The following is a 230,686-nucleotide window of genomic DNA, read 5'->3' on the forward strand; positions in this document are numbered from 1 at the left end:
TATAAGAACGCCGCAAAGCCCATATAATGGCCATCATGAATCTATTGTCGCGTATCTTGCCACTTTCCAACGTGGTGCTCGATCTGGCTGTCACAAGCAAAAAACGGGCATTCGAACAAGCCGGCCTGCTCTTCGAGAATCAGCACGGCATCGCCCGCACGGCCGTGTTTCATAGCCTGATTGCCCGCGAACGGCTGGGTTCCACCGCGCTGGGCCATCATGTGGCGGTACCCCATGGCCGCATCAAAGACCTGAAGGAACCTTGCGCCGCCTTTATCCGGCTGGCCGATCCGGTACGCTTCGATGCCACCGACGGCCGCATGGCCAGCCTGCTGCTCATACTCCTGGTGCCTGAAACGGCCACCCAGCTGCACCTGGACCTGCTGGCCGAAATCGCCCGGCTGATGTCCGACGCAAGCTTGCGGCAGGCGCTGGCCACCGAAAACGACCCGGCCGTCATCCATCAGCTCCTGACGAGCACGCCGGCCTGAGGCCATCGACATGCTGACCATCCAAGAACTCGTCAGTGACAATGCGGACAAGATTCCCTTTACATGGATTGCTGGCCTGGGCGCGGCCCACCGGCTGATCCCCGACCTGGGCATGTCGGGCGCCGATCTGGTCGGCCACCTGAACCTGATCCATCCATCCCGCATACAGGTCTTCGGCACCGAAGAGCTTTCCTATTACACGCGCTTCGACATCAAGCGCCGCCTGCACCATCTGGAAGATCTGGTGGCCGGCGGCGTGCCGGCCATCCTGCTGGCCGAGAACATGCCGGCGCCCGCCGATCTCAGCGACTTCTGCAACCAGCAGCAGATCCCGCTGCTGTCGACCACCATCGACGCCGCCCAGCTTATCGACCTGCTGCGCATCTATCTGGGAAAGAGGCTGGCGCCCAAGACCACGGCGCATGGCGTATTCATGGACGTATTGGGCCTGGGCGTGCTGATCACCGGCGAATCCGGCCTGGGCAAAAGCGAGCTGGCGCTGGAACTGATTTCACGCGGACACGGCCTGGTGGCCGACGACGCGGTCGAGCTTTCGCGCACGGCGCCCAACATGATCGAGGGCCAGTGCCCCTCCTTGCTGCAGAACCTGCTTGAAGTCCGTGGCCTGGGGCTGCTGGACATCCGCACCATTTTCGGCGAAACCTCGGTCCGCCGGAAAATGAAGCTCAAGCTGGTCGTGCAGCTGATCCGCTCCACACCCGATGCCTTCGAGCGCCTGCCCGTACAGGACCAGACCGAGGACATCCTTGGCATACCCATACGCCGCGTCATGCTGCAGGTCGCGGCCGGACGCAACCTGGCCGTGCTGGTCGAGGCCGCCGTGCGCAATACGATACTGACGCTGCGCGGCATAGACACCATGGGCGAGTTCATCGAACGGCAGGCCATCGCCATCATGGAGAGCAGCCGCCAGGAGTAAACGGCGGGCGGCAGGGCACGCCAGGACACGCGGCCATTCTTTAGTATCCAGCCGGACGCCATTCTGTGCCCGGCTGCCAAGCGGAACCCCTTCGTCATGCTCAAGATTGTTCTTATCACGGGAATTTCAGGATCGGGGAAATCAGTCGCCCTGCGCCTGCTCGAAGATGCGGGCTACACCTGCGTCGACAATCTTCCCGTGCGCTTCCTGCATGAATTCATCGCCAACACGCGCGAAAGCGAGCTGGAGCGTGTCGCGGTCGCCATCGATGTGCGCTCTCCCGGCGAACTGGCCGAGCTTCCCGACGTCATTACCAGCCTGCGCGCCATGGGCACGGCATTCCGGGTCATTTTCCTGGATGCCAACGACCACACCCTGCAGCAGCGCTATTCCGAATCGCGGCGGCGCCATCCCCTTACCGATCGCCTGCAAAAAGGCGGCAAGTCGCCCTCGCTGCAAGAATGCATAGACACCGAGCGCGAGATGCTGGCGCCCCTGCGCGAGCAGGAGCACGTCATCGACACGTCCGACCTGACGCCGGGCCAGCTCCGCGCCTGGGTCCGCGACCTGGTGCAGGCCGACCGCGCGCCCGTCGTCCTGACCTTTGAATCCTTCGCCTACAAGCGCGGCGTGCCCGGCGACGCCGACCTGGTCTTCGACGTGCGCTGCCTGCCCAATCCGCATTACGACCGCGCCCTGCGCCCCCTGACCGGGCGCGATGAGCCCGTCGCCAAATGGCTGGCCCAGTTCGGCAGCGTCGAAACCATGATAGAAGACATCGCCGGCTTCATCCGCCGCTGGCTGCCGCTGTACATGCAGGACACCCGCAACTACCTGACCGTGGCCATAGGGTGCACAGGAGGCAAGCACCGTTCGGTCTATGTCACCGAACAGCTGGCCCTGCGCTTTGCCGACCATTCCCCCCTGCTGATCCGGCACCGCAACCAGCCTCCCCCCGACATCCCATGACTTCGCCGCGCCATCTCCTTGCCGCCCTTCTGTGCCTGGGCCTGATCGTTCTGGCCGGCTGCTCCAGCACGGGCGGCGGCCGGGGCGGCGGCTACTACAAGGACGACGGCCCGGGGTCGGACATACCCGCCGACATCGAGGCCATCCCGGATGCCGTACCGCGCATCGAGAAGCACGCGGCGGCCAATTTCAGGCCCTATGTCGTTTTCGGCAAGCGCTATGTTCCCGTCAGCGACGAGCGGCCTTTCCGGCAGGAAGGCACCGCATCCTGGTACGGACGGAAATTTCATGGCAAAAAGACCGCCAACGGCGAAACCTACGATATGTACGCCATGTCGGCCGCCCATCCCACCTTGCCCATTCCCAGCTATGCGCGGGTGACGCGGGCCGGCACGGGTAAATCGGTCATCGTGCGCATCAATGACCGGGGCCCCTTCCATAGCTCCCGCATCATCGATCTTTCCTATGTGGCGGCCGCCAAGCTGGGACTGATAGGGCCGGGCAGCGGCCAGGTCGTGGTCGAGGCCATCACCAACCAGGACATACGCAACAATACCGTCGCCCCGCCCAAGACGATGCCCATTCCGCCCGCCGCCCCGCCGCCCCCGGTACAGGAACAACCCCTGCTGATCGCCCGCAACGGACCCGCCACGCCCGATGCGCTCGACGCCCTGCAACACGACGATGGCGGCTTGAGCGGCAATGAGCCGCTGCCGGTCGCCGACGGGCAGTCCCCGGGCGATCCGCTCGGGCAGGCGGTCGCCACCGTGGCCAGCGGCCTTTACCTGCAGTTCGGCGCATTCTCGGCCATGCATACCGCCCAGGACCTGGCGCAAAAACTCAATGACCAGATCGGCACGATGGAAAGCCGCTCCGCGCAGGTCCAGGCCGGGGACAAGCTGTACAGGGTGCAGATAGGCCCCTACTCCTCGCGCACGGAGGCCGTCAATGCGGCGCTGCGCATACAGCAGCAGACGGGGCTACAGCCCGTCCTGGCCCAAAGATGACTTCTGGCGCGCCAGCGCATGCGCATACAGCGCATCGCGCGGCTGGCCGGTTACTTTGGCCGTAATGCGCGCGGCATCCCGCAACGACACGCTTTCGAGCAAGGCATCCAGAAGAGCCAGGGCCGCCGGGTCGATGGCATCGTCCGCCTCGTCACGTTCCGATTCATGCACGATCAGCACGAATTCGCCCTGCCCATGGTGCGAGTCCGACTCCAGCCATGCCGCGGCGTCGCCCGCCGCCAGGGTATGCACCTGCTCGAAGCGCTTGGTCAGCTCGCGGGCCAGCGTCAAGCCGCGTTCAGGCCCGCAGACCAGCACAATATCCTTGATGGCGGCCGCCAGGCGATGCGGGGACTCGAACATCACGACCGGAGCCGGCACGGCGCACCAGCGCCGCAGCCACTTCTGCCGGGCCGCGGCCTTGGCCGGCATGAAGCCCGCAAAGACAAAGGCCGGATTTTCGTCGCTGGTGACGCCGCTGGCCATCAATGCGGTGATGACCGCGCTGGCTCCCGGAATGGCCACGACCCGGTGACCGGCCTCGCGCACCGCGCGCACGATGCGCGCCCCCGGGTCGCTGACCGCCGGCGCGCCGGCGTCGGACACCAGGGCCACCCGTCCGCCGCGCTCCAGCCGCTCGACGATGGATTGCGCCGCGCTGGCCTCGTTATGGCGATGCGCAGCCATGAGGGGCGTGGCAATGCCCCAGGCCTCCAGCAGGCTGCGGCTGGCCCGGGTGTCTTCGGCGGCGATCACATCGCAGCGAGCCAGGGTTTCGCAGGCCCGCAGGCTCAGGTCGCCCAGGTTGCCGATGGGTGTCGCCACCACGTACAGGGTCGAGGCGGGCCAATTCTGGGCTTCCATGCGTCCGGTGAGACGTTTCCATGCCGCCTGTGAGGCTGAAAAATCGGTCGTATCGCTCATACTGCTGGCTAAAGCCTTATAAAAAAGGGGGTAAAGCATGACGCAGGACGCACTTGCCTACGCTTTGGCCCGGCTCGCCCAGCAAAAGGCGCTTCGGGCCAGGCGCCGCAGGACGAAAGCCGCCAGGCCGTGCGCGCAGCCATGGTCCGGGCTTGCCGCGTTCTCGCCCACGCAGAAAGCGGGACGCGCCTCCGAGGACCGGGCCAGCCGCTACCTGGAAGACCGCGGCCTGACCATACTGGGGCGGAACCTGCGCAGCAAGGCCGGCGAAATCGATCTGGTGGCACTGGACAACGGCGTACTGGCGTTCATCGAGGTGCGCCATCGCAACTCGCGCCGATATGGCGGCGCCGCCGCCAGTGTAAACCGCGGCAAGCAGGCGCGCCTGATCCGGGCCGCCCAGTATTTCCTGCCGCGCCTGGCCCAGCGCCATTTCCGCGGCGCGATTCCCGCCTGTCGCTTCGATGTGGTCAGCGACGAGCCTGAAGGCCTGATCTGGATAAAGGACGCCTTCCAATCCTAGCGGCCGCACTCATCGCCAAGTTACGTCCCATGACATGATTTTCATTCGAACATGAGATAATGCCGGGTATGGACATGACATCCCACATGACATCGCATTTCAACGATGCGATCGACGCGTTCAAGGCCAGTTCACGCGAACTGGCCGAACCTTTGTCGGCCGCGGTAGACCTGCTGTTCGGCACCCTGGCCAATGACGGCAAGATACTGGCCTGCGGCAATGGCGGCTCGGCGGCGGACGCCCAGCATTTCATTGCCGAGCTCGTCGGGCGCTTCGAGCGCGATCGCCTTCCGCTGGCCGGCGTCGCCCTGAACACCGACACCTCCATACTGACCGCCGTCGGCAACGACTACGGCTTCGATTCCATCTTCGAGCGCCAGGTCAATGCGCTGGGCCGCCCCGGCGATGTCCTGGTGGCCATCTCCACCAGCGGGAACTCGCCCAACATAATCCGGTCCATAGAGGCGGCGCACGATCGCGAAATGTCCATCGTCGCACTGACCGGCAAGGGCGGCGGGAAGATCGCCGGGCTTTTGCACGAAACCGATATCCACCTATGCGTTCCGCATGACCGAACCATGCGGATCCAGGAAGTCCACATCATGCTGCTGCACGCCTTGTGCGACGGCATCGACGCACTGCTACTGGGAGACACTCTGTAATGCCAACACGCAAAAACGCCCAACGATTCCTGCTGGCCAGCATCGCTTTCTCCAGCTTGGCCGCGCTTTCCGGCTGCGGCCTTTTGGTTGTCGGCGGCACGGCGGCCACGACCGCGGTGGTCGCCACCGATCGCCGCACGGCGGGCGAACAGGTCGAAGACCAGGCCATCGAGATGAAGGTGGGGGCCGAAATGCGCAGGCTTTTCGAGGACAAGGCGCGCGTCAACACCACATCGTACGGCGGCTGGGTGCTGCTGACCGGCGACGTTCCCACCGCGCAGGACAAGCAGAAAGCCGAAGAGGCCGCCCGCCAGGTGGAAAAGGTCGTCAAGGTCATCAATGAACTGCGCGTGGGCGACATCACCCCCGTCAGCGTGCGCACCAACGACACCTGGCTCAGCTCCAAGGTCAAGACCGCGCTCATCAATACCAAGGAAGTCCCCAGCCGCACCATCGTCATTACCACCGAACGCGGCATTGTCTACCTTATGGGCCGCGTCACCGACGCAGAAGGCCAGCGCGCCGCCAAAGCGACGGCCAGCCTGAGCGGCATCAATAAGGTAGTAAAATTGTTCCAGATCGTCTCGCCGGAAAGCATCGCCCAGCCGTCCACGCCCGCTCCGGTCGAAGACGCCTCGCCCACCGACGCAACTTCATCGCCTGGCGCGCCCTCCAACGACGTCCAGGCCATGCCAGTGAAATGAAAAAAGTACTTATCGGCATCGTTGTCGTGCTGGCCCTTGCCGGGGCCGGCATCTGGCAATTCTCGGGCTCGGCCAAAACAGCGCCCGACGTCACCTTCACCTCGCTGACCGGCCAGAAGATCGCCATGCACGATCTGCGCGGCAAGGTTGTGCTGGTCAAGTTCTGGGCCACCAGCTGCGTCACCTGCATTGCGCAAATGCCGGACACCATCCAGAACTACAACGATCTTTCGCCCAAGGGCTTCGAGACCATAGCCGTGGCCATGCAGTACGATCCGGCCAACTACGTCAAGAATTACGCCGACACGCGCAAGCTGCCGTTTACGGTGGCCATCGATGCGCAGGGCGAAATCGCCAAGGCCTTCGGCGACGTGCAGCTTACGCCCACCGCCTTCCTCATCGACAAGGAGGGCCACATCGTCAAGCGCTATCTGGGCAACTACGACAAGGCCTCCTTCCTAAGCACAGTCAACAAGGCACTGGCCAGCTAAACCATGACCACTACCCAAGACGCATCCACCCATTCCGCCACCGTCAAAGCCGATGTCCTTTCCGAAGCGCTGCCTTATATACGGCGCTTCCATGGCAAGACGGTAGTCATCAAGTACGGCGGCAACGCCATGACCGAGGAAGCGCTGCAGCGCAGCTTCGCCCACGACGTGGTGCTGCTCAAGCTGGTCGGCCTGAACCCCGTGGTCGTGCACGGCGGCGGCCCGCAGATCAATGCCGCGCTCAAACGCATCGGCAAGGAAGGCGCTTTCGTCCAGGGCATGCGCGTGACCGACGCCGAGACCATGGAAGTGGTCGAATGGGTGCTGGGCGGCCAGGTCCAGCAGGACATCGTCATGATGATCAACGAGGCCGGCGGCAAGGCGGTCGGCCTGACCGGCAAGGACGGTTGCCTCATCCAGGCCAAGAAAAAAATGATGGCCGACAAGGAAAAGCCCGGGCAGTGGCTGGACATCGGCTATGTGGGCGACATTACCCGCATCGAACCGGCGGTGGTCAAGGCCCTGCAGGACGACCAGTTCATCCCCGTCATTTCGTCCATCGGCTACGGCGAGGACGGCACCGCCTACAACATCAATGCCGACGTCGTCGCCGGCAAGATGGCCGAAGTGCTGGGCGCCGAAAAACTGGTCATGATGACCAACACGCCGGGCGTGCTGGACAAGAACGGCGAGCTCCTGCGCAGCCTGTCGGCGCGGACCATCGATGAACTCTTCGAAGACGGCACGATTTCGGGCGGCATGCTGCCCAAGATATCCTCGGCGCTCGACGCCGCGCGCAACGGCGTCACGTCTGTGCATGTGGTCGACGGCCGCGTCCCCCATTGCCTGCTTCTGGAAATCCTGACCGATCGCGGCGTCGGCACCATGATCAGCTCGCACTAGGGTCATGCGACCCTTGCGTAGCGCCGTTGCCCAGCACCGCGCGCGCCATCCCTTCGGCCGGCCCCATGGTGCCGAGCAGGTATGGCTGTTCGACCTGGACAACACGCTGCATGACTGTTCCAAAGGCATCTTCCAGGCCATAGACGGCGCCATGGCCAGCGCGGTCGCCACGACGCTGGCGCTGGATGCCGCCACGGCCGACGCACTGCGCACCCAATACTGGAAGCGCTACGGCGCGACCGTGATCGGCATGGTGCGCCATCACGGCGTCGACGCCAACGCCTTCCTCAAGCTTAGCCACGACTTCCAGGTGGCGCCCCTGGTCCACTGCGAAACGGGCCTGGCGCACAAGCTGAAGCTGCTCAAGGGGCGCAAGATCCTGCTGACCAACGCGCCGCTGAACTATGCCCGCGAAGTTCTCAAGACCCTGGGCATACTGCACCATTTCGAATGCGTCTGGGCCATCGATCACATGAGGCTGCAAGGCACCTTGCGGCCCAAGCCTTCGGTTGCGCTGATGCGGCAGATCGTTGCCCGCCTGGGCGTGTCGCCCGGCCGCATCGTCCTGGTCGAAGACACGCTGCGCAATCTGAAGGGCGCGCGTCAGGCAGGCATGCGCACCGTCCATGTATTCCATCCGGACACGCCATTTTCATCCCGGCACAGCGGGCGCAGTCTGTACGTGGACGTGAAGGTCAGGTCGATAGGCCGTCTTCTTGCGGGAAGCCACGGCCTGCGCAGACCAGGCAAGCCGGGTCGCGCTTGAATCGTATGGTTTGCCATTGCATGGATAGCGCATCCAGGCAAAGCATGCGTCCCACCATGGATTCGCCCATGCCCGCCAGCAGCTTGATCGCCTCGGCGGCCTGCATGCTGCCCACCATGCCGACCAAAGGGCCCAGCACCCCCGTGGTCGCGCAGCGCAATTCCTCGACATCGTCGGCCTCGGGAAACAGGCAGTGGTAGCACGGCGCATCGCCCCGGCGCAGGTCGAAGACGCTGACCTGTCCGGCAAACCGGATCGCGGCGCCCGACACCAGGGGCTTGCCATGCAGCACGCACGCGCGGTTGACGGCATGCCGGGTCTGGAAATTGTCGCAGCAGTCCAGCACCAGATCGGCCTGGCGGACCTGCTGGTCCAGCGCCTGGCCGGTCAGCCGGGCAACCAGGGCATCGACGCGGATATCGGGATTCAATTGCAGCAGCGCCTGCTTGCCTGATTCGGCCTTCGCCTGGCCAATGCGATCGTTCGTATGGAGTATTTGACGCTGCAGATTGCTCAGCTCGACCTCGTCGTCGTCGGCCAGCACGAGATGGCCCACACCCGCCGATGCCAGGTAATAGGCGGCGGGCGAACCCAGGCCGCCGGCGCCCACGATCAGCACCCGGGCGGCCAGCAAGCGCTCCTGCCCTTCTATGCCGAATTCGTCCAGCAGAATATGCCGGGCATACCGGAGCAGCTGCTGATCATTCATTGCGAGAGCGGCACCACCCCGCTGGGCGTGATCCGATACCGCTCCGTTTTGGGCTCAGCGGGAATCACTGGAGTTTTTTTTTCCGTTGCGGGCGATTTGCCGGCTCCGGATTTGCCCTTGTCCGCCTCGGCCGGCTTGCCTGGCTTGGCTTGCGCCGCGGGCTTGTCAGCCTTGGCCACGGCCAGGCCGGGATCGTTCTTCTTGACGCTGCGCCCCTCGAGGAAATTGATGGCCTGCTGCAGCTGGTAGTCGTCGGCGCCGCCGAACTCGAACATCTTGGGCTCGGTCTTGTCGTCGTCGGCTTCGGGCTTGCTGGTTTCCTCTTCGGCCACATTGCCGTTGAGCAAATGCCTTTGCAGGTCGACTTCGCGCGGGAGGCGGAAGAGGTTGCCCTGGGCGGTATCGTCGACGGTGATGTCGGGGTCGACGCCGGTTACCTGGATGGACCGGCCCGCCGGCGTGAAGTAGCGCGCCGTCGTCAGCTTGATGCCGGTGTCTTCGCTAAGCGGCAGGACGCTTTGCACCGAGCCCTTGCCGAAGGTGCGATTGCCGATGATCTTGGCGCGCTTGTGATCCTGCAGCGCGCCGGCCACGATCTCGGATGCCGATGCCGAGCCCACATTGACCAGCACCACCATGGGCACCGACTTGGCCCAGTCGGACACGCTGGGACCGGCCGGCGTGCCGCCGCCGTCCAGGTAATTGCGCATGTACTCGACCGGCTTGGCGTAGTACTCGCGGTTGGACGAAGGAATGCGCCCCTTGGTCGATACGACCAGCACGTCGGGCTTGAGGAATGCGGACGACACGCCGATGGCGCTGTCCAGGAGGCCGCCCGGGTCGTTGCGCAGGTCGAGCACCAGCGCCTTGGGCGCCGACTTGGCGCTGAGCGCGGTCAATTGCTTGGCCAGGTCTTCGACCGTGCGTTCCTGGAACTGGGCAATGCGCACATAGGCGATGTTGTTGTCCAGCATTTTGCTGCGCACGCTGCGCACCTTGATCAGGTCGCGCACGATATGGATGACCAGGGGCTTTTCCTTGTCTTGCCGTTTTATGGTCAGCACGATGGGCGTCTTGGGCTCGCCGCGCATCAGCTTGATGGCTTCGCTTAATGTCATGCCCTTGGTGGGCTTGCCGTCGATATGCGTAATGATGTCGCCCGCCAGGATGCCGGCCCGCGCCGCCGGCGTGTCCTCGATGGGCGAGATGACCTTGGGCATGCCGTCTTCGCTGCCGATCTCGATGCCCAGGCCTCCGAAGCCGCCCTGGGTGATGGCTTCCATTTCCTTGAACGCCTCGGCGTCGAGGTAGGTGGAGTGCGGATCCAGGTCGCTGAACATGCCCTTGATGGCATCGCCGATAAGCTTGTTATCGGTAACGGGCTCTACGTAGCTGCTTTTGATGGCGGCAAATACATTGGCGAACTGCTGCAGCTCTTTAAGAGGCAGGGGATCGCCCCGCTGGGCGGCCGCCGTTATGCCCAGGCTGATCAATACACCGCCGAGCGCTCCCGCGACCACCAAACCAAAACTGCCAAACCTGCGAGTGCTCATGCACGTTCCCGAAGTAATTTCAAAAAAAGACGCGCCCACCGGCGTCAGGTAAATAGTAACGAAATTACCGCCTTAACCAAAGCAGAGGATTCACGGGGGTACCCTGATGTCTGATTTCAAAGTATAGACCCGGTTCGACCTGCCCGCCCGTTGCGCCCACCGTGGCGATCGTATCGCCGGCATCGACGATGTCGCCGACGCGCTTTTGCAGGCTCTGGTTGTAAGCATACACGCTCAGGTACTTGGCGCCATGATCTATGATCATGATATTGCCGAAGCCGCTCAGCCAATTGGCGTACACGACACGGCCGGGACCAATGGCCCGCACCGCCGCCCCTTCGGGCGAACGCAGCACAATGCCCCGCCACAGGCCGCCTTCGGGCCGCTCGGCGCCGAACTTGCCCTGCACCTGGCCCTGCACGGGCCAGGGCGCGCCCTTGGCCAGACCCTTGAAGCCGCCCGCGGGCGCAAGGCGCGGCGCGCCGGTCTTTCCTTCCACCGTGCCCCGCACCTCGGCCTCCCGGCCGGCTTCAGGCGGCGCCGGCGGACGCGCGGCGGCCTCTTCGGCCGCGCGGGCCCGCGCCCGCGCCTGCTCCACCTGGATGCGCGCTTTCTCCGCTTCCAGCTGGTCGCGCTGCCGCTGCGCCTGCTCTTGCGCCTGGCGAGCCGCCTGCTCGGCCTTGCGGGCCTGGGCGCGTTCGCGCTCCAGCGCCAAGCGGGCCTGCTCCGCCTTGCGCGCGGCCTCGGCGCGGCGCTTCTCCTCGGCGATCCTGGCCTCTTCGGCCTGCCGGGCAATGGCTTTTTCCAGCCCTGAAATCAGCCCGCCCAGGCGCTGGTCGTTGCGTGCCAGGCGCTCGGCCTGGCCGCGCTGCTCCTTAAGCTCGGCCTCGACGCGATCCAGGACTTCGCGGCGCTGCTCTTTCTGCTTTTCCAGCTCCGCCTTCTGTTCGGCCGCTTCCCGGGCCAATTGCGCCAGCTCCTTCCTGCCGGCTTCCGTTCGGGCCTGCAGGGCGGCCAGCTTATCGATGGCGCCGCGCACCGCCTTGACCGCTCCGGCCTGTTCCTGGGTGATATAGCCTAAGTAGCGCAGGTCCCGCCCGACGATCTGGGGGCTGTCGCCCGAAAGCAGGGCCGTCCAGGGCGACAGCCCGCCGGCATACTGGGCGCGCAATTGATCGCCCAGTTCGGCCTGACGCCGGGCCAGCACCTGTTTCTGCTTCGCGGTTTGCGCATCGATGCGCTCGAGCTCCTGTTCCGCCTGCTTCTGTTCCGAGGCCAGTTCGGCCAGACGGCGGCTGGCCGACGAAATGGCCGACTCGGATGCCTTCAGGTCGTGCGCGGCATCGCGCCGCGACGACTCGCGGCTGTCGATCTCTTTCTGCAGGCTTTCTATCTGTGCGCGCAGCTCGGCCCGCTCCTGCTGGGCCCGGGCCTGTTTCTGCGCCAGCGTGGGCTCGGCCCCGCAGGCCAGGCCGGCCCATAGGGCCAGCACCAGGATAACGGGCCCGCGATGCATGCCTATTTCCTTGCCTTGCCCTGATTCGCGACGGCGGCCATGGCCGCCTCGATCTCGGCCGGATCGCCAAGATAGTAATGACGCAGCGGACGCAGATCGTCGTCCAGCTCGTAGACCAGCGGCTGCCCGGTGGGAATGTTCAGGTGGACGATGTCGTCGTCCGAAATACCGTCCAGGTGCTTGATGAGGGCGCGCAGACTGTTGCCGTGGGCCGCAATCAGCACGCGCCGCCCCGCGCGCATGGCCGGCGCGATGGACTCGTTCCAGAAAGGCAGCACGCGGGCCACCGTGTCTTTCAGGCATTCGGTGGCGGGCAGCTTGTCGGCGGCGATCTTGGCATAGCGGCGGTCGAAGCGCGGATGGCGGGGATCGTCCGCGTCGAGCGGATTGGGCGCGATCGCGTAGGCGCGGCGCCAGATGAGCACCTGTTCCTCGCCGTACTTTTTGGCGGTCTCGGCCTTGTTCAGGCCTTGCAGCGCCCCGTAGTGGCGCTCGTTCAGCCGCCAGCTTAGGCCTGTCGGCGTGTACATGGCATCCATGGCGTCCAGCGCGATCCACAAGGTGCGTATGGCCCGCGTGAGCAGGGACGAATAGGCCAGGTCGAACTCGTACCCCTGTTGTTTCAACAGCTCTCCGGCCTTCCGGGCCTGTTCGCGGCCGGTGTCGGTCAGATCCACGTCGGTCCACCCGGTGAAGCGGTTCTCCAGGTTCCACTGGCTCTCGCCGTGGCGCATCAAAACAAGTTTATGCATGATAACTATCGCCTAAAAGTTGAAAATCGCGGACCATTTTATAATCCCCTGCATGTGCCCTGCTTCCCAGGGTGTTTTCGGGATACATCGTGGACTTTTTTCTTGACCAGAACAACCTTATATTCATATTCGTCGCCATTGCCTCGGGCGTCATGCTGGCGCTGCCCAACCTGCTGAAAGGCGGCGCCAAGACGGTGGGCGTACAGCAAGCGGTACAACTGGCCAATCAGAACCAGGGGATTTTCCTGGATATCCGCAGCCACGATTCGTTCAAGGCCGGCAGCATACCCCAGGCACGCAATCTGCCGGAAGCCGATCTGCAAGCCAAGCTGGGCACGCTGCCCAAAGACAAGCCCATCATCGTCGTCTGCGACCAGGGCCGCGATTCAGCCCGTATTGCCGGTTCGCTGCGCAAAAAGGGCTATGAGCAGGCGGTCAGCCTGGAAGGCGGGCTGCGCGGCTGGCTCCAGGGCGGATTGCCGCTGTCCAAAAAGAACTGACTCCCACGACCTTACCGGCAAAGGAAAACCATGGCAACCGTAACGATGTACTGCACCGCCGTCTGCCCCTATTGCGTCCGCGCCGAAATGCTGCTCAAGCAGCGCGGCGTCGCTCATATCGAGAAAATACGCATAGACCTGGACCCCGCCCAGCGCGCCGTCATGATGGAACGCACGGGCCGGCGCACCGTTCCTCAAATCTATATTGGCGACACCCATGTGGGCGGCTACGACGACCTGGCGGCGCTGGACCGCGCCGATGGCCTGATGCCGCTGCTTGGCGCGCAAGCTTGAGCCGCCCTTTACCCTTACCACCATTTATTAGGAAACCAAATGTCCGAACAGAATCAGAACAACCAGGAAAGCCAGGGCAGCCAGGATCCCAGTTTCAGCCTGCAGCGCACCTATATCAAGGACCTGTCGCTGGAAATGCCCAATGCCCCCCAGATCTTCCTTGAACAGGAAGGTCCCACCGTCGAGGTTTCCATCAACGTCGGCGGCCAGCGCCTGGCTGAAACCGTCTATGAGGCGACCGTGACCGCCACAGTCACCACCCGCATCCAGGACAAAGTGCTTTATCTGGTCGAAGCCACCCAGGCGGGCATTTTCGAGGCGGCCAACATTCCGGATGAACAGCTCGATCCGCTCATCGGCATCGTCTGCCCCACCATGCTGTATCCCTACCTGCGCGCCAACGTCGCCGACGCCATCAACCGCACGTCGCTGCCCGCGCTGCACCTGGCCGAGGTCAATTTCCAGGGCCTGTACGAGCAGCGGCTGGCCCAGATGGCCGAGGAACAGGGCAAGGAAGACTCCGGCCTGATCCTGCCTCCCGGCGCCACGCGCCAATAACCGTTCATGGCCGCCCTGCCTGCGCGCGCCCCTGTCGCGGTACTGGGCGCGGGAAGCTGGGGAACCGCGCTGGCCGCACTGGCCAGCGCGCAGTCCGACACCCTGCTTTGGGCGCGCAAGCCCGAGCTGGCGCGCGCGATCGAACGGGATCGCGTCAATACGCCCTATCTTCCTGGCATCCCGCTGCCGGCGGCCCTGCAAGTCACCGACAGCCTGCAGGACGCGCTGGAGCATGTCTGCCCGGCCCAGGGCGCAGCGGGGCTCATCATCATGGGCGTACCCGTAGCCGGCCTGGCGGCTTTGTGCGCCGCGCTTGCCGACCTGCTGGCCGGCAAGCCCTGCGACGGGTTGAGCATCGTCTGGACCTGCAAGGGTTTTCTACCCGACAGCGGGCAGCTGCCTCATGAAATAGCCCAGGCGGCATTTGCATCCCTGCCCGGCGTGGGCCTGGGTGTGCTGTCGGGGCCGTCGTTTGCCCACGAGGTCGCCCAGGGGCTGCCCGTGGCGCTTACGATCGCCACCACCCAGGCCGGCACCGCCCAGGCGACGGTATCGGCTCTGCATGGCGCCAACGCCCGCATCTACAGCAGCCGCGACGTGATCGGCGTCGAGGTGGGCGGCGCGCTCAAGAACGTCATGGCCATCGCCTGCGGCATATCAGACGGCCTGGGCCTGGGCACCAATGCACGTGCCGCCCTGATCACCCGGGGCCTGGCCGAAATGCAAAGGCTGGGACTGGCCATGGGCGGCGTGGCGGAAACCTTCTCGGGACTGACCGGGCTGGGCGACCTGGTGCTGACGGCGACCGGCGCGCTTTCGCGCAATCGCCAGGTCGGCCTGGCCATCGCGCAGGGCCAGACGCTGGGCGCGATTCTTGCGGGCGGCATGACGGCCGAGGGCGTGCGCTGCGCCCGCGCCGCCCTGGAGCTGGGCGCAAAACACCATGTCGATCTGCCCATCACGGAAGCCGTCTGCCGCGTACTGTTCGACGGCATGGCGCCGCAGGCCGCCGTGTCCGACCTGCTGACCCGCGATGCCAAGCCCGAATCGCCGTCGGCGCCGCGCTGAATTCTTCACTTCTTTCTGCAAGGAATCACCATGTCCCGATACTCCACCCTAAGCCGCCGGCTGCGCCGGCCCGTGCTCGGCCTGGCGAGCGCCTGCGCGCTGGCCCTGGCGCCGCTGGCGCAGGCCGCCTGGCCCGACCGGCCCATCCAGATGGTGGTTCCCTTTCCCGCCGGCTCCTCGCCCGACGTATTGGCCCGCGCCATTGCCGAACCGCTGGCCAAGGACCTGGGCCAGGCCGTCGTCGTGGAAAACAAGCCCGGCGCGGGCGGCAACATTGGCACACGCTACGCCAGCAAGGCCAAGCCCGATGGATACACCATACTGCTGACCATCAACGGCCCCATGGTCACGGCCCCGTCCCTGTACAAGAAGACACTGGGTTACGACCCGCTCAAGGACCTGGCCCCCATCAGCCTGGTCGGCACCAGCCCCAACGTGCTGGTGGTGCCGCAGGACTTTCCCGCCAAGAATGTGCAGGAGTTCGTCGGCCTCGCCAAGGCCAAGCCCGGCGCGCTGAACTACGGCACGGTGGGCCCGGGCAGTTCCTCGCACCTGGGCATGGCCATGCTCGAGCATCAGGCCGGCATCAGCCTGCAGCAGATTCCCTACACGGGCTTTCCCCAGATCATCACCTCCATCATCGCCGGCGACGTCCAGGCCGGCTTCATGGTTCCCGGCATTGCGATGACGCAAGTCAAGGCCGGCAAGGCCCGCGCGCTGGCCATTACCAGCCTGGAGCCCAGCGACGTGCTGCCCGGCATACCCACCATGGCATCGCAGGGCTACCCGGGCTTCGAATCGATTTCCTGGGACGCCATCTTCGTTCCCGCGGGCACGCCCGGCGATATCGTGGCCCGGCTGAACTCGGCCATAGGCAAGATACTCGCGCGCGACGATGTAAAGCAGAAGATGGCTGCGCTGTACTTCACGCCCGCGCCGTCCACGCCCGAAGCCTTGACCAGCCTGGTGGTGAACGAGAAAAAACGCTGGGAAGAGGTCATCGACCGGCTGGGCCTGTCGCTGGATTAGATCCCTACACGCTGCCCGCATAGTCCGACTGGCGCCATGCCTCGTAGACAGTGACTGCCACGGCGTTGGACAGGTTCAGGCTGCGCTGTTGCGGCAGCATGGGCAGGCGCAGGCGTTGATCCAGGGGGAACAGATCCATCTGCGCATCGGACAGCCCCGCGGTTTCCCGCCCGAAAACAAATACATCGCCGGGCAGCAGCGGCACCCCGCCGATCAGCCTGGCGCCTTTGGTCGTCAGGGCAAAGCGGCGCGACGCATCGCCGCCTATGCTGGCGAATGCAGCGGCCAGATCGTCGTGCACCTGCACACGCGCCCATTCATGGTAGTCCAGGCCGGCCCGCTTCAGCTTCTTGTCGTCCAGTTCGAATCCCAGCGGCCGCACCAGGTGCAGGCTTGCGCCGGAGTTGGCGGCCAGACGTATTACATTGCCTGTGTTGGGAGGGATCTCGGGGGATACCAGTACGATGTGAAACATGACGGCTGCAAAGAAGAACGCCCCCGCGACACGCCGGGGCCGCAATGATTTTACCGTCAATGCCGTCCGGGACGACACGGCGTGCGCGCCAGCACCAGGCCGGTGACCGATGCGGCTCCCGCGTCCTTGAACGCCAGGGCGATGCTGTTCAGCGTGCTTCCCGTGGTCAGCACATCGTCGACCACGGCGATGTGGGCGCCTTCCACATTTTGCGGGCAGAGGTATAGCAGCCGGGTGCTGGACGCCCGCTGGGCTCGGCCAAGATGAGTTTGCCGGGCGCCCTCGCGGCCGCGCAGCAGCAGCCCGGGCCGGCAGGGCAACCGCAATTGCGCCGCCAGGCAACGCGCGATCTCCGCGGCGGGGTTGAAGCCGCGACGCACGATGGCGGCGCGGCTGGCGGGGACAGGAACCAGGATGGCGTCCTTGTGCAAGGCAGGCGAAGCCGCGGCGACGGCGTCGGCCAGCATGGCCGCCAGCATGCCGGCGCTGGTGAAGCTCCGGCCCGTCTTCAATTGATGGATCAGCAGATCGCCGGGAGGCGCGTAGTCGAACGCGGCAAGCACGCGGTCGAAGGCCGGCGCCAGCCTGTTGCAGTCGGGGCAGGCCCCGTTCACATCCAGGGCCAGGCGGCATACCGCGCAGCGCGCCAGCCCGCCCGCCATGGAGCCAATGGTGGAACGATGGCAATGCGCGCAAAGCAGCCCGCCCCGTGAACGGCCCCGGCACAGGACGCAAGCCGTGGGGATATGCCGGGCGCAGGCCTTGAACAGCGCGCCCAGGCGTCGCCATGCGGCCAGGCGAGGATGCGTCGATTCGCATGAAGGATGGGGATCGGCCATAATGGTATTCTTCAAGCCCCGGGGCTCGGGCAGGGACCTACGGATGCCGGCAAGGCGTCCATCTAAGCACGAACCCTTACCTGACACCAGCCATTCGCACCCTAAATGTCACAGCCACCTTCACTGCGCATCGATTCGGCCCACGTCGCGCGGCAGTTCGCTCGCCGCAGTCCACTGGACGCCGCGCAATTCCTGTACGGCGAGGTCGCGCAGCGCATGCTGCAGCGATTGAGCTATATCCGGATAGCGCCCGTCGACGTGCTCGACGCGGGCTGCGGCGCCGGGCATGCGCTGGAGCCTTTGCGCGCCCGCTATCCGCAACTGGATTACATCGGGCTGGATTCCTGCCAGCCCCTGCTGGACGCGGCGCGCGAACGCTATGCCGCCAAGCCGGGGTTCTGGCAGAAGCTGCGCAACAAGCCCACGCGGCCCGTCCGCTTCGTGCGGGCGGACCTGGCCGACTCGGGGCTGGAGCCCGAAAGCCTGGATCTGGTGTGGTCCAACATGGCGCTGCACTGGCATCCCGAGCCGCACAATGTGCTGGGCGAATGGCGCCGCATATTGAAGCCCGGCGCGCTCGTCATGTTCTCGTGCCTGGGGCCCGGGTCGCTGGCGGAACTGCGCAGCGCGGTGCTCGATGCCGGCCTGAAGACCGCCACGCCGCAGTTCGTCGATATGCACGATTTCGGCGACCTGCTCATTCAGCGCGGCTTCGCCGATCCCGTCATGGACCAGGAAATCCTGACGCTGACCTACCGCACACCCGAAAAGCTGCTGGAAGACATGCATGTCCTGGGCGGCAATCCCAGCCAGGACCGCAAGCCGGGCTTGTCGGGCCGCCGATGGCGGCAACGGCTGCTGGATGCCCTGGAGGCCCAGCGCAATGCCGACGGCACCATACACCTGAGCCTCGAGGTGGCATATGGGCATGCATGGCGTGCGGCGGCGCATCGCGGCGCCTTCGGCGAAACCCGGATCTCGGTGGGTTCCATAGGGCGCGCGGCCAGCAACGACGGCACGCGGCCCACGGTGCGGCCGCGCAAGACCGACGAGTCCTGAGCCCCGCCTTGCTGCGCCTTCAGCGCATTCCGAAAGTCGTGTTCCCGAACACGGCGCTCTTGCCGGCGGGCAATGAACGCCAGTACTGCGGCGGCCCTTCGACCTTTCCATCCAGCTCCGCCGCCGCATGCCAGGCCCAGCGAGGGTTGTACAGCACCGCCCGCCCCAGGGCGACCAGATCGGCTTGGCCATCGGCAACGATAGCCTGCGCCTGGCGCGGCTCGGTGATCAGGCCCACCGCCACGGTGGGCACGCCGACCTCGCGCTTGACCGCCTGGGCCAGATGCACCTGATAGCCCGGCCCCACCGGTATGCGCTGCCGGTGCGACACGCCCCCGCTGGACACGTCCAGCCAATCCACTCCCTTGGCCTTCAAGCACATGCCGAATTCCACCGTCTGGTCCGGGGTCCAGCTGGGTTCGTCATCGATCCAGTCCGTCGCCGAAACGCGCACGCCTACCGGGATGGCATCCGGCACGGCGGCGCGGACGGCATCAAAGACCTCCAGCGGATAGCGCATGCGGTTCTCCAGGCTGCCGCCATAGTGGTCGTCGCGCCGATTGGCGATCGGCGACAGGAATTGATGCAGCAGATAGCCATGCGCCGCGTGCAGCTCGATGGCATCGAAGCCCAGGCGGACGGCCCGCGTGGCCGCCCGGACGAAGTCGGCCTTGATGCGATCGAGCTCGCCGGCGGCCAGGGCGTGGGGCGCGGGCTCTTGCGGTTTCTGCGGAAGGGCCGACGGCGCCAGGGGCTGCCATCCCCCGTCCTCGATGGCGATAAGCTGGCCCCCGTTCCAGGGAGCGGCGCTGGAGGCCTTGCGCCCGGCATGCCCCAGCTGGATGGCCAGCTTGATGGACGACGAAGCGCGCAGCATGCGCAGCACGCCGGCCAGCGCCGTCTCGTTCTCGTCGCTCCATAAACCCAGGCAGCCGGGTGTGATCCGCCCTTCCTGGCTGACCGCGGTGGCCTCCAGGCAAAGCATGCCCGCCCCGCCCAGGGCCAGGCTGCCCAGATGGGCTTGATGCCAGGCGGTGGCGTTTCCGTTGGACGCGGAGTACTGGCACATGGGCGACACCATGATGCGGTTGGGCAAGGAAAGGCCCCGCAAGGCGAGGGGTTCGAAAAGATGGGCCATCTATGCTCCTTCGGAATCGAGAGGACAATGCCGGGCGCGGACGCCGGCCGCCGTGATCAAGACAAGGGGCGGCCAGCGCCGCCCCAGATAAACCGCCAGCAGGGTCAATACCGGATCTTACTGATTGGCATTTTTCTTTCGGGAAGAATCGATGCCCAGCTGCTTGAGCTTGCGGTACAAGTGCGTGCGCTCAAGGCCGGTCTTTTCAGAGACGCGCGTCATGCTGTGATTCTCGCGCCCCAGATGGTATTCGAAGTAGATGCGCTCGAATTCGTCGCGCGCATCGCGCAGCGGCTGATCCAGCGAGATCCCGCCCAACAGCGAATGGTTCAATTCGCCGACGGGTTCCACGGCGGCGGGCATCGCCGCCGTCGTGGTCAGCGGCTGCGGCTGATCGGCCCGCCGCTCGGGCAGGCGCGCCGCGGCGACCAGCGCCGGCGTGACCACGGGCCGGGCAAGGCCGGCCGCAATGGTCTTGAGCAATTTCTGAAGAGTGATGGGTTTTTCCAGGAAGTCGACGGCGCCGATACGCGTGGCCTCGACCGCCGTGTCGACCGTTGCGTGGCCGCTCATCATGACGACGGGCATATCGAGCAGGCCCTGCGAGCTCCATTCCTTGAGCAGGCTTACGCCGTCGGTGTCGGGCATCCAGATATCCAGCAGGACGAGATCGGGCCGCGCCCGCAAGCGCGCAGCGCGCGCCTGGGCTGCGTTTTCCGCCAACTCGACCGTGTGCCCTTCATCGTAAAGAATTTCCGACAAAAGCTCACGGATACCAATTTCGTCGTCAACAACCAGGATTCTGGCCATATAGCGTCACCTACCTTTTTTCCGCATTATCGTTCCCTTGCCTTGCTTCGTCCAGCGCGGACTGCTTTCCTGCAAGGCGCGTCAAGAGGATGGAAATGCGAGCCCCGCCCTCGCGACGGTTTGAAATATCAATCCGGCCGCCATGTTCTTCGATGATTTTTTTAACTATAGCAAGACCCAGGCCCGTTCCGCTTGCCTTGGTCGTCACGTAGGGCTCGAACACGCGGTTCAGCACCTGCGGAGCGAAGCCGGGACCATTATCGGACACGGACAGCCTGACGGCCGGATGCTCCTGGCCGTCTTCGATGCTCGAACGGGTCAGCTTGGTCTGCACATAAATGCGGGCCTCGGCCAGCGGCTGATCCTGCGTGGCGGCGTCCCGCGCATTGGCCAGCAGATTGTGTATGACTTGCCTGAGTTGTGTCGGATCGCCTTCGATGACGGGCAGTTCCGGATCGAAGTCGACATCGATCCGCAGGCTGCGGCCGTCGTCGCGCACCGCGCCGCCGACGGGGTCCCAGCCGTACAGGGCCAGCACGTCGGCGATCAGGGCATTGATGTCGATGTGCTGCATCTGGGCCGGCGGCGTGCGGGCATACTCCCGAAAATCGTCGACCATCTTCTTCAGCGAAGCAACCTGATTGACGATGGTGTTGGTGGACCGCAGCAGCATGGCGGCATCGGCCTCGCTCAGGCGGTCGGCCAGCTTCATGGCCAGGCGCTCGGCCGAAAGCTGTATGGGCGTCAGCGGATTCTTGATCTCGTGCGCCAGCCGGCGCGCCACCTCGCCCCAGGCCACGGTGCGGTTGGCGGAAATGACTTCGCTGATATCGTCGAACACGACCAGGTAGCCATTGCCCCGCCCGTCGACGCTGAGATGAGTGCCGCGCGCCAGCAGCGTTACGACGTGTTTCTTCTTTTCGTTGTCGCTGGCCGCCTCTAGCTCCAGCTCGAACTGCTGCTGCCAGTACAGGCGCTCGGAGCCCACGGCCGTATGCGCCGCGAAGGCCTGGCGTATCAGTTGCGACAGCGGAAAAGCGCCGTCGGCGGTTTCCAGCGGACGGCCCTTGACCGAGCGCAGGTCGACGCGCAAGATGCTTTGCGCCCCCTGGTTGAACATGGTGACGCGGAACATCTCGTCGAAGACCAGCACCCCGGACGACAGGTTGCTAAGGACCGATTCCAGATAGACGTTGGAGCGCTCGAGCTGCTGCCGGTTGTTCTCGACCATGTGCCTGGCCTCGTCCAGCTGGCGGGTCATCGCGTTGAAGGATCGGGTCAACTGGCCGACCTCGTCGCGCTCGGGCGGCTCGGGCAAAGGCCGGTAATCGCCCACGCCCACCGCCTGCGTGCCCGCGGCCAGCGTCAGCAGCGGCCGGACCAGGCGCCGCGACACCGCCAGGGCCACCACCACCGCCGCGAACACCGCCAGGATCAGCGCCAGCGTCAAGGTAATGCCGTAGAGCTTGCGCAGGCCCAGCCGGGAAAGGGCCAGTTCCTGGTAGTCGCGAAAGCCCTGCTGCACCTGATTGGCATTGCGCGCGATCTGCTCCGGCACCGGTTCGATCACTTGCAGCCAGCGCGTATCGGGCGACACGCCCAGCGCCGATGAAAGACGGTCCAGCGTATTGATGGGCACCACCACACGCAAGTGCAAGCCGGTGCCGGCCGCCGCGTCCGCATCGCGGTCGCGTTGGGCTTCGTCGGCTTCGGCGGCGGAATAGCCGCGCGATACCCGCAGCTGATTGATCACACTGACGGGCGGCATGTCGGGCAGCAATTTTCCGTAGGCCGACGACGAGAACGCCACCAGCCTGGCGTTGCCGGTGAAAACCATGGCCTCGGTCACTCCACTGGTTTCGCGCAAGCGGGTGATGATCAGCGCCATGTCCGCGTCGGTGGCGTTGGCCAGCTTGCCCGCCATCTCCTTGGCGCGCGCATTCAGGTCGCCCAGTTGCGAATCCAGGGCGGCCCGCCCCAGGTTCAGCCCCGCCTCCAGCGCGCTGTCCACCCGCACGTTGAACCAGGATTCGATGGACCGCGACATGAATTGCACGGAAAGCACATAGATCAGGGCGCCGGGCAAGACGCCGATAAGGGCGAAATACAGGGCGAAGCGGGCCGTCAGGCGCGCGCCGAACTGCCGCCGGCGGATCTGGCGCATGAGGCGTGCCGCCAGCACGACCACCCATGAAATCAGGGCGACGGCAAGAATGCCGTTCAGGATCAGCAGCGTATCGTATTGCTGCGCATAGCGCGACGCATTGCCCGTCGACCACACCAGCAGGGCGAGCAGCGCCAGGGCGCTGCCGGCGGCGACAACCAGCGCCGCCCGCAGACCCCAGCGGACTAAGGCCGGGGCTCGTCGACGGAGATCGAGAAAGTGAAATTTTTCCATGGGGTAGCCAGGGACCAGGCACTGCTGTTGAAAGCGTCGACCTGGAAAGGCCGGGCCAGGAGAGAGGTATCCAGCCGCACGCGAATGCGGCCCTGGTACAGTTCATCGTGCTCAAGATCGCGGACATCGGCAACCGCCCAGCCGCGTATGTTCCGGACCAGCGACAAAGCATCGTCCAGCGAAGATTCGGGCAAAGAGAGCTCACCCGTGCCGACCCGCCATTGCCGCGTCAGCGCGTTATAGACGATGCGCCAGGTCTGCTGCTCGTTCACGACCACCTTGTCGAACCACCACCATCGCTTGGAGACGATCTCCAGATCGGCGGTGAAATAAAGGGGGACCCCCTTCTGGGCCGCATTGCGCAGGTCGCCCGTGACGGCAAGTTCGACGTCGGCATCGATGTACAGCTTTCCCTCGCGCACCAGCGGTTCCACCTTGACGATGCGCTCGCCCTCGACCGCGGCGATCTGGGCGTGCGCGGCCAGGGAGAAACACAAGAACAGGGACAGCAGGACTCGAAGCATCAACGCTCACCAATACATTAAGCAAAGCGGGGCCAAGGCGCCATTTTTGACGACTCAGGCCGTCTTGGCAAACAGCGCGTAGAAAAACCCATCGTGCGACAACAGGGGATCGTCCGCCATCGGCAGCAATTGCCCTGGCGCCGCAAGCCTTACCGCATCCTTGTGTCGCTGCGGAAACTGCGCCGCCTGCCGTTCTCCTTCCTGTGGAAAGATCGAGCAGGTAGCATAAAGCAAATGGCCTCCCGGCCTGACCGTCTGCCACAGCGCATCGACGATCTTCCGCTGCAGCGCCGCCGTCTTGCCCACGTCGGTCTCGCGGCGCAGCCAGCGAATGTCGGGGTGGCGGCGAACCACGCCCGAAGCCGTGCAGGGCACGTCCGCCAGCACGGCATCGAACGGCCGGCCGTCCCACCAGGACGCCGGATCGGCCGCATCGGCGCAGCGCAGGGACACGTGGGGGCCTGCCAGCCGCAGTCTTTCGAGATTCTGGCCGATGCGCGCGAGGCGCGAAGGATCGGAATCGAGCGCCAGCAGGTCAACCCGGGCCCGCTCAAGAATGTGCGCCGTCTTTCCGCCCGGCGCGGCGCAGGCATCCAGAACGCGCATGCCGTCCTGCAGAGGCAGCAGCGCGCCCGCCTGCTGCGCAGCCAGATCCTGCACCGACCACCAGCCCTCGTCGAACCCCGGCACGGTCTGCACGGGGCGGGCCGCGGCCAGAACCAGGGCGGCCCCCCCGGCCCGGACCGCGGGTATGCCGGCCGCGTCCAGCGCGCCCTGGACCGCATCCACGGAAACGCGGCGGGTGTTGACGCGCAACACCATGGGCCCGGGCAAGTCGGCCGCCTGGAGCAGGGCCTGCCATTGATCCGGATAGGCCCGGCGCAACTGTGCCACCCACCAGTCGGGGTGGTTGAACACGGCTTCGTTGTTTTCCCGCGCCTGCGCTAAAATAGCGCCTCTTTCACGTATGAAGCGGCGCAGGCTGCCGTTCAGCAAGGCTTTGTAAGCCCGCATTTTTTTCTGGCCATCCACAGCGGTCACGGCTTGGTCCACCACCGTATGCGCGGCATACACAGGCAAGTGGCGCAAGGCGGTGGAATCGGCCGGCGCATCGCCGGCATGTTCCAGGGCCGTATCCAGCAGGGCCAGCGACACCAGCAGCACCGCATCGAACAAGGGATTGGGCGGGGTGCGCTGCACCAGTATCCGCTTTATGCCGCGCGCCAATCCCAGTTTGCGCATGGCATGAAAGGATACGGCCTGGGCCGAAGCCCTGAGCGCGGCCGGTGTTTCGGCCAGGCTGTCCGAAAGCGAGCGCCCAGCCAGCACCGCCCGCACATTCCGTGCACTGGCCAAAATGGTATCGGACAAAGGGGCTTGCTTGATGGAAATATCGGGCACGAATGCAAAACCTGCGTGAGTTCGCTTTGATCCGGACTTTATCATCAATTCGAACCCGAAGCCTGCCGTTAAAATTATGTTTCTTTATCGAGCCATGGGCTCAACGAGGTAATTCATGAGTTCCCCAAAAGTCGGCTTCGTCAGCCTTGGCTGTCCCAAAGCGCTGGTTGACTCCGAGCGCATACTGACCCAGCTGCGCACCGAAGGCTATGCCATTACGCCGGACTACGACAATGCCGACGTGGTGGTGGTCAACACCTGTGGCTTCATCGACAGCGCCAAGGCCGAATCGCTGGACGCCATCGGCGAGGCCATCGCTGAGAACGGCAAGGTCATCGTCACCGGTTGCATGGGTGTCGAGGAATCCCTGATCCGCGACGTTCATCCCGCCGTGCTGGCGGTGACCGGTCCGCAGCAATACGAACAGGTCGTCAGGGCGGTGCACGAGGCGGCCCCGCCCAATCTGAAGCACGATCCCTATACCGACCTGGTGCCCCCGCAAGGCATCAAGCTGACGCCCCGGCACTATGCCTATCTGAAAATATCCGAAGGCTGCAACCACCGTTGCAGCTTCTGTATCATCCCGTCCATGCGCGGCGACCTGGTCAGCCGGCCCATCGGCGACGTCATGGGCGAGGCCGAGCGCCTGGTCAAGGCGGGCGTCAAGGAATTGCTGGTGATCTCGCAGGACACCAGCGCCTATGGCGTCGACGTCAAGTTCCGCAGCGGGTTCTGGAACGGCCGCCCCATCAAGACGCACATGACGCAGCTCAGCGAGGCCCTGGCCGGCTTCGGCGTCTGGACGCGCCTGCATTACGTCTACCCTTATCCGCACGTGGATGAAGTGATACCGCTGATGGCCGAAGGCAAGATACTGCCTTATCTGGACATCCCCTTCCAGCACGCCAGCCCCAGGATCCTGAAGGCCATGAAGCGACCCGCCTTCGAAGACCGCACCCTGGCCCGCATCAAGCGCTGGCGCGAAATCTGTCCCGATCTGACCTTGCGTTCGACCTTCATCGTCGGCTTCCCCGGCGAAACCGAGGAAGACTTCCAATACCTGCTGGACTGGATGACCGAGGCACAACTGGACCGCGTCGGCTGCTTCCAGTATTCGCCGGTGGAAGGCGCCCGCGCCAACGAACTGGCCGACCCGGTTCCCGACGAGATCAAGCAGGACCGGTGGGATCGCTTCATGGCGCATCAACAGGCCATCTCCAGCGCCCGACTTGCCCGGAAGATAGGCCGCGAAATCGATGTGCTGATCGATGAGATCGACGAGGACGGAGCCATCGGGCGCTCCAGCGCCGACGCGCCCGAGATCGACGGCAGCGTGTTCGTCAGCAGCGACAAGACGCTCAAGCCGGGCGACATGGTGCGCGTGCGCGTCACGGACTCGGACGAGTATGACTTGTATGCGGATGCGCTGTAAGCCGCTTGGAGCCCGGGACGATTAAAGCGCTTCCAGCAAAAGGTTGCGCGTAAACGCCTCGGCGATGTCGCTGACCCGGGTGCTGCATTTTTTTGTCAGCGTCACATTCCCCGAGGCGATCGCCCGCGACAGCTCGGCATGCGCGCTGCCCACTTCGTCCAGGTTGTTGAAACGCCTGTGATGGATGAAGTAAAAGCGCTGCGAGAACGTATGCAAGGGCCTGAGCGCGCGGGCCGCGTACGGATTGCGCGCAAACTGCGCCACGACCCGCTTGATCTCGAAGTGGAATTGCAGGTAGCCGAATACGTCGCCCTCATGCCCGGCCGCCTCGATGGACGCCGCCATATCCCGCAAATACTGCCTTTCGCCCTCGAGGGCGCTGCGGGCGGCGCGGATGGATACGATTTCCTCGAGCGCACGGCGCGTTTCAACCACGCATAGCTGGTCCTGTATGGACGTCGTGGAAATCATGACGCCCGCCCGCTTGAGCACCGTAACCAATTGATCGGACGCCATGCGCTGCAAGGCCTCGCGCACGGGCGTGCGGCCTATGCCCACGAGCTCCGCCAGATCGCTCTCCTTCCAGATCGATCCCGGGGCCAGCTCAAGAGTGACAAACCGCCTTTCGAGTTCTCGATGCGCGATGTCTACCAAAGATTCTTTTTTTGTTTCTTTATCTTTAGCCATTTGATAAAAATCGCGACTGTCCGCGCTTGACATGGTCATAAAGGAGAACATGCGGAATCTTAACATTTTAGCCGCCGGGCATCAGGTAGCGCATCGGCTTGGCCGGCCCCGGGGCGCGCAATGCCGGCTGCTTCGCTGATAATTCGCCAGTAAATTGCACACGTGTACATTTCGTGCTGTAATCCCAGCGGAATGCATTCCTTTTTTCACTCCCATCGCTTACCTGAAGGATGAGCCCGCAATGCACACAGCTATAAAAACGGTCGAAGCACGCCAGATCCTGGATTCGCGAGGCCGTCCCACGATCGAAGTGGATATCTCACTGGATGACGGCAGCCTTGGCCGGGCGGCCGTGCCGTCCGGCGCGTCCACCGGCACGCATGAAGCCCATGAGCTTCGGGACGGCGATCCGCAACGCTATTGGGGCCTAGGGGTGCTCAAGGCGGCGGCGCATGTCAACACCGATATCGCCAGGAGCATCAAGGGCTTCGATGCCATGGACCAATGCGGGCTGGACAAGCGCTTGTGCGAACTGGACGGCACGGAGCAGCTGAAGCGGCTGGGGGCCAATGGCATACTGGGCGTTTCCATCGCCGCCTGCCGCGCCGCCGCCGCGTCACGGGGGATTCCGCTGGCCGCGCACATTGCCGAGCTGGCCGGAAACCCACGCCAGCAGATGCCACTGCCCATGGTCAACATCCTGAGCGGCGGACTGCATGCCGGGCGCGGCATGGACGTGCAGGATTTCCTGGCGATTCCGGCGCGCGCGGATTCCATCGACGAAGCGATCCACACCATTTCGCTGGTGCGCAGCGCAGCGGCCAAGGTATGCCAGTCGCGCGGGCTGCCGACCTTGCTGGCGGACGAAGGAGGCTTGAGCCCGGGCTGCGCCAGCGGCATGGAGGCCTTGCAGCTGATGTGCCAGTCCATCGAGGCGGCCGGGCTCAGGCCGGGGGAAGACGTTCTGATCGCCATCGATGTCGCAGCCACCTCGCTGAAGGACGCGGACGGCAACTATCGCCTGGCGCGCGAAGGCAAAACCCTGACGTCCAGCGAGATGGTCGCCATGATGCGCGAATGGGTGGACAACTACCCCGTCGTCTCGATCGAGGACGGCCTGGACGAAGAAGACTGGACGGGTTGGGCCGAACTGACCCGGCAATTGGGCGAGCGCATCCAGCTGGTCGGTGACGATCTGTTCACCACCAATCTGAAACGGCTTCAAACAGGGATGGACGGCAAGGCGGCCAATGGCGTGCTGGTCAAGGTCAATCAGAACGGCACCTTGTCCGGAACGCTGGATGTCGTCGCGCATGCCAGGGCCCATCGCTACTCCACCATCATCTCGGCCCGTTCCGGAGAGACCGAGGACGCCTTCATCGCGGACCTGGCCGTCGGCACCGCGGCCGGCCAGATCAAGATCGGCTCCCTGCGCACCTCCAGCACGGTGGGTAAGTACAATCAATTGCTGCGCATCGAGGCGGCCGGCAACGCTCCCTATGCCGGCACACAGGCGCTGGGCATCCGGAAATGAGCACCGCAACGAAGCCGCAGCCAGACCTCCGCCTGCCAGAGTTCCTGCATACGCACGGACTCGCTTCGCAAGACGCCGAAATGCAATGGGCACCATTGACGGGAGGCGTGTCATCCGACATCTGGCGGGTCGATGTCGACGGCCGGACGCTCTGCGTCAAATGCGCCTTGCCGAAGTTGAAGGTGGCCCGCGACTGGCACGCGCCGACATCCCGCAATGCCTACGAATGGGCCTGGATCAATTTTGCCTTCGAACATGCGCCCAAGGCCGTTCCACAGCCGCTGGCGCACGACGCGGAGCTCGGGGCTTTCGCGATGGAGTTCCTGGACGGCGATACCCATCCGGTATGGAAAAGCCAGCTTCTGGCCGGCGTGGCCGATGCCGGCACGGCACGGCGGGTGGCTGAGCTTCTGGGCCTGCTGCATGCCGCCTCGACACGATCCCCTTCCCTTCCCCAACGGTTCAGGACCGACGACATTTTTTATTCGATACGCCTGGAGCCTTACCTGGTCGCCACCGCCGAGGCCCACCCTGATCTGTCTTCCGAATTGCGGCGCCTTGCCGAAAGCACGCTGCGCACGCACAAGGCGCTGGTGCACGGCGACGTGAGCCCAAAGAATATCCTTGTGGGGCCGGCCTCGCCCGTGTTCCTGGATGCCGAATGCGCCTGGTTCGGCGACCCGGCTTTCGACGTCGCCTTTTGCCTGAACCATTTCCTGCTCAAGTGCTTGCCGCAACGCGCCCATGCCGCCGGCTTCCTGCGCTGTTTCGACGCATTCGTCGACGCCTACTTCGCCCACGTGAGCTGGGAGGAACCGCGCGAGCTGGAACGCAGGGCTGCGCAACTGCTGCCCGCCCTGTTCCTGGCGCGCATAGACGGAAAATCACCTGTGGAATACGTGACGCGGGAAGAGGACAAGGAGTTGGTCCGCAAAACGGCACGGCCCTTGATTGCAAGGCAAGCGAGCCGCTTGAGCGAAATCGCCGGGGCCTGGGGTGCGATCCTGGCGCAGGCTCCCGGGCCGAGAACATGAAGCCGCCCGCACGGCCCAGGGTCGACGCATGAGAAACATCACCATCAAGGATATCGCCGTCCACCTGGGTATTTCGCATCCCACCGTATCGCGCGCCTTGCGGGACCATCCCGCCATCCGGAAGGAGACGCGCGAACTGGTGAAGAAGACGGCGCGCGAGCTGGGCTATATTCCGCACTCCGGCGCGCGCATGCTGCGCCGGACGCGCAGCGAGCTGATCGGCGTCATCTTTCCCGACGTGCAAAACGATTTCTACAGCAAGACCATGTCAACGCTCGCCGCGGCCTTCCTGCACCACGGCTACAAGCTGGTCCTTGCCAGCTCCGAAGACAGGCCCTCCGTCGAACTCGAACAAATAAGAAGCCTGCGCGAAGCGCGGGTGGCCGGCGTCATCATTGCCCCCACGGCGGGCTTGCGGAAGGAGGCCGTTTCCCTGCTCGGCTCGATTCCCACCGTGCAATTGCTGCGCCGGCACCCCGCGCTGCCGGCCCCCGTCGTCTCGCTGGACGAACGCGCCGGCATCGCCACGGCCGTCCATCATCTGGCGCGGAAATCGCACACGCGCATCGGCTTCATCGGAAGCTCCAACACCCTTAGCACAGGCAGGGATCGCGCTCAGGGCTATATGCAGGCGGTTCGCGACGCCTCGCTCGCGCTCGATAGATCGCTGCTGTTCCAGGGCCCGCCCAGGCCCGACTTCGGATACCAATCCATGTTGTCCCTGGCATCCAGCGACGAGCCGCCGACGGCGGTCATCGTGGCCAGCCCCGAACTGACCGTCGGCGGATTGCTGGCCATCCGGGAGCTGGGCATGGACGTACCGAGGCAACTTGCCTTGATCGCCTACCACGATCCGGACTGGTTCCAGCTATGGGGGCCGGGAATCAGCTGCATAAGCCTGCCCGTCCACGACATGGCGTCGGCCGCCGTGTCCCTGCTGCTCGGACGAATGCGGGAAGCGCAGGACGGCGAAGCCGCCCATGCGCCCGATGCCTGCTTCATGCCCATCCTGATCGCACGCGGCACGACCTGAGAGCGGCCCGCCCGATCGCTAGACCGTTACCGGGCATTCGTCCCGGAATATCCAGGCATCCATCGTCTTGAGCGTCGGGCTGATCTTCGGGACGAAGCCCATTTGATCAAGCACGTCGCGCTGAAGGTCGATGCCGGGCGCGATTTCGATCAGTTCCAGCCCTTCCTCGAGCACCTTGAAAACCGCTCTTTCGGTGATGACCAAGGCCTCTTGACTACGCTCCGCCACGCCGGTGCAGACCGGATAGGTGATGTGGCCCACCCGTGCAACGAACTTCTTGTTCTTGCCTTCCTGGTCGATGCGCAACACGCCGTCTTCCGATGAAATGCTCAGCCCGCCCGCGGTGAAAGTGCCGGTGAAGATGAGTTTGGACGCGTTATGCGCGATATCGATGAAGCCGCCCGCCCCGGGATTGGCGGCGCCGAACTTGCTGACGTTTACATTGCCGCCCGCATCGAACTCGGCGAAGGCCAGCGCCGTGCACTCGCAAAGGCCGCCATCGATGGCATCGAATTGGGTTACGCCGTCGACCAGCGCTTCCGGCCACATATTGGTCGAGAACTGCCAGCCCGTCATGACCACGCCGCCATAGGAGCCGTGCTCGGTGGTGAAACGGTACTCATGCATGTTCTGTTCGTTCAGGGCGCCGTCCTCGACCATGACCAGCGGCATGTCGGACGAGGCGCCGAACCCCAGGATGGTCAATGTATGCTTGGGCACTTCCATGTAGGCGCGCCGGCCTATGATCTTATCGGCGCCAAACGGAATTTTCGGCAGCGTATCCAGCTGCAGCCTGGCGGGCGAAAGATAGCGCGTATCGTGCGGCGTGTCCGTAACCATGACCTGATCCGGCACGATCACGACCTTGTCGACGAAATCCCCCGGTATGCGGACCATGCCCGCGGGGCGGGAGTACCGATCCACCTGCCGCGTAACCTGCACCACCACCGTGCCGCCGCATGCCTTGGTGGCCAGCGCCAGCGCCAGCGCGGACGACATCAGACCCTCGTCTTCAAAGGACAGATTGCCGAACTCGTCCGCCGAGCTGGCCCGGATGAAGCAATGGTGTATGGGCCAGCTGCGATAGAACAGGTAGTCCTCGCCCTGGAACGACACCTTCTCGACCAGGTCCTCGGTGGCCTTGGCGGTCAGCTTGCCGCCGTCCTGCTCGGGGTCGATGTAGCTGCCTATGCCTATCTTGGTCAGATAGCCGGGGCTCTTGCGGGCGACCTCGCGCAGCCATTGCATCGAGGCGCCTATCGGCCAGCTGTATGCCTCGATCGCATCCTGCTTGATCAGCTGCATCAGCTTGGGACGCTCGCCCGTACGCGGATGCACGGGGTTGATATACGAGCCCGAAACGATTCTTTTCATCAGGCCTTTCTTCGCCACGCGATCCATGCCGCCGATGTCCATGGCGTCGCCCGTGCCGCAGGGGAAATAGAAGGTCAGGTCCCTGGGGCCATCGCCTTGGTCGAACCGATCGCCCAGGCCCTTCAGCAGTTCATCGGGAGTGATCCAGCCGATCACGCCGACACTCGCAACGGTCTGGCCGTCCTGAATATCCGATACCGCTTCCTTCAAGGAGCATATCTTGCTCATGCTCTGACTCCGAATTTCTTCAACGTGGCAATGGCCACCGGGTATTTGCAGTTTTCTTCAAACATTCGATTGGCGATCACATCGCCGGTTTCGCCGTCCTTGCCCGCATGCGGCGCAAAGTACGCCTTGACCGACGCCACCGCCACGTCCGGCAGGCTGGCCAGCCTTTGCGCGACTTCCAGCGCTTTTTCAAGGGCCCGCCCATCTTCCGCCAGATAGTCCGCCAAGCCGATGCGATAGGCCTCGGCGCCATCGCACACTTCGCCTCCCCAGGCCAGGCGGCGGGCCGCCACCGGCCCCAGCCTGGCCACCAGGGTTTCCAGGCCCCATGGCGGAATCCATCCGATCTGCACTTCCGGCAAATGCCAGCGGCACGAAGCCGAGCTGACGATGACGTCGCAGGATGCCGCAAACACGAATCCCCCGCCCAGCGCGAATCCTTCCACGGCCGCGATGACCGGCTTGCGCAATTGGCTGATGGACCGGCAGAACAGGCCCGTATCGGCCTCGTGCGCGCACATGCCTTCCAGATCCATGTTGGCGAGTTCTTTCAGGTCGCTGCCCGCGCAGAAACCCGGCGCGCTTCCGGTGATGATCGTGACGCGGATGGCCGGATCGGATTCGATCTGGCGAAGATGGCGCTTCAGCGATAGAACGGTGTCCTCGCTTAGCGCATTGCGCCGGTTGGGGCGGTCTATGGTCAGTACAGCGACCGGCCCCTCTGAACTGCGTTGTATCATGGTGTCAAGCTCCCAATTCGGCGCCGTCGCGATTCAGGGCGAAGCGTATGTCTTCGCCCTTGACGTCCCTGACGGCAAGGTTTTCGTTAATCGCCATGGCGGCCGCGTGTCCTATCGCATGTCCGTAGCTGAAGCACTGGGCGGTCACCCGCGCCGAGGCCATCGCCTCGTGTTCCGCCGAAAGGCAGCGTCCGGCGAAGAGCAGCGATTCGCCCCTGGACGGAACGAAGCACTCGTACGGGATCTCGTAGTAATCCTCGAACAGCCAGGACAGGCGCGGCTTCTCTCCGCTGTGCAATTCGATGGGCCAGGCGGAACGGGCGATGCCGTCGCGGCGCTTCATGCCCGACACCACATCGCTGTTGGACAGCGTCTGAAGGCCTACCGCCTGGCGCGTCTGGCGCGTGCCCACCTGCACCCCGGTATCGTTCAGGTAGGCCTTTTCGCATCCCGCCAGGTGGTCCCGGAAGAAGCGCTCGTATTCGCGCACCTGCTTGCGGCCCTCGACCTCGGCTTCGCTGAAATCCCTGGCGATCAGCGGATTGAGTTCGCGTCCGTCGCCGCCGATGACGCGGGTGCAGTTGCAGATCAGTTCGCCGTCCCGGGGCGTGGGAAACAGAAAGACTTTCGCCCGCGGCAGCTTGTAGTCGCCCGCGGCATTGAGCGACAGGATCAGTTGAGTGATCCGGTCCGGCATGATCGCGTCTTCGCCGTATTCTTCCAGGAAGCGCTCCACGTCCACGCCCGAAAGGCGGAAGATCATGGTCGGATTCTGCACATGGCCGTCCAGTCCCACACGTGTCGCCAATCCGGCCATCGCCACCAGGTCGGCGTCGCCGCTGGCGTCTATCGTAAGTTTCGCGCGCACGTCCAGTTTGCCCTGCTTGGTATAGGCGATGACGCCGGCGATACGCTCGCCACCATCCAGCAGGACGTCGGTCACCATGCTGTGATACAGCACCTGCACGCCCTGGCTTGCCAGCAGGCCCTCCGCGCTTTCGCGCCAGGCATGCGGCTCATGCACGCGTGTGAAGGTTTCCCCGTACCGCACGGGGCCGGTCAATCCGTTGCGCGCCTCCATCGCGGCGATGAATTCGTCCACGAATCCATGCACCAGGCGCTCCGGCGCCTTGTCCCTGCCCTCATGCGCCAGGTACAGGCCGCAGATCGTGCCCGACATGCCCGCGACGGCGCCGCCGCCGCAGAATCCGTAGCGTTCCAGGACGAGCACTTTCAGGCCCTGGCGGGCCGCGGTGTATGCCGCCGCCACACCCGCCGCGCCGCCGCCCACGACCAGGACGTCGGTATCGATGCGCCATGCCGGACGCTGGTCATGGACGGAAACCTGTGTGGAGATTCGATGCTGTTGCATTGTGATGTCACCTCGCAATCATGGTTTGCGGAAGCCATAGGGCAATTGCGGGAAATGCAATCACCAAACCGAGCGCTATGAATTGCAGTCCCAGGAAGGGCCATACCGATCGGAAGATATCGCCGATGGAGATGCCTTCCGGGGCCGCGCCTTTCAGATAGAAGGCGGCGGGACCGAAGGGCGGCGATATGTAGCTGATCTGCATGTTCATGCAGAACAGCACGCCCAGCCAGATGGGATCGAAGCCCAGGGCGACGGCCACGGGGACGAACACCGGTGCCGTCAGGAGCAGAATGCCTATCCAGTCCACGACGCAGCCCAGCACGATCCAGATCAGGTTCATGGTGATCAGGACGCCCCATTTTCCGCCCGGCAGGCCAAGTAGCATTTCCTTCAGGTACTGGGTGCCGCCCGCCATGGTGTATACGCCCACCAGCACCGAGGCGCCGAAGAACAACCAGTACAGCATGCAGGTGACCTTGGTCGTATCGACCACGGCCGCATACAGTCCTTGCCACGTGAAGCGCCTGTTCACCAGGGCGGCGACCAATGCTCCCACGACGCCCACGCCCGCGGCTTCCGTCGGCGTGGCCCAACCCAGGTAAAGCGATCCCAGCACCGAGAAGGCCACCAGTCCGGGAAGGATCAGGTTCTTCACATAGCCCAGTTTTTCCACGAAGGAAATCTCCAGTTCCTCCGGCGGGGCGGTGGGCGCGATTTCAGGCTTCAGATAGCTGATGGTGACGATGTAGAGAATGTACAGACCGCCCAGCAGCAGGCCGGGAAATACGCCCGCCATGTACAGCTGGCCGATCGACGTGCCCGACGTCAGGGCGTACATGATGAAGACGACGCTGGGCGGAATCAGCGTCGACAATCCGCCCCCAGCGCATATGGAGCCCAGCGCCAGCGATTTCCCGTACCCCCGCTTCAGCATGGCGGGCAGGGCCACCACACCCATGGTCACGATCTCCGCGCCGATCACGCCGACCATGGCGGCCATCAGCGCGCAGGAGATGACCACCGCGATGGCCAGTCCGCCACGCAGCTTGCCCGACCATATGTAGGCAGCCTTGAAAATATCCTCGGCGATGCCGGCCTTTTCCAGGATGTTGGCCATCAGGATGAATAGCGGCACGGACAGGAGGATGTTGTTCCCCATGAGAGTGAACACGCGGCTTACGACGATGTTGAGCGTATTCAGGTCGAACAGCCATACGGCCATGACCACCGCCACGGCGCCTGTCGCGAACGCAATGGGCAGCCCGACGATCAAAGCGCTGATCAGCGCTCCGAATACAAGGAGCGTTAAGTATCCTAAGGACATGATCTGCCTTATCTATTTAATGAGTGTGGTTGCTGCGCTTACGCTTTTTCGGAACCGAAATTCTCGATCAGATTCGCCAGGCCTTGCAGGTACAGCAGCACACCGGCAATGGGAATGGCAAACTTGACGGGCCAGATAGGCGGGTTCCAGAGCGTGCCCGACGTTTCGTTCTGCAGGAAGGACGTGACCGCCATATCCCATCCGAACCAGATGAGCGTGAGGCAGTAGGCCGAAAACAGGACGAAGGCCAGCAGATCGCACAGGCGGCGGCCGCGCCAGCCGAAGCGCTCGTAGACCATGTCGACCGTTACGTGCCGTCGATACAGCAAAGCGTACCCTCCGCCCAGCACGTAGACGAAACCCGCGATGTAGGTCATGGATTCGTCCGCCCACAAGGCCGGAGAATGAAACACGCTGCGCGCGATCACCTCACGCGCAATGATGGCGACAACCAGCAGAATGAGCAGGCCGGCCACGCGGCCCACCCATTCGTTCACACGTCCAATGAGGTGTATGAATGAGTTCATCGTCATCAGGCCAGAAGTTTGATTTCGCGCAGGTAGGCTTGCTGTGAATCGACGGCCTGCTTGGCCAGCGGGCTCTTCTTCGCCCACTCGCTCCAGACTTCATGCGCCAGCTCACGGCCGCGCAGGCGGTCCGCGTCGCTCCAGGCGATGAGTTCCACGCCTTTTTTCTTGACCTCTTCGGCCACCACGAGATCGTTCTCGGCGATCTTCTTGACCTGATAGGCGGAGAATTCCTTCCAGGTCTGCTCGACGATCGCCTTGACGTCGTCCGGCAGCGCCTTCCAGGCCGTCTTGCTGACGGTGAAGTCCTGGATGGGCATGGAGTGAAAGCCCGGATAGGTCGCGAACTTGGCGATCTCGAAGAAGCCGATCTTGTTGTTGACCGACAGGGTGGACCAGTCCACCGTGTCCACCACGCCTTTTTCAAGCGCCGAATAGGCTTCCCCGCCCGGTATCACGACGATGGAGGCGCCCATTTTCGCAATGGTTTCCGCAGCCAGGCCTTGCGCGCCGCGATGCTTCAGCCCCTTGAAGTCGTCGGGACTGCGGACGGGCACCTTGGATGTCAGCGATTCCACGCCCCACCATGTGCATCCCACAGTGTAGGCGTTGAACCTGTCGTAGGCGGCGCGCATCATGTCGATGCCGCCTTTCTCATACAGCCAGGCATTCTGCTGCATGGGCTCGGTATAGCCGAAGGCAAAATCGCCTATCACCGCCAGTGCGGGCTCTTTACCCGCAAAATAGCCCGGATAGGTCGAGTGCCCCTGAATGACGTTCTGGCCGACCGCATCCAGGGTCTCGAACGTACCCACGATGGCGCCCGCCGAGAACGGGGTGATTTCCAGGCGGCCGCCCGTGTTTTTCTTCACGTTGTCGCAGAATGTCTGGAACATTGCGTAGGTATCTTCCCCCGCGCCCCATAGCGTCTGGACCTTCCACTTTATGGTTTTTTGAGCCAGCGCAAGGGATGGCGCACCCAATATCGATGTGGCTGCGGCAGCAGAGGCGGCTTTCAGTATTGAACGGCGGGTCATGCTCATCGTATGTCTCCGATTATTGGTTTTGACGTACATCTGGAGTTAATTATATCTGTGATATATTTAAAATATGCACTAGGGTTTACCCCGGTTTATCGCGCCGGATCCCGATCCGGGCGCCCGGAGAGAATAGAAGAAAGAAGGCCCCGCAAGCCAAGGCAGGGACTCGGCGCTGAAGAAGCGCAAGCCGGCCGGATACGCCTGCAGGCGCCGGCGGAAAGATAGCTGGGAAGTTAGCTGGCTTTGCGCCAGACACTGGCCAGCCAGGGCTGCTGCTCGCGCGGCAGGCCTTCGGGCCGGTAGTAGTGTTCGAGCTCGGTAAAGCCCGCCTCGGTCATCAACCGTCTCCATGAAGCCAGATCGTGATAGACGCCATAACGGCCGCCGTTCCAGCCTTCCTGGTTCGCGCCGCGCGGATTGGAACTGAACAGGACTCCCGACGATTTGAGCGCGGCATGCAACTGCCCGAGCACCCTGGGCAGGGCAACGCCCGGCACATGGAACAGCGATGCGTTGGCAAATATGCCGTCGAAATGGCCAGCCGGCAGGTCCAGGTCCAGGAAGTCCTGCTTCCATACCTCGCAGCCGGATTCCGCGCGGGCGATGGCGACGAAGGCGTCCGTCCCGTCCAGACCGACGGGACTATGGCCCAGGCGGACGAACGCCTTCAGGTCGCGGCCCGGTCCGCAACCGAAATCGAGTATCCGGTAAGGCGGCGTCCCTTGTATATGGCGCAACAGGGCCTCAATGTTCTGGCTGACATCATGGTCTTGCGTCCCGGCCCGGAAGCGCTGGGCACTGCGCTCGTAATCGTCCAGGGTCGCGGCGGAGATATCCCTGAGGTCGTCGGGTGATCGATGCATGCTTGCGCTCCGTGAGGTTGCGGCACTACTGTGGGTGCCAGCCCAGCATGAAGGATGCCGCCGACTGCCGCTTGCCGCCGGCTTTCTGCAGTTCCAGCAAGCGCAGGACGCCATCGGCGGTCAGGACGTCGATGCCGTCCGGACCCGCCCGCAGCACATCCCCCGGTTTGCGGCCGCCGGCCGTCGACGCGTCGCCGCCCGGCATGCTCGCCGCGTTCCAGATCTTGACCGGCTCGGCCAGCCCCGGCAGTGGCATGGTGGAGCCCGGAACCGGGTTGAAGGCGCGGATGCGACGGGCAAGCAGCTCCGCCGGCTGGGAGAAATCCAGCGGCGCCTCGGCTTTCTCGAGCTTGGCCGCGTAGGTCACGCCCTCTTCGGGCTGTGGATGAGCCACCAAGGTTCCTTGCCGCAGGTCGTCGATCGCCTGGACGATGGCCTGGGCACCGACCCCGGCCAACTCGTCGTGCAGGCTGGCCGCGGTATGCGCGGGCGTGATGGGCACCGTGCGGGTCAGCAGCATGGCGCCGGTGTCCAGCCCCTGATCCATCATCATGATGGTGATGCCGGTTTCGGCATCGCCCGCCTGGATGGCGCGCTGGATGGGCGCCGCGCCGCGCCAGCGCGGCAGCAGGCTGGCGTGGATATTGAAGCAGCCGTAGGCGGGCAGGGACAAGACCCACTCCGGCAGTATCAGGCCATAGGCCGCCACCACCATCAGATCGGGAGCGGCGTCCAGCAAAGCCTGCCGGGCGGCCGAGGCGTCTTCAGGGTATTTGCCATCCAGGCGCAGGCTGCGCGGCTGGCATACGGGAATGCCGGCCGCCAGTGCCGCCTGCTTGACGGGGCTGGGGGTGAGCTTCAGCCCCCTGCCCGAAGGGCGGTCGGGCTGGGTCAGTACCAAAGGCACCCGATGGCCGGCCGCGACCAGGGCGTCCAGGGCCAGACGGGCGAATTCGGGCGTGCCTGCAAAAACAATGCGCATAAATAGAAAGGCCGATTCAATAAACTGAATCGGCCATGATAACAAGCGGCGAAAAGCCTGGCGCCATTCACCGGAAGGCCCTAGGCCCGGAGCGCCTCGCGCTCTTGCTTGCGCAGACGCGTCTTGATGCGGTTTTGCTTCAGGACGGAAAGGTACTCGACAAAGACCTTGCCCAGCAGGTGGTCCAGTTCGTGCTGGACGCAAACCGCCAGCAGGCCCTCGGCGTCGAATTCATAGCTTTTTCCTTGCAGGTCAAGGGCGCGCACGCGTATGCGGGCCGAGCGCTGGACTTCGTCGTAGACCCCTGGCACCGACAGGCAGCCCTCTTCGTAGACCTGGAGCTCGTCGCTTTTCCAGATGATTTCGGGGTTGATCAGCACATGCAGATCGTTGCCGTCTTCGGATACATCGATGACCACCACACGCTCATGGACGTCGACCTGGGTGGCGGCCAGCCCAACGCCCGGCGCGGCATACATGGTTTCGGCCATGTCGCGCACCAACTGGCGGATGCGGTCATCGACCGCCTGAACCGGCTTGGCAACCTTGTGCAAGCGCGGGTCGGGATATCGAAGAATAGGTAGTAAAGCCATAAGACGGATCCGGGAATGCGTGTAAGCTTCTATGATAAATCAAACTACTGTTTTTGACCCTTTCCAGCGCGCAAAGTTCGTCCTGCCCAGGCCGAATCGTCCTCGTCCTGTGCCACACTAGCGTATGCCCCTGACCCTGCCTTCCGAAGAACTCCACGCCTGGATACGCCTGTCGCTCGAACCGGGCCTGGGTCCCGCCCAGGCCCGCAATCTGCTGGCCGCCATCGGCTTGCCGCAGCAGGTCTACGCGCTGTCGGCCGGCAGCCTGGGCAAACAGGTGCCCATGGAACTGGCACGGCAACTGGCCCGCGCACCCGACGATACGGTGGAAACCGCCATCGCCCTGACACTGGCCTGGCTGCAGCGGCCCGGCCACCACTTGCTGACGCTGGCCGACCCCGCCTACCCGCGCGCATTGCTCGACATCCACGATCCGCCCCTGCTGCTTTATGTAAATGGCAATCCCGAACTGCTGTCCCGCCCCGCCATATCCATCGTCGGCGCGCGCAATGCCAGCGCCGGCGGCATGGACAACGCCCGGGCCTTCGCCCGCCACCTGGCCCAGCAGGGCTGGTGCATAGGCAGCGGACTGGCACAGGGCATAGACACCGCCGCGCACGAAGGCGCCCTGCAGGCCGGCCCCGATGCCGGCGGCACGGTCGCGGTGCTGGGCACCGGCATCGACATCGTCTACCCCGCCGGCAACCGCGACCTGGCGCATCGGATCGCAGCGGCCGGCGCGCTGGTTTCCGAGTTTCCGCTGGGCACCCGCGCGCTTCCCTATCAGTTTCCCAAGCGCAACCGGCTGGTGGCGGGCATGTCGCGCGGCGTCCTGGTGGTCGAAGCGGCCAAGCAAAGCGGCTCGCTGATCACCGCCCGGCTGGCTTCCGAGATGGGCCGCGAAGTCTTTGCCATTCCCGGCTCCATCCATTCGCCCCTGTCCCGGGGCTGCCATGCCCTGATCCGCCAGGGCGCCAAGCTGGTGGAATCGGCGGAAGACATCCACGACGAACTGGGGCGACCCGAGGCGGCGCAGATTGCCGGGCTCGGCAGCGGCCCAGCACTGCCGGACGCCGGTTCCGGCAAGGGCGCCGCCGGGCGTGGCCTGCGCAAAGGCGGTCCCGCCGCCATGCCGGCTCCCGGCCCCGCTGGCATCGGCCACACAGATACCGCAAGTTCCCGGGACAGCGCCAAGCCCGATGCCGAGCCGGAGAACCAGCTTGTGCTGGACGCCCTGGGCCACGATCCCGTCCATCTGGACGTCCTGCAACAACGCACCGGCCTGGACCTGCCCACGCTGAACAGCCGCCTGCTGCAACTGGAGCTGTCGGACGGCGTCGTCCGCCAGGGCGACGGACGCTACCAGCGCCGTTAACGGTATATATTTACAATAATCCATGCGCCTGCCGCCTGCGCCCTTACCGCGGTCCGCCCTTATACCAGGAATGCTCCCATGTCTTTGCCCGATAAAGTCAAGATCGTCGAGGTTTCTCCGCGCGACGGCTTGCAGAACGAAAAAGAGTTCGTCGCCACCACCGGCAAGATCCAGCTTATCGACCGCCTATCGGAAGCCGGCTTCCAGAATATCGAAGCCGCCTCTTTCGTGTCGCCGAAATGGGTGCCGCAGATGGCCGATGGCGCCGAAGTCATGGCGGGCATACGGCGCCGTCCCGGCACCATCTACTCGGCCCTCACGCCCAATCTGCGCGGCTTCGAAGCCGCCCTGGCCGCCGGCGTGGATGAAGCCGTGATCTTCGGCGCGGCCAGCGAGGCATTCTCCCAGCGCAACATCAACTGCTCGATCGCCGAATCCATCGCCCGCTTCGAGCCTGTGGCCGAAGCGGCCAAGGCCGCCGGCCTGCGCCTGCGCGGCAGCATCAGCTGTGCGCTGGGCTGCCCCTACCAGGGCGAAACCCCCATCGAATCGGTCGTGGACGTCGCCCGGCGCATGCTGGCCCTGGGCTGCGATGAAATCGACGTCGCCGACACGATAGGCGTCGGCACGGCCGTGCAGGTCGGCCGCGTCATGCGCGCCGTGACCGAAATCGTCGATCCGTCGCGGGTATCGGGCCACTTCCACGACACCTATGGCCAGTCGCTGGCCAACATCATGGCGGCCATGGAAGCCGGCATTTCCATTTTCCATACCTCTGTGGCCGGCATAGGCGGCTGCCCCTACGCCAAGGGCGCGACGGGCAACGTGGCCACCGAGGACGTCCTGTACATGATGCGCGGGCTGGGCATAGAAACCGGCGTCGACCTGGACGCGGTCGTGGACATCGGCCAGTGGATTTCACACCACATCGGGCACAAGTCCTCCAGCCGTGCGGGCAACGCCCTGGCGGCGCGCAAGGCGGCCTGACAACATGTTTGCACACCAGAAGCCCAGCCAGGAAGAACACGCCCAGTTGCTGCAGGAAATAGGCCCTTTGCCCTTGAAGGGCATGGCGTGGCCCAAATGGATAAAGGTATTCGCCTGCGCGGTGCTGGTGTTCATTGGCATCCAGATCGCTCGCACGGCCGCCAGCCCGGTGGGCCAGAACATCAGCCCCCTGGTGGCCGGCAGCATCATCGTATGCTTCATCGGCCTGGTGGTGCTTGCTCGCTATATGCTGGTTTCGGAAACCAGCATCAGTGAATCCGGCATCCGGCAGTCCTGGCTCGGACGGCGGGAGATCGCCTGGGAAGACATCCAGTTCGCCAAGTTCATTCCGCTGGTGGCGTCCAAGCGATTGATCTGCTTCACGACGCGGGGCCGCCCTGTCGTGTTCCAGGCGGGGACCAAGGAATTGCAGATTGCGTTTGCGCGGATTGCGCTGGTGTATCGGCGGCGGAAGTAGCGAGCAGTCGTTACCTCTTGGATTTGGACCTATGCGATTGAACATACCAAGCCAAGACGCTTGCGCTACATAGGGTGGACAAGGCCAGAGGCAGAAGAAACGTTATATCTTCAAACAGCATGCCTGTAATAAGCTGGTTAGGCATGAATACAAGCGCCATCAGGGCCGTTGCAAAGAACATTGCAACCACTATGCAGGCAACAAGAATAATAAGTCTGAAAAGGCTTGGCTCGTGTATTGCCGCTTTGCTCATTGTCTTCCCCATTTTGTTTTGGTTTTTTGCTACTAGTTGATCATATGCTGCCAGATACTGTGCAAATAATCAAAATTTGTTGCGGCTGGACGGCTGAATCCGCAGCCGAAAGCGTCTGTCTCATCAGCAACGCTACCTGACAGCATGGGCATCGTTGATCAACTTGCGCAGAAGATGGGCCACCTCGCGGGCGGCCCGGCTGAGCGGGTGGTGCGTGGTCGTGCGAAGCACGACATAGCGCGGCAGCGTTGGTTCGACGATGCGCCGGATGTACAGTTTGTTCACGTAGTTTTCCTGGCGCGCCAGATGTTCGCTCCAGATGGCGTAGCACCGTGACCGCCGGATCAGGGCGAGCTGCGCTTCGATGGAATCCGCTTCGAAAATAATGCGCAAGCGAATCCCCTGCCGCAGGGCCTCTTCCTCCATGCGGACACGAAGCCCGTTCGGCGACGCCGGAAGCACCAGGGGGATGTCCTCCAGATCGCGAAACGGGATGTCCTGGCTCAGGGAACCAAGCGGCTTCTGGCCGATCAGCGCCAGGTCGGACTGCGCCAGCACGTCTTCATTTGCGACGCGCAGCGCCCGGTACTGCGTGGTCAGCGCAATATCGACCTGCCCGCTGCTCAGCCACTCCTCATGCTGGGCGCTGAAGCTTTCCACCATTCTGAGTATGACGCCCGGGTACTTCTGCTGCACCTCGTCGAACAGGTCTGCGGCAAAGGCGCGCATGTAGGCGGTCAGCAATGCGATGGAAACGACCCCGCTGGGGCCGCCGCTACGTTCACGGATATCCCTGACGAACCCGTCGCAGCCTTCGACGATCTTCCTGGCCTGTTCGATGGCCAGCAGGCCAATGGCCGTGGGCTGCACGCCGCGGCCCGTACGGTAGAAAAGAGGCGCATTCAAGGTCTGCTCCAAGGCCTTGAGGCTACGGCTTACCGATGGCTGCGTCAGGGACAGCGCATCCGCGGCACGTGAAATATTGCCCAGTTCCGCAACCTTCAGGAATAAACGCAAGGTCTGGATATCAATATTGTGCGTCATGCGTGCATCGTATATCTGTTAGAGGAAGGGGCGCATAGTAAACAAGAACGCCTTGCTTTAAGGTAAGCCCTGTTCAGTTACGAACCATTCAATAAAAAACCGGAGACCAACCTTTCATGAATCGCCGTCTATTTCTTCTGCTCTCCCTGGCGTCCGCCTGCATGGCGCCGCTGGCCGCCCAGGCCGCCTCATTTCCCGACAGGCCCATCCGCATTATCGTACCGTATGCGCCGGGCGGCACGACCGACATGCTGGCCCGTGTTGTCGGCAAGCACATGTCGGACAAGCTTGGCCAGAGCGTGATCGTCGAGAACAAGCCTGGCGCCAACGGCATGCTGGGGTCATCGATGGTGGCAAAGGCCGCGCCGGATGGCTATACCCTGGGCATCGCCACGCCCGGGAACCATGCCGCCAATGCCAGCCTGTACAAGGAAGTCCCCTATGACACCATCAAGGACTTCACGGCGGTGTCGCAGGCCGTGAACTCGCCGATGATACTGGTGGCGCACCCCAGCCTGGGAGTCAAAACCGTTGCGGAGCTGATCGCGAAGGCGAAGGCCGAGCCGGGCGCCATCGTATACGCTTCGGGCGGCACCGGCTCTTCCATGCACCTTGCGATGGAGCAGTTCGCAAAAATGGCCGGCATCAAGATGACCCATGTCCCGTACAAGGGCTCGGGAAATTCCTATATCGATCTTCTGGCCGGGCGTGTATCGCTGCTGATGGACATCAGCCCGCAAGCGCTGCCGCGAGTACGGAACGGCGAACTGATTGCGCTGGGCACGGCCTCGGAAAAGCGCCTGCCGGAACTGCCCGACGTGCCCACGATCGACGAGGCCGGCGTGGCCGGTTACCGCGCCGGGTCCTGGTACGGATTCGTCGGCCCCGCCGGGATTCCCAAGCAGACGCTGGACACGCTGAACTCGGCCATCACCGCCGCGCTGCATGACCCCGAAATCGAAAAAAAGCTTCAGGCCGCGGGCCTGCAGATCGTCGCCAGCAAACCGGCGGAATTCCAGTCCTTTATCGAGGCTGAGGTGAAGAAATCCGCACAGATCATCAAAGATGCCGGCATTCAGCCAGAGTAACCCATAGACACTTAGGATGTTTTTTCATGATTCCAGAATTCACCCCTATCGATTTCAATGCCCGCCGTCAAAAAATCGCCGCCTCCGTGAAGGCCGCGGGATTCGACGCCTATGTTGGAACGCGTCAAGGCGCTTTGCATTATCTGAGCGGGGCGTTCATGCCGTGGCGAGGCGCGGTCATCATCACGGCAAACGGTGATTGCAGATTCGTCTACTGGGCCTGGGACGCCAGCCGTATCCGTGAAGAAGGGATCGACGTCGACATCACGCCATTCACCTTCTCGGACTTCACGCGCATCATTTCCGGGAAGCTGAACGAACTTGGGCTGTCGAAGGGCCGCATAGGCATCGATCTCGCCCATCCGGGCGCGGCGCAGATTGCACCCGGCATGATGTGCGCAAGCGAATACCTGGAACTGAAAGAGCTGCTTCCCAATGCCGATATCCGGAATGGCGTCGACATGCTCGACGACGTCATGCTCATCAAGGATGCCGCTGAAATCGAACGCTTGCGCTTTGCCGCGCATGTGGCGGACAAAGGCTTCAATGCGGGTCGCAATGCGGTGCGCGCCGGGGTCACCGAGAATTCCGTCGCCGGCGCGATTGAAAAAGCCAACCGCGACAATGGCAGCATTTGGGCCTGGGCCCTGACCGGCGGGACGGAGGTCGGCTCCGGGAACCGGACCGGCTACCTGCATGGCGTAACGCAGCAAGCCTCGGAGAAACTGATCCAGGACAATGAGTTCGTCATCCTGGACCTGCACCCCATGATCGACCTTTACCTGGCCGATTCATCCATTCCGGTTTTCCTGGGCAAGCCGACCGCTCAGCAGCAAGGCATGATCGATTGCTGGGAAGAAGTGGTGGCGACCATGATCGAAAACATGAAGCCCGGCCACGCCATACCCGAAGTTGTGAAGAAGGGGCTTGCCGTCTTCGAACGCCATGGCCTGACGGACTACTGCCTTCCCACCTTCGGTCATGGCCTGGGCACCTGCGCCAGGACGCGGCCCTTCATCAACCTGCGCAGCCAGGACGTCGTCCAGGCCGGCATGGTGGTTGCGCTGGGCACGCATCTTTATGTACCGAATGTCGGCGGGATGCGGCTGGAGTTTCCCCTGCTCGTGACGGAAAAAGGCGGCGAAGCCTTGATGGAGACCCCGCCCAAGGTTCATATGGTTTGACGGCCGATTGCCCATCCACCCCTTCACCTGCTCGCAAAGCGCCACGTCCGGCGCTGGGCAAAGCGAAGGGTGGACATGCCGCGCTTAGCGCAACGCGGCAACATTGACGGAAACTGCTCCGCTGGCCTGGACCAGTTCGGGATCGTGGCTGGCGAACAGCACGACGCGATCCCGGGACCAGGCCTTGAATTGTTCGGCCAACACGGCGCGAGCCTGCGCATCCAATCCCTTGCTGGGGCCATCCGCAATGACGACGGCCGGATCGCCCAAGGCGGCGGCCGTCAGGAAGACCTTGCGCCGCGTCCCCGTCGACATCTGCTCGAAGCGCTTGTCCAGATGGGGTTCCAGTCCCAACCGATAGGCCAGGTCGAGCACGGCGGCATCGAGGGTTGCGTTCTTTTCCATGGCGACCTGCTCGAGCAATCCGCGCCCCGTCTGCGCGGGGAACGCCAGGCAATCGTCGGGCACATGGGCCAGGCGGGCTTTGGCCTGCCGCGGAGCTCGGGTCAACGAATGCCCAGCTATCCAGACCTCGCCCGCATCCGGGGCAATGAGGCCGGCAATGATGCCCAGCAAGCTGGACTTGCCGGTGCTGTCTTCTTCGCACAGCGCCACGCATCCCGGCGCGAACGTGTGAGTCAGCCCCTGGAATACGAGATGGTCGCCGTAGCGCTTGCTGAGATTGTCGATGCGTAGCATGCCGGCAAGTGTACGCATGATCGCCGCGCGTGGCTAGATCCCGCATCGGACAGCGCCGGTTGGGCGTCCCGCTTGGCCTTGCCGAACAACAGGGTGCCAAGTGGCTTCGGGCCTATGGCGAAAGCAGCGACCTGATCAGCGAGTGGGTCGCGGCAATCCGCGCCTCGTTCGGGTAATTGCGGTTCGCAAGCACCACGATGCCCAGATTCTCGCCCGGAAGAACGGCAACATAAGCGCCAAACCCATTCGTCGATCCCGTCTTGTTAAGGATCACATCTTTCCGCGGCGGCAGCGCGGGTTCTATCCTATCGGCTTTCTGCGGATTCAGGATAAAGTCGTAACTGTTCGCCGCTTTCATCGCTTCAATATCCGCAGGCCATGCGTACTGCTCCCAGATCATGTCCTGCGTGAACCGGGCGGTTCTGAATTGGCCTTCCTGCGTGCGGCGCACCGCCGCCTGAAGCGGCGGGGATACCTTTTTGAGGCCAAGCTCCACGTCCAGAAGCTTGAGCATGTCGCGGGCGGTCGACTTGATTCCGTACGCTTCAGCATCGAGAACACCCGGCGCTACGCGGATGGGCCTGTCGGTCTTCCGGTCATACCCGAAGGCATACCTGTCCATTTCTTCCGCGGGCACATCGATCCAGGTCTCCTTCAAACCAAGCTCAGGGAGCAGCACAGTCTGTATCGCCTGTGCATAGCTCATGCCCATCGCCCCAGCCGTGATATGGCCCAGCAGGCCGATGCTGATGTTGGAGTAGCTGCGCGTACCGGGCCGAGGCGGTTTCCACTCTTCCAGCCAGTCCACCAGCTGCTTGGTGTCGCCAATCTGATCCGGAACTTGTAAAGGAAGCCCACCCGAGTAATGAGTCGCCAAGTCCATCAACGTCATGTCGTTGCCTATCGAGCAAGCATCCGCGCACAGAAACCGCGCCGCCTTATCGTCCAGCGACAGCAGCCCGCGCTGCTCGGCCAGCGCAGCCAGCGTCACATTGAAAATCTTGCTGATCGACCCAAGCTCGAAAAGCGTCTCGGCGCTAACCGGCCGCTTGTCGGCACGCGACGCCAGGCCTGTTGCATAAAAGCTGTGTTGGCCGTTACGAGTCAGCCCCACGACAAGACCGGGAATCTTGTATTCCTTGACGACAGGCTCGAAAGCCGCACGGGCCTGCTCCCGAAACACGCTGCCGTCCGCAAAGGCCGGCCCAACGGCAAACGCCGAAGCAACCAGCACAAGGACAACCCACAATCCTCGACACCCCATCCGGAACCTTTCAACAAACAATCAAGAACACCATCATCATAACCACCATAAACAACACCGCCCCAATGACCGCCCGCCATAAAGACCACATGCCATAAAGACCACATGCCCGACAGACTACACGCTCTAAAGACGCCGTGTCCGGCGCTGGGCAAAGCGAAGTTTGAGCACGCCGCGTTTCCGGCACGCTTCGGGGATGCAAGGCCGCATCTGTTTGAGCGCCATGCTTATTGGGCAGCCGGGGGCTGCCCAATGGCGCGAGTTATGCGGCCGCCCCGAAGCGTGCCGGAAATGCGGGGAATCCCGGCTTGCCGGGATCGTGCGATCTGAGCGGCGCCCAGCGCCGGACACGGCGTCTCTCAAGAACGAAGAATCGAACAAAGAACCGCGGCGTACTCAAGAACGAAGAATCGAACGAAAGAACCGCGGCGTATTCAAGAACGAAGTATCACGACGAAACTAAAAGGCCTGAGTCCGGTTCAACACCGAACTCAGGCCTTGCCAGCCTAAGCCATGACCGTCCAACGCCCGGGAGCCCGTTCACAAAGCGAAGAAGCGCCTTTACCCAAGGACAAGCCAGTCAACACCTTCCAAAGGCTGGCATCAAACCGGCTTCAGCGAACCGGCAAGGCATACATCAGCCCGCCATCCGTCCATTGCGCATTCAGCCCGCGTTGAATCTTCAAGGGGCTGCCCTGCCCCACATTGCGCTCGAAACTTTCCCCGTAATTGCCCACCTGCTTGATGATGTTGTAGGCCCACTTCTCGTCCAGGCCCATATTCTTGCCCGCGCCCGCCGTCACTCCCAGCAGCCGCTTCACATTCGGATTCGTGCTTTTCAGCTGCTCGTCCACGTTCTTCGACGTGATCCCAAGCTCTTCAGCCCCCACCATCGCCTGCAAGGTCCACTTCACCACATTCAACCATGCATCGTCGCCCTGGCGCACGAAAGGCCCCAGCGGCTCTTTGGAAATGATCTCCGGCAAGACCTGATAGTCGTCCGGCTTCGACAGCTTGGATATCCGTATCGACGCCAGGCCCGACGCGTCCGTCGTGAACACATCGCAGCGGCCCGCCGCAAACGCATTCACCACCTCGTTGAACTGCTCGATCACCACAGGCTTGTACTTCACGTTATTGGCCCGTGCCCAATCCGCCATCGTGTTCTCGTTCGACGTGCCCGTTTGCATGCACACCGTGGCGCCGTCCAGCTCCTTGGCGCTTTTCACGCCCAGCGACTTGGACACCAGGAAGCCCTGCCCATCGTAGAAATTGACGCCCGCCGATATCGCCCCCAGGGCCGTATCGCGTTGCTGAGTCACCGTCGTGTTGCGGGCCAGCAGGTCGATCTCGCCCGATTGCAGCGCCGTAAAACGCTGCTGGGAATTCAGCGGAACGGCCTTGAACTTCGATGCATCGCCCAGAGTGGCCGCCGCCACCGCCCGGCACAGATCCACATCCAGGCCCTGCCACTGGCCCTTCGCATCCGGCGCCGAAAAACCCGCAAAGCCCGTCGTGACTCCGCACTGGACCTCGCCGCGCTTCTGGACGACTTCGAGCGTGCCGGCATGAGCCATCGACATCGCCGCCAACACCGCTGCCGCGGACACCGCGTACTTGAACCTGCGCATAACAATTCCCCTGTAAGAAACAACAAGCATTTTGCTGCATCTTACTGCAATAGGACGCAGGGAAAAACACATAAACTTATTCGTAACTGCGTATATCGTCGATCACCTTGCCGTCATTGGGCAGGCTGCCCGGCTCCACCGGCTGGATGTCCGCGCGCAGCTTGGTCAGCTCGCGCACCGAATCCGCGATGCGCGCCAGGGCATCCTGGCTGGGATGGTCCAGTTCCGCCTTCAGCACCATGACGTCGCTGCCCACATTGCCGCTGACCACCAGCCTGACCTTGCGGACCTCGGGGTGGCGCTTGAGCACGCCGGCGACCTGCCCGGGATGCACGAACATACCCCGCACCTTGGTGGTCTGGTCCGCGCGGCCCATCCAGCCCTTGATGCGCATATTCGTGCGGCCGCAGGGCGAGGCGCCCGGCAGGATGGCCGACAGGTCGCCCGTGCCGAAGCGGACCAGCGGGTAATCGGGATTGAGCGTGGTCACCACCACTTCGCCCACCTCGCCTTCTGGCAAGGGCTGATTCGTGCCGGGGCGCACGATCTCCAGGATGATGTCCTCGTTCACGACCAGGCCTTCGCGCGCCCGGGTTTCATACGCCATCATGCCCAGGTCGGCGCTGCCGTAGGCCTGGTAGCCGTCTATGCCTCTTTCGGCAAACCAGGAGCGCAGGGACGGCGGGAACGCCTCGCCCGAGAACAGCGCCCGTTTCAGCGACGGCAGCTCCACGCCCAGCTGCGCGGCTTTCTCGAGAATGATCTTCAGGAAGCTGGGCGTGCCGGTGTAACCGGACGGCGCCAGGTCGGCGATGGCCTGCACCTGCTGCTCGGTCTGCCCCACCCCGCCCGGAAACACCGTGCAGCCCAGGGCGTGCGCCGCGGTTTCCATCATGGAGCCGGCCGGCGTGAAGTGGTAGGAAAAACAGTTGTAGACCAGCTCGCCGGGGCGAAATCCCGCTGCATGCAAGGACCGCGCAAAACCCCAATAATCGGGGCGCTTGCTCTCGGGTTCGTAGATGGGGCCGGGCGAGGCGAACACGCGCATGGCCTCGCCCCAGCCTATGGCAGAGAAGCCGCCGAAAATACGCGACACCGCCGGCAGCTGGCTGCCCGCCTGCCCCTGGCGCATGGATAGCTGGGCCTGCAGAAGCTCGCTTTTCCGGATGACCGGTATCAGCTCCAGGTCGGCCCGATGCGAGATGGCGTCGGGGTCCAGGCCCTGCAACTGCTGCGCAATGGCGGGCGCCCGTTCACGGGCGCGCTTCAAGGCGGCGGGCAGGCGCGCAAGCAGGCTTTCCTCGCGCTCGCGCGTCGTGGCCGCTTCGCGCTCCTCGAAATATGTAGTCATGATCGTTCCCGCCCATCCTAGGCAAGCCAGCGCTTGCGTCGCCGATAAAATTTGGTGTCGCGAAAGCTTTTCCGCTCGCCGCTGGACACGCCAAGATAGAATTCCTTGACGTCTTCGTTCTCCGCCAGCTCGCTGGCTTGCCCGTCCATCATCACGCGCCCGTTCTCCAGGATGTAGCCGTAGTCGGCGTAGCGCAGGGCGATGTTGGTGTTCTGCTCGGCCAGCAGGAAGCTGACGCGTTCGCGCTCGTTCAGATCGCGCACGATTTCGAAAATCTCTTCCACGATCTGCGGCGCCAGGCCCATGGAGGGCTCATCCAGCAGGATCATGTTGGGGTTGGCCATCAGGGCGCGTCCGATGGCCGTCATTTGCTGTTCGCCGCCCGAGGTATAGCCGGCCTGGCTGCCCCGGCGCTGCTTGAGCCGGGGGAAATACTGGTAGACCTTTTCCAGCGAGGCATCGAGTTCGCCCCGGCCGATGGCGCGCGTATAGGCGCCGGTCAGCAGGTTTTCCTCTATGGTCAGGTGCGCAAAGCAATGGCGTCCTTCCATGACCTGCACCACGCCGCGCTTGACCAGATCGGCCGGCGTGAGCTTCTCGATGCGTTCGCCGCGATAATCGATGCTGCCCTTGGTCACGTCGCCGCGTTCGGCCTTCAGAAGGTTGGACACCGCGCGCAGGGTGGTCGTCTTGCCGGCCCCGTTCGCGCCGAGCAGGGCCACGATCCGGCCTTCGGGCACGCATAGCGAAACGCCCTTGAGCACCAGGATGACGTGGTTGTAGATGACCTCGATGCCATTGACGTTCAGAAGAATATTGGGGGCCGCAGCCTCAGCATTCGCATTCATACACTTGTTCCCTGCTATGGGGTGGGATCGGCCGCCGCGCGTGGCGGCGGCCGGAATCCAGGCCTTGGCCTAGCCCTCGCACTTGCGGACTTCGAGCTTCTTCTCGGTCGCGTACTTGGCAGCCAGGTCCTTGACCAGCGGATCGACGAATTTCTTGTCGGACTGGTACCAGTCCGACACGATCTTGAACTTCGCGCCATCCCACTGGATGATGCGGGCCCAGTCGTCGCCCATATGGTTGCTGCAGCTGGTCTTGACGGGACGCATCAGCTTGGCGAAGCCCAGCTCTTCAAGACGCTCTTTGGTGATGTTCAGGTTCTCGAAACCCCATTGCACCTGCTCGCGCGTCATGTGCTTGCCCTTGCCGAACTTTTCCTGGGCCGTGCGTATGGCCTCCACTTGCAGCATGGAAATCATCATGCCGCGCGTGTGGGCGATGGTGCCGACATACTTGCCGGTGGTGTCGGTGCCCTGGCCCTTGTCGTACACGTGCTTCTTCAGGTCTTCGTGCACCTTGCCGTGGTCGGCGCTGTTATGGATGGTGATGCCGTTATAGCCCTTGGCGACCTGACCCAGGTCCTGGACGTCGTTCTCGGAACTGGCCCACCAGATGCCGTACATCTTGTCGCGCGGATAGCCCACGGCTTGCGCCTCGCGTATGGCCGTGGGCGTCATGATGCCCGCGCTCCAGAGCAGAACGAAATCGGGACGGCTTTGGCGGATCTGCAGCCAGGTGGATTTCTGCTGCACGCCCGGCGCGGTGACGGGATACAGCTGCAGATCGAAGCCGTTGGCCTTGGAACGGGATTGCAGCAGGGCGATGGGCTCCTTGCCATAGGGCGAGTCGTGGTAGACCAGGGCGATCTTCTTGCCCTTGAGCTTGTCGATGCCGCCCAGTTTCTTGGCGATGTCCTGGATCATGACGTCGGCGGCCGTCCAGTAGGTGCCGAGCAAGGGGAAGTTCCACTTGAACACCGAGCCATCGGCCGATTGCGACAGGCCGTAGCCCACGGTTTCGATGGATACGCCGTCCACGATGGCCTTGTCCGTCAGCGCGAAGGTAATGCCGGTGGATTGGGTGTCGAAACCCGAAGCGCCGCCGTTCTTGTCCTTCAGGCGCTCATAACACTCCACGCCCCGGTCGGTCGCGTAGGCGGTTTCGCATTCCTCGTAGACGATCTTCACGCCGTTGATGCCGCCGTCGCGCTCGTTGACGAGTTTCAGGTAATCCATTTTCCCGTCGGCCCAGGGTATGCCCAGCGGCGCGAAAGAACCCGTCCGATAGGCCAGCAAAGGCACGAACTGCTCTTCGGCCGCGGCGGCCGGCATCGATGCCGCGGCCAGCGTGCCCGCGACCGCAAACATGGCCGCCGCGAATTTCAAGGATGGTTTCATCTCCAAGTCCTCCTGATGGTGTCTATCTGCACCGTTTGTGTTTCGGCGTAGCCCACGCGGACCAGCCGGCTTACTGATGTGCTGCCATTGAAAAGCTAATGAGGGAAAGGCCATATGCGGAGCTTTTCCTTGCCTATGCTCCAGAGCCGCGCCAGGCCATGCGGTTCGACGATAAGGAAGAACACGATCAAGGAACCGAACACCATGTGCTCGATGTGCGAGGCGGTATCGACCGCCAGCGACATGCCGAACATATGTGGAACATTGGTCAGGAGCACCGGCACCAGCACCATGAAGGCCGCGCCGAAGAAACTGCCCACGATGGAGCCCAGGCCGCCGATGATGACGATGAAAAGCAGCTGCAGGGAACGATTCAGGTCGAAGGCCAGCGGCTCCCAGGAGCCCAGGTGGATGTAGGCCCACAAGGCGCCGGCCACGCCGATGATGAAGGAACTGACGGCAAAGGCCGTAAGTTTGGCATAGACCGGTCGTATGCCGATGACCGAGGCGGCCACGTCCATGTCGCGGATGGCCATCCATTGCCGGCCGATGGCGCCGCGCACCAGGTTCTTGGCCAGCAGGGCGAAGACGGCCACGAAGGCCAGGACGAACAGGTAGCGCTCTGCCGGTGTCTGAACGGGCAGCCCGAAGGCGGTCAGCGCCGGGACGGAGACATTGCCCGACGATGAATAGTTGGTGAAATAGGGTATGCGCAGGAAGGCCCAGTCCACGAAGAACTGAGCGGCCAGCGTGGTGACGGCCAGGTACAGGCCGCGGATGCGCAGGCTGGGCACGCCGAACACCACGCCCACCAGAGTGGCGAAGACGCCCCCCAACAGGATCTGAACGACCAGCGGCGTGGCCGGCATGCGAACGCCGAAGTTCCAGGCGGCGTAGGCGCCCACGGCCATGAAGGCGCCCGACCCGATGGATATCTGGCCGCAGTAGCCCACCAGTATGTTCAGGCCTATGGCGGCCAGGGACAGGATCAGGAAGGGTATGAGTATGGCCTGCAGAAAATAGTTCGAGGCCAGCAGCGGAACCAGCACGAAGGCCGCGAACAGCACCCCCAGCATGAAGGTCCGGTCCTGGCGGATGGGGAAGATCTGCTGGTCGGCGCGGTAGGTGCTTTTGAATTGGCCGTTTTCACGATAGAACATAGCGTCGTTACCTAATCTCGCTTAAACACGGTCGATTATCTTTTCGCCGAACAGGCCCTGCGGCCGGAACAGCAGGAACACCAGGGCCAGCATGTAGGCGAACCAGATTTCGATTCCCCCGCCCACGTAGGGGCCCAGATAGACTTCGGACAGCTTCTCGCCCACGCCGATGATGAGTCCGCCGATGATGGCTCCCGGCACCGAGGTCAGGCCGCCCAGTATCACCACGGGCAAGGCCCGCAGCGCGGCGGTCGACAGCGTGAACTGCACGCCGAACTTGGAGCCCCAGATGACGCCGGCCACCAGGGCGACCAGGCCCGCCACCGTCCAGACGACCACCCAGATGCGGTTCAATGGAATGCCTATGGATTGCGCGGCCTGGTGGTCGTCGGCCACCGCGCGCAGGGCCCGCCCCACCGCGGTGTACTGAAAGAAAAACGCCAGCGTCGCGACCAGCAGCGCCGCCACCGCGGCGGCGGTCAGGTCTTCCAGGCTGATCAGCAGGCCTCCTTCGAATACGGTATCCAGGATGAAGGCGGGATCCTTGGGCATGCCCACATCGATGGAATACACGCTGCTGCCGAAGATGATCTGCCCCATTCCATCCAGGAAGTAGCTGATGCCGATGGTGGCCATGAGCAGGGTGGTGCCTTCCTGGTTGACCAGGTAACGCAGGACCCAGCGTTCGATGGCGATGGCGATGATCCACATGAAGACGGCACTGATGATGAAGGCCAGGACATTGGCGAGGATCAGGCTTTCTATGCCCAGCCATTGGGGTATCCATTCGGAAAACCGCGCCATGGACAGGGCCGCGATAAGGACCATGGCGCCCTGGGCGAAGTTGAAGACCCCCGAAGCCTTGAAGATGAGCACGAAGCCCAGCGCCACCAGCGAATAGAGCATGCCTGTCATCAGGCCGCCGAACAAGGTTTCCAGAAAGAATGCCATGTCTGTGTTCCCTGTTTCTAGTGGCTGGCGCCGAGGTAGGCCTGGATGACATCCGGATTCCGGCGGACGTCGTCGGGCATCCCGTCGCCGATTTTCTTGCCGTAGTCCAGCACCACCACGCGGTCCGAGATGTCCATGACGACGCCCATGTCGTGTTCGATCAGCACGATGGTGGTGCCGTACTCGTCGTTGACGTCCAGAATGAAGCGGCTCATGTCCTGTTTCTCTTCGATGTTCATGCCGGCCATGGGTTCGTCCAGCAACAGGATGCGCGGTTCCATGGCCAGCGCGCGCCCAAGGTCCACCCGCTTCTGCAGGCCGTAGGGCAGCCGCCCGACCGGTGTCTTGCGGTATGCCTGGATCTCCAGGAAATCGATGATGTTCTCGACGAACTCGCGGTGGGCGATCTCTTCGCGTTCGGCCGAGCCCAGGCGGAAGGCCTGGGCCAGTACGCCGCTTTTCATGCGCAGGTTGCGGCCGGTCATGATGTTGTCCAGCACGCTCATGCCCTTGAACAGGGCCAGGTTCTGAAAGCTGCGTGCTATGCCCATCTCGGCAGCGCGCCTGGAGTTCATTTTGGAGAAGCGGACGCCCGACAGTGTGATTTCGCCGTTCTGCGGGGTGTACACGCCATTGATCACGTTCAGCATGGAGCTTTTTCCCGCGCCGTTGGGGCCGATAATGGCGCGGATTTCATGCTCTTTGACGTCGAAGGAAATATCGGTCAGCGCCTTCACGCCGCCAAAGGCCAGTGAAATATTCTTCAGGTCGAGAATCGTGTTCCCGATTCGTTGTTCGCGAGCGCCTTGACTCATTACGCGGCCTTCTTGGTGTTGGCGGGATAAATCGTAGCGGCGAGGATTTTCAGGTCGGCGGAGATCTTGCCGGATCGGCCATCCTCGAACTTCACCTCTGTTTCGATGAACTGATTGCCCTTGCCCTGGAACAGGGCGTCGACCAGGACTGCATATTTCTGGGCAATGAAGGCGCGGCGCACCTTGCGGGTACGGGTGAGCTCGTCATCGTCGGGGTCGAGTTCTTTATGCAGAATCAGGAAACGCGATATCTGGGAACCCGCCAACTGGGGGTCGGTGGCCAGGTCGGCATTGACCTGGCTGACGCAATCGCGGATAAGCTCGTAGACCTCGGGCTTGCTGGCCAGGTCGGTGTAGCCTGCATAAGGCAGCCCGCGCCGCTCGGCCCAGTTGCCCACGGCTTCAAGGTCGATATTGATGAAGGCGCATACCTCGGGCATATTGGCGCCGAAGGCCACGGCCTCTTTGATGTGCTGGAAGAACTTCAGTTTGTTTTCAATGTACTTGGGTGCAAACAGGCTGCCGTCGGCCAGCTTGCCGACATCCTTGGCCCGGTCGATGATCTTCAGTTGGCCGTCGGTGTCCAGGTAGCCTGCATCGCCGGTGCGATACCAGCCGTCGGGCGTGTACGATTCGGCCGTGGCCTCGGGATTGCGGTAGTAGCCCTTGAACATGCCGGGGCTTTTTATCTGTATCTCGCCATTTTCAGACACCCGGATGTCCACGCCTTTGACGGGCGGGCCCACGGTATCGGAGCGGACCTGGCCGTCGGACTGGACGCAGACGAACACCGAGGTCTCGGTGGAGCCGTACAGCTGCTTCAGATTGATGCCTATGGACCGGTAGAACACGAACAGATCCGGGCCTATGGCTTCGCCGGCCGTATACGCAATGCGCACACGGCTCATGCCCAGCGCATTGCGCAAGGGCCCATAGACCATGAAGTTGCCCAATGCATACTTGAACCGGTCCCAGGCACCGACCGTGGGATCCTTGTCGAGTATGCGCACGCCCACGCGGCGGGCCAGCCGCATGAAGGCATGGAACAGCTTGCGCTTGATGGCGCTGGCGTCTTCCATGCGTATCATGACGTGGGTCAGCAGCCCTTCGAGCACGCGCGGCGGGGCGAAGTAGTAGGTGGGCCCGATGTCGTGCATGTCGATGGAGACGGTTTCGGGCGATTCCGGATGGTTCACGGTGAAACCCGTAACCAGGAACTGCGTGTATGAAAACATGTTCTGGCCGATCCAGGCCGGCGGCAGATAGGCCAGGACATCTTCCCGGTCGGTCAGGTTTTCGAGTTCCTGTATGGCCAGGGCGCGATCGATGAGCGCATGGTGCGACAGCATCACGCCCTTGGGCTTGCCCGTGGTGCCGGAGGTATAGAACATGGCGGCCGCGTCGCCCGGCTTGATCGCGGCAATGACCTGGTCGACGAAAGCAGGATGGGCCGAGGCGTGTTCGCGGCCCCGTTCCAGCAAGCCCTCGAAAGCCAGCAGCCGGTCTTCCTGGTAGTTGCGCAAGCCGCGCGGATCGTCGTACACGATAAAGGACAGGTCCTGGCAGCGGTCCGAAACCTCGAGCATCTTGTCGACCTGCTCCTGGTCTTCGACAATGGCGACGCGCACCTGGGCGTCTTGCAGGACATAGAGCATTTCCTGGGCCACGGCGTCTTGGTAGAGCGGCACGGGGATGGCTCCGATGGCCTGCGCAGCCATCATGGACAGGTATAGGCGGGGCCGATTCTCGCCTACAATGGCGACGTGCTCGCCGGGGCGCACGCCCAGGGCCGCAAGGCCGTTGGCCAGCGCGCGCACCTGCCGCTCGACGTCGGACCAGGTCAAGGTTTGCCATATGCCCAGGTCCTTCTCGCGCATGGCGGGGCGGGCGCCGCGCACTTTGGCGTGATGCAGCACCAGGGCGGGGAACGTTCCCGGCACCGCCGATGTTTGCGTAGGCAGGTCTTGCGCCACGGTGTCTCCTTCAGCCGGTTTTCTGGCCCTCTTTTCGAGGTTTATGGTTAAAGTGTATCCAGCCGCGTTAGCGTTATTGTCATTCAGTTGAATGCAAAGGTATAGGCTAGAACAACCCCCAACTGTCACGAATATGACATTCCTGCTTTTTCTAGGGTAAATCCTCATGCTCGCCAAAGACTCCCTGCACGACGCCGCGGCGTGGTTCGGCTTGCTCACCGCCGAACAGCAGGACCGCGTGCAGCGGGACGTCGCGGTGACGCAGTACGCCGCCGGGGCCATGATCGAGCGCAAAGGCGAAAAGGCCTATGCCTGGATAGGCGTGCTGAGCGGATTGGTGAAGGTCTCGGTCGGGAATTCCGACGGAAAGATGGCGTCGCTGACCGGCGTGCCCGCCGGCGGATGGATAGGCGAAGGCTCCCTGCTCAAGTGCGAATCGCGCAAGTACGACGTGGTCGCCCTGCGCGACTCGGCCATCGTCCGGCTGCCCGTGGCCACCTTCAACTGGCTGCTGGACAGCAGCATACCGTTCAACCGCTACCTGCTGCATCAATTGAACGAACGCGTGGGCCAGTTCATCGGCAAGGCGGAGTACGACCGCCTGCTGGCGCCCGACGCCCGCGTGGCCCGCTGCCTGGCGGAGCTCTTCAACCCACTGCTCTACCCTGGCAAGGGCATGCGCCTGGACATTACCCAAGAGGAAATCGGCTATCTGGCGCGCATATCGCGCCAACGCACCAACCAGGCGCTAAGAACGCTGGAAGCGGCCCAGTTGCTCAAGGTGGAATACGGCGCCGTCCAGGTGCTGAACCTGGAAGGACTGAAGCATTACGGGATGTAGGCGGCCCGGTAAAAAAGGGACCGCCATTCATTCCTTCGCAATGCCCACAACGATCTCAAATGGAAAGCCTCAGCTTCTGATCCATCGAAAAGCGGCCGCTGCCCCGCACGGCGATATAGAGGGCCAGGAACCCCATCAACACGGGGAATTCGATGCCGCGATCAATCCAGGGCCAGGTAGGGCCAAGCGCATAGCTGATGCCTACCATTTGCAGGGCAATCAAGAAAGCCACGGGGCGCGCCCATAAGCCAAGCGCCAGCATGATGGCGCCGATGGTTTCCAGCAGCATGACCAGGAATGCCAGCTGTGGCGCGAACGGCAAGCCCATGACGTTCTGGATCAGGTTTATGGAGCCGCCCATCGGGTCCGCCATGGAACCATGGGATGTCCGCAAGGCCTTGGGTACGCCATGGGTGAACATGACGGCCCCGAAGGCAAAACGCAGCATTGCATACAGGACAGGTTCCGCGCGGGCATAAAGTGCGCCCAATGCAGGGAACAGCAAGCGCGGGCGGGGCGCCCCTGTCTCGTCGGAAGATATCTCAGGTGTGGCGTGTAATGTTTCCATCTTGCAAGTCCTTGAAAGGAATGTGGGGGACAAAAGGCCCCGACCCGGCTCATGCCTGCTCCTGGTCAGTGGGCCGTGGCCCGCTGGATCCGTTTCTGCAGCGAATGGGCAAGGAATGCGGCTGTTGCACCCACCGTCGCGGCCAGGGCCAGCATCCCGAAGGCGGTGAACGACGGGGGCTGATGCGAGGCGAAGTACGCCACCAGGCCCAGGAAGAAGCCCAGCAGGTTGTTGAACACCGGCGCCCTGGCCAATGACAGCGCAATGATGGTGATGGCGAACACCACGGCACTGATGGCATAGCTGCCCAGGACGGGGGTCGATACTTCCACCGCCTGGGCCGCGGCAACCCCCAGGATGATGCCGATCAGCACGCAGGCCAGGTTGACCGCCCCCTGCTTCAAGTTAAGCCCGCGGGTGAAGAAGGAGATCCAGCCGACGAACATCGCCCATACGGGCACCTCGAATGCCATCACGCTGAGTGTCGCAGCCGACGATGCGATGACTGACTCGCCGATCACCACTTTCAGATGGGTGGAAAATGCGTTACTGGCCATGGCCGGCCTCCATTGACAGGGCATTGAGCCGCGGCGACAGAAGGTCCGACAGCCCTATACGGCGCAGGAACTCCGCCCGGATACGATCCGCTACGGCATTGACCTCTTCGCAGCCATCGCGCGATGGGTCGACATGCACTCGGAACGGGCGGCGGCCATAGGGCCGGTCCACGATGTCCACCATCGCCTGGGCCACCGCTGAAACATCGGCATCTTCCGGTTCGCATGCGGCCAGGCCCGCCAAGACCTCTTGCTCGAATCCGGCATAGGCGCCCTGGGCGTAAGTCCGCTCGCGCCCGATGTCGGCCGGGCGGCCGCTATGCGCAAAATGATTGGTGCCTTGGGTGAACGCGCCAGGGACGAGGATGGATGTCTCGATACCCCAGCGGGCCAGTTCCCCCGCGTAGCTGACCGCCAAGGCATCCATCGCCGCCTTTGCCGCGAAGTATGGGGCCAAATAGGGAGGCGTGCCGCCGCGGTGGCTGCTGCTGCCAACCCACAGTACCAGCCCCCGGCCCTGCTTGCGCAGTTGCGGTAGCGCGGCACGGTTGACGCGCTGCGTACCGATGACATTCACGTCGTAAAGTTGTGCGTACTGCTCGGGCGTAAAGGCTTCCGCCGGCCCAAACACCATATGTCCGGCGTTTTGGACCAGCACATCCAGCCGCCCTTGCGCCGCAATGACATGATCGACCGCCGCTTGCGCCGAGGCATCCGACTGCACATCCAGCTCAACCGCATGCAGTGCTACCTTGTGGCGGGCCGCATGGGCGTGCAAGGCCTCCACCTGTCGGGCATTTCGCCCCTGGGCGTCACGGATGCCGGCATAGACAATATGGCCCGCCGCGGCCAGGGCACGCGCACTCAGCGCGCCAAAGCCGCTGGAGGCACCGGTAATCAAAATCGTATAGCTCATAAGCCATCTCCTGCTGAAGTTGAAAGGAGGCTGCGCTCAGGCAAACCCGCCATTGGCACGTATGACCTGGGAATTGATCCAGCCCCCATCGGCGCCAACCAGGAAGGACACAACGCTTGCGATGTCTCCGGGCTGCCCAAGGCGTTCCAAAGGAGCGGCCTTGCTGAGCTGGACCACCTGTTCACCGGTCTTGCCTTCCAGGAACAGCTCGGTGGCGACCGGGCCCGGAGCCACCGCATTGACCGTGATGTTCCGGCCGCGCAACTCGTTGGCCAGCACATGCACCAGGCCCTCGACACCTGCCTTGGCCGCTATGTAGGGTCCGTACTGAGGAAAGGACTTGGCAATCACGCTGGTGGAAAGCGCCACGATGCGGCCGCCGGTGTTCACGTGCCGAGCCGCATGGGCCAGCACCAGAAAGGCGCCGCGCAGGTTGGTCTGGATGGTACGGTCGAATAGCTCGATGCTGTCGGGAACGATAGGGGCCAGCGGCATCGCGCCGGCGCTGTGCACGACGGCGCCGATGTTGCCGAAGGCCTCCTGTGCGGTGGCAAAGAGCCGACGCACGTCGTCGGCCTGGGATACGTCCGCTTGTACGGCAATCGCTTCCCCGCCCGCCGCCTGGATGGCTGAAACGGCTTCCTGCGCCTTGGTCGCGTTTCCCGCGTAGTTGACGGCGACCTTGAAGCCGTCCGCTGCCAGGCGCAGAGCGATCTCGCGCCCGATGCCGCGAGAGGCTCCGGTAACGATGGCGGTCTTAATGGGCAATGCTGCGATAGACGACTGACTGGTGATCATGATGGTTTCCTTGGTAAGTAGGGCCAAGCTTTGTGTTGACGCCACGGAAGCCATGATGACGATTGATTGCGGATGGATAAATGGGTTTAAATTAGCTAGTTAATTCAAAAGCAATCAACAATTGGACCGCCATGGACCGTTTCGATGCCTTGCAGCTCTTTACCCGGATCGTGGAACTCGGCAGTTTTACCGAAGCGGCAAGCGTGCTGGATATCCCGCGCGCCACGGCAACGCATGCAATCAAGGAGCTCGAGAAGCGGCTTGGCGCGCGCCTGCTGGATCGCACCACACGGCAGGTCAAGCCCACCCTGGATGGGCAGGCCTTCTACGAACGCAGCAAGCGCGTCCTGGCAGAACTGGAAGACGCGGAAACCTCGCTGAGCACCCACATCGCCAATCCCCATGGGACGTTGCGGCTGGATCTTCATGGGGCGCATGCAACGATGATCATCCTCCCGCGCATCGGCGAGTTCCGGGAACGTTACCCCCAGGTCGATGTCGTCATCAGCAGCGGCGACCGCCTGGTGGACCTGATCAGGGAAGGCATCGACTGCGTGGTGCGGGCGGGCCGGCCACGCGACTCATCGCTGGTGGTCAGAAGACTGGCGGACATGCCCGAGATCATCTGCGCCAGCCCCGAATACCTGGCTCGGCATGGCACTCCCCGGCATCCGCGCGAATTGGCGGAGCACCAGGGGATCGGCTTCTTCGCCCGCGGCAATGACAGCCGCTATCCTTTCACCATCGTCATGGATGAAGAGGTGGCGGAATTCGAGGCGAGCGGCTGGATCTCGGTCAGCGACGCCGAGTGCTACACGAGCGCGGCACTCGCTGGCTGCGGGCTGATCCAAGTCCCCCGTTTCCGCCTGGAAGCGCATTTGCGGTCCGGACGCCTGGTCCAGGTCCTGCCTGAATGGAGCTGCCCCGACCTGCCCGTCTGCGCACTCTATCCCTTCCATCGACAGCTTTCGCCCAGGGTGCGCGTATTCATCGATTGGGCCCGCGACATATACAGCGAAAAATTCGGCCCGCTTGCACCATCCAGCCAGCCACCCGCGCAGCCGAGATGAAACAAAACGGACGCCCCGAAGGGCGTCCGCTGCGGTTCCGCAAGGCGATCAATCCAGCTTGATGCCCGCCTTCTTGATGACGTCGGCCCATTCGCCGCGCTGCGCTTCGGCATAGGCCTTGAAGTCGCTGGCTGTCATGGGCAGGGGCTCCACGCCCATGGCGCGGATCTTGGTGGCGACATCGGACGATTTCAAGACCGCCTGAAGGTCGGCGCTTAGCTTGTCGACGACCTCGGCCGGCAGGCCGGCGGGGCCGACCAGGCCTTGCCAGGCATAGGCGGTAAAGTTCTGGACGCCCGCTTCAGCCATGGTGGGCACATTGGGCAGCAGGTCGATGCGCTTGGGCGTGGCGACCGCCAGCACGCGCAGCTTGCCCGCCTTGATGTTGGATTGCGCTGCGGCCGAATCGACGAAGCCAAGGCTGACCTGCCCGCCCAGGATGTCTTGCAGCGCGGGGGCGGCGCCCTTGTAGGGAACATGGGTGATATTGACACCCGCGCGCTGCTTGAACATCTCGAGGGCCAGATGGTGGGGCGAGCCCGCGCCCGCCGAGGCGGAGGTAAGCTTGCCCGGCTCCTTGCGCGCGGCCTCGAGGACATCGTCGAGCGACTTGAAGGGCGAATCGTCCTTCACGGCCAGCATGAGGGGAAAGCGCGCCAGGCCGCCGACATAGGTGAACTTGGCGGGATCGTATTGCAGCGAGGAATACAGGGACGGATTGAAGGCCAGCGTGCCGGAATCGGCCGTGCCGACCACATAGCCGTCGGGCTTGGCGGCCTGCACGAAGCTGGCGCCGATGATCGTCGCCGCGCCGGGCTTGTTCTCGACCACGACCGTCTGCCCAAGCGATTTCTCAAGGCCCGAAGCCACCAGCCGGCCTATGACGTCGGAGCCGCCGCCCGCCGGATACGGAATGACCCACTGGACGGCCCGCTCGGGCCAGGAGGCTGCCTGGGACATGCCGGCCAGCCCCAGCAAAGAGGCCGCCACCAGGCCCTTAAATAGTTTAGACATGAATGATTGCTCCGTGAAATGTATAAGCGAAGAATTTTTACGCTTGCGATTATGCAACGGATCAAGTCATTTTCAAATACGGAGATTCCCCTTCCCGCCCGCCTGCCGCGCCGGCGAGTATCGCGTCAGCGCACCATGCCCGCCGCGGCCGTCTGGTGCGTGGCCGCATCGATCAGGATGAAGGCGCCGGTCGCCGCGTTTCCCGTATAGGGATCCAGCGCCAGCGGGTCGCGCGCCACCAGCGTCGCATGGCCGATATCGTTCATGTTCAGCACGTCGCCGGCCGGCACCTGCTGCAAGGCATTCATGTCGCGCCGGGTATGGACCGCCTTGATGCGCGCCTGGGTCAGGCGGGTTCCCTGCTTCAGCCAGTACTGGCGGGCCGGATTCAAGGCCTGCTGGTCCAGCCAGCACAGCTCGGCATCGAATTCCCGGGCCAGCCTGAGCTGCGCGTCGGCGGGAACGATCAGGTCGCCGCGCGACACATCGATGTCCCGGTCCAGCACCACGGTTGCGCTGTCGCCGCCCACCAGCTCGGCGACGTCGGCATCGCCGCGCAGCAGTCGGGCCACCGTAGCCGTCAGGCCGGAAGGCAATACCTTGATGCCGTCTCCCACCTTCAGCGCGCCACCCGCCAACTGGCCGGCATAGCCCCGGAAGCCATCCACCCGGCTGCCATCATGACGTATGACCCACTGCACGAAGAAGCGCGCTGCGGCGTTTGGGGCGGCCGCCGCCACAGGCAGGGTTTCCAGCAGGGACAACAGCGGGGGGCCGTCATACCACGGCGTATTGCCCGATTCCTGGACCACGTTGTCACCCTTCAGGGCGGAGATCGGCACGATGTGGAAGTCGGGGATGCCCAGCGCCCGGGCCAGCTCGGCATAGGCGTCGGCGATGCGCTGGAAGACCTGGCCGTCCCAGCCGACCAGGTCCATCTTGTTGACGGCCACGATCACATGCTGCAAGCCCAGCAATTGCGCCAGCGCGCTGTGGCGTTTGGTTTGCGGCAGCAGGCGGCCGTCGGCGGCGCGGCTGGCGTCGACCAGGATGACGACCACCTGTGCGGTGGACGCCCCGGTGACCATGTTGCGGGTGTATTGCTCGTGTCCGGGCGCATCGGCCACGATGAACTTGCGCAGCGGCGTCGCAAAGTAGCGGTAGGCGACATCGATGGTGATGCCCTGCTCGCGCTCGGCCTCCAGACCGTCGGTCAGCAGGGCCAGGTCGATCTCGCTGGCCGGGGTGCGCTTGTACTTGGACTTGGCAATGGACGCCAGCTGGTCGGCGAATACGCCCTTGCTGTCATACAGCAGTCGGCCTATGAGGGTGGACTTTCCGTCATCCACCGACCCGGCGGTGATCAGGCGCAGCACCTCGGTGCCGCTGGCGGACACCCATGATTCGTTGATTGCATTCATCAGAAGTATCCCTGTTTCTTGCGGCGCTCCATCGAGGCCTCGGACGTCTGGTCGTCCATGCGCGTGGCTCCGCGCTCGGTAATGGTGGTGATGGCCGTTTCGGCGATGATCTGTTCAGGCGTGGCGGCCGCCGATGCCACGGGGCAGGTGCAGGAAATATCGCCCACGGTGCGAAAGCGCACCGTTCGGGTTTCGGGAATTTCCGTGGCCTTCGGCGGCGTAATGGGGCTTACGGGCACCAGCAGGCCGTTGCGCTGCACCACCAGCCGTTCGTGAGCGTAATAGATCGAGGGCAGGCTGAGTTTCTCGCGCGCGATGTACTGCCACACATCCAGTTCCGTCCAGTTCGAGATCGGGAATACGCGCATGTTTTCGCCCGCATGCACTTTGGTGTTGAACAGATTCCAGAGCTCCGGACGCTGCGCCTTGGGGTCCCATTGCCCGAACTCGTTGCGAAAGGAAAATACCCGCTCTTTGGCGCGGGCCTTTTCCTCGTCGCGCCGGGCGCCGCCTATGCAGGCATCGAAGCCGAATTCCTCGATGGCTTCCAGCAAGGTCGTGGCCTGAGCGGCATTGCGCGAATCCGTCGCCCGCCGCAGCACCACGGTCCCTCTGGCGATGGAGTCCTCGACCTGGCGGACGATCAGCGTTTCACCCAGCTCGGCGACCCGCCCGTCGCGGAACTCGATGACTTCATCGAAGTTGTGGCCTGTATCGATATGCATCAGCGGAAACGGAAACCCCGCCGGCCGGAAGGCCTTCTCGGCCAGGCGCAGGAGCACGACCGAGTCCTTGCCGCCCGAAAACAGCAGCACGGGGCGTTCGCACTCGGCCGCCACCTCGCGAAGAATATAGATGGCTTCCGATTCCAGCCAGTCCAGATGAGTTCTTGATGAGATATCGCCCATGTTCTTCCTTTTCAATCCTTCAGGTTGCCCGCATGCAGGCCGCATTCCTTGCTCAGCTTCTGTTCCCACCACCACCGCCCGGCCCGCTCGTCCTCGCCCGGGCGCACCGCCCGGGTACAGGGCTCGCAGCCTATCGAGGGATAGCCCTTGTCGTGCAGGGGGTTGTACGGAATGGCAAACCGCCTGATGGCGGCCCACACGTCATCATGCGTCCAGGCGGCCAACGGGTTGTACTTCCGCAAGCCAAAAACCGGGTCGAGCTCCGATTCGGGCAAGTCCGCCCGGGTCAGGGACTGGCCGCGGCGCTGCCCGGTCAGCCAGGCCGAATGCCCATGCAGCGCCCTGCGCAAAGGCTCCACCTTGCGCAGGGCGCAACATTCCTTGCGCAAGGCGACGCTTTCATAGAAGGCAAAAGCGCCATGGGCGTCGACATGCGCCTTGACCGCACCCGGTTCGGGCTGCACACGGCGTATCGCCACGCCATACCGGTCGTGAACGGCCTGGATCAGGGCCAGCGTTTCCGCATGCAGGCGGCCGGTGTCCAGCGTAAAAACCTGGATGGGCAGGCCGGCCGAGAAAATGGCATGGGTCAGCACCATGTCTTCGGCGCCCAATGAAGAGGCAAACACCGCATCCGGATGGCTTCGGGCAATGTTTTGCAGAACGTCCTGCAATACGGCCCACGAACTGGCCGGGGATGGGTCCGGCGCCGGGGAGAAAACCGCGCTCATGATTCGCTCGCTCTTGCACCCGCCGCGCCGCCTTCCCATCGACTCGAGACCGGCCCGCCACAGGCAAATAAAACGACAGTCTGACCGGCCGGCGGCCTGGTGGGAACGACTTAATAGTTAAGTAGTTATCACCAGCGGCCATTAATAGAAATCGACATAAGCTCATGCCGCGCCGGGTCCGGCCTTGCCTCGGGGGTCACCCGGTAGCACAATCGTCAGGGCCGAGAGCGGAAAGCCGCCGGATCCCGCTTTCAATGCGTCCCCAATTAATTGGAATTAACTATTAATCGGGGACGTAGTAAGCTCTCGCACTAAAATAACCGCGTTCGGCCGGGCGGAAGGCCCGGCGCCTTCCTGTTTGCCTTCCTCTTACGCTAAGGTCCACATCATGTCAGAACACCCGACGCATGCTCTCCCTTCCTACCTGCACTCCGACGACCTGGGTCCCTGGGGCATTTACCTGGAGCAAGTGGAGCGCGTGACTCCCTATCTGGGCAAGCTCGCGAAATGGGTTGAAACCCTGAAACGCCCGAAGCGCTCGCTGATCGTGGACGTGCCCGTCGAACTGGACAATGGCACCATCGCCCACTTCGAAGGCTATCGTGTGCAGCACAACACCACGCGCGGCCCCGGCAAGGGCGGCGTCCGATTCCACCAGGACGTCACCCTGTCCGAGGTCATGGCGCTGGCGGCCTGGATGTCCGTCAAGACCGCCGCGGTAAACCTGCCTTTCGGCGGAGCCAAGGGCGGCATACGCATCGATCCCCGCAATTACTCCCGTGGAGAGCTCGAGCGCATCACCCGCCGCTACACCAGCGAAATCGGCGTCATCATCGGGCCCCACAAAGACATACCCGCGCCCGACGTGAACACCAATGCGCAGACCATGGCCTGGATGATGGACACGTATTCCATGAACGAAGGCGCCACGACCACCGGCGTGGTCACCGGCAAGCCGGTTTCGCTGGGCGGCAGCCTGGGCCGCGTCGAAGCCACGGGCCGCGGGGTCTATGTGGTGGGCTGCGAGGCCGCGCGCGATGCCGGCATACCCATCGAGGGCGCCCGCGTGGTCATACAGGGCTTCGGCAACGTGGGCGGCACCGCCGCCCGGCTTTTCTATGAAGCCGGCGCCAAAGTCATCGCCATCCAGGACCATACGGGATGCCTGCATAACGCCAACGGCCTGAACGTGCTGGCCTTGCTCAAGCACTCGGAAGAACATGGCGGCATTGCCGGCGCGCCCGACGCCGAAAACCTGACACCCGCCGAATTCTGGGCGCTTGAAACAGAACTTCTGATTCCGGCCGCGCTGGAAGGGCAATTGAACGAGCACAACGCCAATTCCGTGCGCGCCCGTATCGTCATCGAAGGCGCCAACGGCCCGACCACGCCGGAAGCCGACGACATCCTCACCTCGAACGGCACGCTCATCGTCCCCGACGTGCTGGCCAATGCGGGCGGTGTCACGGTCAGCTACTTCGAATGGGTCCAGGACTTTTCCAGCTTCTACTGGACCGAGCCGGAAATCAACCACCGCCTGGAAGCCATGATGCGCGCCGCCTACTCCTCGGTGTCCGCCGTAGCCAAAGAGCACCAGGTCAGCCAGCGCACCGCGGCCTTCATCACGGCCTGCACGCGCATCCTGGAATCGCGCGAGGTGCGTGGGCTCTATCCCTGATCGGGCAACAGCACCGCCACGGGCAGGCCGGAAAGCACATCGGCCAGCCTCAGGGTGCCGTCGGGGCCGCTGCGCATGACGCTGCCCCGCAAGCTGTCGCGCAGCGCCGCCCCCAAGTGGCGGCGCGGCAGCACCAGCGCCGTATCTTCCCAGAAGTCCGGCGATATCGCGGGCAGAGCTCCGCCCGACGCCGTATCGATCCCGCCCGCCACCAGGCGCGGCGCCACCACAAGCACATGTTGACCCTCGCCGCAGAGCAGGAAGGCCAGCACATGCGCCTGGCGGGCGCCCTGGACCGGCAGCGCAATATACCTTCCCGATGAGAATACCCGGGGCACGCGGCGCCGGATCTCAAGCAGGCGGGCCAGCACGGCCTGCTTGATGCGGCCGGTCTTCCAGTCCGGCAGCACGGCGCGCAGATCGGGCAAGCCACCGTCCAGGGCATGCAGCGCGGCCCGCCGGGCATCGTAGTCGACCGGACGGCGGTTATCGGGGTCCACCAGGCTGAAATCCCAGAATTCCGTTCCTTGATACAGATCGGGCACGCCCGGCGACATCATGCGCAGCACCACTTGGGACAGGCTGTTGACCGCGCCCGCCGGTGCCAGCCTTTCGGCAAAAGCGGCGATATCGCGCAGCAAGGCATGCAGCGCCCGGCCCGGACGCAAGTTGTCCAAGAAGTCCATGGCGGCATTTTCATGCGCCACGTTCGGCTGGAACCAGCTTGAATCCAGCTTGGCCTCGCGCATGGCCTTGACCTGCCATTCCCCCAGGCGCTGGATATAGCCGTCCACCCCCGCCGCATCGTCCGCATCCAGATCCAGGGGCCAGGCTCCGACCATGGTCTGGAACAGCATGTAGCGCTGCGCCCGGCCAGATCCCGAGTCCGGCACATAGCCGGCTTCCGGCCAGCGCATCCATCGGCCGCTGGCGGCGGCCCACTCATCGGGAATCTCGCTGACGACCGCCAGCCGCGCCCGAACGTCCTCTCCCCGCTTGTGATCGTGCGTGGCGGTCGCCAGCAGGGCGTACCGGGCATGCTCGGCCCGCCAGGCATTGCGTTGGTGGAAGTCCTCGGGCGATATTGAAAACACATCGGGGTCCGCTCCCACCTCGTTGCGCGAAATCAGGCGGCCAAAGCGATAGAAAGCGGTGTCCTCGACGGACTTCGCCGCCAAGGGCGGCGTAAGCTGCTGGAATCGCCTGACCGCCTCGCGCTGCAGCAAGCGCGGCGATACGCCCGGGACGGCTTCGTCCGTCGACAAGGGGGCGCCGCCCAGGCAATTGTCCAGCCAGTCCAGCAGCTTGAGTTCATATTCATCCGGCGCCAGGCTGTCCCTGACCTGCTTCACCAGCGCCGCGAACAGACGGGCGTCCGACGGATTCCTGCCGCTTTCGCCGGCATAGCTGCGATAAACCGGAAAAGCGATCAGCAGTTCATCCAGCATGCGCCCCAGCGCTTCGACGCTCCAGTCCCTGGAATCCACGCCGGCCTGTGCAAGGCCGGACAGAACGCGAAGCAGGCCCTTGCGCTCGGCCACGAAGTGCCGCCGCAGCATCAGGCATCGGGCGTCTTTTACATAGTCCTGCGCCGAACGCCCGCCGCCGGAGACGTCTTCCCATACCTGCGACAAGGCTTCTTTGCCCGACGGATCATGCAGCACGGCGCCGGCCTGGTCCATGAAATCGTAGCCGCTGGTGCCATCCACCTGCCAGTCTTCACCCAGGACCTCACCGGCGGCCAGGATCTTTTCCACGATCAGCCAGGGCCGGTCGCCCGCCAGTCCGGCGGGCCGAAGCGCGCTGCGCGCATCGAGTTCGGCGCGCAGCCGGCGGCAATAGTCCAGTGGCCGGGCCAGGCCGTCGACATGGTCGATGCGCAAGCCGTCTATCAAACCCTCGGCATAAAGGCGCAGGGGCAGCTCATGGACGGCATCGAACACCTCCGGCCGTTCCACGCAAACCCCGATCAGTTCATTGATTTCGAAGAAGCGGCGCCAGTTGATGCAGTCGGCGGCGCAGCGCCACCAGGCCAGCCGATAATGCTGGCGCTCCAGCAGGGCATGCAGGCGCTGGCGCCCATCGGGCAGCCTGCCATCGTACTGCTTGCGGGCAACGCAGCTGTCCATGCCTGCAAGCCGCAAGGTATCCGGAGCGATCGGATAGCGCATGCCGCAGGCTTCGATCTCAGGGGAAATCCCCCCCCCATCCAGGACCAGCCGGATATCGCCCTTGCCCAGGCAGCTTCCATAGGGCTCCGGCAGGAACGGAGCCAGCACCTTGCCGCGCAGCGCCGGATCGGCCGGCTGCCAGTCGATGTCGAACCACTGGGCATGGGGGCTGGCGGTGCCCAGGCGCAGCACGTCCCACCACCATGCATTGTCCGGGTGCGCCGCCATGTGATTGGGCACGATATCGAGAACCAGCCCCATGCCATGGCGGCGCAGGACCTGAGCCAGCGCCGCCAGTGCCGGTTCGCCGCCCAGCTCCGGATTGACCGTCGAATGATCGACCACATCGTAGCCATGCAGCGAGCCGGAGCGTGCGCGGGTGATGGGCGAGAGATAGAAATGGCTGACTCCCAGCTGCGCGTAATACGGCACCTGCGCGCGGGCGTCGTCCAGGGTAAAGCCGCGGTGCAGCTGCAAGCGGACGGTGGCGCGCGGCATGCTCATGCGCCGCCCCTTGCCCGGGCTATCCCGGCAAGGCTGGATGCCACCCCGGGATCGCTGAATATCTGCTCTACGCTCATGGGAAGCGTTTGCATCCAGTTGGGATGCGCGTTTGCACCGGTCTCGCCGTGGCCGGGCAGATTGGGCTGATCCTCCATGCCCAGCAGGTCCTCCATGGCAATAATGACCAGGGGGCTGGGCGTGGCGGCCACGAAGCCCAGGATGGCATCGCGCGGCGCGTCGGCCTGCGGGTCGGGCGCCCCTTCAGGCAGGCTGCCCGCCGCCCGCATGGCATTGCACAACGCCTTTTTCTCGCCCTCGCGCCATTGCGCGGCAGCCAGCCATGCGCCGTGGCCCGGCGTTTCTCCCAGCCGTTCGCGCCAATACAGATCGCGCCCTTGCCACCAGCCCGCGATCGTCGGCAAATCGTGCGTCGTGGGCGTCGCCATGGTCCAGGCCGGCCACTGCCGGGGCGCCGTAAACGGCGGAGGACCTTCGTCCTCGCCCGCCTGGCCGTCCCGCTGGAACCACAGCACGCTCATGCCCATCACGTTCTTTTCCTGCAATTGCTCGTTGAAGCCCTCGGGCACCGTGCCCAGGTTTTCGCCCACCACGATGGCCTGGTGCCGCCATGCTTCCAGCACCAGCAGGCGCAGCATGTCCTCCGTCGGATAGCGCAGATACGCGCCGTCGGCGGGCGACTCGCCCTGCGCCACCAGCCACATGCGCGCCAGGCCAAGGATATGGTCGACGCGGACGCCGCCGGCGTAACGGAATGCCGCCCGCAATATCTCGATGAAGGCCGCATAGCCGGTATCGCGCAAGGCACGGGGGGACATGGCGGTCAGGCCCCAGTCCTGTCCCAATGACTGGTACAGGTCCGGCGGCGCGCCGACCGATACGCCCGCCAGGATTTCCTTCTGGCGGCTCCAGGCATGGCTGCCGCGGGCGTCGGTGCCGATGGCCAGATCGGTGATCAGCCCCAGAGGCATGCCGGCATCGAGGGCGCTGCGCTGAGCATCCAGCATGCCCCGGTGAGCGAGCCATTGCAGGAACACATGGAAGTGGATTTCCTTTTCCTGCGAGGCGGCATAGGCGCGCAGGCCCGGCCCGGAGGGATCGTGAAGGGCGTCGGGCCAGTCCTGCCAGCCGCTTTCCGGCCCCAGTTCGGGCACATGGCTGCCATGCAGCGCCTCGAATCGCGCATGGCTTGCCAAGGCCTCGCCGCCTTCACGGGAGAACGCATCCAGATCCTCATGCAGCGCCTTGCCGCCGCACCGGCGGAAGGCATCGTGCATGCGCCTGAACAGCCGCAGGCGCCGGGGCAGCATCTGCGCCCAGTCGATGTGCAAGGTGTCCGTCGCCATGCCATGGCCGTCTTGCGGCTCGTCCGGATCCAGCGCCGCCAGGAAGGCATCCTTGCCCAGCACGTGTTCCGGATCGATATAGGCGGCATTGAGAAACAGGCGGCTCGAGGGAGAATAGGGGCTGAAGCGTTGCGGAGCCGCGCTGAACATGGCATGGACGGGGCTGATCGCCAAGGCGGCGGCGCCCCGCTTGCCCGCTTGCCCGGCCAGTTGGGCAAGCAGGGAATATTGGCCGGCATGCCGGCCGCGCAGGCTATAGACCTGGGCGGCCATCCCCCATGGGCGGCCCGGCCGATGGCCCGCCAATTCCTGAACCGAGGGACAGCGGCGAGGGCTCACCGCCAAGGTCCGTTGCGAGTTCCCGATAGAAAGGTTGTGGTAGCCGGGCCGGCTTACCGGATCGATGCGCACCATGCCGTTCCCGGCCTGCGCCGCCATCCCGCTGCGCTGCCCGCCCCCCTCCAGTTCCAGGCTATACGCCAGAGGACCCGCGTGGGCGAATACCGGCGCCTCGTCCGCCTGGACGATCACCATCCCGGCCCCGCCCGGCCGCGCCTCCCGCTCCAGCCTGAGCCGGCTTTCGGCGATCTGGGACGGACTGGCGCAAGGCAGCTCCAGCGCGTCCAGCAGCCTGCGCAGGATTTCGTCGCGCACCTGGCGCCGGTTCCCGAAAGCGTCCGTCCACCCGGCCTCCAGCCCCGCTTCCCGCGCCAGTGCAAGAAGCGCCGCATCGGCTCCGGCATGCGCGTTCACGCCCGCGCTCCATTGCCTGGCCCGCCGACCTGCTCCGGCCGATGGCACGGCTCCAGCGTGGCCACGGTGCTGCAGGCCGCCATGCCTCCTTCCCGCAGGGCCGCCTCGGCATGTCCGCCCATCGAAGAAAAAATCCGCTCTTCTGCGGACATGCCCGTCTTCAATGCCACCTCATCCGACGACAGATTGCAATAGATCCGCAGCACGCTGCCGTTGCCCAATCGCCATCCGGCACGCACGGCAAGCGGCCCCGCCACCTCGGCGAAAAGGTTTTTCGCGCCCCTCAGCCAAGGGCTGATGAATTCGCGGCGCGCTGCCAGCAAGGCCCGGTACTCCTCGCGCCACTGCACGCCGCCCGCGCCTCTCAAGCCCGGCAGTGCCCGGGATTGCTCCCAGGCATGCTCATCGTTCGGATCGGGTATGCGATCGCGCGCTTGCGGATCCGAAAATGCCGGAAATGCGGCAAACTCATTGCGCCGCCCTTCACGCACCGCCGTCGCCAGTTCCGCATCGTTGAAGCTGGTGAAATACAGGAACGGCGCCGTCGACCCGTACTCCTCGCCCATGAAGACCAGAGGGATGTGCGGCGCCAGCAACTGAAGGGCGATGGCCGCCCGCAGCGCATCGGGCTTCCGGGCGCACAGCGTGGTCAGGCGTTCGCCAAAAGCGCGATTTCCGGTCTGGTCGTGGTTCTGTAAAAAGAAAACGAAAGCCGAGGGGGGCAGGCCGGCACTGGGCTCGCCGCGCGGCCGGCCATCGCGCCAGGCGCTGGGCTGTCCCTGGTACAGGAAGCCCTCTCCCAGGCAGCGGGCCAGCTCGCCTGCGCAATCCCCGCCATAAGCGGAGTAATAGCCCTGGCTCTCGCCCGTCAGGATCCGATGCAGCACATGATGGGCGTCATCGTTCCACTGCGCGTCGAACCCCTTTCCGAGCAGGCTGGCGGCATTGTCGTCGTTTTCCAGCACCAGGTGCACATGACGCCCCGGATCGAGATGGCTGCGGACAAAATCGGCCATTTCGGGCAGCCATCCCGGCTCCGAGATTGCATGCACGGCATCCAGGCGCAAACCGTCGAAACGGTATTCGCGCAGCCAGTACAGGGCGTTCTCGGCGAAGAAAGCACGCACCTGATTTCTGCGGAAGTCGATCGCCGGCCCCCATGGGGTCATCCGATCCTCCCGGAAGAATTCGGGCGCATAGCCGGACAGATAATTTCCTTCCGGGCCGAAATGGTTGTAGACCACGTCCAGGAATACCTGCATGCCCATGCCATGCGCCGTATCCACCAGCAGGCGCAGATCGTCGGGACTGCCGTAGGCGGTGTCGGGCGCATACGGCAGCACGCCGTCATAGCCCCAATTGCGCGGACCGGGGAAGTCGGCCACCGGCATGAGTTCGATGGCCGTTATCCCCAGTTCGGACAAGTCGGCCAGCCGCTCCTGGACGCCGCGAAAACCGCCGGCCAGCCCGGCATGGATCTCGTACAGCACGGTCTGCTCCCAGGGCAGCCCGCGCCACTCCTTGTTGCGCCATGAATAGGCCGTGGTGTCGGAGACGATGCTGGCATCGTGGATGTCGCCATCCTGCAATCGCGAAGCGGGATCGGGCACGCGCAAGGTTCCGTCGACATGGTACCGATAGCGCGTGCCCGGCGCGCAGGCGCAGGTCAGTTCGTGAAAGCCCTGCGCGACGGCCTCCATGGGCCGGGCAGGCTGGCCGTCCAGCTCCAGGCAGACCTGGCGGGCGCTGGGCGCCCATAGACGAAAGCGCGTCAGCCCTTTTCCCACGCATACCGCGCCGAAGCTGTAGTCGTAGCAATCGCCCTGGCCGACGTCAGACATGGCGATGCTCCGCCTGGCCGGTAAAGGCAAGCAGCACCAGGCCATGGGCGCGTACGGTCTGGCTGTCCGCCCGCACAGGGCCCGGCATGGCCTCGGGGTGGGCCGTATCCAGTTCACGAGTCCAGGAAAAGTCCTGCGCGGGCAGCTGGAATTCGATGTCCTCGTCTCCGGCGTTGACCAGCAACAATGACATATCCACGTCCTCATCCGCCACGCAGGCGCGCCGCAGGCCCAGAACACGCCCCTCGGCATAATCCCATGCCGGCGGACTCATCGCCTGGCCGTCCATGTCGAACCAGGCAACCCGCGCCAGGCCGGGCAGGACGTCTGCGTCCCCATCCAGGAAACGGGGCATGCGCAAGGACGGATGCGCGCGCCTCAGCGCGGCCAGCCTGCCCATGAAGGCCATCAAGGCGCGTCCCTCGGGCTCCGCGGCCTGGGCCCAGTCCAGCCATGATGTCTCGTTGTCCTGGCAATAGGCGTTGTTGTTGCCGTCCTGGCTGTTGCCGAATTCGTCGCCCGCCAGCAGCATCGGGGTGCCGTTCGAGAAAAAGACGGTGGCCAGCATGGAGCGCAGCACACGGTCGCGCAGAGCCGACACCTGCTCGTCTGTGGCGGGTCCTTCCTCGCCCCAGTTGTTGCTGAAGTTCTCGCCATGCCCATCGGCATTGTCGTCGCCATTCGCTTCATTGTGCTTGTCGTTGTAGCTGACCACGTCCCGGGCCGTGAAGCCATCGTGCGAAGCCAGGAAATTCACCGAGGCCCAGGGCCGGCGGTGGCGGCGGTCGAAGACGTCGGGCGTGCCCATCAGCCATCCGGCCAGGTCGCCGCGCAGGCCAGCCTCGCCCGCCCAGAAACGGCGGATGCCGTCCCTGAACTTGTCGTTCCACTCCGCAAAGCCCGGCGGGTGGTTGCCCAGCTGATAGCCGTCGGGCCCCGTGTCCCAGGGCTCGGATATCAGCTTCAGGCGCGACAGGACCGGGTCCTGGACGATGGCGTCGAAGAACCCCGAACCCGGGTCGAAGCCGGTACCCTCGCGTCCCAGGGTGACGCCAAGATCGAACCGGAAACCATCGATGCGGTAGCTTTGCGCCCAATAGCGCAGGGAGTCCATCACCATTTGCAGGACGCGCGGGTGCGACAGGTTCACCGTGTTGCCGCAACCGGTGTCGTTGATGTAGTAGCGCTCCTCGCCGGGTATCAGCCGGTAGTAGCTGGCGTTGTCCAGCCCGCGCCACGACAGCGTCGGACCCAGCTCGTTGCCTTCCGCCGTATGGTTGTAGACCACGTCCAGGATGACTTCGATACCGGCGCTTTGCAGGCGCCGGATGGCCATGCGCAAGTCGTTGGTCTTGCCGTGGGTCAGGTAGGCCGGCTCCGGCGCGAAGAAGGCCAGCGTGTTGTAGCCCCAGTAGTTGCGCAAGCCGCGTTCGACCAGGAAGTGATCCTGCAGGAAGGCGTGTATGGGCATCAGCTCTATGGCCGTTACGCCCAGCTTGTGCAGATGATCGATGAAGCGCGGGTTGGCCAGCCCCTCGCAGCTGCCGCGCAGCTCGCGCCGCAGATCGTCCCGGCGCATGGAAACGCCGCGCACATGGGCCTCGTAGATGACGGTTTCCGCCCATGGCGTATACGCGCGGCTTTGCATGCCCCAATTGAAGTTCTCGCCCGTGACCACGCACTTGGGCACGAGGGCGGCCGAATCGCGCCTGTCCAGGCTGAGGTCCGCCTTGGGATGCTGGACGCGATAGCCGAACAGAGCGTCCGACCAGCGCAGCGGGCCGTCCAGCTTGCGCGCATAAGGATCGATCAGCAGCTTTTGCGGATTGAAGCGATGCCCCCGCTTCGGGTCGTAGGGGCCGTATGCCCGATACCCATACAGCAAGCCCGGTTCGGCATCGGGCAGGTAGCCGTGCCAGATCTCGTCGGTGCATTCGGGCAGCGTGTAGCGCCGCAGTTCCTTGCGGCCCCTGGCATCGAAAATGCAAAGCTCGATCTTGCTGGCACTGGCTGAAAAAACGGCAAAATTCACACCCAGGCCGTCGCTGATCGCGCCCAGCGGATAAGGGAGCCCGGGCGCCAGGCGTTCCGGCAATGCACCAATGATCATGATCCGCCCTCCGCGATGAAAACCAGGGTCGCCAGCGGCGGAAGCGTCAGCTCCAGCGACTGTCCGTACCCGTGCGCGGGTTCCGCCGCCGTGTCGGCCGAACCCGCATTGCCCACGCCCGACCCGCCGTACGCCTGCGCGTCGGTGTTCAGGCGCTCGGCCCAGCGCCCTGCGATGGGCACGCCTATGCGGTAGCCCATGCGCGGCACCGGCGTCATATTGCTGACGATCAGCGCGGTCTGCCCCTCATGGCGGCGCAGGAATGCGAAGACGCTGTTGCTGTCGTCGTCGCCCACGATCCATGCAAATCCTTCGGGAACGGCGTCGCCCCCATAAAGCGCCGGCGTATTCCGGTACAGCATATTGAGATCGCGCACCAGCGCCAGAACGCCCGAGTGCATGTCATCGTTCAGGGCGCCCCAATCCAGTTGCGCATCGTGGTTCCATTCGCTTTCCTGTGCCAGCTCGCCGCCCATGAAAAGCAGTTTCTTGCCCGGGTGCGTCCACATGAATCCGTAGTAGGCGCGAAGGTTGGCGTAGCGCTGCCACCGGTCGCCGGGCATCTTGCCCACCAGCGAGCCCTTGCCATGCACGACCTCGTCGTGTGAAAGCGGCAGGATGAAATTCTCGGAGTACGCATAGATCATTCCGAACGTCATATCGTGATGATGGTAGCGGCGGTGCACCGGATCGTGCGCCATGTAGCGCAAGGTATCGTGCATCCAGCCCATATTCCATTTGTACTGGAAGCCCAGCCCGCCTTCGCCGGCGGGGCGGCTTACGCCCGGCCAGGCGGTGGATTCTTCCGCGATCACGATCGCGCCCGGGCAGGCCTGGGCCACGCCGGCGTTCAGTTGCCGCAGGAAGTCCACCGCCTCCAGGTTCTCGCGCCCGCCATGGCGATTGGGCGTCCATTGCCCCGGTTCGCGGCTGTAATCCAGGTACAGCATCGACGCCACGGCATCCACCCTCAGGCCATCCACGTGATAGCGCCTCAGCCACTCCAGCGCGCTGGCCAGAAGGAAGTTGCGCACTTCGTTGCGGCCCATGTTGTAGATCAGCGTATTCCAGTCCGGGTGCAAGCCCTGCCGGGGGTCGGCATGCTCGTACAGCGCCGTGCCGTCGAACCAGGCCAGGCCATGGGGATCCGATGGGAAGTGCGCCGGCACCCAGTCCAGGATCAGGGCCAGTCCGGCCCGGTGGCAGGCATCCACGAATCCCGCAAACTCGGCGGGCGTCCCGTAACGGGCCGAGGGCGCAAACATGCCCAGGGGCTGGTAGCCCCAGGACCCGCCGAAAGGGTGCTCCGTGATCGGCATCAGCTCCAGATGGGTGAAGCCCATGCGGGTCGCATGCTCGATCAGGCGCGGGCCGACCGTGGACCACAGGCTTCCTTCCTCCGCCGGGTGCATCCATGAGCCCAGGTGCGCCTCATAGATGGAGATCGGCGCATCCGCCGCCTGCCTGCCGCCGCGCTCGCGCATCCACTCCGCATCCGTCCAGTCGAAATCGGCCGGATCGCTCACGACGGAGGCCGTGGCGGGCGGCAGTTCGGTCTGGCGCGCCAGGGGGTCGGCCTTCAGCGCCAGCAGTTCGCCGCCGGCGCCCAACAGCTCGAATTTATACAGTGCGCCCGCAGCCACGCCCGGAACGAACAGTTCCCATACGCCGCATTCCGGACGCAGGCGCATGGGATGACGGCGGCCGTCCCAATCGTTGAAACTTCCCACCACGGCAACGCGTCGGGCATTGGGCGCCCACACGGCAAAGCGGGTTCCCTGGGTTCCGTCCAGCGTCATGACATGCGCCCCCAGGCAGTCGGCAAGCCGCCAGTGGCGCCCTTCCGCGATAAGGTGCATGTCAAGCTCGCCCAACAGCGGTTGCTCTCCAACGGCCGGTTTGCGCGTGTCGCCTCTGGACGGTTTCGTGTTTTCCCGCTTCATGGCTGGGCCTTGTCCTTGTCATGGTCGATTCGTCCCGCCAGCAGGCGCCGGGCGGCGCGAAGCAGGCCCTCCAGCGGAATGCCCAGCCAGTCGGGACGGTGTGCGGCTTCGTAGCAGATTTCGTAGGCGGCCTTTTCCAGCAAGGCCAACTCCAGCAAGGGCCCACGGTCGTTGGCGGGATGTGCAGGGGCTCCGTCGGGCGGATGGCCCGAGGCCTCCCGGGCCCCTTGCCGATACCCCTCCAGAAATGACGTCGTGGCGCTCGAGCAGAACTGCTCCAGCAGTATGCGTCTTTGCTGCGGCAGCGCGGCCGCCCCCATGGGAACGGGGACCAGGCCGCCGCCCTCGCCGGACGCGGCATCCGCGGCGCCCAACTCCGCGCTTGAGCCCGATGCCAGAAAAGCCGCGCAGGCATAGTCAAAGGACCGCAACAGGCCGGCCACATCGCGCCACGGACAGCTTTTTCCGCGGCGCTGCTCCAGGGAACGCGCCGGCTCGCCCTCGAAGTCGATCAGATACACATCGTTCTGGGCAATAAGCACCTGGCCCAGGTGAAAGTCGCCATGGATGCGGGTACGCATCGTACCGGCCAGCGCCAGTGCCTGGATGCCGATTTCCTCCAGCAATATCTTCTTCAGCGACTTGAGCTCTTCAAGCTGCAGGGCCGCGGCTTCCGAAAGCGCGGACTTGCCGGCGGCCGCGGCCTTCAGGGCGGCGTTCACCAGATCCCGGATATCCCTGGCCCATGCCTGCGCATCGTCCCTGCCGGCCTTTTCAGGCGTGAAGGCCGGGTCGTCGCTGGGCAGGGCCAGCATGGCATGCAACTGCGCCAGGCGCTGCCCTATGGTCGAGGCAATGGTCGTATAGCCCAATAGATCTTCCCGGTAGTCGGCCTGGCTTTCACCGGTCAGCGCGGCATTTTCAAGCGTGCGCTTCAGATAGTCCTGAGTCCAGCCCCAGGCATCGCCCTGATTCGGTATGCGCGCATGCAGCAGGGCCAGCGTATGCGGCGTTCCGTCCTCATCCACGCGCACGAGTTCGCCGAGCAGCGCGGCGGAGTTGCCGTAGCCCAGCTGAGTCAGCTGGCGGGTCATTTCAGCCTCGGGATGCACGCCCGCCGTCACATGCCGCAACAGTTTCAAAACGGCCAGGTCGCCCAACAGCATCGAACTATTGGATTGCTCTCCATGAAACCAATCGACGGTCAGGTCCGCAGGCCAGTCCACGGCCCGCAGCCCGGGCTCCGCCCGGAAATGCAGCACGAAACGTCCACGGCTGACATCGATGGATATCTGCCGCTCTTCCCGCCAGTTCTCCAGCAAGGCCTGCGTGAATTCGGGCATGGAATAGGCATCGGTGGCCAGGCCCAGCTCCGAACCCCGGCGTACACGGGCCATGGCATACTGAGCCGGCATGCCTTCGACCGTTTCGGACCAAAGCAGGGCCAGCGGCAGGAAATAGCGTTCGGAGCCGTCTCCGCCCGGCACGTCGAATTCGGCCAGGAACAGCTCGCCCTGATCGGCGGAGCTCGCCGGCAGCGGGACGATGTAGGCAATTCCGACGGAAGCGGGAGCCTGCCCGCCGGCATACCATCGCTGACGCTCAAGATAGAGCGGCAGCACCTGATTGCACAAGGCCTTCCGCGATCCTTCCACCAGCTGATAGCCCGCCTTGCGGCGCAATACCAGGGTCAGGTATTCCGGCATTTGCTGCGGGCTGCTCGCATGCCAGGCGGGCGGCGCGGCGCTGTCGCTAAGCTGGAACCAGTAAAAGCCATAAGGCGGGAGCGTAAGCAGATAAGGCAATGTGCCGATGGTGGGGAATGGAGTGCCGCCCAGCAGCTCGATGGGCACCCTGCCCGCCATGGCGGCCAGATCCAGCTCGACCGGCTGCGAAGCATCGGAGAGATTGGCCACGCATAGCAGCACGACTCCCTCGTGCTCGCGCAGGTAGGCCAGGATCTTCCGGTTGCCCGGAAACAGGAAACGCAAGCTGCCACGTCCGAAAACATGGGATTGCTGGCGCTTGGCCAGCATGCGGCGCGTCCAGTTGAGCAGGGAATGGGGATCGCGCTGCTGCGCCTCGACGTTGACCGCCTCATACCCATAGAGAGGCCCCATCAGCACCGGCAGCGACAGCCTCTCGGGGTCCGCCCGCGAAAATCCGCCGTTGCGGTCGGGGCTCCATTGCATGGGGGTTCGGACGCCGTCGCGATCGCCCAGATGGATATTGTCGCCCATGCCGATCTCATCGCCGTAATACAGCACCGGCGTGCCCGGCATGGACAGCAGCAGGCTGTTCATCAGTTCGATGCGGCGCCGGTCGCGCTCCAGCAGCGGCGCCAGGCGCCGGCGTATTCCAAGGTTGATGCGCGCGCGCCGATCGACGGCGTAGACGTCCCAAAGGTAGTCGCGTTCGCTGCTGGTCACCATCTCCAGCGTCAGCTCGTCGTGATTGCGCAGGAAAATGGCCCACTGGCAGCCTTCCGGGATCTCCGGCGTCTGCTGCATGATGTCGGTGATCGGCAAACGGTCGGCCCGGGCAATGGCCATATACATGCGCGGCATCAATGGAAAATGAAACGACATATGGCATTCGTCGCCCTGGCCGAAGTATTCCTGCGCGTCCTCGGGCCACTGGTTGGCTTCCGCCAGCAGCATGCGGCCGGGGTACTCTTTGTCCAGGGCTGCGCGTATGCGCTTGAGAATCTCATGGGTTTCCGGCAGGTTCTCGTTGTTGGTTCCCTCGCGCTCGACCAGATAGGGCACGGCGTCCAGCCGCAAGCCGTCCACCCCCATGTCCAGCCAGAATCGCATGACGCCGATCACCGATTCCAGCACCCGCGGATTATCGTAGTTCAGGTCGGGCTGGTGCGAATAGAAGCGATGCCAGAAATAGGCGCCCGCCACAGGGTCCCAGGTCCAGTTTGATTTTTCGGTGTCGCAGAAAATAACGCGCGTTCCCGCATAAGCCTGATCGTTGTCGGACCAGACGTAGAAGTTACGTGCCGCCGACCCCGGCTTCGCGCGCCGCGCGCGCTGGAACCAGGCATGCTGGTCCGATGTGTGATTGACGACAAGCTCGGTAATGACGCGCAAGCCGCGCGCATGGGCGGCCCGTATGAGTTTCCTGACGTCGGCCAGCGATCCGTAATCTTCGTGCACGCCGCGGTATTGGGCGATGTCATAGCCGTCATCCAGCCTGGGGGAGGGATAAAAAGGCAGCAGCCATATCGTATTGACGCCCAGGCTGGCGATGTAGTCCAGTTTGGCGATCAATCCGGCGAAATCGCCCTGGCCGTCATCGTTCGCATCGAAGAACGACTTGACGTGCAATTGGTAGATGACCGCATCCTTGTACCAGAGCGGATCCTGCATTTGCTCGGCCCTGTCTTTTGTTGCCTGGGTCATGAAGCCCCTCTTTCAATGCCCTGTCCTGCCATGGGAGCGCCCATTCCCGGCTCCTTCCATACTCCACAACAGGAAGGGGCGCTCGGGCGCCAGTTCGATGCGATGGTGCATGCCCCGCAAGCTGAAACGCCGGTCGTCGTACAGCTCGCGCATCAATGTCGCCTCCTCGTCCTGCAAGCCCCATTCCCACAAAGGCAGCTCCAGCGTCCCGGTCTGGCGGGCGAACGGGTCCAGACTGATGGCGACCAGCACTGTGCTGTCCCCTTCCGGAGCCGTCTTGGAGAAGAAGAGAATCCGGTCATTGTCGACCTTGTGAAACCGTATCCCCAGATGGGATTGAAGCGCGGGATTCTGGCGGCGCAGCTGATTCAGGCGGGTGATTTCCGCAATGATGTTTCCAGGACGGTCCCAGTCCCAGGAACGCAGCTCGTATTTCTCCGAGTCCTGGTATTCCTCCTTGCCGGCCAGGCTGCGCGCCTCGCAAAGCTCGAAGCCGTTGTACATGCCCCATAAGCCGGATGTCGTGGCCGCCAGCGCAGCCCGGATCAGGAAGCCCGGCCTGCCCGAAGTGTGCAGGAAGCCCGGATTGATGTCGGGGGTATTGACGAAGAAATGCGGCCGGAAGCAGTCCGCCGCCGGCGGCGAGTTCAGTTCGTTCAGGTAATCCGTAAGTTCCTGCTTGCCGTGGCGCCAGGTGAAGTAGGTATAAGACTGCGTGAATCCAAGCTTGGCCAGCCTGTACATCATCTTCGGCCGCGTAAACGCTTCGGACAGGAACAGCACGTCGGAATGCTCGGCCTGAACCTGCGCAATCAGCCATTGCCAGAAAGGCAGCGGCTTGGTATGCGGATTATCCACCCGGAACACGCGCACCCCCTGGCGTATCCAGAACAGCACGGTGTCGCGCAAGGCCCGCCACAAGGCCATTTGCGGCGTTGCGTCGGCCGGGTCGGCATAGAAGTCCGGGTTGACGATGTCCTCGTAGCGCTTTGGAGGATTCTCGGCATGGCGCAGGGACCCGTCGGCGCGCCAATCGAACCAGTCGGGATGTTCCGTCAACCAGGGATGATCGGGCGAACACTGAATCGCGAAATCCAGCGCGATTTCCAGGCCATGATCGTGCGCGGCGCGCAGCAGTTCCCGGAAGTCGTCCAGCGTGCCCAGACTGGGATGCACCGCATCGTGCCCCCCTTCGGCGGCACCGATGGCATAGGGGCTGCCGGGGTCGTCCGGAGCCGCCGACAAGGCATTGTTGCGGCCCTTGCGGTTGGTCTGCCCGATGGGGTGTATGGGCGGGAAATACAAGGTATCGAACCCCATGTCCCGAATGGCCGGCAGCCGGCCGATCACATCCCGGAAAGTCCCATGGACGCCCGGGGACGGGCTTTGGGAACGCGGGAAGAGCTCGTACCAGCTGGAAAAACGCGCTTCCCGCCTGTCCACGGTCAGCGGATAAACGGCGGCGCAAGCCTCGAACGGGCGACGATCGGCGGCGCGCATGACACGCTCGGACGACTCGGACAGCAGAATGCGGACCTGCTCGGGGGTGGCGGGCGGCAAGGGGCGGGCGTCCGGCTTTTGCGCCGATAAGCCCGTCAGCGACAATCCACGCCGCGGACGGGGCTTGTTTCCCTGGGGACGGCCCACGGCGCGCAGCAGCGCTGCAACTTCCGCCGCGACCTCCGGCATATCGTCCTGCGTATGCTCCAGCGCCGCCGCGACAAGAATGCGGCCCTCCTCGACATCCAGCGACACGTCCTGGCCGGCGTCCCGCTTTTTCATCAGGCCGTGGCAATATGAGCCCCAGACGTCATGCCAGGCCTGAACGGTATAGCAGTGCCGGCCCAGGCGTTCGGGCATGAACTCCGCTTCCCACCGGTCATTCCCCAGCGAGCGCATTGCGACCCGGCGCCACTGGGCTTCATCGGCGGCTTTCCACAACAGCCATACGGCAATGCGGTCATGGCCGTCCATGAATACATCGGCCTGCACCCGCAAGGCATCGCCGATCGCCCGCTTTACAGGAAACCGCCCGCCGGCAATGCGCGGCATGACATCTTCGATGGCGATGCGCGGCCCGTGCATGGGCGGCTCGCTTGGCGCGGACGGATCCGGCTGGCGCCCGCTTGCCTTGACCGGCGAGGCGGCCACCACAGGCAGCACCATCGCCCCCGCCGCTTCCAGCGCCGCCGGAAGCGCTTCGCTTGCCTCTCCGGACAAGGTATGGCTGCCGGGCATGCGAGACATGAATACCCGCCGGTCCAGCACAGCCGGCGCTGCGTCGCCGGGGTTCAGCAGAAGCAGCTGCGCCGGGTCGCCTTCCCGAAACCAGGCGGTAAAGTCCGCGGCCGGCCCCGACAAGCGGCGCCATGCACGGGAATCCGCCGCGCTGCGCTTTGCAAGCCAGCGGTTCACCGCGATCACGGTCTCGTCGCCCGCCGCCTCTTCATAGCCTTCCGGCATCAGGATGCCGCCGCCGAAGAAGGCTGCCGCCCAAAGCCGCCTGCCTGCCTGCCGCGGGCCCGCACTCCATGACTCAGGACCAGGGCGCGCGTCCTCGGCGACCACCGTCTGGATCACGGGCGCCACCCGCCGCAAGCGATCGGATTCCTCCAGCAGCCACGGCGCCCGGTAATCCCACCATGCCGCGGAACCGAAAGTGGCGTCGAATCCGCCAGCCGCCAATGCGTCCACCCGTCGTGGCGCCAAGCCGGGCGTCCAGGCCAGAAAGGAACAATCGGGATGTCCCGCATGCGCCCGGCCTATCAGGGTTTGCCAACCCTGGGCGGACATCGACGCGGGATCCAGGCAGCGAAAGCCTCCGACGCCGGCATCCAGCGCTCCAGCGAGCGTTTGCGCCCAGCGCTCCAGGTCGGCCTCGCCGGCATCGTCCAGCGTCAGGTCCAGCAGCAGCTGGACGCCGTGGCGTCGGGCCGCGCCCGCCGCCGGCGCCGGCTCCCGCAGCGGGCCGGCCAGCACGCAGTCGAACCCCAGTGCCCTGGCCCGCGCGCATCGCGCATCCCACCAATGGGGCTCCAGCGCGCCAGCCTCGGGCGAGGCCGGAGGCGGCGAGGCGTGATAGATGCGCATGGCGGTCATGCGGCCGAGGCCTCATGGCCGGCCGTGGACGCTGTCCTGGCGTCCTTGCGCAGGTGACCCGCCAGGACGCCACCGGCCGACTCGGGGAAATACCCGGCAAGCGCCGCATTGGCCGCCGCCGGCTGCCAGACACGTCCCGGCAGGATTCGACGATAGCGCTCCGGAATGCGACCCAGCGAGACATCCGGCCTGAGGGACTGGTAAACGCTCAGATAAGAGGGCGCGGTCTTGGCCCAACTGAAGTCGGCGCGCATGCCATTGGCCTGCATCGCGCTCCAGATTTCAGGCATGCCGCGCAGCGCCATGGCGCGATCTATGGCCAGGGCCATATCGCGCGGATGAGCGCCTTCGAAAAGAATGCCGGTTGCGCTGCGCATGGCGCCGGCCGGCCTGTGCATGCCGGGGTCCAGGATGGTGTCCGCCATCCCGCCGACCCGCGACCCGATAGGGACCGTGCCGTAGCGCATGGAATACAAGGGCGTCAGCCCGAAAGGCTCGAACCGGCTTCCATGCAACAGGATGTCGGCGCCCGCATGCAGCAAATGCGCCTGTGCTTCATCGAAGCCGATATGCACGCTGCAACGGCCCGGATAGCGCTGGGCGAGTTCCGCCAGCGCCTTTTCCAGCCTTTTTTCTCCCTGCCCGATTATGCAGGCTTGCAGATCCGGATGCTTGTCCAGCGCGATCGGAATGGCCTCGACCGCCACGTCGGCCATTTTCTGGGTGGTGAGCCGGCTGCCCATGGCCATCACCGTGGCGTCCGGGTTCCGCGCCAATCCAAAAGCCTGTTGCAGGTCGTGCTTGCAGGCTACCTTGCCGGCCATCCTGCCCACGCCGAAGCTGCAGCCACGCAGATATTCGTCGGCTTCGGGGTTCCACAGCGCCGTATCGATGCCATTGGGAATGGACACCAGGTCGCCGCGCCGATCCGCCAGGGCTCCCTCCAGGCCGCAGCCGAATTCGGGAGTCAATATTTCACGCGCGTAATTTTGGCTTACCACGGTAATCAGGTCGGCACAGCGTATGCCGGCCTTGAGAAAGTTCAGCTGCCCCCAGAACTCCAGCCCCGCATCATTGCAATAACGATCGGCTATGCCCAATTCGCCGGCCAGCGACATGGGAAAGATGCCCTGGAAGGCCACATTGTGCAAGGTAAGCACCGTTTTCACGCCTTCCACACCAAGCTGGCGCATTACCAGGGGCGCCAGGGCGGCATGCCAGTCATGCGCGTGCACGATATCGGGGCGTGCCACGGTGTCCACCCCTTGCGCGATGTGCGCGGCCGCATGCGCCAGCGCCGCAAACCGGACGGCGTTGTCGCCGTAATCGGTGCCGTCCGGGGCCGCATAAAGCCCTTCGCGGTCATACAGGGCATCGTTCTTCAACAACAATACCGGCATTTTCAGTTCCGGACATTCGGCGGCCAGCAGAACCGCCTCCCCGCCAGGTATGCCGTGGAGCACGGCGGCACGGCGCACGTGGCGCACATGCCTCAGCGTATCGCGGTAAGCGGGCAACAACAGAGTCACACGCACTCCGCATTCGCCCAGCGACTGCGAAAGCCCGCTGACCGCGTCCCCCAGTCCTCCGGTTTTTGCCAAGGGAAAAGCTTCGGATGAAACAGCCAGAATATTCAATGCCACGATCGTTCTCCAGTATCTGCCCCGATGGCCGGGCGTGCGCCGAAGCCGTGCCTGAAATTCGCTGGTAAAAACTGCGTGGAAACGTAATTCCTGCTGAAACGCGATTCCCGTGCAGTTCGAATGCTCCCATCAGGCCTGCCTGCTTCTGGCTGTATTCAAGCAAGCAGCGTGCCCGGCGCGCAGGCATGGCGATTGCCCCCGTATTGCGGCACCGCGCGGCACCGAATCCGCGCTTAACCAGGAGGCCGCCATGCAAGTTTTCAATATCGCACGTTTTCCAACCCTGCCTGCACCCGGGCTATGGGCTCATGTACCCGAGCCGCCGGAGCACGACCCCTCCATACCGCCGGACATTCCCCCTCCGGACGAGCCCGGCAAGGAAGTGGACTTGCCGCCTCGGGAGGATCCCGACGAGATACGCGATCCGGTCAGGCCGCCGCGCGAGGATCCTCCGATGCGGGCACACGAAGAGCCGAGGCTGCACTGACTGGGGTCAGGCCGGATGGCGGCCGGGGCCCTGCGGGGAAAAATCGGCGGCGGCCATATCGAGCAGCCGCTGCATTTTTTCCACGGCGGGCGAAATGACTCTACGGCGCCGCAGCGCCCGGGGCATTCCAAGCAGCACCTGACATAGAACGGGCCAGAGAATGTGCCGGGAATACGCCTGCCGCATGCGCAGCGAGGTTTCCCGGTAAGCCGCGCGCACAGGACGGCGCATCCACGCCACCCAGATCGCATTTCGTATCAATAGGCGCTCCCGCAGGCTCGAATCGCGGATCTTGGACGGAAAATGCCGGGTCACGACGTCGGCCGCATAGATGATGCGCCAGCCCTGTTCCACCATGTCCAGCGCCATCAGGGATTCTTCGCCGCCGATGAAAAGGGGGGGCCAATAGCCGCCCACCTCGAAGAAGGCGCGTGTACGCATGACGCAAGCCCCCGCCATGAAGCCCAGCAGTTGCGGGCCCGGCAGGCTTTCACGGGCCAATGGGCTGTGCTCCATGGTCAGGCAGCCGGGATCGAGCTGGCGCGTGGGCCCTACATGGATGCAGGCACTGAGCACCCCGACGTCGGGTGCCATGTCCAGCATCTCCACGGCCCGCTCCAGCGATCCCGGATCCCACTGGGTATCGTCGTCGCTGAATGCGACGTAGGGCGTATGCGCATAGGCCACGCCGATATTGCGCGCCGCCGCGCCCAGATTCCGCTGGGAGCGTATCAGCATCACCGATGGAAAGCGTTGCGCAACGGCCGCGGCGGTCTCATCGGTCGAACCATTGTCGACGACGATGATGGGCCATTGTCCGGGAAGCTTCTGCAATGATTCGAGCGTGCTCAACAGTTGCACGCGCCTGTTGTATGAAAGGACGACGATCGTCGCCCGGCCTTCAGCCCTCATCGGCTTTCACCTTGCGTCAAGTTCAACGCGCAGCGGGCAGCATATCGCGTGCCAGGCCATCCGCCTTCAGCGGAAATTCGATGACGACTCGTCCACCTCGCCGCTTGCGCCGTACTCCTCCAGGCGGTTGTACAAGGTCTTCAGGCTTATGCCCAGGACCTCCGCAGCCGCCTTCTTGACCCCTCCGCACTGCTTCAGGGTGGCAAGAATCAGTTGCCGGTTCGCGTCCGCCAGCGGCACGCCGACAGGAACCAGAATCTCGAAGCCCCATCCCGCCGAGTGGCCATGCAGCTCGAATGAGTTGAAATCGCCTTTGATGATCTCGTCCGCCAGGATATAGCTGCGATAGACATAATTGCGCAACTCGCGGATGTTGCCGGGCCAGGAATAATCTTTCATGGCCTGCACCGCTTCGGGGGCGAAGGACTTGGCGGTCCGGTTTTCCTCGTTCAGCTTCTGGAGAAAATAATCGGCCAGGAGGATGACGTCGTCCTCGCGGTCGCGCAGCGGCGGCAGCTCCAGCGGAAAAACGCTCAGCCTGTGGTAAAGGTCTTCGCGCAGCGTGCCGTCGGCGACCGCCTGTTCTGGGTTGCGGTTGGTGGCGGCAACGACGCGCACATCCGCAACGATCTCCTCGTGCGTGCCCACCCGCATGAAGCGGCCCGTTTCCAATACGCGCAACAAACGCACCTGCAGATCCATCGACATCTCGGTGATCTCGTCCAGGAACAGCGTGCCGCCGCGCGCCCGCTCGAAAAAGCCCTTGTGCTGGCGATCGGCTCCGGTGAAGCTGCCTTTCTCGTGGCCGAACAGCTCGCTTTCGATGAGATTGGGCGAAATGGCGCCGCAATTGACCGGCAGAAAGGGCTTTTGATGGCGCGGGCTGGCAAGGTGTATGGCTTCGGCGGCCAATTCCTTGCCCGTTCCGCTTTCCCCCACCAGCAGCACCGTGGCCTGGGTGGGCGCAACCTTTTCGATATGCGCGCATAGCAATTGCATGGCGCGCGACCGGCCTATCATCTTGGCGAAGCAGTCTGCGGCCCCCGGCATGGGGTGCTGCTGCAGCATCAGCTTCAGTTCGCTCAGCACACCCTTCAGCCTGCGCAGGCTGAGCGGCTTCAAAAGATAGTCGACCGCGCCGCAGCGCAAGGCCGCAATGGCACTGTCGACGCTGGAATAGCCGGTAATGAACACCACCTGGGTGTCAGGCAAGGCGGCATCCGTCCAGAAGGTCATGCCGTCACCATCGGGCAACTGCATATCCAGCAGAACCACGTCGGGTTTCTGCCGTTCAATTTGTATACGGGCCTGGCGGATGTCGCCCGCCAGGGCCACCGTATAGCCGTCCTCGACGGCCACTTCAGCAATGAGCTCGCCTATGGCCGGCTCATCGTCAACAATCAAAAGATGCGGCATATCAGCTTTAGTCAACAAAGTTTTCCCATGTGCTGTTGCGCGTTGCCCGTGTGTGCGGGCCGCAACCGCCACCTCGTGTTCGCGTTCTCCGCCTTTTCGGCTTGTGCTTTACGATTCTTGACTTAATCGTACGCGGTTTTCACGCAGGTTCCCGTAAACATACATCTCAATTGAAACAAAACCCGAATATTTTTACACGTGAAGATTTTCGTACTAGACTGCTTCGCATGATCAAATCGTCCAAAATACTTGGCCGTTCGCCCGCGGCATTCGCCTTGGCGCGTTCGATCGTCAAAGCGGCTCCCACCGACGCCAGTGTACTTATCATAGGGGAAAGCGGCACCGGAAAGGAAATCGTCGCCAGGGCGGTCCACGACCGCAGCGCCAGGCGCGATGCGCCCTTCGTGGCCCTGAACTGCGGAGCCATTTCGCCCTCGCTGGCCGAAAGCGAATTGTTTGGTCACGAGAAAGGAAGTTTTACCGGCGCGTCGTCCACCACCATGGGCTGTTTCGAGCGCGCCCACCCCGGAACCCTGTTCCTGGACGAAGTCACTGAAATGCCGCTGGCCATGCAGGTACAGCTGTTGCGCGTGCTGGAAACCGGCCAATACCACCGGGTGGGCGGCACAGAACAATTAAGCGTGGACCTGCGCATTATCGCCGCCACCAACCGCGATCCCAAGGAAGCGGCCCTGGCGGGCACCTTCCGCATGGACCTGCTGTACCGGCTGGCCGTATTTCCCATTCGCGTACCCTCGCTGCGCGAACGCCGGTCCGACATCGCCTACCTGGCCCAGCGTTTTCTGGACGAGCTGAATCACCAGGAAAACGCCGCCAAAGTCTTTTCTCCCACGGCCATGGAAGTGCTGGAAGCCCATAACTGGCCCGGCAATATCCGCGAACTGAAGAATGTGATCACGCGCGCCTACATAATGGCCGACCACGAGATCAGCATTGAACCGCTCAATTCCGGCCGCCGTTCCGGTTCGCCGGAACTGAAGCAGGGGTTCCTTAAGATTCCCATCGGCACATCGCTGACGCATGCGCAACACGCCTTGATCATGGCCACTCTGGACCATTATTCCGGCGACAAGCGGCGCACGGCGCTGGCATTGGGCATCAGCCCAAAGACGCTTTATAACCGGCTGGAGCAATTCCGGAAGGCGCCGAATTCGGCCGAACCCGCCTGAGCCTTTCCGCGAAGTATTCCACCGTCCTGCGCAAGCCGGCATCCCTGTCGACGCGGGGCTGCCACCCCAGCAGTGTGCGCGCACGCGTGATGTCGGGGCAACGCTGCAAGGGGTCATCGACCGGCAGGGGCCGGAATTCGAACGATGCGCGGGTGCCCGTCAGCCGGCGCACCGCCTTGGCGATATCCAGCACCGTGGCCTCGTCGGGATTGCCCAGGTTGACCGGACCGTCCAGTTCGTCGCCGCTGCCCATCAGGCGTATCAGCCCCTCCACCAGGTCGTCCACATAGCAAAGCGAGCGCGTCTGGCTGCCATCCCCGTATATGGTCAAGTTGCGGTCCGTAAGCGCCTGCACGATCAGGTTGGACACCAGCCGGCCATCCTGCTGCGACATGTATGGTCCATAGGTATTGAAGATGCGGGCGATCTTCACCTTGACCTGCCTGCACTTGCCATAATCGGCGAACAGGGTTTCGGCGCAGCGTTTTCCTTCGTCATAGCAGGATCTGGGGCCGACCATGTTGACGTTGCCCCTGTACGCCTCGGGCTGCGGATTGACACTGGGGTCGCCGTAAACCTCGCTGGTGGATGCCTGCAGGATACGGGCGCCGCTATGGCGGGCCAGCTCCAGCAAGTTGTAAGCGCCGTCCACGCAGGATCGTAAAGTATGGATGGGATCGGCTTGATAATGCCTGGGCGACGCGGGGCAGGCCAGGTTGTAGATCTGCGTGGGACGCAAGCCGAAGCCTATCGGCTCGATGACATCGTGGCCGATCAGCGTAAAGCGCGGATTGTCCAGCAACTGGGCGACATTTTCCCGGTCGCCCGTCAGGAAGTTGTCCATGCATATCACGGCATGCCCGTCGCGCAGCAGGCGCCGGCACAGGCTGGCGCCGATGAAGCCCGCACCGCCCGCCACCAGCACGCATTCATGGAATCCATCGGCATCGCTCATGGCAGCGGTCCTCCGTCAACAAGGAAAAAGCCGGCGTAGCGGATGGGCGCAAGGAAGCAGCGCTGCCCATGAAGCCTAGCCATGGCGCCTCCCCTTCCGAAGCTGAAGGGCCGCCTTGGCCAGTACCTGCTCGACGCCTATGGCTTTCGCGCAGACATGTCCGATGGGGCATTGCCGGTACGCGCAAGGCCTGCACGGCACACTGTGGTGCAGCACGGCATGCAGGTCCCGGTTCAAGGGCGCCCAGCGGGCAACGTCGCTGCCGGAGGCGATGACCACGCTGGGCGTGGCGAGCGCCGCCGCGATGTGCGATATGCCCGTGTCGTTGCAGATCAGCAGACGCCCCCGTTGCAGCAGGCCGGCAAGCGCGCCCAGCGGGGTCTTGCCGCACAGGTTCACGGCGCGCGGCGACAGTTGCTCCGCCAGGCGTCGAGCCAAAGCCTCTTCCTCGCTGCTGCCCGTAATGACTATCCGCCAGCCTTCCTTCTCCAGCGCGCCGGCCACGGCCGCGAAGCGCTCGATGGGCCAGCGCCTGGATTCCAGCCGCGCCCCGGGATGCACGAAGATGCATCGCGCCGGGTCCAGATCCAGCTGCGCCGCCAGGGCGTCGGCCTGCTTGCGGTCATCGTCGTTCAGCGGAAACTCCAGATCCGCGCTGCCTGGCGGCAGGCCCAGGAAGGACACCAGGGATAGGTAGCGCCGGACCTCGGGCTGGTCGTCCGGCCAGGCCAGCAGGCGCCCTTCCTCTTGCTGCCGCGGTTCGGGCACGAAGCCGGCCCAGTCGCGCGCGGCCATGGCGCTGGCCACGGCGTTGGACTGCGCGCCGCTACCATGCATCTGCAAGACCAGGTCGAAGCGGCGCGAGCGCATGCGGCGGTAGAACCCGGGCAGCTCGGCCGGACGCGCCGACTGCTCCGGAAATGCGTCGTGCCCCGGAAACAGGATGAGTTCGTCCAGATAGTGATGGAAGCGCTCCACCACCGGCCGTGCGCTGTCCAGGCCCACCAGGGCGATCCAGGCGTCCGGCAAGGCCTTGCGCAACGCGCGCAGGGCCGGCACCGAACACAGAAGATCGCCCAGGTTCAGCGCCCGGAACACGGCCACCCGTCGCGGCGCCGGGTGCATGACGGTACCGCCCGTCATGGCAGCGCCCAACCGAAACGCGCCGCGCCCACCGCCCGCCAGAATACCGACAGCGGCGGAATCAGTACGGATGACAGCAGCAACTCGCCGATGTTGCGCAAGGTAAAGGCGCTGAGCCAGAGCCGCCGCAAGAAGAAGCCCAGCGTCATCACCGCCCAGAGCCACAGCGCGACGGCTCCGAAGCCTGGCGCGCCTGCCAGAAAGCCGACAATGGCCAGCAACAGAGCCAGCGTCACGGACAGATAGAACCAGGGCGGGCCGCTGCGTATCCGCTCCCGGTAAAGCACTGGAAACTTCCTGTACAGCAGCACATCGAACATCACCTTTTTCTGCATGCCGATGCTGGCCGCGAAGCGCGCCGGCCGCAAGGGATGGATGACGACGGCGCCGGGTATTGGCGCCACGCTGAATCCCTCTTCGATCAGGGAGAAATGCAGGTCCGAATCTTCGCGCCAGGCCTGCGTGAAACGCTCGTCGAATCCATTCACCGCCTCCAGGGCCTCTCGACGCACAAAACAATTCGCCGTGGCGAATTCGGCCTGGCACAGGCGCGCGGCATCGCGCTGGTAATCGCTGGCGCGAGGGGGCAAGGGCATGACGATTTGCCCTACCGCCGCCTGCACGCCCGAGGCCATGCCTTCCAGGCCGGCCTGCAGCCAGCCCGGTTCCGGCACCGTATCGTCGTCGGTAAACCCGATGATGGGCGCCCTGGCGCTGCGCCATCCCTGATTGCGGGCGCCCGCCGGCCCTTGAGTGCCGCGGATCTCGAGGTAGCGGACGCAGGGGCGGCCATTGCCGCGGCGGTCCGCAAGCAGGGCTACCTCTCTGGCTTGCCGGCTCGGCCCATCGTCGCAAACGATGATTTCGAAGGTATCGTGGGCCAGCGACTGCACCAGCAACGCCGACAGGCAGCGCTGCAACAGGTCGGGCCGCTTGTAGGTCGGCACAACGACCGAGATCAGCAAGCCTTCAGTCCCCATCATGGCTTCTCCACGAGATAGCGGCCTATCACCAGGGCGTCCAGGGGCGAGGTCCAGAACGACTCCAGGGCATCGCGCGGCGAACATACGACCGGCTCGCCCCGCGTGTTGAACGAGGTGTTGACCAGCACCGGCACGCCGGTCTTCTCACCGAAAGCGGTCAGCAGTTCATGCAGCAAAGCGTTCTGGGAGTGAGTGACGGTCTGCACCCGCGCCGTCCCGTCGATATGCCGCACCGCCGGAATCATGTCGGCCTTGTCCTGGAGCACATCGAATACAAACAGCATGAAAGGCGCGTCGATGGCGGACCGGCCTCGCGCATCGAACCATTCGTGCGCGCGCTCGGCCAGGACCACCGGAGCGACGGGCCGGAAATCCTCACGGTCTTTCAGCGCGTTCAGCCGTGACTGCATGGCGCTGTCGCGCGGGGAGGCAAGTATGGAGCGCGCGCCCAGCGCCCGGGGGCCAAATTCCATGCGCCCCTGGAACCACCCGATGATTTTCTCGTCGGCCAGCAGTTCGGCGGCGGCCTCGGCGACCTGGGTCAGGCGTGTATAGCGCAAGCCGGCGTAGTCCAGGAAGGATTCGATCTCTTCATCGCTGTATTCCGGACCCAGGTAGGCGTGATCCATGGTCCATTGCCGCCCGCCTTCACGCTGATGCAGATCGACCCACAAGGCGGCCCCCAGCGAGGTGCCCGCATCGCCGGCGGCCGGCTGCACCCAGATGTCCCGAAATGGGCTTTGCGCCGCCAGCCGGGCGTTCATGACGCAATTGAGCGCCACGCCGCCGGCCATGCACAGCTTGTCCGAACGCGTTACGCCATGCAGCCAGTGCGCCATGGCCAGCACCGTTTCCTCCAGCACGCATTGCAGGGAATGGGCGATATCCATGTGCTTTTGCTCGAACTGCTCGCCACGTCTGCGGGGCGGACCGAAACGGGCGGCCAGGTCCGCGGCCTGCACGGTATATCCGCCCGCTCCGTCTTCGCGAAGAATATCCCTGAAATCGTCCACGTACACCGGCTTGCCATAGGACGCCAGCGCCATGACCTTGTACTCGTCGGATGAATGGAGGAATCCGAGGTAGCGGGTGACGTCCTCGTAGAGCAGCCCCAGCGAATGGGGAAGATTGATCTGCTTGATCCGGTCGTATTTGCCGTCGCGGTAGTGCCCATAGCTGGTCGACGCGCGCTCGCCGCGCCCGTCCATGGTCAGCACCGCCGTTTCGTCATAGGGGCTGGCCAGGAAGGCGCTGGCTTCATGGGTCAGATGATGCTCCACGAACTGCCATTTTTCCATGATGCGTTCCAGGCTCGCTCCTGCAAAGCGCTGGCGCAAATGGTGGGGAACTCCGTCCACCAGTTGCCGGGGTGCATTGATGATGTAGGACAGGAACAGCGGATCCCAGGGCGACCCCTGGCCTTCAGGCCGGCGGGCGGCCGAGTGCTCCAGGGGCAGGGTCAGGATTCCATCGGGCGCCAGCGCCGGTTGCAGCAGGGCCGGATCAAACGAATAGGCGATATGGTCGACGTCGCCCAGGCTGATGCCCGCCACCCGCAGGCAATAGTCGATGGCATGGTAAGGCAGCTGCCATGTGGAAAATGGCACGGGACGCTTGCCATGCTTGATGCGGGTGAAGCGCTCTTCCTCGGCCGCGGCCAGCACCTTGCCGTCCCGCAGCAGCGCCGCCGAACAATCATGGAAGGCTGCGTTGATCCCTAGAGTATGCATGCTTTTTCCTCCAGCAGTTCCCAGGCGGCCCGCGCCACATCCTGGGGGGGCACTCCGTTCAGGCAAGCGTTGTGGCCTTGCGGGCAAACGCTGCGATAACAATATTTGCACGGAACGTCGTGATAGAGCAGCCGATGCGCGACCTGCCAGGGCGTATGCTGCGGATTGGTCAGTGCGTACAGATCCACTACGGGCGTCTGCACCGCGGCGGCGATATGCACCGGACCGGTATTGTTGGAAATCAGCAGATCGGCGCCTTCGATAAGGCAGGCGAACTCCCCAAGGGCAAGGTCGCCGGTCAAGTCCACGAGTTCCAGGCCAGGCTCGCAGCGCGAAGCAATGCGGCTTGCCAGGGCGCATTCCGCCGACGTGCCCGTAAACATGATGGGCCGGCCCAGGTCCTTGAGCAGCGACAAGGCCTGCGAATACCCCTCGGCGCCATAGCGGCGCGATTCCGCGGTGGCCCCGCAATGCGCCACGATGTAGCCCCGGGAACGGCTCACCCCCTTCTTGCGCAAGGCGGCCTCCAGGGCGTCTCGGTCCATCTGGCGCGTGGCGAAAGACAGGCGTGTGTTTTCGCAGCGCGCGCCCACGACGGACACCAGGTCGAGCTGCCTTTGCACTTCATGCCGGATGCCTTCGCCGGGCTCGGTATCGCGCACCCAGGGATTGAGCAGCCGGTAGGGATTCTCGCGCGAATGCGCCAGTATCCGGGGAATGCCGGCAAGATGGCACATCAATGCGGCCGGCAGCGCGCTTTGGCTGTATACGGTGAAAATGACCGCGGCATCGAAGTTGCCGCGCCGCAAGGCCCGGATGACGGCCCGGTCTTGCGCCCGGCCGCTGGAGCCGTTCTTCACCCAGGCAGCCTCGTAGCTCATCGTCTCGTCGACATCAGGCAGGAAGGGAGCCAGAAGCGCGCCCGAGGGCGATGCAAGCAGGGTCAGATGCCTCTCCGAACCGGATTCCTTCAAGGCCCGCAAGGCCGGTGTCGTCATGAGCACGTCGCCCATGTTGTCCAGGCGTATGCATACGATGCGGCGCACTTCGCTCCATGGCGCTTGTCCGCTCATGCTGGCGCTCCTGTTGCATGGGCGGGGCTGCCCCGCCTATCGCCGCCGGCAAGGCAGTGGACAATCCATCGCCCGGCGCCCTCCATGTTTTTTTCCATGCGATCCGGCCAGCGCCAAGGGCCGCCGCGCCATTCCGTTTCGTTGCCGTTGTCGAGCAGTACCGTCCGGCATCCGGCGCGCCGGCCGGCCTCGACGTCGTCCAGGATATCCCCGATGAACCATGACGATGCCAGGTCGATGGACATGGCGCCCGCGGCCGCGTGCAGCAGCCCCGGGGCGGGCTTGCGGCAATCGCAGACCCTGGCATAGTCCGGATGCACGCCGTCGGGATGATGCGGACAGAAATAGAACGCGGCCAGCCGCGCGCCCGCCTCGGCGAACATTTCCTCCAGGCGCTTGTGCACGCCTTGGAGTTCATCGATGGAGAATCTGGCCAGGGCGACGCCCGGCTGATTACTGATGACGACCAGGGGCAGGCCGGTCGTCGCCAGCAGGGCCAGGCCCACCGCCGCGCCGGGCGCAAAACACATGCGTTCGGGCCGTGTGTTGTACGGCACATCGGCCAGCACCGTGCCGTCCTTGTCCAGGAAGATTGCGGGTCTCATGGCCATGAGGTCTCTTTCATGGGCAGCACCATGACCTCTGGAATCACGGTCTCGGGCGGCTGCGTCAAGACGAACTTGACCGCCTTGGCCACGTTCAGGGGATCCTGCAGCAGGCTTGCGTCGATATCGGGAAAACGGTCCAGGAGAAATGGCGTGCGCATGCCGCCCGCAATCACTGCCGAAACCTTGACGCCGGCGGAACGCAGTTCGGCATGCAGGGCATGGGTCAGTCCCATCAGCCCCCATTTGCTGGCGTGATAGACGCTGGCATTGGGCCAGGCGCGCCTTGCGGCCGTCGAGGCAATGTTGACGATATGGCCGCCGGGCGCCAGATGCTCCAGGCAATGCTTGGCCATCAGGAAGGGGCCGGTCAGATTGGTGCGTATGACGCGGTCCCAATCTCCGCTGCCCAGGTTTCCGATGTCGGTGGTGACATCGATTCCGGCGTTGTTGATTACCGCGTCCAGCCGCCCCAATTGCCGGGCGGCGTCGGCCAGGACACGCCGCACCTGTTCCTCATCGCCCACGTCCAGCGCAAAAGCGCTTGCGGTGCCGCCGTCCGCTGCCATGCGCTCAGCCACTTGCCGCGCTGCCGCTTCGTTCACATCCGCCGCGGCGATATGCGCACCGGCCGAGGCCAGGCATTCACAGATCGCCGCGCCCAATCCGCGCCCCGCTCCGGTGACAAGGACGACACGCCCTTTCAACGTATCGTATTCATACGCATCCATGTTTCTTCCTTCTATCGTGATCGGCGGCACGCCCGCCGGCGTGCTTTATGCCCTCAATGCCTGCCCTTCCGGCACTTCCCTTGCCGGAATCGGCACGCCGGCATGTCCGGCCAGTTCCTCGAAGGTTCGTGCCAGCTGCATGCCCACGCTGTCCCAGGTGAACAGCTTCCGTGCCCGGCGCAGGCCCGCGGCTCCCATGCGGGCCGCCAGCGCCGGATCGCGTGCAAGCACATCCAGCTTGGCCGCCAATTGGGCCGGTTCGCGGGGCGGGACCAGAAAGCCGGTTTCGCCATCGACCACCGTATAGCGTATGCCGCCGGTATCCGCTCCCACGACGGGCCGCGAGCATGCCATCGCTTCGACCGGTGTAATCCCGAACGGCTCGTACCAGGGCGTCGTCACGAAGACGTCGGCGGCGCAGTAGTATCGGCGTAGCTGGTGCCGCGCCTTGCGGCCGGTGAAGTCCACGAAGTCCAGCACGCCTTCGTCCCGGGCTATGTCCCTCAAGCGGACCAGCTCCGGCGTGGCCGCATCCATGGGATCTCCCGTCTCGCCGCCCACGATGCAAAGGCGCGCGTCCACTGTTCCGTTTCTGCGCAAACGCGCCAATGCGCGGATCACGTTGTCCACGCCCTTGCGCGGCACCATGCGCCCCAGTTGCAGCAAGTAGAAGGCGTCGGGATCCCACCCCAGGGCGGCGCGCACCGCGGCCCTGTCCATGGGCCACATTTCGTGATCGTCGAATCCGCAAGGGATCATGCTGATGCGGGACGGATCGGCATGGTACAGATCGATCAGATCCTTTTTATCTTGCGGGCATTCGGCGATGATGCGGTCGGCCCGGCGGACAATGTCGTCCTCGATGTCGAAGCGCGCATCCGGGAACATATCGGCCTGCGCCTGATGCTGGCGCCGCACCCGGCCCAAAGCGTGGAAGGTGACGGCCAGAGGTATGCCTGCGCGCCGAGCCACGGGCAACGCCGCCATGGCCGACATGAAGAAGTTGGCATGTATCAGGTCATAGCCTTCGCTGCGGGCGAAATATCGATCCATGTAGGCGCTGAAATCGCCCATGTAGGGCAGCAGCGCCTCCTTGGGCAGCGACCGCGCGGGCCCCGCCGGAACATGCACAATGCGCAGTTTTTCATCCCACTCCATTTCCGCGGGCAAGTAGGGGTTGTCCAGGCGCGTGAACACGTCCACCTGCATGCCCATCGCCGCAAGGCGGCGCGCCACTTGCGCCACATACACGTTCTGCCCGCCGCTATCGACGCCGCCGGCCTGTGCAATGGGAGAGGCATGCTCGCTGACTATCGCTATTTTTCGCATCATGGTTCTCCAATGGACACGTCGCCCTTGCCGCTGCCTGCGCGTTGAACCCGCATCCGGTTATCGACGTCCTGCACGCCCAGGCAATCGTCCGCAAGGTTCTCGATGGCGTGCTTCAGCCTTCTGTCCTCGACGGTGCCTTCCAGCGTCACCTGGCCCTGGGACACCGTGACCGACACCTCGCTCACATCCAGGCCGCTATGGCTGAGCCGTTCGCATATGTCCTCGCGCAGGCGCTCGTCCGAGCGCGTGTATCCCTTGGGCAATATCCGGCGCCCCCGCTGGGATCCCTGCTCGAAGCCGCCATATCCATATCCTCCGTAGCCGCCTCTTTCGGGATATGAGCCGAGCTGCTGCCGCTGCAGGCGCGTGTCCTCGTTGGTGAAACCGCCATAGCTGCTCTGCCCCGGATCCGCGCTGCGGCTGTGTATGGGCTCGCCTCTTCGCGCGGCATGCGCTCCGGCATAGCCGTGGCCCGCCTCGAAGTCCGGCTCGCCATCGCGCCTGTCAGTCCGGCCACCCGTGTGCGCGCGCCGTCCTCCCTGATTCTTGCCCATAGCGTCTCCTTGCATTTACGTTGGCAGCCGCGGCGAAGGCCGGGCCGTCTCAGCCGCCTCTTAGCAAACAATGTGCCGACATACCGGAAGTGCAAGCCGGGCTGGGCCTTGGCGACGGTCCGCGAGGCACTTCTTACAAACGCCGGTAAATTAGGATGGGACGGCGCAATTCCGCAGGCCCCCAATGGCGCCCAAGCGGCGCCAAACGGGTGGAAACAACCGCGCCGCGCATAAGAGAATCCTGAAGCGTTCCAAGGCGCCCGCCTCTTTCGGAAACATCCCGAAACCCCCACAGCATTGGATTACACACTCTGGCATGGATGTTGCTTGAACATCCATTGCACTCGATACGCATAACCTTAGACAGGGAGACACGAAGTGGCCCAGATTTCCTATGAATTGCAGACCCGCCAGCAAACCACGCTTACGCCCCGGCTGCAGCAGTCCGTAAAACTTCTTCAGATGTCCACCCTTGATTTCAGCCGCGAAGTGGCCGAAGCGATTGCCAACAATCCGTTCCTGGAAGAACAGGACGATCAGCCGCCGGCCGACGCGATGCCCGCCCGCCCCGAGGCCGAGCCGGAAGCGCCGCCTTCGCCGCAGGCCTCCGTGGACGGAGGCGGTGAACCGGACATCATGCCGGCCACCCAGCACATCGAGGCCGAAGCGCCCTCCGGATATTCCGGCGACTACCCCGCCAGCCGGAACGCCGACCAGCCCGCCACGGATGTGGGCCAGTGGGCGCGCAGCGAGACCTCCTTGAAAGAGAGCCTGCTGGCCGACGCCTCCGCCTATAAGCTGAGCGAACGCGATTACGAGCTGGTGCAATACATCATCGAAGCCCTCGATGACGACGGCTACCTTCGGATTCCTTTTTCGGATCTGGCCGATGCCACGCAGTTTTCTTCCGTTCCGCAGGAGCAGGAATGGGAAGTCGCGCTGCGTCTGGTGCAGCAACTCGGACCCCCCGGCCTGGGCGCGCGCGACCTGGCCGAATGCCTGAGGCTGCAATTGGATGCGCGGCCGCCGTCCACCGCCGGCCGCGCGCTGGCCTTGCGTATCGTGAATGAACAGCTCGACAGGCTGGGCCGCTGCGACTACCCGGGCCTGTCGCGGGCCCTGGACTGCACGTCCGAAGACTTGCAGCAGGCATGCGCCCTGATACGTTCGCTGGATCCGCGGCCGGGAGGGCGGTATAGCGCCGTCGACCCGTCCTGCTACATTGTGCCGGACGTTATCGTGCGCAAGGTGGGCAAGTCGTGGGTCGCCGTCGCCAACGACAGCGCCATCCCCCAGGCCCGCCTGAACACGGTCTATGCGCAGGTGTTCAAGGAAACCCGCTATAACGGCCGCTCGCTGATGGCACAGGCACTGCAGGAAGCGCGCTGGCTGATGCGCAGTCTGGAGCAGCGGAGCACGACCATACAACGCGTCGCGCAAGCCATCGTGGCGCGTCAGCAGACCTTTTTCGACTATGGCGAGATCGCGTTGCGGCCGCTCATGCTCAGCGAGATCGCCGACGAACTCGGCTTGCATGAATCCACCGTCTCCCGCGCAACCAGCAACAAATACCTGGCCTCGCCGCGCGGCATCTATGAGTTCAAGCATTTTTTCTCGCGCGAGCTGGCAACCCGCTCGGGGGGCACCTGCTCCGCCGTGGCGGTACGGGCTCTGATCCAGGAAATGATCGCCGAGGAGAACCCGCAGGCGCCGCTGTCCGACGTCATGCTCGCCAGCAAGCTGGCGCGGGAAGGCGTGGTCGTGGCCCGGCGGACCGTTTCCAAATACCGGGCCCAGATCAAATATCCGCCCGCCGAATTGCGGCGCGCGCTCTAGCCTTGTCCCGCCTGATGCGCCGGGGCACCCCGGGCGGGCGCCGGCGGCGGGGACGCGCAGAGGCGCCATGAAACCGTCACGCGACAGGGTAAAATGAACGCTTTTGCGCCGACGCAAGAGCCATGCCGATCCCGCCCGTCCCAATGCCCGCCGCGATGCGTTTTACTCCATGACCGCAAGCGATTACGCCGTCAGGGTGGAAGACATCCATAAATCCTTTGGCTCGAACGAGGTTCTGCGCGGAATCTCGTTCTCGGCTCGCCAGGGCCATGTGCTTTCCATTATCGGGGCGTCGGGCTCCGGGAAAAGCACCCTTTTGCGCTGCATCAACCATCTGGTGGTGCCCGACCAGGGCCTGGTCCATATCGGCAACGAGACCTTGCGCAGCCACAAGCGCAAGGACGGCGTGGCGGTCAGCAGCGACCCCCGCCAACTGGAACGCGTGCGCGCACGCCTGGGCATGGTTTTCCAGAATTTCAATCTGTGGTCGCATCGCAACGTGCTGCAAAACATCATCGAGGGGCCGGTGCATGTGCAAGGCGTCTCCAGACATGAGGCCAGCGACCATGCATTGCAGCTGCTGGCCAAAGTCGGCCTGGCTGAAAAGAAAGACGCCTACCCCGCGGAGCTTTCGGGCGGGCAACAACAGCGCGTCGCCATTGCACGCGCGCTGGCCATGAATCCCGACGTCTTGCTGTTCGATGAGCCCACTTCGGCGCTGGATCCCGAAATGGTGGGCGAGGTCTTGCGCGTCATCCGGCAATTGGCCGACGAAGGCCGCAGCATGCTGCTGGTCACGCACGAAATGAAGTTCGCCCGCGAGGTCTCCGACCGGACCCTGTTCATGCATAACGGCCGGATAGAAGAAGAAGGCGCACCCGAAACCCTGTTCGGCCATCCCGAATCCGAGCGCCTGCGCCAGTTCCTGCGTCCCGCTCATTAAGCCCCGGCGGAGTGCCGGCAACCCCGCCGCGCCCAGGCGGGCCCCCCCGACACTTTGGTAAGATCTTGGTTCCGGGACGACACCGTCCATTGCGATCGCCCCTGCCATGGCAGACGAACCACAACAATTGCCGGCCGCTCGAGCGGCCTCATCTAGGAAGACTCAAGTGATCACACCCATTATCAAGAAAGCCGCGCTGTGCGCCGGCCTGGCGTTGCTGGGGCTGAACATCGCCTCGGCCGACACCCTCAAGATCGGCACCGAAGGCGGCTATCCGCCCTGGAGCATGGTCGATGCCGCCGGCAAAGTCAGCGGATTCGACGCCGACGTGGGCAATGCGCTTTGCAAGGAGCTGAATGCGGACTGCCGCTTTGTCGTGCAAGCCTTCGACAGCCTGATTCCATCCCTGGACGCCAACCGCTTCGACCTGATCATCTCGGGCATGTCGGTCACGCCCGAGCGCAGCAAGCGCATTTCGTTCAGCATTCCCTATGCGGTCGAAGACGCGATTTTCGTGTTGCCCAAGGACAGCGCCCTGGTTTCGGCAGCCAGCGCCGATGCCATATTCCAGGGCCTGGCCGGCAAGACGGTCGGCGTGCAGGGCGGCACGACCCATGGCGACTACCTGCGCAAATCGGCACCCGGCCTGAAGGTCAAGAATTACGACACCCTGGATCAGATGCAGATCGATCTGGATGCCGGACGCCTGGACGCGACCTTCGCCGACCTGACCTCGCAATCCAAGTTTCTGAAAAAAGTCGGCGACAAGCACTTCGCCCTGTCCAAGCTGGTCATCAAAGGCTCGTCCGCCCCGGAAGTACTGGGCTATGGCATCGGCGTGGGCATCAACAAAGAAAAAACCGAGCTCAAGCAGAAAGTCGACGCCGCGTTGTGCAAGCTGATCGACGACGGCACCATCAAGGCCTCCAGCGAAAAATGGTTCGATATCGACATTTCGAACTACGAGGTCTGCAAGAAGTAAACGTCCATGCTCGAGACGATACAGTCGGTGCTGCGCGAAGGATGGGGCTGGACCCTGCTGCGCGGCACCGCCATGACCCTGCTCATATCGATACTCGGCATGGCCCTGGGTGTGGCCATAGGCATCGCGGGCGCCAGCGTCAAGACCGCCGGGGCCCGCTGGTCCAGCCTGCTGGTCAGCGGCTACACCACCGTGGTTCGCAGCATCCCCGAACTGCTCATCATCTACCTGCTGTTCTTCGGCTCGGTCCAGGCGGCCGCCGACCTGGCCGACGCGCTGGACTGGCAAGAGGCCATGACGAACTGGTTTCCCGCCCTGGTCGGCATACTGGCCATCGGGCTCATTGCCGGTTCCTATAGCGTAGAGGTGTTTCGGGGCGCTTTGAAGGCCATCCCTCCCGGGCAGATCGAAGCGGCCAAGGCCATCGGCATGGCGCCGTGGCAGCGCCTGCTGCGCATCGTCATCCCGCAGATGTTCTGGTACGCCCTGCCGGGCGCCAACAACGTCTGGCAAACGGCGCTCAAGGACACGGCGCTCATCTCGCTGGTGGGCCTGGTGGAGATCATGCGCGCCGCCGTGCTGGGCGCCGCCGCGACGCGCGAGCCGCTGGCGCTCTACCTGATGGCCGGCGCCCTGTACTTTGTCGTCGGCGTGGGCAGCCAGGGCGTGTTCGTACTGGCCGAACGCCATTTCGGCCGCGGCATGAAAGGGCATTGATCCATGATAGACGCCGCCCTCTTCCAGCACACCGTCGTCAATCTGTTCCAGGGCTTCGGCCTTAGCGTCTATATCGGCCTGACGTCCATCTTCCTGGCCTCGCTCATCGGCCTGGGCCTGGCGCTGATGCGCATATCGCCCAATGCGCTGGCATCGCGCTTTTCATTTGTCTACAGCACCTGCTTTCGCGGCACGCCGCTGCTGGTTCAGCTGTTCATCCTCTACTATGGCATAGGCACCCTGTCCTTCGTGCGCGAGAGTCCGGCCCTGTGGTGGCTGTTCAGCGATGGCGGACGCTGCGCGGTGCTGGCCATCGCCCTGAACAGCGGCGCCTATGTCAGCGAAGTGCTGCGGGGCGGGTTCCAGTCCGTGCCCAGGGGGCAGATCGAAGCGGCCAAGGCCTGCGGCATGTCCGCCACGCTGCGCTTTCGCCGCGTGGTCTTTCCGCTGGCCATCCGCCAGGCCCTGCCGGCCTACAGCAACGAGATCGTGCTGGTCATCAAGGGCACCAGCCTGGCTTCCACCATCGCCGTCATGGAACTGACCGGGCACGCCAAGCGCCTGATGAACCAGAACTACGCCATCATCGAAACCTTCATCCTGGCGGGCATGCTGTACCTGATGATCAATTTTTTCCTGCTGGCCTGCGTGCACCTGCTCGAACGCCGGCTTAAACATTGACTTCCGCCCCAGGGCGGCGGCCACGGAGCTTTCCATGAAGCGCGCACCACTGCCTTGCATCGTCTTGCTGGGAACCGGCGGCACCATCGCCTCGACGGCGGGAGCCGCCACGGCCCTGACCGATTACACGGTGACCGAAGGCATCGAAACCCTTTTGACTGCCGTGCCCGAGATCACGACGCTGGCCGACATCCGGTGTGAGCAGGTCTTCAATGTGGACAGCCGCGGCATCACGAACAGAATGCTGCTGAAACTGGCGGCGCGTGTCGGCACGCTGCTGGCCGACCCGGCCGTCGACGGCATCGTGATCACCCATGGCACGGACACCCTGGAAGAGACCGCCTACTTCCTGAACCTGACGACAAAAAGCAGCAAGCCCGTCGTGCTGACGGGCGCCATGAGGCCCGGCTCGGCACTGAGCGCCGACGGCCCGCTCAACCTGTACAACGCCATTCTCCTGGCCTCCAGGGCCGAAGCCCAGGGTCGGGGCGTGATGGTCGCGTTGAACGATCGCGTCCATGCGGCGCGTTTCGTTACCAAGACCGACACCACGCAGGTCGAGACCTTTCAATCGCCGGGCCGAGGCAGCCTTGGGCAGATCGTCAATGGCCGCCTGCATCTGAATCAACACATCGAAAAACGGCACACCCTGGGCACGGAATTCAATCTGGCCGGCATACGCAAGCTGCCCTCGGTGGACATCATTTACGATCACCAGGACGCCGGCCCGCATCTGTACGATGCCTCGATTGCCGCGGGAGTCCAGGGCATCGTGGTGGCGGCCTGCGGCAATGGCAGCTTGTCGCCGCAGGCCCAGAAAGGCCTGAAACGGGCCGTCAAGCAGGGCATCGCCTGCGTGCGCAGCAGCCGCAGCGGGTCCGGCATCGTCACGCCCAGCCAGGACGACGGCCGACGGGGCCTGGTGTCGGGCGACTCGCTGAATCCGCAGAAGGCGCGGATACTCCTGATGCTGGCCTTGACGCTAAGCCATGACCGGAGCGTGATTCAATCCTGCTTCGATCGCTGCTAGCATCCCGTAGCCGGGCATCGGAGCCCGTCATGGCGGGAAGGCAAGCCATTCGCGCCGGGCGACGCCTGGCTCCGGCCTCCGAGCCGGCGCAGGCTTTCGAAACGGCGCTTGCGGCCGCAGACGGGATCGGTGAATTCAATGGACCGGGCAAGCAGTTGCAGGGGCCGGCTGAAATCGTCGGACTCCGCATACGCCTTCAGCTCCGGATAGAAGTTGTCGTTGCATATCGGCATGCCCAGGCCGCTCATATGGACACGCAATTGATGCTTGCGCCCGGTATGCGGCCGTAAGCGGAACAGGCCCAGGCCGCCGCTTTCCTCCACCAGCTCGATATGTGTTTCGCTGTTGGGCTCGCCATCCACCTCCTGCATGGTGAAATGGCCCGGCCTGGGCTGGATCAGGCTGCGGCGCAGCAGGGGCAGGACCACGTCGCCACTCGGCGGCGCCAGGGCCTCGTACTCCTTGCGCACTTCACGGCTCTGGAACAAGGCCTGATAGGCGCCCCGGCTTTCCGGATCGGCGCAGAACAGCAGGACGCCGGCCGTATCCCTATCCAGCCGATGTATCGGACTGAGCAAGGGCATGTCCAGCGCAAGGCGCAGCCGCGTCAGGGCGGTTTCGCGCAGATAGCGGCCGCCCGGCGTGCTGGCCAGGAAATGCGGCTTGTCCACCGCCACCAGATATCTATCGCGGTACAGCACGGGCAGGTCGAAAGGCACGTCGGCCTCTTGCGGAACTTCGCGGTAATACCAAAGCCAGCGCAACCCGGTGTAGGGGCTGTCGGGAGACTGGGGCACGCCCGCTTCATCGACGATTTCGCCGCGTTCCAGCCGGCCTTGCAGGACGATGGGCGGCACATGCCTGAAACGTTCGACCAGGAAATCCAGCAGCGTCGTCCAGGGCCCCTTGGGCAGGTAGACCCGGCTGGGCGCGACACCGCCACGCATGGGCAGCGGCGCGTTGCGCGCGAAATCGATACGCCGGCCCTTCTTCAAGGCGCTATGCCGCCCAGTCCAGGATGACCTTGCCGCTCTGCCCGGACAGCATGGCATCGAAGCCCCGGCGATAGTCGTCGGCGGAATAGCGGTGGGTGATGATGGGCGACAGGTCCAGCCCGCTTTGCAGCATGGCGACCATCTTGTACCAGGTCTCGAACATTTCGCGCCCGTAGATGCCCTTGATCTCCAGGCCCTTGAAGATGATCTTGTTCCAGTCGATGCCGAAGCCGCTGGGCAATATGCCCAGCATGGCGATCTTGCCGCCATGGTTCATTTCTTCCAGCATGGATTCGAACGCGCTGGGAACGCCCGACATCTCCAGTCCCACGTCGAATCCCTCGGCCATGCCCAGTTCGGCCATGACCTCATGCAGGGACTCCCGGCTGACGTTCACCGTCCGGCTTGCGCCCATGCGGGCGGCCAGTTCCAGGCGGTAGTCGTTCACATCGGTGATGACGACATTGCGCGCCCCCACATGCCGGGCGATGGCCGCGGCCATGGCGCCTATCGGGCCCGCGCCGGTGATCAGCACGTCTTCGCCCACCAGGTTGAAGGCCAGCGCGGTATGGGTGGCATTGCCGAAGGGATCGAAGATCGCCGCCAGCTCGTCCGGAACGTCGTCGGGTATCTTGAATGCGTTGAAGGCGGGCAAAGCCAGGTATTCGGCGAAAGCGCCCGGCCGATCGACTCCCACGCCCGAGGTATTGCGGCACAGGTGGCGCCGGCCCGCCCGGCAGTTGCGGCAATAGCCGCAGGTGATGTGTCCTTCGCCCGAAACCCGGTCGCCGATCTTGAAGCCGCTGACTTCCTGGCCGATTTCCACGATCTCGCCCACGTATTCATGGCCGACGTGCATGGGGACCGGTATCGTCTTGCTTGCCCAGTCATCCCATTTCCAGATATGGATGTCCGTGCCGCAGATGGCGGTCTTCCTGATTTTTATCAGGATGTCGTTATGGCCGACGGCCGGGCGCGGCACGTCCGTCAAGGTCAGGCCGGGCGCGGCGTCGAGTTTCGCGAGGGCTCGCATGATGATGCTCCGGTAAGGCGTGGTGTATGTACGAATGCGTCAGATGACGCCCAGCTTGCGGCCGGCGCGCTCGAAAGCGGCAACGGCCCGCGAGATCTGCTCGGGCGTATGGGCCGCGCTCATCTGGGTGCGGATGCGCGCGCGGCCCATGGGCACGACCGGATACGAAAAGCCGATTACGTAGACACCTTCGCGCAACAGTTCATCGGCCATCTTCCCGGCCAACTGCGCATCGCCGAACATCACGGGAATGATGGGATGCCCGCCCGGCACCAGGTCGAAACCCAGGCTCTGCATCGCCTGCCGGAACAGCTGACCATTTTCGTGCACGCGCCTGCGCAAGGCCAGGCCTTCGTCGCTTTCCAGCAGTTCCAGCACCCGCAAGGACGCCGACACGATGGCCGGCGCCAGGGTATTGGAGAAAAGATAGGGCCGCGAGCGCTGCCGCAACAGTTCGACGACGGATTCGTGCGCGGCCACATAACCGCCCGAGGCCCCGCCCATGGCCTTGCCCAGCGTGCCGGTGATGATGTGGACGCGTCCTTCGACGCCGCAATACTCCGGCGTGCCCCGGCCGTTCTCGCCGATGAAGCCGACGGCGTGGGAGTCGTCCACCATGACCATGGCATTGAACTCGTCGGCCAGGTCGCAGATGGATTTCAGATCGGCAATGATGCCGTCCATGGAAAACACGCCATCGGTGGCGATCAGCTTGTAGCGTGCGCCGGCCGCATCCGCGGCCTGCAACTGAGCCCGCAGGTCGGCCATGTCGTTGTTGGCATAGCGATAGCGCCGGGCCTTGCACAGCCGTATCCCATCGATGATGCTGGCATGGTTCAGCGCATCGCTGATCACCGCGTCGTTTTCGTCGAGCAGCACTTCGAACAGGCCGCCGTTGGCATCGAAGCAGCTGGAATACAAGATGGCATCGCCCATTTTCAGGAAGCGCGCCAGCGCCTGCTCCAATTGCTTGTGGCCGGCTTGCGTTCCGCATATGAACCGCACGGACGCCAGCCCGAAACCCGCCGTTTCAAGGCCCTGCCTGGCCGCTTCGACAAGGCGCCTGTCGTTGGCCAGGCCCAGGTAATTGTTGGCGCAGAAATTCAACACATAATCGCCGCCGGCCAGGTGTATCTGTGCAGCTTGCGGGCCGTCCAGGACGCGCTCGGCCTTGTAGAACCCATCGGCGCGCAATTGCCGTATCTGGCCTTGAACATGATCTAGAAAGGAGTTCCGCATAAAAACAATCCCGGGTCGAACCGAATGAAAGAACCTGCTTCAGCCGTCAATATACTGCAAGCCCGAAAGGAAAAAAAAGCCAGGCAACCCGCGTCGCCTGGCTTTTCAATGCCGCAAGGACGTTCAGGCGGCCGCGGCCGTCAGCCCTTCGCGCCGCAGCCTGGCTCCCTGTCGCATCCATATCAATGACAGGATCAGCGAGGCCGGTATGTATATCCAGAACTCCGACGGGCGGGCCGGATTGGGGATCTTGATTTCCGCCACATCCCAGCCCTGCTCCCATCCGGCGCGGCGCGCCTGGCTGCCGAAGCGGACCGCCGCGATCTGGGCCTGGTCGCCCATGGCCATGACGGTCAGGCCGGCCGCCGACAGGCGCTGCAATCCGGCCGAATCGCCGGTCGCGGTGCTGCCCTCCGGCAAGGCGGGCAAGGGCACGGCCACGGTCTTCTGCAGTTCATCGCCTTCCAGGTTCATGCCCTTGAGCACCGCCACCAGGCGGCCCTTCTCCGGCATATTCGCCGCCGTCTTCAGCAATTCGGCCGGCGGCCGGCTTTCATACTTGGACGCCAGGTGGTCCATGAAATAGTCGGGCCGGAACAGCATGAAAGTGACCAGCAGCAACAGGACCACTTCCATCCAGGTGGCCTTGACGCGCATCCATTTCATGGTGGCCGCCGCGAACGTCAGGGAAGCCAGGGTAGCGCCCCCTACCACCAATATCAGTTCGCCCCAGCCATTCACGTCGATCAGCAGCAGCAAGGGATTGAATATGAACATGAAGGGCAGCACGGCGGTGCGCATGGCATAGGTTACGCCCTGGATGCCCGTCTTGATGGGGTCTTCGCCCGAAATGGCGGCCGCGGCAAAGGTGGCCAGGCCCACCGGCGGCGTGATGTCGGCCATGATGCCGTAATAGAACACGAACATGTGCACGGCGATCAGGGGAATCACCAAGCCGTTCTGCGCGCCCAGCTCCACCACCACCGGCGCCATCAGCGTCGCCATCAGGATGTAATTGGCGGTCGTGGGCATGCCCAGCCCCAGCACCAGGCAGACCGCCGCCGTGAAGAACAGCATGGCCAGCACGCTGCCCATCGAGATCATCTCCACGAAGGCCGTCATGCGCAGGCCGAGGCCGGTCAAGGTGATCGCGCCCACGATCAGCCCGGCCGTACCGCAGGCGATGGCGATGCCTATCATGTTGCGCGCGCCTTCCTGCAGGCCGTTCACGGTTTCGGACAGGCCCAGCCGCGTGGGCTCCAGGACTTCCTGCTTGCGGAACCAGGCGATCAGCGGTCGCTGGGTCAGCATCTGGATCACCATGGACACCACGGCCCAGAACGCCGACAGGCCGGCCGACAACTGCTCGACCGACAGGCACCACACCAGGATGCCGATGGGAATAAGGAAATAAAGGCCTGCACGCACCGTGGGCCAGGCTTCGGGACGCGTGGGATTGGTGATGCTGATTTCCGTGGGCAGGTCGGGATGCGATGCCGATATCCGCAGCAGCCACAGATACAGCGCCACCAGCATGGCGCACAATATCCAGATGGCCGCGCCGCCGGCCACCGCCTGCACGCCCACGCCTATCCAGTAGACAAGGCCCATGACCACCAGCGAGCCCGCGATCCCCATGCCCCAGCCGGCCAGCTTCTGCAGCACCGTGCGGGGCTTGCCCGCCGACATCATCGGCTGTATGCCCAGCTGCAATGCTTCGAGGTGGACGATGTAGAACAAGGCAATATAGGAAATGCTGGCCGGCAGCAGCGCGTGCCGGATGATGTCGGTATACGGTATGCCCACGTATTCGATCATCAGGAAGGCCGCCGCGCCCATGACGGGCGGCATGATCTGCCCGTTGACCGACGAGGCGGTCTCGATGGCGCCGGCGCGTATGCCGCCGTAGCCCGCCTTCTTCATGAGCGGAATGGTGAATATGCCGCCGGTCACCACGTTGGCCACCGAGGAAGCTGAAACAATGCCGTTCACCGCCGAGGACACCACCGCCACCTTGGCCGGACCGCCGCGCAGATGGCCCAGCAGCGCGAACGACACCTGCATCATGTAATTGCCGGCGCCGCAGCGGTCAAGCAGCGAGCCGAGCAGGACGAAAATGAAAATATAGGAAACCGATACGCCCAGCGCCACCCCGTAGACGCCTTCGGTCGTGAGCCACATGTGCGACACCAGCCGCTCGATGGAGGCGCCGCGATGCGCCAGCGCGTCGGGCAGCCAGGGCCCAAGGAATGAATACATGACGAAGACCGCGCCCAGCACCGCCATGGGCGCGCCCAGCGCGCGCCGCGTCACCTCCAGCAGGAGCAGCAGCCCCGCGGATGCCACCACGATGTCCATGGTCGTGGGTATGCCCGGACGGGTGGCCAGCTCTTTGTAGAACAGGAACAGATACGCGCCGCAAAAACCGGCGATCAGCGCGAAGACCCAGTCGAACCAGGGCATACTGTCGCGCGGAGAGCTCTTGCGCGCCGGATAGGCCAGATAGCCCAGAAACATGGCGATGCCCAGGTGCAGCGCGCGGGCCTCGGTATCATTGAAGATGCCGAAGTTGAACGCGAATGGCAACGGCGAGGCATACCATAGCTGGAACAGGGACCAGGCAATGGCGCCGCAGAAGAGGACCGCTCCGGTTATTCCGCCTACGTTGCGTCCGCCGCGATCGACGTCGGCGACCAGTTGTTCCAGATTGGCATTGGTCTGCTGCGCGGCAGCGGACGGCGGGGATGTCGTACCCATGCTTGATTCCTATTATGTTCCGTCAGGCAAACAACGCGCCGGTACGGCGCCTGGACTGTCATACCTATACGGGCGGCTTGTAGCCGCCCGGTCCTGCGTTATTCTATCGATGCGCCCGCCAGGGGCGCATCGCCGGCTTACAGCAAGCCTTTTTCCTTGAAGTACTTTTCCGCGCCCGGGTGCAGCGGAGCGGACAGGCCGTTCTTGACCATGTCCTTGGCGACCAGATGCCCAAAGGCCGGATGCAGCTTCTTGAAGTCCTCGAAGTTGTCGAACACCGCCTTCACGATCAGGTACACCGTTTCTTCCGGAACATCGGACGAGGTCACGAAAGTGGCCAGTACACCGTAGGTATTGGTTTCTTGCGGATTGTTCGGATACAGGCCGGCGGGAATGGTCGCCTTGGCGTAGTAGGGATTGTCCGCCACCAGCTTGTCGACCACCGGGCCGGTCAGCGACATCAGTTGCGCGCCGCAGGTGGTGGTTGGATCCTGGATGTTCGCCGAGGGGTGGCCCACGCCGTACATGAAGCCATCGATCTTGCCGTCGCACAGGGCGGGGCCATGCTCGTCGGGACGAAGCTCGGAGGCCAGCGAGAAGTAGCTCAGGTCGACGCCCTTGGCCTTCAGGAACTGCTCCATGGAGGCGCGTGTGCCCGAGCCCGGATTGCCGACGTTGAAGCGCTTGCCTTTCAGGTCGTCGAAAGACTTGATGTTGGCGTCCTTGCGGACCACGTAGGTGAACGGCTCGGGGTGAATGGAGAACACCGAACGCAGCTTCTTGTAGGCGCCCGCATCCTTGAACTGGCCTTCGCCGTTATAGGCGTTGAAGCCCACGTCGGACTGCACCACGCCCAGGTCCAGTTCGCCCGCCTTGATGGTGTTCACGTTGAACACCGATCCGCCGGTGGACTCCACCGAGCAGCGCACGCCGTGCTTGGCGCGATCCTTGTTTACCAGGCGGCAGATGGCGCCGCCGGCCGCATAGTAAACACCGGTCACTCCGCCTGTGCCGATGCTGACGAACTTTTGCTGCGCAACCGCCGGCAAGGGGGATGCCAGCGCCGCGAACATGGCCGCCGCGCCGGCCGTCATCGCCAGTCGCTTGCTGAAAGAGGATGCTAAAAACGTCTGCATGTCGATCTCCTTGGGGTTTCCCCACTGTTTTATTTCCGGCTAATGACCGGTGACTGCACAGGCACTTGCCAAGGTGTGCAAGTACCCGCGATAACACTTGGCAGCGTCGGCAGGCGCCGCAACGCTGACAACGAATCCTTACGCCGCCACGCATGCGCTTTCACTGGCTGCTGCCTCGCGGCGTCCAATAAGCCAGTTCATCGCGCAAGCGCACTTCGACTTCGTCCAGGCGATTGAGCACCGCCTTGCCGCCCCGTGCGGCGAAGCGGGCAATCAGGTGCTCGGCCAAGGCCAAAGGCCCTGCCATGGTGTGAAAAAAAGAACCCGGGCCCTTGCGCGAACCCGCTCCCGCGCTCGATTCCGACTGAAACAACAAAACATGCGCCGCCTTCAGGGCCAGCGGCGACAGCGCGCCGTCGGTCAATGCGATAAGCTCCACCCCCCTGCGCGCCGCTTCGCGCGCCACCCGCACCGTGGGCGTCGAATACGGAGCCTGTCCGATGGCGATCAGCACATCGCCCTGGCCCAGCATCTCCGCCTGTTCATCCAGCGTGCCGCCCGACCCGTCGAGCAGCACGCCGTTGCGCTGGACCAGTTGATAGGCATAGCGCATCTGGAATGCGGTGCCGAAGCTGGAGCGCGACCCCAGGAAGCCCACCAGCCTGGCCTTGATCATGGCCTGGACAGCGGCATCGAACTGGGCGGGCGTGTTCAGCGAACAGGCCGACTGCACCGCGCGGCCCTGCAAGCCGGCCAGCACATCGTGCGCCGGCAGTATCCCCCTATGGCTTCCGGAGGCCTGCAACTTGGCCGCCCGCTGGCGCAAGCCATAGCCCCCGCTGGCCAAGGCCTGCTGGAAGGGCGCGCGGAAGCTGTCGTAGCTTGCATAGCCTGCCGCCCGGGCCAGGCGCAGCATGGTGGCGGGCGAGACCGACAAAGCCTGGGCCTGTCGCCGCATGGACCACAACCCCACTTCAGCCGGATGACCGCTGACCCAGCGCGCCGCCCGCTGCAGCTCGGGCGTAAGCTGCGCGAATATCGCCAGAAGGCGCTCCTGGGGGGTGGTGAGCAAGGAAGTCATAGCCTGACGCGGGGCTTAATGCTGAAAAAACATATGCTACAGCGACTGAGAAATTTAAAACAAATGTTTTTATCGGGGTTTGCCCTAGTTTGAGGCCTGCTGTGCTTCGTGCAGGCAAAAAAGACCGCCGTTCACATAACCCGTATGCATGCTTGACGAATCAGGCATGCGCTTCTACGATGCAACAGGCGTTGACATGAACTGTCGATTTGTTTCATCAACCCGTCGCAAAGCCATGGTTTCGCTTCACTTACCACCGAGCACGAGTTACTTATGAACGCTGGATCGCAGTGCCTCTGGCGGTGGACGCTTCACAACGCAGCGATTCTTCTCATGGGCTTCACGCTGGGCAGTTCGCCGGCTCACGCGCAGCAGCGCCAGGTCCGGGTCGGCATTTTCGAGAACGCGCCCGAGCTTCACATGGACAAGGGCCAGCCCAGCGGCATTCTGGGCGAACTGCTGGTCGCCATCGCCAATACCGAAAAATGGACACTGACCGCGGTCCCCTGCGAATGGCGGGATTGCCTGGAGGACTTGCGGGAAGGCCGCATCGACCTCATGCCTGATGTGCCCGGCTCCGTCGACCGCCGCGAACTCTACGACTTCCACAAGATCCCGTCCCTGCATAGCTGGTCGCAAATGTACCAGGGCCAGGACGAACGCATCACTTCGGTGCTCGACCTGCAAGGCAAACGCATTGTGTCTTTGGCCGGCTCCGTGCAGGGCGACTATGTCGCCTCGCTGGCGAACAGCTTCGGGATCCGGGCCCGGCTCATCAGCGTCAGCGACCTGAAGGAAGGCTTCGCGATGGTCGCCGACAATCAGGCCGACGCCGTGGCGGCCAATTACTATTACGGGGAACTGCACGCGGCCGAGTCGGGCCTGTTCGCCACGCCGCTCATGTTCCAGCCGTCCCAACTGTTCTACGCCACGAAGAAAGGCAGGAACCTGGATTTGCTGGACGCCGTGGACCGGAACCTGGCCGAATGGCAGAACAATCCCGAGTCGGTCTACTTCGGCATCCTCCAGCGCTGGGGCCAGGCCAGGCCGCCCGCGGCCGTCCCCTCGTCGTTCTGGTGGGCCATATCGTCCCTGGGGCTGCTGCTGATCGTGGCGCTGGGCCTGGCCGCCTTGTTCAAGGCGCAGGTTCACCGGCAAACGCGGCACCTGAGGGCCAGCGAGAACCGGCTAAGCACCATACTGGACAGCGTTGACGCCCATATCTACATCAAGGACCGGCAACTGAAGTATCGCTACGGAAACCATAAGCTGTGCGAGTTCTTCGGCCTGCACGGACCCGACCTGATCGAGCGCCGCGACGATGAATTCCTCGACGGAGGCGAACTGGCCCAGATACGCCAGAACGATTTGCGCGTCATCAACAACGGCGAACGGGTGGCGCTGGAAGAACAGGTTTCCAAGCCGGGGGGCCAAGCCGCCGAGACTTTCCTTTCGATCAAGATTCCGCTGCGCGACAGGCGGGGCAAGATCGAAGCGCTGTGCGGCATCTCCACCAACATCACCGACCACAAGCTGGCACAGGCCGCCGCGCACCGGCTGGCCTACTACGACCCGCTGACCGAGCTGCCCAACCGACGCCTGCTGCTGGAGCGCATGGGCCATGCGCTTGACGCCGTGCGCGGCGGCGCCGGCATAGGCGCCGTGCTGTTCGTCGATCTGGACAATTTCAAGCGCATCAATGACGCAAGGGGGCATGTCATCGGCGACGCCGTGCTGTGCGGAGTCGCCCAACGCCTGAAAGACATGGTGCGCGGCGTCGATACGGTCGCCCGCATAGGCGGCGATGAATTCGTCATCCTGCTCGATCATTTCGGCCGCAGCCAGGATGAAAGCGCCCGTATCGCCATGACCATCGCCGAAAGCGTGCGGGCGGCGCTCGAACATCCCCTGATCATCGAAGGGCAACCTTATTTTTCCGGCGGCAGCATCGGCGTCACCCTTTTACGCCCCGACGGCAAGTCCACCGACGATGTGTTGCGCGAAGCGGATACAGCCATGTATCGCGCCAAGGAATCGGGACGCAACCGGGTCGCCTTCTATGAAACCAGCATGCAGACCGAAATCGAGGAGAGGCTGGCGCTGGAACATGATTTGTCGCTGGCCATAGGAAGCGAACAGCTGGGCATGCATGCGCAGGCCCAATACGGACTGGATGGGGAGATCGCCGGCGTCGAACTGTTGATACGCTGGGAACACCCCAAGCGCGGCAAGATTTCTCCATCCCGCTTCATTCCGGTTGCCGAGGAGACCGGCGTCATCCTGCGACTGGGCGACTGGACGCTGCAGCAGGCCTGCGACACGCTGCTGCGGCTGGATCAATCGGGCAAGCACTATCCGCTCTCCATCAACGTGAGCCCCCGCCAGTTCCGCCAGCACGACTTCGTGAGCCGTGTGCGAGAAATCGTGCTGGAATCGGGTGCGCCGGCGCATCGCCTTATCTTTGAAGTCACCGAAGGCATACTGATCGAGGACTTGCAGGGCGCCATCGACCGCATGGGGGAGCTTTCCGACCTTGGCATCCGCTTTTCGATAGACGACTTCGGAACCGGCTACTCCAATCTTACCTATCTGAAGCGCCTGCCCTTGTACGAACTGAAGATAGACAAGAGCTTCATACACGATGTGCCGAGCGATCCCGACAATTCAGCCATCGTCAGGCTGATATTGGCCATGGCCAAGCAGCTTGGGCTGCGCGTGGTGGCCGAAGGAGTGGAGACCCGGGAACAGGCCGACTTCCTGGCCGCTCTCGAGTGCGATGCCATGCAGGGCTACTTCTTCGCCCGCCCCGCGCCCATCGCACGGTGGCTCAATCCGCCTGAGGCCTGAAGCCCGTCCGCGCAAGGCTCAGCCGGGCTGCGAGATTCCGGACAGGGCCTTCCTGGCCGGCTCGCTTCCCGCTCCGTCCACAGCCACATCGCCCAGCGCCACAATGCCCACCAGGCGCTTGTCCGCATTGACGATGGGCAGGCGCCGGATCTGATTCTCGCTCATGATCTGGCACGCTTTCTCGACCGAGTCGCTTTCGTAGGCCCACAGCACGTCCTCGGACATGACATCGCGCACTTTCGTGTCCGGACTCCTGCCGTCGGCCACGGCCCTGATGGCGATATCCCGATCGGATATCGTGCCTATCATGCGGTCGTTTTCACCGACGGGCAGCAGGCCGAAGTCGCCGTCCCGCATCTGCCTTGCCGCATCCTTGATCGTCGCGTCGGGAAACACGACCTTTACATCGTGACTCATCACATCTTTAAGCTGTTGCATTTTCGTCTCCCGTTCAAGTCTCCCGTTCAATTGAGACCCACGCTTACACGCGGTCGCGCAACTGCGTAACACCCTGCTGCTCCGCACAGTGCTTGCAGCAGAACATGGCGCCGTCCTTTTCCAGGCCATGGCCGATGATTTTCACGCCGCAGTGCGAGCATGTGGGCGCAAGCTTGTGGATGGCACATTCGTAACTGTCGAATGTGTAGGTTTTACCGGCCGCCATAACCTGGAACGACTTATCGTATTCATTCCCGCAGGCATCGCATCTGGACATATCGCCCTCCATTGAAATCCAAGAAGAAAAACGCCGCGCGCCGCGACGGCGCCTGGAGGAGAAGAGAGCAAGTTATATGCCGTGACGGCCGTCGGTTCAGGCCAGCGCCGTATCGAGCAGCATCATCAATACGAACCCCAGAATGAGCCCCAGCGTAGCGTGCGACTCGTGCCCCTGCCGGTGCGATTCCGGAATGATCTCGTGGCTGATCACGAACAACATCGCCCCCGCGGCGGCGGCCAGTCCCCAAGGCAGGAGCGCCGCCGATATCCCGATGACGGCCACACCCAGGACGGCGGCCAGGGGCTCGATCAGGCCCGAGAACACGGCCACGCCCACCGCGATGGCGCGCCCGTAGCCCACGCTGCTGAGCGCCAGGGCCACGACCAGGCCTTCGGGCACGTCCTGAATGGAAATGCCCATTGCCAGAGCCCGCGCGCCAATGTCGTCCGGGCCCGCGAAGCCCACCCCTATGGCCAGCCCTTCCGGAAAATTATGCAGGCAGATGGCCAGCACGAAGAGCCAGACCCGTTTCATCTTCCGGGCGCGCGAGCCCTCGACCCCCTTCACGAAATGCTCATGCGGAACCGAACGGTCGATAAGAAGCAGCAGCGCGGCTCCCAACATGATGCCGCCGCCCACGATGGCGCCCGCTCCCCATGGACCCGAACCTTGTTCCCTTGCCACATTCAAGGCGGGAATGATCAGCGAAAAAGAGCTTGCCGCCAGCATCACGCCCGCGCCGAAACCCAACATGGCGTCGTTCGCACGTTGGGAAAACGGAATGGAAAAAACCACCGGCAATGTTCCCAGCGCCGTGGCTAGCGCAGCCAGGGAGCCCCAGCGCAATGCGCCCACCAGTTGGGGATTGTCCACCACCAGCCGCGCATAAAAATCCACCACCACCAGGATGGCCGCCATGGCAAAAATCAGCAAGCCCATGGAAAAGCCGGGCCGCATCAACCGAATGTCATCCATGTGCTCATGCTCCGCTTGCAGTCAATTGGAAAATCATACGCTGCCCTGCTTATATCTGTAAGTTATATACAAGTTTCTTATACGTCGTAGTGGTTTTATACGACGGCTGGTAATTTACTGGTTTACCCCTGACAATTCCATACAGCATGACCGCCTCGATACGATCCCTATTTCGCCCCCTGCCCGCGTTGCTTAAAAGCGCCGCACTGAGTGCCGCACTGCTCTTGGCCGCCCCCAGCCAAGCCAGCGAATGGCCCGAGCATCCCATAACCATGCTGATGGGATTCCCCGCCGGATCGGGCGTCGACGTCATTGCCCGCAGCATCCAGGAGCCCTTGCAGCAAGCCTTGGGCGTGCCCGTCGTCATCGATTACCGTTCGGGAGCGGGCGGCAACCTCGCCTCGGCAGCGGTAGCACGCGCCAAGCCCGACGGCTACACCATTCTGCTGGGCACCGCCGCCACCCATGGCATCAACCCTGCAATTTATAAAGAATTGCCGTTCGACGTCGAAGAAGACTTCACGCCCATCGCGCCGCTGATCGACGTATCCAACGTGCTGACCATCAATCCCAAGGTCATCGATGTGAGCACCGTCGAAGACTTCATCGCCGAGGTCAAGGCCAACCCCAATAAATACTATTTCGCATCCACCGGGGTGGGCACTGGAACACAGCTGGCATTCGAAGAGTTCAATGCCCGCGCCGGACTGCAGATGGTGCACGTACCGTACAAGGGCGGCCCCGAAGCGCTGCAATCGGTGGTCAAGGGCGAAACCTGCTGCATCTTCAATCAGGTGCAAACGGTTCTGGGCCAGTACAAGGCTGGCACGGTGCGTTTACTGGGCGTTTCGACGGCCAAGCGGATCGACGTCGTGAAGGAAGTGCCGGCCATTGCCGAAAAAGCCATACCGGGCTTCGACAGCTATATCTGGTTCGGGCTTTTCGGACCCAAGGGCATGGATCCGGCGCTGGTGCAGAAAATCAATGCCGCCGCCACCCAGGCCTTGCAGGATCCCGATGTGGCCAAGCGCCTGACCTCCACGGGGAACACCATACACACGTCCTCCCCGGAAAAATTCCGCCAGACGGTGCACGACAATCGGACGAAATGGGCCGAAGTCGTGAAGACCGCCGGCGTGACGGTGCAATAAAGCAGCCGAAACGACCAAACGAGCAACCCCAACCGGGGTTGCTTTTTTATGGCTTCAGCACTGGAATCGTTGCGCCCAGGTCATTGCGACAAAGGCCTGCAAGCCATCATCTGATATATAGCTCAGGCATGTCGCAAGGCCTGGATTTCCAGAGAGCGGGATGGCCCCGAGCCGTTCCTTACCTGGCCTGGGAATACTTGAACGTCCCTACGGCGGTCGCCATCAGCAGATCATTGTCCAGCAGGACCTCGGCGCGGGTGAAGAACACGCTGCGCCCCTTGCGCTCCGTATAGCCCTTGGCGACCAGGACGTCCCCCTCGCCGCTGCCGATGAAGTTGGTGGTCAGCGACAGGGTCAGGCTGCGCAGCGGCGGCTCGCCGGGTTCGGCATACAAGCCGCTGTAGCCCGACACCGAATCCAGCAGCGTGCAGATGACCCCGCCATGCACCCGCCCCGTGCGGTTCCCCAGCCGGGTCGACATCGGCAGGTGCATCTCGGCATAGCCGGGCGACCACTCCACCAGAGTGACGCCCATCCATTCCAGGAATGGATTGTTGATGAGTAGCGGTGTCTTGCTGTCGGATGCCATACGGTTCGAAGTCCTGATGTTTTGGAAACCCTTAGCTTAACGCGTAAGGCGCCGTGCACGGGCTTGCCATGTCAGTCCCGGCTCGCCTCGGTTTCATCCTCGGGCTGATCGGACACCCTCACCGCCTCGCTGGCAATCAATTCCAGCTTTTCGCCCTCGAAATCCGCGTGCAGCGGCGCCAGTGCCGGCATGGTCCGGTTGGCCCTGGACGACAGCTCGCCGAAGCGCGATGCCTTGCCGTACAGGCCCTGCTGGCCGGCCACGGCCGTGACCGTGCTGTTGTAGTGCCGGCTGACGGTGTCCAGGGTTTCGCCCAGCTTCTTCAGGCGCTCGGCCACGACCACGACCTGGTTGTAGATCTCGCCGGCGCGGGCGCTGAGCTCGTGCGCCTGCTCGTTGCTGCGCGCCACCATCCACAGGTTGGCCACCGTCTTCAGTATGGGCATCAAGGTGGTGTGCGACACCAGCACGACATTGCGCTGGTAGCCATAGTCGAACAGATCCCTGTTGTGCTTCATCGCTTCGATGTAGGCCGGCTCGATGGGCATGAACATCAGGACGAAACTGGGGCTACGCATGCCGATCAGGTTGCTGTAGTCCTTTCTTGCCAGGTCGTCGATATGATTGCGCACGGCCTTGACGTGGGCATCCAGCGCATCCCGCAGCTGGGCATCGGTCTCGGCGGCGATGGCGCGGTCGTAGTCCACCAGCGACACCTTGCTGTCGATGACAATATGCTTCTGGTCGGGCAGCTTGACCACGAAATCGGGCTGGCGATTGTTGCCCTGCCCGTCCTTGAAGCGGGGCTGCGATTCGTAATGGTCGCCCTTGGCCAGACCGGCCAATTGAAGGGCGCGTTCCAGCTGCACTTCGCCCCAGTTGCCGGTGGCTTTCTTGTCGCCCTTGAGCGCGGTGGCCAGGGTATTGGCCTCGGCGCTTATCTTCAGGCCGACTTCCAGTACACGCTTGATCTCCGAGCCCAGCGACACATTGCCGCGCAGGGTTTCATCGTGGACCTGGTTCACGCGCTGCTGGAAGCCATCGATCTGTTCGCGAAAAGGCTTGAGCAGGGCATCCAGGGAGCTCTGGCTGGTCTGCGCGAACGTCCTGCCCTTTTCCTCCAGTATCTGATTGGCCAGGTTCTGGAATTCGGTCTTCAGCTGGGCGCGGGAATGCTCGAAGCCGGCTTTCATTTCCTGGAAGCTGGCCTGCCTTTCGGCATGGACCACCCGCAATTCCGCCAGCTCCTTGTCCAGTTGAGCGTGGCGCTGCGCCAGAAGCTGATAGTCGGCATCCTTGACGGTCACGCTCAAGCGCGCCTCTTCCAGACGCTCCTGCAAGTTCTGCACGGTCGATTCGCTGCGCGCAAGCTGGCGGTCGATATGCACTTTCTCCGCCTCCACGCCTATTGCCTGGTTCTTGGCCTGATCCAGCTCCACGCGCAGCTCGGTCAGCATCTCGCCGCGCTGCTTGGCCAGATTGCGGAGGTCGTCCATGCCGGCGCGGGCCTGCGCAAGAATGCGCCGGTAATACGCAGCCGCCGTGATGAAGCCGGCCGCGACGGCAAGCGCCAGCAGCCATATGCCGTCCGTGCCCATGAGTAGTTGATCCATACCTTTTTCCTTATGGCGATGCCGCTGTGCGCCATCGCGTTGTTCGACTCAATCTCTTTTCAATCTCTATCCGGATTGAAGGTATAGTATGTCGCCATTGATTACATATCCATACTGTATACATATATACGTCCACTTTTCAGGCAGACTCATGAGCAAGAAAAAATCGCCCTGGCCGCTGCGCTGGGACCTTCTGCTGCGCTATCGCTTGATCGAAATCATCGCCCAATGGGAGGGGCGGCTGACCACCAATCATTTGTGCCATAGCCTGGGCATAGGGCGCCAGCAAGCCTCGAAGGACATCAACGGCTACCTTAGGGATGTGGCGCCCGGCAACCTGGAGTACGACCGCCACCTGAAAGGCTACAAGCCCACGGCGGATTTCCGGCCCCGGCTGACAACGGGGAACGCGGACGAGTATCTGCACATCCTCGGACGGAACAAGGATATCAGCCATACTTTCGAAGCGCTCAACCTTGAGTCCACCAATACCGAGATCCTGCACGTCCCCCTGCGCAACATTCATCCCACGGTGCTGCGCCCATTGGTCCAGGCGGCAAGAGAGCAGAAACGTGTCGAAATAAGCTACATATCATTGACTTCGCCTGTTGCGGAGACGCGCGTCATCGCGCCGCACACGCTGGTCTGTACATCGCTGCGCTGGCACGTCCGGGCCTATTGCGAGAAAAACCGGGGCTACCGCGATTTCGTCCTTAGCCGATTTCGGGGCCAGCCTGAAATCATAGGCGATTCGCCCAACGGCAAAGCGGACGATGAGCTGTGGAACAGGAAGATCATCATTCGGCTGGCGCCCGATACCCGGCTCAGTCCCGTACAGAAAGAGATCATCGCTCATGACTACGGCATGACCGGCGGCCGTCTGGACGTGCCTACGCGGGCCTCCCAGGTCGTATATGTCCTGCAGGCGTTCGATATCGATCCCTATAAGCAGTCCGTCAAGCCGGAGGCCCAGCAACTGGTCATCGACAACTACAGGGAAATTGAACCCTATCTGTTCTAGCTCACACCGCCGGCGCATTAAAGTAAACTTCTGTATCCGAATTCCTGCAAGCATCGGCATCAACTGCCTTGTATGAACCACACCATGCGTAGAATCTGTACCCGTTTGGCCGGAGCCGCCGCATTGGCCTTCGCGCTGGCCGCCACGGCCCTGGCGCAAGACACCTGGCCACCGGCCGACCAAATGGTGCAGCTGGTGGTGACGGCGCCGGTGGGCAGCATCGACGATGCCATCGCCCGCCTGGTCGCTGAGCGGTTGGGCGGCGGCAGGCCGGGCGGCGGGTTCACCGTGTCGAACCAGTACGGCACGAACGGCAATGCCGGCGCCGGCATGGTGGCTTCGGCGCCCGCCGACGGAACGCGGCTGTTGCTGTCGGGATCCAACACACTGGCGGTGAATCCCAGCATTTTCAGGGGGCTTCCCTTCGACCCGCAAGAAAGCTTTCAGGCAATCGGACTGATCGCGGACATGCCCCATATCCTGGTCGTCAACAGCGACTTGCCCGTACACAGCCTTGCCGAGTTCGACGACTACGTCAAGGCCCATCCTGGCGAGGTCAACTTCGGATCCAACGGCCATGGCAGCTCCACGCATCTGGCCGGCCAGCTTTACATGAACGACATCGAGGCCAATATGGTTCATGTGCCCTACAGTTCACCGGAACTTGCCACCAACAACCTGATTTCAGGCGAAATCCAGTCCATGTTCCAGCTGGTTCCCGGCATTCATGGCCAGATCAAGGCCGGTAAGGTCCGGGCGCTGGGCATCATGTCCAGGGCGCGCTCCAGCGCCCTGCCCGATGTGCCGACCATGGCCGAACAGGGCCATCCCCGCCTGCTGTCCTCGCATTGGCTCGCCCTGCTGGCGCCCAAAGGCACGCCGCCGCAAATCATCGGACGCGCCAACGAGGCGCTGAACGACGCGCTGAGCGATCCGGTCCTGAAACAGAAACTGGCCGACATGGGCGCCATCGTGCTGGGCGGTTCTCCGCAAGAGCTGGACGACATGCTGGCCGCTTCCCTGAAGAAATGGCGCGGCGTGGTTTCCGGAGCGGATATCCGGCTGCAGTAGGCATGCCCATTGGCGGAAGCCGGAGCGCCCACTACAATGGTTTGCCGGCCTGGGATGGACGGGCACACACGCAAGGAGCCAGCATGCAAGAGACTATCGGATGGATAGGCTTGGGAAAAATGGGCCTGCCCATGGCCGAGCGTCTACTGCATGCCGGACATTCCCTGCACATCTGGGCGCGCAATCCGCAACAAACCCTGGCCCTGCGCCAGCAAGGCGCCAAGATCGCCACCGACCTCATCGAACTGGCCCAACGATCGCGCACGGTCTTTACCATTCTGGGGGAAACGCGCGATGTCGAAAGCGTTTACCGCGACATGGCGCAAGGAATACAGCCCGATACCCTGTTTATCGACATGACCACGGCGGCGCCTTGGGTCGCGGCCGATATCCGGCAGGCGCTGGACCGGCGGGGCGCCCGCTTCCTGGATGCGCCCGTCACCGGCGGCGTGGCGGGCGCGGCCAAAGGCACGCTGACCCACTTCGTAGGCGGCGACGCCGCCGACATCCAGCGCGGCGCGGCCTTGCTTGCGCAACTGGGCCAGCGCGCCGTCCACTGCGGTGCGGCCGGTTCGGGCTACCGCATGAAGCTGGTCAATCAGACCATCATCGCGGGCACTTTCCTTGGCCTGGCCAATGGCATGGCACTGGCTCGCGGCAGCCACTTCGATACCGAATTGCTCACCGGCGCGCTCGGCGCCGGCACGGCCTCGGGCCTGCTGTTCAATTCGTATGCCGAGCGCATGATGGCCGGCGGCGGCGAAATCACCTTTACCCTGGGCCTGTTGCGCAAGGACCTGCGCCTGGCCCAGGCCGAAGCGGAGCTGCAGAAGCGGCCGTCCCAATTTCTTGACTTCGCGGTCCAGCGCCTGAACAAGGCGTGCGAGCGCTTCGGCGCGCATGCCGGCGTCCAGATGCTGGGCCAGCTGGACGATTGACCGCTTCAGGCGTGTCAGGCTTGCGGCGGCGGAAACACCGGCTCGCCCAGGTTCAGCATAAGCCGGTTGGCCCATGCGAAGATGGCATCCGCGTGCAGCAGATCCAGGATCTCGGCCTGCTCCAGCCCGGCGTCCTTGAGCGCCTGAATATCGTCCGGCCCTATTTTCTCCGGCTCTTCGGTCAAACGTATGGAAAATTGCACGATGGCCTTTTCGCGCTCATTGACGCCGGCGCTGCGCGGCTCGTCGAAGACCTGTGCAACGGTGTCGTTCCGCTTGGCCAACTGCTCGAAACGCTGGGCGTGCACCGATGCGCAATACACGCAGCCATTTATGCGCGACACCACCAGCGAACCGAGTTCGCGATCGGCCCGGGCCAGGCCGCCGGGCGCGTACATGATGGCATTGAACGCTTCGGACCGCTGCTTCAGGATGGCCGGCTGGTGCACCAGGAAAAGATAGTAGTCGGACACCTTGGCCTTGGGATGGCTCATTTCCAGCACCTCGGTCTGCTCGGGCGTGCAGTTGTCCGGATCGACCACGTCCAGCCATGCCTTCCACTCCAGCGTTTCGTTGGTGTAGCCCTTGTTTTTGATGATGGTGCTCATAGGGACTCCAATGCCTTCATGGCCGAAAGGCCGGCCACCAGCCGGATTTGATAAGACAGAAATGCCACCAATTGCGCCAGGGTCACAATGTCGGCGGTCGCCATGCCGGCGTCGCGCAGTTGCTCGAGCGCTGCCTGGTCGCCCTCGACGGGCTTGAGGATCAATTTCCGGGTGAAGATCAGCATGGCGCGCAAGCGCGATGGCGGCAGGCTGTCGACTCGCCCTCCTTCGATGGCGGCCATGGCTTCGGCGTCGGACGCATACCGGTCCAGGGCGTCGCGATAGTGCCGCGCCAACGCGTCGGAGCGGGACAGAAGGCTCGCATGCCATGCCACCAGAAGGCGCTCCTGTATCGGCAGCCCCTGGCTCGAGGGGTCGAAGAACAGCTCGTAGCTGCCCTGCGTGGCATGCACGACCTTGTGCCGCGCATGGCGTATGGCGAACAAGGGATCGGACGGCGTCAAGCCCACGATCGCATCCACCGCGTCGGTGGAACCGGGCCTCGCGCCGGTCGTTGAAGGGTAGTTGTCGTTCATAGCTTCTTCCTGAAACTGTTGGGCGCCGGCCTATGCGGGCGTCCACTCATCGCCGAATATCTCCGGCTCGTCATATGCCCGCAACTGGGCGAAGTGCGTGTCGATGTTTTCAACGTACAAGAGGCTGGCAATGCCTTTGGACAGGCGTTCGGCTCCGTCGCTGATGGCGGGAATATCGCCCGAGACCGTCCCGTGCGTCAGCGTGGAAGGGTAGCAAAAGCAGTGGATGCGCGACAAGCCGGGCAGGCCGCCGGGGTTCTTTTCCTGGAACTCGAAGACCGGCCCCAGGTCGGGCGAATCGCGCAGTTCCTTGTCGTCGCCGCCTTCGTGCGGCGCATAGCGGTCCGACCAGACCCGCAAATGCGGGGCGATCCTGGCGTACTCCGGGCGGTTTTGCCAATCGATGCCGAAGCCCGTCGACAGGATCAGGAAATCCAGCGCAAATTCCTTCTTCGGCGTAAGGACCCGCAGCTCGCCGCCGTGTTCACGCACCTGAAGCACCGGAGCTCCTAGGTTGAAACGCGCGTTCGCATGCCGCGACACGCGCAGGACGCTGGCGCGCGGGGGCGGCACCTGCTCCACATTGATGTAATGCCGCAAGCGCCACTTCCATTCGTCGGGCAAATCCACGAATCCATGGGTATAGCCGGGGTTGCCCGCGCCTTTGCTTTTATTGATGCGCGGCAGGTCGGGGCGGCGTATGAGCAGGTCGACGCTGGCCGCCCCATTTTCCAGCGCCGTTCCCGCACTGTCCATGGCCGATGCGCCGGCGCCCACCACCCCGACCCGCAAGCCGCGCAAGGCCGCATAGTCCATGTCGTCGGACGAGTGCGCCCACAGCCGGCGCGGCAGCGCGGCGGCGAAATCCGGAATGGCCGCGCCGCCTAGGCCATCGCGGCCGGTCGCCAGCACGACACGGCGCGCGTATACCGCGCACGGACCGGCGGGCGAGGAAATGCTCAGTTCGACATGGCCGGTATGGGGGATGATGTCCAGCACGTGGTGCTCGTTGCGCACGTCGATGCCCAGCACTCGGCGGTACCAGCGCAAGTAATCCATCCATTGCAGGCGCGGAATCTTGTCCAGGCGATTCCATTCCTCGGCGCCGAATTGCGCCTCGAACCAGGCCCGGAACGTCAGCGCCGGGAAGCCCAGTGCCGGACCGGTCAACTGCTTGGGCGAACGCAGTGTCTCCATGCGCGCCGTGGTCGCCCAGGGGCCTTCGAACCCTTGCGGCGCAGCGTCGAAAATCCGCGCCCGCATGCCTTTGTGGCCCAGCGCGGCGGCCGCCGCCAGGCCCGCCATGCCGCCGCCGACGATGGCGACATCCAGCAGCTCCTGTCCGTTCATCGATGCCTGCGGCACCCACGGCTTGGCGGGAAGGTCCAGCCAGGCAAGATCCTGTGCGAGGCGCCGCTCGAGCGCGTCCAGCCCCTGTACAGGGGAAATAGAGGGGGTATCAGTCATCATGCGGGAACAAACGTAGAGGAAATGAAACGATGCGGCATGCCCAAGGCTGGCTCAGGCGGCATCCTGGTCGGGTTCGGGCTGAAAGGGATCGGCATCCTTGGGCAGCCCGCTGGGGTCGCCCGCCACGAAACGGGGTACGTTGGCGCTGGCGTAATCCCACATGGCCTGGACCAGCCGGGAGCCCTCGTCGGGCAGGGCCCGGTCGCGATGCCTGATCACACCCATTAGATAGGGAACATGCCGGTCGATGCCGCGGAACACCACGCCTTCGGGCGACATGGTGGTGGCGGTCAGCGGATCGACCAGCGCCAGGCCCACGCCGGCGCGCACCATCATCAGGGCGCTTAGCGACGAACTGGTTTCGATCTGGCGCCGGGGCTTGGCGGTGGGATTGTTGTGCAGCAGCGCCGTTGAAAGACGGTGCCGCAAGCCCGTGCGGTTCGACATGGTGATGACCGTGTTGTCGCCCAGTTCGCCCAGGCGGACCACGGGGTTGGCCGCCAGCGGGTGATCGCCGGGCAAGGCCAATACGCAAGGCGCCTGCCCGGACCACAGCAATTCGCAGCGCCCCAGGTCGATGGGCAGGCTGACCACGCCGATATCGGCCTGTCCGTCGGCCACGGCCTGGACGACGTCGGCGGACTGGAAGGTTTCGATATACAGCTTGTACTCAAACACGGGCCGGCTGCGCTCGAGCAATCCTATGGTGGCGGGCAACAGGCTCGAGCCCAACGAATACGTTGCGGCGACCCGCAACGGGCGGCTTTGGCCGCGCGCTATTTCGCGTGAGCGGCTGTCCAGTTGCTGCAGGCCGGCCAGAACGTTGCGGACCTCTTCGTAGAACTCGCGCCCTTGCTCGGTCAACGTGACCTGGGGCCGCGTGCGCGTGAACAGCATGAAACCGAGTTCCTGCTCCAGGTCCTGGATTTGCCGGCTTACCATGGGCTGGGACCGGTCCAGCAAGCGCCCGGCGGCCGTCACGCTTCCTGCGGAATACACAGCGGCAAAGGCTTCGAGTTGACGGATTTCCATTATTGGACGCCTGAAGAAACAAGGACGGCCCGATTGCACCGGACACTATGCAAATTATACATTTACCAAATGTAACCATTCAAGAACCGAATGGCAATATCGGCATGCTGTTTACTTCTTTACACCAAAGCAATGCTCCAGTCCCGGGAAACCTCCCTCCCTGACCTCGGCGGCATATTTTTCCGCGGCCGAACGCACCACCGCGCCGACGTCGGCGAATTGTTTGGCGAATTTGGGAATCCGGTCGCCGCTCAGGCCCAGGATGTCTTCTGTCACCAGGATTTGTCCGTCGCAAGCCGGAGAGGCCCCGATTCCGATGGTGGGCACCGCCAGCGCTTCGGTGATGCGCCGGCCCAGTCCCTCGGCCACGCCCTCCAGCACGACGGCGAAGGCGCCCGCCTGCTCATGCTCCACCGCATCGCGCAGGATGCGCTCGGCCGATTCGTCCGTCATGCCCTGTGCCTTGAAGCCGCCCATGGTATTGACGTACTGCGGCATCAGCCCCACATGCGCCAGTACGGGAATGCCGCGCTCGACCAGAAAGCGGGTGGTCTCCGCCATGGCGGCGCCCCCTTCCATCTTGATGCCGTCGGCGCCGCTGGCGGCCAGCATCCGTGCCGCATTGGCGAAGGCCTGTTGCGGTGATTCCTGATAGCTGCCGAAAGGCATGTCGACGATAATGCAGGCATGGCTGGTCGAGCGCACCACCGCCGCCGCGTGGGCGGCCAGCTGATCCACCGTGATCGACAGGGTATCGGGCAGGCCGTAGCCCACCATGGCTGTCGAGTCCCCAATCAGGATCATGTCCAGGGCTTCGTCCAGCAGCCGGGCGAACGGCGCCGTATAAGCCGTCAGGGCAGCTATTTTCTGGCGGCCCTTGCATGCCATCAACTGGGGCACGCTGACCCTCTTGGCCTGGCTGTGAACACTCATTTTCTTTCTCCTGATCTTTCCTGAATAGCACCTGGCGTGAAACCAAATGAAGCTTTACCGCAACGCAACAACCGTATAATCGGCTAGATTAGCCGAAAGAACAAATCAACGAACGCGATGTCTACGGAGGGGCACCCGATGTCTACAATTCAGAACACCGTTACGTTTCACGATGGCCGCAGCGCTCCCCAACTGGGGCTGGGCGTCTGGCAGGTCGAAAACGATGTGGCCGCAAGCGCTGTAAAAACGGCGCTCGATATCGGCTACCGGTCCATCGACACGGCGGCCATCTATGGAAACGAAGAAGGCGTGGGCCGCGGCATCGCTCAGTCCGATGTCAAGCGCGAAGACCTGTTCGTCACCACCAAGCTCTGGAACGACCGGCACGGGCATGATCTCTCCAAATCGGCGTTCGAAGAAAGCCTGGAAAAGCTTGGCCTGGATTATGTCGACCTCTACCTGATCCACTGGCCCGTTCCCAAGAACGGACTTTACGTCGACGCGTGGGAAACCATGATCCAGCTGCGCGACGAGGGCAGGGCGAAGTCCATAGGCGTATCGAACTTCAACATCAATCATTTGCAGAAGCTGCTGGACAAGACAGGCGTGCTGCCGGTGGTGAACCAGATCGAATTGCATCCCAACTTCCAGCAGGCCGAGCTGCGCCAGTTCCACGCCGAGCACGACATCGTCACCGAGGCCTGGAGCCCGCTCGGCCGCGGCAAGCTATGGGAAGATCCCACCCTGGCCGCCATCGCCAAAAAACACGGCCGGTCCGTCGCGCAGATCATGATCCGCTGGCATACACAGCTGGGCAATATGGTCATTCCCAAGTCCGTCACACCCAGCCGCATCCGGGAAAACTTCCATGTGTTCGATTTCACGCTCGATGCCGACGACATGGCCGCCATTGCCGCGCTCGACCGGCCCGGTGGCCGCGACGGCCCCGATCCCGAACTCTTCCGGCTGCCCAAGTAAGGCAAGGGGGCTTAGCCGGCGCGGCGCGCTCCCCGCGTCATCAGCGCCGCCAGCCCCGGCGCGCAAGCAAAGACCGCAAACAGGGCCAGCGCGGCCTGCCGCGCCCCCTGCACGCCCCCCGGCTCGGTGAATCCGGCCGCATTCGTCACCATCCCGGCCAGCGCCGCACCCATGGCCATGGCATAAAGCTGCAAGGTGGTGATCGCCGCCGAGGCGATATTCTCCTGCCCCTCGGGCGCCGACTTGAACACGCGGGTCAGCATGTTCGGCCAGCACAATCCCACGCCCACGCCCACACCCAGCAACGGAGCCATCAGCCCGTTCGCGCCGCCTTGCTGCGACAAGCCGGCCATGGGCATCATCCAGGCCAGCACGGCCAGGGATGCGGCCGACACAACAGGACCGATAACGATAAGGCGATTGGCTGTACCGGTGGATCGGCCGGAACTGACGAACGACCCCAGCGTCCAGCCCGCCGACATCAGCGCCGTCCAGTATCCCGCCGCCAGCGGGCTTTTGCCGTGTATCACCTGGAGGAAATAAGGGATGTAGATTTCCGTCGTCACCCCGATGCTCAAGAGGCAGATGCAGGCATACAGGCTGCCCAGCGCCGTATGGGCCGAATAGGAACCCGTCGGAAACAGGCGTACACGGGCACGGCCATCGATTCTTGCGATCAAGACGGCTATAAGCAATCCCAGCGCGATGCCCACCGCCTTCCATGCCGGCTGGGCGCTCAGGCTGGCAACCGACACCACGAGAACCGAAAGCGCCAGCAGGAAAATGCTGCCCAGCGGCGCCTGGCTCCGCTTGCTCCCACGCTGCCTGCCCTGCGCCAGTTGAGTCCGCACCAGCACGGCCAGAAGCGCCGCGATCGGCACCACCGCCCAGAAAGCCAGGCGCCAGTGCCCCGTCTGGGCAAAGATGCCGCCTATCGCCGGCCCGGCAAGCGTGGCGACGCCCCACATGCTGGAAACCAGCACCATGGCCCTGGACCACAGGCGCTCGTCGAAAACCATGCGGACGGCGGAATAGCTCAGTCCCAGCAGCAAGCCGCCGCCCAGGCCCTGCACCGTACGCGCCGCCAGCAGCCAGGGCATGGCGGGCGCCAGCGCGCAGCCTATCGTGCCAGCCGCGAATAGGGCGATGGCCAACAGGAAAGCGCGCCGCAGCCCGAACTGATCCAGGAATTTGGGCGAAAGCGCGGAGCCCAGGATGGACGCGACGACGAAGAGCGTCGTATTCCAGGCGTAGTACTCAAGGCCTCCGATATCGTCCACGATGGAAGGCAGGATGGTGGTGACGATGTACACATTGACGGCATGGACCGCGACGCCGCCCGCCAGCGCCAGCGACCGCAAGCCGTTGCGGCCCCATAAAAGCTCGGACCATGACCCTGTATGTTTTGTATGCATATGACGCCGATCTGAATCCGCCAATCAGTAATGCGGCGGCTTTTCAACCGCATAGGGATCGGCCCCGCCCTCGTTGGCGGCTTCGCCCAGCCTCTTGACCAATGCCGTGCACAGCGCGCGCAGTTCGTCGATTTGCTTTTGCTGTTCGTACACCCGTTGGTTGAGCTCCAGCACCAGGTCTTCCTGCGCCGTCAGCTTCAGTTCGATATCGATTAAACGCTCTTCCATGCCCACAGCCATGTTCCCGCTGAAAAGAGCTATTCTAATCGGCCGCCGGGCAGGAAAGCGCCGGTTCCCAATCAGGGAACAATCGCTTACGATCAGTCCTGCGCCGCCCGGGCGGGCAGGGCAAATCGCCGGCGCAAAGTATTGCCCCCACAGCAAACCCGGCCTATCCATGATTTCGCCGGTGGCGGCGCTATAGTCATTCCATCCGCGCCGTAGCGCGCCCTGCATGGAATCATCATGAACCATCCCGGCTTTTTCGATACCGCTCCCACCATCACGCTGCAAGACCCCCTGTCCCGGCTTCTGGGTGCCGCCAGCGAGGGCATCATCGACTATTCGTATACCGACATCGTGAAGCTGGCGGGACACTCCTGCCCCACGGTGGCGGGCGCCTACCTGATGACCCGCCGCGCCCTGAAGCAGTTATATGGCGACGAGCTGCCCCAGCGCGGAAGCATCAAGGTCCAGTTCCGCGACGACCAATTGAACGGCGTCACCGGCGTCATCGCCAATATTGTCAGCTTCATTACCGGCGCCACGGCCGACAACGGTTTCAAAGGCCTGGGCGGCCAGTACGACCGCCGCAAGCTGCTGTCCTTCAATGCGCCCATCGACGGTGAAATCCAGTTTCAGCGGATCGATACAGGTCGCAGCGTTGCCGTCAATTTCCACGCTCAGGTGGTGCCCGGCTCGCCGGAGGCGATGCCCACCCTCAAGAAAATTCTCGAGGGCCAGGCCAGCGATGAGCAACAGCGCATTTTCGCCCAGGATTGGCAGGACAGGGTCCGCCGCATCCTGGAGAACGCCGACCATCCTGAACTGGTCACGTGCTCCTGAGGGGCTTGATATTCGATGGCAGGCTTTTGAACCGCCCGGATAGCCTGAGTACATCGTAGCGATATAAACATCCAACTTCTTCTTTTAAATGATATTCATTATCATTTATTCACATAGCATTAGTCAGGAGAAGTTCATGTTGCTGCTCGCCCGAAAAACCAGCCAGGTCGCCTTGCACATGTCGGTGGCGTTTGTCGTTACCTATGTATGCACGGGTTCGCTTGCCACGGGAGGGCTGGCCGCCATATTGGAGCCGATCTGCAATGTCGTGCTTTTGCCTTTGCACGACAGGCTATGGAGCAAGGTACAGGCCAAAGGTGGGGCAAGCATCCCCTTCGCGGCCCAGCGGGCGGCTTGAGCGCCGGCGCTTTCGAAGTCGGTATCCAGGGCCGACAGGTCGATGCCATGCCCGTCTTGCGAACGCAGCGCCGATACGACCGATTCAGTCAGGCGTCCAGCCTTGCCATCAGGAACTCGAGGAACACACGGGTTTTCGCCGGCATCAGCCGCGAGGGGAACAATGCCATCAAGGGAAAGGGGTCGAACTCCCAATCGGGCAGCACGCGCTGCAGTGCCTCTTCTGCGGCGCCCTGAAGGGCGGTACTGGAAGCCAAGGGCACAATCCCCATGCCCAGTCCCGCCATATGCATCAGCACGGCCACGTTATTCATGGCCATGCGCCCCCTGACAGCGATTTTCTCCACCCTGGACCCCGACCGCAGTTCCCATACTGAATCCTCCCTGGCCGTGGAGGCGCGCAGGCATTCATGCTTTGCCAGGTCGGAAGGCAAGGCGGGCATGCCCTTGCGCGCCAGATAGGCGGGCGCCGCATACAGGCCCAGCTTCACGCTGCCCATCTGGCGTGAAATCACGCCGGAATCAGGCTGGCGCCCGATGCGGATGACGATATCGTAGGGTTCCGCCAAAAGGTCGATATGCTTGATGCCCAAGTCGTATTCGCACTCGATTTCGGGATAGCGCTCGGCAAAATCACGCATGATCAAGGGCATGGACAGCAGGGCGAAGCTGACGGGCATGGACACCCGCAAGCGGCCTTTGGGCCGTTGCGCCATTTCGTCCAGTTCTTCGTGGGCAATGCGCGCCTCGGCAATAACGTGCTGACAGCGCTCGAAATACACAGCGCCCGCTTCCGTCAGATCGACCTTGCGCGTGCTGCGGTTGAGCAGCCGCACACCTATGTAGCGCTCCAGCGCGCTGATGCGCCGGGACAGCGTGGACGCGGGCATATTCAGGGATTCCGCCGCGCGCGTGAAGTTTCTGCTCTTGGCCACCTCAACGAACAAGGCGATGTCGTCCAGCGATGCATTCATAAATTATTCCAAAAACAGAAATAGGTTCCGACTATTTTCCCATGGGGCACCATTCATTATTAACGTTTTTGGAAATATGTTTACAGAAAATACGGGTTTATCCCTATACGCAATCGGCCCATACTTCATCCATCGAAACACACCTTGCATCGCAAGGAGCACGCCGGATTGGGCGTGATTCGGTTCCCTTTAATTTATGGATGGAGTTATAAGCATGAAAACCTTAGCAAGCACATTGATGATTTCCCTTTCCGTTCTGGCCGGCGCCGCCCATGCCGCCGACGAGCCCGCGAAAACCCGCGCCCAGGTCGTCGCTGAACTGCAGCAAGCGCAATCCCAAGGCCTGATCAGCTACGGCGAACAGGCTTATCCGGTGACGGCTGCCTCCACCGACAGCGTCAGCCGCAGCCAGGTACAGGCTGAGCTGGCCGCCGCCCAGGCCGCGGACGAAATCAGCAGCGGCGAACTGGACTATCCGCCCGTTGCCTCGGCAGACAGCGTCAAGACCCGCGCCCAGGTGCAGGCGGAATTGTTCAACTACGTCTCGTCTGGCCAAGCGCATCAAGTCGAAGCGTAATGCGCCTTGCCCGAAAGCAGGAATGGCCGCGATCGCGGCCATTCCTGCTTTCGCCGGCGAAAGACCCGCCGCTCTTCAGGCCTGCATGGCGGGATCGCACCAATGCCCGCTGATCAGTTGATCGGGCCGCGCCTGTGCCACGACCCTGGCCGCATCGGCCCAGGCATCCAGCCGCACGCGCAGTCCTGCATATACGCCGTGGCCCAGCCCCGCCTCGATGCGCCCCGTGGCGGCCAGCCCTTCGCCCGCCTTGATCGAGCCGTCCGCAACGATATCGCAGCCGGACAACATCCCCCATCCCGTTTCGATATGGTTGCCGGCCACGATTGATTCTCCCGCCTGTATCCCCCTGGCCACGATGATGTCGTGCTCGGCTTGCACCTTGCCGCCCGCCCTGATGCCCTGATCGCATTTGATCGAGCCGCCCGCCACCAGGCATTGCCCGGCCCGTATGTCGCCTGTCACGGAGATGCCCTGGCCCGCCGCGATGTCCCATTTGGCGCGCACATTGCCGCCGCACTCGAAGCGGGATTGCGCTTCGATTCCCCAGCCCGCCGACACATCGCCCTCGGCGCGTATGTGCCCGCCGCTGACGATGCCGCCCTGGGCCTCGATGCCTTCGCCGGCCACGATATCGGTGCCAGCCTTTATGCCGCCCTGTGTGCGTATCCATCGGCCCGCCCGCGCCACCGTATCCACATTGATGCCCTGCCTGACCACCAGCGTGCCGGCGAAAACAAGGGCATTCGCGTCGACGAAATCCAGCGTCAGGACCGCATCGGTCGGACCGAACTGATCCAGCAGCCAACAGGCGTCATCGACGCGGTTGTCGGCCACCAGGGCATCCAGTATTTCCTGGTAATCCCCCTGGCCATTCCGGTCGCGGAGAAACCACCGGTATCCGGAGGCGCAGGGGTTCTTGGCTTTGACGAATTTCTTGGTTAGTTGCATGACGATTCAATGTACAAGCTTGGCGTAAGGAAGATGGGCCCTGGCTTTTTGGCGCTTGGCCTGAGGGCGCCGGGCCAGCTGCGCCGACTCGGTCGCAAGCTGAAGCCCATCCAATATGGAAGGGTCTCGGGAATGCGAAAACAGGGATGCGGCGGTTAACCGGATGGGGGCCGGAAGGCCCCGCCGCCCTTAGCCGGGCTTGGATCGCGCATAGGCCGACCGCACGGCCACTTCCTGGGAACCCAGGAACAGTGCGCGCAACGATCGGGGACGGGCCGACGGGACAGCATCGTGTCCGGACAGCCGCCATGGTTTGGCCATGAAAGTCAGCATGCAAGGATTGTAGTCGAATCGGCGCGGTGGCCGGTCGTCCACAGGGCTTGCGCCCGCGCTACGTCAGGCGGACTCGCGTTCAGTCTGGACGCCCGCATTGCGGCGCGTTCCCAGCCAATACCCCACCGCGACCACGAACAGGGCGCCGCCAATCTCGATCGCCATCCTGGCCGGGCCGTCCACAGGGCCAAAGCGGTTCACGACGGCGACATCGGTAATCAGCATGCCGGCGGCGATCCACCCCAGCAAGCCCGCGCCCAGGGTGACGATGATGGGGAAGCGATCAAGCAATTTGAGCAGCACGGTGCTGCCCCAGATGATGATGGGAACGCTGACCAGCAGGCCGAAGATGATGAGCACCACCTGATGATCGGCATGCGCGCTCTGCGCCGCGCCGGCAATGGCCACCACGTTGTCCAGGCTCATGACGAAATCGGCCAGGATAATGGTCTTGATGGCCGACATCAGCGAACTGCCGCCCTGGATGTCATCGGTTCCGTCCTCGCCGACCATGAGTTTCACGCCTATCCACAGCAGCAGCGCTCCGCCGACCAGCTTGACGAAAGGAAGCGCCAGCAGGGTCAGCGCAAAGATGATCAGCACGACCCGAAGCGCGATCGCCCCGCCCGTGCCCCACAAGATGCCTTGCATGCGGCGCTCCGCCGGCAGATTGCGACAGGCCAGTGCAATCACGACGGCGTTGTCCCCGCCCAGCAAAACATCTACCATGATGATCTGGAATACGGTTATCCAGCTTAGGTTCTCCAAAAACTCCATCACCCCGGCTCCATAGAAAAGAGGGCATGCGGGCGTGACAGAGCGTCCGCAAGCTTGATCGCATTACGATATATTTCCAATCCTACATCCAGGCTTGCGGCAGAATCGGGAATACCCATGCCGCCGCCCTGGGAATTCCTGGAGCCGCACAACGAATGAATCCGCTATTGCAAGGGCTGTCCGCTTTTCCGATCACTCCCGCCAGTCCCGAGGGCGTCGTGGACACCCAGGCGCTGGGCATGCTGGTGACCCGCCTTCGCGAGGCTGACGTCGACTCCATCTGTGTACTGGGCAGCACGGGCACGTATGCCTACCTCAGCCGCCCCGAAAGGCGCCGCGCCATCCAGGCGGCGGTGTCCCTTGCCGGCCCGGTTCCCGTCATGGCGGGCATCGGCGCCCTGCGCACCGACGACGTCCTGGCATTGGGCCGAGAGGCTCAGGAAGCCGGCGCCGCAGCGGTGCTGCTGGCCCCCGTTTCCTATACGCCCCTGTCGGACGACGAAGTGTTCGGGCTCTTCGAAACCGTAGCCGCAGAGCTGGACATTCCCATTTGCATCTACAACAATCCCGGCACCACCCACTTTACATTCAGCCTCGACCTCATCGGCCGGCTCAGCGCCCTGCCAGGCATCATCGGCGTCAAGAATCCCGTGCCCGATCCCGCAAAGGTCGTCCAACAGCACGCCGCCCTGAAGGCGCGGGTGCCGGCCGACTTTTCGCTGGGCTATAGCGGCGACTGGAACGCGTCGGAAGCCCTGCTTGCAGGAGGGCAGGCCTGGTACAGCGTGGCCGCCGGCCTTTTCCCGCGGCAATGCCTGGCCATCGTGCGCGCCGCGCAGGCCGGCCAGGCCGACCTGACGCGGTCGCTGAACGAGGCGATGGAGCCTTTGTGGGCGCTTTTCCGCCAGCTTTCCAGCCTGCGCGTCATGTATGCCGCCGCCCATTGCCTGGACTTGACCCGCTGCAATCCGCCGCTGCCCATCCTGCCCCTGTCCAGGCAAGACCGCGAGCGGGTGCGGGCCGTTGTGGAAACATTGGCCGACTTCAACCCATGCCCCATCAAGGCGTAATCCGCCGTTTCATCTAGCCCATACCATGCTGCCCACCCTTACCGCATTGCAAGAATCGCTGGCCAGCGGCCAGCTCACCTCGCTGGACCTGACCCAGGCCGCCCTGGCGCGCATCGACGATGCCTCCGGCGAAGGCGCCCGCGCCTTCACCCGGGTCTATCATGATCAGGCGCGGGCCGCGGCCCAGGCCTCCGACATCCTGAGGGCCGCCGGCCTGGCACGCTCCCCCATCGAAGGGCTGCCGATTTCCATCAAGGATCTCTTCGACGTCGCCGGCGAAACAACGCTGGCCGGCTCCACGGTGTTGAAGGCGGCGCCGGCGGCCGCCGGCAGCGCCGTGGTGGTGCAGCGGCTGCTCGGTGCCGGCGCCGTCCTTGTCGGCAAGACCAACATGACCGAATTCGCGTTCTCGGGGCTGGGGCTCAACCCGCATTACGGCACCCCCGCCAGCCCCTGGGACCGCACCGCCGGACGGATTCCCGGCGGCTCCTCGTCGGGCGCCGGCGTCTCGGTGGCCGACGGCATGTCCGTCGCGGCCATAGGCACCGACACCGGCGGCTCGGTACGCATACCGTCCGCATTCTGCGGACTCGCCGGGTTCAAGCCCACCGCCCGCCGCGTGCCCGGCCAGGGCGCTCTGCCGCTGTCCTTCAGCCTGGACTCCATCGGCCCGTTGGCCGCTTCGGTATCCTGTTGCGCAACACTGGACGCCATACTCTCAGGCCAGCCGCTCCGGCCGGATCCGGCGCCCGACCCGGCCCGCCTGCGCTTCGCCGTCCCCGCCTCGCTTGTGCTGGATGGAGCCGACGATCATGTATCGACCGTCTTTCAGCACACGCTGCGCGAGATCCGCCGCCTCGGCGCCCAGGTCGACACGGTCGACTTTCCCGAATTCCAGCAATTGGCCCATATCAACCGCCTTGGGGGCCTGGTATGCGCCGAGGCCTGGGCCTGGCACAAGGATCTGCTGCAAGACCATGCCGCGCAGTACGACCCGCGCGTCGCATCGCGCATCGCGCGCGGAAAGGATATGTCGGCCGCCGACTATATCGAACTGACGCAGGCCCGGCCTGAATGGATCGCCGCGGTACAGGCGCGGTTGCGCCATTACGACGCTTTGCTGATGCCCACCGTTCCCGTCATTGCGCCGACCATTCAATCTTTGCAGGCCTCGGACGAGGCCTACTTCAAGGCCAATGCGCTGATCTTGCGCAATCCGACCCTGATCAACTTCCTGGATGGCTGCGCACTGTCCATCCCCTGCCATCCGGACGGCGCCGCGCCCGTCGGCCTGATGATCGCCGGGCCCGCCATGCGCGATGCCCATATACTGCGCGTGGGCAGGGCGCTCGAATCCGCCCTGGGGCCGTCGCGGGCCTGAGCGCATTTACAAAATACCCATGGCTCCGGGCGGCGTCGGGCGGACCCAGCCGTTAAAATAGCGGGCTTATCGAAAAATCTCGCCTGAAAGGAAAAACGTGAGAAAAGTTGTACGCGGCAAACTACACGGCATACGGGTCACCGGCGCCGACCTGGACTATCACGGTTCCATTACCCTGGATCCCGACCACTGCGAAGCCGCCGGCATACTCCCCATGGAGTTCGTGGACATCTGGAACAAGAACTCCGGCGCGCGCATCAGCACTTATGTCATCTATGGCGAGCGCGGCTCGCGCTGCTGCATCCTTAACGGCGCGGCGGCCCGCACCTGCCAGCGCGGCGACGAAATCATCATCTGCAACTCGGTGTACGTGACCGAGCGCGAAATCGAAGAGATCAAACCGGCCATTCTTACCTTCAATCCCGACAACTCCATCAACGAACGCCTGGGCTACAGCGTGGCGCGCGACGAGCAAGACCGCCTGACGTTCGAAATCGTCAAGTTCGACTGAGCCGCCGTCCAGCCATCGAAGCGCCGTGGCGCGGCCTACCGCCCACGCATAGGCCGCGCATAAAAAAACGCCTTGCCGGCATTGTCACTGCCGGCAAGGCGTTCTGGTTTACGAGGCATCAATCCAGCGAGATCTTCGCCTTGGTGGCCACGCCCTTCCATTTGGTGATTTCCTCCTGGACGAAGCTGCGCAGCTCGTCAGGGCTTGAACCTATGGTATCGGCGCCCAGATCGGCAAGGCGCTGCTGCACCGCCGGGTCTTGCAGCACCTTGGCAAATGCGGCGGACAGGCGATCCAGAATGTCCTGGGGCGTGCCGGCCGGTGCGAAGATCGCATTCCATTCGTACGATGCATAGCCGGCCAGGCCTTCCTCGGCGATGGTCGGAACCTCGGGCAGCAGCTTGGTCCGCTCCGTGCCGCCCACCGCGATGGCGCGCAGCTTGCCGCTCTTGATGTGCGTCCACGAAGAGCCCAGGCTGGCGAACATCATGGGAACCTGATTGCCCATGACGTCGATCATGGCCGGGCCGCCGCCTTTATAAGGCACATGGATCAGCTTGGTGCCGGCCAGCACGTTGAACAGTTCGCCGGCCAGATGCTGAGCCGAGCCGGGGCCCGACGATGCGTAGTAAAGCGTATGTTCGCTGGCCTTGTCTTCGGCCTTGACGTCCGCCACCGTCTTGATCGACGAAGAGGGATTCACGACCAGGACGTTGGGAACCTTGATCAGCAAGGACACCGGCGAAAAATCCTTCAAGGTGTCGAAGGTCATTTTTTCGCGCAATGCGGGGTTCTGCGCATGATTGGAGGCATCCATCAAGATCGTGTAGCCGTCCGGCTTGGCGCGCGACACGTAAGCGCCGCCCAGCATGCCGCCGGCTCCGCCCTTGTTGTCCACGATCACGGTCTGGCCCAGTTCCTTTTCCAGTTCGGGCGCCATCAAACGCGCCACCAGGTCGACGGTTCCACCGGGAGGATAGCTGACCACCATGGTGATGGGCCTTTCGGGATAGGCCGCACTTGCGGCTGCGGCGCTTCCCAAAGCCAGCGCGCCCAGTGCGAGCTTGGCTGTCAGGGTGGCTTTCTTGAATGAGTGCTTGGTATTGAACATGGTCATTTCAGAATCTAAAAAACGATTTAGGGGTATGCAACAAGATTTCAGCCAGGTCTTCCCGGCTTGCCACGGCATCGCTCAGCCAATGCAGCGACTTGCGCATCGAATTAAAGGACTCGTGCTCCGTATGGGGCCAATCGCTGCCCCACATCAAGCGCCGGGTCCCGAAACAATCGATCAGGCGCTGCACGATGGCCGCGCATCCTTCGATCGAGTCCTGGGGCCAGATCCGGTATGCCGCCGACAACTTGACCCATACGCGGCCGGAGGCCGCCAGGCCGCATAAATACGCCAACTGATCCGGTTTGACGCCTTGCTTGAAATCGGGACGGCCCAGGTGGTCGACCACGATCTTGTCCGCCCGTTGCAGCAGGCCCGGCATGACCTGCGGCAAGTGCTGATAGGGGCAATGCACTTCCACGTGCCAGCTCAGGACATTCAGGTTCTTGAAAAAAACCTGCCAAGCCGCCTGCGTGAAGTCCGGCAAGGGGCGGCCAAACAGATTCAGCCTGGCCCCCACGATGCCGCAACCGTCCATGGCGCGAAGCGCCTCGAAGTCCGTGCCGGGGTCCACAACGGCCACGCCGCGGCAGCGACCGGCCGCCTGCCCCAAGGCATCAAGCAGGTAGGTGTTGTCGGTGCCCAGGAAGCTGGGTTGAACCAGCACTCCGTATGCCAGGCCCTGTTCGTCCAGCTGTGCCAGGTAGAGCTCGAGCGGCGCCGCGTACCCGGGGGTGTAGCGCCGCTGGGCCGCCACCGGCAGGCCCGGCACAAAGACATGCGCGTGGCTGTCTACCCCGCCCTGGAACGTGTCTTGATCAGTAAACATTCAACACATTCTAGCGATCGGATTCATATTGATCTATTATGGAAACAATATTTATGCATATTGTTCAAGTATGGAAATCAGTCAGCTCAAGAATTTCCTGGCGGTGCTGGAACATGGCGCCATCAGCCAGGCCGCCCAGCAGCTGGGAGTGGCCCAGCCGGCGCTCAGTCAGTCCATAGCCCGCATGGAAAAAAGCCTGGGCGTGAAGCTCTTCGAGCGTTCGCGCAGCGGCGCCCTGCCGACGGCGGCGGCGCTGGCCATTGCCGATGATGTCAAAAGCGGCCTGTTCCGCCTCGATGAAGCCACGCGCAAGGCCAGGGCCACCCGCAAAGGCCTGGCCGGCTCGCTGGCTATCGGACTGGTATCGTCCGCCCTGTTCGACGTGCTTCCCAAGGCCTTGCATAATGTGCGGCGCCATGCCCCCGACCTGGAAATCACCCTGAAGGAAATGGGCAATGACGAACTGGCCTCCGCCCTTGAACTGGGCATGGTGGATATCGGCCTGATGCACGCGCCGGTAAAAGTGGCCGGCCACATGTACGAGAAAATCCTGCGCCGCGACAGGCTGGTTGCCGCTGTGCCCACCACGCTGGCCCGCTATATGCCGTCGGAAATCGACCTGGCGCGGATCGCGGAAATCGGCCTGGTCATGTATCCGCAAGACCAGTTGCCCGTGTTCTACGCGGGCATCACCGATGGCATCCGCAAGGCCGGCCATAAGGTGAAGATCAACATGCATGCCAACCGGACCCTCACCGTCATGGCCTGCGTGGCGGGCGGCATGGGCATAGGCTTGCTGCCCAGCTGGATACGCACGCTGGATTTCCCCGGTGTCACCTTCCTGGAAATTTCGGACTCCCACCACCTGCCCGACTTCGATCTGGTCGCCATATGCTCGGCCAAATCCGTTGCCGCCATGGATCTGCTGTTCGCCGACGTATAGCCCGCATGGCGGCGGCGCGGATCCCGGCATTCAAACCGGCCAGGACAACGCGACGGGTTTGGCCACCATAAGATAGAAAATCCCCAGGAAGGCAAAAAAGGCCGGCACGCCCAGAGCCACCCACGCATAGAAGTGCCGCCAATAGACGGGAGGCAGCGGCGACCCCGCCTGCATGGCCGCCTTCGAAAACGTCCGCAAGCGCATTTGTATCCACACCACCGGCAACCAGCACGCAACGGCCAGTACATACAGGCCGACCGACCATTGCAGCCATGGCGCCGTCCACGGGAAACCCGCCTTGCTCACCAGCCAATACCCCGTCAGGGGCTGGATGACAACCGTGGTGGCGGTGAACAGCCAATCGGCCGCCACGACATAGGCGGCCACGGCGGACACCACACGGGCATCGCGCGACAGAGTGGCCAGCAGCAGGTAGAAGGCGCTGCCTATTCCCGTGCCGAACAGCAGCGTGGATGCCACGATGTGCAGGTATTTGAGCGTAAGGTAGTCCATCAGCGTCTATCCAGTTCGCGCAGTATCCACAAGCCCGCCAGAAAGGGCAGATTCTTCAGCACCGGCCCATAGGGGTGCGCCCAGAACTCCGGCAGCTTCCAGGTGATGATCAGCGTGTAGGCCAGTACCAGCCCCGCCTGCATGTGCCACAGCCAGCGTGGGCGATACGGCCATAAGGTCATCGCCCCCAGTGCGATATCCAGCAGCGCGGCCCCATACAGGAATACCGGCTGGAGCCATTCGGGCGTACCCGTACGCGCCAGAAGCCGATAGCTGTCCTCCACCGGATAGACGCCCAGGGAAACAATGCCGGTCACCAGCCACACCAAGCCTATGCAGACCCTCAGCACGGGCAGCAGCCAGCGCATCGTTGCATGGCTGCGCACGGCCTCTGCGTACGACGCAGGTATGAACCGTTCCGCGGCTTCAGGCTTCCTGCCAAGCAAAGAAGATATCCCCACCGCGGGCGCGGTGTTCCCCCTTTCCAGCATATCCAGCGCGTCCTCATCCGGCCAGGCTCCGGGCAACCGTTTGCCAAGCCGCGCTGCCCGATGCAGCCACGGCATGGGAACGGGCAGATAAGAAACCGGCCCCCGCACATCCATCGCTGCGCGCAAGCTGGCAAGAAACTGCCGCAATGTCAGTGCCACGGGCCCCACCATGGCGATCCGCCCGCAGGCTTTTCCGGATCGGACAAGCGCCTCCACGGCCGATACCAGGTCATCGATATGGACCGGCTGCACAGCCTGATTGCCGCTGCCGGGCACAACGATGACCGGCAGGCTGGCCATCGTCTCGAATAAAGCCGCGCTGGCGCCGCCGGGCCCGTATACCAGCGAAGGCTGGACGATGCTGGCCCGGACGCCGGGCAGGGCCATGAGGAAATCGTCCGCCGCCTTCTTGCTTCTATGGAAACCGGACCGCGCCCCGTCGTCCGCGCCCAGGGCGGAAATCTGCACCACATGCGCCACGCCGGCCTGCGCCGCCGCCAGGAACAGCGCACAAGGCGCGGCGCGGTGTATGGCGTCGAATGTCTGAGTGGATGATTCTTTGAATATGCCCACCGCGTTGATCACCACATCCATGCCGGCCACCGCCGCGGACCAGTCCTGCGGATGCGTCGCCGTTGCGAAATCCTTTTCCAGGCATGTTCCGGGCACGGAATGTGCTTCGCAATGGCGCACAACGCAAGTCAAATCATGTCCCGCTTCGGCCAGCCTGGCCGCCAGATGCCGGCCTATGAAACCGGAGGATCCCGTGATCAGTATTCTCATCGCCACCCCGCCCTATCAAGAACCGCCATGCACCGCCGCCAAGCTCTCTTCCTAGGCCTTGCGTTCAGCAAGAAGGGTGCCGAAAAATGAAGACTCCGATTCAGATACTGAGAAGGGCGGTAATTTCGGGCAGTTGCGCCAGCCTCGCGTCGACCGCGGCACTGGTTCACGGAGGGATACGCGATTGCCGCAGCGCCATCGCTCCGGTCAATGCTGTCAGCCATTGGCTTTGGGATGACCGGGCCCTGTACCAGCATCGACCGTCGCTCAGATACAGCGTGCTGGGGTATGCAATCCACCATGCCGCATCCATTTTCTGGGCGATTGCCTATGAAGGCCTGTCGTTGCGGTCCACCCGGCTCTCGCCCAGGCAGGCCGCCGCCGCGCATGCGGCCTCGGTGGCCGCCCTGGCCTGTGTCGTCGATATGCAATGCACGCCGCGAAGATTCACTCCGGGCTTCGAGCACAGGCTGAGCAAGAAGTCGTTGGCGGGCGTATACGCCGTCTTCGGCCTTGGCCTGGCCCTGCATACCCTTCTCTCAAGCCGAAAGTGAGAATACCCCCCCAACGCGCCGTACATGCCTGGAGCCGCGATCGCCCGGCGTCGGCCTGCTCCGGAAGTCCCCGCCCATCCTGCCAGCCCCATACAAACGCCAATTGACGCAGCAGGCCTTGCGGGTTAAACCCTGTTGAAAGTTCACTCCAGCTTGCACCGGATTGCCCGTATAACTCATATAAGAATATGTTGCGCGGCACAGCGCGGCATCAACAGCAGCGTTCCAGGAGACACTATGAAGACTTCAATAAAGCAGTTCGCCTTTATGTTGTGTTTTTCGCTGGCCTCCATGCAAGCGGCCACGGCAGAGAACATCTCCATCGCCACGGGCGGCACCGGCGGCGTCTACTATCCCATCGGCGGCGGCATCGCCTCGGTCCTGTCCAAGAAGGTGCCTGGCATGGAAGCCACGGCCGAAGTCACGGGCGGCTCCGTCGACAATCTGAAGCTCATCGATGGGGACGCATCCTACATCGGCCTGTCCATGGCCGATGCAGGCCAGGACGCCTACAAGGGCGAGAATAAATTCAAGGGGCATAAGGTGCCCCTGCGCACGCTGATGATCCTGTATCCGAACCGCATGCACGTGGTCACGGTGGAAGGGCGCGGCATCAACACCGTCGCCGACCTGAAAGGCAAGCATATTTCCACCGGCTCGCCGGGCAGCGCCACCGAGGTCATGGCCTTTCGCATGCTTGAAGCCGCGGGCCTGGACAAAGACAAAGACGTCAAACGGGAACGTCTGAGCGTGGCCGAATCGGTCAACGGCGTCAAGGACAACAAGATCGATGCCTTCTTCTGGGTGGGCGGCCTGCCCACCGCGGCCGTCACCGATCTTGCCAACACGCCGGGCACCAAGATCAAGATGATCGACAACGCCGACCTGGTCCCGGCCATGAACAAGAAGTACGGCAATCTTTACGTCGAAGACACCATACCGAAGGCCACTTATCGCGGCATGGACGCCGACAACAAGCAGGCCACCGTCATGAACATACTGGTCGCCAACGAAAAAATGAGCGACGAGACCGCCTACAACATCGTCAAGACCATCTTCGAAAGCCGGGACGAACTGATCGCCGTGCACAAGGATACGGCTGAGTTCAAGCTCGAAAACCAAAAGTCGGCCGCCTCGCCCATCCCCTTCCACCCGGGCGCCATCAAGTACTTCACCGAACGCGGCGCCAAGCTCGATTAAGCGCCCCGCCCACCACCCCAACCCGCGCGCGGTTGGGGTTTTTTCTTTCTGCTCGCCACCGGCCCAACAACGGCACGTAGATGCCGGACTTACTTACCGAGACCCCAAGCATGAGCGAACGCATCGAATCGGATCCGAACACCACTGTCAGCGAAGAAGCCCTGAACAAGGCGGAACAGTACATCGAAGAGGAAGAAGGCGCGGCGAACCGGATCGGCGGCTGGTTGGGAATTTTTCTAACGGCGGTCGCGATCATCATGTCGCTGTTCCATATGTACGCGGCCTATTCCATCGTGCCCACCCAAACCTTGCGGCCCGTGCACGTGGGCTTCGTGCTCTTCCTGTGCTTCCTGATTTTTCCGGTCGGCAAACGCTTCCGCCACCGCATCATGTGGTGGGACTGGCTGATAGCGCTGCTGTCCATCGGCATCGTCGTCTACCTGATCATGGGCGGCGACGACTTCACCGATCGCAATACCATGCCCAATGCCTGGGACATCTTCTTCGGCGTGGCCCTCATTCTGCTGGTGCTGGAAGCCATGCGCCGCACGATAGGCTGGATACTGCCCGCCATATCGATCTGTTTCCTGCTGTATGCCTTCCTGGGCCCCTACCTGCCGCATCCCTGGACGCACAAAGGCTACGACGTGGGCCGCATCGTCGGTTTCATGTACATGACACTGGAAGGCATCTACGGCGTGGCGGTCGACGTGTCGTCGTCGCTCATCATCCTGTTCACCATCTTTGGGGCTTTCCTGCAATTCTCGGGCGCGGGCAAGTTCTACATCGATTTCTCCTTCTCGGCCATGGGCGGCAAGCCCGCCGGGGCCGGGCGCACCGTCGTGCTGGCTTCCTTCCTTCTTGGCGGCCCCTCGGGGTCGGGCGTGGCGACCACGGTCACGCTGGGCACCGTGGCCTGGCCCATGCTGGCCAAGGTGGGCTACGAGCGCAATGCGGCCGGCGGCCTGCTGGCGGCGGGCGGCCTGGGCGCCATCATCTCGCCCCCCGTCATGGGCGCGGCCGCCTTCATCATCGCCGAGTTCCTGAAGATATCGTACCTGGACGTCCTGCTGATGGCCGTCATCCCCACCCTGCTGTTCTACCTTGCGCTGTTCCTGATGGTGCAGATCGACGTACGCAAGTACGGCATGGGCGACATCGTCTTCAAGAAGGTCGACACCGTCTGGAACCTGACCCGGCACTACTGGTTCCACTTCCTGTCGCTGATCTCCATCGTAGCCTTCATGATGTGGGGATTCTCGCCCGTCATGTCGGTATTCTGGGCCACCATCGTCTCCTGCCTGACCAGCTTCCTGCGGCCCGACACCGCCATGATTTCCTATGACTTCTTCAGGGGCAGGGGGAACATGTCGGAGACCTTCTTCCAATCGCCGCTGATCCAGGCCCTGCGGGCCGGCTCCGTCGGCATGTTGAGCGTGGGCGCCACCTGCGCCGGCGCGGGCATTATTGTCGGCGTGGTGACGCTGACGGGCCTTGGATTGAAGTTCAGCGGCATCGTCATCGACTACGCCGGCGGGTCGCTGCTGCTGACGGCCATCTATACCGCCCTGGTGGTGTGGATCATAGGCCTGGCCGTACCGGTCACCGCCTCGTACATCATTTGCGCGGTCATCACCGCGCCGGCCCTGATCAAGCTGGGCGTGCCGGACTTCGCGGCCCATATGTTCATCTTCTATTATGCCGTGCTGTCCGAAGTCTCGCCGCCCACCGCCCTGTCGCCGTTCGCCGCGTCGGCCATTACAGGCGGCGACCCCTACAAGACCACCATGCAATGCTGGAAATACACCATACCGGCCTTTCTGGTGCCCTTCATCTTCGTGCTGGACCCCAGCGGGCAAAGCCTGTTGCTGATGGGCTCCACCAAGGCGCTGGCGGCGGCGAACTGGCTGGAGATCGTCCAGGTAACGGTAACGGCTGCCGTGGGGATCTTCGCACTGGCGGTGGGCTTCCAGGGCTGGCTGCGCCGGCGCGCCACCACACTGGAACGTGTGCTGCTGATCGTGGCCGGGTTCGCGCTGGTCTATCCCGGCCCCATCGCCAACACGATAGGCTTTGTATTGATTCTGATTGCGCTGGGGCTGCATTGGCGCAAAGGGACGCTCGCGACGGCTTGATGCGTATCCTGGCCGCCGTGTGCGGCATGCGCAAGGATCAGGCCTGCGTGCCCTACCAATTGGCTTCGAAACCTATGTATACGCTGCGGGTCTGCCCAGGATAGAAGACCGCCCTATCGCGCGAATTCGCGTCCACGACATAATCCGTTGTGGCCACGTAGTATTTATTGGCCAGATTGCGTGCATCGATAAATAGTCGATAGCGGTCTGCGGGATCCTTGTAGCCCAGGGTGAAATTGACGGTGCCATAACCTGGCGCCCGTAACGTGTTGGCCTGATCCACATTTGCGGAGGAGGCCAGTTCGATGCTGGGGCCAGCGTAGTAGCCTTTGGGATGGCGATATACAAGCCCAAGGCGGGCGACATGTTGCGGAATGCCGGGCAATGCATTGTTGCCGTAGACCGCATCCCTGTTGAAACGAAATTGGCTCCATGTGTATGCCACATTCCACTCGATGGTGCCAGGCATGCGGGCTAGCGGCAGCTCCCCATGCAGCCCAAGCTCCAGGCCGATGTGCCGGGTACGATCCGCGTTGCGTGCAATGATTGCTCCCGGGTAGGCCGCCAAAGGGAACTCCACCAATTCGTTCCTGATCCAGGCATGATAAACGGCCGCATCCCAGCCAAACTCTTTTCCTCCGCCGCGCGTGCCCACTTCCAGCGTCGTCGCCCGTTGCGCTTCGAGATTGCCTTCCTGCGTGTAAAACGCCAGGCTGCTGGGAGGCTCAAAACTTCGGCTGATATTGGCGAAGACCTGCGCTTGCGGATGAATGTCCCACAGCAGGCCAAGTTTGGGACTAAGTCCGAAGTAGCGATCGGAACTCTCCCCGCCGGCAAAGAACGCCGACGCAATAGGCGACACCTTGTTTGTCGTACGACGCTCTGCCCAGGCCGCTTGCGCACCCACGATCAATGCGACATCGGAACTGATGTCAACACTGTTTTCCGCGAACAGTTCGAACGAGCTTCGGCTGGCGCCAATGGAAACCACTTGGGAACCTGGCGCAGGCAAGTAAGGCGACCTGGGCCAGTCATCGGGCAAATAAGCCTGATTGTCGCTGGAACCCCGTCCGTAATTGGCGCCCCATACAAACCGGTGCTTGCGGCCGTTGAGTTCGCGATTGATTTCGTGACGCAGAGAGGCACCATAATCAGTCGCGTCGTAATGCGTTACCCGGCCCGCTGTCGGGGAAATGAACCGCGTACCGGTATGGAACACTCCCATCGACAGTTTGTCCGCCTCGCCAACGCGCCAATCGTGTTGATATGCCACATGCCAGCGGGGCGTTGTCCTGATACGAGAGCCCGCCCGCACATTGTCCGGGTTCGCGGCGGAGGGATCGTCCAGCAACTGACCCAGGGTCAACGGCCCAGGCATCTGCACCCGGTAATGTTCGCTGGTTACATGCAAGCGGCCTTGAGACCGTGCATTGAACCGATAGCCCAGGTTCCCGTAAAAGCGCGTTACGGTGTGCCCTGAATTTTCCCGATAACCATTGGTCCGCATACTGCTGATAGAGGCATAAGCGTCCAGGCCATTGTCAAATACCTGGCCAGCGCGAGCCTGGCCTTTTACATAGCCATCCGGCCCCGCTTCCATGCGCCATGCCGCGCCAGCATGCGTATACCCCGTAGGTGAGACCAAATTGATGGCACCGCCCAGCGTTGCTGCGCCATACTGAAGCGAATTGGCGCCGCGATACAGTTCGATATAGTCGGCGTTGGCCGGATCGGCATAAATGGTATCCCCGAAGTCGTCAATGCGGCCCAGGGGAAGACCGTCGCGCAACAGGCGAATTCCTCGCAAGCCGCTGGCCGCCGAAATGCCCGATCCGCGTATCGACAATCTGGCGCTTACCTGGCCCGATGGGTTCCGCGCATAGACGCCGGGCACACTTGCAAACGCCTCTTGCAGGCCCAGCACCACGCCTTCCCTATACTGATCGGCGGGAATGACGGAGACGTTACCCGCAACACGCTCAAGCTCGGCACGAGCCGCATCAATATCCCGCTCCAGGCTTGTCGCGTTACCCTTTACACGAACAGCCTCCAGGCGCTGAGCGTGGTCGGCGCTGGAATACGCGGTAGCGGGAAGAAGGAGAAAACAGCTGAGTATTACAGAAAAGGATGAATCGAAACGTCGTCTACACATGGCGGAAAAATGGTTTCAGCGGCAATCAGAGAAAACGGGCGCCTGTCAACAAAGGCGCCCGCCTGGCATTCATGCCTCGGTAACCGCCAGCTTGCCATCGGCGATCAATGAAGCAATAAGCCCTGCCTGGTCAAGGACTCCAGCGGTGAGGTCGAAATTTTCCAGCACGATTTGCTGATCGAAACCGCTGCCATCACCCGACAAGCTGCCCCCGGTGCTGACATTGATTGTAGTGTCCGAACCGTCAAAGGCAATGTGCAGGTACTCCGTCAGATCCAGGGAATTCTCTTCGCCTTGCAGAAGATCGGACAGATCCAGGATGTCATCCCCTACGCCAAAATCCTGAATTCTGTCGACGGGAACGTCGACCGCGTCCGCGTCCCCATTTTTCCATACAAAGGTATCGTCACCCATGCCCCCGTTAAGGAGGTCACTGCCCGAGCCTCCTATCAGGGTGTCGTTGCCGCCCTGCCCGTATAGGATGTCATTCCCGGCGCCACCATCGAGCGTGTCATTGCCGCCACGGGTATCGCCATCGACGTTGAAATCGGCATGATGCTCTTTCAGGTATTCATACAGTTCCGTCGCGGTGGCGCGGTGCCCGTTCTTCAGGAACAGAAAGGTTTCCAACCCCTCCAGGCCCGACCCCTCCAATAAAAGACCGGGGCGCTCCGGATTGCCATCGATGCCCCAGGGCAATACATTGCCATCGGTGTTGATCGCATCGCCGAAGATAATGTCGTCTCCATCCCCGCCGCTTATCGTATCGCCGCCGACCGGATTGGGAACGATCGTGGTTCCGCCGGTCACCAAAGCCAGGTTCAGTTCCTCGGGCGTGGTTGTGGTCGTTCCTCCGTCGGTGTTGTCGTAGTTGTTCAGGGTTGTAAGGTTGATGGCCGTTCCTATGCCGATGGCGTGTACATCTCCCCTTCCTGCAACAGAAGCGTATTCGGCGGTCCCCTGCACATTGGGTTCTCCGTCGGTCAGGAAATATGTCAGGTTTTCATAGTCGGGATACTCTCCGGTAATAGTGTCAAACCAGGCATCGGCCCTGCCAAATGCGTCCCTGAAGTTGGTTCCCCCTTGCGCCTTGAGACCGCTGTTCTCCAGTTCTGGATCGCCGATCTGCGCCAGCAAGGCGTCGATGTCCGTGGCAGGATCTGTCAGATTATTAATGCTGATCGTCCCCAGGGTAGTATTGCCAGTGCCATCGCTGAAACCAGCCAGCTTGACATTGATATTGCCATCATGCCCCCGCATTTGGTCGACCAGCTCCAGCAAGGTCTCCTTGATCATCTTCATCCGCGACTCTGCATAAGTGCCGCTGCTCCCATCGGCCACTTTCCAGGCCATGCTGCCGGACTGATCGATAATGATCGCAATGTTGTAGTCGTGTCCTTTTTCCAGGAGCTTGACCACGCCGCCCTGGTCGCCCATGACCACGTCGTTGCCCGCCGCCGTATTGATCACATCATCGCCATTGGTGGTACTGCCTTTTTCAGCGCCATCGTCGCTTCCGCCCCCGACGATCTGGCTGACATCGACCTGGTCCGAGCCCCCGGCGCCGGAATTGCCGGCCCCGTCGGCATACGACTCGTTCTGCACCTGAACGGTGATGACGCCCGCATAATCCGGATCGGGATTCAAGGTGGCGGTCCATACATTCGGCGAGGTCTGAACCAGATCCGTGATTGTGGCATTTGGATCGCCCGTGATCTGGATATCACCGATGTCGAATCCCTCGACTTCTTCGCTGAAAGTGAATGTCACCTGGCTGGTCGCGCCGTCGACGAGATTGTCAGAGACGATATCGACCACGACGGTGGGCGCAGACGCATCCACGTCTTTGCCATCGTGGTCCATCGCCGTATTTCCGGCCTCGTCGCTTACCGTGGCCGTTACCTCCACAGGCGTTGTGCCATCGGCGCCCACCGGCACCTCAAGCTGGACGCCGCCTGTCAGATCTCCTTCCGTTATGGTCCGGTTCAATAGTTCCGTGCCGTTGCCGTCTGTGACCACCAGCGTATCGCCCACCTTGGTGCCGGCCTCCAGCGTCACCTTGGCCGTGACCGTGCCCGGATCATTAGCCGCAATCTCGTCCACGTTATAAATGCCGTCGCCATTGGCATCGCCCAGCAGCTCCACCGAAACGGCCGGTGCCACATTGTCAACGTTCTTGCTGTCGCTATCCGTGGCCTCGTTTCCCGCCGCATCGCTTACCGTGGCCGTTACCTCCACAGGTGTTGCGCCATCGGCGCCCACCGGCACCTCAAGCTGGACGCCGTCTGTCAGATCTCCTTCCGTTATGGTCCGGTTCAATAGTTCCGCGCCATTGCCGTCTGTGATCACCAGCGTATCGCCCACCTTGGTGCCGGCCTCCAGCGTCACCTTGGCCGTGACCGTGCCCGGATCATTAGCCGCAATCTCGTCCACGTTATAAGTGCCGTCGCCATTGGCATCGCCCAGCAGTTCCACCGAAACGGCCGGTGCCACATTGTCAACATTCTTGCTGTCGCTATCCGTTGCCTCGTTTCCCGCCGCATCGCTTACCGTGGCCGTTACTTCCACTGGTGTTGCGCCATCGGCGCCCACCGGCACCTCAAGCTGGACACCGTCTGTCAGATCTTCTTCCGTTATGGCCCGATTCAATAGTTCCGTGCCGTTGCCGTCTGTGATCACCAGCGTATCGCCCGCCTTGGTGCCAGCCTCCAGCGTCACCTTGGCCGTGACCGTTTCCGCAGCGCCCGCCGCGATTTCATCGACGTTGTAGATGCCGTCATCATTGGCATCGCCTTGCAGTTCGACCGAGATCCCGGGTGCCGAATTATCCACATTCTTTTCAACCGTATCGGTTGCCACATTGCCCGCCGGATCGGTCACCGTGGCCGTTACCTCCACTGGCTTTTCGCCACTGGCATCCACCGCCACTTCGACCAGTATGCCCTCGTCCAGGTCATCCTGCGTTACGGGCCTATCCAGCAGCTTGGTGCCGTCGCCGTCTGTAATTACCAAGTGGTCGCCCACACGGGTTCCAGTCTCCAGCGTCACCTTGGCCGTTACGGTTCCCGGAGCGCCGGCTGCGATTTCACCCACGTTGTAGACACCGTCATCATTGGCATCGCCCTGCAGTTGCACCGAGACGGCCGGCCCTTCGTTGTCGACATCCATGCCGGCATCATCCCAAGCCGTATTGCCCGCCGCATCCGTCACCGTCGCGGTCACCCCCACTGGCGTTACACCGCCCGCGTCCACCGGGACTTCCACCGATACACCATGGTCAAGGTCGTCCGCCGTCACGGGCCTATCCAACAACGTGGCTCCAGTGCCATCCTTGATGACCAACTGGTCGCCCACCTGGGTGCCGGCCTGCAGCGTCACGTAGGCCGTGACAGTGCCCGCAGAACCCGCCGCAATTTCGTCCATGTTGTAGACGCCGTCGTCATTGGCGTCGCCCAGCAGCTCCACCGAAACCGCCGGCGCCGAATTATCCACCTCTTTGGATTCGCTTGCCGTGGCTGTGTTGCCTGCCGCATCCGTCACCGTGGCGACAGCCTTCACCGGCGTTACGCCATCGGCCTCAACCGGAACCTCGACCGATACGCCATCGGCAAGATCGTCGGCTGTCACCGCGCGCTCCAGCAGCGTGGCGCCGTTGCCGTCCGTGATCACCAGCCAGTCGCCTATCTGAGTGCCCGCACCCAACGTCACCTTGGCCGCGACCGTGCCCGGACCATCAGCCGCAATCTCGTCCACGTTATAAGTGCCGTCGTCATTGGCATCGCCCAGCAGGTCGACAGACACCTCGGGGATGCCGATGTCGATTTGATATTCCAGTTCAGATGAGCTCGTCTGCCCCTCTCCAATATCGACGATCGCCGTTATCTTGCCATTTTCAGCCAGCACATCGCCAGGCACATCGATCTCGAAGCCCAGCTGGCCGTCATCGCGAACGACCACGGTGCCGGAATACTGCTCATCGCCCACAATCAAGGTTACCCTGTCGCCTGCTTTCGTGTCGCCACCAACCAGCCCTCTTACTGGAACATCATCCTCTAGCTCCTTGGCATTCAAGAGGTTGTCCTGACTGATGGCATCGATGGAAATCGTTGCTGTGCGCGTCACCGCGGCAACTGCGCCGCCCCCTCCGCTTTTGGCCGCGGCAAAGTCGCTGGAGCCCGTCCATGGGTCTCCCGAGTTGCGATGTAACTCGACTCCTTCGGAAGAGCGGGGATATTGCAGGCTAAGCGGCGCAGTCGGCTCCACGACGGGTCCAAGCCGCACAAAGCTGCTGCCACCGTCATCTCCACCGCCAGCACTACCCTGACGGCCCGCGCTGCCCTGCTGTTCAGCGCCATCCTCCGCAGCATCCATGTTGGAGGAAGACTCGACATCGGCCAACATGCGCTCAAGAAAGCGAGCGGAATCGGGGGCCGTGGCCATCTGCGGGTCGGCATCGACGGCAGTGACGGACTGGCCCGCCGCGTCCCCTACAAGCATGACTTCGCTATCCCCACCTACCATGATAGGAGCCTGCCCATTCACCAAAAGGGATAGTTCCGCTCCCGGAGCGGTAACAATATGCGCGCCGACAGGTACGCTCGCGCCTTCCTGCAAAGGGAGAAGTGAACCGTCGGCTTGGCGTATCCAGGCCTGGCCTGTTAGTTTGAAAACGGTAGCAGTAGACATGGCAATAAACTCCGTGTTTGGCTAATCGAAAATAAGGCGCCAGAGGCAGCGCACAAAAAGGAGTGATGGGAAGGGCTAGCGCTCAGTCAATGCGTTGGCCTTGGCTCGCAACACTGGTTTCAGCAGGTACCGCAGCAAACTTCGTTTGCCTGTAAGAATATGGACGTCGGCAAGCATTCCTGAAATGATCGGCAGCACATCTCCGTCGCCCACCGCCGCATGGCGGGTGCGTACGCGAACCAGATAAAACGAATTTCCTTTTTCGTCGGAGATCGTATCCGCGCCAATCAGCTCCACCTCGCCCTCCGCTCCGCCATAGACGGCGTAGTCGTAGGCGGTAAACTTCACATCGGCTTTCTGCCCTGGATGCAGGAATCCGATGTCACGCGGCAGCACACGCACCTCAACCAGCAAGGAATCGTCGGTGGGAACGATCTCCACAATTTCCTTGCCCGGCTGGACAACCCCGCCAACCGTGTTGGCCACAAGAGTTTTGACGGTGCCGTTCACCGGCGACCGAATATCAGCCAGCTTTACCTTGTCAGCCAGCGCCGCACGGCCCTCGCTCAGGGTCGCCAATTTGGCAAGCGTTTCAGATAGCTCCCGCCTCGCATCATTGCGTATGTTCAGTTCAGTTTCGCGAATCTTGCTCTCCGCCTCCTGGATTGCCCCGTGCAGGCGATCGACCTGCGCAGCCGCGGATTTTCGTTCTCCGCAGTAGCGCGCCACATCGCGCTCCAGCCTCAATAAATCCACTTCGGAAACCGCGCCGGATTTAAGCAAAGGCCGGGTAACTTGCAGTTCACGCGAAGTCAGGCTGCAACTGCGGCCGGCTTGTTCAAGATCGGCCTGGGTTGAGCGCAACTCGTCCTGCCTTTGCTTGAGCTGGTCCCGGCCTATGCTGAGGGTTGCTTCCAGCTCACGCGTACGCGAACGCCAGACCTCACGCTCCATTTCAATCAAATCAGGCTCGGCTTCCAGTACGTCCGGAGGTGCTGTAAATGGCTCTCCGGTTGCCAGCGCCTGAAGCCGGGCCGCCCGAGCCTTGAGCGACAGCGATTCCGCCCGATTCTCGCCCAATGAGGACGCATAGCGGGTAGGATCTATCCTGAGCAGGACCTGCCCAGCTCCGACCTGTTCCCCTTCACGGACCAGAATATCTTCGATCACGCCCCCGTCCAGGCTTTGGACTATTTGAACTTGCCGGGAGGGGACGACCTTCCCTTGGCCGCGCACCACTTCATCGATCTCGCCCATAGCGGCCCAGGCAAGCAGGACCGCCGACATGGCCAGGCAAACCCAGATCAGGGCGCGAGAACGTTTGGCCCGGCTTTCCCGGATAGACCATTGGGCATCGGCGATAAAGTCGCTGGAATCGCCTGGATGACCCAGGCCTGCCCGGCGTTTGCTGTCAGCTTGCATGGCTACGCACCCCGCCACTGATGCGGGCGCCTCGCAGGTCGGCCATTACTTGCTGCCGGGGCCCGTCGGCCACGATGCAGCCGCCTTCCACGATGATCAATCGATCAACCAGCTCAAGCAGCGCCGTGCGATGGGTAACCAATATCACTGTCTTGCCCTGCGCCGCGGCCTGCAATCTTTTTTTCAGGTGTGCCTCGCTGACATTATCCATATTGCTGCTGGGTTCATCGAGCAGCAATATGGGCGGGCTGCCGAGCAGCGCACGGGCGATGGCTACCGACTGGCGCTGGCCTCCCGAAAGCGAGTCGCCGCGTTCGCCTATCGGCATATCGAAGCCTTGCGGATGCAGATTGGCGAATTCCGCCACGCCGGACAGTTCCGCCGCGGCCAGGATCGACATATCGTCGGCAAACGGCTGGCTCATGGCGATGTTTTCCTTCAGGCTTCCATACATCAATACCGGATCTTGAGGCACATACCCGACCGCCCGGCGCAGATCGGCCGGGTCGATCTGGCGAATATCGACGCCATCGACCAATACGGCCCCTTCCGTTGGCGCGTATAGAGCAAGAATCAATTTCTCCAGCGTTGTCTTTCCGGAGCCTATCCGGCCTATAATTGCGACCCTTTCACCTGCGGCGATACGCAAATTGATATGCTTCAGCGCCGGCTGTCCTGCAGCCGGGTATGTGAACGACACATCGCGAAACTCGATCGAGCCGTTCAGTGAGGGCCTCGCCAGATAGGCATTTGCATCCGACCGCTCCATTGGCAGATTCATGTAGCCATCGATGGAGCCCAGCGATGCGCGGGCATTGTGGTACTGCAAGAGCAGGCCCGCTACCTGACCCAAGGGCGCCAGGCAACGACCCGCTATCATCGAAGCGGCAATAATGCCTCCAAGGGACAGCTGGGCATCGTGCACCAGGTAGACGCCTATCGTCACCACGGCGACCGATACCAGTTGCTGCATCAGCTGCACAAAACTGACTGTCGTTGCCGATACCCATCTGAGCTTGGCGCCCAGGTGCGCAATAAAACGGGTCGATTGCTCCCACTTGCGCTGAATCGTCCCCTGCGCATTGAGCGCCTTCACTGTTTCCAGTCCGGCGAGAGCCTCCACCAACGTCGCGTTGCGCTGGGAAGCCGCCCGGAACGAGGAATTCGTCAAGGACTTCATGCGGGCCTGCGCCACCACGGAAACCAGCAGCACGACAAGGATGGCCACCAGCGGCGGCGCCATCAGCCAGGGTGAAATCCATGCCAGCGCGAGAAGAAAAAGCGCAAGGAAGGGAAGGTCGACCAGTGTCGTAAGCGACGCCGATGCGATGAAGTCCCTGATCACCTCGAATGAACGCAGGTTCGACGCAAATGCCCCGACCGATTCCGGCTTCTCCTCCAGGCGTATATTCAGCACCCGCTCCATGATCAGGGCCGATAGATTGATATCGACGCGCTTGCTGGCGGCGTCCACGACGTTGGCTCGCAATGCGGTCAGAATAAAGTTGAAAACCAGCACCAACGAAATGCCCGCCACCAGGACCCACAGTGTTTCCACCGCATTGTTCGGGACCACGCGGTCGTACACGTTCATCGTAAAAAGGGGCATGGATAATGCGAATGCATTGATCAATACCGCGGCCAACAGCGCATCCCGATATAGCCCGCTGTTGTCGAGAACAGCACTCCAGAACCAGTGCTTCCCCTTGTCCGGCCTGAGAATGGACGCTCTAGGCTCGAAACGAAATTGCGGGCGAACATAGCATGTCACCCCAAGATACTGCTCATCGAGCAAGTCGGCCGAAATCTCGACCGCGCTGGCACCCACCTCCGGATAACAGACCAGGCAGGAGCCCTCACGGACTTCCAGCAGCACGCATGCGCTATTGCCCCTTAACAGGAGGATCGCGGGCAATAGCGAAGGATTGATGTCGGCAAGCCGTCGCTGTGACAATCGGGCCGAGCAACCGGCCCGCGCAGCGGCACGCGGAAGCAGCGCCGGCGTCAGCCGATTGTTCACCAAGGGCAGTCCGCTGCCCAAGGCGAGGGCGGTCCAAGGCTTGCCGTGAATGCGCGTTATCTCGGCCAGGCAATCCAGCAATGGATCCACGTGGCCCGCTTGCCCTTGCTCACGGACTTCGCTGTCCATCAACGATTCACAGCTCATTATTGAAGCCGCCGTGCTTTCACGATTTTTCGTAGACCAGGGTCGGGGGCATTTCTCCCTCACCGTATTCGATTCCGACCGGGGTCAAGAGAGAGGTATCGGGCGCGGCGGTCGCGCATGCGGCCAGTAGCTCTTCCCCAAGGTCCAGCTTGCTGCCCTCTTCAGGCCGCTCGACCTCGGGCGGCGCAAGCTCAAGCGCGGGAAGAATGCGGTGAGCAAGGGACAGCCAGCGGTACTCGAGAATGCGCTGCTCATACTGAGCATTCACGTATGCCCGATTGGCCTGAAAAAGCTCGTTTTCGGTGTCCAGCAAATCCATCAGCGACCGCTGGCCTATCTGGAATTGCTGGTGATACCCATCCCGTACTTTTTGCGTGGCGACGCGGTGAGCACGCAAGAAGGGCAACTGCTCCCGCAAGCGCGCCACATTGTTCCAGGCAATGGACAAGTCCTGGTACAGATTGCGGCAGGTATGATTGCGCAGATCGACTTGCGCATAGCGCTGCGCAGTCGTTTGACGTATGCGCGCCCGGTCCGCTCCACCGTTGAACAGGTTGTAGCTCATTACCAGTTGCACATTGGTGCTATGCGTACGAGTGTCTGTTCCGTATTGTCCGCGGTCCGTGCCGGTGGACGCCCTCAACTCCAGCGTCGGCGAAAATTGGGACTTGGCCACGTCTATGCCGCTGCCGGCCGCCTGCACGCTCGCCTGCTTGGAAAGCAAGCCGGGGTTTCCTCGCATGTAGGCCGAAAAATCTTCCGGATTTTCGGGCATCTGAAAAGAGGACTTCGGCGCGGCCATCAGTTTCACGGCCGGCGCAGATCCCGTAATCCGCATGTAACGCTGCTCCACGTCCAGCAGGTTGCCTTTCTCCGTCAACCAGTTGGATTGCGCCAGAGCCAGCCGGCCGACCGCCTGCTCCAGGTCCACACGCCTTCCCACACCGGAAGCGGTCCGCTCGCGTATCTGTGCAAGCGTTTGCTCATGCAAGGCAAAGTTTTCTTTTGCCAGCGTGTTCAGTTCGCGATAGCGCTGCACATCAAGGTAGGCCTGGGCCGCCTCGGCTGCGGTGGCATCGGTCAACGCTTGCAGCTCGTAGTACTTGGCGAGCTTTTCGAAGCCGGTCTGCTCCACGCTTCCGCTCGTACGAAATCCATCAAATATCAGCTGGCGCAGTTCCAGGTTGTATCCGTTTCGGCTCCAGCGATCAGTGCCGGATCCCGATGCACTGTTCCGGTATTCCCTACCCGTCCATCCTTGTGCATTCACGCGCGGGAAGTAGCCGCCGCGAGCAACGTTTTGCGCCTCCAGCGAAGACACGAAATCCTGATATCGAGCTTTGATTTCGGGATTCTGCAGCACCGTTCGCTCCACCACCTCAGGCAAACTTGCAACAGTAGTTCCGGAGGAAGCCGCGCCGCATACAGGTGTCGCCGCAGCCAGAGCTAGAGAAATTGTGAAGGGCCGAAGAGAAAACTTGAGCATAGGGATTCCTGGACACGCATTGAAGAATGCCGAATGCTAAAGTTACAGATCAAAAATCAGATTTGCCGGAGGGACAAAACATTTTGCTCGGACGCAATTTTGCGTCTATTTACATTATTTGTTATTTTCGCCTTGAAGAGGCGCGGCTTCGACGCGAGGTCCGGCGTTTCGATAGGCCGATGGAGACAATCCACTGTATTCCAGGAAGGCCGTGGAGAAGTTGGCGGCACTGGAAAAACCTACCTCTTCTGAAATCGTGGCAATGCTCAATGTTGTTTCCATCAGCAGTCTTTTTGCCAGGAGCATGCGCTCAAGACGAAGGAACTCGAATACCGTTCCATCCGTTACATCCTTGAATGCCCGCGTCAGGCGTTTGGGATTCGAGCCAAGCGCGTCGGCAAGCGCCTGAAGGCTGGGCGCATCGGCCAAGCGCTCGAGTAGATAGCGCTTCGCCGCTTGCACCAGAACCTGCTTGCTGCTTTCCCCGCTTTCCGTGTTGCCATCTTCCGGCTCCCCGCCATCCGCCCTTGATGCCAGGGCCAGATGTATCTGTACCCGAGCCAGCACTTCTTCGGGCGAAAACGGCTTCAGGATATAATCCACAGCCCCCTCGCGCAGCCCGGTCAGGCGCTCGTCCAAATCGCTTGCCGAACTCAAAAATATCACGGGCGACCGGGCGGTCCTGGGATTGGCTTTCAACTGACGGCATACCGCAAAGCCATCCAGCTTAGGCATGCGCACATCCAGCAGTATCAGATCGGGCACCCTGGCAACAGCCCGTTCGTATCCCTGAAGGCCGTCGAACGCCACGCTGATCCGGCACCGCGTGCCTCTTAGCGTCTCGATCAGCAAGCGCAATTCATCCGGACTGTCGTCAATAAGCAGAATATGGAACTTTGGAAGTGTCGGGTTATGAAATGGCATCGCAGGAAAATTTACTATTCTTAACTGAGCTTCTATAGAAAATGCTGTCCATCCCATTGCGCCGCCTGGCACAAAGGACGTAACTTTCGCAACCATGATCCCAATTTATATATCGCGGCGGCTTTTTGCTCTCGCATTGATGGCCTGTGCCTCGCTTTGCCAAGGCGAGCCTCTATCTTTGCAAGACAATGATAACTGGCCGGTTTCGTTTTCAGGCCACGTTCAAGTATACGAAGATGCCGGCGGGGCCATGACCATCGATCAAGCCGCCAGGCTGCCTCTTGACGACCCCCGCGGCTTCCGGCCGGCGACGGCCAAAGACTTGCAGATCGGGTATTCGAGGTCGGCCTGGTGGCTTAGCATGGATATCGTCAACGACCAGGCTGAACGCCACTCTTTGCGCTTGTGGCCAGGCACGCCGACACTGGCCCGCCTGGATTACTACATAGAGCGTGGCACGGCCTGGAGCCATATTTCGACCGGCCAGAAGATACCATTGTCAGAGCAGGATCAGGAGTCCCTGCACAGGCAGGCGCTTGCCCTGTCATTGGGCCCTGGCGAACGCATCCGGATATTCATGCGCCTGGAGTCCAGTTCAGCAATCAACCTGCAACCAAGGGTGTACTCCGAAGCCGCATTTTTGAATGTCGTCGATCGGACCACGCTATGGGACGGCATCCTGTTCGGCGGACTGCTTGCACTGGCATGGAGCGCCCTGCTGATTGGCGTCCTGTCACCCAGCTTTCGATTCCTCGTACTGTCCGCCTTATGCGTAGTCATCACCCTGTACGAAGCAACCATACGCAACTATACCAAGCTGCATCTTTGGCCTGAAGCCATCGAATGGGCTCACCGCAGCGCCTTTGTCCTTGGGCATCTTTCCTTATTCATGTTCATGGCGTTTGTCCTGATCATGGCCCGAAGCGAAAAGATTCATTGGCCAGCCCGTCCTTATTACATAGCCCTGGCCGTCCTCGAATTGGCCGTAGCGGCTGCAGCCCTGCTCTTGGACCCCTACTTCGCGGCATATTTTGGGCTGATCACATCTCTTCTGTTCGGCATCAGCATGCCGGTTGCGGCTTTCCTGCTACTCAAGAATGCCGCTCCGACCGGACGGCTGATGCTGTTGACCGGCCTGTTCATCCTCTTTCATTCCTCATTGCGTGCGGTCGAGCGTCTGGGCTTCTTGCCGCAATTCATCGTCGACATAGGGCTGGGCAATCCGGGTACCAACCCGATTATTGCATTGGGCGGCCTGGCGACCAATCTGGCCGTCCTGACGGCGTGGATCGTTCTCATCGGGAAACAGCGCCAAGCTGCGCAAGACACGCTTATCGATTGGCAAGCTCGAGAACAGGAGCGTTTAAAAGAACAAATCGCCCTGAAGACGACGGAACTGAACAAGGCGCTGCAGTATGCCGAAGAGAAAAGCCGCCAAAAAACCGAGACCCTGGGCTACATAGGACATGATTTGCGCGCTCCCACAGCGACCATAGTAGGCTACACCCGCTTGTTGGGAGACGTCGTGACCGCCGAACAGGACCGCAACGTCAAAGCCATCGAACGCAGCGCTCAATACCAGCTAAAGTTGATTGATGAACTGCTTGAATATGCAAAAAATGAACTCAAGCCGCTTGAGCTCAAGCCGTCACCTACCGATATGGAGCAGATTCTGGATGATGTCCTGCAGTGCGCCCTCAGTCTTTGCTCGCTGCAGAATAATCAGTTCGAAATGGATGTCCAAAGCGCTATACCCGCCACCACGATACTGGACAGCCAACGCCTGCAGCAAGTCCTGCTGAACCTGATATCCAATGCGGCCAAGTTTACCCGTAACGGCCATATCCGATTGGCCGTCCATGCGGCCCGGGATCAAGCCGGCTGGTCATTGGCATTTTCCGTGTCCGATACCGGGCGCGGCATCGATCCGGCAAAGCAATCCATCATCTTCAGTGCTTTCGAGCAAGAGGCGATCCACCAAGGGAGTGCCGGACTGGGCTTGTATATCGCCCAGAGCATAGTCGAGAACATGGATGGAAAACTAACCGTCAAAAGCGCAGCCGGCATGGGAAGTCAATTCAGCTTTCAGATTCATGTGGAAGCCATTGGCGACCAAACAATATGCTGGTCGACTCCGCTTGAAAACGCCGCGCCCCCGGCCGCCAGCGACAAATTTCGTATCGCGGACCAGACCCCTATGCCGCCAGCCGAGATCCGCGTGGACTTGGCCAAGCTCGCCCGTGACGGTCAACTTACCGATATTGAAGACTGGCTACGTATTCAGGGCAAGGCTTACCCTGGCTATGCAAGCTTCTTCAATGAAGTCAGGAATGCCCTGTATGTCCTGGATCTGGAGCAAATAGAATCCATGGCTTTGGCAGATACGGGCCATTGATTTATTTCCGTCCAGGCCCTTTACCCGACTGATTTTCGACTGGCGGCGCGCCCGGTGTCGCACGGCCCGGGTCTGCCGCGTCTTCCGGCTCCACCCCGGGCGGAAAATTGATGCGCGTCGTCGGTGAATTGGGGTCGACGGGCGCGTTCACCAGCGAACGCTGCCCTTCTTTTATTGACTTCGTGTTTTTGTCCCGCTCCTTGCGGGTGGTTTCCCTGCGGTATGAATCGGCCATGATATCGGGGGCCGCTCTATCGTCTTTCGTCACCATGGTTGACCTCGCTTTGGCTTGCGGTAATCTACAGCGGATTGATGGGATTGCCGCAAGCGGCAGCAAGCACTGTTCCCGCGGCCATAAAATCCACATGCGCGGCGTCGCCCTCGGCCATATGCCAAAAGATGAAGCGCAAGCCAGCGGCTATAGTTTTTCCTTGCGCTTGAACTGCTCCGCCAGTTTCTGCAGCTCCTCTTCGGACAAATCCTCGATGTCGATCATTTCGTCGCGCGCCTCCTTGATGGATTGAAGCAGTTCATCCAGCTTCAAGTGCATCGCCTGGCTGTCCTTGTTCTGGCTCTGCTGTATCAGGAAAACCATCAGGAAAGTGATGATGGTCGTACCGGTATTGATGACCAGCTGCCAGGTTTCCGAGTATTGGAATATGGGCCCGCTCACGGCCCATGCCAACACCACCAGAAAGGCCAGGGAAAAGGCCAAGGGCGATCCGGCCCACTTGGTCACATGCGAAGCGCACTGATCGAAGACGTGCAATACCGTGCGATGTTGGCCGTCATCCCGGCTCTTGTCTCCGCCAGGCTCTTTGCCGCTCTCTGCGCATGGATTTGCACTGCCGGAATATAGGGGTGTATTTCTTTGGTCCATCCTGCAAGCTCCTTGCCTTGTGTCCGGCTGATTTACAAACCGAGAGACGCCAGCATCAAGAACGTGGCGAAAAGTACGAAATGCGTCATTCCTTCAATCGCGTTGCTCTGGCCGTCATTCAAATTGATCGCCGCCGCGATCAGCGTCAGCGCCACCATGACCGACTGCACCGGGGTCATGGCCATCTGAAAGGGAACGCCGTTGAACAAGGCAATGGCTTCCATGACGGGCACGGTCAAGATGACCGTGGACAGCGACGCCCCCATGGCGATATTGACGACCGACTGCATGCGGTTTGCCAATGCCGCCCGCAAGGCTGTGAGAATCTCCGGGCAAGCCGATATCGTCGCCACCACCAGGCCCAATACGATGGGAGGCACGCCGATGCCCGAGATGCCGACCTTGAGCGCCTTTGACATTATTTCGGCCACCGCGGCAATGACGACAATGCCGGATATCAATAGAAAAATCGACCTGTTGCGCGATTCCGGCTCCTGCGTTGGCGGCGACCGCTCCTTGTCCTTGTGCTTGACCCGGTAGTTATAGCTGAAGAAGTAGCTATGAACGCCTACCTGCATGCGCAAGAACAAGCCATACAGCATCAGCATGGCGCCGATCGTGAATGCGGAATAGATATGCCAATCGGCACGCGGAATGAATTCCGGCACCACCATGGATATGCCCATGGCGGTAAGAATCATCACGCCATAGGTTTTGCCCGAGTCGTCGTTGTAGTCCTGTTCGCCGTGCTTCAGCCCCCCCATCAATGCGGCAAGGCCCAGGATGCCATTGATGTCCAGCATGACGGCGGCATAGATGGTATCGCGCACGAGCGTTGGCGAGGGCTCGTGACTCATCATGATGGCCAGCACGATCACCTCGACGAGTACGGCCGAAAGGGTAAGTATCATGGTGCCGTACGGGTCCCCCAGCCGTTCCGCGATGATCTCGGCGTGATGGGAAACCCGCAGCGATGCTCCGATGATCAGCAGTATCAGCACCACCGCCGTCGCAATCGCAACGCTTCGGCCCGAACCCTGCAGGACGGGCTCAAAAGAGTACGCCAATACGGCGGCCAGCGCGGCGGCAAGCATAAGCCACTCTTTCGCGGCCGCCCGACTCAGGGTCTGGAGCGTCATTGTTGTTTTTGTGGTCATTTTCCTGACTTGCGGGGCCTCGGAATGTCGATATCCTAGCGGTCTTAGCAATTCTCATGCCGGGACTCCGAACGGGCGCACCGCCCCGGGTCGCGGCGTCGCGCAATTTAGGCTAGGATTACATCCGCTTACCGGCATGTCTGCCGTCAAGCCGATGCCTCCATGAATTCCGCCGGCCGGCAGCCGCCACGGCAAAAAAGCATATCGCCCAGGAGAGTGGATATGTACGAGTCCAAGAACGAACCTTTGATGCCCGGACGGCATTTCACTTTGCGCCTGTTAAGGCATGTGGGTCTGGCTGCGATCATCGTCGGCATTACGCTCTCGGTGGGCGTGCTGGGCCATCTGTGGCTGGAGCCCATACACTGGCATGACGCCATCCTGAACATTTCCTTGATCCTGGCGGGCATAGGCCCCTTCATCATGCCCGCCACCGTCGCGGGAAAGCTGTTTTTCGCGCTATACAGCATTCTTGTGGGGCTGGTGTTCGTCGCCACACTGGGCCTGGTACTGGCGCCGCTTGCACATCGCCTCGTCCACAAGTTTCACCTGGATGGCGATAGCGACTGAGGCGGCGGCATGCCGGGCCGATACGCGATCCGGCCTATGGTATGTCCGTATGCGACTTCAGCGGCATATCGTCTCGTATGGGTACGGTCTGGCGTTCTATCATGCGGTGCACCCGGGGCGGATTCGGCCCCCGATGCAGGGCCTTCAGACGATCGAACACCTCGGCGTCCGCCTGGGTGCGGCGCTGATGATGGCGCACGTATTCCAGCCAGGTCGGCACGTGATAGCTTTCGGTCCAGATGCCCGGGTTTTCAAGGTCGCGCAGCAGCGACCATTGCCGGGCGCCATCGCGCAGCCGGATGCGGCGCCGCTGCGCCATGGCGGAAAGAAACGCATTGACGTCGTGCTGGGCGATCTCGTAATCCACCATGATCATGATGGGACCGCTGCGCGGCCTCAAGTCCAGCTTCAGGGCAGGTTCGTTGAAGTGATCCAGCGGATCCAGGCTGAGCTTGCTGAACTCAGGCAATACATAGCGCAATCCCACTGCCGCACCCAGCACCAGCACCACGCCCGATGCGATCAAGGCGCCATCCGCGCCATGGGCTTCGGCCGTCACGCCCCAGATCCAGCTGCCCGCCGCCATGCCGCCGAAAGTGGCTGTTTGGTATAGCGCCAGGGCGCGCCCCACCACCCAGCGCGGCGTCGATAGCTGCACGGTCACGTTGAAGAGCGACAGCGTCATGACCCAGCATGCGCCAGCCGGCAGCACAGCCAGGCAGCTGAGCCACATCTGGCGGCTTTGCGACAACGCCACGACGCTGAACGAGAAAATAAGGAAGGTGGCGCGGACGATGGTTTCATTGTTCCAGCGGTCGCGAACACGCGCATTGAGCAGGGCCCCGCAGATGGCTCCCGCCCCGAAGCAGCCCAGTATGATGCCGTAGGAGAAGGCCCCGCCCGCCACCAGGTCGCGGGTGACCAGAGGCAGCAAGGCCAGCACCGATACCGCGGCAAGTCCGAAGAGGAAGCTGCGGCACATGACCTTCAGCAAATTGGGCGACATGGCGATATAGCGCAGCCCCACCGAAATGGCGCCGCCGAAGGATTCGCGCGGCAAGATCTGAGCCGCGCGCTGCGGCTTCCAGCGCGCCAGCGCCCTGATCAGGGCAATGTAGCTGACGGCATTCACCGCAAAGGCAAACGCGGCGCCCGCGACCGCAACGATCATGCCGCCGACCGCCGGGCCGATGCTGCGCATGAGGTTGTAGCTCATGCTGTTCAGCGTGACCGCCCCCGGAAGATCCTCGCGCGGGACCAGGTCGCCCATCGAGGCCTGCCAGGATGGGTTATGCAGCGCCGTGCCGCAGCCGATGAAGAAGGTGAACGCCAGCAGCAGCCACGGCGTAAGCAGTCCCGCCATCGCGAAAACGGCCAGGATGGTCGATACCGCCATCATCAATATCTGCGCCACCAGCATGATGTTGCGGCGCTCGAAACTATCGGCCAGCGCCCCGGCCGCCAGCGAAAAAATCATGATGGGCAGCGTCGTAGCCGCCTGCACCAGAGCCACCATGTCGTCGGACGTGGATATGGTGGTCATCATCCAGCCCGCGCCCACGGTCTGTATCAAGCCGCCCAGGTTGGACGCCAGCGTGGCTGTCCATAAGGTGCGGAAGGTGACGTGCTTGAATGGAGTAAGCGGGGAAACACTCATGAGGGATATCGGTCCGTGGCGAAGCAAGGCTTTCCAAGTACTAGATAATATCTTATGACAGTTGAGTCATAAGAGCTACGTGCTTTGCACCTGGTGCCGGCCCATGGCGGGCTGCTACGCCCAGCCATCCGCGGCAGGCCCGATAAACTCCGTCCGCGGATGCCGGCCTTCCCAGTTGCCGGCATCCACGACAGCCTGTCTAGTTGATGATGGCTCCCGATTTTTCCACGACATCGGCCCAGCGCGGGATCTCCGCAGCCATCAAGTCGCGCAATTGTTCGGGCGTGCTTCCCACCAGCTGCATGCCCATGGTCTTGCCCAGTTGCTCCTGCACTTCCCGATCTTTCACGATCACGGACAGCTCCTGGGCCAGGCGGTCCAGAATAGGCTTGGGCGTGCCCTTGGGCGCATACACGGCCTGCCACGACGCCACATTGAAGCCAGCCACACCGGCCTCTTCCATGGTGGGAGTCTTGGGCGAGAGCGCAATACGATCCTTGGTGGTGACGGCCACCAGCTTCAGCTTGCCCGCCTCCAGCAGCGGCAAGGCGGCCGTCATCTGGTCGAACATGAACGTCACCTGGCCGGACGAAACATCCACCATGGCCGGCGGCGTGCCCTTGTACGGCACATGTGTCAGCGGCACGCCGATGGCGTTGGCAAACAGCTCGCCGGTCAAATGAGTCGAAGTTCCTGCTCCCGAAGAGGCGAAGGTGCGTTTGTCCGGGCTGCGTTTCAGCACCTCGATCAGTTCGGCCACCGTGTTCACGCCCAGGTTGGGGTCGACCAGCAGCACGTTCGGCAGGTATGCGATAAGCGACACAGGCTCGAAATCCTTGACGGGATCGTACTTCAGGTTCTTGTACAGGCTGGCATTGATGGCATGCGTACTGATGGTGCCGCCGAACAAGGTGTAGCCGTCGGGCGCCGCATTGGCCACATACGTTGCGCCGATGGCGCCCGCCGCGCCCGGCTTGTTTTCCACGATTACATTCTGGTTCAGGCGCTCGGCCAGCTTCCTGGCCAGCATGCGACCGACCACGTCGGTGGAACCGCCGACGGTGAAGGGAACCACATAGGAAATCGGCTTGGCCGCAGGCCAATCGGAGGCTTGCGCAGGCACGGCGGCAATGCCAAGCAGGCTGCCGGCAAGCAAGGTATTAAGCAGAATACGGCGTTGGGTCTTCATGGTTGTCTCCTGGATTGTATTTATCCTGATGCTTGCGGGCGGCTTGGTCCTTGGGCGGAGCCGGCGGCCGCTCGCTCAGCGTTTATGCGCCTTGCGCCATTCGGCGAAGGCGTCCTTCGTAGCCGGATCGGTGGGCGGATACAGCCCAACGATCGAACTGCCCTGCTGCACGCGCTCGGTCACGTAATCCTCGAACACGGTCATCTCCACGGCTTCTTCCGCGATGTCATCGGCAATGGCTGCGGGAATGACCACCACGCCCTCGGCGTCGCCCACGACCACATCGCCCGGAAATACCGCCACATCGCCGCATCCAATGGGCGCATTGATATCCAGCGCCTGATGGAGCGTCAGATTTGTCGGCGCGGAGGGCCGCTGGTGATAGGCCGCCATGCCCAGTTTCGCGATCTCCGGCGAGTCGCGGAACCCTCCGTCGGTCACGACGCCTGCGACGCCCCGCTGCATGAGCCGCGCTATCAGAATCGAGCCCGCCGACGCGGCGCGCGCATCCTTGCGGCTGTCGATGACCAGCACGGCTCCGGGAGGGCAGGTTTCCACGGCGACGCGCTGCGGATGCACCCGGTCTTCGAATACCTTTATCGTGTTCAGGTCTTCCCGCGCCGGAATGTAGCGCAGCGTGAATGCCTGGCCCACCATATTGGGCAGATCCGGATTAAGCGGACGCACATCCTGTATGAATTGATTGCGCAAGCCGCGCTTGAACAAGGCGGTGCACAACGTGGCGGTACTCACCTTGGCCAGGCCGGCACGGGTTTCGTTTTTTAATTGGGACACGGATGGCTCCGGAATGTCAGATGGAAATCGATGATCAATAAATGTCGGGCTCGGCCACGGGCGCCCCGAAGCCGGTTTCAAGAAAGTCGAAATCACAACCCTCATTGGCCTGCAGGATGTGCCTGGAGTACATCCAGCCGTAGCCGCGCTCGTACCGTTTTGGCGGCGGAACCCACGCTGCGCGGCGCGCGGCCAGTTCCTCATCGCTGACATTCAGGTGTATGGAACGTCCAGGAACATCGACGCTGATCAGATCGCCGGTCTTCACCAGCGACAAGGGGCCGCCGATATAGGCTTCCGGCGCCGCATGCAGTATGCAGGCGCCATAGCTCGTGCCGCTCATGCGGGCATCGGACAGGCGCAGCATATCGCGCACGCCCTGCTTCACCAGCTTGACCGGAATCGGCAGCATGCCCCATTCGGGCATGCCCGGCCCTCCTTGCGGGCCCGCATTGCGCAGAATGAGAATGTGATCCGCCGTCACGTCCAGCGTTTCGTCTTCCACGGCGGCTTTCATGCTTGGGTAATCGTCGAACACCAGGGCGGGGCCCGTGTGCCGCAGGTATTGCGGAGCACAGGCGCTGGGCTTGATCACGCAGCCGTCAGGGGCAATGTTTCCCCGCAGCACCGCCAGCGCCCCCTCTTGGTAAATGGCCTGTTCCAAGGGGCGGATCACGTCATCGTCATAGACTTCGGCGCCCTCGATGTTCCGGCCCAGCGTCTTTCCGGTAACCGTCATCGCGGACAGGTCGAGATATTCATGCAAGCGCGACATCAGGCCGGGCAGCCCGCCCGCGTAGTAGAAGTCTTCCATCAGGTAGGTGTCGCCGCTGGGCCGGATGTTCGCGATGACCGGCACTTTCCGGCTTGCGGCGTCGAAATCATCCAGGTCCACCGGGCAACCCGCCCGGCGCGCCATGGCGATCAGGTGGATGATGGCATTGGTGGAGCAGCCCAGCGCCATGGCCACATTGATCGCATTCTTGAAGGAGGCCGCGGACAATATTTTCGCCGGCCCCAGGTCTTCCCAGACCATTTCGACGGCCCGCCGGCCGCATTCCGCGGACATGCGCATATGGCTTGCGTCGGCTGCGGGAATCGACGAGGCCCCCGGCAGAGTCATGCCTATGGCCTCGGCGATCGCGGTCATGGTTGCCGCGGTGCCCATCGTCATGCAGGTACCGTAGCTGCGGGCAATGCCGCCTTCTACCCCTATCCATTCGACCTTGCTGAGTTTGCCCGCGCGCCGCTCATCCCAAAGCTTCCAGGCGTCCGATCCCGAACCCAGCACCTTGCCCTTCCAGTTTCCGCGCAGCATGGGTCCCGCCGGCAGGTATACGCAAGGCAGGCCGGCACTGATGGCGCCCATGATCAGCCCCGGTGTGGTCTTGTCGCAGCCGCCCATGAGCACGGCTCCATCGACGGGATGGCTGCGCAGCAGTTCCTCGGTTTCCATGGCCAGGAAGTTTCTGTACAGCATGGTGGTCGGCTTGACGAATGCCTCGGGAACCGAGATCGCGGGCAGTTCCACCGGAAACCCTCCGGCCTGCAGCACGCCGCGCTTGACGTCATCGACGCGTTGCTTGAAATGGCTATGGCAGGGGTTGAGGTCCGACCAGGTATTGATAATGGCGATAACGGGGCGGCCGGCCCAATCCTGGGGCCCGTAACCCATTTGCATCATGCGTGAGCGATGTCCGAAGGAACGCAGGTCATCGTCCGCCATCCAGCGGGCGCTGCGCAGGCTGTCGTAGTTCCTAGTCATAACCGAGTGCCATATCCATGAGTCTAGATTCGTGGGATGAAGCGATTGAAACACTAATATATTAGTATGTCAATGACTTTGATTATCGGTACAATCCCCGGATTGAAGGCACTTTATTGATCGTTTTATGGCTTTGTCAGCAACTCTGCCGCCACTACAACTGGATCGTTCGCGTCACGCCGCCCCGCAGGTGTTCGACAAGCTACGGGAATTCATCGTCTCGCTGGATTTGACGCCCGGAACGGTCCTGTCGCGCACAGACTTGGCGGAAGCCTTCGGCTTGAGCCAGACGCCGATACGCGATGCATTGATTCGCCTGTCCGAAGAAGGCTTGGTCGACATCTACCCGCAGAATGCAACGGTCGTCAGCCGCATCGATATCAAGGCGGCGCGCCAGGCCCAGTTTTTACGCCGCTCCATCGAACTGGAAATCGTCCATCAATTGGCAAGCCGGTCCGACCCGCTGCTGATTTCCCGATTGCAGTCGCATATAGATGTACAGCGCGCCAACCGCGGCGCCGACCAATATCCCCAATTCATCGCCGCTGACCGGGCCTTTCATCGCGACATGCATGAAGCCGCCGGTGTGAGTGCCCTGTGGGAGCTGGCGCAGCGCTACAGCGGCCATGTGGATCGGCTGCGACGCTTGCATTTGCCCGAGTCTGGCAAGGCCGAGCGCGTCATCGACGATCATCAGCGCCTGGTCGATGCCATTGCCGCACAAGATCCGGCGCGTGCGCAGGACGTCCTGCGCCAGCATTTATCCGGCACGCTGAACCAGATCGACGAAATCTGCCGCAACTACCCCGATTACGTGCTTGTGGGTCAAAAAGTACCCGGATAGGCACCGCCGTCAAGCAGCACATTCTGACCCGTCATATAGCCCGCATGCACACTGCACAGGAAAGCGCAGGTGGCGCCGAATTCTTCCGGACGGCCGAAACGGCGCGTGGGATTGCCGGCCATGCGGGCTGCGCGCACGCTGTCCAGCGAGTCGCCCGACATGCGGGAGGCGGCCTCCAGCGTGGACGCCAGCCTGTCGGTGTCGAAGGGGCCGGGCAGCAGATTGTTGACCGTGACATTGTGCTGCGCCACGGCGCGGGCCACGCCGGCGACGAAGCCGGTCAGGCCGGAGCGCGCGCCGTTGGACAAGCCAAGGATGTCGATGGGCGCCTTGACGGCGCTGGATGTAATGTTCACGATACGCCCGAACTTGCGTTCAGCCATCGCGTCCACCGTTGCCTTGATGAGCTCGATGGGCGTCAGCATATTGGCATCCAGGGCCTTGATCCAGTCGTCCCGATCCCAATCGCGGAAATTGCCGGGTGGGGGACCGCCCGCATTGGTGACCAGGATATCGGGATCCGGCAGCGCCGCCAGGACCCGCGTCCGTCCCTCGGCGGTCGTGATGTCGGCGGCGATCGTGCTTACCTGGCCGGAAGCCTGCTCGCGCAGCTCGGCGGCCGCCGCCTCAAGCCGCTCGGCACCCCGCGCCACCATCACGACGTCCACTCCGGCGTCAGCCAGCGAGCGTGCGCAGGCCAGCCCCAGTCCGGCGCTTGCGCCGCATACCACAGCCCGCCGCCCCTTGATTCCCAAATCCATGCTTTCCTCCGATCCTGTGTGCAAGCGCCATGCATCGATGACGACGAGCGTTCCATTCTATAGCAGGGGCGCCTCGCGCCGCAGCAGTTCGAGTTTGCGCTCCACGCCCCAGCGATAGCCGGATACATCGCCATCGCGACGCACCACGCGGTGGCAGGGGATGGCCACCGCGATGGGGTTGGCGCCGCAAGCCTGAGCGACGGCGCGCACCGCCTTGGGCGAACCAATACGCTCGGCAAGCAGCGCATAGCTGACCGTGACGCCCGGCGGTATCTCGCGCAACGCCCGCCACACCCGCTCCTGAAACGCCGTGCCCCGCACGTCCAGAGGCAGGTTCAACCCTGTCTCCGGCGTTTCGATGAATCCCACGACTTGCGCCACCAGCCGCTCGAATCCTTCGTCGCCGCCTGTAAGCCGCGCCTTGGGAAATTGGTCCTGCAGGTCGCGTACCAGCAGGTCGGGGTCGTTGCCCAACAGGATTGCGCAGATGCCGCGCTGGCTTTGCGCAACCAGGATGGCGCCCAGCGAGCACTGTCCCACGGCAAAACGGATACTCGCGTTCTGGCCGCCATCGCGATAGTCGCGCGGGCGCATGCCCAGGATAGCCGCCGACTCTTCGTAGAACCGGCTATTGGAATTGAATCCCGCTTCGTAGATGGCATCGGTGACCGTGCCGGCTGTACCCAGCTCGCCGCGCAGCCGGGATGCGCGAACGGCGCTGGCATAAGCCTTGGGCGTCAGGCCTGTTTCAGCCTTGAAGATGCGATGAAAATGAAAGGGGCTCATGCCCGCCCAGGCAGCCAGCTCGTCCAGGCCGGGAGGGGCTTCGGCGCTTTCGATCCGCCGGCAGGCCTGCGCAACGATGGATGCGCGCTGAGCCGCGGCTGCGGTTCGGTCAGCCGCCGCCCGCCGGCTGGGCCGGTAGCCCGCCGCCTCGGCCGCCGCGTTGTCCGGGAAGAACTCCACGTTCTCCCGCCTGGGCAGGCGCGCCGAGGAGCTGGGCCGGCAATAGACGCCGGTCGTCCGGACCGCGTAGACGAAATGGCCGTCCGCGGCCGGATCGCGGGCCTGTACAGCCGCCCAGCGCTGATCGTCCGTAAGGTAGGGGGGGCACGCCGCCACCGCATCTGTGTCAGGGGTCGCCTTCATGGCATCTGCCCTCAAATGGAAGTGCATTCAGCATATGCCGGAATTCAATCGCAAGCATCCTGTTTCTTGCGCTGTAATTTCAGACTGGAGGGCACCGCTTACCCCGCCTTGCGGAAGGTGAAATTGATGCGCTGGCTTCCCAGCAGGAAATGCGGGTGGTCCTTGATCGGCATCACGCCGTGATAGCGCAGCCGGTCCTCGCCGCCCCATACCGCCACATCGCCGTGATGCAGCGGAACCTTCAGCGCCTTGTCGCCGCGTTCATGTCCGCCGAACAGGAAAACGGCGCTCATGCCCAGCGACACCGACACGATGGGCGCATCGTAGTCGCGTTCGTTCTTGTCCTGATGCAGCGACAGCCGGGCGCCCGGCCGGTAGCGATTGACCAGACAGGCGTCGGGCCGGAAATCGGGAAAGCCCGCCGCGCAGGCCGCCTCGCGCGCCAGGCGATCGAATGCCGGCGGCATGGTCGGCCAAGGTTTGCCGCTGTCGGGGTCGATTTCCGTGTAGCGGTAGCCGCGCTTGTCCGTCGTCCAGCCCAGGGCACCGCAATTGGTCAGCGCCACCGACATGGAAAAACCGCCCGGCGTGACCATGTGCCTGAACGGAGCATTTCGCTCCAGATCCGAGATGGCGGTCAGCAGCTCATCCACATACGGCAAAGCGAAGCCGCGCAGCACGAATGCGCAAGGGCCCAGCGCTTCGCGTTCGCCTTCCAGCGGAGGGAATAGTTCGCCATTCATTTCGTCTGGGCACTCATTCAGGATTCCTGGCTTCGTGGGTCAGCGCGCATCATGGAAGATCAGGCCCACCGTGTGGCGATGCCCACTGCGCACCAGGCTGACGCCATGGCGCATGGCCGCCTTGCGCGCACCGCCACGCTTGCCCCGGACCGGGCGGTGGTTCACGGTGAAGACGACGGCGTCGCCTTGCCGCAGCGGCACGACGTCGGCGCGCTGGTAGCCCGAACCGCTTTCCGTCATGACGAACTCGCCCCCGGTAAAATCCTTGCCGGGGCTCGATAGCAAGATGGCAACCTGCAAAGGAAAAACATGTTCGCCATACAGGTCCTGATGCAGGCAATTGTAGTCGCCCGCGCCATACTGAAGCATCAGCGGCGTGGGCCTTGCCTGGCCCGCGGCGTGGCATCGGCCCAGGAAGGATTCCAGCGTATCGGGATAGCTCAGGTCGATGCCCAGTTGGCGGTTCCACCGGTTGGCAACCTCGACCAGTTGCGGATACAGCATCTCCCTCAGCCTCTGGACAAGGGGTGGCAGCGGATAGGACCAGTACTTGTATTCCCCCCGTCCAAAACCATGGCGCGCCATGACGATACGCGCACGATAACCGTGCTCCAGCGGATACAAGGCCGCCAGGCCGGCGCATTCCCGTGCCGACAGCAAACCCGGCAGCACCGCATTGCCGCTCGCATCGAGTTCCCGCCTGACGGCCTCCCAATCCTGCCGTTCAAGCCGCCGCACCTCGTCGATAGCGGTCATGGTCGTCATTGCATCCGTTCCCGGCGCAAAAGATCGCGCTTGCGCTCGGCTCCCCAGCGATAGCCCGTGATCGAGCCATCGCTGCGCACGATCCGGTGGCAGGGCACTACGATGGCCAGCGTATTGGCCGCGCAGGCGCTGGCGACGGCGCGCACTGCCTTGGGCAGGCCCAGGGACTGGGCCAATTGGGTATAGCTGAGCGTCTCGCCCATGGGGATGTTGCATAGCGCGGACCAGACCCGCTGCTGAAATGGCGTTCCGCCGATATCCAGGTCGATGGGCCCGTCGGCCACCCGTTGATCGACGTAACGGATCACACGGTCGAGATCATTGCGAGGGAGCCGCGCAGCTTCTACCAGCTCGCTGCGCGGAAGGGCATCGCGCAGTTGACCGCGCAGGCCCGGGGCATCGTCGCCCAGGAATATCGCGCAAATTCCATGCGTACTGCGCGCAACAAGAATAGCCCCCTGCCCGCAGTCGCCGATGGCATACTGTATGGGGCCGGCCGGACGCGATCCGGGGGCACGAAAATGAAAAGTGAAGTCGGGGGTATTGGTCGTTTCCATGGTCGGCACTCGACGTCATTGTGTAGGAACACCAAGTGTAGGGAAGCCGGGCGCCCGGAACACTCCGCTCCTTGCTCTTGAATTAATGTAACAGACGCGGCCTGCACCGCGACGCCCAAAATATCGATATTTCGCACAGTCAAAGCATTGACGAGATGATCAATACAGACAGCCCTCCACCCCTCGCAGTCCGCCTGGCCAAAGCCGAAAATGAAGTCAAGCGCCGTAGGCTAAGGGACATGAAACTTATGGCGGTGGCGTGCCTGGCTTTCTTCGCCATGGTCTATCTTGTCTCGATATTGCTTCAGGAGCGGTATCCCTGGCTGGAGTATATGGCGGCATTTTCCGAGGCGGCGATGGTGGGGGCGCTGGCCGACTGGTATGCGGTGGTCGTGCTGTTTCGCCATCCGCTGGGCATCAAGCTGCCGCACACCGCCATCATTCCAAAAAACAAGGACCGCATCGCCGACAACCTTGGCGACTTTGTCCAGGGCGAGTTCTTTTCCACCGACCGGATCATTTCCGTCATCAGGAAAATCGACCCCGCCAGCCGGCTGGCCGAGTGGCTGTCAAACAAGGAAAATGCCGAGAAATCCGGCGCCTTGGCCGCCCGGTTCTTCTCGTATGCCTTGACCGCGCTGGATGACCGAAACGTTCAAGCTTACTTGAAAAATGCCGTTTCCGACCAAATAAAACAACTCGATCTCGCCAGCCTGCTGGGAAAAATCCTGGATATCCTGACTCGCAACGGCAAGCATCAGGAACTATTGGATCAATCCATCGATTACCTGGCCCGTTACCTGCAAGACCCCGATGTCAGGGAAAAATTCAACAGCATGGTGGCCAAGGACATGCCGCTGTATTTCAGCAGCCTGAAAGGCTGGGCCGGGACGGCATTGAGCGAGCGCTTCATTACAGCGGCCGCCAAGATACTCGCCGAAATCAATGAAACTCCCGGGCACCCGGCGCGCATCGAGCTCGACATCAAATTGAAACGCCTGACCGAGAAGCTGAAGACGGATCCTGCTTTCCGCTACCAGCTGGGCCAGTTCCAGGATCAGATTGCCAATCATCCCGAATTGTCGGCCTATCTCGACGGCCTTTGGCAAGATTTCCGTGCCTGGATCCAACGCGACCTTGGCAGCAAAGATTCGCAGATCCAGGCAGCCGTCTGCGGGCAAACCTTGCGTTTCGGCGAATCGCTCAAACGCGACGACAACATACGCGCATGGATGAACGAGCAGTTGATCCAATACGCACCCGCGTTCATCGACACCTACCGCCCCAAGCTCGGCCGTTTCATTTCGGACAAGATGAAGGAATGGAAGGACGAGGAAATTGTCGAGAAGCTGGAGCTGAACATCGGACGCGACCTGCAGTTCATCCGGATCAACGGGGCGGTGGTCGGCGGCATCGTCGGCGTGATCATCCATGTCGTGACGGGATGGCTGGTATAAGAGCCACCCCGCCTCAACCACCCAGGCTGGCGCTGTCGATGACGAAACGGTACTTGACATCGCCCTTGAGCATGCGCTCGTAAGCCTGGTTGATCTCGTCCGCGCGGATCATCTCGATGTCCGCAACGATGCCGTGTTCCGAGCGCCGACCGCCACCGCGCCATTTCCCGTATTATTTATAAAACCCGAGCCCGAGACAGCGATCGCCCGCATTAACCCTGCCGGCGGACACTTTGGGGGTTCTCACCTCCCTTTTTGATCATTTCGGAGGCGCTTTTGCTCCGCTCGTTTGAACGCTTGCTCAATCCCTTTCCGCCCGAAGAGACACCGCTTCCGCCCAAGAGCCTGTTTCTCTTCCTGTGGGCCTGCACGCGCGGCTCGCGCCGCTATCTGGCGGCCCTGGCCCTGCTGAGCGCCAGCGTATCGATCTACGAGGCCTGGCTGTTCGCCTTTCTCGGCCAGGTCGTGGAACTGCTGTCGGCCTGGCAGAAGGGCGAACCCGCCGCCGCGCATGAGCGGCTTGTGCTGTGGTCCATCAGCATCGTGCTGGTGGCCAGCATCGTCCTGGTGGCGCTGCGCACCATGATGCAGCACCAGGTGCTGGCCATCAACCTGCCGCTGCGGCTGCGCTGGGATTTCCACCGCCTCATGCTGCGGCAAAGCCTATCGTTCTTTTCCGACGAATTCGCCGGCCGCGTCACCACCAAGGTCATGCAGACTGCGCTGGCCGTGCGCGAGGTGCTGTTCACCTTCATCGAGATCGTACTGGGCATCGGCGTGTACTTCATCACCATCGTGGCGCTGGCGGGCGGGTTCGATGCGCGGCTGATGCTGCCCTTCATCAACTGGATCATCCTGTTCGGACTGGCCATGGTGTACTTCGTGCCGCGCCTGGGCAAAGTGGGACAGGAACAGGCCCATGCCCGGTCCTCTATGACCGGGCGCGTCACCGATGCCTATGCCAACATCACGACCGTCAAGCTGTTCTCGCACACCAAGCGCGAGGCTCACTTCGCCCGCGCGGCCATGGAGGATTTCAAGGACACCGGATTTCGCCAGATGCGCCTGGTCAGCCAGTTCGAGATTGTCAACCAGATGCTGGTGGCCATACTGATCTTTACAGCGGGCGGCTATGCCCTGTGGCTGTGGCATGACGGGCAAGTAGGCACCGGCGCCGTGGCCGCCGTCACGGCCATGGCCTTGCGCGTAAACGGCATGTCGCACTGGATCATGTGGCAAATGACGTCATTGTTCGAGAACATCGGTACTGTGCAGGACGGCATGGCCACGCTCTCGCGCGTGGCCAAGGTGCAGGATATACCGGGCGCCTCCCCGCTGCAGGTCAAATGCGGCAAAGTGGAGTTCGACGATGTCTTCTTCAATTACAACGGCGAACGCCAAGTGCTCGACGGCTTGAGTCTGACGGTGAGCCCCGGCGAGAAGATTGGACTGGTGGGCCGTTCCGGCGCCGGAAAATCCACGCTGATCAGCCTGCTGCTGCGCTTCTACGATCTGGACAGCGGCCGGATACGTATCGATGGACAAGACATTTCCCAGGTGACGCAGGACAGCCTGCGCAGCGCCATCGGCATGGTCACCCAAGATACATCATTGCTGCATCGATCCATACGCGACAACATCGCCTATGGACGTCCCGATGCGAGCGAGGCCGAGATCCAGGAAGCCGCCATCCATGCCCAGGCCGACGACTTCATCCATGAACTGAACGATGCGCATGGACGCAGCGGCTACGACACATTGGTTGGCGAGCGCGGCGTCAAGCTCTCGGGCGGCCAGCGCCAGCGCATTGCCATTGCCCGCGTCATGCTAAAAAATGCGCCTATCCTGCTGCTGGATGAAGCCACCAGCGCCCTGGATTCCGAAGTGGAAGTGGCCATACAGGAAAGCCTGGACGAAATGATGGAAGGCAAGACCGTCATCGCCATCGCCCACCGGCTTTCCACCATTGCCGCCATGGATCGCCTGATCGTCATGGATCAGGGGAAGATCATCGAACAAGGGACCCACGCCGAACTGCTGGCGAAGAACGGCACCTATGCACGGCTCTGGCGACACCAGAGCGGCGGCTTTCTGGCCGACGAGCGAGACGAGATGGCAGACTCGATGCCGTGATTTTCTTGAATCATCCGTGAAGTGCGAGCGGCTCAGGCATCGACAGTCAGCAGCGCATTCTTTGCCTTCTCGCAAAGCGTAAGCAACGACCCACTCAGTTGCTTCTTCGTCGCCGAAATGCTGTCCGAGGTCCTGACGCTGACGTTCAGGACATAAATGGGGCGCCATGGCAGGATGAGCGGCGCAGCAATCGCAACGACTTCCGGTTGCCACGAAGCAGCACAGCAGCCCTTCGTGTTGACGTCACGCATGGCGGCATCTATCTCTTCGCGTAGGCGATGCCAGTCGATCCCGTCCCGCTGCCGAAACTGCGCGAGCAATGTGCTTCGCTCTTTGTCATCTACCACCGCAAGATGGGCTCTGCCAAGCGAGGTGAGCTCCATCGGAACACGCTGCCCGGCTACCACATTACGCAGTGCAACCTTGCGGTTGTAGCGGAATGACTCCAGATAAACCATCTCATCTCGATCAGCGGTTGCCAAGCCCACGTTAATGCGCATTCTTTCGGCCAACTCGCGCATCAACGGAGCAATAGCGCCAAGCACGGGCGAACCCGTGCGCATGGTGTGCGCCAGGCTCAGGACCGGCGCCGCCAGCCGATAGGCACGCCGGGCCCGGTCGTACTCCAGCATCCCGCACTCAACCAGCGTCTGCGTAAGGCGACTGACCGTGGCACGGGAAAGCTGGGCGCGCTCCGCGATCTCTCCATTGCCCAATAGATCCACACCAGGCTGGAATGCACGAAGGATTTCCACCCCCCGAACAAGAGAGCGATTCAGCGTCGGATCCTCATGATGCCGGCGGCGGGAAATGGAGGCTGAAACGGAATTCATGAGGAACTCAAAGAGAAGCCAGGTTGCGCCACAGTCTATCACCATTTCCGCACAATGGAATTATGGGGATGCATGCCGACGCTCTCGGACCTAAACTCGACTGGTCGTCGCAAGGGGCCGGAATTTCAATCGGCGCGAGCCGGCTACGGCGACCCACCACCGACCAACCCGACCCAAAAAAAGACACATGACATGAACACCAGCCTGATAGAACTGAGCATTGCCGACGGCATCGCCACATTGCTGTTCAACCGCCCCGAAAAGCGCAATGCCATGAGCGACGACATGCGTACCGAGTTCATCGCAGCACTTGAACAAGTCAGCGCCGACAAGGCCGTCCGCGCAATGGTGCTGAGCGGCCATGGAAAGAGCTTCTGCGCCGGAGGCGATGTCTCCGGCATGGAGCGGCGCATGAACATGCCGGCAGGCAATGTCGCCTTCAATGGCTGGCACCGCCAGCAGCGCGTGCACTACACACAGTCGCTGCTGCACACCATGCCCAAACCCACCATCGCGGCGGTGAACGGCGCGGCATCGGGCCTGGGCGCCGACACCGCGCTTGCCTGCGACTTCATCATTGCCAGCGAGGCCGCCAGTTTCACATGGTCCTATATCAACCGGGGGCTCGTGCCGGACGGCGGCGGCATGTATTTCCTGCCGCGCCGTGTAGGCTTGGCGAAGGCGAAGGAACTGATCTTCAGCGGCCGAAAAGTGGACGTACAGGAGGCGTTGCGCCTGGGCATCGCCGATCGCCAATCCAGCCCGGAACGGCTGGTGGCCGATGCGCAGGCCTGGGCGGCCGAATTGAGCAAGGGCTCGGCAACGGCGTTGGCGCTGGGTAAAACCATTCTGAACCAAAGCCTCGAACTTTCAGCCGAACACGTCTTCGCTCAAGGCAGCCAGGCACAAGGCATATGCTATACCAGCACCGAGCACCGCGAATCGGTCATGGCGTTCCTGGCCAAAAGCGCCAGCAAAAATGCCGCAACCACAAACAGGGGGTGACGGTCATGAACGCCATTTCCCGCCTGCTCAAGCCGCGCAGCGTAGCGATCATCGGCGCCTCCGCCGATAGCAGGAAGACGGCCGGCCGCCCGGTAGCGTACTTGCGCAAACACGGTTTCGCCGGAGACATCTATCCCGTCAATCCGCGGGTCGACAACATTGATGGCTTGCCTTGCTATCCCGATATCGCGTCGCTGCCGGCGGTGCCGGACGTTGGCATCGTGCTGCTGGGTGCCGACCGCGCCCACTCAGCCGTGGCCGAACTGTCGCGGCTCGGCGCCGCGGCGGCCATCGTCCTGGCTAGCGGCTATAGCGAAACAGGTGAAGAAGGCACAAGCCGTCAAGCTCAACTGATCGAAGCCGCCGGCAATATGCGCATCCTCGGTCCCAACACCATCGGCCTGGTCAACCTGACCGACAACATCGTGCTGTCGGCCAGCGGGGCACTGGAAATGAAGCATTTCCCGGTGGGTTCCATTGGCATAGTGTCGCAAAGCGGAGGCATCCTGGGGTCGTTGCTGTCCAGGGCGGTGCCGCGCGGCATCGGACTGTCCAAGCTGATTTCGACCAGCAATGAGGTTGACCTGGATCTGGCTGACTTCGTTGACTACCTGGCCGAAGACGAAGCCACGCAGATTATCGCCTTGTACGTCGAAAGCGTACGTCATCCGGAAAAGTTCAGGGCCGCGGCGCTAAAAGCCGCAAGCGCAGGCAAGCCGGTGGTCGCATTCAAGGTTGGCCGCTCGGAAGCGGGAGCACAAGCGGCCGTATCGCACACCGGCGCGTTGGCGGGCGCCGACCGTATGTACGATGCCTTGTTCAAGCAAGTTGGTGTCATCCGTGCCCAGACTTTTGGCGATCTGCTCGACATTCCCGCCGCACTGGTAACCGGCCGCAGGCTGCTGGGAAATCGTGTGGCAATCCTGACGTCGACAGGCGGCGCAGGCACGCTGGTGTCCGACAGCCTGGGCGTCTCGGGCTTCGAGACACCGGCGCCCGACGCCGATACGGCAGCAGCACTACGCGCGCTTCAAACCGGTAACCACGCCGCCCTGGATCGCAATCCCATCGACGTGACCCTGGCCGGACTGCAGCCGGATCTGCTGCGTGGTGCCATTCGCGCGCTGCTTGCCAGCCCCAGCTACGATGCCCTCACGATCATCGTCGGCTCGTCCAGCCTGGCGATGCCCGAACTGATGGCCGGCGCGATACAGGATTGCCTTCCCGCAAGCGACAAGCCGGTGATCGCCTATGTCAGTCCGCATGCGCCGGACGTGGCCGCATTGTTGACCCAGCGTGGCGTTCCCGCCTTCTCGGCTGCCGAGAGTTGCACCGTGGCGTTGGCCGGAATGTTGCAGCATGCTCGTTGGCAGGCGCCCGGCAGTTCGGCGCCGGACACATCAATCGACCTGTCCGGCCTGCCGGGCGGGGCGCTGGACGAAGCCCAGGCCAAGAAACTGTTTTCCCGCTTCGGCATTCCCTGCACCGGCGAGAAGGTAGTGACGACCCCCGGTGGCGCCGAGCAGGCTGCACGCGCCTTCAACGGCCCGGTCGCACTCAAGATATTGTCGGCCGACATCCTGCATAAAAGCGATGTGGGCGGCGTTGCCGTCAATCTTGAGGCCGAATACGTCGCTGCGCGGCTGACGCAAATGCAGGCCGAGGTCCAACAACGGGCCGGTATTCTGTCACAGCGATTTCTTGTCCAGGAGATGGTTACCGGCGGCACGGAATTGATTCTCGGAATGCACCGCGACCCCCTCGGGACGGCGATTCTTCTGGGCATGGGCGGCATCACGGCCGAGCTGTTCAAAGATACTACAATGCGCCTCCTGCCGCCCGACGGGCAAGGCCTCAGCAGTGAAGAGGCAGCGGAGATGGTGCGCGAGCTGAAAACCTGGCCCTTGCTCGACGGCTTTCGCGGACGGCCCAAAGCCGACTTGGACGCGCTGGTTTCCGCCATCGTGGCGTTCTCGCAGATGGCCGCAGGACTGGGTGATCGTCTGCTCGAAGCCGAGATCAATCCGCTGTTCGTGATGCCTGAAGGCCAGGGCGTAAAAGCAGCGGACGGCGTCGCCGTGCTTGCCGAGGTATGCGAATGAAAACAGCTTCCAGCCCCACAGCCTGCCGGGTATATGTTTCCTCGACCGAGAGCAGGGAAATACACGCATTCCAGCTGGACCCTGAAACCGGCCGCATGACCTTGATCGAGGCGATCGGGGTCCCGGGTTCCGGGGCGCCCACTCGCGGCAACATCCCCTTGACCCGGAGCCGCGACAACAAGGTACTGTACGCGCAAGTTCGTATCGATCCATTCCCACTATCGGCATTCACCATAGATCCCGGATCAGGCAGGCTGACCCTGCTTGACTCCTGTCTGATGCCGGCGCCGATCGCCTATCTTTCAACCACCCTCAACGGCAAGTTCATGCTCGGCGCCTCATACGATGGAGCACTGCTGACGGTCAATGCCATCGAACCGGATGGACGCCTCGCCCGCCCATGCCGGCAAACCATACCGACATCACCCAAGGCGCACTGCATCATCGAGGCTCCCTTTGGCGGGCTGGTCTATGCCACCACGGTCGACGGTGATGCCATCCTGGCTTATCGGCTTGATCCCGTATCGGGACGGCTCGAACCGACACGCTCTTCGGTCACCTACACGCAGCCGGGCTCCGGCCCTCGCCATCTGGTTTTCCATCCCACGCTGGACAGGCTCTACTGCATCAACGAACATTCGGGAACGCTGACATCCTATAGCGTGGATCGTGCTTCCGGCGCCCTGCAAGCACTGCAGGACGAGTCCCTCATGCCGCCCGATTTCTCGGGCAACGCGTTGGCCGCCGACATCCATCTCACGCCGAACGCTGCGTTTCTTTACGCCAGCATCCGCAAGACCAATTCAATCAAGGTTTTCAAGGTGGACCCCCTGACCGGCATGATATCGAATACGGGTGCTTTCACGGTGGATGCCAACCCGCGCGGCTTTGCGATCGAGCCGAACGGCCGATTCCTTCTTTGCGCGGGACAGGAAACCAAGCGGGTGACCGTCTATGCGATTCGTTCCGATACCGGGGCACTTGATCCGATTGCGCATTATGCAGTGGGAAAGCGGCCAAGCTGGATCGAGATCAGCCCCGTGCCTGAAGGCGTGTGATTCGAAAACCTCAAGCCTGTGGAGAAATCGGAAATTGACGGTGGGCGGCCTGCGTTCCATCATTTTGGCAGCGACAATAAATTCGAAGGAGACACAATGAAAAACTCAGCAACGATACTGCAAATCGTACGCCGCCTGGCCCGGCTTTGCGCCATGTGCGCGGCGGCGCTGGCCATCGTGCCGGCAAACGCCGCCGAGACCTATCCAAGCCACAGCATTCGGATGGTCGTCGCCGGCGCCGCTGGAGGCACCAGCGATATCATTGCCCGCATCCTTGCGGAAAGGGTAAGCGCACTTTTGGGGCAATCGGTCATTGTCGAGAACAAGCCCGGGGCCGGAACCACAATGGCCTCGGAATACGTGGCCAAGGCAACGCCCAACGGCTACACCATCCAGTTTCTTACCGACAGCCACACCATCAATGGCGCACTGCGTGATAACCTGCGCTACGATCCGATCAAGGACTTTTCCGCGGTAACGCTGCTGGCCACCCAGCCCAACCTCATCATGGCGGCAAACCACGTACCCGTCAAAACACTGGGCGAGCTGGTGGATCTGGCTAAAAAAGAGCCCGGCAAGCTCAACTTTGGCTCGCCGGGCGTGGGTTCATCCAGTGCAATGGCCGGCGAACTGTTCAAAGCCGTGACAGGCGCCGACCTGCTGCACATTCCCTACCTTGGCGGCACCCCGGCGGTCAACGACGCATTGGGCGGCAGAATCGACGTGTTGTTCCTGCCCGTGCTCAATATGTCCCAATACGCCAAGAGCGGGCGCCTTAAAGCGCTGGCCATTACCAGCGATCAACGATCCGACCTCGTTCCCGATGTGCCGACCAACGCCGAGGCGGGTGTTCCGGGCGTCGAAGCCGGCGCCTGGTACGGCATCGCCGCTCCGAAGGGCACTCCCGAACCGGTCATTCAAACCTTGAACCGCGCGTTCGTGGATGCCCTGAAAGCTCCCGATGTGCGCGAGAAACTGACGGCCACTGGCTCGACACTCATTGGCAGCACACCTGCCGAGTTTGCACAGTACATGGCCGATAGCGTCGCACATTGGAAGAAGCTGGTAGCGCAGAAGCCCGAGCTGGCAATCAAGTAAGGCATCCGGCCCGGATACCAAGCGTAAGGAACTTGTTTTTATGAGTCACGGAATTACCCTGGCATCGTTCGCATCGGACTTGCGCTGGGAGGATGTGCCTGCTTCCCTTCAAGCCAAGCTGCTCGACCATGTGGTCGATACCATCGGCGTGATGTTCGCCGGCCTGGACATGCCTTCCTGCGAAAGCGCAAGGCTGGCGGCAGCGGAGTGGGGCGATGCCGACCATGCGACGCTGGTCGGCCTGGACACACGGGCACCCGCTTCCAGCGCGGCGTTCGTGAACGCCCTTCACGGCCGCATACACACCTACGACGACACGTATGAGCCCGGAACGCTGCACCCCGGGAGCCCCGTTATTGCAACGTGCCTGGCAATGGCCGAGCGACTCGGCGCCGACGGGCGGTGCTTCCTCGGCAGCGCAATCGCGGGCTACGAAGTTGCGGCACGGGTTGCGGCAGCGGTGAGCCCTGGCCACTATGCCTACGGATTCCACAATACCGGGACCTGCTCGGTGTTCGGTACGACTGCGGCCGCGGCGAAGCTGCTTGGCCTCGATAAAAAGAAGTTCGCGGAAACCCTGGGCCTGGCCGGCGCCGCCGCGGCGGGACTCAGGCAACATCAGATAGACGGCTCCATGTTCGACTCGGCACTGCATGGCGCTCGTGCAGCGCAATCGGGCGTGATGCTGGCGCAAATGGGCGCACACGGCGCCGGAGGCCCTCCCGGGATTCTCGATGGCCCGATGGGGTTCTGCAAAGTGATGGGGCCGTCCGGCGACCCCGCGCGGCTGGATGCCGGGTTGGGAAGCCGCTACGAGTTTTCCCAGATGACGATCAAACCCTATCCCACCTGCCGCTTCGCTCATGGACCAACGGCTGCGGCCCTGGACCTGCGGCAGGCGCATGATATCAAGGCAGAGCAGATTGCCTCAGTGGAAATAGCGGCTTTCCGGCAGTCGATCGAGGTTTGCGACCGACCTGCCCTGAACTCGGCCCTCGACGCGACGTTCAGCCATCAGTACTCCGTCACCCTGGCCCTCGTCCACGGTGCCGTATCGCTGGACATGATTCGTCATCCGGAAACCGCCGGCGCATTGGCGCACGATCTGCTTCAGCGAGTCAAGGTCGTACATGATGCAGAGCTGGAGCAGGACTTCCCCCGTTGCTGGCCTCATCGCGTGTCCATCGTGATGCGCGACGGCCGCCGGTACGCCACACGGATAGACTATCCGCCGGGCAGGACCTCGCCCATCTCCGCTAGTGTGGTGGACGCCAAGTTCATTCAGAACTCGGCGCCCTATCTGGGCGACGACGGTGCCATTCAGGCGCTGGAAGCCCTGCGTTCGATCGCTGCAGCGTCGGACATCCGTCCGGTGGCGCGGCTGTTGTCCACCCGCCAGACGAGCTAGTTCCCACGCAAGCGGCTAGCCGCCCGGCCTGGCATCACCCAGCCGTCGCGGTTTGCGACACGTCGTGGGAAATCCTGTCTTGCAGCCACTCACAAAACATACGTGCCGCACGGGTTTGGCGGTTGGGCATCGGTATGATCAGATAGTGCGCGGTACCCCGCGGTATCGCATGCCCGAAAGGGCGCAGCAACGTGCCGCGTTCAAGCTCCCGGCTAAGATGAGGCAGTTGTCCGATAGCGATGCCCAAACCATCTATTGCGGCTTGCCACGTCAGCAGGGACACACCGAAGGTCATTCTTTCGGTATCGGCCGCCGCAGGGGCGAATCCGGTCGCCGCCAGCCAGTCATCCCAGTCCCGGCGGCGGGCCCGGGACACCAGAAGACGGTGCCTGAGCAAGGCTGTGGAAGTATCAAGATCGGCGCCGTAGCGCTCGAGATACTCCGGCGAGCAGACGGGCTCTATTTCGTCCTTGAACAAAAGCGTCGCGTTCGCCTTGGACCATTGCCTGCCGCTCTGAACCAGGCTCACGTCGACTGGGTCGCGGTCGAAATCGGAGTCGACGTCGGGCAATACGTTAACGACGTGTATGTTTATCTTTGGAAATTGCTGCTCGAAATCGGCCAGGTTGGGAATCAGCCACTTAGCCGCGAAGCTGGTGGGCGTACGAACCCTGACGCTGCTCTCGCACTTGTCAAGCGACTCGCTGGCCCGCGCGAGCTCTTCAAAGGCCGGAATCACCTGTTCCGCATAAGTTGCTCCCAGGCGCGTCAGCGTCATGCCCCGCTTGTCGCGTCGAAAGAGCTTTTTCTCCAGGTATGACTCCAGGACGGCGATCTGGCGGCTGACCGCCGATTCCGTCACATGAAGCTCTTGCGCGGCGGACTTCAGGCTGTGCGTTCGGGCTACGACCTCAAACGCCCGCAACGGATTAAGGGGAGGGATGCGTCGGCTCATCCTGTATTGCCTTGATAAGCGGGCCCGGAACCGGGCCGCGCCCCATCAGCCCACCAGGATGGTGAAAGATCAAAAGCAGCCCGGGCGTGTCAATCGATCTTGAGTTCCGGCAATTTCTCTATGACTTTCTGCCAGCGGGCAAGATCGTTCTTCATGATAGAAGAGAACTGGTCAGGTGTCGACGCTTCCGGTCCAATTCCCGCTGCAACCAGTTTCTGGCGGATTTCGGGCAGCTTGAGCGCATCGTTTATATGTTTATTCAGCGTCGCGATGATGTCCGGCGATGTGCCGGCCGGCACCAACACCCCATACCACGTGTCGGTATTCCAGTCGGGGAAGCCCGACTCCGCCATGGTCGGCACATCCGGAAATCTCGGTAGACGCGCCGGGCTGGTGACCGCCAGAGGCCGGAGCTTGCCCGCATCGATATGCGGGGCGAGCGCCACGACACCGAGAAACAGCGAATCGACCTCCTTGCCTATCACCGCCATAACGGCGGGAACGCCGCCCCTATAAGGCACGCCCAATATGTCGATACCGGTTTCGTCCTTGAGCATTTCGGGTTCCAGTTGCGAAAGCGTACCGAGCCCCGACGAGCCATAGGTCAGCTTGCCCGGATCTTTCTTCGCCGCGGCAATCAGGTCGGCCACCGACTTGATGCTGGAATCCGCATTCACCACCAGCAAGTCAGGGGTGGAGCCAACCAGCGACACCGCGGCAAAATCGCCGATGGCATCGTATCGCATGGTCCTGCGCACCGCCGCGTTGACGATGTGGCTGCTGGTTGCCATCAGGATGGTGTAGCCGTCCGGCTGCGACCGGGCAAGGGTTTCGGAACCAAGCATCGTTCCCGCCCCGGCCACGTTCTCGGTCACCACCGACTGCCCCAGCTTCTCCGACAAATATTGGCCCAGTATGCGGCCCGCCGAATCCACACCGCCGCCCGGCGCGGCCGGGATAATCATGCGAATCGATTTAGAGGGATAGCCTTGAGCCACTGCAAGGCTACTGCCCAGGCAAGCCAGCAGCAAAAGGAAGGAGCGCAATACGTTCATGATATCTCCGTGATTCTATCGTTTGCAAGGCTGTGCGCCTGGCGGTTTTATTGACACTGAATGAAAAACCCATCCGACTAGGCCGGCCGTCCATCCGGGCGACCCACCTTGGATAGCCTTCCAAGAATCGGCTCCCATGACGCCAGCGTCTCAAGCTGCTCGGCCTGCTCGATCAGGCTGCTTGCCTCTTCGGCGGTCAAGCCGCCGGTCAGCAAACAATCCATGACCTTGCTGTGGCGCTGCGCACGGCTCATCGGACGCTCCGGGCAGCCGGGAAAACGATCGCAGCGATGCACCAGCTCGGTGCCATCCGACAGCTTCACGGTGACCCGCGTCCACATGGCATCGAGCGTCTGAGGAATATCATGGTTGTGGACCAGCCGGACACGCGGCAACAGCCGTTGAACCGGCTCGCTGAACGCCGCCTCATCATCGAAGCTGGAAATAATCACCTCGCCCTGGCTCAGCCCCACCGCTGCCGCATATTCGTAGCTGAACTTCCCATCCAGGCCCGAAGCCGGCTGGGGCCGCGAAAGCGTAGTCCGGTACACCGGCGGCTCGACGACCACTTCCGTCACGGCCTCGATGCGGAATCTGGCCTCACGGCGCAGCTCTTGGCAAGCCTCGATGACCCATTGCATGTAGATCTCGGCCGGATATCGCTTGATCGTGAATCCCGGCGAAACAATTGCATACTGGTCCAAATCGCCAAGGACCTCGGAAGGACGAAACCGTTCGTCGAAGAACGTCTCGAAGTGCCCTCCGGGCATTTCCAGAATTCGCTTGTTCCCCGACATTCCTCGGGCCGCCAGCAACGCCGACTCAACCCCAGAGCGCGCAGCATTGCCCGGATGCGTGGGCTTGGCCATGCTGCCATTGTTGGCAAACAAGCCGCCGGTGCGTGACGCGGCCAGCCCGATCGCCGCCGCAACTTGGTCCGCCGACAGTCCCAGTATGACCGAGCAGGCCGCTACCGCCCCAAGCGGGCCGACGACACCTGGCGGGTGAAAGCCGCGAAAAGCGCAATCCCGGGCCGCCGTGCGCACCCGTTGCTGCACTTGCCAGCCGACCACGAATGCCAATATGCCTCGTTCCGGCGCCACGGCATGACGTTCGGAAAGCGCAAGCATCCCGGGAAGAATCGACGAGGTCCCGTGGGCCGGCGGCATGCCCTGTACTTCAAAATCGAGCGCGTGCAAGGCAATGCCATTCAAGAGGGCTGCCGTCATGGGGCTGCCCGGAACCGCTGTGCCTATCACCGTGCAAGAGCCGGAAGGCTCGTCGCCCAAGGCCGCGCGAGCGATGCGGGACGCCGGTTCACGGCTTCCCGCAGCCAGGCATCCCAGTCCATCCAGCATTGCCACCTTGGCCGCCTCGACCGCGGCCGCCGGCAGCGCGTTGAAATTCGCAGCGGCGATGTACTCAGCCAGGCCCCGGGTAATGGGCAAATCGTGATCGTGTGGCATGGCTCAGTCGCTTACCAGTTGCTCGAATACGTTGGCGCAATCATCACTGCCGGCGATGTTCCAGACCTGATCGAATACGCGAGCCGTCGCTGCCCCAAGAACCGGCGCCACCAACTGCTCGAATTTGACGTTGATGTCTTCGCGGTTCATCGGGTTCCGATACGTACCTTTTGGATCGCGCGCATGCACCTCGCGTGTTCGGCCATCGGCCAGCTTCACCGTTGCGCGGATCTGGATCGTGCCAGGCCACTCGGCCTCGATTTGCTCATCGACCACGACGGTGATCTTCTGCATCAGATCGCGCACGGCCGGGCTGGCCAGCATCTGGTCGGTGTACGAGGCAAGCGTCACCTCGCCGTTCAACAGGGCGACCGCGACGACATAGGGCAAGCTATGGTCGGCGGTCTCACGAGTCGTTGGGGCCCACTTGGCCGGCTCACTGCCGGACTCATGCCGCAGGAAACGCGAGGTATGCAGGACAACTTCGCGAATCTGACCGATATCCAGTCCCTCGCGCAGATCCAGGGCCGCCCAGATACCGATCTGGCAATTGGCCGTCGCCGGAAAATACTTCAGGCCCGAACGCAAGACCGCCCACTCACCAAACGGCTCCAGGTTCATCGGGCCGGCCTGCCCTTCCATGATCTCAATGAATCCATGCCGGCCTTCAAAGGGGTCGGAGGGGCCAGTCAGCCCCTGTTCGGCAAGCTGGCAGGCGAAGACGGCCTGCCGTGCGCTGGCGGCCGTGGCCACGCCCTTGTAGTGAGAAAGCTCACCGGCGCGACTCGCCCTGAGCGGCAATCCATTGGTTGCAGCCAGTGACACCGCCGTGCGTGTCTGATCGCGATCATAGCCAAGCATGTGCGCAATGCCGGCAGCCGTGGCGATCGCCACGGCAAAGCCCTGATCGATCGACAAGTAGTCGACCAGCGCCCCATGGTCCTTGCGATAGGACCTATGGCGCAGGGAAATGCGGTGAAAAACCTCATACGAAACGGCAATGCCGCTCAGCAGCGTAAGCCCAGGCAACTTGCGGGAACCGGCTACGGCGATGAGCGCTCCGAGGATGTCGCTGGGGTGTCCGCCGGTGAAGGTATCGTTATAGTCGAGATAGCGGATCATCGACGTGTTCCAGAACGCGGCCATGTCCAGCGTGACGACGGCGGAACTGCCGATGACCGTACCCCCTGCAGCGCGCGGCAGGTCGGCGATTGCCGCCGCAGCCACGGCGCCAGGGCAGTCCCTCGCCGCCATCGCGCAAGCGATGGTGTCGGCGAGAATGCCGGTCACGTGTTCGATTACCTTGCCCGGAACGTCGCGTGGCCGCACGCTGGCGGCGAAGTCCGTGATCTGCTCAAGTGCCTTGTCCATAATGCCTCTCAAATTCCTTCTATCCATGAATCGTCTTTCGTGAATGCTTGTGGCGCACAGGCTAACTGAAGACGGTCCGCGGCGCATACACCCATACCGTGAAGAATGGAGCCGGGCCGATTTCCCGTCAACTGGATATTTCCGAAGAATGGAATTTATGGACGCTAGAAGACGGCACGCCGCGCTCGTGCTTCCGGCAATTAACCCGGGAGTGACGTGCGTGGACGATAGTCTAAAGACGCTGCCCGTTCAGCGACTCGAATACACATTGGGTAGCTCTGTTTGCGCTTATGGGGCTAAGAAAGATACGTCAGGCAGATGTGGCAGGCAAGGCGTTGTATCCTATGGATGTCCGCAGGAACTTTAGCGCCCGAAGGGGCGTGTATCCAAGTCAAGCAAGAAAGGCTCCAGGAAATGAACAACAAACGATTATTGAATACGGTGGAAAGCCTGACACGCCTGATGGAGGGCCGCGCCCCAGGGGACGATGGCGTCCTGGATCAAGCTCGCGAAGTGATGAGCGGCCTGGTCGCTCAGGACGACTGGCTGGCTGACGCCTTTGCAGAACCGCATCCGGAGTTCTATAGGCAATACCTGCTGTACGGCGATCCGCTGGACCGATTTTCGCTCGTCAGCTTCGTCTGGGGACCGGGTCAGAAAACGCCCATTCATGATCACACCGTATGGGGCGTCATTGCGATGCTGCGCGGCGCCGAACTGGAGCAGCATTATCGCCGCAGCAGTGGCGGCATGATGGCTGTCGGCCCCGAGGCTCGCCTGAACGAAGGCGAAGTCTCTTGTGTATCGCCTACTATTGGCGATATCCACCGGGTCAGCAATGCTTACGCCGATAAGGTTTCCATAAGCATCCATCTATATGGCGGCAATATCGGACGCATACATCGTTCGGTGTACGACCCGCAAAGCGCCGAACCCAAGGGATTTGTCTCGGGCTATTCAAACGCGCTGACACCTAACTTGTGGGCTGGCTGACGGCAAGCGGCAATGGCATTCGCAGATTCGCGGCTATCTACTCTTGCCTACTCAGTTTTCGTCCGCCATATTCGGCCAGACTGATTCCGGCCAGAATCGCCATCAGCGCTACCGCGTGATAAAGGTGAAATTCCTCTCCGAGGATGGTCACCGCCAACAAGGCTCCCCAGACGGGCAGCAAGTTGATGAATAGGCCGGCTCTGTTCGCGCCGATGAGCTCCACTGCCCGAATGTAGAAGACTTGGCCTATAAGAGATGGAAAGATAACGACATAGGCGATCACCGCCCAGCCCCGTGCATCCGGCAGAATGGTCTCTCCCTGGGCCGCTTCGAAAGCCAGCATGGGAAGGGACACCATAGTGGCTCCCACGCACAAGATGAATATCAAGCTTGTCCAGTGCATCTGAGGCTTGCTGCGTAGTGCGGCGGTATAGATACCGTAAGCCATGACGGCGACCAGCATTAGCGCATCGCCGAAATTGATGTCAAGACCAATCAGATTGGCCAGTTCGCCACGCATTGCGATGACGACCACACCTATGAAAGAGAATACAAAGCCGGCGGCCTGCTCCACACTTATACGGCTGGAAAATAAAACAAAGCTCGCCGCAAATACGAATAGCGGCATGCCCCCTTGCAAGATGCTGGTGTTGATTGCGGTGGTGTAGACCAGCGCGTAATAAAGCGCCACGCTAAAGACGGTGAAGCCCAGCGCTCCCAGCAACAGCAAGTAGCACAGTCGTGGCCGGATCGCCTGCCAATCAGCCGCGATCTGTCCTCTCTTCAGCAAATACAGCACCACCATCACACTGGCCCAGCGGGCGGTAACAAGGACCATCGGCGAAGCGTGACCGACCGCCAGCTTGCCCGCAATCGAGTTACCCGCCCAGAAAAGTGTTGTCAGTGCCAGAAGGACGTAGGCTTTATAGATGGCAAATTCTCCGCATCGGAGCCTGGATACACCACCCAAGCCCCACCCCGAATCAAGCCGACAATATACCGCGTCACGCCGGCGCAGGCCTTGCTTCCCTTACCTGCCCCCCGACGGATTGGCGGGCTTGCAGAACGCGGTCCGCCATTTCGACGAAGCCGGCGCCATGGCCAGCGTCGCATACCCAACGGGGGGGATGGGCCAAGCTGTTCAGATGAGGTTTTATGTTCGCCACGCCCACGCTTAATGCGTAGGCTTGAAAAAGCGATTCATCGTTGGGCGCGTCGCCAATGAACAATACCCGCCGCGACTGTCCCTCAGGATCAATATCCAGGTCGCCGGCGAGCAATTCAGTTGCCATGGTGGCCTTGTCGTAGTCGCCAAACCAGGCATTGACGTGTATGGAACTGGCGCGCGCGCGGGCGCCGGCGTCCTCGAATATCTTGATGATGGTGGCAATGCTGGAGGCGGGCAGCGGACCCACATCCTGCGAGTGGTCAATGGCCACATCGGCAAGCCGGTATGCCTGGTCGGCTGCCATGCGCGCCTCGGGCACCGCGGCCAGCGCCCGCCGCGCAATGTCCAACAGCCGTTGCTGGTCGGCCCGCAGTTGTTCGAGCGGCCGTACGAAGCGCTGTCCGAGACCGCCGTTGGGCTGCATCTGAAATCTGAATGCGCCGCTTTCTCCGATAACGGCGGCCACCGGCCATGCACGCACGATGTGGTCGCACCAGCCCGCACAGCCCCCCGTAACCGGGATCACCCGCAGCCCTCCGCGCGCCAATCGTTCCATGGCGTCAAGCGTCGAGGCCGGCAACTTGCCGCCCCGGGTCAGGGTATCGTCCACGTCCGTCAAAATAACGTCGACCTGGGCGAGCAATTGCAGATCCGCATCGGCGAAACGGGTCATTTTTCCTCCTGGGAATGGGGCGAAACGGGATCGGGCGTATCGGTGTTCGAGGCGACATAACAGGCGACGCCGGCCTCACGCAATGCATGCGCCAAGGGATCGGGGGGCGCCCGGTCGGTGATCACCCCGCTTAACGCATCCAGGGGTGCCACGACCTCGAGCACATGCAAATCGAATTTCGTATGGTCCACCAGCAGATAAATGTGTTCGCAGCGTTCGATCATGGTTCTCTTGACCCATGCCGCCTGGCGGTTCACATCCATGACACCGCCGGCCCCCAGCCCGCTGGCGCCGATAAAGGCAATATTGGCGTGAAAACGCCCCAGGAACTCGGTGGTGTCCTGCCCGAATACGCCCCCCTCGTGCCCATTGAATTCGCCCGGACAGACGATGGCCGCGCACCGGGATGGCGTCAGCGCCGAAGCCACCGGGTAGCTGTTCGTGATCACCGTCAATGTTTCGGTGCCGCGCGCCAGTTGCCAGGCCAGCTGCGTGGTGGTCGAACCGGCGTCCATCATCAGCACCTGGCCGCTGGACACGAACGAGGCGGCCAGCGTTGCGATGCGGGAACGCTCGTCCACAGTCGACTGTTCGCGCTCGAATATCGACGGCTGCGCCCCCATAGGCTGGGCAACCACCCCGCCGTGCGCACGATTGACCAGGCCGCGCCTGCTCAAGGCATCGAGATCGCGCCGTATGGTCTCGGTCGTAACCTTGAAACGCTCGGCCAGCAGCGCGATGCGGATATGAGGCGTGTGGCGCAGCGCCTCGAGGATCCGGGCTTGTCGTTCTTCCTTGCGTGGTTTACGGATCATGACGTAAGAGGCCTGATAGAAGTGGGCTGCCCTGCCGCGTCGCTTTTATTTGCAACTGCAGAAGAGACGCCTGCCAGATCAAAACTGTGATGATAGCAACATTTTTTGCCCAGAATTATTGTAAAAAACAACTTTTATGAGTAATCTACGTTGGCAGACAACAACATTTCTGTTGATTGGACGTAAAAATCAGAAAGAGAGAGAGGAGCATGAAAATATCTTCCATCGGTATGACCCAACCCATCCGGCGGCTTGCCTGCGCCGCAGCGTTTGCCGCCATGATGCTACCCGCCACAAGCGCCGTAGCCGCTGAATGCAGCAATCGCGGCGCGCTTGCCAACATTTATTGCGACGAAAACGGCGACCTCGTCGCCGACACCCCCACTGATCCGAAAAAGCTGTTGAATCCCGATACGCTGGTATTCGCTTACACCCCGGTCGAAGATCCCGCCATCTACGCCGACATCTGGAAGCCCTTTATCGAGCATCTCAAAAAGGTGACGGGCAAAGACGTACGTTTCTTCGCTGTTCAGTCCAATGCCGCCGAAATCGAAGCCATGCGCAGCAATCGGCTCCATATTGCGGGCTACTCCACAGGCCCGACCCCGTTTGCCGTCAATCTGGCAGGCGCAGTACCGTTTGCCCTCATGGGTTCGGAAACCGGCAACTTCGGATATACCCTGCAGGTCTATACGCGCAAAGACAGCGGCATCAACACCATGGCCGACCTGAAAGGCAAGCGCGTCGCCCACACATCGCCAACGTCCAATTCCGGCAACCTGGCTCCGCGCGCGCTATTCCCCAAGCAGGGAATCACGCCTGAGAAAGACTATAAGGTCGTGTATTCGGGCTCGCATGACCAGTCCATGCTGGGCGTGGTCGCCGGCGATTACGATGCCGCGCCGGTGGCATCGGAAGTCGTCGAGCGCATGGCCGAGCGCAAACTGTACAACCCCGACGAAGTCAAGATCATCTACGAGTCCAAGCGCTTTCCGACCACGTCGTACACGTACGCCCATAATCTTGATCCCAAACTGGTCGAGAAAATCAAAGAGGCTTTCTTCAGCTTCGACATGAAGGGAACGGCCCTGGGTGAAGAGTTTTCGGGCGTGACCAAGTTCGTTCCGATTACCTATAAGGAAGACTGGTCGGTCATCCGAGACATTCAGGAAGCCAACGGCGTTACCTACACGACCGAAAACCTGAAATAGCCACCGCCGGCATCGCCGCCCGGCATGCCTCCGTTCACGGGCGGCATGCCGGCAAACGCCGCAAGAAACACAAAAGAGCCACCTATGCTTCGTATCACCCGCCTGGTCAAACGCTACGGCAATGGGAATCCCGTCCTGCAAGGCCTCGATCTCGAGGTCCCCGACGAGTCGATCGTATCCATCATCGGCGCATCCGGAGCAGGAAAAAGCACGCTGCTGCGCTGTATCAACCGCCTGGTCGAACCCACATCGGGCAGCATCGAACTGAACGGCGTCGAATTGACGTCCCTCAAGCCCGAAGGGCTGCGCCGTTCACGCCGGCATATCGGCATGATCTTTCAAGGCTTCAACCTGGTCGACCGCCTGACCGTCATGGAAAACGTGCAATGTGGCCGCCTGGGCTACATCCCTTACTGGCGAGCCGCCATGAGGCGCTATCCGGCCCAGGACATCGAACGCGCGTTTCATTTGATGGAGCGCGTCGGCATCGCACACTATGCCAACAAGCGGGCGGATGAGCTGTCCGGAGGCGAGCGCCAGCGCGTCGGCGTCGTGCGCGCGCTCATGCAAGAGCCGCAGATTCTGCTGGCCGACGAACCAACCGCCTCGCTCGACCCGGTGACATCGCGCCAGATCATGGAGCTGCTTCAAAAGCTGGCCGACGAGTTCAAGCTGCCGGTGCTGATCAACATCCACAACGTCGCCGAAGCCAAGGAATTTACACGCCGCATCGTAGGCATGCGCTTCGGTCGCCTGATTTTCGATGGCACGCCCGACGAGCTCGATGCGGATGCCATGCACCGCGTATATAGCGGCACGGCAGCCGACAAAGGGGCTAATGCCCCTCTGGAAGCACTGGAGACCGTCGCTCCATGACCCCTCAGCCATCCTCATTGCCGAGGGCCTGGCGCAAGCCGCCCTTCATCGCCAACCCGCTGCTGCGCTGGGGACTGGTCGCAGCGACGATTATCTATCTGGTCTGGGTCGCCTACACGCTGCCCTTCAACTGGGAACGCATCAGCGAAGGCATGACACGGGCCGCCCGCATTTTCTCCGGCGCCATTCCTCCCAGCTTTGCCCGCCATGAATTATTGATCGACGGCTTCCTGGAAAGCATGCAGATTGCGATCCTGTCGACACTGCTGGGCGTGGGGCTCAGCATTCCCATCGCGTTCATGGCGGCACGCAATATCGCCGCCAAGCCGATTTATCTGTTGGGGCGCACCCTGATCATCCTGGCGCGCAGCTTCCATCCCGTGATTGTCGCCATCATATTCGTCAAGGCGGTGGGCTTTGGCCCGGTCGCCGGCATCCTGACCCTGACCATTTATTCGATCGGATTCGTGGCAAAAATGCTTGCCGAGCGCATCGAGGAAATTGACTGGGGCCAGGTCGAGGCCTTGCGCAGCACTGGCACACGCTTCTTCACCGTGCTGCAATTCGCGGTCTTGCCGCAGATCATGCCGCGCCAGATCGGCCTGGCGATGTATCAGCTGGACAGCAATCTGCGCGCATCGGCGGTAGTCGGCATTGTGGGCGCCGGCGGAATCGGTTCAACGCTCATGAATGCCTTTGGCCGCTATGACTATGATTTCGCCCTGGCCATTACCATGATCATCATCGCTGCCATTTTAATTAGCGAAGCCGTCAGCGGCCGCATACGGAGGGCCATCTGGTGACTCAGTCCATTGCCGACCGGGCCTGGGCCCGCTATACGGGGCGCGAGCGCTGGACGCGCCTGGGAATTTTTGCCGTCATGGCGCTGGTTACCAGTTGGTCCCTGGCATCCATCAATATCATCTGGCCCTGGGTGTGGGATGCCCCCGCCCAGATCAGCGATCTGGCGGGCCGCATGATACCGCCCGATTTCTCCAGCATTCGCGCAATCATGTGGGCGCTGATCGAAACCCTGAACATTGCCACCATCGCAACGTTCATTTCGATTTTCGTCTCGCTGCCGGTGGCCTATATCTCGGCGCAAAATACCACGCCGAACCAGGCGACCTTATGGCTGGGCCGCTTCATACTGGTATCGAGCCGCTCGGTCAACACGCTGATCTGGGCTCTCTTGTTTGTGGCCATTTTCGGCCCGGGCGTGCTGGCAGGCATCATTGCCATCATGTTCCGGTCACTGGGTTTCCTGGGCAAACTGCTGGGCGAGGCGATCGAAGAAATCGACCGCCGGCCGGTGGAAGCACTGGAAGCCACCGGCGCCTCGCGCGCCAAGGTCATTCTATATGCCATCGTCCCGCAGGTTGTACCCACCTTTTTCGCAGTCAGCATATTGCGCTGGGACATCAATCTGCGCGAATCGACCGTACTGGGCCTGGTGGGCGCCGGCGGCATCGGCGTCATCCTGCAAGGCTCCATTGATACGCTGGACTGGCGCACGGTAGCCACCATTTTACTGGCCATCATCGGATTGGTAGTCGCGGGCGAAGCCATTGCCGCATGGCTGCGCAAAAAGGTAATTTAATAGGCCAGACGCGTCACCCTGCCAGCAAGCCTTCGTTTTCAATAAAGGCGATGATCTCATCGAGACCATCGCCCGTCTTTATCGTTCCCATTACAAAGGGCCGGTTGCCACGCATGCGCTTGGTATCTTCCTTCATGATCGGCAACGAGGCTCCAACGTAGGGCGCGAGATCGGTCTTGTTGATGATGAGCAGATCCGATTTTGTGATTCCCGGCCCACCCTTGCGTGGTATTTTTTCGCCGCCCGCGACATCAATGACGTAAAGCGTCAGATCGGCCAGTTCCGGGCTGAACGTGGCAGCCAGGTTATCCCCGCCGGACTCAACGAATACCACGTCGGCATTCGGGAATTGGCCCATCATGCGGTCTATGGCCTCCAGATTGATAGAGGCGTCCTCACGAATGGCCGTATGCGGACACCCGCCTGTTTCCACACCCATGATACGCTCGGGCGGCAAGGCGCCGGATATCGTCAACAATCGCTGGTCTTCCTTGGTATAGATGTCGTTGGTAATGACGACAAGGTCATACTTCTCTGCCATTCTTTTGCACAGCATCTCCAGCAAGGTGGTCTTGCCCGAGCCGACCGGGCCGCCGACTCCCACGCGGAGCACCGGCAAGGTCTTATGACGTCCAGGCGGCGGAGTGCTTGCATGTGTATGTTGGTGTGCGGACATAGGCTTGCCTTCAAGAGCGGAATAAACGGGAATACTGCGTCTCGTGCCGAGACGATAGAATGGCCAGCTGTGGGGCCAGCGTGTGGATTCTGGGAGGATAGGCGGCCGCTCTTTCAACGGCGCCGTCGCACACCGCAGGTATGGAATGACGCAACTGATCCACAATGCGTTGTCCGGCCATTTGGCCCAGGGGCACCGCTTTGAGCGCCGCCATCATCTGGTTCTCAAGCCAGGTAAACAGATACGCCGCCAAGCCGTCGCGCCTGGCCAGGCCCAGCGCCCACGCCGCGTACGCGTGTGCCGTGGGAAGCGCAACATTGGCCAGACCGAGCAAGCGTTCACGCGCGCCTGTCTCGCCCCACGCCAATTCGGTAGCCAGCTTCACAAGCGACCAGCCCATCTGCTCGGTTTCCTGGCGTAATTCACGGGTTTCGCGCGTAGCCATAAACCATTGGTTCCAGTGAGACACGCCCGCCCAGTCGCCGGCGTGCCAGCTGTCGAACAGCAGCAGCCACACAGGAGCCTCGCAAGGCATCAGCACGCATTCCAGCTGCTGCCGGATCCAGCGGAGCGCGCTCGTCTCGTCCGCAACGAGCCCCAGGTCTATGGCTGCCTCCAGGCCTTGTGAATAGCTGTAGCCGCCTATGGGCAGGGAAGGCGACGACAGTTGCAGCACTGCGGCGAGCTGGCTGGTTTCCATGATTACCGCATTCAATGAGGATGTGCATGGTCATGGGCCGCAAAGGCGGCATGGGCCAGGGCCTGATCTTCAGCGAACGTCTCGTCGTGGCCATGCTTATGTCCGCCGCCGTAAGCGCCGGATTCCGGCTCGAACCTCATGTCCGCCCGCTCTATCGTAAGCCCACCCAGACGCCCAAGCATGTCCAGCAATACAGCGTCGTATTCGAGCTTCAGCTCATGCGGGCAGATCTCCACCAGGACGTGGCGGTTTCCCAGATGGTAGGCCGCACGCGTCAGGGCCAAAGGCGTTTCCGCCGTAACGCGCAATACGGACTCGGCGGCGGCATGCACGACAATAAGCTGTCCGTCGCCGGCGACGAGAACATCGCCGTGATGCAATATGGTTCCCTGATTCAAGACCAGGGCGACCTCCTCGCCGTTGTCCAACCTGAGCTTCTGCCGGCTGCGGCGGCGGTACTCGAAGGTCAGCTCCGCCTTGGGGGCACTGCGGATCAAGGCTTGAGCGACAGAGGTGCCTTGCAGGCGCTTGTTGACGGTGCGCATGATCAGAACAGGAAGTAACGTTGCGCCATGGGCAGCTTGCTGGCTGCCTGGCAGGTAAGCAACTGGCCGTCGGCCATGACCTGGTAGGTTTGCGGGTCGACGGTAATATGCGGCAACCAGCTGTTGTGCACCATATCGGCCTTGCCGATATTCCTGCAGCCATGCACCGCCTCCAGGGTCTTGGTCAGGCCAAGTGCATGCAGCTCGGGATTTTCCATGCCGGCTTGCGACACAAAGGTGAGCGAGGTTTTAAGAGCCTTGCCAAAGCTGCCGAACATGGGCCGAAAGCATACGGGCTGGGGGGTGGAGATCGAAGCGCCCGGATCGCCCATGCTGGCCGCTGCGATCATTCCGCCTTTGATGACCATGCTGGCCTTCACGCCGAAGAAGGCCGGGCGCCACAGCACGATGTCGGCCAGCTTGCCCTGTTCAATGGATCCCACCTTGTGCGCTATGCCGTGGGCGATGGCGGGATTGATGGTGTATTTCGCAATATAGCGTTTGATACGCTGGTTATCGGCGCGTGCGCTGTCGCCTTCCAGCGCCCCCCGCTGCGTCTTCATCTTGTCTGCGGTCTGCCATGTGCGCAGCACCACTTCGCCCACGCGCCCCATGGCCTGGGAATCCGAGCTCATGATGGAGAATGCGCCCATGTCATGCAGGATGTCTTCGGCGGCGATCGTTTCCCGGCGTATCCGGCTTTCGGCAAACGCCAGGTCTTCGGCAATGGATGAATCCAGATGATGGCAAACCATCAGCATATCCAGATGCTCGTCGATGGTATTCGACGTGAACGGCATGGTGGGGTTGGTCGATGCGGGCAAAACATTAGGCATGCCTGCTGCCCGGATGATGTCCGGCGCATGGCCTCCGCCTGCGCCCTCGGTATGGAAGGAATGGATGCAGCGCCCCTTGAAAGCCGCCAGCGTATCCTCGACAAACCCGGATTCGTTCAGCGTATCGCTGTGGATGGCTACCTGGACGTCTGTCGCTTCGGCGACGGTCAGGCAGGTGTCGATCGCGGCGGGCGTCGTGCCCCAGTCTTCATGCAGCTTCAAGCCTATGGCCCCCGCGCGGACTTGCTCCAGCAGGGGCGCTTGCTGGCTGGCATTGCCTTTGCCCAGCAGGCCGATATTCATGGGGAAGGCGTCAAGCGCCGACAGCATGGCGCTGATATGCCAGGGGCCGGGCGTGCATGTGGTGGCCAGGGTGCCGGTCGCCGGTCCAGTGCCGCCGCCTATCATGGTAGTGACGCCGCTGGCCAATGCCTCGTCGATTTGCTGGGGACAGATGAAGTGTATGTGCGAGTCGATCGCACCCGCGGTCACGATCATCCCTTCCCCGGCGATGATTTCGGTAGCCGGACCAATGACTATCGTGACCCCCGGCTGTATATCGGGATTGCCCGCCTTGCCCAAGCCGGAGATCAGGCCGTTCTTGATGCCGATATCAGCCTTGATGACGCCGCTGACGGCGTCGATGATAAGCGCATTGGTAATGACCGTGTCGGCGCAATCGGCGCTGATGCGCTGGCTTTGCCCCATGCCGTCGCGTATGACCTTGCCGCCGCCGAACTTGACCTCTTCGCCAAAAATGCAGAAGTCCTTTTCGACTTCTGCCAGCAGCCCGGTATCGGCCAGCCGTACACGGTCGCCGACGCCGTCGACGACGGTCGGCCCGAACATCTCGGTATAGGCCTGCCTGGTGATAATCATCACAACGCTCCCATGATGTCGCCCTTGAAGCCAAACACCTTGCGGTCACCGGCCAGGACGATCAGCTCTACGGTACGCTTTTGCCCAGGCTCAAAACGAACGGCCGTGCCCGCCGCAATGTTCAGGCGGCAGCCGTACGCGCGAGCACGGTCGAAACACAGCGCGCTATTGACCTCGGCGAAGTGGTAATGCGAGCCCACTTGCACTGGCCTATCGCCGCCATTGACGACGTCGATGGTCACGGCGGCGCGTCCGGCATTCAGTTCCATGTCGCCGGGCTCCGCCAGGGTCTCTCCGGGTATCAGGGGGAGCTCTTCACGATCGGACGGATGAACGGGCGGCGCTTTCATGCGGCTACCGACCATAAGGCCAAACCGTAGGCGGCAATGCCGGCGCCTGCCAGGCGCGTCAGCCACACAGCCCGGCCTCGCAGCAGCCAGCCAGCCCCAAGCCCTGTCAATAGCAGGGCCAGGGTGCTGAGCATGAAACCGGCTACGTAGCCGGCAGCGCTTCCGCCCGGCGCCAATTCGACACCATGGGCAATACCGTGAAACAAGGCGAAAGTCGCCACCAAGACAGGCCCGGCCCACGGAGACGCCTTAATGCGACCCACCAGCAACAGGCCAAGAATCAACAATGAAGCGATGATCATCGGTTCAATGGCGGGGATATCGGCGATGGCCATACCAGCCATGGCCCCGAGAAACAGCAGGGCAAGGAAGCTGAGAGGCATGCCCAGCGCAGCGCGGCGGCTCATGGCGCCGGTTGCTGCCCAAAGGCCCACGGCGAGCATGGCAAGCAGATGGTCGGTACCCGTCAATGGGTGAAGAAGACCGGTCAGCAGCATATGACCGGTTGCATCATGGTGGCCGGGGTGCGCCAGCGCGACGCCGGAAATCAGCATCATGCCGACAGCAGCGGCCATTCGTTGGCCAGTGAATCGATGGCGTTTCGGGAGAATCATGATGGGAACCTCAATAGGCGGCACTGCATATGCAGTGCGGATTAAATAATGGGGTGATGAACCGTGACGAGCTTGCTTCCATCGGGGAATGTGGCTTCCACCTGTATATCGGCAATCATTTCCGGCACACCCTCCATGACATCTTCGCGAGTCAGTATGGTGGTGCCGTGGTGCATCAGGTCAGCCACGCTGCGGCCATCCCGCGCGCCCTCCATGATTGCCGCCGTGATCAGCGCAATGGACTCGGGATAGTTCAACTTCAGTCCCCGGCCTTTGCGCCGTTCCGCCAGCAGGGCTGCGGTAAAAATAAGCAGCTTGTCTTTTTCCCTAGGTGTCAGGTCCATGATCTAGTCCGTCAAAATGTCAGGTGCTCCACAGCCTCGGCGGTACTGCGGGTATCCGAAGCAGCGCGGGCCGCAAATGCGCCCACAGCCGGGTCAACAATTGCCTGACGTCCTGCGCGTGCTCGCCCAACACGCGCACCAGGGTCAAGCCCTGCGCGTCCGCCTGACGCATGCAGGTCAAACCGGCACGCAGCGTTGCGGACCATGGCAGCAGCCCTGCCAGGTCGTCGGTCTGCTCGCCGGTCAGCTCCTCGCCGAACGCCCATAGTGTGGCCAATACTGGAAAGCCCGCCAAGCCGGTATCGCTGTGACGCAAAGAGCCTTCTGCAAGAAGCTCGCCGGATTCCAGCCATATGGGCGTCCCGTCCAGATAAAGCGTAGACGCCAGCATCACCCGGCCTTCGTCCCAATGAGTGGTTTTTTCGACGCGTCCCAGCTGATTGATTTCCCAGCCTATGGCCGAGCCGCCGCCAGCGATATGTACATGGCTATGCAAAGCCGCATCGGCCTGTTCGAAGAATATGTTCTCTTGCGGCAGCCAATCAAGACGGGCTCCCTTCTCCACGCGTATATGCGTATGCTGAACGGAAGACCTGCCGTTGGACTTGTACCAGCGGGTCGCGCCGGGCGTCGTCAGTAGGGCGTGCGCGCCGACACCAACGTGGACATCTATGCTCAGTTCGTCGCCGCCTGCTATGCCGGACGGCGGGTGCAGTATCGCGGCATGGCACACCGCCGGCCCCTCGGGGTACAGTGCTTTCTGTACCAGCAGCGGCCCTTCGTGCCGGCGCTTGGACAACACCGTCTTGCCCGCTACCTGCGAGGTAAACGACAGCATCAGGCTTGCATGCCAGGTGTCGGGCAGCGCGCTCATGATGGGTCTCCGTTCCGCATGCCCATACACCCTACACCGATAGGTGGCGACGGACATCATCGCCATCAATTTGCGATCGATCGCCCGCCGCAACGACTTCGCCGCGCGATAACACGACAAATTCGTCGGCTTGCTCCCGCGCAAAATCAAAGTACTGCTCGCAAAGCAAAATACCGATGTCTCCGCGCGCGCGCAACAAGCTTATGACCTTGCCAATATCCTTGATGATGGATGGCTGTATGCCTTCGGTAGGCTCGTCAAAGATAATCAGCGAGGGTTCGGCCACCAGCGCACGAGCAATGGCCAACTGCTGCTGTTGTCCGCCGGACAAGTCGCCGCCGCGGCGAGCCAGCATCGATTTCAGCACTGGGAACAGCTCGAATATTTCACCTTTGATACGGCGCGCCGCGGATGCCGGCTTGGCAGCCATCCCCATCACTATGTTTTCTTCGACCGTCAGCCGGGCGAAGATGTCGCGCCCCTGAGGCACATAGGCGATGCCTCGCGCGGCACGCTGATGCGGAGACAGCCGGGTGATGTCCTGGCCGTTGAAATGTATGCTGCCTGAAGCCACCGGCAACACACCCATCAGGCATTTGAGCAAGGTCGTCTTGCCCACGCCGTTGCGGCCCAGCAAGGCCAGGCACTTGCCGCGTTTCAAGGAGAGCGACACACCGCGCAATGTGTGGCTTCCGCCGTAGTATTGATCGATTGCCTGTACATTCAACATGCTAGCGTCCCAGATAAACTTCGACCACTCGCTGATCGGCTTGCACTTGGGCCATCGTCCCCTCGGCCAGCACAGAGCCCTCGTGCAGCACTGTCACCTTTCCCTGTCCGGCGATGCTGGTCACGAAATCCATATCGTGCTCCACCACCATTAGCGAGTGCTTACCCTTCAGTTCGTTAAGCAGTTCGCCAGTGCGCTCCGTTTCGGCGTCCGTCATGCCTGCTACCGGTTCGTCCAACAGCAGAAGCTGGGGTTCCTGCATCAGCAGCATCCCGATCTCCAGCCATTGCTTCTGCCCGTGGGACAACAAGCCGGCCGGCCGCCAGGCTTCAGGAGTCAGCCGTATCAGGGCCAAGGTCTCGGCTATGGCGTCGGCCTGCGTGCCGGTGAGCCGGGAGAACAAAGCGGCTTGCACCCGCTTGTCGGTTTTCATCGCCAGCTCCAGGTTTTCAATTACGCTGTGATTCTCGAAAACCGTCGGGCGCTGGAACTTCCGGCCAATGCCGGCGTGAGCGATCTCGGCTTCCGACAGTTTGCTCAGGTCGATGTTCTGGCCGAAGAATGCAGTGCCCGAACTGGGCGCCGTCTTGCCGGTAATGACATCCATCATGGTCGTCTTGCCCGCGCCGTTCGGTCCGATGACGCAACGCAGTTCGCCCACGCCAATGTCCAGGGTCAGATCGTTGAGCGCTTTGAAGCCGTCGAAACTGACCGTTATGCCCTCCAGGTACAGGATCACGCCATGGCGCGTATCGACATCCTTCGTTGCAACGTGGCCATAAGACGCGTCGCCGCCACGATCGCCCTCGACGGCGACCATCATTTCCTGCAAAGTCCTCGCGTGTTCGGGCTTCATGATGCCGTCCCCTTGTTGTAGCGGCCGGCAAGCCGGCGGGCCAGCCCGACAATGCCTTGCGGCAAGAACAGCGTCGTCAGCACGAATATCAGACCCAGCGCGTATAGCCAGAACTCGGGCAACACACTGGTGAACCAGGTCTTCAAGCCGTTGACGGCGCCTGCACCGATGATCGGTCCGATCAATGTCCCGCGCCCCCCGGTGGCGACCCAGATCACCATCTCTATGGAATTTTCAGTGGACATTTCACTGGGGTTGATGATGCCGACCTGTGGAACATAAAGAGCGCCCGCGATACTGCACATGACTGCCGAGACGCACCACACGAAAAGCTTGAATCCCAAGGGGTCGTAACCGATGAACCGCAAGCGGTGCTCCGAATCGCGGACCGCCGTCAGAACGCGCCCCAGTTTGGATTGCGTAATGGCCCGTGCAAATACCAGCGCCCCCGCAAGCATCGCCAGCGTCGTCCAGTAAAGGACAGCGCGCGTATCGGGGGCAGTGATATCGAACCCAAGAATCCGCTGGAAACCGGTAAAGCCATTGTTGCCGCCAAAGCCGGTTTCATTACGGAAAAAGAACAGCATGGCGGCAAAGGTCATGGCTTGGGTAATGATGGAGAAATACACGCCCTTGATACGCGAGCGGAACGCAAAATAGCCGAACAGAAACGCCAGCGCGCCCGGCACCACCAGAACCAGCATCATTGCGTAGGCAAAGTGCTCGGTGAATGCCCAGTACCATGGGTAAGCCTTCCAGTCCAGGAACACCATGAAATCCGGCAGGGCATCCGCATTGCCGGCATTGATGGAGCGCATCAGGTACATCCCCTGCGCATAGCCACCCAAGGCGAAGAACAGGCCATGCCCCAGCGACAAGATTCCGGCGTAGCCCCAGACCAGGTCCAGGGCCAGGGCCGCCATTGCATAGCACATGAACTTCCCCAGCAGCGCCACGGCGTAGGACGAAACATGCAGCGGGTGGTCGGGGGGAACGATCAGGTTGAGCAAGGGCAGCACGGCCAGGAAGGCGACCGCTCCGGCCAGGCTGCTCCATGCCTTGGGCGAGAACAGTCTGTTGTTGGCCTGGAACTGACTGGCCAGAGCAGGTAGCGCGGCGGCCGTCATTCCACGCTCCGGCCGCGTGGCGCAAATAGCCCTTGCGGGCGCTTTTGAACAAATAGCACGATAAGCACCAGGATAGTGATCTTTGCCATGACGGCGCCCGCCCAGGGTTCAAGGAATTTATTGACGCTGCCCAGTCCGAACGCCGCGACGACGGTACCCGCCAGCTGCCCGACCCCGCCCAGCACGACCACCATGAACGAGTCCACGAGGTACGCCCGGCCCAGGTCCGGACCTACGTTGCCCAATTGGGACAAGGCCACGCCGCCCAGTCCGGCAATGCCCGACCCCAAGCCGAAAGCAAGCATATCGATGCGCCCGGTCGGTACACCGACACAGTCGGCCATGCGGCGATTCTGAGTGATTGCCCTTACGAAAAGGCCTAAACGAGTGTGGTTGAGCAATAGCCAGACAAAAACGACCACAAGCAATGAAAGGGCAATAATCGCCAGCCGGTTATTGCTCAATACCAGTCCGCCCAGCAGGGTCACGCCGCCCGACATCCATGAGGGGTTGCTGACTTCGACATTCTGCGCGCCGAAGACGGTTCTTACGGCCTGCATGAGAATCAGGCTGATTCCCCACGTGGCCAGCAGCGTCTCAAGCGGACGTCCATACAGCCAGCGGATGACGCTGCGTTCCAGGGCCATGCCGACGCCCGCCGTAATCAGGAAGGCCATGGGCAGCGCCGCGATCACATACCAGTCCATCCAGGCCGGCATATAGTGCTTGAATAACAGCTGCATCAAATAAGTGACATAGGCGCCTATCATCAGCAGTTCGCCGTGGGCCATATTGATCACGCCCATCAGCCCGAACGTAATGGCCAGGCCCAGCGCGGCCAGAAGCAGGACGCTGCCCAGGCTGATGCCATAGAACAGATTGCCGGCCCACTCAATTTTCCAGAGGTGCCAGTCTATGCTTTTCAGGGCGGCATTGGCCGCCTCCCGCACTCCGGGATCCGGCTCGGCATAGGCTCCGTCAGGCCCTTGTGCGACCAAACCAGCCAGAATGGGACGGAATGCGCCGTTGCCCGAGTCACCCAATATGCGGACTGCGTTCAGGCGCTTTGCCGGATCGCTGCTCTTCAATGCGGAGGTCGCCAGGGCTATGTCGAGTGCATTCCGCACTTCACCTTGCGTTTCGCCGGCCCTGGCTTTTTCAAGCAACGTAATGACCGACGCATCGCCGCTCTGCTGCATACGTTTCGCCGCAGCCAGGCGGGTGGCCGGGTGGTCCGAGAACAGGTCTGTAGCAGCCAGGGCGCTATTGATGGCGCGCCGCAAGCGGTTATTGACCACGATGGCCTCGGCGCTGTCGGGCAGCGCCGATTCCAGGCCGCTCAGCGGGTCAAGGCCTCTGCCTGCATCGGTCCGGATAAGAACCTCTCCCTGCGGCGTCGCCAGGAGGCTTTCGCTTCCCAGCGCTTTCAGAACCTGAGCGGCAGCCGGATCGGAAAGCTGGCCAAGCTGCGTTATCGCCTGAAGCTTGGCCCCCGCATCGCCGCTCGCCAGTGATGCGAGCAGTGATGCATCGACCTTTGCCGTCTCTTCAGCCAAGGCAAGGTGCATGGGCATAAGGAGCAGCATCGCAAGAACAAGCCGAAGCCCGAAATGCTTGCATGCACCGTAGATCTTGGCGGACTCGTTCAAGATTAAAGACCCTGCTTGCTTTCGTTGCCTGCGATATATGGACTCCAGGGCTGGGCGCGGATGGGACCCTCTGTTTTCCATACCACGTTGAACTGGCCGTCACCCCGGATCTCGCCGATGTAAACAGGTTTATGCAAGTGATGGTTGGTTTTGTCCATCTGGATGGTGAATCCATTTGGCGCCTTAAAGCTTTGTCCTCCCATCGCTTCGATAACCTTATCGACATCAGTCGACTTGGCCTGCTCCACGGCCTGCTTCCACATGTTGATGCCGATATAAGTGGCCTCCATGGGATCATTGGTCACGACTGTCGCCGCGTTCGGCAGGTTGTTGGCCTTGGCGTATGCCTTCCACTTGTCGATGAAGGAGGTGTTGACCGGATTCTTGATGGACTGGAAGTAATTCCACGCCGCCAGGTGCCCAACCAGTGGCTTGGCATCCACCCCCCGCAGTTCTTCTTCTCCCACGGAGAACGCAATGACAGGCACATCCGTGGCCTTCAGGCCGGCATTGCCCAGCTCTTTATAGAAGGGCACATTCGAGTCGCCGTTGATGGTCGATATAACGGCTGTCTTTCCGCCTGTGGAAAACTTCTTGATGTTGGCCACGATGGTTTGATAATCGGAGTGCCCGAAAGGCGTATAGACTTCATCGATATCGCTGTCCTTGACCCCCTTGGAATGCAGGAAGGTGCGCAGCACCTTGTTGGTGGTACGCGGATAGACATAGTCTGTGCCCAGCAATACGAAACGCTTGGCGCCACCGCCGTCTTCGCTCATCAGGTACTCGACTGCCGGTATGGCCTGCTGGTTGGGTGCCGCGCCGGTATAGAAAACGTTGCGCTCCAGCTCCTCGCCTTCATACTGTACGGGATAGAACAACAGACCGTTAAGCTCCTTGAATACGGGCAGTACAGACTTTCTGGACACCGAGGTCCAGGCGCCGAAAACCGCCGACACCTTGTCCTGAGCCAACAACTGGCGCGCCTTCTCGGCGAACAGAGGCCAGTTCGATGCCGGATCCACCACCACGGCTTCCAGCTGCTTCCCCATTACGCCGCCATTGGCATTGATCTCCTGGATCGTCATCAGCGCGACATCCTTCAAGGACGTCTCCGAGATGGCCATCGTGCCGGATAGGGAATGCAGGATGCCTACCTTGATGGTATCGGCCGCCTGCACGGAGGGCATCCAGCCCGCCATTGCCAGTACGCTCACCGCGGTCAGTTGCTTTAGAACCAGTCTGCGTTTCATGTCTTGCTCCGTAAATGTAAGGATCAATCCCGGTCAGGGCGTCGATCGGAAGGACAGCACAGACATCGTTACGCAATAGTCATGCCAACTTTTTTATAGCCAAGTCGGCGCTTTGGGGGCTTGGGATGCAATGAAGAGGGGCGCGGAAACGCGACGGCGCCCCAGCTTGGTGCGCCGTCGCGTGACCGGCAGCTTTGAATTGAGTTAAAACGGTGCAGGCAAAGATCCGAACCACTTCAGCAGATGAGCCTCAGCTTCGCTTCTCAAGTGGAAATGATGCCGGTCTTCACAGGGCCGACCTATTGACGGTTTGCAAGCTACCGTCTCCGACGTAGGGAACCAGGCCTAAGGCACGGATCTTCCTGACAGTCTCCTGCGCGCACTCGCCATCGTCTGGGGGACAATAATCGACGGCTATGACGGGCAGCTTGTAGCGCTGCTGTATCCGTTTGATTTGCTTCAGCAACCACGCCCGGTCCTCCTCGCCCACTTCCTCGTAGCAATTCTCTGCCTGATTCCAGGCGCGATAGAGCGATTCGAACGCGACGGCATACACGTCCTGATGGATAGCGGGCAGAAGATCGAAACCCCGATTGAGAATCAGCTTGGCCTCGGGGTATTTATCCTTGATGGCGCGTATCAAACGTAGCAAGCCTTGCCGGCTGCGTTCCAGCTGGACCTCGCCAAGACCCAGCAACTCATATGAATCGAGCGTATCCAGAAAGAAGCCGGTGTAGCCGCGGTTCCACAACGGCGTCACGACATTCTCCACAAAAAAGGAAGGCCAGCCGGGCGTGGCCGGATCAATGATTTCAGAATGCCAGGCCGTATTCAGGCCTGCCCGCCAGCTTAACGGAACATCGAAGTAGTAGTCGCGAAAGGCCGTTATTTCCGTTGCGCTGACGTAGGCGAACCAATCTGTTTTCGAGGATCCCGACATTCCCGTCGGCGACGAGGTAGACAATGGGCCTGCATCCGGCTCGACCACCGCCAACTGAAACGCCCGCAAGGAGTCCCAGTTGGCCGCGTCACCGTAATAGAAGACAGCGTTGCGCAGCGGTTCCGCGGATATGACCACCGGGGCCGCCAAGGACAAGGAGCCCAGGATACCTGCCAACAAACGGCGGCTAGCCGCCGCCTTGAGCCATGTAGGTGTCATATTCCAAAGCCTCAAAGTGGCGGTCCAACAAATAGAAGCCCAGCACGACGGTGACCAGAAGTGCAACGACGAATCCATAGCCGTATGCGGACGGCCCCAGCTGCAAAGTCGCCCATGTCAGCGTGCCATTCAACACGACGAAGAGCAGTGTAAGCACCAGCACCAGGCGCCGCTTATCGAGATAAAAAAAGATATTGAGCACGCCCAGGAATAGAATCTGCAGGCTGGCCGCCACGACGTCTATACGCAGCAAGGGCAAATAAAGCCGCGAAATCCCGATGTACTCGAGCACGCTTTCGCCAAAACCGTAAACCAGCAAAGCAACCACTGTCTGGATCTTCAGGATCTCGTAGAGCGCCGCACGCGCGCTATACACCATTTCGTCACGTGACCGCCGGATGTCGTCCAGGGTGCCGCCATCGCGCACCGCCCCGTAATACTCGTTGTAATGATCCGCGAAGTCGGTTTCCATACGAAGCAAGAAGACGGCGATGCCGGGAATGATGCAAAGGTAGGAAATGAAGATGGGCATGTCGTAGATGACGGACGCTCGCAATGGACCAATGATGTTGGTGCCGGTCGCCGCGAACCAGAACATGAACTTGTCCAGCCAAACCCCCAGGTTGAACAGGAAGCCCACGCCTATCAGGATGGGATAGGCGCGGCGATAACTGAACATGTCCCAGGATACATAGCGCTCTGAGCGAAAGCGCCGATGGATGGCGCCGTTCATCACCATCAGCAAGATCGCCTGCCCCGCCACGAAACCGGCAAGCAGCCCATTCAAGCCATGCTTCGCCAGCCACACTGCCCCCAGCACAGTCAGGCCATAGCCGAAAAAAAACGCCAGCAATATCGAACCGTACTGCTTGATGCTGGCCAGAAAGGTGCTCGCCACCCAGATGTGGCTGAGAATCACGAATGCCATCACCATGAGCATGCGATAGACCATGGACAGGCCGCCGAAGTATGCCCAGCTGATCAGCACTCCCAGTACCCCCGCAGCCGCCGTCGTCACCAGGCTGATCGCATGGTAGCTGGATAATATCCGGTCAAGCTGGCGCTCGAACATGCGATCCGATACATAACGCGTAAAGGCCAGTTGCACCAGGCCCGTGACAATCAGACTGGCGGCAATAAGATAGGTGACCGACACCTGAAACTGCACCAGATGTTCGGGACGCCGTACGGCGGACAGGCTCAGCAGGCCAACCAATAAGATGCCGACAATTGACAGGACCAGCGGACCGGCACTGATCATCCCGGCATACAGATAGGCGGTGAGGGTACTGCTTAGCGTCTCAGGAATGAGCAGACGCCGTAGCCGCAAACTGATGCCGGACATCAATCTTCCTCCATCGCGCGATCGCGGCGATAGCTCAAGAGATTGGCATAAACACTCTCGTAGCTCTCATGCATAAGGCTGTCGGCGTAATAACATTCCACGCGCGTTATCCCGGTCGCCTGGGCCGCTGTCCAGCGCTCGGGATCGTGGAGCAGGCTAAGGACCGCAAGGGCGAACTGATCAGCATCCGCGATCTGGACAATCGCCCCTGCCTCTCCCAGCGCGCGGTCGGCGTCGCTGCGGCCCTGTATCAGTTGGCGGCATGAACCTACATCCGTCGCGACCACGGGCACGCCGGAGGCCAGCGCCTCCAGGATGACCAGCGGCAAACCTTCGCTGATGGAGCTCAATGCGACAAGGCCGATTTGCGGCATGAGCTCGTCTATCCTTTGGAAGCCCTTGAAATGGATGTGAGCCTGCATGCCCAGACTGGCTGATAGATCGCGGCACTCTCCCGCATAAGCGGGATCTTCGTCCTGAGGGCCTACTATCCACGCTTCGATCTCGGGGTCATTGCACCACGCGATATACATTGAACGAATGAAAGTCTTGATGTCCTTGATGGGCACGACCCGGCCGATCAGTGCGACCACTTTAGGGATACGCGCAGGCCGCTGGCTGCGCAGGGGTGCAAACCGGGCAATGGAAATGCCATTGGGAATACTGCGCGTCTTTTCCTCCGGAGCACCGTCTCGTATTTGCCGCTGGCGGTTGCCTTCATAGAGAGCGATGATCTCGTCGGCTGCGTCGTAGCACATACGCCCCATTGCGACGAAGAACCGCAGCCAAAGGTCTTGAAAATATCCCAGCTGGGAGATGTCGCGCTCAATCAAGCCGCGGTTGTCACGTATCCACTGGCTCTGCAAGAGATCGATCTTGCGCTCCTTGGTGTAAATACCATGCTCGGACACCACCAACGGGACCTTGTTCCGGTGGCGTAGCATGGCGCCCAGCAAGCCCGCATAGCCCGTCGAAATGGTGTGATACAGCCTGACTGGAATAAGCTGCTCCGCCACCTGGGCCAGCTGCCACAGCGGCATGTGCATCATGCGCACGGTCCAGAAGTAATCGGTGAACGAAGGATCGGTGCAATGCTCATCGTAACGCTCGGCAATGAAATCCCAGGCATGCCGCCCGTGCAGGAATTGCGCTTCGTCCAGATCCTCACCGGGCCGCATCGCAGGAAGTATGTCGTGCAACATGCGCCCCAGCGCCCCCGGATAAGATTCCGAACGAAATTGATCGTGCAGCTGAGCTATGCGCTGCTTGCTGCCGGCGCCGGCTTTGTGCCTGGGCGATGACGGCGGCGTCCGCGGCTCATGAATGAAGTGCTCTTCGAAATGAATGACATTAGGCGGCAATTCGTATTGTGGCTTGCCATAGTCTTCACGCCGTCCTCCAATAAAGACCACCGCAAATCGGTACTGCGGGAAGCTATGTATCATCTGATGCACCCACGCCGATACTCCGCCCCGCACATAGGGAAAAGTACCCTCCAGCAACAGCGCGATGTCCGCGGATTTGGCCTTCCGGTCGGTGATGTTCATGTGAGCCAATACCTTTTGACAGACTCGTAGGGGGTTGGGGTGAAGCCCTTTAGCACGGCAAGGCTGCGGGGTACCGCTGCATATTGGCCTTGCTGGAAATCGGCTTCGGCCAGCGTAGCGGCCAGGCGATGGGCTGGAAACCCGTGCTCCTGCGCCCGCGACAGGTACTCGCGAGCTTGCTCCGGATCCGCGTCGATCAATGCGCTACGCCCGAGCAAAAACCATAAACTGCCCTGCTTCGCATCGCGCATGAGGGCCTCGTGCGCATACTGACGGACGCAACGCAAGGTGAATTGCCGCAACTCGCCGTGTACGAGATCTTGATAAACGAGCTCCCAGTGCAACTCGGCAAGGCGGGCGGCGAGCTGGGCATGCTCGGTGTCGGACTGGGCCGCATCCAGTAATTGTCGGGCGATCAGAATCTCCTGACGGATACGGTTTTCTGCCGCCTCGAAGATCCCGTACGCGAGCAGGCGGATCTCTTCGGCCGGGTCGGCCAGCAGCATGCGCAGTAGTCCGCCGCTTACATTCGACGGCAGATCGCGCAGCCCGACCATGGCCTGCAAGCGCTCGTCGGGCGACAAGCCGTCATCACGCAGCTGGCCCAGCAAGCGCAAGCCCGCACCATAAGTGACCTGCCGTATCAGACTGGGGACGATACGGGGTAACGGTATGAAGTGAACGGGCGGCACACGCCTGACAGCCGGCATACACAGCACGCCCAGGGCCGTTGAACCGATGAGGGTCTGTCCCACCACGGGAAGCAGAAGACAAAGCAGGAAACCATGCGCAAACAGGCTGCGCCACTGCCCAGGGTGCTGCCTGATGCCTACGCATGCCATCCAGCAACCGCCGGCAAGGGCCCCCGCGACCTGCCATAAGATGCTCTCGGCCAAGGGCCGCCCTGCGTCCAGGAACTCGGCGAAGCGAAGAAGTGCCACGCCCTGCAATGTCAAGGCCAAGGCTCCCAGCAACAGGGCGAACAGCGCTTTAGCCATGATGGCCCCGGTACAACAGGCGCCGTAGAGCAAGGCCCGGGGCTTGGGCAGGCACTGCAACGATATCGATATGCACGTCCATGGCGTCCAGGTCCAGAGCCAGCCTGTCCTGGCATTGCCGCTTGACGCGCAAGCGGCAACCTTGCGCCCTTACGGTATCCGTTAGCGGAAGCAGCACGAAAACGATAGACGTTTGCTCTGTTGCGTGAAGCCAGATCAAATCCAGGGTGCGCCGCTCGCTGCGCAGAATATCCATCACTGGTTCAGAAAGTGCATCCCGCGAGAATTCAAATGCCATTAACGTAGAAGGTATCCCTGCCTCGTTCGTCAACCGTGCCAGCCGTCCGAGTTCCAGCGCAAACTCCTCTGGACAAGTCGGCACATGCTGCTGTATGTCTTTAACAACGGCCGTATGAGCCAAGCCGTCGACGTAGTAATTGAGCAAGGCGCGCAACAACTGGAGGTTGTCCGTGTTCAATGCGAGAAACGGCATGCCGCGCACTACCAGTACCGCAATAAGCCCTCTTTCATTAGCGATAAGGGGAACACAGGCAACATAGGTGCTGCTCTCGCCATCGGGGGATCGCAAATGGGTCAGCTGATGGCTCTCCAGGCAGGCACGCAATAGGGGATCATCAAGGTCCAGCGGGAAATTCGGGCCTATCGAGGCCAACGCATCGGGCGAGAGCCCCTTGTCGGTCATCCGATAAATCGCGGCATGGTCTACGCTGGAGACGCAGGCCGCGTAGTCCAACAGCTGTTGCATACCGGGAACATCCTGCCCATCCAGGTTCGCGCGCGACGCCTTGCGTAATTGTGCGATGGCATCGCGCAGGGTCACGGAGCGCCCCAGCATTTCTCTTTCCATATGTTCATGTGATGCACGGAGCAGGTAATGATTGGTGATGAGCGAACCCAGCCTCTCGCCAAGATAGTCGTTAGCCGCGTTCAAGCGCCGCAAACGACCCACCCAGACATCGCTGCAATGGCCGACCACCACCAGCTGTATCATGCCCCCCGCGAGTAGGACCGTGGGCATGGGGTACTGTGCCGCGTCATGAAACAACCATGCTGCGGCCACGATGCACAGGCCGGAAAGAACGCCCAGCAAGGCGCCATAGCGCAGCGCAAAAATTGTTGCCAGCAGCCATAACCACGGATATGGAGAGCCGATCAAAAGCGGATCATCGGGCCGCAATATATAGGCCAGACCCAGAGCGGCCGCCATACCTGTCACAACCTCCAGGACGGCGAAGCTCCGCAAGCCATTTGGTGCGACGATGGCGAGATAGCGGCTTTCGCGGCGAGCGTGATCGGCGGCCACGCGTCGCCCGGAGTCCTGGGGCAAGATGACAGTGCTCATGATGTCGGCGCTCAAGGTTGTATGGGTTCCAGGAGCTGACTGATCAGTTCATGGCCAACACCGGCAAGCGTTGAACGGCTCCATCCGCTCCGGCTGCCCATTGCGCTCCAGACCACTTCACCCGTATTCAAATCAACGACATCAAACGACAGGCCGACCACCGGTTCGCCATCTATTCCCACCTTGTACCGCCACTCTTGCACGGCGCCGGTCAAGGCATATTGGGCGCCCGCATTACGTGCCCACTCCAGGGCCTGGGCGCGCTGCTGGTCGGTGTTGTTCAACAAGTAGGTCCCCGCCGAATCACTGAATGGATACGTGGCGAGCTGTGTGAAGCCCTTCTGATGCAACAGATTCTGTGCAATGCTCTGTGCTCCCAGGGCTGCACCGGGTGTCTCGGTGTAATTGCTCAAAGGCACCAAGGCAAGCTTGTTCAATTGGGTCCATGACGGTGCCTGGCTGACTTGCGTGCTGGAACATGCGGCGAGCGCCACCAGCGCTGTTATTCCAGCCACTCTATTGAACCGCGCTTTAAATTGCGTCTTCATATCGTGCTCCCTGATCAGAAAAACAAGCGGTAAGTCAGGCCTATCTGCCTGGATGAACGTGTACCGTCGCCGGCGGCGTTCTCATATTGGTAAAAGAGGCTGAGGCGGTCTTTTCCGATCACCGGTCCGCTAAGGCCTATCGCCACCATCGGCCCCCAACCTTGATTGCTGTCGCGGATCATGCCGAGGTCGGCATATGGCCGCCAGGACGAATTGAATGAATTTGGGTTGGATACGCCAAAACCAAGAACTACGCCATATCGGGTGTAGTTTTGCGGCATGATCACCGAGGACAAGGGCGCCTGACCGTCAGCCATGAGACGCGCGAAGCCGGGCACCGCGGCATCCGTGGCAGAGAAGATGCCGCGTTCAAAAACGCCCCTTACGTTCATATCGGGGAGCAAACCCGGCACACGCACACCCGCCTCTGCACTGAAGATGTAGCCATGACCGAGCCGCTCCCGGTCCTGGCTGTATAGGCGCAGCGCTTCAGCGCTCGTCTGCACAAACCAGCGGGACTCGGGAGCCCAGTCCAGCGTGATGCGCACCAGATCTTTGATGCCGCCCACCTGCAAACTTTGGGATAAGTAAGTGGGCTGATTGCGACCGACAAAAATGGCCGGTCGGAAGGCGCCGTAGGGATTGAGCTGCGCCATGAAACTGATGGTATGGAAGGACTCCAACGCCTTTCGATGGCCGACCGTCAAGGCAAGCTCACGCGTTGCCGTGATGTCGGTGAGCGTCAAATTGAAGCTGCGGTCATTATTGGGCACCCACGCCAGCTCCGATGGATCCGTTGTTTCCTGGTGCTTGTTTAGCGCCTCAATGCCAACACTGAGCCGGCTGGTGATATTCATTCGGCCACTGATAGTGGTCGCGAGGTACTCCAACGGGCGCGTTGACACATGGGCCACGTCCACACCCACAGCCTGGGGCCTACGCATTACAAGCTGCGCCATCTGGGCATGCCGCTCATCATTGTCGGGCGCCCCCTCGGCCAGCTGGTAAGCAATGGGCTGGGCTTCGGGGATACGGTTCAAGGCGACCAACGCATTCACTTTTGCTTGAGGCGACAGCCGATCGCTCTCAACCAGGCTTTCCATCACATCCATACTTCGACCTTCCGAAGCTATATACGCCTGCGCGTCAATACGGGAGGGATCGTCAGCACCATATTCGCGGACCAACCATGCACGAGCCAATTCATTGTGCCGGCCGGCCAAGGCCCAGTTCAGGATCAGCGCTTTCACCGCGACACGACCGGCAACTGGCGGCCCGCTGTCCCTAAACACCTCGGCCGAACTCATGACGTTGCGCGTATCATCGAGCCGCATCACCGTCGCCACGGACGGCAGGCCGGGGAGATCCCCCAGGATGGACACATGACCGGCCTGATCGCTCTTCGCGGCGAGTTCCGGCTCAAGCAACCGGAATACCATAGCTTTATGATGATCGCCCAGCGCAAAGCCGGAGCCTAATGTAGCTACCGTGACGCGCCGGCTCTCAGCCTCCTCGATTCCGCGCTGCAAGCGATCTTCCTGCCGCGGCGCTTCTGCGAGGGGTTCGCTTTGCAAAGCCTTCCATGCCTCCAGTCGCAGTTTCTGGCCCAGCCCCGACCGGCCAGCCGATTCTTCCGCATCGGCCAGTGCCGCCAGAACGACGGGATCCTGTCCGGTCCGCTCTGCTTCCCGGCGCAGGTAAAGCGCGGCGGCAGCGGCATTTCCCAAGCGTAGCTCACCCGCGGCATAGGGCCCCCAGTACACTGGGTTGCTTGCCGCATGTGCCCGGAACGCCATCAAGGCGCTACGCAGTTCGGGAACTGTCCCGAATGCCGACAAAGCCCATAAGTACGCCACCCGTGTATGATCCGCCGCAGAAGGCAGGACAACGGCCTGACGCATATCGCTGAAGGCCGACTCAAAGTCGCCCTTCCGAATGTAATATGCGGCTCGCGACACCAGCATATCGGGCGAGCGCTCCAATGCGGCGCGTTGCTCGATCGTCAGCCCATCCAGTAAAACCCCGACGTGAGGCCATGCGGGACTCTGGGCGTAAAAATGCAGTGCCGCAAGCAATGCGCTCGTCGCGCCGTTCTGGCGAAATTCAGCTTCCGCCAGCCGTCCGGCGTCGACTGGATAGGCCTCGTAGAAAAATGTCAGGTGGCGCAGATCTTCAGCGTTCGCGCTACCCGACGAAATAAGTTGGCGATGCGCGAAATGAGCCTCCTCGTCCAGATGAAGATTGCGGGCAAGGCCGGCGTATAGCCGCCAGTATGGGGCGTGTACGGGGTCTGCCCGCGCATGGTCACGCAGCGCGCGCAAGGTTTCCACCGCTGCCTGCCTCTCGCCGTTACGCTGCTGGATTGCAGCTATATGCATGGCATACAGGGGTGCCTCGGGGTGCTCGACCAGCAGCCGCCGATACGCATCCAAGGCCAGTTGGTCACGCCCGGACCGTTCCGCCAGGGCGGCGTACGCTTCCAGCACCGTGGAGCGCTGCTTGCCACGGGCATAACCTTGCAGATACTGCAAGCCTTCATCAATAAGGCCCAGCTTTTCGTAAGTCGCGACCAAGTCAGCAAGAAGAACCTCGTCAGAGGGACTGCGGGCGTAGGCATGCTTGACGGCGGACAAGTACGCAGTATGGTTATTGACCTGCCGCGCCATTACCGCCACCTTTTCCCATGCGGCCTGCTCGCCCGATTCGTACGCATACCGCAGCCAGTAATGGAGTGCCTTCTCGACTTTTGTGTTCCATTCCGACACCTGAGCGAGCCGCGGCAACCATACCATCGGCGACAGGCCCCGCTTCAGGGCGAGCTCGGCCGTTCTCTCGGCTTCGTCCAGCTGGCGGCTTTGCACCAGGGCAGCGAATGCAAGGTCCAGGTCCGACTCAAGATACTCCATGCTGTCCTCGTCCGGCGCGCCCCCCGAATCCGACACCAGCATGCGTCGCGGCTGCATGTCGGACCATTGGAAGGCGCGCCGAATGGGAACGCCCTTGCCCGACCAGACGGCGGGGTATGCCCGCCACTCGCCGGGTAGAGCCCGTCCCTGTTGTGCCGATACCGGCGCAGCTCTCTCGCTGCCTGATGTTTCAGCCGATCCTTTCTGCGTGGCTCCGATGAGCTCTCTCGCATAACCAGCGAGAAGATCCGCACGCCCGGCCTGCCGCGCCAGACCGATCAGGTAGCGCAGCGTCTGAAGATCTCCGGCCAGCTCCTGTCTGTGCCTCTCCGCCGCGACGCAGGCCTGACCGACGTCGCCGGAAGCGACATAAGCCTGCAGGCCTGCAACAAAATACTTGCGCTTTTCCGCGCGTGCAGTGGCCATTGCCTGCGCATCGAAATAGGCATCGGCTGCCTGCACGTACTCGCCCCGCTGCAGCGCGGCCTCGGCGAGGCGAGCCTGCCACTGCGTCGCATTGGCGCCATCCAGCTGCACCAGCTTTCTTAGCCAGCGCTCCTGAAGCTCACCCGTTGCGGCGGCCTCGGCTCGTTGCGAGAGCCATGTCAATGCCGATACATCCCAGCCGTCGTAGTGTGCCGCTTCCTTTAGCCGGTGACGAAAGACCTCCATCGCGACCGAACGTTTCGGGTCATCCGCCGGATGTTGATAGGCAAATTGCTCGGCAGCGATCACGGCCAGCAGCAGCAGGCGCGGCTTACTTGCTTCCGGACCGTCTGCAATGAGAGCATCGGCTACATTCAGGGCCGAAATCCAGCGTGCCGATTTTATGTAGCGGGCGAGCAGATCCTCTTGCGCTTTCCAGGCGGCATCGGGGTCTGTCCCGTCATCGTTCAAGAAACCCCAGGCCTGCATGAACGCATCCGGCTGTTCAAGTTCTGCAGCCAGCGCCAAGACCTGTTCCCAGGCATGGGCATCATTTTGCCCCCTAGCCGCCATCAGCCAGTATTCCAACGCTTTGTCCGGTTGATTTCGCCATATGGCGAGCTCGGCAAGACGAGGCGCCCATTCGCCGACAGGCTCACCCGCCAGCATTGCCTGGCGCCCGGCCATCTGGGCTTCGGCCAGCAGTCCCGTCTCCACGAACGCCTGGTACACCAGCTCATACTCCGAAGGATCATCGCGCTTGTTCAGGGCGGTGGGCCGGGCCATGGCACTTATATGATGTACAGCGGCCCCCTGCGTATATGCGTCTATGGGGCGGCTGTACATCATATGGATGCGTGGAGCCAGGTCCGCTTGCGGTGCTTGTCCCGCCAATCCCAGCAGGGCGCGCGCGTAGAAGACAACAAGGTCGCTGCGGTCGGCCTGCCGTGCCAGCACCAGCATATAGCGCAGCGTCGCCTTATCCGCCCGGAGTGCACCCAGATTGGCATGTCCCAGCTCACAGGCCTGGTCCACAGCGTTCGCAGAGACAAGTGTATGCAGGGCACTCAAGAAGAAATGCCGCTGTCCATCAAGGGTCTTGCTCGCACGGTATGCCGACATATACGCTTTGGCGGCTTCTATTTCGCCGTTGCGCGAAAGCGCCGCCTCTGCCAGTTTTTCGTGCCACCGTTGTGCATGGACCGTGTCGGCCTCCGCCAACTTGCCATACAGGCGCTCCACGATCTGATACGCACCGACCTCCGTGGCCTTTTCCGCCAGGCTTGCAAGCGTTTCGACGTCGACGGCGTACTCCATGGCTTTTTCCAGGATCAACTTGACGTGTTCCAACGCTTCGGCTCGACGCGGGTCCGTTGGTGCATACCCATAGGCCCATTGCTCGCTCGCAACGGCTTGCAGTAGCAGCGCCTGGCGGCGGGCGTCTTCGTCGCCCTCCATGCCTTGCAAACGATCAGCGAGCTGGAATGCAGCATCCCACTGACCCAACTTGAGATGCTGAACAGCCAATGCATTCAGATACATGGGCGTGTCCGGCCGCATGCGCAGCAAGCCTTCAAGATAGGCAACCGATAGCGCGGAAGGCGGGGAAGTTGCAACCCGGCGGGACAGCGATTCCTCTGTCGGAAACGATGCCGCCAGCGCCAGGGTGATGCCGACGCCCAACAATGCCGTCAACCAGACTGGGCACAGTTGAACACGCTGCTTAGCCACAATTCACCTCCACGGAGTGGTAGTTGATGGAAGGCACAGCATTGCCACCGACGCTTATCCGGCGCAATCCGTTCTTCACGGGCGCGGATGCATGCTTGCCGTTGACAGCAACACGGCAGTTGGCCGCGTTGGCCAACAGAATGAAAGGCTGGTAATACCCGCCGAAGTCGAATCGAACGCTTCCGCCCTCCCGCGAAAAATCGCGTACGAATCCCGATGCGGTGTGGATATACGGCAGGGCATTCCGATCCGGCCCCGACATGCTGAACCTGGCCTGGCGTGCGCCCATGTGGATATATAAGCCCCCTGGACCGGGCATATATCCCGCAAGCCCTTGCGCCGTATCCATGCGGGGCACGCCGTTGCCGGGCCAGCGCAACTGCCGCAGGTTATCCCCTGTACGGACCAGCCAGGCGTCCCCCTCACGCGCCACCACCGCCCGGCGCCACTCCAGTACACGGCGTATGTAGTCGGTCGTGTAAACGGGGAACACCGGCTGCTTGAGGGACGAGTCGAATACCCGAGTCAGAGCATCGAGCGCCGCTTTCTTGGTCGCAGAGTAAAAGTGATAGTAAATATCGAGGGCTTTGAAGCGGATGGGCGTGTCCGTCATCTCGAACGTTTCCAGCACGCGCCTATAACCGTAGAACGGGCCGGTCCAGTCGCCGGTATAGACGTTCTCATTCATGGTGGCGGCAAACACCTGGAATTCGTGGGGGCCGGTGCCGTGGGCCAGCCCATACCCCGCGATCTTGGTCCAGCTCGGTGCCTGGCGCGTAATTGTGGTGTCCCCACCATTGATATTGAAGACGCCGGCTTGCGCCACACGGCGCAGGACTGAGGCTGACGGCATGGCATCGCCCGACCACAGAAATGCCTGGACCTTCTTCCCCGGCGGGGCGAGACGGTTGTTGATATAGTCGATGGAACCCTGCACTTCGCGAGCGACATCCAGTTCATACCCCGCGATGGGCAGATGGAACGGATATTTGTCGTTCCCGGACAAACGGAAGCGTTCGTTAATCGGCCGTCGCGCTCCCGACTCGCCGTCGATTTCGGTCCAGAAGAATGGATGGGAATAGGTATGGCTGCCGATCTCTACATGTGGCAGTGAAAATATCTTCACCGCAATGGCCTCCAACTGTGACGATAACTTGGGGTAGGCACCGGTTGCGCTTGTTTCCCCCTCGATAACGGACACCGTCATCGGTATCGGATATCGTTTGAACACCCGGTCATAAAGGATCTGGCCGCTGTACTGGTTTGTTGCTCCAGCGAACTCGCCGCGAGAGGCAAAGCCATCACCATCCACCTGCGTGAACATCAGGCGGCGACCGTTCTCGGAAGTCACATCGGGGACCGGCATGTCCGGCAATGCCAATGCGCGGCGATAGAACTCCAAAGGCTGTAGAGGCCAACGATATTGGTCCACCGTATCCAGGTGCATATGGTAGGGTGCCAGTGCAAACCCTCCCCAAGGCGCCAGGCCGACGACGTCATATTGACGCTTGCCCACGCCCACACGCAGCAATGAGGTCGCCTCCGGCCCCGCCTCGATGCCGACCACCGCACGAGCGTCAGCCGCGGGCATCACCTCGAATCCGATGATAGGATCCTGCGAAGCAACATACGCATCACTTGCCACGTTCGGCCCGGGTATGATTCTTAGAGACAATTCCCGGGCGGTTGGCCCATCCAGTGTGAATCCGAATTGCCCCATGAACACCACTTTCGTGCCGCCACGTATTTGACTGAGCAGCCACCGGCGCCAGGCAGTAGCGTCAGTGACGGCGTTCTGCAGCGCAACGACGATTCCCGCATAACGATCATTATTGACTCGGGTGGGCAGGCGCTTGTTTGTGTCGGCATAGTGCACGTCGTAGCCCAAGTAGTTCAGGGGCATCGACATGGTGTAAGCGCCTGTCGAAGTGAGCAAAGGCTCATCTTCCTCCAGCGCCTGCACCATCAGGATCTTCCTCGGCATTATTTCTATGTGCCCTACGCCGATTGAGTCAATCGCCGCAGTCGTCACATAGGGCGTCCAGCCATCCGCCTCGATCTGCCTTGCGCGTTCGCGGCGACATACCCGGTCACCCTGGTAACAGTAATCCAGTGCGACGATCTGTAAGGCTGGGTGGCGGTCCCGCAAGACTTTGAGCGCGTCTCGCGCCGCATCTTTACCGGATCGGGCGGCCGAAAGTCGCGTGCCTCCATACGCCGACGCCGAGTTATAGATGCTGTCCACGACTAGCGCATCCAGCTGGCCTGCAATCTCGCCGGCCAGCGCCAGATGATTGCGCAGGACGATGCCGGCGTCGGGGTAGGCCTGCTTGATGGCTGCGACCAGCTGACGCAATGCCTGCCCCTCGTTTTCCTCCGCTGCGCCCAGAGGCTGGCCGTCATCCACCAGGAAGCCGCGATATCCTTGTGTCCATAACGGGGTCACGACTCGTTCCATATAGTCGGAGGTGATCGCGGATGGAACCACACGCAAGCGCGCCAGCCAGGTCGTCTGCGGAGCATCGGCAAGCGAAGGCGGGCGTGCGCGGCTCGGATCAATCACAACAACGTCGAAGACCCGAAGTTCATCGACGGGAACATCGCTTTGATAGTAAAGGGCAACATTGCGTCGACTGACCGACGAGGCGTCAAGCTGTGCCTGTGTCGTCGGAGTCCACCCCAGGATGGCCGCGCAAGCTGTCATCGCGACCAGCCCCTTGGCGTATTTGCTCCAAACATCAGCCAACACCGGTGCAACGCTGGGGCGCAGCGGCGGAGTCCCACATGTGGTTACCATTACCCCTTCCCTGTCGTCTTCTCTTGCGATCAGACGCCGCGCGCTCATTAAGTTGGCGCCGCTAACATCTGGCAATGCTTTGGGATAATCATAGAGGGCATGCTGCCGGCCCACATGTGACGAAAGACGTAGGGAGTTGAGGTTAAATGGCGTAGGACATTAGGGCCGTGTACGCACATGGCGCGCCTGAGCTAAGCACATCCAGCGTATTCCCGGTCACTTCGTTACCTCTAAAGGCGCTGCCCGTTCAGCGATTCGAATACACGCTGGGCCGCTTTGTTTGCGCTTATGGGACTGAGAAACATCCGAAAACTGACATCGGGCAGATGGGGCAAGGCCTCTGCCTCGCCCATTACGCGCAGATCCGGCCCGAGCATCTCGACACTGCGCGCGGTCACTCCCAGGCCAGCGCGCACGGCCGCACGCACGCCGACGACAGTCGGCGATGAATAAGTAATACGCCAAGGGATACCCGATCTGTCCAGGTTCTCGATCGCAATATTGCGAAACTGGCTGGAGTCGGAAGCGACCACGATCAAGGGCAGCGGTTGGGTCGCATCGTAGCGGAATCGCGCTCCACACATCCAGACGATAGGCGAAGTGCGTAAAGTGATCTGCCGCAAGTCGGGAGCATCGATAAAACTGGCCACCGTCATGTCGATCTCGCCCCTGCGAAGCTCTTGCAGCAAGTGGGGGCTGCGCCCAACGTGAATTGAAATGCGCAAGCCCGGGAAAGAGCGTGAGAGGTGGGCCAGAAGATTTGGAAGGATGCTGTCAGTGATGTCGTGTGGTGCACCCAGCCGTAAATCACCCATGACAGCTGTGGACGTCATTGCAGCGCATGCCTCGTCGTGAAGCGCCACCAAGCGCTTTGCATAATCGACCAATAGAAGGCCGTCCTGCGTGAGCTGCTTGCTACGTCCCACTTTCTGGAATAGCTGCTTGCCCAGCTCGGTTTCCAAACGTCTCATCTGTTGGGTGACGGCCGATTGGGTACACAGCAACTCCGTCGCGGCGGCGGCAAACGAGCCAAGCTTTACCACGGCCACAAAAGTTCGAAGGCGATCAATAGCAAGATAGGACATAACACTTAAGGAAACGTAATGCTTTTGGATGGGAAAGTTGCCTATTTCCTTCATGGCGGTACGTATAGTGAACACTATCCATAACTAAACGGAGGAATAGACATGAAAGCCCTTCTCAGCGCCATGATAGCCGCGCTCGCCATTGTAGGGTCCGGCGCCAACGCCGCCGAGCAGTATCCCACCCGCCCAATCCGGATGATCGTTCCATTTGCCCCGGGCGGCGGCTCTGATGTCATCGCTCGCCTGGTCGCCAGCAAAGTGGGCCCGATTCTTGGACAGTCCGTGCTGGTGGAAAACCGGCCGGGAGCGTCGGGCATCATCGGCGCGGACATCGCGGCCAAAGCCGCGCCTGATGGCTACACGATACTGATGGCAAATAGTGCCCTGGCCAGCAACCCCTTTTTGTACGACAAGCTTCCCTATGACACCGCAAAAGATCTCGTTCCTGTGATCGACTTTGGCAGTTCGCCGACGCTGCTGGCGGCCCACCCATCAGCGCCGTTCAACACCATGCCCGAACTGGTGAAGTACGCCAAGGAGAATCCGGATGAAGTGACCGTGGGTACGTCCGGCGCGGGGCAAACGGCGCACCTTGTCGCAGAGATGATCAGCCAGGCTAGCGATACACAATTAATGATGGTGCACTATAAAGGAACCGCCGCCACCATGAACGACTTGCTTGGCGGCACCATCATGATGTCAGTCGGCACCGTGCCCGGCTTTATCAACTACATCAAGGACAATAGGCTCAAACCCATCGCTGTAGCCAGCCGTGAGCGTATTCCCGCCTTGCCCTCAGTGCCGACAGTTGCCGAATCAATCTCCAAGTACGACATGAACGCTGCCATCTGGTTCGCCGCGTTCGTCCCTTCCGGCACGCCTGCGCCGATCATCGACACCTTGCACAAGGCTGTTGCGGAAGCACTCAAGGATCCCGACATTCGCGCACGCTTTGCGGGCGAAGGCCTGGTGCCCGGCGGTGCGTCACGCGAAGCTTTCACCAAGCAGTTCCACGAAGAAATGGAACAGTGGAAAACCTTTATCGCAGAACGCAATATCAAACTGGAAGGCTGAAATTCATGCATAACCCAACCATCAATGAGCTCGCCCCGACGGCGCTGGACCCGGTCGGTCTCATCGACTTTACGACGACGGTCTACCAGCAAGCAGGCATTCCCGCCGAGGATGCCCGGCTTGCTGCAGATTCGCTGGTACAAGCAGATCTGTGGGGGCATCAATCCCATGGCTTACTGCGCTTGGGCTGGTACTACGCGCGGCTCCGCTCTGGGGTCATGAATCCCCGCACGGATGTCAGCACCATTACCGATGCAGGGGCTATTGCGGTACTCGACGGCAATGAAAGCGTTGGCCCTGTGATTGCAAAGTATGCAACCGACGAGGCGGTGCGCCGCGCCCGCTTGCATGGGGTCGGGGTTATCTCGGTACGCAATTCGAACCACTTCGGTACCTGCATGTATTTCACCCGCATGGCGGCACAACAGAATTGCGTGATGCTGATGATGACCAACGGCGGGCCCAACATGGCGCCGTGGGGAGGCCTGGGAAAGAAAATCGGCACCAATCCCTGGTCCATCGCCGTTCCCGCCGGTCGCCATGCCCCGATGGTGATGGACCTGGCAAATTCGGGGGTTGCACGCGGAAAGATCTATTTAGCGAACAATCGCCACGAATCCATCCCCTCGACCTGGGCAGTCGATGCACAGGGCAACCCCACTACGGATCCGAAAGAGGCCTTGAAAGGCTTCGTTCTACCGATGGCGGGCCACAAGGGATACGCCATCGGCGTCATGGTGGATGTCATGTCGGGCGTATTGTCCGGCAGCGGATTCCAGGACCAGGTGAACGGGCCTTATGACCCGGTGGGCCTTAGCCGGGCTGGCCACTTCATCATGGCATTGGATATTGCCGCATTTCAACCGGTGGCTCAGTTCCATGAGCGTATGGAAAGCTACATCGATTCCCTCAAGAGCGTCCCGATAGCTGCCGGGCACGACAAGGTTTATTACCCCGGCGAAATGGAAGCCGAAGCAGATCTGCGTCAACGCGCTGACGGCTTGGTGCTGCCCGGGGAAACACTAGCAGACCTTGAACGCGTCGGCCAGGAAGCAGGCATACCATTGCGCAACTTCACTCGGCCTATTCGCAATCCCTAGCAATCCACCGCAACGTTGCCCAGATGGAAACAGAAGATGCATGTGTCAACATCGGCGCGGACGCGCTTGGGCAGTGCCCTGCAGCGCCATCCCGAGGCAGTGCGACGCTTCAATCGGGATGGCGCCCTGAGGTCTTCATCTCAATACTATTGGAAAAATAACAATGTTCCGTGTCTTAAAGCTCTTGATATTGGTTCTGGCCGCAGCGCCGGTCATCCCTGCGTTCGCGCAAGC

203 protein-coding genes and 1 pseudogene (1 of these 204 only partly in view) are annotated in these 230,686 nt (G+C 62.4%); 70 read left to right on the forward strand and 134 right to left on the reverse strand.

The annotated features are described in order from the left end of the window. The first annotated feature begins 35 nt into the window (after positions 1 to 35). From OEG81_RS16245 to OEG81_RS16260, 4 genes are all read left to right on the forward strand, one after another. Positions 36 to 491 (forward strand): PTS sugar transporter subunit IIA, encoded by a 456-nt coding sequence (locus OEG81_RS16245; protein ID WP_264130317.1) that lies wholly within the window; start codon positions 36 to 38, stop codon positions 489 to 491. A 10-nt stretch (positions 492 to 501) separates the two neighbouring features. Continuing rightward, positions 502 to 1,431, forward strand: a complete 930-nt coding sequence (gene hprK / locus OEG81_RS16250) for an HPr(Ser) kinase/phosphatase (protein WP_264130318.1) — start codon at positions 502 to 504, stop codon at positions 1,429 to 1,431. Positions 1,432 to 1,527: 96 nt separating this feature from the next. Next, complete coding sequence (gene rapZ, locus OEG81_RS16255; RefSeq protein WP_264130319.1) at positions 1,528 to 2,400, forward strand: RNase adapter RapZ; 873 nt, start codon at positions 1,528 to 1,530, stop codon at positions 2,398 to 2,400. After that, on the forward strand, positions 2,397 to 3,407 hold the full coding sequence (locus OEG81_RS16260) for a septal ring lytic transglycosylase RlpA family protein (protein ID WP_264130320.1): 1,011 nt from the start codon (positions 2,397 to 2,399) through the stop codon (positions 3,405 to 3,407). Before rapZ ends, OEG81_RS16260 begins: the two co-directional genes overlap by 4 nt. Here the strand turns inward: OEG81_RS16260 and rsmI are convergent. Further along, positions 3,381 to 4,331 carry a 16S rRNA (cytidine(1402)-2'-O)-methyltransferase gene (rsmI, locus tag OEG81_RS16265; protein ID WP_264130321.1) on the reverse strand — a complete coding sequence of 317 codons (951 nt, stop codon included), beginning with the start codon at positions 4,329 to 4,331 and terminating at the stop codon, positions 3,381 to 3,383. The genes OEG81_RS16260 and rsmI overlap by 27 nt on opposite strands. A gap of 37 nt (positions 4,332 to 4,368) precedes the next feature. Here rsmI and OEG81_RS16270 point away from each other — a divergent pair, with 37 nt between their 5' ends. The 6 genes from OEG81_RS16270 (at position 4,369) to OEG81_RS16295 (ending at position 8,380) form a co-directional block, all read left to right on the forward strand. Then, positions 4,369 to 4,854 carry a YraN family protein gene (locus OEG81_RS16270; RefSeq protein WP_264130322.1) on the forward strand — a complete coding sequence of 162 codons (486 nt, stop codon included), beginning with the start codon at positions 4,369 to 4,371 and terminating at the stop codon, positions 4,852 to 4,854. Between the two features lie 68 nt (positions 4,855 to 4,922). Next, the gene (locus tag OEG81_RS16275) at positions 4,923 to 5,516 is read left to right on the forward strand and encodes a phosphoheptose isomerase (RefSeq protein ID WP_264130323.1); all 594 of its coding nucleotides are present in this window, start codon (positions 4,923 to 4,925) and stop codon (positions 5,514 to 5,516) included. Beyond that, the gene (locus OEG81_RS16280; RefSeq protein WP_264130324.1) at positions 5,516 to 6,220 is read left to right on the forward strand and encodes a BON domain-containing protein; all 705 of its coding nucleotides are present in this window, start codon (positions 5,516 to 5,518) and stop codon (positions 6,218 to 6,220) included. The genes OEG81_RS16275 and OEG81_RS16280 overlap by 1 nt, the downstream gene beginning before the upstream one ends. After that, positions 6,217 to 6,711 (forward strand): peroxiredoxin family protein, encoded by a 495-nt coding sequence (locus tag OEG81_RS16285; RefSeq protein WP_264130325.1) that lies wholly within the window; start codon positions 6,217 to 6,219, stop codon positions 6,709 to 6,711. The genes OEG81_RS16280 and OEG81_RS16285 overlap by 4 nt, the downstream gene beginning before the upstream one ends. Positions 6,712 to 6,714: 3 nt before the next feature. Beyond that, positions 6,715 to 7,614 (forward strand): acetylglutamate kinase, encoded by a 900-nt coding sequence (argB, locus tag OEG81_RS16290; RefSeq protein ID WP_264130326.1) that lies wholly within the window; start codon positions 6,715 to 6,717, stop codon positions 7,612 to 7,614. Positions 7,615 to 7,618: 4 nt separating this feature from the next. Further along, on the forward strand, positions 7,619 to 8,380 hold the full coding sequence (locus OEG81_RS16295; protein ID WP_264130327.1) for a pyrimidine 5'-nucleotidase: 762 nt from the start codon (positions 7,619 to 7,621) through the stop codon (positions 8,378 to 8,380). On the opposite strand, the gene OEG81_RS16300 is transcribed toward OEG81_RS16295, so the two are convergent. The 4 genes from OEG81_RS16300 to gpmA form a co-directional block, all read right to left on the reverse strand. Next, positions 8,310 to 9,089 carry a HesA/MoeB/ThiF family protein gene (locus OEG81_RS16300; protein ID WP_264130328.1) on the reverse strand — a complete coding sequence of 260 codons (780 nt, stop codon included), beginning with the start codon at positions 9,087 to 9,089 and terminating at the stop codon, positions 8,310 to 8,312. The genes OEG81_RS16295 and OEG81_RS16300 overlap by 71 nt on opposite strands. Next, positions 9,086 to 10,642: a S41 family peptidase gene (locus OEG81_RS16305; protein ID WP_264130329.1), complete on the reverse strand. Its 1,557-nt coding sequence runs from the start codon at positions 10,640 to 10,642 to the stop codon at positions 9,086 to 9,088. The genes OEG81_RS16300 and OEG81_RS16305 overlap by 4 nt, the downstream gene beginning before the upstream one ends. A 64-nt stretch (positions 10,643 to 10,706) precedes the next feature. Beyond that, positions 10,707 to 12,158, reverse strand: a complete 1,452-nt coding sequence (locus OEG81_RS16310) for a murein hydrolase activator EnvC family protein (RefSeq protein ID WP_264130330.1) — start codon at positions 12,156 to 12,158, stop codon at positions 10,707 to 10,709. A gap of 2 nt (positions 12,159 to 12,160) precedes the next feature. After that, positions 12,161 to 12,910 (reverse strand): 2,3-diphosphoglycerate-dependent phosphoglycerate mutase, encoded by a 750-nt coding sequence (gene gpmA / locus OEG81_RS16315; RefSeq protein WP_264130331.1) that lies wholly within the window; start codon positions 12,908 to 12,910, stop codon positions 12,161 to 12,163. Between the two features lie 89 nt (positions 12,911 to 12,999). On the opposite strand from gpmA, the gene OEG81_RS16320 reads away from it, so the two are divergent. The 5 genes from OEG81_RS16320 to OEG81_RS16340 are packed head-to-tail and all read left to right on the forward strand — an operon-like array spanning position 13,000 to position 16,359. Then, complete coding sequence (locus tag OEG81_RS16320; protein ID WP_264130332.1) at positions 13,000 to 13,410, forward strand: rhodanese-like domain-containing protein; 411 nt, start codon at positions 13,000 to 13,002, stop codon at positions 13,408 to 13,410. 30 nt (positions 13,411 to 13,440) lie between these two features. Next, entirely contained in the window at positions 13,441 to 13,704 is a 264-nt protein-coding gene (grxC, locus tag OEG81_RS16325; RefSeq protein WP_264130333.1) for a glutaredoxin 3, read from the forward strand. A 39-nt stretch (positions 13,705 to 13,743) separates the two neighbouring features. Beyond that, positions 13,744 to 14,262, forward strand: a complete 519-nt coding sequence (gene secB, locus OEG81_RS16330) for a protein-export chaperone SecB (protein ID WP_264130334.1) — start codon at positions 13,744 to 13,746, stop codon at positions 14,260 to 14,262. 6 nt (positions 14,263 to 14,268) lie between these two features. Beyond that, complete coding sequence (locus OEG81_RS16335) at positions 14,269 to 15,330, forward strand: NAD(P)H-dependent glycerol-3-phosphate dehydrogenase (RefSeq protein WP_264130335.1); 1,062 nt, start codon at positions 14,269 to 14,271, stop codon at positions 15,328 to 15,330. 30 nt (positions 15,331 to 15,360) lie between these two features. Further along, positions 15,361 to 16,359, forward strand: coding sequence for a Bug family tripartite tricarboxylate transporter substrate binding protein (locus tag OEG81_RS16340; RefSeq protein ID WP_264130336.1), 999 nt, complete (start codon positions 15,361 to 15,363; stop codon positions 16,357 to 16,359). A gap of 4 nt (positions 16,360 to 16,363) precedes the next feature. Here the strand turns inward: OEG81_RS16340 and OEG81_RS16345 are convergent, their stop codons facing one another. After that, entirely contained in the window at positions 16,364 to 16,834 is a 471-nt protein-coding gene (locus tag OEG81_RS16345) for a tRNA (cytidine(34)-2'-O)-methyltransferase (protein ID WP_264130337.1), read from the reverse strand. 56 nt (positions 16,835 to 16,890) lie between these two features. Continuing rightward, positions 16,891 to 17,688, reverse strand: a complete 798-nt coding sequence (locus OEG81_RS16350; protein WP_264130338.1) for a ComF family protein — start codon at positions 17,686 to 17,688, stop codon at positions 16,891 to 16,893. Positions 17,689 to 17,778: 90 nt separating this feature from the next. Between OEG81_RS16350 and OEG81_RS16355 the strand changes: the two genes are divergently transcribed. Beyond that, positions 17,779 to 18,732, forward strand: a complete 954-nt coding sequence (locus OEG81_RS16355) for a methyltransferase domain-containing protein (RefSeq protein WP_264130339.1) — start codon at positions 17,779 to 17,781, stop codon at positions 18,730 to 18,732. A 19-nt stretch (positions 18,733 to 18,751) separates the two neighbouring features. Here the strand turns inward: OEG81_RS16355 and OEG81_RS16360 are convergent, their stop codons facing one another. The 5 genes from OEG81_RS16360 to rsmB form a co-directional block, all read right to left on the reverse strand. Then, a complete protein-coding gene (locus tag OEG81_RS16360) occupies positions 18,752 to 19,870 on the reverse strand; it encodes an NADH:flavin oxidoreductase/NADH oxidase (protein WP_264130340.1) in 1,119 nt (372 codons plus the stop codon). 117 nt (positions 19,871 to 19,987) lie between these two features. Further along, positions 19,988 to 20,680 (reverse strand): response regulator, encoded by a 693-nt coding sequence (locus tag OEG81_RS16365; protein WP_264130341.1) that lies wholly within the window; start codon positions 20,678 to 20,680, stop codon positions 19,988 to 19,990. Positions 20,681 to 20,690: 10 nt separating this feature from the next. Next, a complete protein-coding gene (locus OEG81_RS16370) occupies positions 20,691 to 23,078 on the reverse strand; it encodes a sensor histidine kinase (protein WP_264130342.1) in 2,388 nt (795 codons plus the stop codon). Then, positions 23,030 to 23,602 (reverse strand): DUF4390 domain-containing protein, encoded by a 573-nt coding sequence (locus OEG81_RS16375; RefSeq protein WP_264130343.1) that lies wholly within the window; start codon positions 23,600 to 23,602, stop codon positions 23,030 to 23,032. Before OEG81_RS16375 ends, OEG81_RS16370 begins: the two co-directional genes overlap by 49 nt. A gap of 54 nt (positions 23,603 to 23,656) precedes the next feature. After that, positions 23,657 to 25,048 carry a 16S rRNA (cytosine(967)-C(5))-methyltransferase RsmB gene (gene rsmB / locus OEG81_RS16380; protein WP_412034081.1) on the reverse strand — a complete coding sequence of 464 codons (1,392 nt, stop codon included), beginning with the start codon at positions 25,046 to 25,048 and terminating at the stop codon, positions 23,657 to 23,659. 70 nt (positions 25,049 to 25,118) lie between these two features. On the opposite strand from rsmB, the gene rimO reads away from it, so the two are divergent. After that, positions 25,119 to 26,435 (forward strand): 30S ribosomal protein S12 methylthiotransferase RimO, encoded by a 1,317-nt coding sequence (gene rimO / locus OEG81_RS16385; protein WP_264130345.1) that lies wholly within the window; start codon positions 25,119 to 25,121, stop codon positions 26,433 to 26,435. A 21-nt stretch (positions 26,436 to 26,456) separates the two neighbouring features. Here the strand turns inward: rimO and OEG81_RS16390 are convergent, their stop codons facing one another. Further along, complete coding sequence (locus tag OEG81_RS16390) at positions 26,457 to 27,089, reverse strand: GntR family transcriptional regulator (protein WP_264130346.1); 633 nt, start codon at positions 27,087 to 27,089, stop codon at positions 26,457 to 26,459. Positions 27,090 to 27,363: 274 nt separating this feature from the next. Between OEG81_RS16390 and eno the strand changes: the two genes are divergently transcribed. From eno to OEG81_RS16405, 3 genes are read left to right on the forward strand one after another with little or no spacing between them, the layout of a single operon-like run. Then, on the forward strand, positions 27,364 to 28,656 hold the full coding sequence (gene eno, locus OEG81_RS16395; protein WP_264130347.1) for a phosphopyruvate hydratase: 1,293 nt from the start codon (positions 27,364 to 27,366) through the stop codon (positions 28,654 to 28,656). Next, positions 28,653 to 29,690, forward strand: coding sequence for a phosphotransferase family protein (locus OEG81_RS16400; RefSeq protein WP_264130348.1), 1,038 nt, complete (start codon positions 28,653 to 28,655; stop codon positions 29,688 to 29,690). Before eno ends, OEG81_RS16400 begins: the two co-directional genes overlap by 4 nt. A gap of 28 nt (positions 29,691 to 29,718) precedes the next feature. Further along, positions 29,719 to 30,723 (forward strand): LacI family DNA-binding transcriptional regulator, encoded by a 1,005-nt coding sequence (locus OEG81_RS16405; protein ID WP_264130349.1) that lies wholly within the window; start codon positions 29,719 to 29,721, stop codon positions 30,721 to 30,723. A gap of 18 nt (positions 30,724 to 30,741) precedes the next feature. Here the strand turns inward: OEG81_RS16405 and OEG81_RS16410 are convergent, their stop codons facing one another. The 9 genes from OEG81_RS16410 to def form a co-directional block, all read right to left on the reverse strand. After that, positions 30,742 to 32,325: a CoA-transferase gene (locus OEG81_RS16410; protein WP_264130350.1), complete on the reverse strand. Its 1,584-nt coding sequence runs from the start codon at positions 32,323 to 32,325 to the stop codon at positions 30,742 to 30,744. Further along, positions 32,322 to 33,065, reverse strand: coding sequence for an enoyl-CoA hydratase/isomerase family protein (locus OEG81_RS16415; protein ID WP_264130351.1), 744 nt, complete (start codon positions 33,063 to 33,065; stop codon positions 32,322 to 32,324). The genes OEG81_RS16410 and OEG81_RS16415 overlap by 4 nt, the downstream gene beginning before the upstream one ends. 4 nt (positions 33,066 to 33,069) lie before the next feature. Beyond that, positions 33,070 to 34,437 (reverse strand): FAD-dependent oxidoreductase, encoded by a 1,368-nt coding sequence (locus tag OEG81_RS16420; protein WP_264130352.1) that lies wholly within the window; start codon positions 34,435 to 34,437, stop codon positions 33,070 to 33,072. Between the two features lie 7 nt (positions 34,438 to 34,444). Next, on the reverse strand, positions 34,445 to 35,764 hold the full coding sequence (locus OEG81_RS16425) for a TRAP transporter large permease (protein ID WP_264130353.1): 1,320 nt from the start codon (positions 35,762 to 35,764) through the stop codon (positions 34,445 to 34,447). Positions 35,765 to 35,802: 38 nt separating this feature from the next. Next, complete coding sequence (locus OEG81_RS16430) at positions 35,803 to 36,291, reverse strand: TRAP transporter small permease subunit (protein WP_264130354.1); 489 nt, start codon at positions 36,289 to 36,291, stop codon at positions 35,803 to 35,805. A gap of 5 nt (positions 36,292 to 36,296) precedes the next feature. Further along, positions 36,297 to 37,328: a TRAP transporter substrate-binding protein gene (locus tag OEG81_RS16435; protein WP_264130355.1), complete on the reverse strand. Its 1,032-nt coding sequence runs from the start codon at positions 37,326 to 37,328 to the stop codon at positions 36,297 to 36,299. Positions 37,329 to 37,564: 236 nt separating this feature from the next. After that, positions 37,565 to 38,194, reverse strand: coding sequence for a class I SAM-dependent DNA methyltransferase (locus tag OEG81_RS16440; RefSeq protein ID WP_264130356.1), 630 nt, complete (start codon positions 38,192 to 38,194; stop codon positions 37,565 to 37,567). A 25-nt stretch (positions 38,195 to 38,219) separates the two neighbouring features. Then, positions 38,220 to 39,176 carry a methionyl-tRNA formyltransferase gene (gene fmt / locus OEG81_RS16445; protein ID WP_264130357.1) on the reverse strand — a complete coding sequence of 319 codons (957 nt, stop codon included), beginning with the start codon at positions 39,174 to 39,176 and terminating at the stop codon, positions 38,220 to 38,222. A gap of 80 nt (positions 39,177 to 39,256) precedes the next feature. Continuing rightward, a complete protein-coding gene (gene def, locus OEG81_RS16450) occupies positions 39,257 to 39,769 on the reverse strand; it encodes a peptide deformylase (RefSeq protein ID WP_264130358.1) in 513 nt (170 codons plus the stop codon). 124 nt (positions 39,770 to 39,893) lie between these two features. Between def and dprA the strand changes: the two genes are divergently transcribed. The 3 genes from dprA (at position 39,894) to OEG81_RS16465 (ending at position 42,609) form a co-directional block, all read left to right on the forward strand. After that, entirely contained in the window at positions 39,894 to 41,144 is a 1,251-nt protein-coding gene (gene dprA, locus OEG81_RS16455) for a DNA-processing protein DprA (RefSeq protein ID WP_264130359.1), read from the forward strand. A 78-nt stretch (positions 41,145 to 41,222) separates the two neighbouring features. Then, the gene (locus OEG81_RS16460) at positions 41,223 to 42,131 is read left to right on the forward strand and encodes a hydroxymethylglutaryl-CoA lyase (RefSeq protein WP_264130360.1); all 909 of its coding nucleotides are present in this window, start codon (positions 41,223 to 41,225) and stop codon (positions 42,129 to 42,131) included. Between the two features lie 4 nt (positions 42,132 to 42,135). Next, complete coding sequence (locus tag OEG81_RS16465) at positions 42,136 to 42,609, forward strand: hypothetical protein (RefSeq protein ID WP_264130361.1); 474 nt, start codon at positions 42,136 to 42,138, stop codon at positions 42,607 to 42,609. 385 nt (positions 42,610 to 42,994) lie between these two features. On the opposite strand, the gene OEG81_RS16470 is transcribed toward OEG81_RS16465, so the two are convergent. Beyond that, the gene (locus tag OEG81_RS16470) at positions 42,995 to 43,906 is read right to left on the reverse strand and encodes a LysR family transcriptional regulator (protein ID WP_264130362.1); all 912 of its coding nucleotides are present in this window, start codon (positions 43,904 to 43,906) and stop codon (positions 42,995 to 42,997) included. Between the two features lie 116 nt (positions 43,907 to 44,022). On the opposite strand from OEG81_RS16470, the gene OEG81_RS16475 reads away from it, so the two are divergent. Continuing rightward, positions 44,023 to 44,994 (forward strand): Bug family tripartite tricarboxylate transporter substrate binding protein, encoded by a 972-nt coding sequence (locus OEG81_RS16475; protein WP_264130363.1) that lies wholly within the window; start codon positions 44,023 to 44,025, stop codon positions 44,992 to 44,994. Between the two features lie 26 nt (positions 44,995 to 45,020). Beyond that, the gene (locus OEG81_RS16480; protein WP_264130364.1) at positions 45,021 to 46,178 is read left to right on the forward strand and encodes a M24 family metallopeptidase; all 1,158 of its coding nucleotides are present in this window, start codon (positions 45,021 to 45,023) and stop codon (positions 46,176 to 46,178) included. Positions 46,179 to 46,262: 84 nt separating this feature from the next. Here OEG81_RS16480 and OEG81_RS16485 read toward each other — a convergent pair whose 3' ends face one another. The 10 genes from OEG81_RS16485 to OEG81_RS16530 all read right to left on the reverse strand — a co-directional run bounded on the left by OEG81_RS16485 (position 46,263) and on the right by OEG81_RS16530 (position 58,265). Continuing rightward, positions 46,263 to 46,877, reverse strand: coding sequence for an ATP-binding cassette domain-containing protein (locus tag OEG81_RS16485; RefSeq protein ID WP_264132623.1), 615 nt, complete (start codon positions 46,875 to 46,877; stop codon positions 46,263 to 46,265). Between the two features lie 112 nt (positions 46,878 to 46,989). Continuing rightward, complete coding sequence (gene ampC, locus OEG81_RS16490) at positions 46,990 to 48,111, reverse strand: class C beta-lactamase (protein ID WP_264130365.1); 1,122 nt, start codon at positions 48,109 to 48,111, stop codon at positions 46,990 to 46,992. Between the two features lie 644 nt (positions 48,112 to 48,755). After that, positions 48,756 to 49,724: an amino acid ABC transporter substrate-binding protein gene (locus OEG81_RS16495; RefSeq protein WP_264132625.1), complete on the reverse strand. Its 969-nt coding sequence runs from the start codon at positions 49,722 to 49,724 to the stop codon at positions 48,756 to 48,758. A gap of 124 nt (positions 49,725 to 49,848) precedes the next feature. Next, a complete protein-coding gene (locus OEG81_RS16500; RefSeq protein ID WP_264130366.1) occupies positions 49,849 to 51,123 on the reverse strand; it encodes a phenylacetate--CoA ligase family protein in 1,275 nt (424 codons plus the stop codon). Positions 51,124 to 51,140: 17 nt separating this feature from the next. After that, positions 51,141 to 51,971, reverse strand: a complete 831-nt coding sequence (locus tag OEG81_RS16505) for an ABC transporter ATP-binding protein (RefSeq protein WP_264130367.1) — start codon at positions 51,969 to 51,971, stop codon at positions 51,141 to 51,143. 69 nt (positions 51,972 to 52,040) lie between these two features. Continuing rightward, positions 52,041 to 53,372: an ABC transporter substrate-binding protein gene (locus OEG81_RS16510; protein ID WP_412034082.1), complete on the reverse strand. Its 1,332-nt coding sequence runs from the start codon at positions 53,370 to 53,372 to the stop codon at positions 52,041 to 52,043. Between the two features lie 89 nt (positions 53,373 to 53,461). Beyond that, positions 53,462 to 54,526 (reverse strand): branched-chain amino acid ABC transporter permease, encoded by a 1,065-nt coding sequence (locus OEG81_RS16515; RefSeq protein WP_264130369.1) that lies wholly within the window; start codon positions 54,524 to 54,526, stop codon positions 53,462 to 53,464. A gap of 21 nt (positions 54,527 to 54,547) precedes the next feature. Then, positions 54,548 to 55,477, reverse strand: a complete 930-nt coding sequence (locus tag OEG81_RS16520; RefSeq protein WP_264130370.1) for a branched-chain amino acid ABC transporter permease — start codon at positions 55,475 to 55,477, stop codon at positions 54,548 to 54,550. 17 nt (positions 55,478 to 55,494) lie between these two features. Beyond that, positions 55,495 to 56,292: an ABC transporter ATP-binding protein gene (locus tag OEG81_RS16525; protein ID WP_264130371.1), complete on the reverse strand. Its 798-nt coding sequence runs from the start codon at positions 56,290 to 56,292 to the stop codon at positions 55,495 to 55,497. Further along, positions 56,292 to 58,265: an AMP-dependent synthetase/ligase gene (locus OEG81_RS16530; protein ID WP_264130372.1), complete on the reverse strand. Its 1,974-nt coding sequence runs from the start codon at positions 58,263 to 58,265 to the stop codon at positions 56,292 to 56,294. Before OEG81_RS16530 ends, OEG81_RS16525 begins: the two co-directional genes overlap by 1 nt. Positions 58,266 to 58,431: 166 nt before the next feature. Here OEG81_RS16530 and OEG81_RS16535 point away from each other — a divergent pair, with 166 nt between their 5' ends. Next, positions 58,432 to 59,106, forward strand: coding sequence for a Crp/Fnr family transcriptional regulator (locus OEG81_RS16535; protein ID WP_264130373.1), 675 nt, complete (start codon positions 58,432 to 58,434; stop codon positions 59,104 to 59,106). Positions 59,107 to 59,161: 55 nt separating this feature from the next. Here OEG81_RS16535 and OEG81_RS16540 read toward each other — a convergent pair whose 3' ends face one another. From OEG81_RS16540 to OEG81_RS16555, 4 genes are all read right to left on the reverse strand, one after another. After that, positions 59,162 to 59,554 (reverse strand): DoxX family protein, encoded by a 393-nt coding sequence (locus OEG81_RS16540; RefSeq protein WP_264130374.1) that lies wholly within the window; start codon positions 59,552 to 59,554, stop codon positions 59,162 to 59,164. 185 nt (positions 59,555 to 59,739) lie between these two features. Beyond that, positions 59,740 to 60,231 carry a DUF1097 domain-containing protein gene (locus tag OEG81_RS16545; protein ID WP_264130375.1) on the reverse strand — a complete coding sequence of 164 codons (492 nt, stop codon included), beginning with the start codon at positions 60,229 to 60,231 and terminating at the stop codon, positions 59,740 to 59,742. After that, the gene (locus OEG81_RS16550) at positions 60,221 to 61,147 is read right to left on the reverse strand and encodes an SDR family NAD(P)-dependent oxidoreductase (protein WP_264130376.1); all 927 of its coding nucleotides are present in this window, start codon (positions 61,145 to 61,147) and stop codon (positions 60,221 to 60,223) included. The genes OEG81_RS16545 and OEG81_RS16550 overlap by 11 nt, the downstream gene beginning before the upstream one ends. Before the next feature lie 36 nt (positions 61,148 to 61,183). Further along, the gene (locus OEG81_RS16555; RefSeq protein ID WP_264130377.1) at positions 61,184 to 61,945 is read right to left on the reverse strand and encodes an SDR family oxidoreductase; all 762 of its coding nucleotides are present in this window, start codon (positions 61,943 to 61,945) and stop codon (positions 61,184 to 61,186) included. A gap of 131 nt (positions 61,946 to 62,076) precedes the next feature. Between OEG81_RS16555 and OEG81_RS16560 the strand changes: the two genes are divergently transcribed. Beyond that, on the forward strand, positions 62,077 to 63,015 hold the full coding sequence (locus tag OEG81_RS16560; protein ID WP_264130378.1) for a LysR family transcriptional regulator: 939 nt from the start codon (positions 62,077 to 62,079) through the stop codon (positions 63,013 to 63,015). Positions 63,016 to 63,063: 48 nt separating this feature from the next. Here the strand turns inward: OEG81_RS16560 and OEG81_RS16565 are convergent, their stop codons facing one another. The 4 genes from OEG81_RS16565 to OEG81_RS16580 form a co-directional block, all read right to left on the reverse strand. Beyond that, positions 63,064 to 64,029 carry a Bug family tripartite tricarboxylate transporter substrate binding protein gene (locus OEG81_RS16565; protein ID WP_264130379.1) on the reverse strand — a complete coding sequence of 322 codons (966 nt, stop codon included), beginning with the start codon at positions 64,027 to 64,029 and terminating at the stop codon, positions 63,064 to 63,066. Between the two features lie 125 nt (positions 64,030 to 64,154). Further along, a complete protein-coding gene (locus OEG81_RS16570; protein WP_264130380.1) occupies positions 64,155 to 65,450 on the reverse strand; it encodes a sulfate adenylyltransferase subunit 1 in 1,296 nt (431 codons plus the stop codon). Further along, entirely contained in the window at positions 65,450 to 66,358 is a 909-nt protein-coding gene (cysD, locus tag OEG81_RS16575) for a sulfate adenylyltransferase subunit CysD (RefSeq protein ID WP_264130381.1), read from the reverse strand. Before cysD ends, OEG81_RS16570 begins: the two co-directional genes overlap by 1 nt. Positions 66,359 to 66,369: 11 nt before the next feature. After that, entirely contained in the window at positions 66,370 to 67,089 is a 720-nt protein-coding gene (locus tag OEG81_RS16580; protein ID WP_264130382.1) for a phosphoadenylyl-sulfate reductase, read from the reverse strand. Positions 67,090 to 67,477: 388 nt separating this feature from the next. Here OEG81_RS16580 and OEG81_RS16585 point away from each other — a divergent pair, with 388 nt between their 5' ends. Next, complete coding sequence (locus OEG81_RS16585) at positions 67,478 to 68,767, forward strand: Glu/Leu/Phe/Val family dehydrogenase (protein ID WP_264130383.1); 1,290 nt, start codon at positions 67,478 to 67,480, stop codon at positions 68,765 to 68,767. Here OEG81_RS16585 and treY read toward each other — a convergent pair. The 8 genes from treY to glgA form a co-directional block, all read right to left on the reverse strand. Further along, positions 68,758 to 71,442 (reverse strand): malto-oligosyltrehalose synthase, encoded by a 2,685-nt coding sequence (gene treY, locus OEG81_RS16590; RefSeq protein WP_264130384.1) that lies wholly within the window; start codon positions 71,440 to 71,442, stop codon positions 68,758 to 68,760. The genes OEG81_RS16585 and treY overlap by 10 nt on opposite strands. Further along, entirely contained in the window at positions 71,439 to 73,559 is a 2,121-nt protein-coding gene (malQ, locus tag OEG81_RS16595) for a 4-alpha-glucanotransferase (protein WP_264130385.1), read from the reverse strand. The genes treY and malQ overlap by 4 nt, the downstream gene beginning before the upstream one ends. Beyond that, positions 73,556 to 75,400, reverse strand: a complete 1,845-nt coding sequence (treZ, locus tag OEG81_RS16600; RefSeq protein WP_264130386.1) for a malto-oligosyltrehalose trehalohydrolase — start codon at positions 75,398 to 75,400, stop codon at positions 73,556 to 73,558. The genes malQ and treZ overlap by 4 nt, the downstream gene beginning before the upstream one ends. Beyond that, positions 75,393 to 77,510: a glycogen debranching protein GlgX gene (gene glgX / locus OEG81_RS16605; RefSeq protein ID WP_412034083.1), complete on the reverse strand. Its 2,118-nt coding sequence runs from the start codon at positions 77,508 to 77,510 to the stop codon at positions 75,393 to 75,395. Before glgX ends, treZ begins: the two co-directional genes overlap by 8 nt. Further along, on the reverse strand, positions 77,507 to 79,369 hold the full coding sequence (glgB, locus tag OEG81_RS16610; RefSeq protein ID WP_264130387.1) for a 1,4-alpha-glucan branching protein GlgB: 1,863 nt from the start codon (positions 79,367 to 79,369) through the stop codon (positions 77,507 to 77,509). The genes glgX and glgB overlap by 4 nt, the downstream gene beginning before the upstream one ends. A gap of 80 nt (positions 79,370 to 79,449) precedes the next feature. After that, the gene (gene treS, locus OEG81_RS16615; RefSeq protein ID WP_264130388.1) at positions 79,450 to 82,863 is read right to left on the reverse strand and encodes a maltose alpha-D-glucosyltransferase; all 3,414 of its coding nucleotides are present in this window, start codon (positions 82,861 to 82,863) and stop codon (positions 79,450 to 79,452) included. Positions 82,864 to 82,875: 12 nt separating this feature from the next. After that, positions 82,876 to 85,962 carry an alpha-1,4-glucan--maltose-1-phosphate maltosyltransferase gene (locus OEG81_RS16620; protein WP_264130389.1) on the reverse strand — a complete coding sequence of 1,029 codons (3,087 nt, stop codon included), beginning with the start codon at positions 85,960 to 85,962 and terminating at the stop codon, positions 82,876 to 82,878. Continuing rightward, entirely contained in the window at positions 85,959 to 87,605 is a 1,647-nt protein-coding gene (gene glgA / locus OEG81_RS16625; protein ID WP_264130390.1) for a glycogen synthase GlgA, read from the reverse strand. The genes OEG81_RS16620 and glgA overlap by 4 nt, the downstream gene beginning before the upstream one ends. Positions 87,606 to 87,855: 250 nt before the next feature. On the opposite strand from glgA, the gene OEG81_RS16630 reads away from it, so the two are divergent. Further along, the gene (locus OEG81_RS16630) at positions 87,856 to 88,092 is read left to right on the forward strand and encodes a hypothetical protein (protein ID WP_264130391.1); all 237 of its coding nucleotides are present in this window, start codon (positions 87,856 to 87,858) and stop codon (positions 88,090 to 88,092) included. A gap of 6 nt (positions 88,093 to 88,098) precedes the next feature. Here the strand turns inward: OEG81_RS16630 and OEG81_RS16635 are convergent, their stop codons facing one another. Then, on the reverse strand, positions 88,099 to 89,004 hold the full coding sequence (locus tag OEG81_RS16635; RefSeq protein WP_264130392.1) for a glycosyltransferase family 2 protein: 906 nt from the start codon (positions 89,002 to 89,004) through the stop codon (positions 88,099 to 88,101). 66 nt (positions 89,005 to 89,070) lie between these two features. Further along, positions 89,071 to 90,420, reverse strand: coding sequence for a sigma-54-dependent transcriptional regulator (locus OEG81_RS16640; protein ID WP_264132628.1), 1,350 nt, complete (start codon positions 90,418 to 90,420; stop codon positions 89,071 to 89,073). Between the two features lie 227 nt (positions 90,421 to 90,647). Between OEG81_RS16640 and OEG81_RS16645 the strand changes: the two genes are divergently transcribed. Beyond that, on the forward strand, positions 90,648 to 91,610 hold the full coding sequence (locus OEG81_RS16645; RefSeq protein WP_264130393.1) for a sigma-54 interaction domain-containing protein: 963 nt from the start codon (positions 90,648 to 90,650) through the stop codon (positions 91,608 to 91,610). Here the strand turns inward: OEG81_RS16645 and OEG81_RS16650 are convergent. From OEG81_RS16650 to OEG81_RS16690, 9 genes are all read right to left on the reverse strand, one after another. Then, a complete protein-coding gene (locus tag OEG81_RS16650; protein WP_264130394.1) occupies positions 91,540 to 92,565 on the reverse strand; it encodes a UDP-glucuronic acid decarboxylase family protein in 1,026 nt (341 codons plus the stop codon). The genes OEG81_RS16645 and OEG81_RS16650 overlap by 71 nt on opposite strands. A 75-nt stretch (positions 92,566 to 92,640) precedes the next feature. Next, positions 92,641 to 93,708 (reverse strand): glycosyltransferase family 9 protein, encoded by a 1,068-nt coding sequence (locus OEG81_RS16655; protein WP_264130395.1) that lies wholly within the window; start codon positions 93,706 to 93,708, stop codon positions 92,641 to 92,643. After that, entirely contained in the window at positions 93,705 to 94,691 is a 987-nt protein-coding gene (locus tag OEG81_RS16660) for a glycosyltransferase family 2 protein (RefSeq protein ID WP_264130396.1), read from the reverse strand. The genes OEG81_RS16655 and OEG81_RS16660 overlap by 4 nt, the downstream gene beginning before the upstream one ends. Beyond that, complete coding sequence (locus OEG81_RS16665) at positions 94,688 to 96,421, reverse strand: carbamoyltransferase (protein ID WP_264130397.1); 1,734 nt, start codon at positions 96,419 to 96,421, stop codon at positions 94,688 to 94,690. Before OEG81_RS16665 ends, OEG81_RS16660 begins: the two co-directional genes overlap by 4 nt. Beyond that, on the reverse strand, positions 96,409 to 97,494 hold the full coding sequence (locus OEG81_RS16670; RefSeq protein WP_264130398.1) for a glycosyltransferase family 9 protein: 1,086 nt from the start codon (positions 97,492 to 97,494) through the stop codon (positions 96,409 to 96,411). Before OEG81_RS16670 ends, OEG81_RS16665 begins: the two co-directional genes overlap by 13 nt. Further along, positions 97,491 to 98,105: a D-glycero-alpha-D-manno-heptose-1,7-bisphosphate 7-phosphatase gene (locus tag OEG81_RS16675; RefSeq protein WP_264130399.1), complete on the reverse strand. Its 615-nt coding sequence runs from the start codon at positions 98,103 to 98,105 to the stop codon at positions 97,491 to 97,493. The genes OEG81_RS16670 and OEG81_RS16675 overlap by 4 nt, the downstream gene beginning before the upstream one ends. Continuing rightward, on the reverse strand, positions 98,096 to 98,830 hold the full coding sequence (locus OEG81_RS16680) for an SDR family oxidoreductase (RefSeq protein WP_264130400.1): 735 nt from the start codon (positions 98,828 to 98,830) through the stop codon (positions 98,096 to 98,098). The genes OEG81_RS16675 and OEG81_RS16680 overlap by 10 nt, the downstream gene beginning before the upstream one ends. Positions 98,831 to 98,875: 45 nt before the next feature. Continuing rightward, complete coding sequence (locus OEG81_RS16685; RefSeq protein WP_264132630.1) at positions 98,876 to 100,159, reverse strand: glycosyltransferase family 4 protein; 1,284 nt, start codon at positions 100,157 to 100,159, stop codon at positions 98,876 to 98,878. Continuing rightward, on the reverse strand, positions 100,159 to 100,716 hold the full coding sequence (locus OEG81_RS16690; protein WP_317135355.1) for a BON domain-containing protein: 558 nt from the start codon (positions 100,714 to 100,716) through the stop codon (positions 100,159 to 100,161). Before OEG81_RS16690 ends, OEG81_RS16685 begins: the two co-directional genes overlap by 1 nt. A 378-nt stretch (positions 100,717 to 101,094) precedes the next feature. Here OEG81_RS16690 and OEG81_RS16695 point away from each other — a divergent pair, with 378 nt between their 5' ends. The 6 genes from OEG81_RS16695 (at position 101,095) to OEG81_RS16720 (ending at position 106,905) form a co-directional block, all read left to right on the forward strand. Next, positions 101,095 to 102,552 carry an RNA polymerase factor sigma-54 gene (locus OEG81_RS16695; RefSeq protein ID WP_264130401.1) on the forward strand — a complete coding sequence of 486 codons (1,458 nt, stop codon included), beginning with the start codon at positions 101,095 to 101,097 and terminating at the stop codon, positions 102,550 to 102,552. Positions 102,553 to 102,721: 169 nt separating this feature from the next. Then, a complete protein-coding gene (locus tag OEG81_RS16700; RefSeq protein WP_264132632.1) occupies positions 102,722 to 103,495 on the forward strand; it encodes an ABC transporter ATP-binding protein in 774 nt (257 codons plus the stop codon). A gap of 166 nt (positions 103,496 to 103,661) precedes the next feature. Next, entirely contained in the window at positions 103,662 to 104,477 is an 816-nt protein-coding gene (locus tag OEG81_RS16705) for a transporter substrate-binding domain-containing protein (protein WP_264130402.1), read from the forward strand. 6 nt (positions 104,478 to 104,483) lie between these two features. Beyond that, on the forward strand, positions 104,484 to 105,194 hold the full coding sequence (locus tag OEG81_RS16710; protein WP_264130403.1) for an ABC transporter permease: 711 nt from the start codon (positions 104,484 to 104,486) through the stop codon (positions 105,192 to 105,194). A 3-nt stretch (positions 105,195 to 105,197) separates the two neighbouring features. Continuing rightward, positions 105,198 to 105,875, forward strand: a complete 678-nt coding sequence (locus OEG81_RS16715; protein WP_264130404.1) for an ABC transporter permease — start codon at positions 105,198 to 105,200, stop codon at positions 105,873 to 105,875. Between the two features lie 34 nt (positions 105,876 to 105,909). Further along, positions 105,910 to 106,905, forward strand: coding sequence for an asparaginase (locus tag OEG81_RS16720; protein ID WP_264130405.1), 996 nt, complete (start codon positions 105,910 to 105,912; stop codon positions 106,903 to 106,905). Here OEG81_RS16720 and OEG81_RS16725 read toward each other — a convergent pair. The 6 genes from OEG81_RS16725 to OEG81_RS16750 all read right to left on the reverse strand — a co-directional run bounded on the left by OEG81_RS16725 (position 106,902) and on the right by OEG81_RS16750 (position 115,146). After that, positions 106,902 to 107,852 (reverse strand): pseudouridine synthase, encoded by a 951-nt coding sequence (locus tag OEG81_RS16725; RefSeq protein ID WP_264132634.1) that lies wholly within the window; start codon positions 107,850 to 107,852, stop codon positions 106,902 to 106,904. The two genes, OEG81_RS16720 and OEG81_RS16725, sit on opposite strands and share 4 nt — an antisense overlap. Before the next feature lie 52 nt (positions 107,853 to 107,904). Next, the gene (gene tdh, locus OEG81_RS16730; protein ID WP_264130406.1) at positions 107,905 to 108,933 is read right to left on the reverse strand and encodes an L-threonine 3-dehydrogenase; all 1,029 of its coding nucleotides are present in this window, start codon (positions 108,931 to 108,933) and stop codon (positions 107,905 to 107,907) included. Positions 108,934 to 108,972: 39 nt separating this feature from the next. Beyond that, complete coding sequence (locus OEG81_RS16735) at positions 108,973 to 110,172, reverse strand: glycine C-acetyltransferase (protein WP_264130407.1); 1,200 nt, start codon at positions 110,170 to 110,172, stop codon at positions 108,973 to 108,975. Positions 110,173 to 110,295: 123 nt separating this feature from the next. Next, positions 110,296 to 112,929: a TRAP transporter permease gene (locus OEG81_RS16740; RefSeq protein ID WP_264130408.1), complete on the reverse strand. Its 2,634-nt coding sequence runs from the start codon at positions 112,927 to 112,929 to the stop codon at positions 110,296 to 110,298. A gap of 137 nt (positions 112,930 to 113,066) precedes the next feature. Next, positions 113,067 to 114,023: a TAXI family TRAP transporter solute-binding subunit gene (locus tag OEG81_RS16745; RefSeq protein ID WP_264132635.1), complete on the reverse strand. Its 957-nt coding sequence runs from the start codon at positions 114,021 to 114,023 to the stop codon at positions 113,067 to 113,069. 202 nt (positions 114,024 to 114,225) lie between these two features. Then, the gene (locus OEG81_RS16750) at positions 114,226 to 115,146 is read right to left on the reverse strand and encodes a MurR/RpiR family transcriptional regulator (RefSeq protein WP_264130409.1); all 921 of its coding nucleotides are present in this window, start codon (positions 115,144 to 115,146) and stop codon (positions 114,226 to 114,228) included. Between the two features lie 273 nt (positions 115,147 to 115,419). Here OEG81_RS16750 and OEG81_RS16755 point away from each other — a divergent pair, with 273 nt between their 5' ends. Beyond that, positions 115,420 to 117,993, forward strand: a complete 2,574-nt coding sequence (locus tag OEG81_RS16755) for an EAL domain-containing protein (RefSeq protein WP_264130410.1) — start codon at positions 115,420 to 115,422, stop codon at positions 117,991 to 117,993. A gap of 18 nt (positions 117,994 to 118,011) precedes the next feature. Here OEG81_RS16755 and OEG81_RS16760 read toward each other — a convergent pair whose 3' ends face one another. The 3 genes from OEG81_RS16760 to OEG81_RS16770 all read right to left on the reverse strand — a co-directional run bounded on the left by OEG81_RS16760 (position 118,012) and on the right by OEG81_RS16770 (position 119,686). Next, positions 118,012 to 118,431, reverse strand: a complete 420-nt coding sequence (locus OEG81_RS16760) for a CBS domain-containing protein (protein WP_264130411.1) — start codon at positions 118,429 to 118,431, stop codon at positions 118,012 to 118,014. Positions 118,432 to 118,474: 43 nt separating this feature from the next. After that, positions 118,475 to 118,720: a hypothetical protein gene (locus tag OEG81_RS16765; RefSeq protein ID WP_264130412.1), complete on the reverse strand. Its 246-nt coding sequence runs from the start codon at positions 118,718 to 118,720 to the stop codon at positions 118,475 to 118,477. A gap of 84 nt (positions 118,721 to 118,804) precedes the next feature. Next, positions 118,805 to 119,686 carry a ZIP family metal transporter gene (locus tag OEG81_RS16770; RefSeq protein ID WP_264130413.1) on the reverse strand — a complete coding sequence of 294 codons (882 nt, stop codon included), beginning with the start codon at positions 119,684 to 119,686 and terminating at the stop codon, positions 118,805 to 118,807. Positions 119,687 to 119,832: 146 nt separating this feature from the next. On the opposite strand from OEG81_RS16770, the gene OEG81_RS16775 reads away from it, so the two are divergent. Continuing rightward, positions 119,833 to 120,837, forward strand: coding sequence for a Bug family tripartite tricarboxylate transporter substrate binding protein (locus OEG81_RS16775; protein WP_264130414.1), 1,005 nt, complete (start codon positions 119,833 to 119,835; stop codon positions 120,835 to 120,837). A 178-nt stretch (positions 120,838 to 121,015) separates the two neighbouring features. On the opposite strand, the gene OEG81_RS16780 is transcribed toward OEG81_RS16775, so the two are convergent. Beyond that, complete coding sequence (locus OEG81_RS16780; RefSeq protein ID WP_264130415.1) at positions 121,016 to 121,426, reverse strand: PaaI family thioesterase; 411 nt, start codon at positions 121,424 to 121,426, stop codon at positions 121,016 to 121,018. A 71-nt stretch (positions 121,427 to 121,497) separates the two neighbouring features. Beyond that, positions 121,498 to 123,039, reverse strand: coding sequence for a DNA recombination protein RmuC (gene rmuC / locus OEG81_RS16785; protein ID WP_264130416.1), 1,542 nt, complete (start codon positions 123,037 to 123,039; stop codon positions 121,498 to 121,500). A 151-nt stretch (positions 123,040 to 123,190) separates the two neighbouring features. On the opposite strand from rmuC, the gene OEG81_RS16790 reads away from it, so the two are divergent. The 3 genes from OEG81_RS16790 (at position 123,191) to OEG81_RS16800 (ending at position 126,069) form a co-directional block, all read left to right on the forward strand. Then, complete coding sequence (locus OEG81_RS16790) at positions 123,191 to 124,060, forward strand: helix-turn-helix transcriptional regulator (RefSeq protein ID WP_264130417.1); 870 nt, start codon at positions 123,191 to 123,193, stop codon at positions 124,058 to 124,060. A gap of 84 nt (positions 124,061 to 124,144) precedes the next feature. Then, complete coding sequence (locus OEG81_RS16795) at positions 124,145 to 125,131, forward strand: Bug family tripartite tricarboxylate transporter substrate binding protein (RefSeq protein WP_264130418.1); 987 nt, start codon at positions 124,145 to 124,147, stop codon at positions 125,129 to 125,131. Between the two features lie 83 nt (positions 125,132 to 125,214). After that, positions 125,215 to 126,069, forward strand: a complete 855-nt coding sequence (locus tag OEG81_RS16800) for an NAD(P)-dependent oxidoreductase (RefSeq protein WP_264130419.1) — start codon at positions 125,215 to 125,217, stop codon at positions 126,067 to 126,069. Positions 126,070 to 126,083: 14 nt separating this feature from the next. Here the strand turns inward: OEG81_RS16800 and OEG81_RS18095 are convergent, their stop codons facing one another. The 5 genes from OEG81_RS18095 to panB all read right to left on the reverse strand — a co-directional run bounded on the left by OEG81_RS18095 (position 126,084) and on the right by panB (position 130,648). Next, complete coding sequence (locus OEG81_RS18095) at positions 126,084 to 126,677, reverse strand: peroxidase-related enzyme (RefSeq protein ID WP_317135356.1); 594 nt, start codon at positions 126,675 to 126,677, stop codon at positions 126,084 to 126,086. Continuing rightward, entirely contained in the window at positions 126,674 to 127,213 is a 540-nt protein-coding gene (locus OEG81_RS18100) for a CMD domain protein (RefSeq protein WP_317135357.1), read from the reverse strand. Before OEG81_RS18100 ends, OEG81_RS18095 begins: the two co-directional genes overlap by 4 nt. A 30-nt stretch (positions 127,214 to 127,243) precedes the next feature. Beyond that, positions 127,244 to 128,680 carry a flavin-containing monooxygenase gene (locus OEG81_RS16810; RefSeq protein ID WP_264132636.1) on the reverse strand — a complete coding sequence of 479 codons (1,437 nt, stop codon included), beginning with the start codon at positions 128,678 to 128,680 and terminating at the stop codon, positions 127,244 to 127,246. 54 nt (positions 128,681 to 128,734) lie between these two features. Beyond that, positions 128,735 to 129,715, reverse strand: a complete 981-nt coding sequence (locus tag OEG81_RS16815) for a LysR family transcriptional regulator (RefSeq protein WP_264130420.1) — start codon at positions 129,713 to 129,715, stop codon at positions 128,735 to 128,737. Positions 129,716 to 129,826: 111 nt separating this feature from the next. Continuing rightward, entirely contained in the window at positions 129,827 to 130,648 is an 822-nt protein-coding gene (gene panB, locus OEG81_RS16820) for a 3-methyl-2-oxobutanoate hydroxymethyltransferase (RefSeq protein ID WP_264130421.1), read from the reverse strand. A gap of 138 nt (positions 130,649 to 130,786) precedes the next feature. Between panB and OEG81_RS16825 the strand changes: the two genes are divergently transcribed. Beyond that, the gene (locus OEG81_RS16825; protein ID WP_264130422.1) at positions 130,787 to 131,626 is read left to right on the forward strand and encodes an aldo/keto reductase; all 840 of its coding nucleotides are present in this window, start codon (positions 130,787 to 130,789) and stop codon (positions 131,624 to 131,626) included. Positions 131,627 to 131,637: 11 nt separating this feature from the next. On the opposite strand, the gene OEG81_RS16830 is transcribed toward OEG81_RS16825, so the two are convergent. Both OEG81_RS16830 and OEG81_RS16835 read right to left on the reverse strand, forming a co-directional pair. After that, a complete protein-coding gene (locus OEG81_RS16830) occupies positions 131,638 to 133,041 on the reverse strand; it encodes an MFS transporter (protein ID WP_264130423.1) in 1,404 nt (467 codons plus the stop codon). A 24-nt stretch (positions 133,042 to 133,065) separates the two neighbouring features. Continuing rightward, positions 133,066 to 133,269, reverse strand: a complete 204-nt coding sequence (locus OEG81_RS16835; protein WP_412034084.1) for a SlyX family protein — start codon at positions 133,267 to 133,269, stop codon at positions 133,066 to 133,068. A gap of 237 nt (positions 133,270 to 133,506) precedes the next feature. Between OEG81_RS16835 and OEG81_RS16840 the strand changes: the two genes are divergently transcribed. Further along, positions 133,507 to 134,106, forward strand: coding sequence for an FmdE family protein (locus OEG81_RS16840; RefSeq protein ID WP_264130424.1), 600 nt, complete (start codon positions 133,507 to 133,509; stop codon positions 134,104 to 134,106). A gap of 136 nt (positions 134,107 to 134,242) precedes the next feature. Next, on the forward strand, positions 134,243 to 134,464 hold the full coding sequence (locus OEG81_RS16845) for a DUF2061 domain-containing protein (protein WP_264130425.1): 222 nt from the start codon (positions 134,243 to 134,245) through the stop codon (positions 134,462 to 134,464). A gap of 88 nt (positions 134,465 to 134,552) precedes the next feature. Here OEG81_RS16845 and OEG81_RS16850 read toward each other — a convergent pair whose 3' ends face one another. Further along, positions 134,553 to 135,437 carry a LysR family transcriptional regulator gene (locus OEG81_RS16850; protein WP_264130426.1) on the reverse strand — a complete coding sequence of 295 codons (885 nt, stop codon included), beginning with the start codon at positions 135,435 to 135,437 and terminating at the stop codon, positions 134,553 to 134,555. Positions 135,438 to 135,651: 214 nt separating this feature from the next. On the opposite strand from OEG81_RS16850, the gene OEG81_RS16855 reads away from it, so the two are divergent. Beyond that, a complete protein-coding gene (locus OEG81_RS16855) occupies positions 135,652 to 136,014 on the forward strand; it encodes a DUF4148 domain-containing protein (RefSeq protein ID WP_264130427.1) in 363 nt (120 codons plus the stop codon). Between the two features lie 75 nt (positions 136,015 to 136,089). Here OEG81_RS16855 and OEG81_RS16860 read toward each other — a convergent pair whose 3' ends face one another. Then, a complete protein-coding gene (locus tag OEG81_RS16860) occupies positions 136,090 to 136,965 on the reverse strand; it encodes a FapA family protein (RefSeq protein ID WP_264130428.1) in 876 nt (291 codons plus the stop codon). Positions 136,966 to 137,361: 396 nt separating this feature from the next. After that, positions 137,362 to 138,078 carry a TerC family protein gene (locus tag OEG81_RS16865; protein WP_264130429.1) on the reverse strand — a complete coding sequence of 239 codons (717 nt, stop codon included), beginning with the start codon at positions 138,076 to 138,078 and terminating at the stop codon, positions 137,362 to 137,364. 152 nt (positions 138,079 to 138,230) lie between these two features. Between OEG81_RS16865 and OEG81_RS16870 the strand changes: the two genes are divergently transcribed. From OEG81_RS16870 to panD, 3 genes are all read left to right on the forward strand, one after another. Further along, positions 138,231 to 139,145, forward strand: coding sequence for a dihydrodipicolinate synthase family protein (locus OEG81_RS16870; RefSeq protein ID WP_264130430.1), 915 nt, complete (start codon positions 138,231 to 138,233; stop codon positions 139,143 to 139,145). Between the two features lie 25 nt (positions 139,146 to 139,170). Then, the gene (locus OEG81_RS16875; protein WP_264130431.1) at positions 139,171 to 140,526 is read left to right on the forward strand and encodes an amidase; all 1,356 of its coding nucleotides are present in this window, start codon (positions 139,171 to 139,173) and stop codon (positions 140,524 to 140,526) included. A 97-nt stretch (positions 140,527 to 140,623) separates the two neighbouring features. Further along, the gene (panD, locus tag OEG81_RS16880) at positions 140,624 to 141,037 is read left to right on the forward strand and encodes an aspartate 1-decarboxylase (RefSeq protein WP_264130432.1); all 414 of its coding nucleotides are present in this window, start codon (positions 140,624 to 140,626) and stop codon (positions 141,035 to 141,037) included. 118 nt (positions 141,038 to 141,155) lie between these two features. Here the strand turns inward: panD and OEG81_RS16885 are convergent, their stop codons facing one another. After that, entirely contained in the window at positions 141,156 to 142,154 is a 999-nt protein-coding gene (locus tag OEG81_RS16885) for a tripartite tricarboxylate transporter substrate binding protein (RefSeq protein WP_264130433.1), read from the reverse strand. A gap of 1 nt (position 142,155) precedes the next feature. Next, positions 142,156 to 142,980 carry an amidohydrolase family protein gene (locus OEG81_RS16890; protein WP_264130434.1) on the reverse strand — a complete coding sequence of 275 codons (825 nt, stop codon included), beginning with the start codon at positions 142,978 to 142,980 and terminating at the stop codon, positions 142,156 to 142,158. Positions 142,981 to 143,050: 70 nt separating this feature from the next. Here OEG81_RS16890 and OEG81_RS16895 point away from each other — a divergent pair, with 70 nt between their 5' ends. Then, a complete protein-coding gene (locus OEG81_RS16895; protein ID WP_264130435.1) occupies positions 143,051 to 143,923 on the forward strand; it encodes a LysR family transcriptional regulator in 873 nt (290 codons plus the stop codon). Between the two features lie 30 nt (positions 143,924 to 143,953). Here the strand turns inward: OEG81_RS16895 and OEG81_RS16900 are convergent, their stop codons facing one another. Both OEG81_RS16900 and OEG81_RS16905 read right to left on the reverse strand, forming a co-directional pair. Continuing rightward, positions 143,954 to 144,436: a DUF2269 family protein gene (locus tag OEG81_RS16900; protein WP_264130436.1), complete on the reverse strand. Its 483-nt coding sequence runs from the start codon at positions 144,434 to 144,436 to the stop codon at positions 143,954 to 143,956. Then, positions 144,436 to 145,710 carry an SDR family oxidoreductase gene (locus OEG81_RS16905; RefSeq protein ID WP_264130437.1) on the reverse strand — a complete coding sequence of 425 codons (1,275 nt, stop codon included), beginning with the start codon at positions 145,708 to 145,710 and terminating at the stop codon, positions 144,436 to 144,438. Before OEG81_RS16905 ends, OEG81_RS16900 begins: the two co-directional genes overlap by 1 nt. 86 nt (positions 145,711 to 145,796) lie before the next feature. Between OEG81_RS16905 and OEG81_RS16910 the strand changes: the two genes are divergently transcribed. From OEG81_RS16910 to OEG81_RS16920, 3 genes are all read left to right on the forward strand, one after another. Then, positions 145,797 to 146,264, forward strand: coding sequence for a hypothetical protein (locus OEG81_RS16910; RefSeq protein ID WP_264130438.1), 468 nt, complete (start codon positions 145,797 to 145,799; stop codon positions 146,262 to 146,264). Positions 146,265 to 146,501: 237 nt separating this feature from the next. Further along, entirely contained in the window at positions 146,502 to 147,464 is a 963-nt protein-coding gene (locus OEG81_RS16915; protein WP_264130439.1) for a TAXI family TRAP transporter solute-binding subunit, read from the forward strand. Between the two features lie 110 nt (positions 147,465 to 147,574). Further along, entirely contained in the window at positions 147,575 to 149,599 is a 2,025-nt protein-coding gene (locus OEG81_RS16920; RefSeq protein WP_264130440.1) for a TRAP transporter permease, read from the forward strand. A 52-nt stretch (positions 149,600 to 149,651) separates the two neighbouring features. Here OEG81_RS16920 and OEG81_RS16925 read toward each other — a convergent pair whose 3' ends face one another. The 6 genes from OEG81_RS16925 to OEG81_RS16950 form a co-directional block, all read right to left on the reverse strand. Continuing rightward, the gene (locus OEG81_RS16925; RefSeq protein WP_264130441.1) at positions 149,652 to 151,751 is read right to left on the reverse strand and encodes a TonB-dependent receptor family protein; all 2,100 of its coding nucleotides are present in this window, start codon (positions 151,749 to 151,751) and stop codon (positions 149,652 to 149,654) included. A gap of 69 nt (positions 151,752 to 151,820) precedes the next feature. After that, on the reverse strand, positions 151,821 to 156,437 hold the full coding sequence (locus OEG81_RS16930; protein WP_264130442.1) for a retention module-containing protein: 4,617 nt from the start codon (positions 156,435 to 156,437) through the stop codon (positions 151,821 to 151,823). A gap of 75 nt (positions 156,438 to 156,512) precedes the next feature. Then, entirely contained in the window at positions 156,513 to 157,859 is a 1,347-nt protein-coding gene (locus OEG81_RS16935; RefSeq protein ID WP_264130443.1) for an HlyD family type I secretion periplasmic adaptor subunit, read from the reverse strand. Beyond that, positions 157,849 to 160,026, reverse strand: a complete 2,178-nt coding sequence (locus tag OEG81_RS16940; protein ID WP_264130444.1) for a type I secretion system permease/ATPase — start codon at positions 160,024 to 160,026, stop codon at positions 157,849 to 157,851. The genes OEG81_RS16935 and OEG81_RS16940 overlap by 11 nt, the downstream gene beginning before the upstream one ends. Positions 160,027 to 160,045: 19 nt before the next feature. Then, complete coding sequence (locus tag OEG81_RS16945) at positions 160,046 to 161,512, reverse strand: TolC family outer membrane protein (protein ID WP_264130445.1); 1,467 nt, start codon at positions 161,510 to 161,512, stop codon at positions 160,046 to 160,048. A 114-nt stretch (positions 161,513 to 161,626) separates the two neighbouring features. Continuing rightward, positions 161,627 to 162,532 (reverse strand): response regulator, encoded by a 906-nt coding sequence (locus OEG81_RS16950; RefSeq protein ID WP_317135358.1) that lies wholly within the window; start codon positions 162,530 to 162,532, stop codon positions 161,627 to 161,629. A gap of 43 nt (positions 162,533 to 162,575) precedes the next feature. On the opposite strand from OEG81_RS16950, the gene OEG81_RS16955 reads away from it, so the two are divergent. Continuing rightward, positions 162,576 to 164,831, forward strand: coding sequence for a sensor histidine kinase (locus OEG81_RS16955; RefSeq protein WP_264132640.1), 2,256 nt, complete (start codon positions 162,576 to 162,578; stop codon positions 164,829 to 164,831). A gap of 1 nt (position 164,832) precedes the next feature. Here the strand turns inward: OEG81_RS16955 and OEG81_RS16960 are convergent, their stop codons facing one another. The 3 genes from OEG81_RS16960 to OEG81_RS16970 form a co-directional block, all read right to left on the reverse strand. Further along, on the reverse strand, positions 164,833 to 165,102 hold the full coding sequence (locus OEG81_RS16960; RefSeq protein ID WP_264130446.1) for a hypothetical protein: 270 nt from the start codon (positions 165,100 to 165,102) through the stop codon (positions 164,833 to 164,835). A gap of 147 nt (positions 165,103 to 165,249) precedes the next feature. Further along, the gene (locus tag OEG81_RS16965; protein WP_412034085.1) at positions 165,250 to 165,546 is read right to left on the reverse strand and encodes a low affinity iron permease family protein; all 297 of its coding nucleotides are present in this window, start codon (positions 165,544 to 165,546) and stop codon (positions 165,250 to 165,252) included. Positions 165,547 to 165,743: 197 nt separating this feature from the next. After that, entirely contained in the window at positions 165,744 to 166,805 is a 1,062-nt protein-coding gene (locus OEG81_RS16970) for a calcium:proton antiporter (protein WP_264130448.1), read from the reverse strand. A 285-nt stretch (positions 166,806 to 167,090) separates the two neighbouring features. Between OEG81_RS16970 and OEG81_RS16975 the strand changes: the two genes are divergently transcribed. Continuing rightward, entirely contained in the window at positions 167,091 to 167,438 is a 348-nt protein-coding gene (locus tag OEG81_RS16975; RefSeq protein ID WP_264130449.1) for a two pore domain potassium channel family protein, read from the forward strand. A 34-nt stretch (positions 167,439 to 167,472) separates the two neighbouring features. Here the strand turns inward: OEG81_RS16975 and OEG81_RS16980 are convergent, their stop codons facing one another. From OEG81_RS16980 to araD, 4 genes are all read right to left on the reverse strand, one after another. Next, a complete protein-coding gene (locus tag OEG81_RS16980) occupies positions 167,473 to 169,095 on the reverse strand; it encodes an MFS transporter (protein WP_264130450.1) in 1,623 nt (540 codons plus the stop codon). Between the two features lie 199 nt (positions 169,096 to 169,294). After that, entirely contained in the window at positions 169,295 to 170,284 is a 990-nt protein-coding gene (locus tag OEG81_RS16985) for a Bug family tripartite tricarboxylate transporter substrate binding protein (protein ID WP_264130451.1), read from the reverse strand. 75 nt (positions 170,285 to 170,359) lie between these two features. Continuing rightward, positions 170,360 to 171,079 (reverse strand): ribonuclease activity regulator RraA, encoded by a 720-nt coding sequence (locus OEG81_RS16990; protein WP_264130452.1) that lies wholly within the window; start codon positions 171,077 to 171,079, stop codon positions 170,360 to 170,362. Positions 171,080 to 171,113: 34 nt separating this feature from the next. Continuing rightward, entirely contained in the window at positions 171,114 to 172,844 is a 1,731-nt protein-coding gene (gene araD / locus OEG81_RS16995) for an L-arabinonate dehydratase (RefSeq protein WP_264130453.1), read from the reverse strand. Between the two features lie 127 nt (positions 172,845 to 172,971). Here araD and OEG81_RS17000 point away from each other — a divergent pair, with 127 nt between their 5' ends. After that, on the forward strand, positions 172,972 to 173,688 hold the full coding sequence (locus tag OEG81_RS17000; protein WP_264130454.1) for a GntR family transcriptional regulator: 717 nt from the start codon (positions 172,972 to 172,974) through the stop codon (positions 173,686 to 173,688). Here OEG81_RS17000 and OEG81_RS17005 read toward each other — a convergent pair. From OEG81_RS17005 to OEG81_RS17025, 5 genes are all read right to left on the reverse strand, one after another. Further along, positions 173,670 to 174,449, reverse strand: a complete 780-nt coding sequence (locus OEG81_RS17005; RefSeq protein WP_264130455.1) for an SDR family oxidoreductase — start codon at positions 174,447 to 174,449, stop codon at positions 173,670 to 173,672. The two genes, OEG81_RS17000 and OEG81_RS17005, sit on opposite strands and share 19 nt — an antisense overlap. A gap of 57 nt (positions 174,450 to 174,506) precedes the next feature. Then, a complete protein-coding gene (ada, locus tag OEG81_RS17010; protein ID WP_264130456.1) occupies positions 174,507 to 175,598 on the reverse strand; it encodes a bifunctional DNA-binding transcriptional regulator/O6-methylguanine-DNA methyltransferase Ada in 1,092 nt (363 codons plus the stop codon). A gap of 98 nt (positions 175,599 to 175,696) precedes the next feature. Further along, positions 175,697 to 176,341: a DNA oxidative demethylase AlkB gene (gene alkB, locus OEG81_RS17015; protein WP_264130457.1), complete on the reverse strand. Its 645-nt coding sequence runs from the start codon at positions 176,339 to 176,341 to the stop codon at positions 175,697 to 175,699. Between the two features lie 39 nt (positions 176,342 to 176,380). Next, on the reverse strand, positions 176,381 to 177,097 hold the full coding sequence (locus tag OEG81_RS17020) for a 2OG-Fe(II) oxygenase (protein WP_264132641.1): 717 nt from the start codon (positions 177,095 to 177,097) through the stop codon (positions 176,381 to 176,383). A gap of 5 nt (positions 177,098 to 177,102) precedes the next feature. Then, positions 177,103 to 177,663 carry a methylated-DNA--[protein]-cysteine S-methyltransferase gene (locus tag OEG81_RS17025; RefSeq protein WP_264130458.1) on the reverse strand — a complete coding sequence of 187 codons (561 nt, stop codon included), beginning with the start codon at positions 177,661 to 177,663 and terminating at the stop codon, positions 177,103 to 177,105. Positions 177,664 to 177,902: 239 nt separating this feature from the next. On the opposite strand from OEG81_RS17025, the gene OEG81_RS17030 reads away from it, so the two are divergent. After that, positions 177,903 to 179,120: a DUF445 domain-containing protein gene (locus OEG81_RS17030; protein ID WP_264130459.1), complete on the forward strand. Its 1,218-nt coding sequence runs from the start codon at positions 177,903 to 177,905 to the stop codon at positions 179,118 to 179,120. A 13-nt stretch (positions 179,121 to 179,133) separates the two neighbouring features. On the opposite strand, the pseudogene OEG81_RS17035 reads toward OEG81_RS17030, so the two are convergent. Further along, positions 179,134 to 179,262, reverse strand: a pseudogene (locus OEG81_RS17035) (NAD(P)-dependent alcohol dehydrogenase); the annotation flags it as partial. 134 nt (positions 179,263 to 179,396) lie between these two features. Here OEG81_RS17035 and OEG81_RS17040 point away from each other — a divergent pair. Continuing rightward, positions 179,397 to 181,253, forward strand: coding sequence for an ABC transporter ATP-binding protein (locus OEG81_RS17040; protein ID WP_264130460.1), 1,857 nt, complete (start codon positions 179,397 to 179,399; stop codon positions 181,251 to 181,253). Positions 181,254 to 181,285: 32 nt separating this feature from the next. Here the strand turns inward: OEG81_RS17040 and OEG81_RS17045 are convergent, their stop codons facing one another. Further along, complete coding sequence (locus OEG81_RS17045; RefSeq protein WP_264130461.1) at positions 181,286 to 182,086, reverse strand: IclR family transcriptional regulator; 801 nt, start codon at positions 182,084 to 182,086, stop codon at positions 181,286 to 181,288. A gap of 192 nt (positions 182,087 to 182,278) precedes the next feature. Here OEG81_RS17045 and OEG81_RS17050 point away from each other — a divergent pair, with 192 nt between their 5' ends. From OEG81_RS17050 to OEG81_RS17070, 5 genes are read left to right on the forward strand one after another with little or no spacing between them, the layout of a single operon-like run. Next, positions 182,279 to 183,091, forward strand: coding sequence for an enoyl-CoA hydratase/isomerase family protein (locus tag OEG81_RS17050; protein ID WP_264130462.1), 813 nt, complete (start codon positions 182,279 to 182,281; stop codon positions 183,089 to 183,091). A 5-nt stretch (positions 183,092 to 183,096) separates the two neighbouring features. Further along, the gene (locus OEG81_RS17055; RefSeq protein WP_264130463.1) at positions 183,097 to 185,193 is read left to right on the forward strand and encodes an acetate--CoA ligase family protein; all 2,097 of its coding nucleotides are present in this window, start codon (positions 183,097 to 183,099) and stop codon (positions 185,191 to 185,193) included. Further along, the gene (locus OEG81_RS17060; RefSeq protein WP_264130464.1) at positions 185,190 to 186,251 is read left to right on the forward strand and encodes a lactonase family protein; all 1,062 of its coding nucleotides are present in this window, start codon (positions 185,190 to 185,192) and stop codon (positions 186,249 to 186,251) included. Before OEG81_RS17055 ends, OEG81_RS17060 begins: the two co-directional genes overlap by 4 nt. A gap of 18 nt (positions 186,252 to 186,269) precedes the next feature. Then, the gene (locus tag OEG81_RS17065; RefSeq protein ID WP_264130465.1) at positions 186,270 to 187,349 is read left to right on the forward strand and encodes a tripartite tricarboxylate transporter substrate binding protein; all 1,080 of its coding nucleotides are present in this window, start codon (positions 186,270 to 186,272) and stop codon (positions 187,347 to 187,349) included. A 40-nt stretch (positions 187,350 to 187,389) separates the two neighbouring features. Continuing rightward, complete coding sequence (locus OEG81_RS17070; RefSeq protein WP_264130466.1) at positions 187,390 to 188,757, forward strand: MmgE/PrpD family protein; 1,368 nt, start codon at positions 187,390 to 187,392, stop codon at positions 188,755 to 188,757. 34 nt (positions 188,758 to 188,791) lie between these two features. Here OEG81_RS17070 and OEG81_RS17075 read toward each other — a convergent pair whose 3' ends face one another. From OEG81_RS17075 to OEG81_RS17090, 4 genes are all read right to left on the reverse strand, one after another. Then, positions 188,792 to 189,712, reverse strand: a complete 921-nt coding sequence (locus OEG81_RS17075; protein WP_264130467.1) for a LysR substrate-binding domain-containing protein — start codon at positions 189,710 to 189,712, stop codon at positions 188,792 to 188,794. A gap of 89 nt (positions 189,713 to 189,801) precedes the next feature. Further along, positions 189,802 to 190,710: a Bug family tripartite tricarboxylate transporter substrate binding protein gene (locus OEG81_RS17080; protein WP_264130468.1), complete on the reverse strand. Its 909-nt coding sequence runs from the start codon at positions 190,708 to 190,710 to the stop codon at positions 189,802 to 189,804. A gap of 134 nt (positions 190,711 to 190,844) precedes the next feature. Further along, positions 190,845 to 192,233, reverse strand: a complete 1,389-nt coding sequence (locus tag OEG81_RS17085) for an MmgE/PrpD family protein (RefSeq protein ID WP_264130469.1) — start codon at positions 192,231 to 192,233, stop codon at positions 190,845 to 190,847. Positions 192,234 to 192,236: 3 nt separating this feature from the next. After that, positions 192,237 to 193,604 (reverse strand): MmgE/PrpD family protein, encoded by a 1,368-nt coding sequence (locus tag OEG81_RS17090; RefSeq protein WP_264130470.1) that lies wholly within the window; start codon positions 193,602 to 193,604, stop codon positions 192,237 to 192,239. Positions 193,605 to 194,018: 414 nt separating this feature from the next. Here OEG81_RS17090 and OEG81_RS17095 point away from each other — a divergent pair, with 414 nt between their 5' ends. Further along, positions 194,019 to 194,597 carry a cysteine dioxygenase gene (locus OEG81_RS17095; RefSeq protein WP_264130471.1) on the forward strand — a complete coding sequence of 193 codons (579 nt, stop codon included), beginning with the start codon at positions 194,019 to 194,021 and terminating at the stop codon, positions 194,595 to 194,597. Between the two features lie 37 nt (positions 194,598 to 194,634). Here OEG81_RS17095 and OEG81_RS17100 read toward each other — a convergent pair whose 3' ends face one another. From OEG81_RS17100 to OEG81_RS17110, 3 genes are read right to left on the reverse strand one after another with little or no spacing between them, the layout of a single operon-like run. After that, positions 194,635 to 195,567: a DMT family transporter gene (locus OEG81_RS17100; protein WP_264130472.1), complete on the reverse strand. Its 933-nt coding sequence runs from the start codon at positions 195,565 to 195,567 to the stop codon at positions 194,635 to 194,637. A gap of 34 nt (positions 195,568 to 195,601) precedes the next feature. Then, on the reverse strand, positions 195,602 to 196,438 hold the full coding sequence (locus OEG81_RS17105; RefSeq protein ID WP_264130473.1) for an HAD-IIB family hydrolase: 837 nt from the start codon (positions 196,436 to 196,438) through the stop codon (positions 195,602 to 195,604). Then, a complete protein-coding gene (locus OEG81_RS17110; protein ID WP_264130474.1) occupies positions 196,435 to 197,253 on the reverse strand; it encodes a DeoR/GlpR family DNA-binding transcription regulator in 819 nt (272 codons plus the stop codon). Before OEG81_RS17110 ends, OEG81_RS17105 begins: the two co-directional genes overlap by 4 nt. Before the next feature lie 209 nt (positions 197,254 to 197,462). On the opposite strand from OEG81_RS17110, the gene phnD reads away from it, so the two are divergent. The 4 genes from phnD (at position 197,463) to phnE (OEG81_RS17130) (ending at position 200,940) form a co-directional block, all read left to right on the forward strand. Further along, entirely contained in the window at positions 197,463 to 198,464 is a 1,002-nt protein-coding gene (gene phnD / locus OEG81_RS17115; RefSeq protein ID WP_264130475.1) for a phosphate/phosphite/phosphonate ABC transporter substrate-binding protein, read from the forward strand. Between the two features lie 84 nt (positions 198,465 to 198,548). Further along, positions 198,549 to 199,340, forward strand: a complete 792-nt coding sequence (gene phnC, locus OEG81_RS17120; protein WP_264130476.1) for a phosphonate ABC transporter ATP-binding protein — start codon at positions 198,549 to 198,551, stop codon at positions 199,338 to 199,340. Continuing rightward, positions 199,337 to 200,143 carry a phosphonate ABC transporter, permease protein PhnE gene (phnE, locus tag OEG81_RS17125; RefSeq protein ID WP_264130477.1) on the forward strand — a complete coding sequence of 269 codons (807 nt, stop codon included), beginning with the start codon at positions 199,337 to 199,339 and terminating at the stop codon, positions 200,141 to 200,143. The genes phnC and phnE (OEG81_RS17125) overlap by 4 nt, the downstream gene beginning before the upstream one ends. Further along, complete coding sequence (gene phnE / locus OEG81_RS17130) at positions 200,140 to 200,940, forward strand: phosphonate ABC transporter, permease protein PhnE (protein ID WP_264130478.1); 801 nt, start codon at positions 200,140 to 200,142, stop codon at positions 200,938 to 200,940. Before phnE (OEG81_RS17125) ends, phnE (OEG81_RS17130) begins: the two co-directional genes overlap by 4 nt. Before the next feature lie 13 nt (positions 200,941 to 200,953). Here phnE (OEG81_RS17130) and ureG read toward each other — a convergent pair whose 3' ends face one another. From ureG to OEG81_RS17240, 22 genes are all read right to left on the reverse strand, one after another. Next, positions 200,954 to 201,616 (reverse strand): urease accessory protein UreG, encoded by a 663-nt coding sequence (gene ureG, locus OEG81_RS17135; protein WP_264130479.1) that lies wholly within the window; start codon positions 201,614 to 201,616, stop codon positions 200,954 to 200,956. A 10-nt stretch (positions 201,617 to 201,626) separates the two neighbouring features. After that, complete coding sequence (locus OEG81_RS17140) at positions 201,627 to 202,316, reverse strand: urease accessory protein UreF (protein ID WP_264132643.1); 690 nt, start codon at positions 202,314 to 202,316, stop codon at positions 201,627 to 201,629. Between the two features lie 11 nt (positions 202,317 to 202,327). Next, positions 202,328 to 202,861 (reverse strand): urease accessory protein UreE, encoded by a 534-nt coding sequence (gene ureE, locus OEG81_RS17145; RefSeq protein ID WP_264130480.1) that lies wholly within the window; start codon positions 202,859 to 202,861, stop codon positions 202,328 to 202,330. Positions 202,862 to 202,863: 2 nt separating this feature from the next. Then, positions 202,864 to 204,576, reverse strand: coding sequence for an urease subunit alpha (gene ureC, locus OEG81_RS17150; RefSeq protein ID WP_412034086.1), 1,713 nt, complete (start codon positions 204,574 to 204,576; stop codon positions 202,864 to 202,866). Next, positions 204,576 to 204,881 (reverse strand): urease subunit beta, encoded by a 306-nt coding sequence (locus OEG81_RS17155; protein ID WP_264132644.1) that lies wholly within the window; start codon positions 204,879 to 204,881, stop codon positions 204,576 to 204,578. Before OEG81_RS17155 ends, ureC begins: the two co-directional genes overlap by 1 nt. A gap of 41 nt (positions 204,882 to 204,922) precedes the next feature. Continuing rightward, positions 204,923 to 205,540 carry a HupE/UreJ family protein gene (locus OEG81_RS17160; protein WP_264130482.1) on the reverse strand — a complete coding sequence of 206 codons (618 nt, stop codon included), beginning with the start codon at positions 205,538 to 205,540 and terminating at the stop codon, positions 204,923 to 204,925. 41 nt (positions 205,541 to 205,581) lie between these two features. Further along, positions 205,582 to 205,884: an urease subunit gamma gene (locus OEG81_RS17165; protein ID WP_264130483.1), complete on the reverse strand. Its 303-nt coding sequence runs from the start codon at positions 205,882 to 205,884 to the stop codon at positions 205,582 to 205,584. Between the two features lie 19 nt (positions 205,885 to 205,903). Further along, the gene (locus OEG81_RS17170; protein WP_264130484.1) at positions 205,904 to 206,758 is read right to left on the reverse strand and encodes an urease accessory protein UreD; all 855 of its coding nucleotides are present in this window, start codon (positions 206,756 to 206,758) and stop codon (positions 205,904 to 205,906) included. A gap of 31 nt (positions 206,759 to 206,789) precedes the next feature. Next, entirely contained in the window at positions 206,790 to 207,488 is a 699-nt protein-coding gene (urtE, locus tag OEG81_RS17175) for an urea ABC transporter ATP-binding subunit UrtE (protein WP_264130485.1), read from the reverse strand. A 1-nt stretch (position 207,489) separates the two neighbouring features. Beyond that, on the reverse strand, positions 207,490 to 208,308 hold the full coding sequence (gene urtD, locus OEG81_RS17180) for an urea ABC transporter ATP-binding protein UrtD (RefSeq protein ID WP_412034151.1): 819 nt from the start codon (positions 208,306 to 208,308) through the stop codon (positions 207,490 to 207,492). Between the two features lie 32 nt (positions 208,309 to 208,340). Continuing rightward, entirely contained in the window at positions 208,341 to 209,471 is a 1,131-nt protein-coding gene (urtC, locus tag OEG81_RS17185) for an urea ABC transporter permease subunit UrtC (RefSeq protein WP_264130487.1), read from the reverse strand. Continuing rightward, positions 209,468 to 211,045, reverse strand: a complete 1,578-nt coding sequence (gene urtB / locus OEG81_RS17190) for an urea ABC transporter permease subunit UrtB (protein ID WP_264130488.1) — start codon at positions 211,043 to 211,045, stop codon at positions 209,468 to 209,470. The genes urtC and urtB overlap by 4 nt, the downstream gene beginning before the upstream one ends. Positions 211,046 to 211,122: 77 nt before the next feature. Beyond that, the gene (gene urtA / locus OEG81_RS17195; RefSeq protein WP_264130489.1) at positions 211,123 to 212,373 is read right to left on the reverse strand and encodes an urea ABC transporter substrate-binding protein; all 1,251 of its coding nucleotides are present in this window, start codon (positions 212,371 to 212,373) and stop codon (positions 211,123 to 211,125) included. 286 nt (positions 212,374 to 212,659) lie between these two features. Beyond that, the gene (locus tag OEG81_RS17200) at positions 212,660 to 213,532 is read right to left on the reverse strand and encodes an endo alpha-1,4 polygalactosaminidase (protein ID WP_264130490.1); all 873 of its coding nucleotides are present in this window, start codon (positions 213,530 to 213,532) and stop codon (positions 212,660 to 212,662) included. Continuing rightward, entirely contained in the window at positions 213,501 to 214,877 is a 1,377-nt protein-coding gene (gene pelG / locus OEG81_RS17205; RefSeq protein WP_264130491.1) for an exopolysaccharide Pel transporter PelG, read from the reverse strand. Before pelG ends, OEG81_RS17200 begins: the two co-directional genes overlap by 32 nt. After that, on the reverse strand, positions 214,877 to 216,424 hold the full coding sequence (pelF, locus tag OEG81_RS17210; RefSeq protein ID WP_264130492.1) for a GT4 family glycosyltransferase PelF: 1,548 nt from the start codon (positions 216,422 to 216,424) through the stop codon (positions 214,877 to 214,879). The genes pelG and pelF overlap by 1 nt, the downstream gene beginning before the upstream one ends. Continuing rightward, positions 216,421 to 217,422 (reverse strand): hypothetical protein, encoded by a 1,002-nt coding sequence (locus OEG81_RS17215; protein WP_264130493.1) that lies wholly within the window; start codon positions 217,420 to 217,422, stop codon positions 216,421 to 216,423. The genes pelF and OEG81_RS17215 overlap by 4 nt, the downstream gene beginning before the upstream one ends. Next, positions 217,415 to 218,800, reverse strand: coding sequence for a PelD GGDEF domain-containing protein (locus OEG81_RS17220; protein ID WP_264130494.1), 1,386 nt, complete (start codon positions 218,798 to 218,800; stop codon positions 217,415 to 217,417). The genes OEG81_RS17215 and OEG81_RS17220 overlap by 8 nt, the downstream gene beginning before the upstream one ends. Further along, the gene (locus OEG81_RS17225; RefSeq protein WP_264130495.1) at positions 218,797 to 219,333 is read right to left on the reverse strand and encodes a DUF4136 domain-containing protein; all 537 of its coding nucleotides are present in this window, start codon (positions 219,331 to 219,333) and stop codon (positions 218,797 to 218,799) included. Before OEG81_RS17225 ends, OEG81_RS17220 begins: the two co-directional genes overlap by 4 nt. Positions 219,334 to 219,347: 14 nt before the next feature. Beyond that, positions 219,348 to 224,396 (reverse strand): tetratricopeptide repeat protein, encoded by a 5,049-nt coding sequence (locus OEG81_RS17230; protein ID WP_264130496.1) that lies wholly within the window; start codon positions 224,394 to 224,396, stop codon positions 219,348 to 219,350. Further along, complete coding sequence (locus OEG81_RS17235) at positions 224,389 to 227,241, reverse strand: sugar ABC transporter (protein ID WP_264130497.1); 2,853 nt, start codon at positions 227,239 to 227,241, stop codon at positions 224,389 to 224,391. Before OEG81_RS17235 ends, OEG81_RS17230 begins: the two co-directional genes overlap by 8 nt. A gap of 182 nt (positions 227,242 to 227,423) precedes the next feature. After that, positions 227,424 to 228,332, reverse strand: a complete 909-nt coding sequence (locus OEG81_RS17240) for a LysR substrate-binding domain-containing protein (protein ID WP_264130498.1) — start codon at positions 228,330 to 228,332, stop codon at positions 227,424 to 227,426. A gap of 48 nt (positions 228,333 to 228,380) precedes the next feature. On the opposite strand from OEG81_RS17240, the gene OEG81_RS17245 reads away from it, so the two are divergent. From OEG81_RS17245 to OEG81_RS17255, 3 genes are all read left to right on the forward strand, one after another. Then, positions 228,381 to 229,352 (forward strand): Bug family tripartite tricarboxylate transporter substrate binding protein, encoded by a 972-nt coding sequence (locus tag OEG81_RS17245; RefSeq protein ID WP_264130499.1) that lies wholly within the window; start codon positions 228,381 to 228,383, stop codon positions 229,350 to 229,352. Then, a complete protein-coding gene (locus OEG81_RS17250) occupies positions 229,307 to 230,452 on the forward strand; it encodes an Ldh family oxidoreductase (protein ID WP_264130500.1) in 1,146 nt (381 codons plus the stop codon). The genes OEG81_RS17245 and OEG81_RS17250 overlap by 46 nt, the downstream gene beginning before the upstream one ends. A 163-nt stretch (positions 230,453 to 230,615) precedes the next feature. Next, a protein-coding gene (locus OEG81_RS17255; RefSeq protein WP_264130501.1) for a Bug family tripartite tricarboxylate transporter substrate binding protein crosses the window boundary here: on the forward strand, positions 230,616 to 230,686 show its 5' portion. Its footprint extends 904 nt past the window's final position; the window shows 71 of its 975 coding nt (coding positions 1-71); it begins with the start codon at positions 230,616 to 230,618; the stop codon falls past the right edge of the window.

This window comes from Pollutimonas sp. M17 (assembly GCF_025836975.1).
Lineage (GTDB): Bacteria > Pseudomonadota > Gammaproteobacteria > Burkholderiales > Burkholderiaceae_B.

Excerpts from the sequence above, each read along its gene's own strand:
- OEG81_RS16370 (WP_264130342.1), bottom strand. The coding sequence starts at position 23,078 with ATGGAAAAATTTCACTTTCTCGATCTCCGTCGACGAGCCCCGGCCTTA.
- phnD (WP_264130475.1), top strand. The coding sequence starts at position 197,463 with ATGAAAATATCTTCCATCGGTATGACCCAACCCATCCGGCGGCTTGCC.
- def (WP_264130358.1), bottom strand. The coding sequence starts at position 39,769 with ATGGCTTTACTACCTATTCTTCGATATCCCGACCCGCGCTTGCACAAG.
- OEG81_RS16970 (WP_264130448.1), bottom strand. The coding sequence starts at position 166,805 with ATGCTTGCCGCCGCGCTGGCCGCCGTATTGGCGTACTCTTTTGAGCCC.
- glgB (WP_264130387.1), bottom strand. The coding sequence starts at position 79,369 with ATGCACCTTATCGCGGAAGGGCGCCACTGGCGGCTTGCCGACTGCCTG.
- cysD (WP_264130381.1), bottom strand. The coding sequence starts at position 66,358 with ATGGGCGATATCTCATCAAGAACTCATCTGGACTGGCTGGAATCGGAA.
- OEG81_RS16405 (WP_264130349.1), top strand. The coding sequence starts at position 29,719 with ATGAGAAACATCACCATCAAGGATATCGCCGTCCACCTGGGTATTTCG.
- OEG81_RS16305 (WP_264130329.1), bottom strand. The coding sequence starts at position 10,642 with ATGAGCACTCGCAGGTTTGGCAGTTTTGGTTTGGTGGTCGCGGGAGCG.
- OEG81_RS17030 (WP_264130459.1), top strand. The coding sequence starts at position 177,903 with ATGAAACTTATGGCGGTGGCGTGCCTGGCTTTCTTCGCCATGGTCTAT.
- OEG81_RS16660 (WP_264130396.1), bottom strand. The coding sequence starts at position 94,691 with ATGATGGGGACTGAAGGCTTGCTGATCTCGGTCGTTGTGCCGACCTAC.
- OEG81_RS16465 (WP_264130361.1), top strand. The coding sequence starts at position 42,136 with ATGTTTGCACACCAGAAGCCCAGCCAGGAAGAACACGCCCAGTTGCTG.
- OEG81_RS16815 (WP_264130420.1), bottom strand. The coding sequence starts at position 129,715 with ATGGAAATCCGTCAACTCGAAGCCTTTGCCGCTGTGTATTCCGCAGGA.
- OEG81_RS17050 (WP_264130462.1), top strand. The coding sequence starts at position 182,279 with ATGAACACCAGCCTGATAGAACTGAGCATTGCCGACGGCATCGCCACA.
- OEG81_RS16685 (WP_264132630.1), bottom strand. The coding sequence starts at position 100,159 with ATGCGAAAAATAGCGATAGTCAGCGAGCATGCCTCTCCCATTGCACAG.
- OEG81_RS16635 (WP_264130392.1), bottom strand. The coding sequence starts at position 89,004 with ATGAGGGCTGAAGGCCGGGCGACGATCGTCGTCCTTTCATACAACAGG.
- urtE (WP_264130485.1), bottom strand. The coding sequence starts at position 207,488 with ATGTTGAATGTACAGGCAATCGATCAATACTACGGCGGAAGCCACACA.
- OEG81_RS16375 (WP_264130343.1), bottom strand. The coding sequence starts at position 23,602 with ATGCTTCGAGTCCTGCTGTCCCTGTTCTTGTGTTTCTCCCTGGCCGCG.
- OEG81_RS16855 (WP_264130427.1), top strand. The coding sequence starts at position 135,652 with ATGAAAACCTTAGCAAGCACATTGATGATTTCCCTTTCCGTTCTGGCC.
- OEG81_RS16810 (WP_264132636.1), bottom strand. The coding sequence starts at position 128,680 with ATGACTGATACCCCCTCTATTTCCCCTGTACAGGGGCTGGACGCGCTC.
- OEG81_RS16345 (WP_264130337.1), bottom strand. The coding sequence starts at position 16,834 with ATGTTTCACATCGTACTGGTATCCCCCGAGATCCCTCCCAACACAGGC.
- OEG81_RS16650 (WP_264130394.1), bottom strand. The coding sequence starts at position 92,565 with ATGAGCGATGCCGATGGATTCCATGAATGCGTGCTGGTGGCGGGCGGT.
- OEG81_RS16765 (WP_264130412.1), bottom strand. The coding sequence starts at position 118,720 with ATGGAGGGCGATATGTCCAGATGCGATGCCTGCGGGAATGAATACGAT.
- OEG81_RS16700 (WP_264132632.1), top strand. The coding sequence starts at position 102,722 with ATGACCGCAAGCGATTACGCCGTCAGGGTGGAAGACATCCATAAATCC.
- ureC (WP_412034086.1), bottom strand. The coding sequence starts at position 204,576 with ATGATTATCACCAGGCAGGCCTATACCGAGATGTTCGGGCCGACCGTC.
- OEG81_RS16655 (WP_264130395.1), bottom strand. The coding sequence starts at position 93,708 with ATGACGGGCGGTACCGTCATGCACCCGGCGCCGCGACGGGTGGCCGTG.
- OEG81_RS16415 (WP_264130351.1), bottom strand. The coding sequence starts at position 33,065 with ATGATACAACGCAGTTCAGAGGGGCCGGTCGCTGTACTGACCATAGAC.
- OEG81_RS16770 (WP_264130413.1), bottom strand. The coding sequence starts at position 119,686 with ATGGATGACATTCGGTTGATGCGGCCCGGCTTTTCCATGGGCTTGCTG.
- rapZ (WP_264130319.1), top strand. The coding sequence starts at position 1,528 with ATGCTCAAGATTGTTCTTATCACGGGAATTTCAGGATCGGGGAAATCA.
- OEG81_RS16440 (WP_264130356.1), bottom strand. The coding sequence starts at position 38,194 with ATGCATCGATCACCCGACGACCTCAGGGATATCTCCGCCGCGACCCTG.
- OEG81_RS16675 (WP_264130399.1), bottom strand. The coding sequence starts at position 98,105 with ATGGCCATGAGACCCGCAATCTTCCTGGACAAGGACGGCACGGTGCTG.
- treY (WP_264130384.1), bottom strand. The coding sequence starts at position 71,442 with ATGAGCATGCCGCGCGCCACCGTCCGCTTGCAGCTGCACCGCGGCTTT.
- OEG81_RS16715 (WP_264130404.1), top strand. The coding sequence starts at position 105,198 with ATGATAGACGCCGCCCTCTTCCAGCACACCGTCGTCAATCTGTTCCAG.
- OEG81_RS16760 (WP_264130411.1), bottom strand. The coding sequence starts at position 118,431 with ATGCAACAGCTTAAAGATGTGATGAGTCACGATGTAAAGGTCGTGTTT.
- OEG81_RS17045 (WP_264130461.1), bottom strand. The coding sequence starts at position 182,086 with ATGAATTCCGTTTCAGCCTCCATTTCCCGCCGCCGGCATCATGAGGAT.
- OEG81_RS16915 (WP_264130439.1), top strand. The coding sequence starts at position 146,502 with ATGAAGACTTCAATAAAGCAGTTCGCCTTTATGTTGTGTTTTTCGCTG.
- OEG81_RS16860 (WP_264130428.1), bottom strand. The coding sequence starts at position 136,965 with ATGCAACTAACCAAGAAATTCGTCAAAGCCAAGAACCCCTGCGCCTCC.
- panB (WP_264130421.1), bottom strand. The coding sequence starts at position 130,648 with ATGAGTGTTCACAGCCAGGCCAAGAGGGTCAGCGTGCCCCAGTTGATG.
- OEG81_RS16905 (WP_264130437.1), bottom strand. The coding sequence starts at position 145,710 with ATGAGAATACTGATCACGGGATCCTCCGGTTTCATAGGCCGGCATCTG.
- OEG81_RS16755 (WP_264130410.1), top strand. The coding sequence starts at position 115,420 with ATGAACGCTGGATCGCAGTGCCTCTGGCGGTGGACGCTTCACAACGCA.
- OEG81_RS16365 (WP_264130341.1), bottom strand. The coding sequence starts at position 20,680 with ATGGCCAGAATCCTGGTTGTTGACGACGAAATTGGTATCCGTGAGCTT.
- OEG81_RS16335 (WP_264130335.1), top strand. The coding sequence starts at position 14,269 with ATGGCCGCCCTGCCTGCGCGCGCCCCTGTCGCGGTACTGGGCGCGGGA.
- OEG81_RS16280 (WP_264130324.1), top strand. The coding sequence starts at position 5,516 with ATGCCAACACGCAAAAACGCCCAACGATTCCTGCTGGCCAGCATCGCT.
- OEG81_RS16425 (WP_264130353.1), bottom strand. The coding sequence starts at position 35,764 with ATGTCCTTAGGATACTTAACGCTCCTTGTATTCGGAGCGCTGATCAGC.
- OEG81_RS16245 (WP_264130317.1), top strand. The coding sequence starts at position 36 with ATGAATCTATTGTCGCGTATCTTGCCACTTTCCAACGTGGTGCTCGAT.
- OEG81_RS17095 (WP_264130471.1), top strand. The coding sequence starts at position 194,019 with ATGAACAACAAACGATTATTGAATACGGTGGAAAGCCTGACACGCCTG.
- urtD (WP_412034151.1), bottom strand. The coding sequence starts at position 208,308 with ATGGTCGCCGTCGAGGGCGATCGTGGCGGCGACGCGTCTTATGGCCAC.
- OEG81_RS16945 (WP_264130445.1), bottom strand. The coding sequence starts at position 161,512 with ATGCTCAAGTTTTCTCTTCGGCCCTTCACAATTTCTCTAGCTCTGGCT.
- secB (WP_264130334.1), top strand. The coding sequence starts at position 13,744 with ATGTCCGAACAGAATCAGAACAACCAGGAAAGCCAGGGCAGCCAGGAT.
- OEG81_RS16980 (WP_264130450.1), bottom strand. The coding sequence starts at position 169,095 with ATGAGTGTTTCCCCGCTTACTCCATTCAAGCACGTCACCTTCCGCACC.
- OEG81_RS16795 (WP_264130418.1), top strand. The coding sequence starts at position 124,145 with ATGCGTAGAATCTGTACCCGTTTGGCCGGAGCCGCCGCATTGGCCTTC.
- OEG81_RS17200 (WP_264130490.1), bottom strand. The coding sequence starts at position 213,532 with ATGACACCTACATGGCTCAAGGCGGCGGCTAGCCGCCGTTTGTTGGCA.
- OEG81_RS16895 (WP_264130435.1), top strand. The coding sequence starts at position 143,051 with ATGGAAATCAGTCAGCTCAAGAATTTCCTGGCGGTGCTGGAACATGGC.
- fmt (WP_264130357.1), bottom strand. The coding sequence starts at position 39,176 with ATGCGCATTGTTTTTGCAGGCACGCCCGAATTCGCCCGTCTGGCCCTG.
- OEG81_RS16435 (WP_264130355.1), bottom strand. The coding sequence starts at position 37,328 with ATGACCCGCCGTTCAATACTGAAAGCCGCCTCTGCTGCCGCAGCCACA.
- pelF (WP_264130492.1), bottom strand. The coding sequence starts at position 216,424 with ATGAACATCACCGACCGGAAGGCCAAATCCGCGGACATCGCGCTGTTG.
- OEG81_RS16580 (WP_264130382.1), bottom strand. The coding sequence starts at position 67,089 with ATGAGCGCGGTTTTCTCCCCGGCGCCGGACCCATCCCCGGCCAGTTCG.
- OEG81_RS17025 (WP_264130458.1), bottom strand. The coding sequence starts at position 177,663 with ATGGAAACGACCAATACCCCCGACTTCACTTTTCATTTTCGTGCCCCC.
- OEG81_RS16775 (WP_264130414.1), top strand. The coding sequence starts at position 119,833 with ATGACCGCCTCGATACGATCCCTATTTCGCCCCCTGCCCGCGTTGCTT.
- OEG81_RS16560 (WP_264130378.1), top strand. The coding sequence starts at position 62,077 with ATGGACCGTTTCGATGCCTTGCAGCTCTTTACCCGGATCGTGGAACTC.
- OEG81_RS16550 (WP_264130376.1), bottom strand. The coding sequence starts at position 61,147 with ATGAGCTATACGATTTTGATTACCGGTGCCTCCAGCGGCTTTGGCGCG.
- OEG81_RS16825 (WP_264130422.1), top strand. The coding sequence starts at position 130,787 with ATGTCTACAATTCAGAACACCGTTACGTTTCACGATGGCCGCAGCGCT.
- OEG81_RS16720 (WP_264130405.1), top strand. The coding sequence starts at position 105,910 with ATGAAGCGCGCACCACTGCCTTGCATCGTCTTGCTGGGAACCGGCGGC.
- OEG81_RS16470 (WP_264130362.1), bottom strand. The coding sequence starts at position 43,906 with ATGACGCACAATATTGATATCCAGACCTTGCGTTTATTCCTGAAGGTT.
- ada (WP_264130456.1), bottom strand. The coding sequence starts at position 175,598 with ATGAAGGCGACCCCTGACACAGATGCGGTGGCGGCGTGCCCCCCCTAC.
- OEG81_RS16545 (WP_264130375.1), bottom strand. The coding sequence starts at position 60,231 with ATGGCCAGTAACGCATTTTCCACCCATCTGAAAGTGGTGATCGGCGAG.
- OEG81_RS16515 (WP_264130369.1), bottom strand. The coding sequence starts at position 54,526 with ATGTTCTATCGTGAAAACGGCCAATTCAAAAGCACCTACCGCGCCGAC.
- OEG81_RS17005 (WP_264130455.1), bottom strand. The coding sequence starts at position 174,449 with ATGGATTTGGGAATCAAGGGGCGGCGGGCTGTGGTATGCGGCGCAAGC.
- OEG81_RS16955 (WP_264132640.1), top strand. The coding sequence starts at position 162,576 with ATGGCCTGTGCCTCGCTTTGCCAAGGCGAGCCTCTATCTTTGCAAGAC.
- pelG (WP_264130491.1), bottom strand. The coding sequence starts at position 214,877 with ATGTCCGGCATCAGTTTGCGGCTACGGCGTCTGCTCATTCCTGAGACG.
- OEG81_RS16800 (WP_264130419.1), top strand. The coding sequence starts at position 125,215 with ATGCAAGAGACTATCGGATGGATAGGCTTGGGAAAAATGGGCCTGCCC.
- tdh (WP_264130406.1), bottom strand. The coding sequence starts at position 108,933 with ATGCGAGCCCTCGCGAAACTCGACGCCGCGCCCGGCCTGACCTTGACG.
- OEG81_RS16535 (WP_264130373.1), top strand. The coding sequence starts at position 58,432 with ATGCTCGCCAAAGACTCCCTGCACGACGCCGCGGCGTGGTTCGGCTTG.
- OEG81_RS16985 (WP_264130451.1), bottom strand. The coding sequence starts at position 170,284 with ATGAAGACCCAACGCCGTATTCTGCTTAATACCTTGCTTGCCGGCAGC.
- OEG81_RS16680 (WP_264130400.1), bottom strand. The coding sequence starts at position 98,830 with ATGGATGCGTATGAATACGATACGTTGAAAGGGCGTGTCGTCCTTGTC.
- OEG81_RS17240 (WP_264130498.1), bottom strand. The coding sequence starts at position 228,332 with ATGAAGGAAATAGGCAACTTTCCCATCCAAAAGCATTACGTTTCCTTA.
- OEG81_RS16630 (WP_264130391.1), top strand. The coding sequence starts at position 87,856 with ATGCAAGTTTTCAATATCGCACGTTTTCCAACCCTGCCTGCACCCGGG.
- OEG81_RS16475 (WP_264130363.1), top strand. The coding sequence starts at position 44,023 with ATGAATCGCCGTCTATTTCTTCTGCTCTCCCTGGCGTCCGCCTGCATG.
- OEG81_RS17170 (WP_264130484.1), bottom strand. The coding sequence starts at position 206,758 with ATGAGCGCGCTGCCCGACACCTGGCATGCAAGCCTGATGCTGTCGTTT.
- OEG81_RS17085 (WP_264130469.1), bottom strand. The coding sequence starts at position 192,233 with ATGCCACACGATCACGATTTGCCCATTACCCGGGGCCTGGCTGAGTAC.
- grxC (WP_264130333.1), top strand. The coding sequence starts at position 13,441 with ATGGCAACCGTAACGATGTACTGCACCGCCGTCTGCCCCTATTGCGTC.
- OEG81_RS16740 (WP_264130408.1), bottom strand. The coding sequence starts at position 112,929 with ATGGGTACGACATCCCCGCCGTCCGCTGCCGCGCAGCAGACCAATGCC.
- rsmB (WP_412034081.1), bottom strand. The coding sequence starts at position 25,048 with ATGATAAAGTCCGGATCAAAGCGAACTCACGCAGGTTTTGCATTCGTG.
- urtB (WP_264130488.1), bottom strand. The coding sequence starts at position 211,045 with ATGCCCATGCACCTTGCCTTGGCTGAAGAGACGGCAAAGGTCGATGCA.
- rsmI (WP_264130321.1), bottom strand. The coding sequence starts at position 4,331 with ATGAGCGATACGACCGATTTTTCAGCCTCACAGGCGGCATGGAAACGT.
- OEG81_RS17165 (WP_264130483.1), bottom strand. The coding sequence starts at position 205,884 with ATGGACCTGACACCTAGGGAAAAAGACAAGCTGCTTATTTTTACCGCA.
- OEG81_RS17160 (WP_264130482.1), bottom strand. The coding sequence starts at position 205,540 with ATGATTCTCCCGAAACGCCATCGATTCACTGGCCAACGAATGGCCGCT.
- OEG81_RS16295 (WP_264130327.1), top strand. The coding sequence starts at position 7,619 with ATGCGACCCTTGCGTAGCGCCGTTGCCCAGCACCGCGCGCGCCATCCC.
- OEG81_RS16355 (WP_264130339.1), top strand. The coding sequence starts at position 17,779 with ATGTCACAGCCACCTTCACTGCGCATCGATTCGGCCCACGTCGCGCGG.
- OEG81_RS16420 (WP_264130352.1), bottom strand. The coding sequence starts at position 34,437 with ATGCAACAGCATCGAATCTCCACACAGGTTTCCGTCCATGACCAGCGT.
- OEG81_RS16870 (WP_264130430.1), top strand. The coding sequence starts at position 138,231 with ATGAATCCGCTATTGCAAGGGCTGTCCGCTTTTCCGATCACTCCCGCC.
- OEG81_RS16565 (WP_264130379.1), bottom strand. The coding sequence starts at position 64,029 with ATGTCTAAACTATTTAAGGGCCTGGTGGCGGCCTCTTTGCTGGGGCTG.
- hprK (WP_264130318.1), top strand. The coding sequence starts at position 502 with ATGCTGACCATCCAAGAACTCGTCAGTGACAATGCGGACAAGATTCCC.
- OEG81_RS16540 (WP_264130374.1), bottom strand. The coding sequence starts at position 59,554 with ATGCTGCGTTTTGCCTTCGGGGCCGTCATGTTCACCCATGGCGTACCC.
- dprA (WP_264130359.1), top strand. The coding sequence starts at position 39,894 with ATGCCCCTGACCCTGCCTTCCGAAGAACTCCACGCCTGGATACGCCTG.
- OEG81_RS16780 (WP_264130415.1), bottom strand. The coding sequence starts at position 121,426 with ATGGCATCCGACAGCAAGACACCGCTACTCATCAACAATCCATTCCTG.
- OEG81_RS17105 (WP_264130473.1), bottom strand. The coding sequence starts at position 196,438 with ATGACCCGTTTCGCCGATGCGGATCTGCAATTGCTCGCCCAGGTCGAC.
- OEG81_RS16585 (WP_264130383.1), top strand. The coding sequence starts at position 67,478 with ATGTCAGAACACCCGACGCATGCTCTCCCTTCCTACCTGCACTCCGAC.
- OEG81_RS16620 (WP_264130389.1), bottom strand. The coding sequence starts at position 85,962 with ATGACCGCCATGCGCATCTATCACGCCTCGCCGCCTCCGGCCTCGCCC.
- OEG81_RS16940 (WP_264130444.1), bottom strand. The coding sequence starts at position 160,026 with ATGAGCTGTGAATCGTTGATGGACAGCGAAGTCCGTGAGCAAGGGCAA.
- OEG81_RS17140 (WP_264132643.1), bottom strand. The coding sequence starts at position 202,316 with ATGGAAACCAGCCAGCTCGCCGCAGTGCTGCAACTGTCGTCGCCTTCC.
- OEG81_RS17245 (WP_264130499.1), top strand. The coding sequence starts at position 228,381 with ATGAAAGCCCTTCTCAGCGCCATGATAGCCGCGCTCGCCATTGTAGGG.
- urtA (WP_264130489.1), bottom strand. The coding sequence starts at position 212,373 with ATGAAACGCAGACTGGTTCTAAAGCAACTGACCGCGGTGAGCGTACTG.
- gpmA (WP_264130331.1), bottom strand. The coding sequence starts at position 12,910 with ATGCATAAACTTGTTTTGATGCGCCACGGCGAGAGCCAGTGGAACCTG.
- phnC (WP_264130476.1), top strand. The coding sequence starts at position 198,549 with ATGCTTCGTATCACCCGCCTGGTCAAACGCTACGGCAATGGGAATCCC.
- OEG81_RS16930 (WP_264130442.1), bottom strand. The coding sequence starts at position 156,437 with ATGTCTACTGCTACCGTTTTCAAACTAACAGGCCAGGCCTGGATACGC.
- OEG81_RS16875 (WP_264130431.1), top strand. The coding sequence starts at position 139,171 with ATGCTGCCCACCCTTACCGCATTGCAAGAATCGCTGGCCAGCGGCCAG.
- OEG81_RS16430 (WP_264130354.1), bottom strand. The coding sequence starts at position 36,291 with ATGAACTCATTCATACACCTCATTGGACGTGTGAACGAATGGGTGGGC.
- OEG81_RS16520 (WP_264130370.1), bottom strand. The coding sequence starts at position 55,477 with ATGGCATTCTTTCTGGAAACCTTGTTCGGCGGCCTGATGACAGGCATG.
- OEG81_RS18100 (WP_317135357.1), bottom strand. The coding sequence starts at position 127,213 with ATGAACGACAACTACCCTTCAACGACCGGCGCGAGGCCCGGTTCCACC.
- ureE (WP_264130480.1), bottom strand. The coding sequence starts at position 202,861 with ATGCGCACCGTCAACAAGCGCCTGCAAGGCACCTCTGTCGCTCAAGCC.
- OEG81_RS16310 (WP_264130330.1), bottom strand. The coding sequence starts at position 12,158 with ATGCATCGCGGGCCCGTTATCCTGGTGCTGGCCCTATGGGCCGGCCTG.
- OEG81_RS16410 (WP_264130350.1), bottom strand. The coding sequence starts at position 32,325 with ATGAGCAAGATATGCTCCTTGAAGGAAGCGGTATCGGATATTCAGGAC.
- OEG81_RS16555 (WP_264130377.1), bottom strand. The coding sequence starts at position 61,945 with ATGATCACCAGTCAGTCGTCTATCGCAGCATTGCCCATTAAGACCGCC.
- rimO (WP_264130345.1), top strand. The coding sequence starts at position 25,119 with ATGAGTTCCCCAAAAGTCGGCTTCGTCAGCCTTGGCTGTCCCAAAGCG.
- OEG81_RS16950 (WP_317135358.1), bottom strand. The coding sequence starts at position 162,532 with ATGGTTGCGAAAGTTACGTCCTTTGTGCCAGGCGGCGCAATGGGATGG.
- OEG81_RS16285 (WP_264130325.1), top strand. The coding sequence starts at position 6,217 with ATGAAAAAAGTACTTATCGGCATCGTTGTCGTGCTGGCCCTTGCCGGG.
- rmuC (WP_264130416.1), bottom strand. The coding sequence starts at position 123,039 with ATGGATCAACTACTCATGGGCACGGACGGCATATGGCTGCTGGCGCTT.
- OEG81_RS16670 (WP_264130398.1), bottom strand. The coding sequence starts at position 97,494 with ATGAGCGGACAAGCGCCATGGAGCGAAGTGCGCCGCATCGTATGCATA.
- OEG81_RS16790 (WP_264130417.1), top strand. The coding sequence starts at position 123,191 with ATGAGCAAGAAAAAATCGCCCTGGCCGCTGCGCTGGGACCTTCTGCTG.
- OEG81_RS17055 (WP_264130463.1), top strand. The coding sequence starts at position 183,097 with ATGAACGCCATTTCCCGCCTGCTCAAGCCGCGCAGCGTAGCGATCATC.
- OEG81_RS16920 (WP_264130440.1), top strand. The coding sequence starts at position 147,575 with ATGAGCGAACGCATCGAATCGGATCCGAACACCACTGTCAGCGAAGAA.
- OEG81_RS17235 (WP_264130497.1), bottom strand. The coding sequence starts at position 227,241 with ATGAGCGCGCGGCGTCTGATCGCAAGAGAAGACGACAGGGAAGGGGTA.
- OEG81_RS16460 (WP_264130360.1), top strand. The coding sequence starts at position 41,223 with ATGTCTTTGCCCGATAAAGTCAAGATCGTCGAGGTTTCTCCGCGCGAC.
- OEG81_RS16500 (WP_264130366.1), bottom strand. The coding sequence starts at position 51,123 with ATGACTACATATTTCGAGGAGCGCGAAGCGGCCACGACGCGCGAGCGC.
- OEG81_RS16745 (WP_264132635.1), bottom strand. The coding sequence starts at position 114,023 with ATGACGGCCGGCGCGGCGGCCATGTTCGCGGCGCTGGCATCCCCCTTG.
- OEG81_RS16840 (WP_264130424.1), top strand. The coding sequence starts at position 133,507 with ATGAACCATCCCGGCTTTTTCGATACCGCTCCCACCATCACGCTGCAA.
- OEG81_RS16360 (WP_264130340.1), bottom strand. The coding sequence starts at position 19,870 with ATGGCCCATCTTTTCGAACCCCTCGCCTTGCGGGGCCTTTCCTTGCCC.
- OEG81_RS17110 (WP_264130474.1), bottom strand. The coding sequence starts at position 197,253 with ATGATCCGTAAACCACGCAAGGAAGAACGACAAGCCCGGATCCTCGAG.
- OEG81_RS16885 (WP_264130433.1), bottom strand. The coding sequence starts at position 142,154 with ATGACCATGTTCAATACCAAGCACTCATTCAAGAAAGCCACCCTGACA.
- alkB (WP_264130457.1), bottom strand. The coding sequence starts at position 176,341 with ATGAATGGCGAACTATTCCCTCCGCTGGAAGGCGAACGCGAAGCGCTG.
- OEG81_RS17060 (WP_264130464.1), top strand. The coding sequence starts at position 185,190 with ATGAAAACAGCTTCCAGCCCCACAGCCTGCCGGGTATATGTTTCCTCG.
- OEG81_RS16925 (WP_264130441.1), bottom strand. The coding sequence starts at position 151,751 with ATGTGTAGACGACGTTTCGATTCATCCTTTTCTGTAATACTCAGCTGT.
- OEG81_RS16300 (WP_264130328.1), bottom strand. The coding sequence starts at position 9,089 with ATGAATGATCAGCAGCTGCTCCGGTATGCCCGGCATATTCTGCTGGAC.
- OEG81_RS16960 (WP_264130446.1), bottom strand. The coding sequence starts at position 165,102 with ATGGTGACGAAAGACGATAGAGCGGCCCCCGATATCATGGCCGATTCA.
- OEG81_RS16570 (WP_264130380.1), bottom strand. The coding sequence starts at position 65,450 with ATGAATGCAATCAACGAATCATGGGTGTCCGCCAGCGGCACCGAGGTG.
- OEG81_RS16260 (WP_264130320.1), top strand. The coding sequence starts at position 2,397 with ATGACTTCGCCGCGCCATCTCCTTGCCGCCCTTCTGTGCCTGGGCCTG.
- OEG81_RS16525 (WP_264130371.1), bottom strand. The coding sequence starts at position 56,292 with ATGAGTCAAGGCGCTCGCGAACAACGAATCGGGAACACGATTCTCGAC.
- phnE (WP_264130477.1), top strand. The coding sequence starts at position 199,337 with ATGACCCCTCAGCCATCCTCATTGCCGAGGGCCTGGCGCAAGCCGCCC.
- OEG81_RS17215 (WP_264130493.1), bottom strand. The coding sequence starts at position 217,422 with ATGGCTAAAGCGCTGTTCGCCCTGTTGCTGGGAGCCTTGGCCTTGACA.
- OEG81_RS16690 (WP_317135355.1), bottom strand. The coding sequence starts at position 100,716 with ATGGGCAAGAATCAGGGAGGACGGCGCGCGCACACGGGTGGCCGGACT.
- OEG81_RS16975 (WP_264130449.1), top strand. The coding sequence starts at position 167,091 with ATGTACGAGTCCAAGAACGAACCTTTGATGCCCGGACGGCATTTCACT.
- OEG81_RS16340 (WP_264130336.1), top strand. The coding sequence starts at position 15,361 with ATGTCCCGATACTCCACCCTAAGCCGCCGGCTGCGCCGGCCCGTGCTC.
- OEG81_RS16270 (WP_264130322.1), top strand. The coding sequence starts at position 4,369 with ATGACGCAGGACGCACTTGCCTACGCTTTGGCCCGGCTCGCCCAGCAA.
- OEG81_RS16735 (WP_264130407.1), bottom strand. The coding sequence starts at position 110,172 with ATGCGGAACTCCTTTCTAGATCATGTTCAAGGCCAGATACGGCAATTG.
- OEG81_RS16910 (WP_264130438.1), top strand. The coding sequence starts at position 145,797 with ATGAAGACTCCGATTCAGATACTGAGAAGGGCGGTAATTTCGGGCAGT.
- OEG81_RS17090 (WP_264130470.1), bottom strand. The coding sequence starts at position 193,604 with ATGGACAAGGCACTTGAGCAGATCACGGACTTCGCCGCCAGCGTGCGG.
- ureG (WP_264130479.1), bottom strand. The coding sequence starts at position 201,616 with ATGTCCGCACACCAACATACACATGCAAGCACTCCGCCGCCTGGACGT.
- OEG81_RS16495 (WP_264132625.1), bottom strand. The coding sequence starts at position 49,724 with ATGTCGATGGCTCATGCCGGCACGCTCGAAGTCGTCCAGAAGCGCGGC.
- OEG81_RS16645 (WP_264130393.1), top strand. The coding sequence starts at position 90,648 with ATGATCAAATCGTCCAAAATACTTGGCCGTTCGCCCGCGGCATTCGCC.
- OEG81_RS16480 (WP_264130364.1), top strand. The coding sequence starts at position 45,021 with ATGATTCCAGAATTCACCCCTATCGATTTCAATGCCCGCCGTCAAAAA.
- OEG81_RS16710 (WP_264130403.1), top strand. The coding sequence starts at position 104,484 with ATGCTCGAGACGATACAGTCGGTGCTGCGCGAAGGATGGGGCTGGACC.
- treZ (WP_264130386.1), bottom strand. The coding sequence starts at position 75,400 with ATGTCTGACGTCGGCCAGGGCGATTGCTACGACTACAGCTTCGGCGCG.
- urtC (WP_264130487.1), bottom strand. The coding sequence starts at position 209,471 with ATGACGGCCGCCGCGCTACCTGCTCTGGCCAGTCAGTTCCAGGCCAAC.
- OEG81_RS16275 (WP_264130323.1), top strand. The coding sequence starts at position 4,923 with ATGGACATGACATCCCACATGACATCGCATTTCAACGATGCGATCGAC.
- OEG81_RS16935 (WP_264130443.1), bottom strand. The coding sequence starts at position 157,859 with ATGCAAGCTGACAGCAAACGCCGGGCAGGCCTGGGTCATCCAGGCGAT.
- OEG81_RS16505 (WP_264130367.1), bottom strand. The coding sequence starts at position 51,971 with ATGAATGCGAATGCTGAGGCTGCGGCCCCCAATATTCTTCTGAACGTC.
- OEG81_RS16850 (WP_264130426.1), bottom strand. The coding sequence starts at position 135,437 with ATGAATGCATCGCTGGACGACATCGCCTTGTTCGTTGAGGTGGCCAAG.
- OEG81_RS17075 (WP_264130467.1), bottom strand. The coding sequence starts at position 189,712 with ATGAGCCGACGCATCCCTCCCCTTAATCCGTTGCGGGCGTTTGAGGTC.
- OEG81_RS16400 (WP_264130348.1), top strand. The coding sequence starts at position 28,653 with ATGAGCACCGCAACGAAGCCGCAGCCAGACCTCCGCCTGCCAGAGTTC.
- OEG81_RS16835 (WP_412034084.1), bottom strand. The coding sequence starts at position 133,269 with ATGGAAGAGCGTTTAATCGATATCGAACTGAAGCTGACGGCGCAGGAA.
- eno (WP_264130347.1), top strand. The coding sequence starts at position 27,364 with ATGCACACAGCTATAAAAACGGTCGAAGCACGCCAGATCCTGGATTCG.
- OEG81_RS16900 (WP_264130436.1), bottom strand. The coding sequence starts at position 144,436 with ATGGACTACCTTACGCTCAAATACCTGCACATCGTGGCATCCACGCTG.
- OEG81_RS17000 (WP_264130454.1), top strand. The coding sequence starts at position 172,972 with ATGGCTTTGTCAGCAACTCTGCCGCCACTACAACTGGATCGTTCGCGT.
- araD (WP_264130453.1), bottom strand. The coding sequence starts at position 172,844 with ATGACTAGGAACTACGACAGCCTGCGCAGCGCCCGCTGGATGGCGGAC.
- OEG81_RS16830 (WP_264130423.1), bottom strand. The coding sequence starts at position 133,041 with ATGCATACAAAACATACAGGGTCATGGTCCGAGCTTTTATGGGGCCGC.
- OEG81_RS17020 (WP_264132641.1), bottom strand. The coding sequence starts at position 177,097 with ATGACCGCTATCGACGAGGTGCGGCGGCTTGAACGGCAGGATTGGGAG.
- OEG81_RS18095 (WP_317135356.1), bottom strand. The coding sequence starts at position 126,677 with ATGAGCACCATCATCAAAAACAAGGGCTACACCAACGAAACGCTGGAG.
- OEG81_RS16640 (WP_264132628.1), bottom strand. The coding sequence starts at position 90,420 with ATGCCGCATCTTTTGATTGTTGACGATGAGCCGGCCATAGGCGAGCTC.
- argB (WP_264130326.1), top strand. The coding sequence starts at position 6,715 with ATGACCACTACCCAAGACGCATCCACCCATTCCGCCACCGTCAAAGCC.
- glgX (WP_412034083.1), bottom strand. The coding sequence starts at position 77,510 with ATGATCATTGGTGCATTGCCGGAACGCCTGGCGCCCGGGCTCCCTTAT.
- OEG81_RS17070 (WP_264130466.1), top strand. The coding sequence starts at position 187,390 with ATGAGTCACGGAATTACCCTGGCATCGTTCGCATCGGACTTGCGCTGG.
- OEG81_RS16750 (WP_264130409.1), bottom strand. The coding sequence starts at position 115,146 with ATGACTTCCTTGCTCACCACCCCCCAGGAGCGCCTTCTGGCGATATTC.
- OEG81_RS16845 (WP_264130425.1), top strand. The coding sequence starts at position 134,243 with ATGTTGCTGCTCGCCCGAAAAACCAGCCAGGTCGCCTTGCACATGTCG.
- OEG81_RS16485 (WP_264132623.1), bottom strand. The coding sequence starts at position 46,877 with ATGCTACGCATCGACAATCTCAGCAAGCGCTACGGCGACCATCTCGTA.
- OEG81_RS16725 (WP_264132634.1), bottom strand. The coding sequence starts at position 107,852 with ATGCGTGGCGGTGTCGCGCCCAGCCGGGTCTACCTGCCCAAGGGGCCC.
- OEG81_RS17225 (WP_264130495.1), bottom strand. The coding sequence starts at position 219,333 with ATGAAGACGCAATTTAAAGCGCGGTTCAATAGAGTGGCTGGAATAACA.
- OEG81_RS16665 (WP_264130397.1), bottom strand. The coding sequence starts at position 96,421 with ATGCATACTCTAGGGATCAACGCAGCCTTCCATGATTGTTCGGCGGCG.
- treS (WP_264130388.1), bottom strand. The coding sequence starts at position 82,863 with ATGACCCAGGCAACAAAAGACAGGGCCGAGCAAATGCAGGATCCGCTC.
- OEG81_RS16890 (WP_264130434.1), bottom strand. The coding sequence starts at position 142,980 with ATGTTTACTGATCAAGACACGTTCCAGGGCGGGGTAGACAGCCACGCG.